Here is a 225,979-nt window from a genome sequence, read left to right on the forward strand (position 1 = left end):
GCCGGCACGAGGATGGCCACGAAGGCGGGCGCCACCGTATGGGCGAAGAAATACTCGACCAGCTCGATGTCGTGCGTGGCGAGCGCCATCAGGTCACCGGTGCGGCGGCGCACGAGATAGGCCGGCGCCAGCGCCTCGAGCTTGCGGAAGGCATCGATGCGCATCTCAGCCAGCAGCCGGAAGGCCATGTCGTGCGCCAGCCACGATTCGAGCCAGTGCAGCACGCCCGACAGCGGCGCCACGATCGCAAGCGCGATCGCGAGGTTGTTGAAGGGCTCACGATGCTTCAGCGCCAGCACGATCAGCGCCGACAGCACGCCCACGCCGATGAAGGCCAGCACCCGCAGCACGCCGAAGGTGAAGGTGGCGGCGAGCTTGCCCTTCCACGGCAGGATGACCTTCATCAGGTTCGCGACCACCTGGTACCAGGTGAGCCCCTCGGCCTTGATGATGCCTTCGGTGGGAGCGGAGGCGGGGAGGCGGGACTCGGTGTCTTTCGGACCGCGCGCATCCTGCGCGCGCATGAGTGGGCTGGAAGCCCGCAGTCCCGAAGAGCCCTGAGCCTGTTCCGCCATCAGCGTCGCATAGACCCCGCCGCGCGCCATCAGGAAATCGTGCCGGCCTTCCTCGGCGACACGGCCGCCATCGAGCACCAGGATACGGTCGCAGTCGATCACGCTGGACAGGCGATGCGCGAGGATCAGCGTCGTCCGGCCCTGCATCAGGCGGTCGAGCGCTTCCTGGATCACCGCCTCGTTCTCGGCATCGACCGCGGAGAGCGCCTCGTCGAGCACCAGGATCGGCGTGTCGCGCAGCAGCGCCCGGGCGATGGCGAGGCGCTGGCGCTGGCCGCCGGAGAGCTTGATGCCCTTCTCGCCGATCACCGTCCGGTAGCCCTGCGGCAGGCTCTCGATGAAGTCATGGATGTTGGCGGCGCGTGCGGCTTGCTCGAGTTCTTGCTGCGTCGCGCTGGGCCGGCCGAGGCGAATATTCTCCTCGACCGTGCCGTGGAACAGGAAAGTGTCCTGGTTGACCACCGAGATCAGCGAACGGATTTGCTCGAAGGAGAGCGTACGCAGATCATGGCCGCCCAGCGTGATGCGGCCCTCGTCGGGGTCGTAGAAGCGCAGCAGCAGCCGCACGACCGAGGACTTGCCGCCGCCCGACGGGCCGACGATGCCCAGCCGCTCGCCCGCCGCGGCGCGGAAGGAAAGGCCGTCGTGGATCGTGCGCCGCGTGCCGGGATAGGCGAAGCGCACGTCCTCGAAGGCGATGACCGGGGCGATGGCTTTGTCCAGCGGCCGCGGCGAGACGTCGGCGACGGCCGGCCGGTCGTCGAGGATGTGGTAGATGCCCTGCGCCGCCGAGAGTCCCACCATGCCCTGATGCAGGACGGTGCGCAGCTCGCGCATCGGCCGGAAGATTTCCACACCCAGCATCAGGATGACCAGCAGCGAGGCGAGCGCCATCGCGCCCGACTCGACGCGCACCGCGCCATAGATGAGGGCGGCGGCGGCCCCGCAGGCGATCGCGGTGTCGGTGATGCCGCGCGCCAGCGTGTTGGTGGCCAGCACCCACATGGTGCTGCGGAAGAGATCGCGCGCCTCGATCTCGAGCTTGTCGGCGCGCGCCTTGCCCTGGCCGAACGCCTTCAGCGTTGCGAGGCCCTGGATCGAGTCCAGGAACTCGGCGGCGAAGCTCGCATAGCTTTTCTGACGCCGTCCCGAGTTGGCCACGTCCCACTTGTGCCAGAGCGCGGGCGCGAACAGCGCGACGATGGCTGCCGCCAGCATGACCAGCGCCACCGGCAGGTCGATGAAGGCGACCACCGCGAAGATCAGCAGCGGCGAGAGCAGCGCGACCAGGAACTGCGGCAGGAACTGGCCGAAATAGGTCTCGAGCTGCTCGACGCCGTCGATCAGCGAGAGCGTGAGCCCGCCCGAGCGCTGGCGGCCGACCGTGCCGGGTCCCAGGCTCGCGATCTTGTCGTAGATCACGCGGCGCAGGCGCTTCTGCACCCGCGCCGCGGTCTCGTGCGCGACCACGGCGCGCCAGTGCTCGGCCGCGCCGCGCAGCACCATCACCAGCGCGATCAGCAGGATGGGCAACATCAGCGCGGAAGCCGGCACACCGGCGAACACCTGGCCGATCAGCCAGCCCAGCAGACCCAGCCGGGCGACGCCCAGCCCGACCGACAAGAGGCCGACCGCGACCGCCGCCGCGATGCGGCCGCGGACGCCCCTGGTGAAGACAAGAAGGCGCGGTTCGATATGCATGGCGCGATGCTAGGGCGAACATCCACATTCGTCAGTCCACAAAAGGGAAAAACGGCTGTACAAATCTGTACATGACGCCCAGTTGGGACGACCTCCGGATCTTCCTCACGCTGGCCCGCGAGGGCACGCTGACGACCGCCGCCAAGGCGCTGGGCGTCAGCCATCCCACCGTGGCGCGGCGCGTCGCGGCGCTCGAGAGGCAGATCGGCGCGCGTCTGTTCGAGCGGCTGCCGGACCGCTTCGTGCCGACCTCGGCCGGCGAGGAGCTGCTGGGCGACACCGAAGCGATGGAGCGTGCTGCGCTTTCGATCGACCGGCGCAGCGCAGGATTGAGCGACACAGTGCGCGGCGTCGTGCGGCTCTCCGCCGGCGAGGCGATGTCGGCCCTGCTGGCACGCCACCTGCCCGAGCTGCGAAGGCAGCTGGCCGAGATCGAGTTCGAGCTGGTGGCAAGCCACACGCTTGCCAATCTCTCCCGGCGCGAGGCCGACCTCTTGATTCGCGAGCAGGTGCCCGACCTCGGCGACATCGTCGCGCGCAAGCTCGGGCGGGTCGCCTACGCGATCTATGCTCATCCCGCGCTCGCGGTGGCGCGGCTCGGGCCGGCGACGATGAAGGCCGTGCCGTGGGTCGCCTTCGACGACGACCATGCCTACATGCCCGGCCAGCGCTGGCTCGCCGATCGGCTGGACGGGACGCGTCCTGCCGTGCGCGGCAACAACTGGCTGGTGCTGCACGAGGCAGTGCGGGCGGGCGCGGGCTTCGCGATCCTGCCCTGTTATCTCGGCGATCCCGATCCGGGCCTGCAGCGCATGGGCGGCGTGATCGCCGAGGTCTTTGCCGACCAGTGGCTGCTCGTCCATCGCGACCTGCGCGCGCTGCCGCGCATGCGCGCTGCCATGGACGCCGTGGTCGACCTCTTCCAGCGCGAGCGCGCGGTGCTGGAGGGAAGGTCGCCGCGCAACAGCTTCACTGGCGACGTATCGAGACCAGGGGCAAGGTGAAGGTGGCGCTGTCGCCGTGGATGTCCGGCGGCAGCGGTGCGTAGGGCGCGCCGGCGCGCACGCCGGCCACGACGCCTCTGTCGAGCGCCGCAAAGCCGCTCGATCGGGCGACCGCGACATCGAGCAGCCGTCCGTCGCGGGCGATGACGATGCGCAGGACGGTCGTGCCTTCCTGGACGCTCGCCTGGGCCTCGTAGTGATATCCCGCGAGCTTGCGCACGACTTGCCAGAGGTAGTTGTCCGCGACGCGCGCGCGATTGTAGGTGTCCGCGGGATTGACGAAGGGCGACGGGGTCGGCGCTTCGCGGCTGGCAATGGCAGGGGGCTGCCGCCGTGGCGCCTGGGTCAGCGGCGAGGGTCGGAATTGCGGTTCCTGGGCCGGCCGGGCGGGTTGGGCAGGCGCCGGCACCGACGATATGTGCGCCTGGCGAGAGGGCGCCGGTCGTGCCGCCTGCAGCGGTTCGAAGGTCGGCGGCGCCGTTACCTCCGCTTGCGGTGGCGGCACGGCCTGCTCGAGCAGTGGCCGCTCCGGTGCGAGCGCCTGCCGCGCTTCCCTGGCTCGCGACGGGACCTGGCTCGGCTTGTCGGCCGTGATTTCCGCCGGCGGAGCCAGGCCCGGCATGTCGGGCGGTGCGGGGCGCGCCTTCGGCGTCACAGTCGGTGGCGGAGGCGGCGGCTTGGCCTTCGGCTGCTCGAAGGTAACGTCGATGGGCGCTCGCGGCAGGGTGAGGCGAGGCTCGCGCAGCGAGAGGCCCCACAGCCCCAGCGCCACCAGACCATGCAACAGGACCGCCAGCATCAGCGCCGCCGGCGGCATGCGGCCAGTGCGAAAGGTGGGAAGCGAAGCGCTGACGTCGGCCACGATGGTTCCGATCCCTTGTCCAAGGACTTGGGCCATCACGTTCCCGCTGGCAAGAGCACATGATTGTGCCACTCCAGCGGCGCTCATGGTGTGTAGAAAGAGGACAACGGTGCCATCTGCTGACACCGTTTCCCAAACAACTACATCACGACCTGCTGGATGCCGCCGCGGAGCTGACCCGCCTCGATGTTGCGCCACAGGATCTCGTGGCCCTGCGGCAGTGCGCGGTTGTTGGGCATGGAGAGCCAGAGGCGCAGCAGCAGGCGGTCGTGGCCGGAGGTGGCGTCGTCCTCGAACGGCGTGCGGCCGTGGTAGGTGACGTGGCTGTTGATGAGCTGCAGGTCGCCGGGTTCGAGCGTCATCTCGAAACAGAGCTCCTGCGCGGTCTGCATCAGCACGTCGATCGCTTCCTTCTGCGCGGTCGTGAGCTTCGGCACCCCGGGCGCCATCTGCGCGGCCTCGATGAAGGTGAGCGAATAGTGCGAGGTGAACTTGCCATCGCGCAAGCCGAAGATCGGCAGCGGATAGGCAGTCTCCTTGGTCGTGCCTTCCTCGCCGAAGCGGCTGCGCCAGAAATCCTGGAACAGCACTTCCAGAAGATCGGGCCGGCGCGCCAGGATCGCGTTGTGGATGGCGGGCGTGGAGGCGAGGGTGCTGACGCCGCCCTGGCGCGCCTGACGCACGCAGAGGAGGCCGACGACGTCGGTGCGGTCGGTGTGGAAGCGCAGGCCGCCGTTGGTGAGCGTGCGGGCGTAGGACGACAGGAAGGTCGTGCCTTTCCGCTCGTCCTGGACCTGGCCATAGGTGCGGCCGACATGCGCGCCCTCGTCGCGGATGGCGCGCATCAGCTCGCCGCTGCGGTTCTGGAACACCGGCATGCCGAGATGGCTGCCGAAGCCGAAATAAAGGCGGCGCAGGTCGTCCTCGTCGTAGCGATCGACCGGAAAGCCGCGCAGCTTCACGATGCCGCAACCGTTCTCCAGCTCGTCGGCGATGTCGTCGAGGAGCGGCCGCAGCGTCGACACCGGAAAGTCGGCGCGCGTGATCTCCCGCCACGGATGGTCCTTGACCGCCTTCAGCGCAGCGTCGAACTCGGCAACCGCGCCGGCCGGCAGGTTCCGGATCCAGCGTTTGGAATCCTTGATGTCCTTGCCCTGCCAGACGGAGGGGCCGGTGAGAGGTGAGCGGGTCATGGACCAAACCTATCACATTCCGACGAGCGGCTTCCTCATATTGATCGAGGTCGGATAGTCGAAGCCGGGATGCGCCTCGCGCCCGACCTCGACATAGCCCAGCGATCCGAAGAGCCGCTGGTTGTCCGCGAGCACCACGCGTACGCCGAGCCTGACGCCGGCCAACCCACGCGCCCGGGCATCGGCCTCTACAGCAGCGACCAGGCGCCGGGCGAGGCCCAGACCGCGCGCTTGGGGCACGACCGCCAGCCGGCCGAAATAGAGGTCGCCATCCACGACCCTGGTCATGACGCAGCCCAGGGTCTCGCCGTTCCGCTCAGCGACGATCGCGCTCGCGCCCCTGGCGAACTCTACGGCAATGCTTTCCGCCGTTTCGCGGAAAGCGCCGGACTCCGGCACGAGCTTGCCCCGGTATTGGGCGAATGCAGCGGCGATGGTCGCGGCCAGCGCCGACGCGTCGGCCGCCGTCGCGGGCCGCAGGACAAGAGGGTCGCTCATCGTCCGCTTCTCGCGTAGGCTCGCCGCGAGAGCGAAAGGAAAGACGAGAGGAAGGATATGGCGCTCATCACCTATCTCACCCGCATCCAGTTCGAGTTCGGCGCGCTGAAGCTTCTGGAGCAGGAGCTGCAGCTCCTCGGCATCCGCCGACCGCTGATCGTCACAGACAAGGGTATCATCGCCGCCGGCCTGTGGGCCAAGGTGAAGGAGAAGCTGCCCGGCAACATGCCGATCGCGCTCTACGACGGCACGCCCGAGAATCCGACCGAGGCCGCCATGCGCGACGCCCTCAAGATCTACAAGGACGAGGGCTGCGATGGCATCATCGCCATCGGCGGCGGCTCGCCGATGGATCTCGCCAAGGGCGTGGCGCTGATGGCGACGCATCCCGGCAATTCGCTGCAGCCCTATGCGATGGTCGAAGGCGGCGCGACGAAGATCACCTCGAAGGTGGCGCCGATCGTCGCCATCCCGACCACCTCGGGCACCGGCAGCGAGGTGAGCCGCGGCGGCGTCATCATCATGGATTCCGGCCGCAAGCTCGCGATCGGCAGCCCGCACCTCATTCCAAAGCTGGCGCTAATCGATCCCGAGCTGACGCTGGGCCTGCCACCGCATCTCACGGCGGGCACCGGCATGGACGCCTTCACGCACAACATCGAATGCTTCCTGTCCAACGCCTACAACCCGCCGGCCGACGGCATCGCGCTCGACGGGCTCGACAAGGCGTGGCGCTATGTCGAGCGGGCGACCCGGGACGGGCAGGACCGCGAGGCGCGCTTCAACATGGCGATGGCGGCGATGGAAGGCGCCATGGTGTTCCAGAAGGGGCTGGGCGCCGTGCATGCGCTGAGTCACCCGACGGGCGGGCTGAAGGGGCATCGGCTGCATCACGGCACGCTGAACGCGGCCTACCTGCCGGCGGTGCTGCGCTTCAACGCGCCGGCGGTCGGCGAGAAGTACAGGAAAGTGGCCCAGGTGCTCGGCCTGCCCGAACGCGAGGGCACCGCCGAGGGCGTGGCCAATGCCGTTGCGGCGCTGAACGAGCGGCTCGGCATCCCCAGGGGGCTGGGCGCGATGGGGCTCCGGCAGGACGAGGTCGAGCAGATCGCCGACGGCGCGCTCGGCGACCACTGCCATCTCTCGACGCCGCGCCAGCCGACCAAGGCGCAGTATGTCGAGCTGATCGAGCAGAGCTGGGGCTAGTCTTCTGGACCGCGCGCGTCTTGCGCGCTCATGATCGTGGGCGAGCTGGAAGCTCGCGGTCCGTGAGAAGAGGCTGATTGGGAGAAGACATGAAAGTCAAGGACAAGGTCTGCGTCGTCACGGGCGCGGCGGGGGGAATCGGCGAGGCGATCGCCCGACGCTACGCCAGGGAAGGCGCCAAGGGCGTCGTCGTCGCCGATCGCGATGCGGCGCGGCTCGACAAGGTGGCCAGGGACATCGAGGGAGTCGCGGTCGCCTGCGACGTCGCGAAGGAGGCCGACATTCGCCATCTCGTGGCCGAGGCCGAGCGGCACTTCGGCCCGGTCGACATCTTCTTCTCCAACGCCGGCATCGGCCGCGGCGGGCACGAGGATGCGATCGACAAGGACTGGGCCGACAGCTGGGCGATCCATGTCATGGCGCATGTCTATGCCGCGCGGGCGCTGGTGCCCGGCATGCTGGCACGCAAGTCGGGCTATCTGCTCAACACGGCGAGCGCGGCGGGCCTGCTCGCCTCGATGGGCTCGGCGCCCTACGGCGTCACCAAGCATGCCGCGGTGGCGCTGGCCGAGCATCTGGCGATCCAGTACGGCGACAAGGGCATCCGCGTGTCGGTGCTCTGCCCGCAGGCGGTCGACACCGACATGCTGCGCATGGCCGGCGCCACGGCCGCGTCGGTCGACGGCGTGCTCAACACCGACGCCGTGGCCCAGACCGTGATCGACGCGATGGACGCCGAGACGTTCCTGATTCTCACCCATCCCCAGGTGAAAGAGTACATGGCCCGCAAGCTCGACCGCGACCGCTGGCTGCGCGGCATGCAGCGCCTGCGCGACAGGACGGGCGAGGGGCAGAGGAAGTAGCTCCCGCCAATAGAGATGTGTCATCCCGAGCGCAGCGAGGGATCTTTGCTCGCGGCGCATTAAGGATCCCTCGGCTTCGCCTCGGGATGACACCGGTTTCGGGGCGACGGCGTTTCTCATGCTCCCCTACATCCACCACCTCTTCGCCGATACAGGTCTGTGGATCGCGATCGGCGTGACGCTGGTCGCCGGACTGATGCGCGGCTTTGCGGGATTCGGCTCGGCGATGCTGATGGCGCCGATCTTCGCCATCCTGTTCGGTTCGGCCGAGATGGTCGTCACCATCGTCGCCATCGAGCTGGTCGTCTCGCTGCAGCTCTTCCCGCAGGTACGCGCCAGCGCCGACTGGAAGACGCTCGGCCCCATGAGCATTGCCGCCTGCGTGGCGATGCCGCTCGGCGTCTGGGCGCTGGCGAGCGTCGACAAGGGTACCATCGTCACCGCGGTGTCGGCGGTGATCGTGGCCTTCGTCGTGCTGATGTGGAGCGGCTGGAAGTATCGCGGCGGCCGGTCGACGGCGGCGACCGTCACGGTGGGCGCCGTCTCGGGGGCGATGATGGCGACCACCAGCGTCGGCGGGCCGCCGGTGCTGCTCTACCTCCTCTCGGGCAGCGATCCGCCGCATGTGAACCGTGCCAACATCGTCACCTACTATTTCCTCACGCAGTTCCTGCTGATCGTGATCGTGCTGGCAAGCGGGGTCGCGGGCTGGGATGCGCTCGGCCGCGCTGTCGTGCTGTTTCCGCTGATGATCCTGGGAGCGTGGCTCGGCGGGCGCCTGTTCCATGGCCTCGCGAGCGAGCGGCTCTACCGCAACGTGGCGCTCGGCATCCTGTTCGCGACGGGAACGTTCGGCCTGCTGCGTACCTTCATCGCCTGATCAGAGCGGCATCGCCTGATCAGAGCGGCTTCTCGACACAAAGGCCCCAGGCCGTGGGCTTGGTGCTATTGCGCTGCTTGTCGAAGCTGCCGTCCCAGGCGTGCACCACCTGGTCGCGGAAGGATTCGCAGTCCTGCCGGCTCTTGAAGTCGATCTTCTGCGTCGTGGCGACACCGTTGGAGCCGGGCACGGAAAACACCAGCAGCAGGACCACGATCGAAGTGGCGGAACCCATCCAGAAGCCTCCGCCCGAGTGAACGCGGCGTCGCCCATGCGGTTCCCGATCGCCACCGCCGGGCTAGAAGAACGAGAAGGCCCGGCTCAGCTCGCGCAGGGGGCGCAGGGCGCTGTCGCCGAAGCGCCGTCGCGGCGGCGCATGCTGCAGGTCGAGCACCCAGTTGTGGTCGGCCTCGTAGCCCAGCGCCTGCAAGGCGCCGGGGAAGCACCCGATGAAGGCATAGGCGAGCGGGACCGTGAACTCGCGTTTCCACTGGCCGATGTCGCCCGAGCGCACGTGCCTGTTGCCGAGCCGCGACAGCCCGCCGAACAGGCTGTTGCGCCAGAAGTGCGCGTCGCAGATCTTCCGCTCGGCGGCGTCGAAGCCCAGGAAGGCGGTGATCCGCCGCCAGTAGCGGAGCTCGATGTCCTGTCTCAGCTCCTCGTAACGCGCCTCGAAGCAGTCGGGCCGGCCGTAGCGCCAGCGCAGCATGTCCTGCACCGTGCCGCCGGAGGAATGCTCCATTTCGTAGATGTACCGCTGATGCGTGTTCGGCAGGCCCTTCAACCGGCGCTGGTAGGTGACGTCGTCGTAGCCGGGCACCGGTTCGTGCAGCCAGCTTTCCTTCGACTTCCTGTGGTAGTGCATCGCCGAGATCACCACGTCGCGCGGATCGCGGATGAGATGGAGCACGCGCACGTCCTCCCGCTCGAGCAGGGATCCATGGCTTCGGAAGTCCGAATCGGTGCTGAGAAGGATGAAGGGAGCCTTCAGCGCTTCCGACAATTGCTCGCGCCGATGCTCGTACCAGACCTTGAAATCGATATAGGCCACGCCGAGGTCGGCGGCGATCCCCTTGAACACGCCATCCATCCAGACGGTTCCCGTCTTGTGGTGGGTGGCGACGACAACGTTGTATCTCATCCGTAATCTTTTCTTGTCTTTCTTGACGTTTATGGCCGCGCCGGGGGCTTTCGACCCCACCGACACGGATACGAGAGGCGGGGACGGTTCATCCCCGGCGCTGGTCGAGATTCCTTTCCTTGCAAAATGCCGGCCATTCCATCTGGCGGCGCGCAAAGCCAGTTTGCACCTTCACCGAAGCCGGATGCACCTGTTAAAGTTGCATACCGTCGATTACACCAACTGAAGCATGCCGTCCTCGACCTTGGCCCTGGCCTCGCGCCTGTCGCCGCATTTGCAACGGCTGGAGGACGAGTCGATCCACATCCTGCGCGAGGTGGTGGCGGAGTTCCGCAAGCCCGTGCTGCTCTATTCGGTCGGCAAGGATTCGAGCGTCCTGCTCCATCTCGCGCGCAAGGCCTTCCATCCCGCGCCGCCGCCCTTTCCCTTTCTGCACATCGCCACCGGCTGGGACTTCCGGGCGTTGCTGGAGCACCGCGACCGGATGGCGAAGGCCTACGGGTTCGAGCTGCTGGTGCACAGCAACGAGGAAGCGGTACGCGCCGGCGTCAATCCGTTCGACACCGCGACGGGCGAGTATTCCCGGCTGATGCTGACCGAGGCGCTGCACAGCGCACTCGACCGGCACGGCTTCGACGCGGCGATCGGTGGCGCGCGACGCGACGAGGAGAAGGCGCGCGCCAAGGAGCGCATCTTCTCCCACCGCGGCGCGGCTCACACCTGGGATCCGCGGCGCCAGCGGCCCGAGTTGTGGCGGCTCTTCAACACGCGGCTTGCGCCGGGCGAGACGATGCGCGTCTTCCCGCTCTCCAACTGGACCGAGCTCGACGTCTGGACCTACATCCAGGCCGAGGCGATCCCGATCGTGCCGCTCTATCTCGCGGCCGAGCGGCCGGTCGTGGCGCGCGTCGGCGCGCTGATCGCGGTCGACGACCAGCGCATGCGGTTTCGGCCGGACGAAAAGACGATGCTGCGGCGCGTGCGCTTCCGGACGCTCGGCTGCTGGCCGCTCACCGGCGCGGTCGAATCGCAGGCGGACGACGTCGCGGCGGTGATCGCCGAGCTTGTCGCCTCGCGCTCGTCTGAACGTCAGGGCCGCCTCGTCGACGCCGCGGCGCAGGCCTCGATGGAGCGCAAGAAGCGGGAGGGCTATTTTTGAACGCCGGCGGGGAGATGCCGCTGGCCGTCGTGCCGCGTCGCGGCGCACTGCGCTTCCTCGCCTGCGGCTCGGTCGACGACGGCAAGTCGACCCTCATCGGTCGGCTGATCGCCGATGCGGCCGGCCTGCTCGACGACCAGGCGAAGGCGCTGCGGGAGGATTCGCGGCGCTTCGGCACCACCGGCGACGGCATCGACTATGCCCTGCTGCTCGACGGGCTCGAGGCCGAGCGCGAGCAGGGCATCACCATCGACGTCGCCTATCGCTTCTTCTCGACCACGCGGCGGGCGTTCGTCGTCGCCGACACGCCGGGTCACCGGCAATACACGCGCAACATGGTGACGGGCGCCTCGAACGCCGAGCTCGCCGTCCTGCTGGTCGATGCGCGCAAGGGGCTCGTGGAGCAGACGCGCCGCCACGCCGTCATCGTGTCGCTGCTCGGCATCCGCCATGTCGTGCTGGCGGTGAACAAGATCGACCTGGTCGATTTTTCCGAGGCGTGCTTTCGCGAGATCGAGCGCGCCTTCACAGCTTTTGCCGCGCCGCTCGGCTTCGAATCGCCGGTCGCGATCCCGCTCTCCGCGCGCCACGGCGACAATGTCGCTGCGCGCAGCGACCGCACGCCCTGGTATCGCGGGCCGGCGCTGCTGCGGCATCTCGAGACCGTGCAGACCGGCGACGAGGCGGAGGGGCCATTCCGTTTTCCCGTGCAATGGGTCAACCGCCCGAACGGCGACTTCCGCGGCTTCGCCGGCACGGTGGCCAGCGGGACGGTGAAGGTCGGCGACCGCGTCGTGGCCGAAGGATCGGGCCGGACGGCCGAGGTGGCGCGCATCGTCACCTTCGACGGCGATCTGCCGGCGGCGGCGGCCGGCCGCTCGGTGACGCTCGTCTTCGGAGAGGCGATCGATCTCGGCCGCGGCGACCTGCTGGCCGATCCGAAGAACCGGCCGACCGTCGCGCGCCGGCTCGCCACCGACCTTGTCTGGATGGACGAGGTGCCGGCGCTGCCGGGCCGGCGCCTTCTCCTCAAGATCGGCGCCGCCACCGTCGCCGCCACGATCGCGCGCATCGCCGGCACGCTCGACATCGAGTCGCTCGAGCGCGTGCCGGGCCAGGCGCTCGGCCCCGACGGCATCGCGCGCGTGGAGATCGAGACCGCGGCGCCGATCGCCTTCGATCCCTACGGCGACAATCGCGCCACCGGCGCCTTCATCCTGATCGATCCCGCGACCGGCGGCACGGTGGCGGCCGGCATGGCGGTCGAAAGCCTCGACCGCGCGACCAACGTCCATCACCAGCCCGAGGACGTGACGCCCGTCATCCGCGAGCGCGCCAAGGGGCAGCGGGCGACGGTGGTGTGGCTCACCGGCCTGCCGGGCTCGGGCAAGTCGACCATCGCCAACGCCGTCGAGCGCAGGCTGGTGGCGCTCGGTCGCCAGACCATGCTGCTCGACGGCGACAACCTGCGGCAGGGCCTCAACGCCGATCTCGGCTTCGACGCGGCCTCGCGCGCCGAGAACGTGCGGCGGGTCGGCGAGGTGGCGAAGCTGATGGCCGATGCCGGGCTGATCGTGCTGGTGGCGCTGGTCTCGCCGTTCCGCGTCGACCGCGCGCGCGCCCGCGCGCTCTTGCCCGAAGGCCGCTTCCTCGAGGTGTTCGTCGACACCCCGCCCGAGATCTGCCGCCAGCGCGACCCCAAGGGCCTCTACGCCAAGGCCGCGCGCGGCAAGGTCGCCAACCTCACCGGCCGCGACCAGCCCTACGAGCCGCCCGAGTCGCCCGACCTCGCGCTGCGCACGCTGGACCTCGACCCCGAGCAGGCCGCCGAGCGGGTGATCGAGCGGGTGCTGGCGACGCCGCCCGCCTGATCGCGGTCTTTTCGCAAATTTTTTCACGCTTGTGGTAAGCCTCCGCGGCCCACCGGGCGGTGGAGTAAGATGATACCGCGCGCCGGACCCGCTCCTGGTCTTTACGGGCGCTGAAGAAAGGTCGCCCTGATCTTCGCCTCGACCGCTTCGGGATAGCGGAAACCGGCCGTGTGCGCGACTTCGCGGGCCAGGCGGCCGTAAAGACGCGTCGTCTCCTCGAAGGCGCGGCGGGCGTCTTCGGCGTCGAAGCGGCCGAAGGTCCGCTGCAGCTCTTGCCAGGTGTCGGGATCGGTCCATCGCTGCATCCGAGTTCCGAGGTGCCAGACGTCGGCCGGCGTGGCGCCATGCGTGATGGCATGCCATTCCATCATTTCGAGCAGAAGCTCCTTCATCGTCCAATCGCGCTGCTTGACGAGAAAGAGGTCGCCGCGCGCGAGATAGCGCGGGACGTGAAAGGCCTCGAACCAGAATTCCTCGACGCGACGGCGGAAGTCGCCCCCGGAAGGTAGGGACCGGACGGGAAAGCTGTGGGAAGGCGCCGGCAGATCCTTCGCGATGCCGTTCTTGTCGAGCAGGACACGATAGCCACGTTCGTACAGCGGGATGAGGTGTCGCCGGTCGATCATGCGTTGAAGGCGCGGCCGGCCAGCGAGGGTAAAATCGACCTTAACGCCGCCCTCGAAGATCGCGAGCCGGGTCGGCCAGCCGTCCTGCTCGAGGCGGAGCACGATGACAAGATCGGCGATCGTGCCGATCCATCCATCGTCGTCGGCCAACGACACAGGATCGCGGACGATGATCTCGAGATCGATATCCGACCAGGCGTCGGCGTCCCCATCGTTGCGCGCGAGCGATCCTGTCTGGACCACGGCCACGACATCGCCGTGGGCCTCGGCCCAATCCAGGATCGATGCGAGGATGCGGTCCCTGACTGCCAAGTCCATCGGCTCCCTTCCAAGAACAAGGCGGCGACCGTAAGAAGTCAGCTGCAGCGCATGTCTTGTTGCGACACTGCATGAGCGCCGCTGGAGTGGCGCGCTCCAAAGAGAACGACGCATCTCTCGATGCGTCGTCTCGGATCGTTTCGATTTGGTCGGAGTGAGAGGATTCGAACCTCCGGCCCCTAGCTCCCGAAGCTAGTGCTCTACCAGGCTGAGCTACACTCCGTCAGCGCCGCGGAGTCCGCCTCCGCTCGGGAGGCGGGGTTATAGCCGCGCCCTCCCGGGGTCGCAAGGGCGCCGCCCGGCGGCTATAGTCGCGCGACTTCGCGGGGAGGCGAAATGGCCAAAGGCAAGGGCAGGAAGAAGCGGCTCAGGATCGCGCTGATCGGTTACGGCGCGATTGGCCAGATGCTGTTCGACGTGTTCGCCGAGAAGAAGCCTGCGATCGACATCGTGGGCGTGCTGGTGCGGCCGGGCCGGGCCAGGGAGACGCAGAAGAAGGTCGGGCGCAAGGTCGCCGTGGTCGAGACGCTGCGGGCGCTCCTGAAGCTCGAGCCCGACGTCGTGGTGGAGGCGGCGAGCCAGCAGGCGGTGCGCGACTGGGGCGAGACGATCCTGAAGAAGGGGATCGATCTCATGGTGATCGCGACCGGCGCCTATGGCGATCCCAAACTCTGGAACAAGCACCTCGCGGCCGCCGCCAAAAGCGGCGCGCGGCTTCGCCTGCCGTCGGGCGCGATCGCGGGGCTCGACGGGTTGCTGGCGATGCGGCTCGGCAAGCTCGAGCGCGTGAAGTACACCTCGATCAAGCCGCCGCACGCCTGGAGCGGCACCCCGGCCGAGACCGACTTCGACCTGCCCGCGATCCGCGAGCCCACGGTGATCTTCCGCGGCACGCCGGCCGATGCGGGCCGGCTCTATCCCAAGAACGCCAACCTCGCGGTGACGGTGGCGCTGTGCGGCGCCGGGCTCGATCGCACCGACATCGAGCTGGTCGCCGACCCGACCCTGCCGCCCGGCACCAATGCGAGCCGGCTCGAGGTGGTGAGCGATTCGGGCGAGCTCAGGCTCGAGCGGCTGGGCCGCGCCATGCCGGACAATCCCAAGACCGGCGTGCTGACGGCGCTCACCATGGCCGACGAGCTGATGAAGATGGTGCGCGCCAGCGACTGGTAGCCGTCTTGCTGTGTCATCCCGAGGCGAAGCCGAGGGATCTTTCGCGGCCGTGGACCAAAGATCCCTCGCTGCGCGGGATGACACGATTCGTCGTCTGCGGCGCGTCACCCGCGATGATGATGCATGCCCATCGACGCCGAGCGGTCGAGGATCTCCTTCTGCTCCGGCGTCAGTGCGCCGTAGAGCGTGAGGAGCGAAGGCTTCACCGCCTCGATCGTATCCAGCCGGGCTTTCATATAGCTCTCGCGCATCTCGAGGCGCTGGGCGAAGTCGGGGCGCTTGTCGAGCGTGGCCGGCAGGCCGGCGCAGCGCGTCTTCTCCTTGGCGCTGGCCGCGTCGGCTGCCTTCTCGAAGGCGTTCCACGCCTCCGTCTGCTCGGGCTTGAGATCGAGCCGCGCCTTCAGGTAGGCGCGGTTGCCGATGCGGCGCGCCACCTCCTCCAGGCAGGTCTTCTGCGGCGAGAAGGCCTGGTGCTGCATCATGTGCTTCATGTGCTCGGGGCCGCCGGCCGCCGGCGGTGGAGCCGGAGCGGCCGGCGGGGTTGCCTGGGCGATCTGCGGCGCGCGCTCGAACCCACCGTCTGAGGCGGAGGCCGAGGTCAGCCAGGCAAGGCCGGCCGCCGCCACGAGGGCGGTCGGCACGGCCACGAACAGGGGGCGACGGGTCATCGTGGACTCCAAAGGCTGCGGAACTCTCCCACACCCTCTGTACGGCGCGATCGCGCCAAACGTTCCCCGGAATTTCAGCCGCGTGCGTTCGGACGTTGCGCGCGCATCCAGTGCGCGAAGGCCATGCGCTGGTCGGCGGTGAGGGCGAGGCCCTCCTTGGTGCGCCGCCACAGCACGTCGTCGGGCTCGACCGCCCATTCCTCCCGCACGAGGTAGCGCACCTCGACCTCGTAGAGGTGACCGCCGAAGTGACGGCCGAGATCGGCCGGCGTCTTCACGTTTTCGAGAAGATCGTCGAGGCCGGTGCCGTGGCGGCGCGCCAGCACGCGCACCAGCTCCCCGGGCAGGCCGGGCTTGGCGGCGCAGGCGCCGGCCACGAAGCGGTCGAACGCCTCGTCGAAGGAGGGGGCGTTGGCCAGCTCGCCGTCGGCCAGCGGCTTGTGCGCGGTCCAGGCCGCGCCCATCGCGGGATAGAACTTCCGCAGGTCCTCCAGCGCATGCTCGGCGAGCCGCCGGTAGGTCGTGATCTTGCCACCGAACACCGACAGGATCGGCGCGCCGCCTTCCGGTGCGTCGACCTCGAGATGATAGTCGCGCGTGACGGCGGAGGGATCGTCGTCGCCGTCGTCGAACAGCGGGCGCACGCCCGAGTAGGTCCAGACGACGTCGGCCGGCGTCACCGGCTTCTTCATGTAGTGGCCGGCGATGTCGCAGAGATAGGCGATCTCCTCGGGTGAGCAGACCGGCTTCTCGCTGCTCTCGACGGGAATATCGGTGGTGCCGATCAGCGAATAGTCCCGCTCGTAGGGGATCACGAACACGATCCGGTTGTCGCTGTTCTGCAGGATGAAGGCGTGCTCGCCCTCGTGCAGGCGCGGCACCACGATGTGGCTGCCCTTCACCAACCGCACGCGCTTGGGCGTGCGCACCTCCGTCTGCTCGTCGAGGAAATGCTTGACCCAGGGACCGGCCGCATTGACCAGGCCGCGCGCCCGCAGCGTCACCGTTTCGCCGCCGGGCGCGGCGAGCTCGACCTCCCACAGCCTGCCGTCGGCCGTCCGGCGCGCCGAAACACAGCGATGTCGGGCGTAAATGCGCGCGCCCATGTTGCGCGCCGACTTCAGGTTCGCAATCACCAGCCGGGCATCGTCGACCCAGGCGTCGGAGTAGACGAAGCCGTTCTTGAACTTGCCGTTCAGGCCGACGCCGAACTTCGAGTGCAGGAGGTCGACCGCCTTCGACCTGGGCAGGGTCATGTGCCAGTCGAGATGGTCATAGAGGAAAAGGCCGATCCGGAGCATCCAGCGCGGCCTGAGATGGGGCTCGTGCGGCAGCACGAAGCGCATCGGCCTGGAAAGATGCGGCGCCTTGGCCAGCAGCACCTCGCGCTCCATCAGCGCCTCGCGCACCAGCCGGAACTCGTAGTGCTCCAGGTAGCGCAGGCCGCCATGGATCAGCTTGGTCGAGGCCGAGGAGGTGGCGCTCGCGAAGTCGTTCATCTCGCAGAGGCCGACCGTAAGGGCCCGGCCCGCCGCGTCGCAGGCGATGCCTGCGCCATTGATGCCGCCGCCCACGACGAACAGATCGAGCGGCCGGCCTTCCATTCCATTCATGGGACGGACATATAGCGCGCTTGACCGGTTTGTGCGCGGCCCGCAAACAGGCGGGATGGGAGTGCTGCTGAAGCTGGCGATCCTCGCCGTCGCGGGCTACCTCGCCTGGAGCACCGTGCGGGGCTGGCTGTCGGCGCTGTTGGGCATGAACCGGCGGCCGGCCGCACCGCCCCCGCAGCCCGCGAGCCTGCCGCCCGCGGGCAAGCCTATCGTCGAGGACACCCGCCGCTGCGCCGTCTGCGGCGCCTATGTCTCGGTCGCCGCCGGCAAATGCGGCCGGCCGGACTGCCCGTGAACTCCTTCATCGGCCATGCGGGTCGATCAGCGTGAGCTTCGGAAAATAGCCGCGGTAGCGGCCGGCATCGCGGGTCAGCAGAGGCCAACCCTCGACGGCGGCATGAGCGCCGATGAAGAAATCGGGCGACACTCCGCTACGGATGCCGCCGGCACGACGGTATTGCTGGAACGCTTTGCCTGCCAGGAACAAGGCGGGACGCGGTATCGGCGCCAGCTCGATCTTCGCTTCGGCCAGCATGGCATCGAGATCCTCGATCCGGCTGTAACGAATAGAGGTTTCGCCATAGATCACGTCGTTGATGAGCACCGGGCCCGCGAGCGCGACCTCTTCGAGCCGGGCCAATGACCATGCCGCCCAATCGGGATCGTCGGTCACGAGATCGAGGAGGACGTTGCTGTCGACCAGGGTCACGTCAGCGTTCGCCGCGCGTCATGGCCATGATCTCGTCCGTGCTCAAACCCCGGCCGGCATGGCCGCGCAGCCGCGCGAAACGGTTCGGCCGGCTCTTCTTCTCCTCGACCTTGACCAGGACGATGCGGCCATCCGGCGCCCGCTCGAAATCGATCTGGCTGCCAGGGCCGATACCCAGCAGATCGCGTACCTGCTTGGGAATAGTGATCTGGCCCTTGCTTGTGACGGTGGTGCTCATGACGGCCTCGGTAAGGAAGTATTCCATTTTGGTATTACCTTAGGCCTCTCGGCATCGATCTGCCAGTGATCCCCGCTTGACCCACCCGGGGGCGGCACCTATTTTGCCGCACCGCAAAAACGGCCTAAGTCATGGAAAGACAAGGCCTTCTCACGCTCGAGGATGTTCCGTGTCCAAGCTCTCGGCGGCGCGCGCCAAGCCACGATGCTTCCAGGAACTGATCCTGACGCTGCAGGATTACTGGGCGCGCCAGGGCTGCGTCGTCCTGCAGCCCTACGACATGGAAATGGGCGCCGGGACCTTCCACACCGCGACCACCCTGCGCGCGCTGGGGCCCAAACCCTGGTATGCAGCCTACGTGCAGCCCTCGCGCCGGCCCAAAGACGGGCGCTATGGCGAGAACCCCAACCGGTTGCAGCATTACTATCAGTTCCAGGCGATCCTGAAGCCGTCGCCAACCGACATCCTCGAACGCTACCTGGGCTCGCTCGAGGCGATCGGCATCGACACCACGCTGCACGACATCCGCTTCGTCGAGGACGACTGGGAGAGCCCGACGCTGGGCGCCTGGGGGCTGGGCTGGGAAGTCTGGTGCGACGGCATGGAGATCACCCAGTTCACCTACTTCCAGCAGGTGGGCGGCATCGAGGTCGACCTGGTGGCGGGCGAGATCACCTACGGGCTCGAACGGCTCGCGATGTATCTCTTCGACAAGAAGACGGTCTACGAGCTGCCGTTCAATGCGCCCGAGTCGGAGGTGCCGCTCAGCTATGGCGACGTGTTCCTGCAGAACGAGAAGGAGCAGTCGGCCTACAACTTCGAGCATGCCGACACCGGGATGCTGTTCCGCCACTTCGCCGACGCCGAGAAGGAATGCGGTCGCCTGGTCGAGAACGGACTGCCACTGCCGGCCTACGAGCAGTGCATAAAGGCCTCGCACTGCTTCAATCTCTTGGATGCGCGCGGCGTCATCAGCGTGACCGAGCGGCAGAGCTACATCCTGCGCGTGCGCACGCTGGCCAAGGCCTGCTGCGAGGCCTGGCTTGCGACGCAAGTCGAGAAGGTGGCGGCGTGATGGCCGACCTCCATCTCATGGGAGCGAAGGACGCTTGCAGCAAGATCGGTGTCATCCCGAGCACAGCGAGGGATCTTTCGCAGCGCCGACCAAGGATCCCTCGCTGCGCTCGGGATGACACGGGAGAGGTTGGAACGTCCGAAGAGAAGAGGCTGCGCCATGGCTGAGCTTCTCCTCGAGCTCTTGAGCGAGGAGATTCCGGCGCGCATGCAGACGCGGGCGGCGGAGGATCTCAGGCGGCTCGTGTGCGAGGGGCTGAAGGCGGCCAGACTCGACTTCAGCGAGGCGCGCGCCTTCGCGACGCCACGGCGGCTCGCGCTGATGGTCGACGGTCTGCCGGCGATGAGGGCCGACGTCAGCGAGGAGAAGCGGGGGCCGCGTGGCGGAGCGCCGGAGCAGGCGATCCAGGGCTTCCTGAAAGGGGCGGGGCTGTCGTCGCTCGACCAGGCCGAGAAGCGCGATACCGGCAAGGGCGAGTTCTGGTTCGCGGTGATCCGCAAGAAGGGCGGCCCGACGGCCGACGCACTGCCCGGCATCATCGATGCGGCGTTGAGAGCCTTGCCTTGGCCCAAGTCGATGAAATGGGGCAGCGGCACGATGCAGTGGGTGCGTCCGCTGCATTCCATCGTCGCGCTGTTCGACGGCAAGGTGCTGGCGGGCGAGGTGGCGCCGGGCGGAAAGATGGCGCCCATCAGGTTCGGCGACAGCACGCGCGGCCATCGTTTCCTGAGCAAGGGCGAGATCAAGGTGACGGGCTTCGCCGACTATGTCGAAAAGCTCCGCGCGGCGCATGTCGTGCTCGATGCCGGCGAGCGCAAGAAGATCATCCTTGAGGGAGCGGAGCGGCTCAGCCGCGAGGCGCAGGTGGCGCTCAAGGAGGACGAGGCGCTGCTCGACGAGGTGGCCGGCCTGGTCGAATGGCCGGTCCCGCTGCTCGGCACCATCGACGCCGAGTTCATGGACGTGCCGGCCGAGGTGCTGATCGTCTCCATGAAGACGCATCAGCGCTATTTCGCGACGACCAGGCCGGACGGTACGCTCGCCAACCGTTTCGTCGTCGTCGCGAACAACGAAGCGCGCGATGGCGGCAGAACCATCGTCGCTGGCAACGAGCGGGTGCTGCGCTCGCGGCTCGCCGACGCCAAGTTCTTCTGGGATCAGGACCGCAAGCGACGGCTGGAAGAGCGGCTGCCGGTGCTGAAGGACATCGTCTTCCACGCAAGACTCGGGACGCAGGCCGATCGCGTGCAACGCATTGCGGCGCTCGCCACCGCGCTCGCCGAATACATCCCCGGCAGCGACAAGGTGCAGGTCATGATGGCGGCCGAGCTCTGCAAGGCCGATCTCGTGACCGGCATGGTCGGCGAGTTCCCCGAGCTGCAGGGCGTGATGGGGCGCTACTACGCGCTGGGCGAGAAGCTGCCGATGGCGGTCGCCGAGGCGATCGGCGATCACTATGCGCCGGCCGGGCCGAACGATCGCTGTCCTTCCGCGCCCGTGTCGGTCGCGGTGGCGCTCGCCGACAAGCTCGATGCGCTCGTCTCCTTCTGGTCGATCGGCGAGAAGCCGACCGGCTCGCGCGATCCCTTCGCGCTGCGCCGCGCGGCGCTCGGCGTCATCCGCTTGATCGTCGAGAACCGGCTGCGGCTGCCGCTCGCGCGCTTCCTGAAGGAGGCCGACCTGCTCGCCTTCTTCGCCGACCGCCTGAAGGTGCAGATGCGGGAGCAGGGCGTGCGGCACGACATCGTCGATGCCGTCTTCGCGATCGGTCACGAGGACGATCTGGTGCGTCTGCTGGCGCGCGTCGAGGCGCTGCAGTCCTTCCTCGGCACGGAGGCGGGAAAGAATCTGCTCACCGCCTACGGCCGCGCCGCCAATATCGTGCGCGCCGAGGAGAAGAAGGAAAAGGGCCTGAAAGAGAAGATTGCCGGCATGCCCGATCCCGCCCTGCTGGAACAAGCGGAGGAGAAAAACGTTGCCACGGCGCTGGCCGAGATGGAGCGGACCGTGAGGCCGGCGCTGGAGCGCGAGGATTTTTCCGGCGCAATGAATGCTTTCGCCGGTCTGCGTGCGCCGATCGACGCGTTTTTCGAAATGGTCACAGTGAATGTCGCTGACAAACCGCAATTGCGGCTGAACAGATTGAAATTGCTCAACCAGATACGGGCCGCCATGGATTCGGTGGCGGACTTTTCGAGGATCGAGGGCTGAACAAGATGGCTCAGGACAGCGCCCAGAAGACGAAGTGGGTTTACAGTTTCGGCAACGGCAAGGCCGAAGGCCGCGCCGACATGCGCAATCTTCTGGGCGGCAAGGGCGCCAATCTCGCCGAGATGTCGAGCCTCGGCCTGCCGGTGCCGCCGGGCTTCACCGTGACGACCGAGGTCTGCACCTACTACTACGCCAACAACGAGAGCTATCCGCCCCGGCTCGGCGACGAGGTCGAGAAGGCACTGGGCGCCGTCGAGAAGATCGTCGGCGCGAAGTTCGGCGATGCCGACAATCCGCTGCTGGTCTCGGTGCGCTCGGGCGCGCGCGCCTCGATGCCCGGCATGATGGACACGGTCCTGAACCTCGGGCTGAACGACAGGACGGTGCTGGGGCTCGCCAAATCCTCGGGCGACGACCGCTTCGCCTGGGACAGCTACCGCCGCTTCATCCAGATGTACTCCAACGTCGTGCTCGACGTCGCGCATCACTACTTCGAGGAGGCGCTGGAGCTCAAGAAGGAGGATCTCGGCATCCACATGGATACCGACCTCAAGGCCGACGACTGGCGCTCGGTGGTGGGCGAGTACAAGAAAATCGTCGAGAAGCGCACCGGCAAGCCGTTCCCGCAGGAGCCGCGCGAGCAGCTCTGGGGCGCGATCGGCGCGGTGTTCGGCTCGTGGATGAACCAGCGCGCCATCACCTACCGCCGCCTGCATTCGATCCCCGAGAGCTGGGGCACGGCGGTGAACGTGCAGGCGATGGTGTTCGGCAACATGGGCGACGACTGCGCGACCGGCGTCGCCTTCACGCGCGATCCCTCGACCGGCACCAACCTGTTCTACGGCGAGTATCTGGTGAACGCGCAGGGCGAGGATGTCGTTGCCGGCATCCGCACGCCGCAGCATCTCACGGTCGAAGGCAAGAAGGCGCAGAAGTCCGACGCGCCGGCGATGGAAGAGGTGATGCCCGAGGTGTTCGCCGATCTCTCGCGGGTGCGCGAGACGCTGGAGAAGCACTATCGCGACATGCAGGACATCGAGTTCACCGTGCAGCGCGGCAAGCTCTACATGCTGCAGACGCGCAACGGCAAGCGCACCGCAAAGGCCGCGCTCAAGATCGCGGTCGACATGGTGCGCGAGGGCCTGATCGACCGGAAGCAGGCGGTCGAGCGCATCGTGCCGGCGAGCCTCGACCAGCTCCTGCATCCGACGCTCGACCCCAAGGCCCAGCGCAAGGTGATCGCCAAGGGCCTGCCGGCCTCGCCCGGCGCGGCTTCGGGCAAGGTCGTGTTCTCGGCCGACGAGGCGGAGAAGCAGGCGCGCGGCGGCGAAAAGGTGATCCTGGTCCGCCGCGAGACCTCGCCGGAGGACATCCACGGCATGCACGCGGCCCAGGGCATCCTGACCTCGACCGGCGGCATGACCAGCCATGCGGCGGTCGTGGCGCGCGGCATGGGCAAGCCCTGTGTCGCCGGCGCCGGCGACCTGCGCATCGACGCCAACGCGGGCACGCTCTCGGTGCGCGGCACGACGGTGAAGGCGGGCGAGGAGATCACGCTCGACGGCGGCACCGGCGAGATCATGCTGGGCGTGGTGCCGACGGTGCAGCCCGAGCTCTCGGGCGACTTCGCCGAGCTGATGGCGTGGGCCGACGAGGTGCGCCGCCTGGGAATCCGCGCCAACGCCGAGACGCCGGCCGACGCCGCGCAGGCGCGCAAGTTCGGCGCCGAGGGCATCGGCCTCTGCCGCACCGAGCACATGTTCTTCGAGGGCGACCGCATCGTGGCGGTGCGCCAGATGATCCTGGCCGACGACGAGAAGAGCCGCCGGGCGGCGCTCGCCAAGATCCAGCCCATGCAGCGCCAGGACTTCGTCGAGCTGTTCGAGATCATGGCCGGGCTGCCCGTCACCATCCGCCTGCTCGATCCGCCGCTGCACGAGTTCCTGCCCAAGACCGACGCCGACATGGCGCAGGTCGCCCGGGATCTCGGCGTCGACATGAAGGAGATCGAGGCGCGCGCCCACAAGCTGCACGAGTTCAACCCCATGCTCGGCCATCGCGGCGTGCGGCTCGGCATCTCCTATCCCGAGATCTACGAGATGCAGGCGCGCGCCATCTTCGAGGCCGTGGCCGAGGTGCAGAAGAAGGACGGCAAGACGGTCACGCCCGAGATCATGATCCCGCTGGTCGCGACCAAGAAGGAACTCGACCTGATGAAGGCCGTGGTCGACCAGGTCGCCGCCGAGGTGAGCCAGATGTCGGGCCAGAAGCTCGAATACATGGTGGGCACCATGATCGAGCTGCCGCGCGCCGCGCTGCGCGCCGGCGACATCGCCGAGACGGCCGAGTTCTTCAGCTTCGGCACCAACGATCTCACCCAGACGACGTTCGGCCTGAGCCGCGACGATTCGGCCTCCTTCCTGGAGAAGTACCGGCAGAAGGGCATCCTCGAGCACGATCCGTTCGCCTCGCTCGACAGCGAGGGCGTGGGCGAGCTGATCGAGATCGCACGCGAGCGCGGCCGGCGCGTCCGCAACGGTCTGAAGCTCGGCATCTGCGGCGAGCACGGCGGTGATCCCGCCTCGGTGTTCTTCTGCCACAAGGCCGGCCTCGACTATGTCTCGTGCTCGCCCTTCCGCGTGCCGATCGCGCGGCTCGCGGCGGCGCAGGCGGCGCTGGGCGGCGCGCTCAAGACCGAATGAGCCTCGCCGCGCTGCGGCCGGGCGGCGAGGACAGCAAGCGCGCGCTCGCCCGGGCGCTTGCGAAGCTGGAACGCGATCCCGATTCAGCCGCGTCCCAGGCGCTGCTCGACGAGGCCTGGCGTCATCCACGTGCGGCGGTCGTGGGCGTCACCGGCCCGCCGGGCGTCGGCAAGTCGACGCTGTGCGCGACGCTGGTCGCGGCCTGGCGCAAGGCCGGCCTCACGGTCGGGGTGATCGCCGTCGATCCGTCCTCGAAGACGAGCGGCGGTGCGCTGCTCGGCGATCGCGTGCGCATCACGACCGATGCAGCCGACGAAGGCAGCTTCGTGCGCTCGATGGCGGCGCGCGACCGGCTGGGTGGTCTCGCCGACCAGACGCTCGCGGCGATGGTGGTGATGCGCGCGTTGTTCGACCGCGTCCTGATCGAGACGGTGGGTGTCGGCCAGTCCGAGACCGATGTCGCGGGCGTCGCCGACACGGTACTGTTCTGCGTCCAGCCCGGTTCCGGCGATTCGCTGCAGTTCATGAAGGCGGGCATCGTCGAGATCCCCCACCTGGTCGTGGTCACCAAGGCGGATACCGGCATCTCGGCGGAGAAGGCGCGCCGCGACGTCGCGGGCGCCCTGTCGCTCGCCGGCGCCGGGCCGGACGGCTGGCCGCCGAGGACGCTCGCGATCTCGGCGCGCAGCGGTGCGGGCGTCGACGCGCTCATGGCGGCGCTCGAGGCGCATCGCGCGCATCTTGCGCAGGAAGGCCGGCTCGCCATCGCGCGCCATCGCCAGAGCGAAGGCTGGGTGCGCGAAGCGCTGCGCGAGCGCTACGGCACGCGCGGCCTTGCAAGACTGGCCGCCCTTGGCTTGGATGCGGCCCTGCCGGCGGGCGGGCAGCCGTTCGAGCGCCTGCGCGAGTTGAGCAGCCTTCTGGAGAGACCGCGATGACCCATCCCACCGACGCCGACTGCGTGTTCTGCAAGATCGTCGCAGGCAAGCTGCCCTGCTTCAAGCTCGTGGAAGACGACATGACCATCGCCTTCATGGACATCAACCCGGTGAATCCGGGTCACGCACTCGCGGTCGCCAAGGGCCATTGGCCGACGGTCGACGCCATTCCCGCCGACGTGCTCGCCGATGTCGCACGCACGGCGCAGCGCGTGGCGAAGGCCGTGGTCAAGGCGCTGGCGCCGGCCGGCGTCAATCTCGTGCAGGCGAACGGGCCAGCGGCCGGCCAGTCGGTGCCGCATCTGCATATCCACATCATGCCGCGCCGGGCGGGCGACAATGTCTCGCTCAACTGGACGCCGGTGCCGGGCGACATGAAGGAGATCGAGGCCGTCGCCGCCAGGCTCAAGGCGGCGCTGTGAGGATGCCGCCGAGGAAGTCATCGGAGCGCGCCACGCCAGTGGCGCAATCATGAGCATCCCTGGCGTCGCGCGCTCCACCGAAAAGCATCACCTGCGCCCCCGTCTCCTCGCGCTCTATGCCGTCCTGATCGCGGTCAACCTCGTGGCCTGGGCGTGGGCGCTGCTCGCTTTCCGCGACCATCCGGCCCTGCTGGGCGTGGCGCTGCTGGCCTGCGGCTTCGGCCTGCGCCACGCGGTCGACGCCGACCATATCGCGGCGATCGACAATGTGACGCGCAAGCTGATGCAGACGGGCCAGCGGCCGCTGCTGGTCGGCTTCTTCTTCGCGCTCGGCCATTCGACGGTGGTGGCGCTGGCGGCGGCGGCGGTGGCCGCGACCGCCACGCTGATCGCGCGGCACTTCGAGGCCTTCCACGAGATCGGCTCGCTGATCGGCACGGCGGTTTCGACGCTGTTCCTGTTCGCGATCGCGGCGATCAATCTCGCCATCCTGCTGGCCGTCTGGCGCACCTTTCGCCATGTCCGCCGCGGCGGACGCTACGTCGAGGAGGATTTCGATCTCCTGCTGAACAGCCGCGGCCTGCTGGCGCGCCTGTTCCGGCCGCTGTTCCGGCTGATCACGCGGAGCTGGCACATGTTCCCGCTCGGCTTCCTGTTCGGGCTGGGCTTCGACACCGCGACCGAGGTCTCGCTGCTCGGCATCGCCGCCAGCGAGTCGGCGAAGGGCCTGTCGCTCTGGTCCATGCTGGTGTTTCCGGCGCTGTTCGCCGCCGGCATGACCCCGGTCGACACGACCGACGGCGTGCTGATGCTGGGCGCCTACCAGTGGGCGTTCGTCAACCCGCTGCGCAAGCTCTACTACAATCTCGTGATCACCCTGGTCTCGGTGGTGGTGGCGGTGCTGATCGGCACCATCGAGCTGCTCGGCCTGCTGGCCGACCGGTTCGGTCTGGACGGCGCCTTCTGGAGCGCCGCGCAGGCGGCCGGCGCGCATCTCAACGAGCTCGGCCTCGCGCTCGTCGCCCTCCTGGTCGCGACCTGGACGGGCTCGGTGGCGATCTGGCGCTACAAGCGTCTCGACGAGGCCGCGCCGGAGCGGCGTTCCTGACCTACGCCGCCACCATCGGCCGGTTGGAATGAAGGCTGAACCACTCGCGCTCGTCCTGGCGGAAGCGGTCGCGGATGTAGTCGATCACGACGCGGATGCGCGCGCCCTTGTTCGTCTCCTCGTGGCTCACCAGCCAGATGTCGCGGGTGATGTTGAGGTCGATCGGCGCGGCCACCACGTTCGACGATTTGGTGACGTAGTTGGGGAAGACCGAAATCCCGTAGCCGACGCGCACCGCCTCGATGGCCGCGTAGGACGAGTTGGTACGCAGGACGACGTTGTGGCTGCGTTCGACGATCTCGGTCCACGGCTTCATCGTCGGCAGGTTGTGCAGCGTCGTGTGGTCGACGATGTGATGTTCGCGCAGATCCTCGAGCCTTTGCGGGAGGCCGAACTCCTCGACGTAGTTGCGGGCCGCGAAAATCGACATGCCGAACTGGCCGACCCGCGCGGCGACGAGCTGGTTCGAGGTCGGCCGGAAGAAGCGGATGGCGAGATCGGCCTGGCGCGTGGCGAGATCGAGCACGGCGTCGCCTGCGATCACCTGGACGACGATGTCGGGATGCGCCTTGCGCAGGTCGCTGAGACGCGGCACCAGGTAGTTGGCGGCGATACCTTCGGTCGCCGCCACGCGCACCACGCCCGCCATCTCGCGGTCGAGGCCGGCCAGATGCCGCTCGATCGACGTGGCGTTGGCGAGCATCGACTCGGCCTGCACGAGCACGCCACGCGCCGCCGGTGTCACCTCCATGCCGTGGCGGTGGCGGTCGAACAGCTTGGCGCCGAGACGCCGCTCGAGCGCCTGGATGCGACGCCCGACCGTCGTCTGCTTGGTGTTGAGCTGCGTCGCAGCGGCGCTGAAGCTGCCGGTCTTGGCGACGGCCAGGAAGAACCTGACATCGTCCCAATCGCCGAGGATGTTCGGCACCTTGTTCATGCGCGGGGAACTAATCGCCATAGTAACAATCGATACAATAGGTCTTGAGTCAGAACATTTACTTTGAGAAGGCCATATGCTTTATCCTACACCATTGCTTGTGGAATGTCGTTTTCTGTCTCTTTTGTAGTGTGCTAGCCGGGCTTCTTGAGTCCCCCGGTAATTTGAGTCGCCACTCTGTATCTAGTCCTCGTATTCGTTAGTCAATCAATCCTTAGTGGTTTTTTCGATTGACGTTCGAACGGGGTACTGTGGTGGCCGTGGTTAGCACGGACAGCAAATCTACGGCCAGGTCGGGCCTGCCGGACAAGATCGGTCGCTACCTGCGCAGTCCATCGACGCGCATGGCGGCGTTCGTCGGCCTTTTGACGTATCTCAGCTATGCATACGCGCACGGCAGTTGGGCTAACCCTGCCCTGATCGGCGTGTCACTGTTCGTCGGGATATTCCTGCCGAGCTACGCCAAGCTCAGCAACAAGGCCGAGCTCTGGGCCAACAATCGTTTCGGCTTCGTGACAGGCGGCCGGCTCGGGCGGTTCATCCCACAATACATTTTCAATCTGGTGGTTTTCGCGGTGATGCTGTGGGGCGGAGCGCTCAACAAGGCAGGCATGGCGTCGGTCGGCGGCGCCGCGGGGGCGGCGCTCGTGACCACGCTCGCCTCGCAGGGCGTCCAGTATCTGGCGCTGTTCCTGTACCAGCGCGGCATCGGCGACGCGAACCGCAACGTGCTGGTCGGTCTTTCCGTGAACCTGGTGCTGACGGCGCTCGGGACGGCCGGCATTCCGCTCGCGCGCGAGGCCTTCCTGGTCGTGGGATTCGTCTTCGGCACGCTGTTGTTCGGGATCGGCCTGCTGTCCGACCTGCGCTCGAAGCTGGCTCCGAAGGGCGGGATCGGCCTGTTCTTCGGCACCTTCAACCCCTTCCACAACACGCATCTCGCGATCGTGCGCCGGGCGATCGAGCAGCGCCGCCTCGACAAGGTCATCATCCATCCGACGCTGGTGCCTCGCCTGCACGCGGAAGCCTTCCGCAAGGGCCAGATTCGCGTCGCGCGGTTGGAGAACGGCTTCCAGATCTACGACAAGACCGAGAAAGCCGACGTGAACGTCGACTATTTTCCCACTGGCCGCATGTTCCTGCCGCCCGAGACGCGCAAGGCTCTGATCGAGCTCGCGGTGGCGGAGGCGGGAATGGCCGACAAGGTCGAGGTCGCCTTCATGCGCGAGACCTACGACAGCCGGGGCTTCCAGGGAGTCATCGCGGCGGTCAAGAAGGCCCATCCTGGCGCGCGCCTGCACGGCCTGCACGGCACCGATCTCGGCGGGATGCTGGTGCGGCAAATCTATGACGAGTGTGGATGGATCTACCCTTGGCGCATCCTGCGGCGTGACAACGTCTCCGCCACCGCCATCCGTAGGGGCGCCAAGGGAATGACGTCGGGCGTCGTGACGGACGTTCTCACACAATTGTCCGCCAACGTTCCTGTAGTAGTGGCCGGCGGCCGGCGCTTCCGGAACGACAATGGCGTGCTTAGCGAGGGGGTTTAGATGACCGGGCTTATTTCGACAGCGATACCAAATCGTCCCGACGTGACGATCAAGCTCGCGTCGACGTCCGATGAGCTCATGCAATGCTATGCGTTGCGCGCCGCCGTCTACATGGGCGAGCAGCACTGTCCGTACTGGGAAGAGTTCGATGGCAACGACTATTCCGCCAGTCACCTGATCCTGTACGTCAAGGGCGAGCCGGCGGCGTGCATGCGGCTGCGCTGGTTCTCGGGCTTCGTCAAGTTCGAGCGCGCCGTCTTCCTCAAGCGTTACCGCAGCATGGGCCTCTTCCTGCCGTTCCTGTCATGGGCGAAGGAATTCGCGCGCAAGAAGGGCTATCCCAGGGTGGTCCTGCATTCGCAGCATCGGCTGTGGAAGATCATGCAGCGCGGCGGCTATCGGAAGCTCGACGACAAGGTGTTCCATTTCTCCGACCACGAGTACGGCACTTTCGTCTGCGATCTCGAAGTCGACGAGGCGACCCGGCCGACCGTGCACACCGATCCGATGGTGCTCAATCGACCGGAGGACAAGCTCGACCGGCCCGGCATCCTGGAGAAATCGATGGAGCGGACGCCGACCAATCCGCATGCGGGACGCGCGAGGCACCGGACCGCGACCACAGATCATGCCGGCCAGCGGACACATTGAAAGGGGGATGAATCATGCGAGCAGATGCGCTGAATGTCGGAGGCGAACCGGTCGTGACCAAGCTCGCCATGAAGATGGAGGACTCGCTCCAGGCCTTCGCCGTGCGGGCGGCCTGCTTCATCGGCGAGCTCGATGTGCCTTTCTCCGAAGAGTTCGACGGCCATGATTTCGGCGCCACCCACATCATCGCCTATGTGGGCGACGAGCCGGTCGGGACGGTGCGTCTGCGCTGGTTCCAGTCGTTCGCCATGCCGGAGCGGCTGGCCGTGATCCAGCGCTTCCGCGGCCACAATATCGGCAGCGTGCTGCTCGAGCGGTGCCGGGCGCAGGCCGAGGCCCGCGGCTGCAACATGCTCTACGCGCAGGCCCTGCCGCGAGACGTCGGCTACTGGGAGAAGCAGGGCTGGCGTCGGCTGGTCGCGGAGGACCCGGATGCCGGCGAGAAGCGCATCGTCGCCATGGTCAAGGCGGTGGATCCCTCCAAGCCGCTGCCCGAAATCGAGGCGCCCGAGGCGCTCGTCCTGCGCCGCGACGGCCGGCTCGATTCCACCGGCATGCCGCCCGGCACCGTCTCGAATTGAAGAAGGCGGACGCAACGCACAGCTCGCGCTACAGTGGGCCCCGGGGTAACAGGGAAATCCGTCTGAGCGGGAGCGTGGATGGGGGTGTTTGAAATCGTCGTCGAACCCAATGTCCGCCGACGGCGCGGGCGCCAGGCCCTGTCGGAGAAGAAGCGGGCTGCGGCTCTGTTCCGGGTGTGGCACGGCGTACGCGAGCTGATCGACGAGGCCGAGCGGCTGGGCGAGAACGAGCTGGTCCATTTTCTCGCCGTGGCACAGATGCTGGTCGAGGAGAAGGCGACCACGGTCACCGCCGGCGCCGCCTTCGAGGGTACGGAGGCGGGCCTGCCGAACTGAGGGCGCGCAACGGCTACCTGTGGCGCGGATCGAGCGCGTCGCGCAGACCGTCGCCCAGCAGGTTGAAGGAGAGCACGGCGGCGAAGATCGCGAGCCCGGGCCAGATCGCCATCCACGGCGCCTGGCCGATGAAGCGCTGCGCCGTGTTCAGCATGCTGCCCCAGGACGGGGCGGGCGGCTGCTGGCCGAGGCCGAGGAAGGAAAGGGCCGCCTCGGCGATGATGGCGCCGGCGACGGCCAGCGACACCTGGATCAGGAGCGGCGGCACGATGTTGGGCAGCACATGGCGCAAGGCGATGCGCCAGTGCGGGTTGCCGACGGCGCGGGCCGCCTCGACATAGTCCTCGACCTTGGCGGCGAGTGTCTGGCCGCGCGTCAGCCGCACGAACACCGGTGTCGCAGTGACGCCGATCGCGATCATGGCATTGCCGAGGCTCGGGCCGAGGAAGGCCGCCAGCGCGATGGCGAGGATCAGGAAGGGAATGGCCAGCATGGCATCGACCAGCCGCGACAGGATCGCGTCGACCCAGCCGCCGGCATAGCCCGCCAGAAGGCCGAGCGGTACGCCGAAGCCCGCGGCGATGCCGACCGAGACGACGCCGGCGCCGAGCGAGGCGCGCGCGCCCCAGACGATGCGCGACAGCACGTCGCGGCCGACCTCGTCGGTGCCGAACCAGTGTGCCCACGACGGCGGCTTGCGCACGAGGCTCCAGCTCGTGGCCGTGGGATCGTAGGGCGCGATCCACGGCGCCAGCAGAGCAACGGCGATGAACAGCAGCACCACGCCGAGCCCGATCAGCGCTCCCTTGCGCCGCCGCAGCCGCCGCCAGGCGCGGGCCCAGGGGTTTTCCTCGCGGGCTGCGAGCCCGATGTCGGCCGAAGCGGCAGTCATGGTCATGCGGACTGCGCGCATCTTGCGCGCTCATGAGCGGGCTGGAAGCCCGCCGTCCGGAAGAGTCTCTCCCAACAAAAAGTCATCCGCGCAGCCTCGGGTTCACCAGCATGTAGGCGATGTCGGCCAGCAGGTTCAGCGTGATGTAGATCGTGGACGTTACCAGCACGACGCCCTGCACCACGGCATAGTCGCGGTTGAACACCGAATCGACGATCAGCTTGCCGAAGCCCGGGATGGTGAAGACCTGCTCGGTCAGCACGGCGCCCGAGAGGAGGGTGCCGAACTCGAGCGCGCCCAGCGTGATCACCGGCGTCATGGCGTTGCGCAGAGCGTGCTTCAGCACTACGCGGCCTTCCTGCAGGCCCTTGGCGCGCGCAGTCCGCACATAGTCGGCGCCCAGCGCCTGCAGCATGGCGCCGCGTGTATGGCGCATCAGCACGGCGGCGAGCGCGTTGCCCAGCACGAATGCCGGCATGATGGTGGTGCCGAGACTTTGCCGCCAGTCCTCGCCGAGCGGCACGTAGCCCGAGGCCGGCAGCCAGCCGAGCGTCACCGAGAACAGGAAGATCAGCAGGATCCCCAGCCAGAAATTGGGCGTGCTGAGGCCCCACAGCGCGAAGACGTTGGCGGCATAGTCCCACGCCGTCTCCTTCTTCACCGCCGAGACGATACCGGCGGGGATGCCGATGCCGAGCGCGAACAGGAGAGCCATGGCGCCGAGCTGCAGGGTCACCGGCAGCTTCTCCTCGACGAGGCTCGCGACCGAGCTCTTGAGCCGCATCGACTCGCCGAGGTCGCCCGCCAGCACGCCCTTGGCCCAGAAGAGGTAGCGCACCGGCACCGGATCGTTCAGCCGGTACTGCGCGCGAATCTGCGCCAGCACCGCCGGATCGCGCTCCTCGCCCGCCATGATCAGCGCGGGGTCGCCGGGCAGGAGCTGCTGCAGCCCGAAGATCAGCATCGAGACGAGCACGATCGTCGGCACGATCTGCAGCAGCCGGCGGGTGAGGAAGGCCAGCATGGGCGGCAGCGGCGCCGCGCGGCTACTGTTTCAGCGTCAGCCCCACGACCCGCACCAGCCCGTCGGGCATCTGCACATAGCCATCGAGCTTGTCGGTATGGGCCACCAGCACCTGTGGGTGATAGAGGTAGATGATCGGCCCGCCGCCGTTCAGCACCTTGGCGGCGACCTTCTCGTAAGCCGCCTTGCGCGCGGCCTGGCTGGCGCCGGCGCGCGCCTCCTGGTGCGCGGCGTCGACCTCCTTGTCGCAATATTTGCCGTTGTTCAGCGGCTGATTGCAGACCTGGAAGGAATAGGAGTTGCCGTCCGGGTCGGTGCGGCCGCTCCAGCCGATCAGGTAGAGCTGGAAGTTGCCCTCCTCGGCCTGCTTCAGCGAGGTCGCGAACTCGGTCAGGCGGATCTTGAGATCGAAGCCTGCCTCGGCCGTCATCGACTGGAGCACCTCGGCGACCTGCCTGAGCTCGACGCCGTTCGGCACCATGAAATCGAGGGAAAGCGGCGTGGTGACGCCGGCCTCCTTCAGCAGCGCCTTCGCCTTGGCGACGTCGCGCTTGGGAATCGGGAATTTCTCCTGGTAGTACGGGTTCTGCGGGCTGACCCACTGGTTGCCCGGCACGAACTCGCCGTTGAACACCACCTGGTTCAGCGCCTCGCGGTCGATCGAGAGCTCGAGCGCGCGGCGCACGCGCGGGTCCTTGGCCAGCGGATTGTCGGCCTTCGGGCCGTTGGCGATGTTGGTGGTGAGCCCGAGATAGCCCAGCGACACCGCCTTGCTGAGCGCGAGCCTCTTGTCCTGGCGCACGGTCTTGATGTCGGTCGCGAGCACGCGCTCGATCAGGTCGAGGCCGCCCGAGCGCAGGTTGGCCAGACGCACCGTCGAATCGACGATCGGCAGGTACGTGATCCGGTCGATATGGATCTTGTCCTTGTTCCAGTAGTCGGCGAACTTCTCGACCACGATGCGGTCCTGCTGCACGCGCTCGACGAACTTGTAGGGTCCGGCGCAGACCGGATGCAGGCCGAACTTGTCGCCCGCGGCCTCCGCCGCCTTGGGGGCCACCATCATGCCGGAGCGGTCGGTGAGCTGGGCGAGCAGCGGCGCGTAGGGCTGCTTGAGATGCAGCCTGAGCGTCAGCGGATCGACCACCTCGATCGACTCGATGGCTGCGATCTCGGGCTTGCGGAACGAGCCCTTCATGGTGAGATGCCGCTCGAGGCTGTACTTGGCGGCGTCGGCGTTGAAGTCCTCGCCGTCGTGGAACTTCACGCCGGGCCTGAGCTTGATGGTGACGGTCTTGCCGTCCTGCGACGTCTCGTGGCTGAGCGCGAGCTGCGGCACGATGTTCATCTTCTGGTCGATGTCGAACAGCTTGTCGCACATCGAGGCGAAGACGATGCGCCCGACATAGGTGCGCGCCAGCGTGGGATCGAGCACGTCGGGATCCTCGGCGAGGCCGATACGCAGGCTGCTCTGCGCCGAGGCGCCGCCGATGGCTGCTGCCCAGAGCAGCAGCGTCAGCAGGGCGCGAAGAACGATGGTCATGATGCCTCCTGTGAAACGAACGCCGCCTGCAGGCGGTCGAGCCTGATGCGATCTTGATCTTGGCCGCCACCCGTTTCGAGTGGCTGCGCCTGGGGAAAGTCGGGCCACCAGGGACAGGCGGTGGCGTGGCCGTCATCGTCTTGCAGCACCGGCGCGTCGCGGCGGCAGGACTCGCGTGCATGCGGGCAACGCGTATGGAAGCGGCAGCCGGGCGGCGGCGCCATCGCGCTCGGGATGTCGCCCTCGATCAGCGTCCGCTCGCGCACCAGCGCCGGATCGGGCAGCGGCACCGCCGAGAGCAGTGCGCGGGTGTAGGGATGGCGCGGGTTGCGGAACAGCTCGTCGGCTGACGCGGTCTCGACGATCTTGCCGAGATACATGACGGCGATGCGATCGGCGATGTGCTTCACCACCGCGAGATCGTGGCTGATGAAGATGTAGGCCAACCCGAAGCGTGCCTGCAGGGCGCGCATCAGGTTGATCACCTGCGCCTGGATCGAGACATCGAGCGCGGACACGGGCTCGTCGGCCACGATCAGGCGCGGCTCGACCGCGAGCGCGCGGGCGATCGCGATTCTCTGGCGCTGGCCGCCGGAGAATTCGTGCGGGTAGCGCCGCGCGTGCTCGGGCCTGAGGCCCACCAGCTCCAGGAGCTCGGCGACGCGGGCGCGGCGGCGGGCCTCGTCGGCCGCGAGCCGGTGCAGCATCAGCGGCTCGGCGAGCATCGCGCCCACCGTCATGCGCGGATTGAGGCTGGCGTAGGGATCCTGGAAGATCACCTGGAGGCGCCGCCGCCGCGCGCGCATGGCGGCTGCGTCGAGCGACAGCAGGTCCTCGCCCTCGAACCGGACCGCACCGGCGGTCGGCTCGATCAACCGCAGCACCAGCCGGCCCACCGTCGACTTGCCGCAGCCCGACTCGCCCACCAGCGCCAGCGTCTCGCCTTCATCGACCTCGAAGTCGACGCCGTCGACGGCGCGCACATGGCCCGACGTGCGGCCGAACGCGCCGCCCGCGACCGGGAAGTGCTTCACGAGGCCGTGGACCTGGAGCAGAGAGCTCATGGGAGCGCGCAACTAGCAAGGAACAAGTCATGCGCTGCAGCCACCTCGGTGTCATCCCGAGCGTAGCGAGGGATCTTCGGCTGGCACTGTGAAAGGTCTCTCGCTGCGCTCGGGATGACACGGCTTGCTGCGACTCTTCCGGATCTCACGCATCTTGCCTGCTCATGGTCATGAGCGGGCTGGAAGCCCGAGGTCGCATGAGTCACGACAGCACCTGCCAGAGCGGGGCGCGGCGGCATCGGGTGAGATGGCCCGCGGCCACCTCCGCGAGTGGCGGGACGCGATCGCGGCAGGCCGGCTCGACGAACGGGCAGCGCGGGGCGAAGCGGCACCCGTCCGGCGGCCGCGTCATGTCCGGCACGCGCCCCTCGATCGAGGGCAGGCGCTCGCGTTTGCGGTCGAGCTTGGGGATCGAGCCCAGGAGTCCGACCGTGTAGGGGTGCTCGGGACGCGCGAACAACGCCTTCACCGGCGCGCGCTCGACGATCTGGCCGGCATACATGACCGCGACATCGTCGGCCATCTCGGCCACCACGCCGAGATCGTGGGTGATCAGGATGATGGCGGTCCCGGTGTCGCGGCGCAGGCCGCGCATCAGGTCGAGGATCTGGGCCTGGATGGTGACGTCGAGCGCGGTCGTGGGCTCGTCGGCGATCAGGAGGTCGGGCCCGCAGGCAAGGGCCATGGCGATCATCGCGCGCTGGCGCTGGCCGCCGGAGAGCTTGTGCGGATAGTCGTCGATCCGCTTCTCGGGCGACGGGATCCGCACCCGCCGCAGCATCTCGATCGCCTTCGCGCGCGCCTCGGTCGCCGAGGCATCGCTGTGGCGCCGGATCGCCTCGACGATCTGGTTGCCGATGGTGAAGGCCGGATTGAGGCTCGTCATCGGCTCCTGGAAGATCATCGCCAGCCGGGCCCCGCGCAAGTCGCGCAGCGTGCGCTTGTCGACGGCGAGCAGGTCATGGCCCTCGAACCGCACCTCGCCACTCACCGTGGAATTCTCCGGCGGCAGCAGGCCCATCACCGCAAGCGAGGTGACGCTCTTGCCGCAACCCGATTCGCCCACCAGGCCGAGCGTGCGGCCGCGTCGCAGGGCGAGGTCGATGCCATCGACGGCGCGCACGGTGCCGTCGTCGGTGGCGAAGCTCACGGCAAGCTGCTTGAGCTCGAGCAAGGGCGTGCTCATCGACGCTCCGTCGCCGGGCTCCCCTGAACGGCCGCCATGATCCTGCTGCGGTCGAAGACGCCCGCTGGATCGGCGCGCGTGGGCAGGAAGGCGCGGAACTTCGTCCAATGCTCGCGGCTCACCGCCTCCAGCCGCTCCAGCTCCTGCAGCGGCTCGGCATGATCGTCGACGCGCAGGTCGAGCTCGGAATATTCCTCCTGGCCGTAGACCACGAGCGCCGCCGACTGCTTGCCGCGCATGTCGCCGCCCGCCGCCTCGCCCGCCTTCATCGCCGCGATCAGCCGTTGCGGCAGGGGCAGACCGGCCTGCTCGCGCAGGACCCGCACCGTCTCACTCACGACCTCGGGGCCGGCCAGCATGTTGCCGGCGACGGAGAAGTCATCGCCGATCCAGTGGCCGCACCAGGGCACGCACTCGGCGCCCGTGCGCGCGGCGAACTTGCCGTCCGCACCCAGGACATGGAGCTGGCGATGCTCGCGGCCCGCGTCGGGGGCGGTGAGGAGGCGCACGATGTCGGCCGCGCCCACGCCGTCGCGCACGAGCCGACGGCCGCGCGGGCCGTAGAGCGGGTTGGTGAGGGCCTGGGTGCAGACCGCGCCCTTGCCCGGCTCGACATGCGGCACCCGCGCGCCGACGGCGAAGAATTTCGTCGCCACGGCGATGGCGATGCGGCCGGTATCACGCTCGCGCAGGATGATCGACCAGGTCATTGGGGCTCAGGCTCGCCCGGACCGCGCGCATCTTGCGCGCTCATGATCATGAGCGAGCCGGAGGCTCGCGGTCCAGAAGACGCACATCACCGTCCTGCCGCGTAGCCCTGCATGCCGCGCGGGTTGGCGGCGGCCTTGCGCCACGGATCCTCGCGCGAGGCGGCGGTGAGGCGACCTTCAGACCATTGGTCGTTGATCTCGACCTCGTGGCCGCGACGCTTCAGCTCGTCGACCGTCGCCTGCGGCACGCGGCCCTCCAGCACCAGCACGCCGGGCCGGGCGGTGCGCGGCCAGAAGGAGGAGGGGAAGTGCTCGCTGTGCCAGGCCGGCGCGTCGATCGCCTCCTGCAGGTTCATGCCGCAATGGACATGGCGCAGGAAATGCTGCGTCACCCACTGGTCCTGCTGGTCGCCGCCGGGCGAGCCCCAGACCATGTAGGGCTCACCGTCGCGATGGCAGAGCGTGGGGGTGAGCGTGGTGCGCGGCCGCTTGCCGGGCGCCAGCGAACCCGGCAGGCCTTCCTCCAGCCAGAACATCTGGCCGCGTGTGCCGAGCGGGAAGCCAAGCTCGGGGATCACCGGCGAGCCCTGCAGCCAGCCGCCCGACGGTGTCGAGGAGATCATGTTGCCGTCGCGGTCGACGATATCGAAGTGGACGGTATCGCCGCTGGTCTGGCCCATGCGGCCCACGGTCGGCTCGCCCGCACCGCTTGCCGCCACGGCGGTGCGCGAGCCCTCCGCGCGACGCAGCTTCACCACGCCGCCGTAACCCTCGACCTTGCCGGGCCGCAGCTCCAGGCTCGCCTTCGCGCGGTCGACGAGCCTGCGGCGGTCGGCGTTGTAGGCGTCGGAGAGCAGCGTCGGCATCGGCACCTCGACGAACGCGGGATCGCCGTAGAAGGCCTCGCGGTCGGCATAGGCGAGCTTGAGGCATTCGACCTGCAGATGGATGAAGTCGGCGCTGGTCGGATCCATGCCGTCGAGGTCGAAGCCCTCGAGCAAGGCGAGCTGCTGCAGCACCACGGGCCCCTGCGTCCAGGGACCGGCCTTGCACACCGTGTAGCGGCCGTAATCGTAGGTGAGCGGCGCCTCGACCGTGGCCTGCCATCGGGCGAGATCGTCGCCGGTCATCACGCCCCTGTTGCGCCGGCCCGAGACATCCATCACGTCCTGCGTGCGACAGAACCTGTCGATCGCCTCGGCGACGAAGCCCTGGCTCCAGGTCCGGCGCGCGCGCTCGATCTCCGCCTCGCGCCCGCCGCCGCCGGCCTCGGCCTCCTTCAGGATGCGCGCATAGGCGTTGCCGGCCGCCGTGTTGCAGAACAGCGAGGCCGGTTTCGGCACCTCGTCGTGGGGCAGGAACACCGCGGCGGACGTCGGCCAATGCTCGCGGAAATTGTCGGCGACGGTGGCGATGGTGGCCGAGGCGCGCTCGACCAGCGGATGGCCGTTGAGGAAGTAGCCGATGGCGGGCGAGAGCACGTCGGCGAGCCGCATCGTGCCGTAGTCGCGCAGGAGCAGCATGTAGGCGTCGAAGGTGCCGGGGACGCAAGCCGGCAGCATGCCGGTGCCGGGAATGAGGTCGAGGCCGAGGCTCTTGTAGTGGGCGATGGTGGCGCCGGCCGGCATCGTGCCTTGGCCGCAGATCACCTCGGTCTTGCCGCGCTTGACCGAATTCAGGATCAACGGCACGTCGCCGCCCGGCCCGCAGAGATGCGGCTCGACCACCTGCAGGGTGAAGGCCGTCGCGACGGCGGCGTCGAAGGCGTTGCCGCCCTTCTCGAGGATGCCCATGCCGACCGCGGTCGCGATCCAGTGGGTCGAGGCCACGACGCCGAACGTGCCCACGATCTCGGGCCGCGTGGTGAACGGGTTGGGGTTGATGAGCTTCACGGGCGCGGCCTCCCTCGACGTGCAAAAAACAGGGAGGGACCATAAGCCCGCACGCGGCGCTTCGCCAAGCGGCGCCGGCGGACCGGTCAGTCGGCCGGTTCCGGCAGGCGCATCCAGTCGGGGACCTCGGCCCGGAGCCGGGCCTCGCCCGAGATCAGCTCGCCGCCGGCCCGCACCGCATCGAGCCGCAGCAGCGCCAGCGCGCGATCGCCCGCGCCGGAGCGGACCTCGCCCACCTCCTGACCGTCGCGCTCGACCGGCGAGCCCGGCGCGGGCAGGGGGCCATCGACCTTCACCGGGAAGAGCCGCTTTCTCACGAGTCCGCGATATTTGGTGCGGGCGGTCAGCTCCTGTCCCATGTAGCAGCCCTTCTGCCAATCGACGCCGTTCAGCTCGTCGAAACCGCTTTCCAGCAGGAGCGCCTTCTCCGGCCTGAGATCGCGGCTGCCGTCCGGCACGCCGAGCGACAGGCGGAGCTTCTCGTAATCCTCCGGCGGCGCCTCCTGTGCGCCGCGCGCGGCGAGCAGCGCCGCCGCCCGGCCCGCAGGCGCCAGCACGCGCACGCCGAGCGCTGGCAGGCGCGGGTCGACGAAGGCGGCCGCCCCGTCCAGCGGAACGAGTGTCCCGACGCCGGGGCCGAACGCGACCGCGACCTCGATCGCGGCGCTGCGATCCTCGACCGTCACCCTGGAGCGCAGCTTGTAGAGCGTGAGCTTCCTGGCGAGCGCGGGCGCGCGCTCGCGCTCGGTCTCGATCAGCAGCGTACCATCACCGCCGTCGGCCACGAACATGTCGTTCAGGAACCGTCCCTGCGGCGTCAGCAGCGCCGCCCAGATCGCCCGTCCCGGCGCGACCTTCGTGGTGTCGTTGGAGATCAGCCCTTGCAGGAACGCGGCGCGATCCTCGCCGCCCACGGCAATGACCCCGCGATGAGAAAGGAGGGTGAAGGCAATCGGCATGGCCGTTCCAAGTTGGGCATCGCAGCCCCGCTTGGCAAGCCGCTCACCGCCTGCCGATCATCGCCTGGTGAACGCCGCCGCGGCGAGCGCGAGCCAACCCAGGATGAAGGCGAGGCCGCCGACCGGCGCCACGGCGCCGAGCCAGCGCGGGCCGCCCAGGGCCAGTGCGTAGAGCGCGCCGGGGAACAGGATGCTGCCGGCGAGGAACAGGATCTGCGCCGCCCGCGCCAGCCCCGCGTTCAGTTGCGCACCGTGGGCGAGCATGGCGACGGCCAGGATCGCGAGCGCATGCACGATCTCGTAGTGGCTGCCGGTCTGCAGCCATTCGCGCGCCCTGGCGCCGGCTTGCGTGCGCGTGTCAATGCCGTGCGCGGCGAAGGCGCCGACGATCACCGAGACCGCGCCGCTCAGCGCGGCGGCGACGATCCAGCCGCGATCCTGTGCATGTTTCATTGGCCGACTGCGTTGTAGGTCAATCGCCGGGCATGCGCCACTCCACTAGCGCTACTCCAGCCGGCAGTAGGGGCGGCGGCCGTCGTGCTCGACCGTGCAGGTCCAGGCGGCGGGCCGGGGCCAGCGCGCGGCGCAGGCGTCGGTGGCGGCCTGGTCGTCGGTTGCGTCGCCGCCGAGCCGCGCCAGCCGCACGCAGAGGCGGAAAAACTCGGCCTGGTTGCCGCAGGAATCGGGAATGGCGCCCGAGGCATCCTTGTCGAGGCCGAGCATCTTGCGCATCGCGCTCCAGGCCTCGGCCGAATCGTGCCAGCTCATGGTCGGGCTCTTCATGCCGTCGAGCCGGCACTGACGAAAGTGAAAGAAGTCGGTGTGGTCGTCGAGGCCCAGCCGCGCCTGCAGCGCATCGATGTCGGGCACGCCGTGCGCCAGCAGCCGGTCGCGCACCAGCAGGCGGAAGTCGGTGATGCGATCGAACAACGCCGTCGCCGCCGCCACGCCGCGCGCCACGCGGCCGTCGTAGAGCGCGAGGACCGGATCGACCAGGAGCCGCGCGCTCTTGCTGGGGTCGACCGGACATTCGGGCCAGCCGTTGCCGGGATGCGGCGTGGGAAGGGGCCGCGCGCTCTCCGCGGTGGGCGGGCAGTCGGGCGTCGCGGGATTCTTCGTGCCGTCGCGGCGCAGCAGCAGCTCGTCGATCGCGGGATCGTTGCTGATCAGGATCGCGATCGGCACCACGGGATACTGGCCGTTCTGCACCTCCGAAACGCGCGAGACCAGGTAGCGCAGCACCTCGTCGGCGGTCATGGCGCCGAAATTCTCGAACAGCCCGCCGTCGGTGACTCGGGCCCGGAGTTTGCCGGTCTCGTCCTCGAGCGCGCCACTCGGCGAGATCACCGGGAAGCGCGCGCTCATGGTGACGGCGGTGCTGACCGGGATGTCGGAATGCGTGATGTCGAAGGTGTCGTAGCGATTGACGCCGCCCGACAGGTTCTGCGGGTTGGTGGCGCCGTCCGTCCAGAAGCGGGCGTTCGACGTGATGATGCGCTTGCCCTTCTCGATCGATGTGCCGTTCAGCACCAGCAGCGGCCACGGCGAGGCGCCGCCGAACACCGAGGTGAAGCCGTCTTCCCAGGTGAAGCGCCGGTCGCCGTGACTGATTCCGCTTTGCGCCCAGGCCTGCTCCCACGCCTTCTCCAGCGCCGCGGCGCGATCGTCGGGCCGCCAGCCGGGCGGCAGCAGGAAGGGGAGCCCGAGCGCCGAGGGCAGGTCGACATAGAAGGCCATCGTAAGGGCGGGTCCCAGGAAATCGTTCTCGATCACCTTGGCGCCGTCGCGCGCGGCGTCGGCGAGGCGGGGCGAGCCTTTGCCGTCGGCGGAGGCGCGGCGGTCCGCCTCGACGATCGAGCGGAAGGTCACCGCACCCAGCGAGCCGCCCGAGACGCCGCTCAGCATGAAGAGACGGTCGGCGAAATGGTCCTCGCGGCTTGCGATCTCGCCCAGCACCTGGGTCGTCCAGAAGGCGGCGCGGCTCGCCCCGCCGGCAGTCGCGACCACGACGATCGGCGGCGCGACAACGTCGGTCGCTCCGATCGGCGGGGTGAAGGCGCGATTGGCCTGCCACCAGTCGAAGAACGCCTGCCGCAGCAGCGGCCGCTCGACCGCGACCGCGCAGCGGCGGGCGGCATCGCTCGACTGCGCGAGGCCGCGACAGGTGCGGACGTCGTGCAGGTCGCCCAGCACGAGTGGGCCGACCACGAACCAGACCAGCACCGCGCCGAAGACGGGAAAGCACAGGCGCGCGGACAGGATCACGAGCACGCTGGTCACCGGCACGATCAGGGCGAGGCCGAACAGCACCGCCGGCACGGCGCCGCGGAAGAAGGCGCTGAGGCCGACAGGATCCAATGCGACCAGCGTGTAGAAGACGGGCGAGGCGATCAGCGATGCGACGAGGACGGCGAGCGTCAGCGGATTGCACAAGCCGACGATGCGCGGGATGGGCGCGACGCTCGGGGCCAGCCAGTTGGCGATGTCCGGTGAGGAGATCAGGTTCGTGCGCTGGACCAGCGCCCGCAGCGCCGGCCGCCGCACCCAGACCAGGAGATAGAAGGCGACGGCATAGGTGGCGTAGTGCCAGGCGTCGCGGCGGAAGGCGTCGGCATGGAGGTCGTCGAGGGCGGCCGCATAGACCGTGTGCGCCTTCCAGAAGGCGTAGGCGACCGAGAAGATGCCCAGGAAGCCGATCAGGCGCGGCACGTGATCGGCCCAGAAGCCCTGCCAGCTCCGTCGCCAGGGCGGCGCGTCCGGGCCGGGCAGGGGGCAGACGAACGCATAGTCGAGCGTCGTGCGCGCCCAGTACCAGCCGAAGACGGTCCAGAACAGGACGGCGACGAAGATGCCGGAGCTGCCGTAGAGCGAGGGCGCGCCGCTTGCGATCACGATGTCGCGCGCCTGGTCGGTGAAGGCGATCAGCCCGAAGCCCGCCGCCACCGAGAGGATCGGGGCGCGGCACGCCCAGGCGACGCGCACCACCGCCATCACCGCCCACCAGCCGGACGCGAGCGTCGTCACGATCCAGTCCACCACGACACGCCAGCGCGCCATCGGTCTGCCTCCCGTACGACCGATGGTAGAGGCGATCGAGGCAGTGCGCCACTCCGGTGGCGCTCAGATGGGCCCTCTGCTCCGTCGACAAACATCGGCTCTGGCCGGCCGGCCATTCCCGGCGAAAGAGATTGACTCGGCCGGCCAAAGCCACGGCGTTGTCAGGCGACCCGACGGAGCGGGCTGGCATTCCCTCGCTGGACCGGGATGCCACGCTCACCGGGCTGCCGGTTGGGCGCATAGCCCAGCCTGGCCAGCGTTTCGTCGGCAGTCTTGTACTGGGTGCCGATCTGATAGATGCGGCGCGCATCCTCGCCGGTCGCAATCTCACGATAAAGCTCGCGCGAGATGCGCTCGACCTGCTCGACCTGGCGCACCGAGCTGATGCGCTCGCCCTTGCGTCCCCACAGGTTGTCTTCGATGCCGACGCGGACATGCAGTCCCATGGCGATCGCCATGGTGTTGACCGGCAGCACGTGACGCATGAGCGTCTCGAGGGTGAGGACCGCTCCGTCGGGCACGCGGCGGATGAACTCCATCATGTTGTAGGGACTGGGACCGTCGAGGCCGCCGCCGATGGCGACCCAGTTCAGCACCAGGGGTCCTTTGTAGATGCCGCGCCGGATCAGACGCTCGACGGTCTCCAGTTGCCCGACGTCGCCCAGCATGAAGTGCGGCTGGATGCCGGCCGCCTGCAGCCGCTTCAGGTGCTCGGCGACGAAGGCGGGGCCGGATGGAATCCACATCTCGCGATAGGCTTCGCGGTAGGCTGGCAGCGCAATGGACGTTCCGGCGACGTCGTCGTCGGTCATCAGCTCGCAGATATTCATTTGATTGGTGTTGATGGCGATCGTCACCTGGTCGGGCTTCGGCTGGAGGTCGGCCAGCATGTGACGCGTGTCGTCGTTCAGCCACTTTGCGTCCGACCCTTCGCCTTCCGGTGCAAAGGAGATCGAACCGCCGACCTGCAGCAGCATGTTCGGCACGGCCGTGCGCAACCGGTCCAACATCTCGTTGAACATCGAAAGGCGCTTGGAACCCTTGCCGTCGGCCTCGCGCACATGGACGTGCAACACAGCCGCGCCGGCGTTGTAGCAATCGACGGCCTTCTGAACCTGCTCCTCCATGGTGAGAGGGATATCGTCGGAGTCGCCGGGCAGCCATTCCGGCCCGTAGGGCGCGACCTGGATGACGAGCTTCTCCTGGTTCTCGGGCAGCAGCGAATCGTCGAGGAAATGCATGATGGTCTCCTGGGATTGAGGTGGAACTAACGCTTGGTGGAACGCTTCTGCGCCTCTCTTGCGGCCAGCTCCTCGACGAGGATCGGCACACCCAGGGCGCAGGAATGGATGCCGAGGACGCTGACGCATTGCAGAACGGCCAGGATCTCCTCCCTGGTGGCGCCGAGCTCGAGCGCCTTGCGGATATGGCGGCGCACGCCGGGCGCATAGAGATGCGTGCACGAGGCATCGACTGCGATAGCGAGGAACTCGTAGATCTTGGGGTCGATCAGGCCTGCGGCGATAGGGGTCATGGCCATGTCGAGGAACTTCTCGAGCCAGACCGGATCGAGCTCGGCCATCTCGTTCCACGCCGAATTGAAATTTCCGGTGGCGCGAAGGCGGTCGCTGACGGGCGTGGCGCTGGCGGGATTGACGGTATCGGGCATGACGTCCTCCTTCAGGCGGCGGCGACTTTGGCTGGAATGGCGTCGGCGCGGTCGAGATCGGCGGGATAGGCGCGGGCGCCCGCGATCACGACGGCTGCCGAGGCGAAGCAGAAGAGAGGCATCAGGGCGAGGGCCGTACCGAGACCGAAGGCATCGGAAAGCGCGCCGGCGATGAACGGGCCGGCGGCGAGGCCGAACAGGTTCTGCACGACCGTCACCATCGCCGCGGCCGTCGCCCGCAAGCCCGGATGGATGACGTCGATGGCGACCGAAGGCAGCGAACCCGCCGCCGATGTCATCATGAATCCCCCGGCCAGGATCATGGCGAACTGCATCGCGCCGGGCTGCAGCAGGGCGAAGGCCGGCGAGAGCAGCAGTGCCGTCATCACGATGCAGGCGGCGGGGACCAGCATCTTGGCGCGGCGATGGCCATGCGCCATGCGGTCGGCGACATATCCCCACACCACGATGCCGATGCTGGCCAGCAGAATGACCAGCGCCGACTTCATGCCGGCCTGCTCCACGTTCAAGCCGTAGAAGCGGTTGAAGTAGCTCGGCAGCCAGGCGAGCAGCGTCGACACCGGCAGGAGCTGAAGGGCGCCGCCCAGGTAAGCAGCCAGCGCCGAGCGTGGTCTGACAAGCGCGCGCAGCACGGCAGCGGCCCCCATCCTGACCGCGCCGGCATCGATCAGCGGCACCGTCCGATAGTCGCGAACCCACAGGAACACCACCGCAAGGACGAGGCCGGGAATGCCGACCACACCGAAGGCGGCTTCCCAACCCCAACGCGCGGTGACGACACCCCCGAGGACGACGCCGAGCACCGAACCGACGGATGCTGCGGCGAGAAAGCCGCCCAGGACGGTGGCGCGGCGCGAGGCGGGGAACATGCTCGTGAGCAGGGCGGCGCCCGACGAACCATAGCCGGCCTCGCCGACCCCGATCATGCCACGCGCGGCGAGGAGCTGACCGTAGTTGCGCGTGAGGCCGCAGGCGATCGTGGCGATGCTCCAGATGCCCGCCATGGCGGCAATGCTCTTCACGCGACTCCATCGGTCGGCGAACAGCGAGATGGGGAAGGAGAAGACTGCGACGGCGATCGAGACCGAGGAGACAAGCGCACCGAGCTGCTTGTCCGAGAGTCCCCAAGCGGCCTTCAACGCGGGGAACATCGCGACCACGGCCTGACGGTCGACATAGTCGAAGGTCATCAGCAGGAAGGCGATGCCGAAGGCGAACCAGGCCTGCCCGGGCGACACCAGCCAGCGTTCGCGCGGTTTCGAGACTATTTCGATGCCTGCATCGGCGGAGGCTGCGTACATGGGCGCTTCCCTTGGATTTGGTTCCCAGCGAGCGCTCATCGCCGCCGGTTGTTGGCGCCGCTTTACACGCCTGATGGCATCGGCGTTTGACAATCGGGGCCTGGTCATTTGACATTTCGGGACAGGGGCTTCCGATGACCGACCTGATCCGCAGCGCCTGCCTCTCTTCGTATCCGGAGGTAGCCCGATCGGTGGGGCTGCTGCCGATGAAGATGCTCGCGGCGGTGGGAATAGACAGTCGCTGCCTCGACGATCCCGACATCAAGATGCCGACGGGTGCACTCGGGCGACTGCTCGAAGCGTCGGCGCGCGCGGCGAAGGTCGAGGATTTCGGCCTGCGCCTCGCCGAAACCCGCTCCCTCGCGGTGCTCGGCCCGGTCGGACTACTGGTCTGCCAGGAGCCGACGGTGCGTGAAGCGATGGTGGCGCTTGCGCGCTACATACGCGTGCACAACGAGGCGATGCTCATACGCGTGGAGGAACTCGGTGACGACGCGATCATCAGCGTCGAACTGCGGCTCGCGCGACCGGCCCCTATGCGCCAAGGCATCGAACTGGCGGTGGGCGTGCTCTACCGCGTGCTGCGCTCGCTGCTGGGGCCCGGCTGGCGGCCGCTCGTGCACTTCACGCACGACGCTCCCGCCGACCGCTCGACGCACCGGCGGATCTTCGGCACGCGCGTCGAGTTCGGCCGTGACTTCAACGGCATCGTCTGCCTGCGGCGCGATCTCGATCATGCGATTCCGTCCGCGAACCCGACGCTCGCACGCTATGCGCGCCTGCAGCTCGAAGGGATGCTTGCGCGTCCGAATGCGACCCTGGAAGACAAGGTGCGGGAACTGGTACAATTGCAGCTTCCCTCGGGCCGGTGCACCATCGAGCACGTCGCCCGCCAGCTCGATCTCGACCGGCGGACCCTTCATCGCAAGCTGGCCGCTGAAGGCCGCACCTTTTCACAGATCCTCGAGTCGGTGCGGACCGAGATCGTCACGCGCATGCTGCAAAGCGGCGAGCGACCCCTGACCGGAGTTGCCGATCTGCTGGGCTTCTCCGATCTCAGTGCCTTTTCCCGGTGGTTCCGTACGCGCTTCGGTCTCAGCCCTTCGGCGTGGCGAATGAAGGTCGGTCCGCAGCGTTAATGCCGACGAGGGAAAGGAACCGCGCGTCCGAAGGAATGAACGCCAGTCTTCGGATGCAGCCACGGCCGCGCCATGATCAGCATTGTCACCGCTCTGTATCGCTCCTCTGTACCAGCGCGAAAGAGATGTCGATGGCGTCCAGAAAACCTTGATTTTACTGCATCGTAGGAATGGTGCTGCCGGACAGGATTGAACTGTCGACCTCTCCCTTACCAAGGGAGTGCTCTACCACTGAGCTACGGCAGCGAACGCGGGCCTCGAAAAGTTGGCCGGGGGCCGGGCGCGGCGCGGATATGCCATAGGGGCGGGCGGGGTTCAACCGCTGCCGCTCGCCGAAACGGGCGTTTCGCGGGCGCTTGCGGGGCCTTGCGCCGCAGCCCTACCATTTGCCGCCCCACCATTTGCGGCAGGAGCAGGAGGAACCGTATGGACTGGCGTCCGATCTCGGCCGATTCGCACATCACCGAGCCGCCCAACTGCTATGTCGACCATATCGACCCGGCGTGGCGCGAGCGCGCGCCGCGCGTCGTGAACAAGGAGGGGATCGGCGACACCTTCATCGTCGAGGGCATGAAGACGCCGGTGCCGCTCGGCCTGATCGCCGCGGCCGGCGTGGCGCCCAAGGACATCCGCATCGGCGGCGCGCGGTTCGAGGACCTGCACCGGAGCGGCTGGGACCCGAGCGGCCGGCTGGCCGACCAGGATCGCGACGGCGTCGCCGCCGAGGTGATCTATCCCACGGTCGGCATGCTGATCTGCAACCATCCCGACTTCGACTACAAGAAAGCCTGCTTCGACGCCTATAACCGCTGGCTCCAGGCCTATTGCAGCCACGCCCCCGACCGGTTGATCGGCTGCGGCCAGACGGCGCTGCGCACGGTCAAGGAGGGGATCGAGGATCTCGAGCGCATCAAGGCGATGGGCTTCAAGGGCGTGATGATGCCGGGTAATCCCGGCGAGAAGGACTACGACGATCCGATCTACGATCCGTTCTGGGAGGCCGCGGTCGCGCTCGGGCTGCCGCTCTCCTGGCACATCCTGACCTCGAGCGGCGACAATACGCTGGCCAAGCCGCGCGGGCCCAAGATCAACGGCTTCCTAGCGATCATCCGCGGCTGCCAGGACATCATGGGCATGCTGGTCTTCTCCGGCGTGTTCGAGCGCCATCCCGCGCTGCGCGTCGTCTGCGTCGAGGCCGACGCCGGCTGGGCGCCGCATTTCATGTACCGCATGGATCACGCCTACAAGCGGCACCGCTACTGGATGAAGGGCAAGGAGCTGGCCCGCCTGCCGTCGGAATATTTCCGCGAGCATATCTCGCTCACCTTCCAGGACGACTGGACGGCGTTCCAGTTCGCCGACCGGCTGGGCGAGAAGCAGCTCATGTGGGCCAACGACTTCCCGCACAGCGACTCGACCTGGCCGTGGAGCCAGGACGTGCTGGCCGAGCAGACCGGCCATCTCGACCCGGCCCTGCGCAAGCGCATCCTGCGCGACAACGTCAAGGAGCTCTACAAGCTCGCGGCATAAAGATCCCTCGCTGACGCTCGGGACGACACGGCTTCGGGATCGCCAAGGATGTGTCATCCCGAGGCGAAGCCGAGGGATCCTTGCTTGTCGATTCCACGGGCGGTGTCGTCCCGGGCGTGAGCAGGGGATCCCGGTCGTCTTTGCCGCATGCAACCCGATTGCGTCGGCAGGCGTCATTTCTGTTCGATGTCTTCGATGTCCATGCAGAACGTTCTCGACATGGTCGGCCGTGTGGCCGACTGGCTCCCCAACTGGCTGATCGCGGTGCTGGTCCTCGCCGCGGCGGCGGGGCTCGCCCTGCTGCTGCACGGCGCCGCGGTGCGGCTGATGCGGCGGCTGGTGGCGCCGCGCCATGTCTTCGTGCAGTCGCTGCTCTCGGCCACGCGGTCGCTGTCGCGCGCGGCGCTGGTGCTGTTCGCGCTGGCCATCGTGTTGCCGGCGGTGCCGCTCGACCGGGAGGCCACGCGCATCGTCGCGCACTGGCTGCTCGTGCTCTTCATCGTGCTGGTGGGTTGGGCCGGCATCACGGCGCTGATGCTGGCCACCGACTTCTACCTCGCGCGCTCGCGGGCCGGCGACCCGTCCGATCCGCTGGCGCGCAAGCACGTGACCCAGGTGCGCGTGCTGCGCCGAGTCACGGTGACGGTCGCCATCATCATCACCGTCGCCGCCGCGCTCATGACCTTCGATTCGGTGCGCCAGTACGGCGTCAGCCTGATCGCCTCGGCGGGCGCCGCCGGCATCGTGGTCGGCCTCGCGCTCCGGCCGCTGCTCACCAACCTGTTCGCCGGCATCCAGCTCGCCATCACCCAGCCGATCCGCCTCGGCGACGCGGTGATCGTCGAGAACGAATGGGGCTGGGTCGAGGAGATCACCGGCACCTATGTCGTGATCAAGATCTGGGACTGGCGCCGGCTGGTGGTGCCGCTCTCCTATTTCCTCGAGAAGCCGTTCCAGAACTGGACGCGGCAGAGCACCGACCTGATCGGCACGGTGCTGCTGTGGGTCGACTACACCGTGCCGGTGGCGCGCATCCGCGCCGAGCTCGAGAAGGTCGCCAAGGCGAGCAAGCTCTGGGACGGGCAGGTGGTGAACCTGCAGGTGGTCGACAGCAACGACCGCGCCCTGCAGCTTCGCGCGCTGGTGAGCGCCCGCACCTCGCCCGAGGCCTGGGACCTGCGCTGCGAGGTGCGCGAGAAGCTGATCCTGTTCCTGCAGCAGGAATATCCGGGGGCCCTGCCCAAGCAGCGCGCCGAGCTGATCGATCTCGCCGAACGCCGCTCATCCGCCGCCCAACAGGCCGTCGCCGGCCTGTAGCATTCAAGGGCGCGCGCCAGGCACTTCCGTGTCATCCCGAGCGTAGCGAGGGACTTCGGTCGGCGCCGCGAAAGATCCCCCTCGCTGCGCTCGGGATGACACCGGAATGTTTGCGCCGCCCCGATGACGAGTCCGTCGAAACTCAGCCCTGGTCGAGGAAGCTGCGCAGCATGCGCGAGCGGCTGGGGTGCTTCAGCTTGCGCAGCGCCTTGGCCTCGATCTGGCGGATGCGCTCGCGCGTCACCGAGAACTGCTGGCCGACCTCCTCCAGCGTGTGGTCGGTGTTCATGCCGATGCCGAAGCGCATGCGCAGCACGCGCTCCTCGCGCGGCGTGAGCGTGGCCAGCACCCGCGTGGTGCTTTCGCGCAGGTTGCCCTGGATCGCGGCCTCGAGCGGGATCACCGCGTTCTTGTCCTCGATGAAGTCGCCCAGGTGCGAATCCTCCTCGTCGCCGATCGGCGTCTCGAGGCTGATCGGCTCCTTGGCGATCTTCAGCACCTTGCGCACCTTCTCGAGCGGCATGCCGAGCTTCTCGGCCAGCTCCTCCGGCTGCGGCTCGCGGCCGATCTCGTGCAGCATCTGGCGGCTGGTGCGCACCAGCTTGTTGATGGTCTCGATCATGTGCACCGGGATGCGGATGGTGCGCGCCTGGTCGGCGATCGAGCGGGTGATGGCCTGCCGGATCCACCACGTGGCATAGGTCGAGAACTTGTAGCCGCGGCGGTACTCGAACTTGTCGACCGCCTTCATCAGCCCGATGTTGCCCTCCTGGATGAGATCCAGGAACTGCAGGCCGCGGTTGGTGTACTTCTTGGCGATCGAGATCACGAGGCGCAGGTTGGCCTCGATCATCTCCTTCTTGGCGCGCATCATCTCGCGCTCGCCGTCCTGCACGGTCTTGACCATGCGGCGATACTCGAAGATCGGCGCCCCGCAATGGTCGGAGATGGCCTTGATCTCCTCGCGGATCTTCTCGATCTCGGGACCGCGCTTCTTCGCGAAGTCCTTCCAGCCCTTGCCCGGCAGCTTGCCGACCTTGTCCAGCCAGTTGGGGTCGATCTCGTGCGTCAGGTAGTTCTCGAGGAAGTCCTGGCGCGGGATGCGGAAGCTCTCGGCGTGCCGCAGCAGCTTGCCCTCGAGCATCATCAGCTTGCGGTTGAGGTCGTAGAGCGCGAGCTTGAGCTGCTCGATGCGGTTGGCGTTGATGTGCACCGTGCGCACCAGCTCGACGATCTTCTTGCGGTGCTTCTCGTAGCTCTTCTCGAACTCGGCGCTGGGCTTCTGGCCGCGCGCCAGCGTCGACAGGCGCCGGTTCTGCACCTTCGACATCTCGGCATAGACCTTGGCGATCTTGGTCAGCGTGCGCAGCACCTCGGGCTTCAGCTTCTCCTCGAGCGCCGAGAGCGAGAGCGCGTTCTCGTCGTCGTCCTCGCCGCCTTCCACGGTGGCCTCGACCGTCGTCTCGCCGTTGGCGCCCGTCACGACCGTCCCGGGCCGCGCCACCACCGGCTTCAGCACCGGCGCCTTGACCACCGGCGGGCGCGGCGCGGCCGCCGCCGCGCCTTCGCTCTTGCCTTCGCCGGGCACGCCGCCCTGCGTCGCCTCGAGGTCGATCACGTCGCGCAGCAGCATGCGGCCTTCGTTGATCGCGTCGCGCCAGGCGAGCAGCGCCGTGATGGTCATCGGGCTTTCGCAGATGCCGCCGATCATCCGGTCCTGGCCGGCCTCGATGCGCTTGGCGATCTCGATCTCGCCCTCGCGGCTCAGGAGCTCGACGCTGCCCATCTCGCGCAGGTACATGCGCACCGGATCGTCGGTGCGGCCGAGCTCCTCGTCCTCGCCGGTCGCCTCGGCCGCCACCACGGCGGTCTTGGCGGGCTCGGTCGCGCCGGAGGTGGTGGTGTCTTCCTGCTCCTCGGACTCCACGACGTTGACGCCCGCCTCCGAGAGCATCGCCATCGTGTCCTCGATCTGCTCGGACGAGACCTCGTCCGGCGGCAGGGCGGCGTTCAGCTCGTCGTAGGTGACGTAGCCGCGCTCCTTGCCCTTCTGGATCAGTTTCTTGAGTTCGGCTCCCAGAGTATCGAGGAGGGGAGCATCCGGCCCGTCGTCGCGGGCCTCGGGAGCTTCGGGTTGACTGACGGTAGCGGTCTTAGTCGCCATTTCTTTTCCTTGATAATGCGACAAACAGGGTTAGCGGCCGATGAAGGCCGGGAATCGGGTCAAGGGAGGAAGGCGGGCGGGCGACCCGCAAATTCTACCCTCTACTATATGGGATATAACGCCAAGCCGCGATAGGGGTGAATCCTCGAAATTGCGCCCGACGGCACCTATCGGCTGGCTTCCAGGGTTTCCCGGCTGATCCGGTTGAGCAGGGCCTTCATCCTTTCGTCGTTCTCCTCGGTCGGATTGCGGGCCAGCGCGTCCCGGGCCTGCTCCAGTTCCGTCATGTTGGCCAGATGCCGGGTCATGTGGTCGGCAATCCGCCGCCACTGACCGACCCAGCCGTCGTTGTCCTGAGGGTTGCTTCGGAAAACCTGCCGTGCCTTCGACCGGGCCGTCTCGGCCAGCCGCTCCAAACCGTTGCGCCGCAGATGGTCGGTGATGAGCTGCGCTTCAAGGGGCGCGTCGCCGGCTGCGGCATCGTCGGCCGCGGGATCGACCCCGAGCGGCACCAGGGCGAGCGCGTCCAGCAGCCCGCGCTGCAGCCGGGCCAGCTCGGGATGGCGCTCGGTCGGCAGGCGGCCCGCCTCTTCGGCCAGGACATGCAGCATGGCCGGCCGCTCGACCAAGGCGCCCAGCAGGATCTGGACCTGGCGCGAGGCGCCGTCGAGATCGATGGCCGCGCGCCGCGCGTCGGCGCCGGCCGAGGCCGGTACGCCCCAGGGGCCGGCGGGCCCGCGCGGCAGGCGGGTGGCGCCGGTTTTCGCGCCCGCCCGGCCGGGTGGCCGCCCGGCCGACCGCCAGGCCGCGCGCTCGGCCTCGCGCAGGCGCTGCAGGCGGTTCCACATCTCCTGGCTGTAGTAGCGGCGCACCATCGGATCGGCGATCTGCTCGACCCGCTGCTGCAGCGCGCTCTGCAGGCTCGCCTGCCGCTCGGGCGTGTCGATGGGCCTGCCGTCGGTCTCCATCTCCCAGACGAGGTCGGCGAGCGGGCGGGCGAGTTCCAGGACCCGGCGGATCGCCTGCGCCCCGTGGGAGCGGATCAGGCTGTCGGGATCCTCGCCGGCCGGCAGCGCCAGGAAGCGCAGGCTCTTGCCCGGCCGCAACAGCGGCAGCGCGCGGTCGGCGGCGCGCTGGGCCGCGCGGCGGCCGGCATTGTCGCCGTCGAAGCAGAGACAGGGCTCGTCGGCGAGCTTCCAAAGCTCGCCGAGCTGGCCTTCGGTGAGGGCCGTGCCCAAGGGCGCCACGGCGCCTGTAAAGCCCGCGCCGTGCAGGGCGATCACGTCCATGTAGCCTTCGGCCACGATCACCGGCTGCTCGCCGGCAGCCGCGACGCGGGCGCGGTCCAGGCAATAGAGGTTGGCGCCCTTGTGGAAGAGGGGCGTCTCGGGCGAGTTGAGGTACTTGGGCTCGCCTGCGCCCATGACGCGGCCGCCGAAGGCGATGGCGCGGCCGCGCCGGTCGTTGATGGTGAACATCACCCGGCCGCGGAAGCGGTCGTAGGGCTCGCGGCCCTGGTCCTCCGGCTGGATGGCAAGCCCCGCCTCGACGATCTTGTCGACCGGCACGCCCTCGCGCTTCAGCGCCGCGAGCAGGCCGTCGCGCGAGTCCGGCGCGAAGCCCAGGCGGAAGTCGTCGATCGTCTCGTCGCCGAGGCCGCGGCCGCGCAGATAGTCGAGGCCCGGCCGGCCGACGGGCAGGCGAAGCTGCTTCTGGAACCAGCGCGCGGCCGCCTCGACCACCTCCTGCAAGGTCGCCGCGCGCTCGGCACGCGCCCGCTCAACCGGCGTGGCGCGCGGTACCGGCAGGCCCGCCTCGCGCGCGAGCTTCTCCACCGCTTCGGGGAAGGAGAGGCCCTCGGTTTTCATGACGAAGCCCACCGCATCGCCATGCTCGCCGCAGCCGAAGCAGTGGAAGAAGCCCTTGCGGTCGTTCACCGTGAAGGAGGGCGTCTTCTCGTTGTGGAACGGGCAGAGCCCGGCGAATTCCGCGCCCGAGCGGCGCTTCAGCGCGACCTTGCGGCCGACGATGTCGCTGAGGCTGAGGCGCGCGCGCAATTCATCCAGAAAGCCCGAGGGGAAGGCCATGACCCAAGTGTAGTGCGCACCCTGCGCCGTTGCACTCGGCACCTTGAAGGGGATAACGGGGATCGTGCTGGATCGTGCCCCGAGACGTGGTGTAGCTGGCGCTGAGTCAGCACAGCGATCTTCGGCGTGAGCCGGATCGATCAGGCAGCCACAGCAGGCAGCCCGACGAGAGGATCATCGCTTACGGGGGCGATGCTTTCCAGCGTGATGTAGCGGGAGCGCTGGACGGCCCACTCGTCGTTCTGCTCGAGCAGGATGGCCCCGACGAGTCGAACGATGGCCGCTTCATTGGGGAAGATGCCGACGACCTCGGTGCGGCGCTTGATCTCGCCGTTGAGGCGCTCCAGGGGAGCGTGCAGGTTGGAGCTCGCAACCCAACCCTAACCGGAAATCGCCGGTGACCCCCGCAAGGCCGCTCCCTCGCTACGGCGCCATCAAACAGCGCGCTCGCTCGCGGCCTTGCTCTCCCCAGCTACACCACCATCCGGGACACGACCATCGTGCTGCTGGACCGCGGGCTTCCAGCCCGCTCATGAGCGCGCAGGATGCGCGCGGTCCGCATGACGATGAGCGCTATTTCGCTCGTTTGCGGCTGGGCTTGGCCGGCGGGGACAGGACGAAATCAACGCCGCGTTGTACCCACTTTCGCAACGCCGCCTCCGTTCGATAGCCCTCCGGCATCACCCGCACGAAGCCCGTCATAGTCCTCCCGCGCATTTCCATTGGCGCGACGTGCGGCTCGGCCAGCATGCGCTCGAAGGCCTCTGGGCCAACCCGGACCAGGAGGCCGCCGCGGCCGCTCACGGAACAGCACATACCGTCCTTCACCATGAAGCAGAGACCGCCCATCAGCTTCTTCTCGACCACGTCTCGACGGCCGGAGAGCACCTTGCGAACCCGTTCCGCCGTCTTCTCGTCGTAGGCCACGGACAACTCTCCATCATGGTTCGCCTCCCCCAAGCGCACGCGCTTTCAACCTGGGAGCGGCCTCAAGGTCCAGCCGAGCAACGGCCGCTGGGAGTGACGGTGACCATGGCGTTTCCTCCGTCATTGGAGCGCGCCAGTGGCGCAATGAGTTTAGCTTCCCGCCAGCACCTTCTTCACGATGGCGGAGGCCTTGGCGAAGTCCATCTGGCCGGCGTATTTGGCCTTCAGGGCCGCCATCACGCCGCCCATGTCCTTGATCGACCTGGCGCCCGCTGCCGCGACGGCGTCCTTCACGGCGGCCTCGACCGCTGCCTCGTCCATTTGCTTGGGCAGGAAGCGCTGGATGACGGCGATCTCGGCCTTCTCCTTGTCGGCGAGATCGGCGCGGTTGCCCTTCTCGTAGAGCGTGATCGATTCGTTCCTCTGCTTGATCATGCCCTGCAGCATGGAGAGGATCCGGTCGTCGCCGACGCCCTCGCGGTTGGCCTCGGTGCGCTGGGCGATGTCGACCTCCTTGAGCTTGGCCAGGATCAGCCGGATGGTGCCGACGGCGCCCATGTCGCGGGCCCGCATGGCGTCCTTCAGCGCCTCGTTCAGTTGATCGCGCAGCATATGATGTGTCCCAATGGTTCGACGGGCGGAAACTAATCGTCCGGCGAGCTGTTGGCAAAGCAAATAACTTATTGAAAAACCTTGTAAATCGAGGCCGGACGGCGGCTTGACCCTGTGCCGCCTCTCCGTTACAAACCGCGCGGTTCGCCGGCCGCCTCCCCGACCTCGGGGCGAGGGCCATCGGGCTGCACGAACGGAAACCATTCATCATGACTTCACCCAAGACCGCCGGCGCGAACGACGCCGCGCCGCGTTGGGCCACGGCCGCGCTGGTCCTGGCCGATGGTGCGGTCTTCTGGGGCAAGGGCGTCGGCGCGGCCCGCCATGCCGTGGGCGAGGTCTGCTTCAACACCTCGATGACCGGCTACCAGGAGATCATCACCGATCCCTCCTATGCCGGCCAGATCATCACCTTCACCTTCCCGCATGTCGGCAATGTCGGCACCAACCTCGAGGACATCGAGAGCATCAACCCGGCCGCGCGCGGCGTGGTGCTGCGCGGCGACATCACCGAGCCGGCCAACTGGCGTGCCGCCAGGCCGCTCGACGATTGGCTGACGAGTCACGGCCTGCCGGGCGTCTGCGGCGTCGACACGCGCGAGATCACGCGCCGCGTACGTGACGGCGGCGCCCCCAACGGCGTGGTCGTCCATGCGCCCGACGGCAAGTTCGACATCCCGAAGTACGTCAGGATCGCGCGGGACTGGCCCGGCCTCGAAGGCATGGATCTCGCGATCGAGGTCACGGCCAAGCAGAGCTACCAGTGGGACGAGACCGCCTGGACGCTGGGCAAGGGCTACGGCAAGCTCGAGAAGCCGCGCTACCACGTCGTCGCCGTCGATTACGGCGCCAAGCGCAACATCCTGCGCTGCCTCGCCAACATCGGCTGCAAGGTGACGGTGGTGCCGGCGACCGCGAGCGCCGAGGACATCCTGCGCCACAAGCCGGACGGCGTGTTCCTGTCCAACGGCCCGGGCGACCCGGCGGCGACCGCCGCCTATGCCGTGCCGGCGATCCAGGGCGTGATCGAGAGCAGGGTGCCGATCTTCGGCATCTGTCTCGGCCATCAGCTCCTCGCGCTGACGCTGGGCGGCAAGACGCGCAAGATGGAGCGCGGCCATCGCGGCGCCAACCAGCCGGTCAAGGACCTGACCACGGGCAAGGTCGAGATCACCTCGCAGAACCATGGCTTCTGCGTGCTCCCCGAGTCGCTGCCCGAGACGGTCGAGGTGACGCACGTGTCGCTGTTCGACGGCACCAACGAGGGCCTGCGCTGCACCGACAAGCCGATCTTCTCGGTCCAGTACCATCCCGAGGCCTCGCCCGGCCCGACCGACAGCCACTACCTCTTCGACCGCTTCGTCGAAATGATCGACAAGAGCAAGAACGCCAAATGAGGGTCTGTCGGGGGAGCGCGCCACTCCAGTGGCGCTCAGGGTGTTGCAACAGCGAGGAGAGGCGCAACTGGAGTTGCGCGCTCCTATGATAGATCGCCATGCCCAAGCGCACTGACATCAAGAGCATCCTCGTGATCGGGGCCGGGCCGATCGTAATCGGCCAGGCCTGCGAGTTCGACTATTCGGGCGTGCAGGCCTGCAAGGCGCTGAAGGACGAGGGCTACCGCGTCATCCTGGTGAACTCCAACCCGGCCACGATCATGACCGATCCGGGCCTCGCCGACGCGACCTATGTCGAGCCGATCACGCCCGACATGGTGGCGCGGATCATCGAGAAGGAGAAGCCGGACGCCATCCTGCCGACCATGGGCGGCCAGACCGCGCTCAACACGGCGATGGCGCTGCATCGCGACGGCCGGCTCCGAAAGCTGGGGGTCGAGCTGATCGGCGCCAATGCCGAGGCGATCGACAAGGCCGAGGACAGGCTCCTGTTCCGCGACGCCATGACGAAGATCGGCCTCGAATCGCCCCGGAGCGAGGTCGTGCACAATCGCGAGGAGGCGGCAAGGGCGCTCGACGTCGTTGGCCTGCCTGCGATCATCCGGCCGTCCTTCACGCTGGGCGGCACCGGCGGCGGCATCGCCTACAACCGCGACGAATATTTCGAGATCGTGCAGGGCGGCCTCGATGCCTCGCCGGTCACCGAGGTGCTGGTCGAGGAATCGGTGCTGGGCTGGAAAGAGTACGAGATGGAGGTGGTGCGCGACCGGCGCGACAACTGCATCATCATCTGCTCGATCGAGAACGTCGATCCGATGGGCATCCACACCGGCGACTCGGTTACGGTGGCGCCGGCGCTGACGCTCACCGACAAGGAATACCAGATCATGCGCAACGCCTCGATCGCGTGCCTGCGCGAGATCGGGGTCGATACCGGCGGCTCGAACGTGCAGTTCGCGGTCGATCCGGCGACCGGCCGCATGGTCGTGATCGAGATGAACCCGCGCGTGTCGCGCTCCTCGGCGCTCGCTTCCAAGGCGACCGGCTTCCCGATCGCCAAGGTCGCCGCGCGGCTGGCCGTGGGCTACACGCTCGACGAGCTGCTGAACGACATCACCGGCACGACGCCCGCCTCGTTCGAGCCCACGATCGACTATGTCGTCACCAAGATGCCGCGCTTCGCCTTCGAGAAGTTCCCCGGCGCGGAGGCGCTGCTCACCACCTCGATGAAGAGCGTGGGCGAGGCGATGTCGATCGGCCGCACCTTCCAGGAGTCGCTGCAGAAGGCGCTGCGCTCGATGGAGACTGGCCTCACCGGCCTGAACGAGATCGAGATCAAGGGCGCGCCCGACAAGGCGGCGCTGATCGCCGCGCTGGCGCGGCCCACGCCGGACCGCATCCTGGTGATCGCGCAGGCCTTCCGTCACGGCCTCTCGGTCGAGGAGGTGGCGCATGCCTCGAAGTACGAACCGTGGTTCCTGCGCCAGATCGCCGAGCTGGTCGAGATCGAGGCCGGGCTGCGCCGGACCGGCCTGCCCAGGGACCCCAAGGCACTGATCGACCTCAAGAAGAAAGGCTTCTCCGACGAGCGGCTGGGCGAGCTCACCAGGCTCGGCGCGGCCGAGGTGGCGAAGCGCCGGCGCGCGCTCGGCGTGCGGCCGGTGTTCAAGCGCATCGACACCTGCGCCGCCGAGTTCGAGTCGCGCACGCCCTACCTCTATTCCTGTTACGAGGGCGACGGCCATCGGCCGGCCGAGTGCGAGGCGAGGCCCACGGACAGGCGCAAGGTGATCATCCTGGGCGGCGGGCCGAACCGCATCGGCCAGGGCATCGAGTTCGACTATTGCTGCGTGCACGCGGTCTATGCCCTGCGCGAGGCGGGCTACGAGACCATCATGGTGAACTGCAACCCGGAGACCGTGTCGACCGATTACGACACCGCCGACCGTCTCTATTTCGAGCCGCTGACGGCCGAGGACGTGATCGAGCTGGTCGAGGTCGAGCGCAGCCGGGGCGAGCTCCTGGGGCTGATCGTGCAGTTCGGCGGCCAGACCCCGCTCAAGCTCGCCAAGCCGCTCGAGGCGGCGGGCATCCCCATCCTCGGCACCTCGCCCGACGCGATCGACCTCGCCGAGGATCGCGAGCGCTTCCAGAAGCTGATCCACAAGCTCAAGCTGCGCCAGCCCGACAACGGCACCGCGACGTCACAGGCCGAGGCGATCAAGGTGGCCGAGAAGATCGGCTATCCGGTGGTGATCCGGCCGTCCTACGTGCTGGGCGGGCGCGCCATGCAGATCGTCTACGATCGCGAAGGGCTGCAGCGCTACATGCGCGACGCCGTCAAGGTCTCGGGCGCCAACCCGGTGCTGATCGATTCCTACCTCCGCGACGCCATCGAGGTCGATGTCGATGCGCTCGCCGACAGGGAGCACAACGTCTTCGTCGCCGGCATCATGGAGCATATCGAGGAGGCGGGGATCCATTCCGGCGACTCGGCCTGCTCGCTGCCGCCTTACTCGCTGCCGCACAAGATCCTGGCCGAGATCGAGCGCCAGACCGAGGCGATGGCCCGGGCGCTGCAGGTCGTGGGGCTGATGAACGTGCAGTACGCGGTGAAGGACGGCGAGGTCTACGTGCTCGAGGTCAATCCGCGCGCCAGCCGCACCGTGCCCTTCGTCGCCAAGGCGACCGGCCAGCCGATCGCCAAGTTCGCCGCGCGCCTGATGGCGGGCGAGGCGCTGAAGTCGGTCGGCATCAAGAAGAGCTCGAAGGCCAGGCACGTCGCGGTGAAGGAGGCGGTGTTCCCGTTCGCGCGCTTCCCCGGCGTCGACACGATCCTGGGGCCCGAGATGCGCTCGACCGGCGAGGTGATGGGCCTTGATGCGGATTTCGGCCGCGCCTTCGCCAAGAGCCAGCTCGGCAGCGGCGCCAAGGTGCCGATCGAGGGCGTAGTGTTCGTGTCGGTCAAGGACCAGGACAAGCCGGCGATGGTGAAGCCGGTGAGGCGCCTCGTCGATCTCGGCTTCAAGGTCGTGGCGACGGGCGGCACCGCCGACTTCCTGCATCGTCACGGCATTGCCGCGCAGCGCGTGAACAAAGTGCTCGAAGGCCGGCCGCACATCGTCGACCTGATGAAGGACGGCAAGGTGCAGCTCGTGTTCAACACGGTCGACGGCGCCTCGGCGCTGACCGACAGCTTCACGCTCCGGCGCACGGCGTTGATGCACAAGATCGCCTATTACACGACGGTCGCGGGCGCCAAGGCCTCGGTCGAAGGCATCGCCGCACTGAGCGACGGCGCGCTGGATGTCGCGCCGTTGCAATCCTACTTCAAAAGCACGTTCTAGGCCCATGCACCGGGCCATGGCCCGGATGCGCAACCGAACTGCGCCGTTGGGCGTTGACGACGTTCGATTCATTAAGGACGATCCGCGATATGGAAAAGGTGCCAATGACATCCGAGGGGCTCAGGAGCCTCGAGGAAGAGCTGAAGCAGCTGAAGAGCGTCGAGCGCCCGGCGATCATCAAGTCGATCGCGGCGGCGCGCGAGCATGGCGATCTGTCGGAGAACGCCGAGTATACGGCTGCGCGCGAACGGCAGGGCTTCATCGAGGGCCGCATCGCCGAGGTCGAGGACATCATCTCGCGCGCCGAGGTGATCGATCTTTCCAAGCTGTCGGGCAAGACGGTGAAGTTCGGGGCCACGGTGCGGCTCGCGGACGAGGATACGGACGAGAAGGTGAAGTACCAGATCGTCGGCCCCTACGAGGCCGACCTCGCCAGGGGCCGCATCTCGGTGACCTCGCCGATCGGCCGCGCCCTGATCGGCAAGAGCGTGGGCGACACCGTCGAGGTGCAGACGCCGCGCGGCGCCAAGTCCTACGAAGTGGTCGGCGTCCAGTTCAAGTAGTTATGGGACCGCGCGCATCCTGCGTGCTCATGGGCGGGCTGGACCCTTCGACAAGCTCAGGGCAGGCGCCCGCGGTCAGGAAGACGATGCGGCCGGTATCGCGCCGGCCGCCGCGGCCCGGCGGCGGCCGATCGTCGTCATGGTCGCGTACTGGATCAGGAACAGGCCGAGCTTGCTCGCGATGCCCCAGGCCGACATCGCTGCGGCCCAGCTCCTGGCGTCGAGCGAAAGGGCGAGCGCAACGTTGAGCAGGGCCGAGGCGAACATCAGCCCGGCCCAGACAAAGCCGAAGGCCGTCGCCACATCGATCACCGGCATCGCGCGCGGCGGCAGGTAGCGGTTCATCCAGCCGCGCTTCAGCATGACGAGCCCCACCATCGAATAGATGACCGAGGGCTTCAGCATCACGAAGACCGGATCGCGGGTGAGGAAGGTGGCCGCGCCCGACGACAGCACGGCGATCACGCTGACCCATTGCAGCGCCGCGACCGGCTTCCTTCGCAGGAGTTCGCCGCCGATCTGCACCACGCCCAGCACCATGCCGAGCGCGACCGCCAGCAGGAGATCGTCGGTCGCGACATAGACCGCGAGGAACAGGAGCGTCGAGGCCAGATCGAGCAGCAGCACGCGCGCCGCCTGGAACAGGTTCTTCATGCCGCCTCACAACGGTAACGCTGTGTATCGAACGCGAGGCTATATGTACACGCCGTTTCCGGCAAGGGCTCTATCGTCTCCTTCATCGAAGCGGGCAACTGCCGAGGCGCTCATGAATGCGCCACTGGAGCTGGTCACCGGCAGCATCGACCCTCGGGAATGGAACGGTTGCCTTTAATCGCCACAAGCTGTGTCATCCCGAGCGGAGAGAGGGATCCCTGGCCGGCGCCGATCAAAGATCCCTCGCGTCCGCTCGGGATGACACGACCGTGGCTGGACCGCTCCCTTGATCACTCCACCGGGATCGGCACGCCGGGGAGCTGCTTGGCGGTGCGGAACACCATCATCGACTTTACGTGGCTGACATTGGGCGCCGAGGTGAGACGGGTGGTGAGGAACTTCTGGTACTCGTCCCAGGTCTCGGCCACGATCTTCAGCAGGAAGTCGGCCTCGCCGGCCAGCATGTGGCACTCGCGCACCTGATCCCAGCCGGCGATCATCTCCTCGAAAGCCTTGAGGTCGGTCTCGGCCTGGCTGTTGAGCCCCACCAAGGCGAACACCGAGACGCTGTAACCCAGCGCCTCGGCGCTGAGATCGGCATGGTAGCCCTTGATGATGCCGGCGCGTTCGAGCGCGCGCACGCGGCGCAGGCAGGGCGGCGCGGAGATGCCGGCCCGCTCGGCCAGCTCCACGTTGGTCATGCGGCCCTCGGCCTGCAGGTCGTTGAGAATGCGCCGGTCGATCCGATCGAGCTTTGCGCGAGCCATCCTGTTTTCCTCCATTGGCGCCGGTCTATGCCAGAACCATGCCGGTCGCGCAATAAAGTTGCGAGAATTCCGCGTCTCGCCGTGAAGAATTGCGCCTTGGCGCTACAACAATCCGTGCAACCCTCCCGAGGTTTGCATATATGTCGAAGATATGCAGTTTGTGGGATGCGGAGCGGACATGGCAGCACATCGCAACAAGGTGCTCATTCTCGGGTCGGGCCCAGCCGGCTACACGGCCGCCATCTATGCCGCCCGAGCGAACCTCAAGCCGATGCTGGTGCAGGGCATCCAGCCGGGCGGCCAACTCACCATCACCACCGACGTCGAGAACTACCCGGGCTTCGCCGACGTGATCCAAGGCCCGTGGCTCATGGAGCAGATGCAGAAGCAGGCCGAGCACGTGGGCACGCAGCTCTTCTTCGACACCGTCGTCGAGGTCGACCTCCGCCGTCGGCCGTTCCTCTGCATCGGCGATTCGGGCGACCGCTACGAGGCCGACGCGCTCGTCATCGCGACCGGCGCCTCGGCGCGCTGGCTGGGCCTGCCGAGCGAGGAGAGCTTCCGCGGCGGTGGCGTGTCGGCTTGTGCCACCTGCGACGGCTTCTTCTTCCGCAACAAGGAGGTGGTCGTGGTGGGCGGCGGCAACACCGCGGTCGAGGAGGCGCTTTACCTCACGCACCACGCTTCCAAGGTGACGGTGATCCATCGCCGCGACGCCTTTCGCGCCGAGAAGATCCTGCAGGACCGGCTGGCTCGCAATCCCAAGGTCTCGGTGCTGTGGGACCATGTGGTCGAGGAGATCCTGGGCGAGACCGCGCCCGCGCCGCTGGTGAAGGCGGTGCGCGTCAGGAACGTGAAGACCGGCGCCACGCGCGAGCTCGCGACCGACGGCGTGTTCGTCGCCATCGGCCACTCGCCCAACACCGATCTGTTCAAGGGCCAGCTCGCGATGGATTCGGAGGGCTACATCATCACCAAGCCCGACTCGACGACGACCGACATCGACGGCGTGTTCGCCGCCGGCGACGTGCAGGACAAGATCTTCCGGCAGGCGGTCACGGCCGCCGGCACCGGCTGCATGGCCGCGCTCGAGGCGGAGCGCTGGCTCGCCGAGCAGGATGCGCGGATGGCGCAGGCGGCGGAATGAGCGGTGAGCTCGACCGCGCCGGGGGAGACTTCATGGACTGGGACAAGCTGCGCATTTTCCAGGCGGTGGCCGATGCGGGCAGCTTCACACATGCCGGCGAGAGCCTGAAGCTCAGCCAGTCGGCGATCTCGCGCCAGATCGGGGCGCTGGAAGAGCAGCTCGGCGTGATGCTGTTCCATCGCCATGCGCGTGGCCTGATCCTGACCGAGCAGGGCGAGCTGCTCTATCGCACCGCCCGCGACATGGCGGCCAAGGTCAACACCGCCGAGGCGCTCCTGCGCGCCAACCAGGACAAGCCGGCCGGACGGCTCAAGGTCACGACCACGGTGGGCTTCGGCTCGACCTGGCTGACGGCGCAGATGCACGAGTTCACCGCCATGTATCCCGAGATCGACGTGAGCCTGGTCCTGTCGGACAACGAGCTCGATCTCGGTATGCGCGAGGCGGATGTCGCGATCCGGATGGTCATGCCGAGGCAGCCGGGCCTGGTGCAGCGCCATCTGCTCACCGTGCGCAGCCACGTCTATGCCTCGCACACCTACATCCAGAAGTACGGCCGGCCCAACTCCGTGGAAGAGCTCGACCGGCATCGCATGATCATCTTTGGCGAGGATGCGCGCGCGCCGGCGCCGGACGTGAACTGGCTCCTGCGCGAGGGCAATCCGGACCAGAATCCGCGGCTGGTGGTGCTGCGGGTGAACAATGTCTACGGCATCTTCCGCGCCGTCGAATCGGGCATGGGAATCGCCTCGCTGCCCGACTATCTGGCGCGCGAATCGACCAAGCTCGAGATCCTGCTGCCCGACCTCAACGTCCGCACCACCGACGTATACTTCACGTACCCTGAGGAATTGCGCCATTCCAAGCGCATCGCGGTCTTCCGCGACTTCCTCCTGCGGAAAGTGGCCGAGACCCGCTTTTGATCGCTATTAGTTGTCGTATTGCATTTCCGGTGTAGGCATGCGGCTCCTGCATGTCTGTGATCGAAACTTCGAGCCTAACATTCCAAGCCCCAGCGAGTAGGTTGGTTTCAGGTTGTCGACGTGAACGGTTGTGACTGATCGCGCTCGAAACTCGGGATCCTCATGATCCCACGTCTCCCAGACGTGAAGCCTCCCTGTTTGACTCGCCGGGCTCTAGGGCCCGGCGTCTTTTTTCAAGGCGGCGGCCAAGTGCCGCTCGGGGGCGAAGATCACAGGCTCTCTCCCTATATGATGTTATAAGACGTCCCGGCGCTCCCCACGACGAAGGTCCCAACGACCCGATGTTCTCCGAAGTTCGCCAAGCGATTCTGCCCCTTGCGTTGCGCAACCTGAAGCGCCGCGGCGACCTCGAACGGGCGGGATTGCTGATCGAGTCGCTGGCCAAGCACTGGCGTGACAGCAAGCCGCTGCAGCTCCTCATCGTCTCGCCGGCGCGCGACGCGCGGCTCCTGGGAAGCGAGCTGCCGCGCTTTCCCAACATCGACGTCGATGTGCGGGCCGAGTCGGAATTCTTCCCGGCCTTCAGTCGCTTCTACATGATGACCGGCTGGTACCGGCAGCAGATGGTGAAGCTGCAGGTGCCGGTGATGCTGGGCTTCAAGGGCTACCTGACGCTCGACTCCGATGTCTGCTGCGTGGGCGACTTCGACGCCACGACCTTCGTCGAGGACGGCCGTGCGCTGTCGCGCTGGGAGCCCAAGCGCTATCACGACTGGTGGAGGAGCGCGGCCGAGATCGTCGGTACGTCGTTCGACATCAAGCAGCACGGCCTGTCGGTCACCCCCAACATCCTGCATGCCGACCTCGCGGCGCAGGCGCTGCGTTATTTCTCCAGGGACGGCGGCGACGCCTTGACGGCGCTCAGCCTCTGGGTGCTGCGCAAGATCGGGCAGATCCCCTGGACCGAGTATTCGCTCTATACCTGCGTCGCCGAGCACGAAGGCAATCTGCTCGACTATCACGTCCACTGGGATCCCTGCTATTTCTCCGACACGCAGCTTTTCTCCGAGCATACCTGCGTCTGGGGCGCCGCCGATTTCGAGCGCCTCGTGAAGCTGCCGGCCGGCACCGATCCCGGCGGCAAGTTCATCATTGTGCAAAGCCACGCCCGCATCCCGCTCGACCAGGTCCGCGATTACTGCCTGAGCTTCGCGGGGTAGTCGTATGGACCGCGGGCGCCTGCCCTGAGCTTGTCGAAGGGTCCAGCCCGCTCATGAGCGCGCAGGATGCGCGCGGTCCGGAAGAGTCAAACCTCGCCGTCGTGCTCGCCGATCCGGGGCGCTTTCTCGGTGCCGCCGGCGCGCTCGCCGTCGAGGCTGAGGGGCAGGCCGTGGAAGAGGGCGGGGCTGCCGGGATAGGGCTTGGCGAACATCCCGAGCGCGGCGGTCTGGGCCAGCTCCAGCACCTGCGGCACCGAGTTCAGCGGCCCGTTGGGCACGCCCAGTGCGTCCAGCCTGGCCGACCAGTGGGCGCGGCTCTGTTTCTTCATAATGTCGGCGATCATGCCGAGCAAGAGCTCGCGCCGCTCCAGCCGATCGACGTTGGTGCGGAAACGCGGCTCGTCCGGCCATTCGGGATGGCCCAGCGCCTCGGCAAACTTGCGCCACAGCCGGTCGTTGCCGGGGCAGACCATCAATGGCCCGTCGCTGCACTCGAAGGCCTGATAGGGCGTGAGCGTGGGATGGCCGGTGCCTTGGCGCGGCGGCATGCGGCCGGTGACGGAATACTGCGCCACGTGGTTGGAGGCCCACATCAGGCCCGATTCGAACAGCGACGTGCCGACGAGGCAGCCTTCGCCGGTCGTGTTGCGCCTGGCCAGGGCGGCGAGGATGCCGATCGCCGTCCACATGCCAGTCGAGAGATCGATGATGGAGACGCCGACCCGCGCCGCCGGTCCCGAGGGATCGCCGTTCAGCGAGATCAGCCCCGCCACCGCCTGGATGATCGGCTCGTAACCCGGCCGCTCCTTCCACGGACCCGCGTTCCCGAAGGCGCTGAGATCGGCATAGATCAGCTTCGGGAAGCGCTTGCGCAGCGTCGGGCCATCGATGCCGAACTTCGCCGGCACATCGGCGCGCAGGTTGTGGACGAACACGTCGGCTGCACCGATGCGTTCGATCAGCGCCTCGCGTTGCCCCACCTCGGCGAGATCGCAGGTGATCGACTTCTTGCCGCGGTTCAGCGCGATGAAGCCGGTCGCGGCGCCGTCGACGAAGGGCGGTCCCCATTTGCGCGCGTCGTCGCCCTCGGGCCGCTCGACCTTCACCACTTCGGCGCCGAGGAAGGCCAGGATCTGGCCGCAATAGGGGCCGGCGAGGTTCTGGCCGAACTCGACGACCCGGAGCCCTTCCAGCGGCTTGCTCATCGCAGGTTGCTTCCCAGGATCTCGCGCGCGATCACCATGCGCTGCACCTCGCTCGGGCCCTCGCCGACGCGGCGGATGCGCATCTCGCGATACCAGCGTTCGAGCGGCAGATCCTTGGTCATGCCCATGCCGCCATGGATCTGCATGGCGCGATCGACCACGCGGCCGCCGCCCTCGGAGGCGGTGAGCTTGGCGATCGCGGCCTCGGTGCGGAAGGGCAGGCCGCGCCGCGCTTTCTCCGCCGCCTCGAGCGTGAAGTGGCGGGCGGTGCGGATGTCGATCTCGTTGTCGACCAGCATCCACTGCACAGCCTGGCGGTTGGCGAGCTTCTCGCCGAAGGTGGTGCGCATCTTGGCCCATTCGATCGCCATCTCGTGGGCCGCGATCGCGACGCCGATGCAGCCCGCGGCGTAAGGGATGCGCTGGCGGGTGAGCCGGTCGTTGGCGACGGCGAAGCCCTTGTTCACCTCGCCCAGTACCTGGTGGTCCGACACCCAGCAGTCCTTGAACTCGAGCTCGGTGGCGTAGTGCGAGGAGCGCAGCGTGTGCACGACGCGGCGGACATGGAAGCCCGGCGTGTCGGAATCGACGATGAAGCAGGTGATGCCGGCGCGGCCCTTGCTGGCATCGGTGCGGGCGAAGACGATGCCGTACTGCGCGCGGTCGGCGTTGGAGATGAAGATCTTGGACCCGTTCAGCACCCAGCCGTTGTCCTTGCGCTCGGCCCTGGTCTGGATGGCGCGCGCCGGGTCGCTGCCGCCCGACGGCTCGGTGAGGCCGAAGAAGGCCTTCTTCTCGCCGCGCAGCGTTGGATAGAGGTAGCGCTCCTTCTGGTCCTCGTTGGCCTCGAAGATCTGCGCCAGCCCCGCGCCGCCGAAGGTGCCGTAGCAGGGCACGTAGAGACCGGCCCGATGCTGCGCCATCTCGATCGCCAGCAGCACGCGCGTCACGATGTCGATGTCCGGCCCGCCGAATTCCCTCGGGATGTCGATGCCGAACAGGCCCATCGCCTTGGTCTTGTCGGTGAGGCGCTTGAAGTCGTCCGGCGGCAACTCCGACGAGTCGGGATCGAGCTTGGCCTCGAGCGGGATGATCTCCTCGCGCACGAAGCGGCGTACCTGGTCGATCAGCATCTGCTGCTCGGACGACGGTTCGAAATCCATGGGCGTTTCCTTCAGTGGCGCGTCACGCCGGGCTCAGCCGGCCCAGCACCGGCGGCGGATTCTTCGCATTGTCGGGCGGCAGCGCGCCATGGTCGGCCTGATGCACCATCAGGAGCTCGAACCAGCGCGAGCGGTACTGCATGTTCACCTCGACGCGGAACTGGCAGCCCGCGCCGCGTTCCTTTGCCTCGCGCAAGAGCTCGCTGCGCAGGCCGAAGGGCGAGCGCGCACCGGCTTGGCCGATATAAAGAATGGCGCCCTTGGCGTCGGCGATCTGATAGACGCCGAGCTGGCCCGGCAGGCGCGCCGCCGCCTCGGCCGTCAGGAGCTGCCACGGCTTGTCGAGGCGCAGCCGGATCGACATGGCCTTACTTGCCCTGGAACCGGGCCGTGCGCTTCTCGAGCCTGGCCTTCATGCCCTCCTGCGCGTCCTGGCTCTGCATCGCCGCGCGCACCAGCGCGTCGACGTCGTCGTGCGCGATGCCGTCGCGAAACTCGAGCTGGCGCACCGTGAGTGCCTTCATGGCCTTGAGCGAGAGTGGTGCGTTGGCAGCGAGCCGGTCGATCACCTTCCGCGCCTCGGCCTCGAGCTCAGCCGCCGGCACGCAGCGTGCGATCAGGCCCAGGGCGTGGAGCTTGGTCGCGGGCAGCGGGTCGCCGAGCAGCAGCATCTCGCGCGTCGTGACCGGCCCCAGCACCTCCATCAGCTTCTTGGCCAGGAACCAGTTGGGCGCGAGACCGACCTGGGCGAGCGACATGCCGAAGCGCGCCTTGTCGCTGGCGATCACGAGGTCGCAGTGCAGCGCCAGCTCGTTGCCGCCGGCAATGGCGTCGCCCTGCACCACGGCGACCACGGGCAGCGGGCAGAGCTCGATCGCGCGCAGCATGACCTCGATGCCGCTCGCCTCGCCGGCGCCGGCGCTCCTGCTGCGCTCCTTCATGTCGAGCCCGGCGCAGAAGACGTTGCCCTTGCCGCGCACCACGATCACACGGTCCTCGGCCGCGACCGGCGCCTTCATCGCCGTGATCATCTCGTTCAGCAGCTCGCTGTCCAGCGCGTTGCGCTTCTCGGGCCGGTTCATCCAGACGGTTCTGACCGGACCGTTCTTCTCGACGATGACCTTCCCCATCGCGCCCTCCTCCAGTGCTCGGCATCTGTTTTAGCCGGCTGGCAGAATGAGGCAAAGGCGGAAGGCCCAGTTTGCCGCCATGCGGCTCATAGGAGCGCCATCTTCGGGACCGCGGGCGCCTGCCCTGAGCTTGTCGAAGGGTCCAGCCCGCTCATGAGCGCGCAGGATGCGCGCGGTCCGCAGAGCAGGAGCGCCACCGGAGTGGTGCGCTCCACGGATCACATGAACAGCTTCTCGGACTTGCGGTTGGTGTAGAGGCTGGCGACGAACTCGCCGTAGCCGTTGTAGATCTGCGTGGGGATGCGTTCGTCGCTGCCGAGCGGCTTCTCGGTCGCCTGGCTCCAGCGCGGGTGGGGCACGGCGGGGTTCACGTTGGCCCAGAAGCCGTACTCGTTGTCCTGCAGTGCCTCCCAGAACGAGACCGGCCGCTTGTCGGTGAACTCGATGCTGACGATCGCCTTCACGCTCTTGAAGCCGTACTTCCACGGCACCACCAGCCTGAGCGGCGCGCCGTTCTGCTTCACGATCGGTTTGCCGTAGAGACCGGTGGCGATGAAGGTGAGGTCGTGCATGGCCTCGTCCATCGCCAGCCCCTCGGTGTAGGGCCACGGCCACAGCGGGTCCTTCTGCTCGAACATGACCGAGGGCTTGTGCAGCGTCTTCATGGCGACGTACTTGGGATTGCCGGCGGGCTTGCAGAACTCGACCAGCGACTTCATCGAAAAGCCGCTCCACGGCACGATCATCGACCAGGTCTCGACACAGCGGTGCCGGTAGACGCGCTCCTCGATCGGCAGCTTGGCGATGAGTTCGTCGAAGCCGATCTCGAACGGCTTCTCGACCTTGCCCGAGACCTTGATGGTCCACGGCCGGATATCGAGCTTCTGCGCCGCCCGCCAGATGCTCTTGTCGGTGCCGAACTCGTAGTAGTTGTTGTAGGTGATCGGCAACCGCTCCGGCGTCACGGGCGAAGGCGCGCCGAACCTGTCGTCGCGCCTGGCCGGATAGAGATGTGCGGTGGGATCGGCGGCCTTGTCGTCGGCCAGGACGGCGCGGGGCAGCGCCAGCCCGGCGGCCGAGGCGGCGAGCCCCAGCCCCATCGCCTGCACGAGCCGGCGGCGGTCGAGATAAAGTCCTTCGGGCGCCGCCTGCCGCTCGGGCAGCTCCCAGCCCTGCTTGCGCTTGATCAACATCTTCTGCTCCTCGCGCGCTATGCGCTCGTGCCTGTCACCTCGAGGATTTTGGGCCACATCTTCTGCTTCCAGCCCTCGTTGCCGGTCGCCGTGAAGACGATCCTGCGGTCCTGCGCCAGGATGAAGCGGGGCGTCCAGTCGCCGTGCTGCTTGCCTTCGTCGCTCGCCAGGAAATCGGCGAGAATCCAGCGCGCATCAGGCGGCCAGTATTTCTCCTCGAGGATCAGGCTCAGGTTGGCGGGATGGACGACGCGGTAGTCCAGCTTCTGGAAGGCCGCGGACTTCAGGAAAGCGGGTTCGGACTGGGCACGCCAGATCTTGCAGCCGCCTCAAAGCTCGTGGCCGACGAACACCAGCATCGGACGACCCGCCTGGGCACGACCGACGCCCATCCAGGACGACGCGGCCGCGAGAGCGAGCCCGCCCATCGTCAAAGACCGTCTCTTCAGCATTGTTGCCTCTCCTCGCGGAAGCTCTCCCACGAGGCCAATATGCGCGTCGCGCGGCAGCGGTGAAACCCCGCTCACCGGCTTGTGAAACGGTGTCATCCCGACACGAAGACGCACCCTATGCCGCTGCGCGCTTCTTCGTCTCCTCGACGATGCGGTCGGCGGTACGGCCGACCAGCTCCTGCAGATGGTCGAAGGTGGCGTGCCAGGTGCCGACACCCTGCGTCACCGAGCGGATCTCGACGATCATGTCGGCGACCTCGGCCTCGGGCATCAGCGCCGACACCTCGTCCCAGCCGTTCCAGCCCGTGCGGGCGTCGTAGCCCAGGAGCTGGCCGCGGCGGCCGGAGATCAGCCGCTGGATGCGCGACGTCGCGTCGCTGGGGGCGGCGACCGTGACCTTCAGGATCGGCTCCAGCAGCACCGGCTTGCACTTGGGCATCGCCTCGGTCATGGCGATGCGCGCCGCCATCTTGAACGACATCTCCGAGCTGTCGACGCTGTGGTACTGGCCGTCCACCAGCGTCACCTCGAGATCGACCACCGGCTGGCCGAGCGGGCCTTCCTTGAGATAGTCGCGCAGGCCCTCCTCGACGGCGGGGATGAAGTTGCGCGGCACGACGCCGCCCACGATCTTGTCGACGAAGCGGAAGCCCGAGCCGCGCGGCAGCGGCCGGATCTCGATCTTGATGTCGCCGAACTGGCCGTGCCCGCCGGTCTGGCGCTTGTAGCGCGCATGCTGGGTCGCGCCGGCCTGGATGGTCTCGCGGTAGGCGACGCGCGGTGGATGGGTGTCGACGGCGATGTTGTAGCGGCCGGCGAGCTTGTCGATCGCGACCTTGAGATGCGTCTCGCCCTGGCCCTTCAGCAGCAGCTCGTGCGTCTCGGCCCGCTGCTCGTAGGCGAGTGACGGATCCTCCTCGACGATCTTCTGCAGCGCGCCCGAGAGCTTCACCTCGTCGTTGCGGTTCCGGGCGGCGAGCGCGAGCGCGAACACCGGCGGCTCGGGAATGGGGAAGTCGGCCACCGGACTTATGCCGGCGCCCGAGAGCGACTGGCCCGACGACAGCGCCTCCATCTTGGCGATCGCCACGATCTCGCCGGCCCTGGCCTCGGCCACCTTGTCGAGACGCTGGCCGAACGGCCGGAACAGGCTGCCCACGCGCTGGCCGCCGAGGCTCTGGCCTTCGCCGATCGTGCCCGACCAGACGCGGCAGATGGAGAGCTTGCCGGCATGCGCCTGATGCAGGACCTTGAAGCATTCCGCCATCGCCGCGCCGTTCGAGGGCAGGTCGCGGCGTTTGGCCGTCTCGGCGACGAAGGGCGTGTCGTGGCGCAGCGCCTTCAGGAGGCGGCGCACGCCGTTCTCGCGATCGCCGGCGCCCAGCAGGACGGGCGCGATCTTCTGCGCGCCGAACTCGTCGTGCAGGTCGCGGTAGATCAGCGACTTCTCGGGCGCCACATCCTCGATGAGCTGCTCGAGCAGCGTGTCGTCGAACTCCGACAGCGTCTCCAGCATCTCGCGCCGGGCCTCGCTCTCGCGCGGCAGGATCTCGGCCGGCATCTCGATCAGGTCGGAGGCGCCGCTCGACTTGTAGCGGTAGGCGCGCTCGCTCACGAGATCGACATAGCCCACCGTCTCCTCGCCGCCGTTGGCGGTGGTGCGGCGGATCGGCACCTGGCGCAGCACGAGCTTGCGCGACGAGACGGTCTGCAGCGCCGCCAGCATGTCGCGCACGCGGCCTTCCGCCGAGTCGATCTTGTTGACGAAGAACAGGTGGGGGATGAGGTTGTCCTCGATGTATCTCAGCAGCGGCGTCAGCGCCACGACCCGCTCGGGCGAGGGCTCGCAGACCAGGACGGCGGCATCGGCGACGGCGAGCGCCGCCAGCGCGTCGTGCTGCAGCTCGATCGAGCCCGGCGTGTCGACGAAGGTCCACTGATCGCCGAGATAGTCGATCGAGGCGATGTTGATCTCGGTGCCCATGCCGCGCTTGCGCGCCTCGGCCGAGGCGTCGCCGATGGAGGTGCCGGCGCGCGTCGAGCCGCGCCGGCCGATGGCCCCCGTCGCGTAGAGGATGCTCTCGAGCAGGCTGGTCTTGCCAGAGAGATACGGCCCGCACAGCGCCACCACGCGGTGCGCGCCGCTGCCTGGTCTGCCTCCGAGCACTGTTCCGGTGGTGAGGTCGGTCATGACGTCGTCCTCCTTCCGCGCGAGCGCGCGCCTGGAAGCTCCGGAAGACGTCTCCCGAACGGACGGCCCTGGCGTGACCGCGCGCAGGACCGGCAGGCTGCTCCAGCGTCCGTGGACGGTCGCTACTCTTGGTCTCTCGGCCGTGACGCGAACGCAGGATGATCGACCCGCGGCGCCTCGATCGGAGCGAAGCCCCTTTTCGACGAAATGCTTTCACTCCGGCGAGAGCGAGTCAATCAGCGGTCACAGGAAGAATCTTGCGAAGGCGCTCATCGGAGCGCGGTCCAGCCACGGTCGTGTCATCCCGAGCGAATGCGAGGGATCCTTGATCGACGCCAGCCAAAGAACCCTCGCTGCGCCCGGGATGACACGGCCTGTTGAGATCCAAGGCATCCGTTTCAATCCCGAGGTCTGCCCTCGGTCGGTGACGAACTCCAGCGGCGCGGCATGAGCGGCTTACGTCTGTGAGCGCAACCGTACAGCGAGGCCCTTGGCCGCGCGCTCCAGGCAGTCGATGAAGCGCACCGCGGCCGGCGCGGGGGCGTGAACCTTGGAGTAGTAGAGGCAGGTCCTGAGCACGATGCGCGGGCGGAACGGCCGCACGACGACGCCCGGGAAGATCTCCTGCGCCAGCATCAGCGGGTTCATGAGGCCGATGCCCACGCTCTGCTGCACCAGGCTGCAGACACCGATCGCGTTGGCGGCGACGATGGGCGTGGTGTAGGGGATGCCGGCCTGCTGGAAGGCGGCGGCGATGAGCTGGGTCGTCGCCGAGGTCTCGGCGAGGCCGATCAACGACTGGTCAGCGAGGTCCCTGGCGCGGATGGCACTCCGGCGCCCGAGCGGATGGCGTCGCGGCAGGACGGCGACGAGCGCGGTCTCGCAGAGATCGCGCGTGACGCAGAGCTGCATCACGCGCGCGTCGATGTTCTTCACGATCGGCGTGCCGACGCCGAGGTCGACCTCGTTGGCCGCGACCTTGTCGAGAAGGTGCCGTGTCGTGTCGATCGCGATCTCGATCCGCACGTCCGGCCAGCGCCGATGGAAATCCTCGATGGCGACGGGCAGGACCGATACCAGCGCCGGTCCCGCCGTGCCGACCACGATCTGGCCGATGTCGCCGCCGCGCAGTGCGTGGGCGGCATGGCGCGCGCGGTCGAGGTGGTCCACGGCGCGCTGGGCGAAGGGCAGCAGGCGCTCGGCCTCGGCGGTCGCCGCAAGCCGGCCGTTGGCGTTGCGGAACAGCTTCAGCCCGGTTTCCCGTTCGAGGCCCTTCAGGCTCTTGCTCACCGCCGCCATCGAGATGCCGAGCTTGTCCGCCGCCTCCGACATGTTGCGGCTCAGGATCATGGTCAGGAAGATCTCGAAATGGCGGGTCGTGATCGCCGTGGAGAGCATGGGTGTCCCGAACCGTGTCAGTTCCGAGCGCCGCCGTGAAAGATCCCTCGCGTTCGCTCGGGATGACACGTCAGTTCGGACGCGAAAAACTGTGTCATCCCGAGGCCGAAGGCCGAGGGACCTTTGTCGATCGTGGCGCGAGTTAACTAAAAGTTAAGTCCATTGTGCTTGCGGTTGCAAGCGGGCCTGCGTTATGGCCCGCGCCCAAGGAAGGAAACAGCCCATGCCCGACGCCAGCAAGAACCCGTCGGCCGCGGACCTCGCACGCAAGATGCGGGGCCTGATCGGCCGCTACACCGAAAAAACGTTCGACTGGGACGCCTTTCCCGGCAGCCGCGGCTTTGCCGACCTGCAGCGCGCCCAGCTCCGCTATGTCGGCGCCGGCGGCTCGCCCAAGAGCGACGATCCCTCGACCCTCAGGGCCGAGCATTTCACCTTCAGCCTGGTCAACCAGCCGGTCGGCAAGTTCGCGGCCTCGCACTCCCACGAGATCGTCGAGCATTTCATGGTCCTGCAGGGCGTGCTGACGGTGGGCTGGGTGTGGGGCGAGGAGGTGATCGAGGCCAGGCTCGGGCCGAAGGACCTGGTGCTGAACAGCCTCGGCCGGCCGCACGGCTTCCGCAACGACGGCATCGAGCCGGTGCTGATGCAGATCACGGTCGGCAGCGGCACGCCGCTGGCGCCCGTCTATGTCTGCCATCCCAAGAGCAAGGACCTCGAGCTGTCGCGCCGCTTCGGCGCGCCGACGCCGGACAAGATCCAGCCGTTTCGACCCGATAGTGACGACTTCCGGCACAAGGAGATGGCCTCCCACGTCATTCGCTACCGCGACCGCACGCCGGTCTGGAACGAGGCGGGCTTCGCGGTGATGAACTATGTCGGCGGCACCGGCGCGCCGCCGCAGCACTACCGCATGGATCTGGTCCGTCTGCCGCGCGGCAAGGCGGTCGCGCCCTATGCGCGCGACGTCGAGGACGTCTATTTCGTCATCGAGGGTGCGATCACCGTCGGCTGGGAGGAGGACGGCAAGGTCGTCGAGCAGCGCCTGGGCGCGCGCGACCTCATCTTCAATCCGGCCGGCCGGCCGCATTATTTCCGCAACGACGGCGCGACGGACGCCGAGTTCACAATGGTCGTGGGCACGCCCAAGCCCGAGACCGTCACTTTCAAAGCGGCGTGAGCCTCGCCCGCGAGGCCACGGGTGAGGCCGGCCGGCGCGCGTCCGGTGGCGCGGCCATCACCTATCTGGAAGCGGGCCGCGGCGAGCCGCTGGTGCTCCTGCACGGTATCGGCTCGGCCGCGCGCTCGTTCTGCGACCAGCTCGACGGGCTCTCGGCCTGCTGGCGGGTGATCGCCTGGGATGCGCCGGGCTATGGTGCCTCGACGGCGCTGTCGTCCGAAGCCCCGAGTGCCGACGACTATGCCGCGCGGCTGGCCGCCTTCCTCGACGATCTCGGGATCGAGGCCTGTCATCTGCTGGGCCATTCGCTGGGCTGCCTGATGGCGGCGCGCTTCGCCGTGCGCCATCCGGAGCGGGTGCGCTCGCTCAGCCTGTGCAGCGTCGCGGCCGGCCACGGCCTGCTGCCGGCCGGGGAATGCCGACGGCTGCTCGACCAGCGCGTCAACGATGTCGCGACTCTCGGCCCCGCCGAGATGGCGCGCCGGCGCGGACCGCGCCTGGTCGCTCCCGGAGCGGCGCCGGCTATCCTGCAGCGTGTGGTCGATATCATGGCCTCGGTGCGGCCCGACGGTTACGCCCAGGCGGCGCGCATGCTATCGAGGGCTGACATCAAGGCCGATATCGTCCGGCTGCCGGCCGATCTGCCGGTGCAGATCGTCTATGGCGACGCGGATGTCGTCACGCCGCCGGCGAAGAACCGGGAGGTGGCGGCGCTCCGGCCCGGCGCGCGGGTGACGGTCATACCCAACGCCGGTCATGCGCTCTATCTCGAGCAGCCGCAGGCCTTCAATTCGATCGTCGCGGAGTTCCTCGCGACGGCGCGCTCCTAGGCGGAACCGACCATGTCGAGGCAACCATCCGCCGTCCTGTCGGGATTCCTGACGCTGCTCGCCGTGCTGGTGCTGTGGCAGGCGGCGTCGATCGTGTTCGCGATCCCGGACTACGTGGTGCCCGCACCCTATGCGGTGCTGAAGGAGATCGCGCGGCACCCCGGCTTCTACCTTGTGCAGAGTGCGGTCACGCTGCGCTCGACGCTGATCGGCTTCGTCGCCGCCACGGTGGTCGGCATCCTGGTCGGCACCGTCACCGCCTATTCGAGGATCTGCCGCCAGACCATCTATCCGCTGATCCTGCTGCTGCAGGGCGTGCCCAAGGTGGCGCTGGCGCCGGTGCTGATCGTGTTCTTCGGCTTCGGACTGGAGTTCCAGGTCGTCGTGGTGGCGTCGATCGCCTTCTTTCCGGTGGTCATCAACACGGTGCTGGGCCTCACCTCGGTCGACCGCGACCTGATCCTGCTGTCGCGCGTGCTGCGCACGCCGAGACTCAAGGAGTTCCTGATGATCGGCCTGCCGCATGCCGCGCCGTCGATCTTCTCCGGCATGAAGGTCGCCATGACGCTGTCGGTGATCGGCGCCGTGGTGTCGGAGTTCGTGTCGAGCGAGGCGGGGCTCGGTCACACGCTGATCGTGGCCAATTCGGAGTTCAACACCGCCATGTCCTTTGCCGCCATTCTCCTGCTTTCCCTGATGACGTTCGCCCTGTTCGGCGTCCTGCGGCTCCTGGAGCGCTTCGTCGTTCCGTGGTCCGAAGAGGCCGCCATCCAGATCGAGCTCTGATTTCGCCCCGGAGGTTGCCATGTCGAAATCCAGCCTGCTGTCGCGTCGCGCGTTCTCGGCCATGGTCGCGGCCGGCGGCCTCGCGGCGCCGTTCGCCGCACGGCATGCGCGCGCGCAATCGCCCAGGAACGTCACCTTCCTGCTCGACGTGCCGGCCTATTCCAAGCACGCGCTGTTCTATCCGGCGATCGACAACGGCTACTTCGCCAAGCGCGGGCTGGAGGTGACGTTCGGATCGGCCAAGGGCTCGGCCGACGCCGCGCAGCGGCTGGTCTCCAAGGCGGCCGACTTCGCCTTCATCGACGCCGGTGTGGCGGTGCTCGCGCGCGGCAAGGGCCTGCCGCTCAAGCTCACCAGCATGGTCGCCTACAAGAACATGATGTCCTTGGTGGGCTTCGGCGATCCGCCGGTCACCAGACCCAAGGATCTGGAGGGCCGCAAGATCGCTGCCGCGCCGGGCGACTCGGTACGCACGGGGTTCATTGCAATCTCCAAACCCAACGGCGTCGACCTGGGCAAGGTCGAGTGGGTCACCACCGATTCGACCAACAAGCGCACGCTGCTGTTCTCCGGCAAGGTCGGCGCGACCTGCGACTACGCCGTCAACTTCCCGGTCTACGAGAAGGGCGCGGCCAAGCTCGGCAAGAAGGTGTCGCAGATCCTGCTCGCCGACTTCGGCCTCGACATCTACAGCAACGGCGTCACGACGCGCGACGATGTCATCAAGAGCGATCCGGAGCTGGTGAAGAACTTCAACGACGCGCTGGTCGAGTCGATGGTCTTCTCGATCGACAATCGCGACGAGGCGGTGCGCATCTTCCTGAAGCACAATCCGCAGTTCGATCCCGAGCTCACGCGGCAGGGCCTCGATGTGGCGATCGCCCATCTGATGGTGCCGGAAGTGGCAAAGCACGGCATCGGACCGATGGAGCCGGCCAAGATGGCGAAGACCATCGAGGCGATGAAGGCGCACTTCGGCCTCGCCGCCGAGGTCAAGCCGGCCGACATCTTCACCAACGACTATGTGACGTCCGGCCACAAGCCGACCAAGGCTGCCTGACAATGATCGACGCCGCCGCCGCACCGGCGATCGAGATCGCCGGCCTCAGCAAGCGCTACGGGCGCGACGGCAAGGGCACGCTCGCCCTCACCGACGTCGACGTGACGGTCGGCCGGCACGAGTTCGTGACGCTGGTCGGCCCGAGCGGCTGCGGCAAGTCGACCCTGCTCAAGGTCATCTCCGGCATCGAGCCCGCGACCTCGGGCAGCGTCAGGCGCTTCGGCGAGCCCGTGACCGGGCCGACGCCCGACATCGGCATGGTGTTCCAGTCGCCGGTGCTGATGAAGTGGCGCACCATCCTCGACAACGTGCTGTTCCCGATCGACGCGCTCGGGCTCAGGCGCCGCGATTATACCGACAAGGCGATGGCGCTGCTGAAGCTCGCCGGGCTGGAGTCGTTCGCCAGGGCCCGGCCGCGCGAGCTGTCGGGCGGCATGCAGCAGCGCGCCGCGCTCTGTCGGGCGCTGATCTACGATCCGCCCTTCCTGCTGATGGACGAGCCGTTCGGCGCCCTCGATGCGCTGACGCGCGACCAGATGAATGTCGAGCTGATGCGCATCTGGAGCGAGACCAAGAAGGCGACGCTGCTCATCACCCACAGCGTCGCCGAGGCGGTGTTCCTGGCCGACCGCGTCCTGGTGATGAGCGAGCGGCCGGGCACGATCCTGGCCGACGTGGCGATCGACCTGCCGCGCCCGCGCCAGACCAGCATCCGCACCACGCCCGCCTTCGGCGAATATGTGCGCAAGCTGAGCGCCATGCTGGGCGTCCACGACTGACGCTGCCATTCAGAGGAACGCACCATCAGGAAAGAAGTGGTGCGCTTTAGCCACCTCGATGACATCCCGAGCGCAGCGAGGATCCTCGATCGGCGCTGCGAAAGATCCCTCGCTTTGCTCGGGATGACACCCATTTGTGGCAGGCGGCGCAGTTCTATCCCCGAGGGCCGGCGCGGCCGGTGACGAACTCCAGTGATGCTTACGTCTTACCAAGGCTGTGTCATCCCGAGCGCAGCGAGCGAGGGATCCTTGATCGGCGCCAGCCAAAGATCCCTCGCTTTGCTCGGGACACGAATGGTTGGAAGCGTGGTCTTCTTCTCGTTGGGCGGCGCGCTCCAATGAGCAAGCCTACAGCCACAAGCGCAGGCCGACGACGAAGCGCACCGCGTCGGTCGGATCGCCGGCGGCGCGGGCGAAGTCGGCGGTGCGGCCGTACTTGCCCTCGTAGGAGACGCCGATATAGGGCGCCACCTTGCGCGTGATCTCGTAGCGCAGCCTGAGGCCGGCTTCGAGGTCGGAGAGGCCGGCGCCGACCTCGCGGATGGGGTCGTCCTGCGAGTAGAAGTTCATCTCGAGCCTAGGCTGCAGGATCAGACGCTGGGTGAGCAGCAGGTCGTAGCTGCCCTCGAGCCGTGCCGCGAGCCGCCCGTCGCCGCCGACATAGCCGGTCGCCGCGACATGGAAGAAGAGCGGGGCCAGTCCCTCGACGCCGAACGCGACCCATCCGCGGCCCGGCCTGGAATCGAGGTCGTAGCGCGCGCCGATCTGGGCGTCGAAGTAGGTGCTGACGGCGCGGCTGAAGAAGAGCTCCTGCCGGCCGTCGTCGAGCAGGCCGTTGGTGAGAGTGCCCTCGCTCTTCAGCCAGAAGCGGTTCTCGTCGGTGCCGCCCCACGCCTCGCCCTCCCAGCGGAAGCTCTGGTCGCTGCCGAACCGGCCTTCCAGCTCGTCGAGCAGGGCGTGATAGAAGACGTGCCGGTCCATCACCGGCATGCCGAACGGCGCCGCCTCGTGCGTCTGTGCCCGCGCCGGAACGGAGAGGGCGGCCAGGGCCAGCGCCGCCAGCGCGGCCGTGCAGCGCCGCGTCATGCCACCAGCACCGTGCGGAACATGCCCGCTTCCATGTGATAGAGCAGGTGGCAGTGGAAGGCCCAGTGGCCGGGCACATCGGCGGTGAAGACGAAGCTCATGCGTTCGGCCGGCTTCACGTTCACCGTGTGCTTGAGCGGCAGGCGATCGCCCCGACCGTTCTCGATCTCGAACAGATAGCCGTGCAGATGGATCGGATGCTCCATCATCGTGTCGTTGATCAGCACGAAGCGGATGCGCTCGCCCAGCGCCACGCGGATCGGTCCGGCCTGCGAGAACTTCTTGCCGTCGAAGCCCCACAGGAAGCGCTCCATGTTGCCGGTGAGATGGAATTCCAGCGCGCGCGTGGGCGGCAGGCTCCGGCGATGCGGCCGCCGGGCTTCGAGGTCGCGATAGGTGAGGTTGCGCCGGCCATTGCCGTCGAGGCCGATGCCGGCCTCGCCCAGCCTGTCCCTGGTCTGCATCGCGACATTGTCGACCCCGGCCTGCCCGGCGAGCGTGCCGGGATCGATGCCGTCGGCGTTGCTGGTCGGGATATTGTCGCCGGGTTTCGCGCCGTGCGACATGGCATCGTGCGATGGAGGGGCCATCATCGTCATGTGGTGCTTGTGCTCCTCCGGCGTCATCTTGCTCATATCCATGCCGCCCATATCCATGCCGCCCTTGTCCACGGCAGGCGTGCTCTTCATGTCATGGTTCATGCCCATGTCGGCCATGGTGCGCAGCGGCCGGGGATCCATCGGCGGGATCGGCGCGGCAAGGCCCTCGCGGACGGCCAGCGTGCCACGGGCATAGCCGCTGCGGTCCTGCGCCTGGGCGAAGATGGTGCAGGCGTCCTGCCGCGGCGTCACGATCACGTCGTAGGTCTCGGCGACGCCGATGCGGAACTCCTCGATCTCGACCGGCTCGACATCGGAGCCGTCGGCCTGCACGACGGTCATCGTGAGGCCGGGGATGCGCACGTCGAAGGTGGTCATCGACGCGCCGTTGATGAAGCGCAGGCGCACCTTCTCCCCGGGCGTGAACAGGCCGGTCCAGTTCCGGGCCGGCGGCTGGCCGTTCATCAGGAAGGTGTAGGTGGCGCCCGACACGTCCATGAGGTCGGTCGGGCTCATGCGCATCTTGCCCCACATCAGCCGGTCGTCGATCGTGGCGCCGAGCCCGTCGCGCCGGGCATCCTTCGCGAAGGTGCCGAGCGTGCGCTGGTTGTAGTTGTAGTAGTCGCTCTGCTGCTTGAGGTTGGACAGGACCGTCATCGGGTCCTCGTCGGTCCAGTCCGACAGCATCACGACATGGTCGCGCTGGTAGCTGTAGGGTTCCCTGCCGCGCGGCTCGAGGATCAGGGGGCCGTAGAGGCCGGTCTGCTCCTGCATGCCGCTGTGGCTGTGGTACCAGTAGGTGCCGGCCTGCCGCACCGGGAAGCGGTAGGTGAAGGTCTCGCCCGGCATGATGCCGCGGAAGGTGAGGCCCGGCACGCCGTCCATCGGATTGGGCAGCAGGATGCCGTGCCAGTGGATCGAGGTCGGCTCGTCGAGCCGGTTGGTGACGTTCAGCGTGACCGTGTCGCCCTCGCGCAGGCGCAGGATCGGTCCCGGAACCAGGCCGTTCACCGCCGTCGCGATGCGGGCGCGGCCGGTGAAGTCGACAGGGGTCGGCCCGATCGCGAGATCGATGCGGTCGCCGCGCAACATCGCGAGCGGCGCAGCGGCGCGCGTGCGGGATGCACCCAGCGCCGCAAGTCCCGTCGTCAAAGCAAGCCCTTCGACGAAGCGTCGCCGTCCGAGCAGTTCAACCTTGTCCATCACGACCTCCTCGCCCTATACGCGCGCCTCCCGCCGATCCCTCTTCATGTCTTTCGCCCCTGGCGGGGACGAGGAGAAAGAGCTGCAGCCAGGCGCGCACGCGCCCGGGCGAGGCGCATCTCGACGGCCTTCGGGGTGGTCGCGAGCATCGCCGCGGTCTCCTTGTGGCTGAGGCCGCTCACGGTCGTGAGCAGCAGCGGTTCCTTGTAGAGCGCCGGCAAGTCGGCGATGGCGCGGTCGAGCCGGGCGAGGCGCCGGTCGAGCACGGCCGCCGCGTCGCGCTCGGCATCGACCTGCACCGTCGTGCGCTCGTCGGCGGTCTCACGGGCGAAGGCGCGCAGGAAGAGCCGGCGCACCGTCCGCCGCCGGCCCGCATCGCGGCACTTGTTGAGCGTGATGGTGCGCAGCCAGGGCGCGAAGGGCCGCGACGGATCGTAGCGCCCGAGGGCGAGCCAGGCCGACAGAAAGGCCTCCTGCAGGACGTCGTAGCCCTCGTCGGCCGAGCCGAGGTAGCGCCGCACGAAGCCGTAAAGGGCGTCCTTGTGGCGACGCACGAGCGTGTCGAAGGCGGCGCGGTCGCCCGTCCCGGCGCGCGCGGCAAGGGCCTCGTCGCTCTCGGGATCGTCCGCCGTCACGAAGGCGCGGCGCCCAGCGCCTTCGACACCTTGTCGTCGAAGTCGCGCGCCTGCTCGGGCGTCAGCAGCGCCCGGATCGCCAGCACGTGCCGGATGGTCTTCTCCTGCAGCGCGCTCATCGCCGCGTGCAGCCGCTCCACCGCCTCCCTTGCCTGCGCATCGTAGCTGTGGCGCTCGGTGATCGCCGCCGCGAGCTCGCGGTTGGCCGCGCGCATCTTCGCCTGCAGGTCGGCGCGGTCCGTGGCCAGATCGGCCTCGAGCTTGCGGATCGCGCGGTCCTGCTCGGCGGTCAAGTGAAGATCGTGATGGATGACGGCGTCGAGGTCGGCTGTGCCATCGCCACGGTCGAGCCCGTACTGGACGCCGGCCCAGCCTGCGGCCGCCGCGGCGATCACCGTCACGACGAGCATGACGAGGAAGGTGCGCCAGGGGTTCTTCATCGGTGGCCGCCGAGCAGGAGCGAGGAGGGCGCCAGCCGCTCGCCCGGCATCATCAGCGCGGCATGCCGCGCCTCGGCTGGATGGGCCGAGTAGGCGAAGCCCGCGCCCGCGCTTCCGACCACGGCCGCGAGCATCACTGCAGCCTGCCACGCCGCCACGCGCCGCGTCGTCCGCCGGCGCGCCTGCAGCGCCGCTTCCCGGCGCCAGATATCGGCCTCCAGGCGGCCGAGATCGGGGCTGCGCTCCCGTTCGACCAGCCTGGCGATGTCGTCGTCGATCATGCGGGCTCCTTGTTCCCTGCCTATATACGCGATGGCACGGCACTTCCCTCCAGAGGGATCGGGCCTCCAGAGGGATCGGGCGCATCCCTGCGTATCGAACTCGGAACAGGAGATCGGAGGATCAGGCCATGGCGGCAAGGCGCATCTTTCCAAGATGGGGGCTGGGCCTGATCGTGCTGGCGATCGTATGCGTCGGCGGCATCACGCTGTTCGTCCAGTCGGGCCTGTACGATGTCGCGGCCGACGCGCCGCATTCCGAGCCGGTCCTGCACCTGCTCGATGCCGTGCGGGCGCGGTCGGTCGCGGTTCGGGCCGAAGATGTGGTTCGCCCCGCCGATCTCGACGATCCGAAGCGGGTCGCGGCGGGCGCCGGGCTGTATGCCGAGATGTGCAGCGGCTGCCATCTCGCGCCCGGTATGCAGCCCACCGAGATCAGCCAGGGCCTCTATCCCCGCCCGCCGCTGCTCACCCGACCGGCCGGCTTCACGCCCGAGCAGGAATTCTGGGTGATCAAGCACGGCATCAAGATGTCGGGCATGGCGGCCTGGGGCCCGACGCACAGCGACGAGCTGATCTGGGACATGGTGGCCTTCATCGACAAGCTGCCCTCGCTCTCCGCCGCCGACTACCAGGCAGCGATCAAGGAGGCCGGCCAGGCGCACGAACACATGATGCAGGACGACGACAGCGATCACGGCCATGAGCAGCCGCACTGAAAGGGCTTCTGCCGGCGTCCGCATCTCACGAGCGCAACCGGAGTTGCGTGCGCTCCTGAGTGCTCATCCGAGCGCGCCCCTCCAATGGCGCTCAAGGTCGGGCAAGGGAACCTGAAACCGGACCGACCGTTGGCGCGCTGACAGGAGTGGCCATGGCGCCAGCGCGCATCTCATCGGCAACGGCGTCGCCTGCCTTCGTCTTCGTGCTGACGATGGGGATGGTGAATCTCTTCGCCGACATGACCTACGAGGGCGGCGGGGCGATGAACGGGCAGTTCATGGGCTCGCTTGGCGCCGGCGCCGCGGCCGTCGCCATCACCGCCGGGCTCGGCGAGTTCCTGGGCTACGCCCTGCGCTCGGTCGCGGGCGGAATCGCCGACCGGACGGGTCGATACTGGCTGGTCACCTTCGTGGGCTATGCGCTCAACCTGTTCGCCGTGCCGGCAATGGCGCTGGCCGGCAACTGGTACGTGGCGGCCGGCCTGATCTTCGCCGAACGCATCGGCCGTGCGCTGCGCAAGCCGACCGTCGAGGCCATGCTCTCCTACACGACGGCCCGGTACGGGCGCGGCTGGGTCTATGCCGTCAACACTGCGCTCGACGAAACAGGGGCGACTCTGGGCCCGCTCCTGGTCGGGGCCGTGCTGATGCTGAAGGGCGACTATCGCACCGGATACGCGCTGCTCCTCGTATCGAGCGTGCTCGCGATTGGCTTCCTGGCGGCGGCGCGCCTGAAATTCCCGCTGCCGTCGCGCCTCGAGGAAGGGCCGACCGCGACGGCGCGCGGCTTCGGCTGCGCCTACTATCTCTACATGGCGGCCGGCGCCTGCTTCGCGGCGGGTCTCCTGAGCTACGAGCTGGTCGCCTATCACCTGTCCACGACCGGCGCCGTTGCCGCGCCCTGGATCCCGCTGCTGCTGGCGCTGTCGACCGCCTGCGGCGTGGTCGCCAATGTGGCGCTGGGCCGACTCTACGATCGCGCGCCGCTTGCGACCCTGCTCGCGGCCGTGGGGCTGTCGTCGCTGTTCACGCCCTTTGCCTTCGCGGGCGGGCTGGCGCCGCTCCTGATCGCGATGGCGCTGTGGGGCGTGGGCTATGCGACGCAGGACACGCTGCTCAAGGCCGTGGTGGCCGGCCTGCTGCCGGAAGGCCGGCGCAATCTCGCCTTCGGCCTCTTCTATACGGGCTATGGCGTCGGCTGGCTCGTCGGCAGCATCGCGACCGGCCTGCTCTACGACCGATCGTGGCTGGCGCTCGTGATCTTCGCCGTCGCCGCGCAGCTCGCGTCGCTGCCGCTGTTCGTGATCGCGCGGAGGCACGAGGCTGCTCACGCGACATAGCGACGCCGCCGAAGGTCGGGTTCACGTCGGGCCCGGCCGCTCCTTGCCGGGCCGTGTCCCGTTGCGCTGCGATTCGACCGATGCGAGCGGGCTCAGATGAAGCCAGGCCTTGAGCGCGCGCACCCTGCCTGTGTCGCCGTGGGCTTCCAGCCGGCCCGACGACAATGCATGCGACAACGTCAGGTCGCCGCGCACCAGACGGATCATGTCGGGCAAGGTGCAAGCCAGGTAGAGATCGGTGTCGAATCCGGGGTCTTCCACGCATAGCTCGACCGCGTCGTTCTCGTTGAGGAACCACCAGACGCGCTTGCCGGCCGGCTGATCCGTGAGCTCGAGCCGCACGATCGTGCGCCCTGCGCCGAACGCGCCGGCGTAGACACTGCGCTCGAGGGCCCAGATGAGCAGGCCGAGATCGATCTCCGCAGCCGCGAGCTGGCGTCGTGTCCAGCGCTGCCCCCACACGCCCAGAGCGTCGATCACGGGAACGAATTCCCGGCCGGCGGGGGTCAGGTGATAGGTCGACGTCCTGGCGTTGCATGCCGGCCTGCGCTCGACGATACCCTCCGCCTCGAGCTGCTTGAGGCGACGCGACAGCAATGTGGGCGACATGAGCGGGACGCCGCGCTGCAGCTCCGAAAATCGCGTCGCGCCCCACGCGAGATCGCGAATGACGAGCGGCGTCCATCTCTCGCAGAACAGCTCGGCGGCTTTGGCGACGGGGCAAAACTGGCCGTATCCTTTCATGATTCGCCTCCTCTGCCTTGGGCACCCGGCCTCGAGGAAATGCCGGACTCCATTCTATGGAGTTGTCGGACTGCCGAAAGGTCATCAGCTTTTGCCGGCCAGGGCGGATTTCGTCGGAGCGGACGGCGTCGGCCAAGTACGCCAGCCGCAAATGCAGGAGAGGGGCGTCATGGATCGGGCGCAGCAGGGCCAGGTCAGCCGGAGCGCAGCGGACATCTATGAGGAATTCTTCGTGCCGGCGCTCTTTCGTCGACCGGCCGAACACGTGGTGAGACGCGCGGCCGTGCGCCGCGGGCAGCAGGTGATCGATGTCGCCTGCGGGACCGGCGTGCTGGCGCGGCAGGTCGCGCCGCTCGTGGGCGCTGCCGGGAAGGTGGTCGGCCTCGACCGGAACGAGGGGATGCTGGCGGTGGCGAGGCGCCTCGCGCCCGGCGTCGATTGGCGGCTCGGCCTGGCGGAGGCGCTGCCGTTCGCCGATCGGAGCTTCGATCATGTCTTCTGTCAGTTTGGCCTCATGTTCTTCGACGACCGTGCGGCTGCCCTGCGGGAGATGCATCGGGTGGCGAGGCCGGGCGGGCAGGTGCGCGTGGCAGTGTGGGACGTGCTGGGCCGCTCGCCGGGCTATGCCGCGATGGTTGCCCTGCTGGATCGACTGTTCGGCTCTCGGGTGGCCGACGCGCTGCGGGCGCCATTCGCACTCGGCGACCCCGATGCGCTGCACGACACGGTCTCGAACGCCGGCCTGGAGGAGGCAGATCTCGAGACGTTCGATGTCATGGCGCGGTTCCCGTCCCTCGAAGCCTGGGTGCGCACCGACATAAAGGGATGGACGCTGGCCGATATGATCGACGACGACCAGTATCGACTCCTTCTCGCCGAGGCGCGCAAGGCGCTTGCCGGCTTCGAGCTCGGCGACGGGTCGGTGGCGTTCAGCGCGCCGGCGCGCCTTCTGACGATCGCCGCCTAGCGGGACCGACGGAAACGGATCCGGCGGAAGCCGGTCTCGCTCACGCGATCGCGCCGAGCGTCGCCGCCGCCAGCGCGCCCAGGATCACGACCAGCCAGGGTGGCATCTTCCATGGCCCGAGCAGCAGCAGCGCCACGACCGCGATGGCGAAGTCGCCGGCGCCGTGGATCGCGCTGGTCCAGACGGGGTTGTAGAGCGCCGCCAGCAGCAGCCCCACCACCGCGGCGTTGACGCCCTTCAGCACCGACCGCATCATCGGATGCGTGCGGATCCAGTTCCAGAAGGGCAGCGGGCCGATGGCGAGGAAGAAGGCCGGCAGGAAGATCGCGGCGAGGCAGAAGAGTCCGCCGGTCCAGCCGTTGGGCGGCGGCCCCATCACCGTGCCGAGATAGGCGGAGAAGGTGAAGAGCGGCCCCGGCACCGCCTGGGCGGCGCCATAGCCCGCGAGAAAGGCGTCGTTGCCGACCCAGCCCGGCTGCACGGTGGCGGCCTGCAGCAACGGCAGCACGACGTGGCCGCCGCCGAATACCAGCGCGCCCGAGCGGTAGAAGGCGTCGAACAGCGCGACCAGGTGACTGCCGGTCGAGGCGGCGGCCAGCGGCAAAGCGACCAGCAGGCCAAAGAAGAGCACGATCGCCGCGATCGACCAGCCCCTGGCGAGGCGCAAGGGCAGCGGATTGAGCGCGATCGTCTCGCCCGGCAGCAGCCGCCAGCCGATCAGCCCGCCCAGCACGATCGCGCCCACCTGGCCCGGCGTCGAGGGAAGGGCGAGCACGAGCACGGTGGCGGCGGCCGCGATCGCCAGCCGCTCGCGGTCGGGGCAGAGGGTGCGCGCCATGTTCCACACCGCCTGGGCCACCACCGCCACAGCGACGATCTTGAGGCCGTGCAGCCAGGCGGCGCCCGCGAGATCGCCCAGCGCGTCCACGCCGTAGCCGAAGGCGATCAGCGCCAGCGCCGAGGGCATGGTGAAGCCGAGCCACGCCGCCAGCGCGCCCGGAATGCCGCCGCGCAGCACACCGATCATGATGCCGACCTTGCTGCTGGCCGGTCCCGGCAGCATCTGGCTCAGCGCCACGATGTCGGCGTAGTGGTCCTCGCCCAGCCAGCGCCGCCGCTCGACGAACTCGGCGCGGAAGAAGCCGAGATGCGCCACCGGCCCGCCGAAGCTGGTGAGCCCGAGCCGCAGGAAGGCGAGGAAGACGGTCCAGAGGGAATCCCTCATGTCACGAGGTTGGCGTCGCGGCTGAGTCGCCACCGGCCATCCGCCTCCTTGCGCAGCAGGGTGAGAGTGTAGCCGGACCGCCGGACCGCGTTGCCGTCCGGCCGCGTCATGGTGATCTCGACATGGTTGCGGATATAGGCCCAGCCCCCGAGCACCTGAAGCTCGACGATCTCGCTCGTGCCGTCCAGCTTCACGCCGTTCATGCTCTTGGCGGCGGCGGCGAACGCGTCCTTACCGAACGGCTGCCGGCCCGGAACCATGAAGACGACGTCGTCGGTCATCAGGCCGAGCACGGCGGCGATGTCGCCGCTCCTGCTCGCGCTCATCCAGGTCTCGACGACCTCACGGATTGCCTTTTCGTCTTCGGTCATCGTGGAAACTCCCTTCTCATAGGAGCGTGCCTTCAACAAGAACTTCCGTGTCATCCCGAGCGACAGCGAGGGATCCTTGATCGGCGCCGCAAAAGATCCCTCGCTACGCTCGGGATGACACGGAACTTTTTTCGCTAAGGGCGCGCTCCTATGACTCCTGGTTCAGGTGATCGCGTTGGGTCGTGCCGGCATAGGCACGGCGGAAGCGGCCGCGGCGCTGCAGCTCGGGCACGACCAAATCCACGAACTCCTCGATGGCGCCCGGCGTATAGATCGGCGAGAGCATGAAGCCGTCGCCGCCCACCGCATCGAAATAGGCCTCGAGCTGGTCGGCGACCTCGGCCGGCGTGCCCACCATCTGCGGCAGGCCGACACTCTGGCCGTGGTTGCGCGCCACCTGTTCGAGCGTCAGCAACTCGCCGGTCATGGTGCGATAGCGCGTCTGCATGCGCTGCAGCCGGGGCTCGGTGCGATGCGCCATGATCGTGTCGAGCGGCAGGGTCGAGAGATCGAAGTCGAGATGGCCCGACAGGATCGCCAGCCCGCCCTCCAGCGGCACCAGCGCATTGTGCTCGGCCTGCTTGTCCTCGGCCTCGGCGCGCGAGCGGCCGACGATCGGCTGCACGCCGAACAGAAGCTTCACGGCGTCGGGCCGTCGGCCGGCCTCGACCGCGGCGCGCTTGATGTCGTCGCGCAGTTCCTTCGCGCCCGCGAGGTTGGGCTGGATGGCGAACACGGCGTCGGCGTAGCGGGCGGCGAAGTCGCGACCCTTGCCGGAGGTGCCGGCCTGCAGGATCGCCGGTCCGTTCTGCGGCGAGCGCACGACATTGAGCGGCCCGCGCGATCTGAAATAGCGGCCCTCGTGCTCGATGCGATGGACCTTGGCGGGATCGGCGAAGATGCCGGCGGCGCGGTCCATGACGACCGCATCCTCGTCCCAGCTCTCCCACAGCTTGCGGCAGACCTGGATGAATTCGTGCGCGCGGTCGTAGCGGTCGTCGGTGGGCTTGTAGTCCTCGCCGTAGTTGGCGGCCTGGTTGTGGTTGAGCGCGGTCACGACGTTCCAGGCCGCGCGCCCGCGCGTCAGGTGATCGAGCGTGGCCCACAGCCGCGCGGCATGGAACGGATGCTGGTGGCTCACCGAGTAGGTGGCGCCGAGCCCGATGCGCTCGGTGACGGCGGCCATGAAGGAGAGGAGCGGGATGGGATCGTGCTCGGGCGCCTGCGTGGCGTTGCGCAGCGCTGGCGCCAGCGAGCCCGTGTAGGTGTCGGAGATGTAGTTGAGGTCGGCGAAGAATACCATGTCGAACAGGCCGCGCTCGCAGACACGCGCGATGTGCTGGTAAAGCTCGGGCCGCTTCCAGTCGTAGCCGGCGGCGGCGGTGCGCGGATGTCGCCACATGGCGAGGCTGTGATAGGTCGGGCTGTGACACAGGAACTGCGCCAGGTGCATGGTCGCCTTGCGCATGCCGCTTTCTCCTCGCGTTCGAGGCGGCGATCATGGCGCTTTGACCGCAGGCGGCAACTCCGATAGCGTGGCTGCAACGATGGGGATGGGGTCCCCCGACAACCGCCTTGAAGGGCTGATGACTCCTGCCGGACGCTGGAACGCGGTAGGAGAGCCCATGACCGGATGTCGCCGAACGCTTGTCGAAATGGCCGCGCCGTAGGATGCCGTCGCCGTCGGAATGGCTGACGGACGCTCTCCTGGTGGCGCTGGGCGCGGCCGTCGGGACGCCCGCACGCTTCTTCGTCTCGGGGCTGGTCGCGCGAAGGCTGGGCGAGACCTTTCCCTGGGGCACGCTGGTCGTGAACGTCACGGGTTGCGGCGTCATGGGCGTGGTCGGCTGCCTGGCGACGCTGCGTGGCCTGCCGGGCGATTCGGCCTTCTGGCTGATCGTGGCCACCGGCTTTCTCGGCTCCTATACCACCGTCTCCTCCTTCGCCTTGCAGACGCGGGCGCTGGTGCGCGACGGCGAGAGGCGGCTGGCGCTGGGCTACGTCGTCCTGTCGCTGCTGCTGTGCCTCGGCGCCGTCGCCGGCGGCTTCGCGGTCGGGCAGGTGCTCCTCGCGGGCGGGGCGCCATGAGGCGCTGGACCGCCTTCACCAGCGGGCTCGCGCTCTACGCGGCCGTGATCGCAGGCGGCATCTTCGGCAGCCTGATGCGCTGGGTGGTGGCGCTCGTCCTGCCGCAGACGCTCGCCGACCTGCCGTGGCCGACGCTGTTTGCGAATATCGGCGGATGCTTCATCATCGGATTCTTCGCCGCGCTGACCGCACCCGACGGACGGCTGTTCGCCGGGCCGCGCACGCGGCAGTTCGTGATGACCGGGCTGTGCGGCGGCTACACCACCTTCTCGACATTCAGCCTCGAGGCGCTTCACCTTTTCGCCGATGGCCATCTTCGCCGCGCCGTGGCCTACATCGTCGTTTCGCTCGTGTCCTGGTTCATCGCCGTCTGGTTCGGCGACGCGCTGGCCGAGCGCCTCAATCGGTAACGGGGTCCCTCCATGCAACTTCCCAAGCAAGCGCAGCTCCTGCGGATCTTCATCGGCGAGGACGATCGTCACGACGGCAAGCCGCTCTACGAGGCGATCGTGCTGAAGGCGCGCGAGCTGCACGTCGCCGGCGCGACCGTGCTGCGCGGCGGGCTGGGCTTCGGCCATTCGAGTCGCCTGCACAGCGCCAAGATCCTGCGCCTCTCCGGCGACCTGCCGCTTGTCGTCGAGATCGTCGACAGCCCGCAGAGGATCGCCGATTTCCTCCCCGTGCTCGACACCATGATGAGCGCGAGCAGTGGCCTCGTGACTCTCGAGAACGTGCAGGTCCTGCAATACGGCACCGAGACGGCCGAGTAGGGCGTTTGGCGAGGTCCGTACAGTGCTGCACGGTCTATCCTGGAAACCGATCGGTGGCCCATGGTACGCAAAGGTGCGGAGGAAGCCCGTAACCAGCTTCCGGACCTTCTCGCGGCAGCAGAGAAGGGACGGTCGACCATTATCACCGGACATGGCCGGCCGATCGCGGCGCTGGTGCCGATCGAATCGTATGGCTTGGCAGCCCGTCAGCAGCCGCTGCTTCCGGTCGCCGGCTCCGGCCGCGGCTTGTGGCGCAAGGGCAGGGCGCATTCGCTCCGCGAGCTCCGTGACGAGTGGAGCCGTTAGACTTCTCCGATCTCGCGGACGGTGCGCTTGTCCTCATGGATTCGGCGCCGATCATCTACGTTCTCGAGGCGCATCCCCGATTCGGGCCGCGCTTCAGGCCCCTTTTCGAGGCACATGCCCGCGGGCGGCTGCGCTTTGCGGTGACGACGGTTTCAATCGCTGAAGTGCCGGCTGGCCCCCTGGAGGCGGGGGACGAGGCGCTGGCACGACGCTATCGTTCGATTCTCGAGTCGTCGCAGCCAGTCACGCTCGATATCGACATCGCGGAAAGCGCCGCCAGATTGCGGGCCTCCCTCGGGCTCAAGCTGGCGGATGCCGTACCGGCAGCGAGCGCTCTTGCGATCAATGCGGCAGCGCTGGCGACGCACGACCGCGATTTCTCTCGCGTGCACTCTCTGCGCATCCTGTCCTGACTCGCACCAATCGCACGCCACAAGTCTTGACCTCGGGCGGCGGCGCAACCATCTCCCCACTGCCGGCCGTGGCGAACGAGACTTCGGGAGAGCAAGGACAGCGACGTGGCGCGCAGCGTTTTTCTCAGATCCCTGGCCGTCGTCCTCACCCTTGCACTGCCGGCTTCGGCGCTGCCGGCGTCGTCCTCGTTGGCGGCCGGTCCCGATGACGAAGCCGACGACATGCTCGCCGCCCTGGCGTCGCAAGGCGGGCCGCTTGCCGCGGGGAAGATCGTGGCGATCAACCGCGATGCCCGTCAGATCGAGATCGAGCACGCGCCGATCGCGGAATTCTACCTGCAGCGCATGACGATGATCTTCAAGGTCGCCGATCCCGGCCTTCTTTACGGCCTGGCGCCCGGCGACAAGATCCGCTTCCGTCTCGAGCGCGACGGCAAGAGCTACGTCGTCACTCGCATCGAGCACAGCAATTGAGGGTGTTGCCGCGGACTTCGTTTCATCCCGAGCGGAGCGAGGGATCTTTGGCTGGCGCTGATAAAGGATCCCTCGCATTCGCTCGGGATGACACGACACTGGTCGTCTGCTCTTGCGTCTTGTTGGTGGCGCGCTCCCTTGCTCGCTCATGGGAGCGCGCAACGCCAGTGGCGCTCATGCCTATAACCGGAAACGGCCGGTCCTGCGAAGGGGCTGGCCGTTCTGGGTTTGCGTTCGATTTTCTTACCTACCCCAGCGCGGCGCAGGCGCGCTGGATGCGGCGGCCGGCTTCTTCGAGGAGCTCGGTCGCGGTGGCGTAGGAGATGCGGAAGGCCGGGCCCTGGCCGAAGGCCGAGCCTTGCACCACCGAAAGGCCCTCGGCCTCCAGCAGGTAGTTCACGAAGTCGGTGTCGTTGGCGATCGTCCTGCCGTCGGGCGTCTTCTTGCCGATCGTGCCGGCACACGACGGGTACACGTAGAACGCGCCCTCCGGCCTGGGACACTTGAGGCCCTTGGACTGGTTCAGCATCGACACGATGAGATCGCGCCGCTGCTTGAAGACGGCGACGTTCCTCGGGATGAAGTCGGTCGGGCCGTTCAGCGCCGCGACCGACGCCGCCTGGCTGATCGAGCTCGCATTCGACGTGCTCTGACTCTGCACCGTGATCATGGCGTCTATCAGCTTCTGCGGCCCCGCCGCATAGCCGATGCGCCAGCCGGTCATGTTGTAGGCCTTGGAGACGCCGTTCATGGTGAGCGTGCGGTCGTAGAGCCGTGGCTCGACTTGCGCCGGCGTCGCGAACTCGAAGTCGTCGTAGACCAGCTTCTCGTACATGTCGTCGGTCAGCACATGGACCTGCGGATGCTTCAGCAGCACGTCGCAGAGCGCGCGCAGGTCGGTATGGGTGTAGGCCGCGCCCGTGGGGTTGCTGGGCGAGTTCAGGATCAGCCACTTGGTGCGGGGCGTGATGGCGCGCTCCAGCGCCTCGGGCCTGAGCTTGAAGCCTTGCGATTCGGGGCAATCCACGATCACTGGCGTGCCGTCGGCCACCAGCACCATCTCGGGATAGGAAACCCAGTAAGGCGCGGGGATGATCACCTCGTCGCCCGGATTGAGCGTGGCGAGCATGGCGTTGAAGATGATCTGCTTGCCGCCCGAGGTGACGACGGTCTGCGACGGCTTGTAGTCGAGCCCGTGGTCGCGCTTCATCTTGCCGACGATCGCCTGGCGCAGCGCCGGCGTGCCGGCGACGGCGGTGTACTTGGTGTCGTTGTTGCGGATCGCAGCGATCGCCGCCTCCTTGATGTGGTCGGGCGTCGGGAAATCGGGCTCGCCCGCGGCGAGGCCGATCACGTCCTTGCCCGCCGCTTTCATCTCCAGGAACTTGCCTTGCGCGGCATTGGTCGGAGAGGGCTTGATACGGCCAAGACGGTCGGCAATGAACGCCATAACGACAGACGCCTCCTTTCAGGCGGGTTTTGCGCGGGCGCGAAGCTACTGGCGCTGCCCGGTGACCGCAAGGCGGGAAGGGGGATAAGGGACGATTTCTCGTAGGCTCGCGCCGTACCGGCCCTAGGGTCGGCTCACCCTTTCTGCGGATAGATTGTCTCGCCGCGAGCCAGCATGGCGACAAACTTTTCGATTCTTGCCGCGCGCGTCTTCTCCGTCTTCGCGGTGCGGATGCGGTAGAGGATGGCGTACCGGTTAGCGCCCTTCAGCGTCGCGAAGAACGCCTTGGCCGTGGGTTTGGCATCGAGTGCTTTCTCGAGGTCATCCGGCACGTCGGCCCTGCTCTGGGGCGCGTAGGCGGCGTCCCATCGACCGTCCGCCTTCGCGCGATCGATCTCGGCCTGTCCCGCAGGCTTCATCTTTCCCGCCGCGACCAAGCGAAGTGCCGTGTCTCGGTTGATCTGCGACCATCGGCTCTTCCGCCCGCGCGGCGTGAAGCGGACCAGCCAGAAGACGTCGTCGAACCGGTCGAGTTGGCCGTCGATCCAGCCGACGCACAGCGCGGCCTCGATCGCGTCTGTTTTGGCGATCGTGGGTTTGCGGTTGGTCTTCTTCGCGAGCTTCATCCATATGCCCGATGAGCGCGCGCCGTTGCTGGTGAGCCATTTCTCCCAGGCGGCCCGATCGGCGAACGTTTGGATCGGCAGTCCCTTGTGCTCGGCCATCTTCATCCTCGTGAACGCGCCTGATATCTGATGTACTCAATCATTCAACACCACTGTCATCCTGAGCGCAGCGAAGGATCTAACGTTTATTCCCAGGGCGTTCTTTGGGGCGAGCGCGAGGTCCTTCGCTACGCTCAGGACGACAGGGGAGTCCAGTTCCATATTGGGTTGTTCCTCGAGCGGAGGGCAGGATGGCCGAAACGGCTGCGGCTTACATGGTGGGAACCCTGCAGCGGGCGGGGGTGAAGCGGGTCTACGGCGTCGTCGGCGATTCGCTGAACGGCTTCACCGACGCGCTGCGCAAGACCGGGACCCTCGAATGGGTCCATGTGCGGCACGAGGAAGGCGCCGCCTTCGCCGCCGGCGCCGAGGCGCATCTCACCGGCGAGCTGGCGGTCTGCGCCGGAAGCTGCGGGCCCGGCAACCTGCACCTCATCAACGGGCTGTTCGACTGCCACCGAAGCCGCGTGCCGGTGCTCGCCATCGCCGCCCATATCCCCTCGAGCGAGATCGGCATCGACTACTTCCAGGCGACGCATCCCGAGAGCCTGTTCAAGGAATGCAGCCACTATGTCGAGCTGGTCTCCAATCCCGACCAGCTTCCGCAGATCCTGCTGCGCGCGATCAAGGTCGCGATCGCGCGGCGCGGCGTGGCCGTGGTGGTGATCCCGGGCGACGTCGCTCTTCGGCAGATCGAGGCCGAGGTGCCGCGGTGGCTCGCGCCGGCGCGGCCGCTGCTGCGGCCGACCGACGAGGAGCTGGGAAAGCTCGCGGCGCTGCTGAACGAAGGCCGCCGGATTACGATGCTCTGCGGCGCGGGCTGCGCCGGCGCGCATGCCGAGGTCGTGGCGCTGGCCGGCCGGCTCAAGGCGCCGATCGTCCACGCTTTCCGTGGCAAGGAGCATCTCGAATACGACAATCCCTACGACGTCGGCATGACCGGCCTCGTGGGCTTCGCCTCGGGCTATGCGGCGATGAAGGAGTGCGACACGCTCCTGCTGCTGGGCACCGACTTTCCCTATCGCAACTTCTATCCCGAGGGCGCGGCCGTGGCGCAAGTCGACGTGCGGCCGGAGGCGCTCGGCAACCGCTGCCCGATCGCGCTCGGTCTGCTGGGCGATGTCGGCGAGACGCTGAAGTCGCTGCTGCCCATGGTCGACGAGAAGACGGATACCGGCTTTATCGACGCCGCGCTGCGCCACTACCGGAAGGCGCGACAGGATCTCGACGCCCTGGCCGAGAGCGGGCCGGGGAGCGGCATCATCCATCCGCAGTACGTCACGCGGCTGGTGAGCGAGCTGGCGGCCGACGACGCTGTCTTCACCTGCGATGTCGGCACGCCCGTCGTCTGGGCCGCGCGCTATCTCCGGATGAACGGCCGGCGCCGCCTGGTCGGCTCGTTCAACCATGGCTCGATGGCCAATGCAATGCTGCAGGCGATCGGCGCGCAGGCGGCCGACCGCCGCCGCCAGGTCGTATCGCTGTCCGGCGACGGCGGCTTCACCATGATGATGGGCGACTTCATCACGTTGAAGCAGATGGGCCTCGACGTGAAGGTCGTGGTCCTGAACAACGGCACGCTGGGCTTCGTCGAGATGGAGATGAAGGCGAGCGGCTTCCTAGACACCGGCTGCGACCTCGACAATCCGAATTTCGCTGCCATGGCCGAGGCGATGGGCATCAAGGGCGTGCGGGTCGAGAAGCCGCAGGACCTGAAGGCGGGCCTCGCCGCGGCGTTCGCGCATGAGGGGCCGGCGCTGGTCGATGTCGTGAGCGCGCGGCAGGAGCTCGCGATGCCGCCCCGGGCGACCGCCGAGCAGGCCTACAATTTCGGCATGTTCACGCTCAAGGCCGTGCTCGACGGCCGCGCCCGCCAGCTGATCGACCTCGCGAAGGTGAATCTGGTGCGGTGATATCAGGGGAGCGTCACTCCAGCGGCGCTGCCTCGATCCAGCACCTCGTCATCCTGAGGCGGCCGCCCCTCATGCTTCGGGGTAGACTCAACGGCCGTCTCGAAGGGTGGGCAGCAGACGAGGTGCTCGTTGCCACCCTTCGAGACGCATCGCTGCGTGATGCTCCTCAGAGTGAAGTGATCTGACTCCACCATTGCGGACACCGCTTTAGTTAGCGCGTCGCGTAGTCGATCGTGGCGAGGCCGAACAGGATCAGGAGCCAGACGCCGGCCCCCAGGGCGAACACCCGGATCAGGCCCTGCTCGCTGCGAAGCTGCATGAAGAACCAGAAGATCAGGGCCGCCTTGGCGAAGGCGATGCTGAGACTGACCACGATGCTGGCCGTTCCCGTCAGCACGAAGCTGGCGCCGACCGTGAGCGCCAGAAAGGCCAGCAGGGCGCCCCAGACTCCGGCCAGACGCCATTGCACCGTGCTCATGGCCGTCACCTCGCGAGATAGAGAACGGGATAGAGGAACACCCAGATGGCGTCGACCAGATGCCAGTAGAGCCCGGCGTTCTCGACCACGATCGAGCGGCGTGGCAGGCGGAGCCTGTCGATGCCGGCCAGCGCCGCCACACCCGACAGCAGCACGACGCCGACCGTCACATGGAGGGCGTGCAGGGCCGTCGCGATCAGGTAGAGGTTCATGAAGAGATGGTCGATCCGGCCGGCGAAGCGGCCCGGGTCGTCGAAGCCGGGCAGCACTCCGTCGGCATATTCGAGGCTGTACTCGAAGGCCTTGATGGCGAGGAAGGCAACCCCCAGGGCGGCCGCGATCGCGAGCAGGATCACGACCAGCCGCCGCTCCGCCGCGCGCGCGGCATGGACGGCCACCGCCACGGCGAGGCTCGAGGTCAGCAGCACCGCCGTATTGAGGGCGCCGATCCAGACGTGCAGGCTCTTCGAGGCTTCGACGACTTCGTGCGGATGGACGACGCGGATCACGAGGGCGGCGGCGAACAGGCCGCCGAACAGCATGATCTCGCTGCCGAGAAAGATGTACATGCCCATGAGGCCGGCGGCGCGCTGCTGCTCGGCATCGACATAGGGGCCGCTCACGTAGGAGGGGTCAGCCATGCTGGCCCTGCCTTTCGACCGGATAGTCGTAGGGCGGACCGTCGACGGTCGGCGTGGTCTCGAAATTGTGCTTGGGCGGCGGCGAGGGAACGGTCCATTCGAGGCCGGTCGCGCCCCAGGGATTGGGCCCGGCCGCGTCGCCGTAGCGGAACGACCAGAAGAGATAGAGGAAGGGCAGCAGGTAGGTGACGGCGAGGATGCTGGCGCCGGTCGAGGAGAAAACGTTCAGCACATGGAACTCGGGCGGATAGTGGTGATAGCGCCGCGGCATGCCGAGATAGCCCAGGACGAACTGCGGGAAGAAGGTCAGGTTGAAACCGAGGAAGATCATCAGCGCGGTGAGCCGACCCCAGACCAGCGGATAGAGCCGGCCGGTGATCTTGGGCCACCAGTAGTGCAGCGCGCCGAAATAGGCGGCCACGGTGCCGCCCACCATGATGTAGTGGAAATGGGCGATCACGAAGTAGGTGTCGTGCACATGCACGTCGACCGCCAGCATGGCGAGGATCAGCCCGGTGAGCCCGCCCACCACGAACAGGCCGATGAACGACGCGGCGAAAAGGAACGGCGGGTCGATCGCGATGTGGCCTTTGTAGAGCGTCGCGGTCCAGTTGTAGACCTTGATCCCCGACGGCACCGCGACTGCGAGGCTCAGGAACGAGAAGACGGCGCTGGCATAAATCGACTGGCCGGAGACGAACATGTGGTGTCCCCACACCAGGAAGCCGATGGCGGCAATGGCGATCGAGCAGCCGGCCACGAATCTGTAGCCGAAGACGGGCTTGCGCGCGGCGGCGGCGACCAGCTCGCTCACGACGCCGAGCGCCGGCAGCACCATGATGTAGACGGCGGGATGGCTGTAGAACCAGAAAAGGTGCTGGTAGAGGAGCGGATCGCCGCCCAGCGCTGGATTGAAGATGCCGACGCCGAACAGCCGCTCGGCCGCGATCAGAGCGAGCGTGATCGCCAGCACCGGGGTCGCCAGCACGAGGATCAGGGCGGTCGCGTAGTGCGACCAGACGAACAGCGGCAGCCGGCCCCAGGTCATGCCGGGGCAGCGCAGCTTGTGCACGGTCACGATGAAGTTGAGGCCGGTCAGGATCGAGGAGAAGCCGACGATGAAGACGGCGGTCGCTGCCAGCACGACCTTGCCGTTGGCGAACATCGAGGAGAGCGGCGTGTAGAAGGTCCAGCCGGTGTCGACGCCGCCCGAGATCAGTACGTAGACCGTGAACAGCCCGCCCAGGATGTAGATGTACCAGCTGGCGAGGTTCAGCCGCGGGAAGGCCATGTCGCGCGCCCCGATCATGATCGGGATCAGGAAGTTGCCGAAGGTGTTGGGGATCGAGGGAATGAGGAAGAACCACACCATGATTACGCCGTGCAGCGTGAAGGCGCGATTGTAGCCCTCGTTGGTCAGGATCAGGCCGTTCGGCTCCAGCAGATCGATGCGGATGAGGGCCGCCGCGGCACCGCCGATGAAGAAGAAGATCGTCACCGAGGCGAGGTAGAGGAGCGCGATGCGCTTGTGGTCGGTGGTGAAGAACCACGACCGCAGGCTGTTGCCGGCGCGCAGGTAGCTGGTGCGCTGGGCCGGCGTCTCCGACAGGCCGCGATCGTCGAGATTGTCGCGATCGGGGCCGGCTTTGAGGGTCCGAATGCTCATCGAGGGGCCTCCCGCGGTTCGCCGCCAAGGGACTTGATGTAGGCCACCAGCTTCAGGACATCGGCTTCGCTCAGCACATTGCGGAAGGTCGGCATGATGTGCGGATAGCCGGCCGCGATCTGCGACTGCGGCAGCAGGATGCTGTCGCGGATGTACTGCTCGTCGGCGATCACCGTCTGGCCGTTCTCCAGCGGCACCGGCTTGCCGAACAGGCCGTCGAGCGACGGCGCCTTCACCGTGGCGGAAGGGCCGTGGCAACCGCTGCAGCCGCGACTGCGGAACAGCGTCGCGCCCTGCGCCGCCAGCGACTGGTCGACCCCGGCCTGCTCGAGCCAGCGCGCATAGGCGGCATCGCTCAGCACGTAGACATGGCCGCCCATCAGCGAGTGGTCGGCGCCGCAGAACTGCGAGCAGCGCAGGGGATAGGTGCCCTGCTTGTCGGCCGTGAACCAGAGGCTGGTGTAACGGCCGGGCACGACATCCTGCTTGAGGCGCAGGGCGGGAATGAACAGGCTGTGAATGACGTCCTGCGACGCCATCGTCAGCCGGACCGGCTTGTCGACCGGGATGTGCAGGTCGTTGATCTCGCGCTGGCCGCCCGGATGCTGGAACTTCCACATCCATTGCTTGGCGACGACCTGCACCTCGAGCGCTCCCGGTGGCGCGCGATGGATGTCGAAATAAAGCCGCGTCGCCCAGACATAGAAGATCAGCAGGAGCAGGAAGGGAACGATCGCCCAGGAAAGCTCCAGTGCCATGTTGTGGTCGACACGGTGGGCGCGATTGGCGGCGCGGCCGCGCCGATATTTAACCGCAAACACCAGCATCAGGACGAAGACCGGCGCCGACAGCAGCACTACGAGCACAACGACCGCGATGGTGAGGTGATCGACCTCGGCGGCGTAGCCCGAGGCCTGTGCCGGCCAGAGCGGGAAGTGGCTCATGGCGCATCGCGCTGCAGGCGGCGACGCTCGCGCAGGATGGCAAGGCCGATCAGGCCGCCGGCCGCCACGACCGTGATCGCGCCGCCGATGCGCAGCGCCGTCCAGATCAGCGAGCCGTAGCGGCCGGTCTGCGGGTCGTAGTGGTAGCAGAGCAGCAGGAGCTGATCGCCCCAGGTGCCGATCTTGCCGTTGCCGGCCTCGGTCAGCGCGAGCCTGAGATCGACCGGGTCGGGGGCGATGCCGTAGAGCCAGCGCGACAGGCGTCCGTCCGGCGTCAGCACGGCGACCGCGGCGATATGGGCGTATTGCTGCAGATCGTCGTCCCAGCCGTAGCGATAGCCCAGCCGGTCGGTAATGGATTTGATATCGCGTTCGGTGCCCGTGAACCCCAGGATGCCATGCCGCAAGGACGGGAACGACTGGCGCAGCTTATCGAGCGACTGCCGCGCGTCGGCCGGGCCCTCGCGCGGATCGATGCCGAAGGCGACGATGGTGAAATCCCGACCGGCCACGAATTTCTGGCCGGCGGCCGTCTGCGCCAGTCCGGCAAGCGTCAGACCGCAGATATTCGGGCAGCGATGGACGACGGGCGCCAGAACGATCGGCTTGCCGTGGCCCGCCTGGCGCAACGTTGTCGGCCTGCCGCTTTCGTCCTGGAAGGCGAGGTCGAGCGGCAGCGTGGCGCCTGCCCGGCGATCGATGCCCGTGGCCTGGAAGGCGTCGAACGCGAGCGCGCTCCCGCAGGTCGACAGGACGACGATGAAGGCCATCAGCGCTCTCATGGCGACGACCGCTTGTTCTCGTCGTCCGCGTCGGGCCATCCGCGCTCGACCAGGAGCTGCATGGCGCGCTCGATCGGAATCCGGGTGCGACCGTGCCGGCCGTCGAGCCAGGCATAGCCCTCGAGCCGCTTGCGGGCCGCCGCTTCGATCGCGGGGCGGCTGCTGCCCTCGACGACCTCCAGGTGCGGTCCGGGCGGCAGCGACTGCTGGCGGGCGATCAACCACCAGGGACCCGCTGTCGGCAGATGCGGAAACAAGGCGAACAGGACAGCGATCAGGACGCATGCGCAGGCGATGCCGGCAAAGAGCGCGAGCGCCAGGGCGCCGATCAGCCGTGCCGAGAGATCGCGCGGCTCGTACCCGGCCGGTGTCGTCGGCGGCGTCATGAGGGCGCCCTTGCTTCCCGCCGTCCCAGCCGCTCGAGGATCAGGGGCGCGGCGGCGAACATGGCCGCTGTCAGCACGCCCAGCCCCAGCAGCGACGCGATCGCCGCGAGGGCGGCGACGGTCTCGTGATCCGGCACGGTCGGCAGCACGAGCCAGGCCATCTCCAGCGCCTTGCCCAGCAGCACGACGAACGCGAGGGCGAGAAGCCAGCGGACGCCGTTGCGGACAGGCGGGAAGAAGAGAAGGAAGGTCGGGCCGAGATGCAGGGTCGCGATTGCGTACTCGGCCGCCGCCCAGAAGCCTTCGCCGCGGCGCCGATACCACGCCACGCTGGCCGGCAGGTTGTTCGACCAGATGATGAAGTACTGCATGAAGGCGAAGTAGGCCCAGAACAGCAAGGCGCAGAGAAACAGGCCGCCCAGCAGGCCGGCCTGGCCGGACGGACGGGCGCTGGTGAGGCGCACGACGAGCAGCACCGCCAAGGCGATGGTCATCTGATCCGCGAGCACATAAAGCCCGAAACCGGAAGAATGGAATTCGGGATCGAGGGACATCAGCCAATCGACCGCGATCGTGGTGGCGAGTATCACGTAGGCGATCAGGCCGGCTGATGACACCGGCACGGACCGGGCCGGCCGCATGACCAGCAGCAGGGCGAGGGCGGCGAGGCAGACGAAGAAGAGGACCGTGCGCAGGACGAAGAAGGCAGGCGAAAGATAGACGGCGCGGTAGCCCGAACGCGCCTCGTGCACCCAAGGGTAGAGCGCGGCGAGACCGATCAGGATCGGCAGCGCGGCGATGGCGGCGAGGGGAAGCAGGACCAGCGTGCTTTCGGCCGGACAGGCGAACTCATCGCGCCAGCGTCCCGGGATGAGCCGCATCATCATCAGGAGACCGAGGGCTCCGATCGGCAGGCCGCTCCAGAAGGCAAAGCCCGTGAGCCAGCCGGCCAGCGCGGCCCGGGCGTTCACAAAGGCAAGCAGGAGGGCGACCGCGCAGGCGATGACGCCGACCGCGAGGCGGAGGCGCGCGTCGTTCATCGTCCGCCTCCGTCGAGCTTCGCGCGGTCCGCGTCGGTCAGGACGGAGGCCGGTGCATCCTGGCTGAGCTGGAGCGCGCGGATGTAGGCCGCGATCGCCCACCGATCGGCCGGCGAGACGCGGTCGGCGTAGGAGTACATCACGCCGTGGCCGTTGGTGATCACGTCGACGAAGTAGGATGAGGGAGCGTCGCGCAGCCGGTCGATATGGAAGCTGGGCGGATGCGGGAAGCCGCGGCTGGGCACGATGCCCTGGCCATGGCCGGAGAGATCGTGACAGGGCGTGCAGTAGATGCCGAACCTCTCGCGGCCGCGCGCCAGCAGCGCCTCGGTCATCGCCGGCCGCTCACGCAGCGCCTGACGCTGCGCCGGCGCGTCGCGGGCAATCGTGCCGTCGGGCGCGGCCTGCAACGACTTGCCGTCGCTGAAAAGAACGCTGCGCTCCTCGGAGTCGTACCGCGGCTGGTGACGCATCTGGTCGCACGACGACACCGCCGCCAGCAGGATCGCCACGATCGCGAATCCCGGATTCATTCCGGGATCTCCGTGTGCTCGACCGGCGACACCCGGACCGGCGTCAGAGTCTCCAGGAAGGCGCGCGTGCGGCCTTCGTCGAACAGCGGATCGTTGCCGAAGACCAGCAGGAAGAACTTGTTCGAGCTCGCCAAATGAAACTCGTCGAGGTCGAACAGCGGATGGTGCAGCCGCGGCAGACGATTGAGCGCCAGCATGCTGCCGATGGCGAACAGGACGGCGAACAGCACCGTGAGCTCGAAGGTGATCAGCATGAAGGCTGGGTTCGCGACCAGCGGCCGGTTGCCGATATCGATCGGGAAGGCGTAGTTGGTGTAGACCTGCATGCCGTAACCCACGGCCGCACCCAGGACACCGCCCAGCAGGGTAAGAAGCGGCACGCGTTGATCCTTGAAGCGGAGCCGCTCCGCGAGGCCGTCGATCGGGAAGGGCGAATAGGCCTCGAGCTGGCGCAACCCTGCATCCCGCGCCTTGTCGACGGCGTCGAGCAGGCGCTCCGGCTTGTCGAACTCGGCCAGCATGCCGAACAGTCCGGTGCCGGGAGCGGACTCAGCCATGCGCCGTCTCCGTCGCTTCTTCCGCTTCTTCCTTCTCCTCGAACAGGGCCTCCTTGACCTCGAACGAGGAGATGATCGGCAGGAAGCGCACGAACAGCAGGAACAGCGTCAGGAAGACGCCCAGCATGCCGGCGAACAGGGACCAGTCCCAGAAGCTCGGGTGGTACTCGCGCCAGGACGAAACCAGATAGTCGCGATAAAGCGTCGTCACCAGGAGCATGTAACGCTCGAACCACATGCCGACCGTCACCGAGAGGCTGATCAGGAAGAGCAGGAGCGGCTGCCGGCGGACGCGGCGGAACCAGAGAAGTTGCAGCGGGACGAAGTTGGCGAGCACCGCCCCCCAGTAGCTCCAGGCATAGACGCCGCCCAGGCGGTCGAGCAGGGTGCCCATCTCCTGATGCTCGCCGGCATAGAGCGTGTCGAACACTTCCGACCAGTAGCCGTAGGCGGTCATGAGCCCGGTCGCGAGCAGGAACTTGGCCAGGAGATCGAGATGCCGCGGCGTCACGAGGTTCTGCAAGCCGAGGGCATGGCGAAGGATGACGGCGATCATCGACACCACGGCAAAGCCCGAGAAGGCGGCGCCGAGCACGAAGTAGGGCGGGAACACGGTGGAGGTCCAGCCCGGGATCGGTCCGGCGGCGAACAGCAGCGAGACTTCCGAATGGACAGAAACCACGAGAGGCACGGCGATGGCCGCCGTAAGCCGGTAGGCCTGCCGCCAGCGCGCCCAGTGATGGGCCGCGCCCCGCCATCCCAATGCGAACAAGCCGAAGAACACCTGGGCGCGCCGCCTGGTCGCGCGGTCGCGGGCCGAGGCGAGATCCGGAACAATGCCGATGTACCAGAACAGGATCGAGACGATGAGGTAGGTGAGGACCGCGAAGAAGTCCCAGGTGAGCGGGCTCTTGAACTGCGGCCACACCGTCATCGTGTTGGGATAGGGCGCGATCCAGTAGAACAGCCAGGGCCGGCCGAGATGGACGAGCGGGTAGAGGCCGGCGCAGATCACCGCGAACAGCGTCATCGCCTCGGCGAAGCGGTTGAGCGAGTTGCGCCAGTGCTGCTCAAGCAGCAGCAGCATCGCCGAGATCAGCGTGCCGGCATGGCCGATGCCGAGGAACCAGATGTAGTTCGAGATGGCGAGGCCCCAGGCGACGGGGATGTTGTTGCCCCAGACTCCCACGCCGTACCAGAACAGCACCGTGACGGAGACGAAGAAGGAGAGCAGAAGCAGCAGCGCGACGCCGAAGCAGATCCACCAGGCGCGCCGCTTCGGATAGTCGAGGGCTATGCCGACGATCTCGCCGGTGATCGCAGCGTAGCCGCGCGCGGTCGGTGCGAGATCCGTCATGACGGACGCCGGCCGGGGCCAATGCGCGCGAGGTAGGTGGTGCGCGGCCGGGTGTTGGCCTCCTCGAGCAAACTGTAGTCGCGCGGGCTCGCCTTCCGTTTGCTGACGGCGCTTTCGCGATCGATGATGTCGCCGAAGACGATCGCCTGCGTCGGGCAGGCCTGCTGGCAAGCGGTCACGACGTCGCCGTCGCGGATCGGACGGCCGGCGATCTGCGCGGCGATGCGGGCGGCGCTGATGCGCTGGACGCAATAGGTGCACTTTTCCATGACGCCACGACTGCGCACGGTAACATCGGGATTGCGCATGGCGCGGATCTGCTCGGGGTCGTTGCCGGTGTACTCGAACCAGTTGAAGCGACGAACCTTGTAGGGGCAATAGGAGGCGCAGGTCCGGGTGCCGACACAGCGGTTGTAGACCTGGAGATTGAGGCCGTCGTGGCTGTGCACCGCGGCATTGACCGGGCAACCCATCTCGCAGGGCGCCTGTTCGCAATGCATGCAGGGAACGGGCTGGAAGCTCGAGACCGGCTGGTCCTTATCACCCTCGAAGTAATGATCGACACGTAGCCAGTGCATCTCGCGACCCTGCTCGATCAACTCCTTGCCCACCACCGGGACGTTGTTCTCGGCCATGCAGGCGACCATGCAGGCATTGCAGCCGATGCAGAGATCGAGATCGATCGATATGCCCCACGACGGGCTGTCCCAATGGCGGGGAGGGTAGAAGCTGGCGGTTTCGGGGTGCTTTTTCACCGCCGCATCGGGAGTATCGACGCGGCGCACGAAGTCGAAGCCGTCCATCTCCTGGTTGAGCTGGGTGCTCGCCACCACGAGACGGCTGCCGGTCGGGGCAAGCGTGGCGCCGGCGACCGTCCACGAATTCACATCGTTGCAAAGAGCGAAGGCATCGTAGCCTAGACCGTGCGGCAGCGGCCCGGGCCGGTCCGCGCCATAGCCCACAGTCAGCGTGACGGTGCCGTCGTCCTGGCCGGGCGCGATCCAGGCGGCGCCAATGATGCGGCGTCCATTGGCCTCAAGCCGCAGCTCGTCTCCCCTCGCGATGTTGCGCTGGGCCGCGAGCCCGGGGCTCACGAGGAGGACGTTGCCCCAGGTCACCTTGCTGATCGGCTTGGGCGTCTCCTGCAGCCACGCGTTGGTGGCGAAGCGACCGTCCCAGATCGACGGATCGGGCCGGATGTCGACCGAGAGTCCGCTCGCCGGGGCCGTCTTGATAGAGACGTCGCGGTTCGCGACGGCGGGGACAACTGGCGCGGGCGCGCTGTCGGCCACGAAGCCCCGGACCAGTGCGTCGCGCCACCGGTCGTCGAAGTCCTGGCGCCAGGCATCGCGCCAGGTCGCGCGGACAAGATCGTGGTCCGATCGCGTGTCGCCAGCCCAACTGTCGAGGACGGCGTGAAGCGAGCGCACATTGTAGAATGGCCGGATCAGCGGCTGCGTGAGGCAAACCGTTCCGTCGACCGAGCGGCCATCTGTCCAGCTCTCGAGATCGTGCTGCAACGGGACATGCCAGTGGCTCAGCCCCGCCGTCTCGTCGGCATGGAGGCCGGCATGGAGCGTGAACTCGACCTTCCCGAGCGCCTCTCCAAAGCCCAGCCCCGCGGGGGTCGCGTAGCCCGGATTGACGTCGAGCATCACGAGCGTCGTGACATGTCCTCCCCGCATGTCCTCGACGAGGCTGCTTATCGAACCGCCGTCGCCGGGCGCCGGAACGGCGGCAATCGGGTCAGTGAAGATCAGCGTATTGCCGAAAGCACCCAGCCGCTCGTTGACGAGGAGCGCCGTGGCATGCACTTCCGGCGTCTGCAGTGACCCCGCGGTGACAACGGCGGAGCCGCGCTTGGTATTGATTGCCGTGACAATCTGATCAACCCATGCGGTCTCGGTCGGAGACAGGGGGTTGGCCGGCGACGGGCCGACGCCGAGCGCCCGGGCGATCGCTGTGGCAACAAGGCCGAGCCGCGGTGATGCAACGGTAAGGCGGTGGTCGGCCGTCGAGCCGGTTGCGGTCAGGCTGGGCTCGGCGACGAACAGGGTCGAATCGCCTTGCCCGCGTTGCCGCGCCAGTCGGCGCTGCGACCATCGGCGGGCGCTCACGGCCTGCCGCGGCCCCGGCCCGAGGAAGTCGTCGTCGAGGCTGACCACCACGTTCGCCTTGTCGAAACGAAAGTGCTGCTCGAGCGGCCGGCCGAACACGCGTCGTGTCGCCTGTTGACGGTTGACATCGGCCAATGGCTCGCTGACATGCCACCGCGCGTTCGGCCAGCGCCGAAGAAGATCCGAGATCTGACGCAGAAGGGTGGGCGAGGTGACGGCGCCGGTGAGCAGTCGGAATCCCCCGCCTTGCCCTTCGTCGAGCATCAACTTGCGCTTGGAAACGGCGGCATCGCAGGCCGCCCAGGTCGCGGTCCGGCCGAGCAACTGCGGCGCCTGCGATCGCGCCGGGTCGTACAGGCCGAGCAACGCGGCTTGCATGAAGACGTCGGTGGCCCCGCCGGTCGCGGGATGCTCCGCATTGCCCTCGAGCTTAACCGGCCGTCCGACATAGGTCTTGCCCAGGACCGGCTGGGCATAGCCCGCGAAGTTCACGGCCGTCGCGTACCATCTGGGCTTGCCGGGCACGACGAATTCCGGCGCGTTGACATAGGGAAGGGCGCGCTCGTCCGCGCGGGCGCGTTTGCCCGCCGCCGACGCCAGCGCGAGCGACGCCGCCATGGCGCGCAGCAGGGAGCGGCGGTCGACATCGGGTGGTGTGCGACGATCACGATCCATGTCCGTCACCTGTGGCACGTGCTGCAGTCGACGAGCTTGGTAGGCTCGATGTGATAGTGCGCCATCATGCGGCGGCCGAAGTCCTTGTGACGCTCGGGGTGACGGTCCCACGCGCTCCAGTCCATGCGCGTGACCTGGTCGCGCGGCCGCAAGCGAGGCGCGGGGTCGCGGTGGCAGGCGAGGCACCATCGCATCTGAAAGGGCTCGGCACGCGCCAGCAGCGGCATGTGGTCGACGCGGCCATGACAGGCGACGCAGGGGACGCCGCGCGAAACGTGGATCGAGTGATTGAAGTAGACGTAGTCGGGCAGCCGCGCGATGCGGCGCCAGGCGATCGGCGTGCCGGTGGCGAGACTTTCCCGGACGGGCGCGAGCATCGGAGCGCCGGTCCAGATTTGTGAATGGCAGGTCATGCAGACATGGGTCGGCGGCAAGCCAGCCTGGGCGCTGACCTCGACCGAGGTGTGGCAGTAGCGGCAGTCGATGCCGAGCGCGCCCGCGTGATGGGCATGGCTGAACGGCACCGGCTGATCGCGAACCCAGCCCACCGCGGTGGTGTATGTCGAGCCCATGAAACCGCCGAGGAAGACAATGCAAACCGCAAAGACCAGCACGACGAGCAGTGCACCGGTACGCAAGCGGGTGTCGGCCGATGCGGTGAAAATCTGCGGCATGTGGGGCGACGCTCCGCGCGCAAGGTCGCCCGTTGAACGATCTGGACTATCGGACGGTTGCGCCCAAGCGCGCGAATGCGGCGGATGGTGGCGCCGCCGGCGGCAGCGGCACCTTGGCCTTGTCGAGCTTGGTCTCCAGGATCGGAATCCCTTCCATTGGACGATGCTGCTTGCAGGCGGCCTTGGCGTAGCCGCCCGCGGCGTTGGCGCGCGGAGTGGTGGTGGTGCTGACGACGTAGCGCTGGTAGCTCCTGGAGAGCGTGACACAGTATCTCTGGTCGGCTGGCACTGGCCGAATCCCTTGGGCGTGAACCGTCGGCGGCACGCCGAGCAGGACGAAGCAAAGCGGGAGCAATCTCTTGAGCCTGGGCATGTGAACCTCCTGCAGGATGAACCTCCTGCGGGAGAAACGGGCATCCAAAGGATCGTGTTGCGATGTTCTGAGGAAGACATGTCGCCCGCCGCTCGCGATCGCCCTGCAACGCGCGACGCGCTTCGGACGTTCAATTGAAAATGCAACTGGCCATGACGCCCTCGTTCTCGCGAGAAGCGTCGGGAGGAATGAATGTCCGGGAGTCTCAGCCGCCGCGACCTCGTTCTCGCGGGCGCCGCCTTCATCTCGATCTCCGGCCGATCGCAAGCGCGAACCTACGGCGGTGCGGTTCCCTGGACGCCCGGCATAGCCGATGCACCCCGGGGCGTTGCCGAAGGCGAGCTCAAGTTCTTCACCGCCGCCGAGGCGGCGTTCGTCGATGCTGCCGTTGCCCGACTGATTCCCGCCGACCATCTCGGGCCGGGCGCCAAGGAAGCGGGCGTCACGACATTCCTCGACCGCCAGCTCGCCGGCCCCTACGGCCGTGCCGAACGCTGGTACATGCAGGGGCCCTGGCAGGACGGGACCAAGAGCCAAGGCTACCAGAGTCGTCTTTCGCCGGCCGAATTATATCGTGTGGCGATAAAGTCGATCGACCAGCATTGCCGGCAACGCTTTTCCGGCAAGACCTTTGCCCAGTTGTCGGCCGACCAGCAGGACCGGATCCTGACCGAGATCGAGAAGGGAAAGCTCAAGATCGAGGACATCGGCCCGCATGCGGTCGCGATCGAGGGCGCCAAGGGTCCTCACAGCGATACCTTCTTCGCCGTTCTCATGCAGAACACGATCGAGGGCTTCTTCTCGGACCCGATCTATGGCGGCAACCGGGACATGGTCGGCTGGAAGCTGATCGGCTTTCCCGGCGCGCGCTATGACTATCGCCCCTATGTCGGCCGGCACGGCGAGAAGCTCGACCTGGCGCCCGTCGGCATTCGTGGCCGGCCGGCCTGGAACGACCAGCAAAGTTGACCTGGGAGGTGGAGATGGCGAAGAAGCTGCCGGCGGTGGATGTGGCGCTTGTCGGCTTCGGCTGGACGGCGGCGATCGTGGCCGAGGAGCTCACGGCGGCCGGGCTCGACGTGCTGGCGCTGGAACGCGGCGCCTGGCGCGACACGCCGACCGATTTCGCCGTCACCTTCGCGCAGGACGAGTTGCGCTACATGTGGCGGCGCAGCCTGTTCCAGGAACCGGCGCGGCAGACCCTGACCTTCCGCAACAGCATGGACCAGACGGCGCTGCCGATGCGCCATCTCGGCTCTTTCCTTCCCGCAACCGGCGTGGGCGGTGCGGGCATCCACTGGAACGGCCAGAACTGGCGTTTTCTGCCGACCGACTTCGTCGCCCGCAGCCACAACGAGGCGCGCTACGGTACCCTGCCGGAGAGCATGACCGTCCAGGACTGGGGCGTGACCTACGACGAACTCGAGCCCTACTACGACAAGTTCGAATATCTCTGCGGCATCAGCGGCAAGGCCGGCAATATCAAGGGCCGGATCCAGGATGGCGGCAACCCGTTCGAAGGGCCCCGCGCCCGGGACTATCCCAACCCACCGCTCGACATGGTCTACGGGCCGACCCTGTTCGCGGCCGCGGCGAGGGAAACCGGACACAAACCCTTTCCCTGTCCCGCCGCCAACATGTCGAGGGCCTACACCAATCCGCTCGGCGTGACGCTGGCGCCCTGCAGCTACTGCGGCTTCTGCGAGAAGTTCGGCTGCGGCAACTATTCCAAGTCGAGCCCGCAAACGACCATTCTTCCCGTGCTCATGCGGCGCAACAACTTCGAGCTCAGGACGCAGTGCGAGGTGCTGCGCGTGAATTGCGACAGCAGCGGCAAGCGCGCCACGAGCGTCACCTACATCGACACCGAAGGCCGCGAGTTCGAGCAGCCGGCGGAAATGATCTTCCTCTGCGCCTTCGCGCAACACAACGTGCATCTGCTTCTACTGTCGGGCATCGGCAAACCGTACGACCCGAAGAGCGGCGAGGGCGTGGTCGGCCGCAACTATGCCTACCAGATCGTATCGTCGGTCGACGTCTTCTTCGACGACAAGATCATCAACCCTTTCGTCGGCGCGGGCGGGCTGGGCGTCGGGATCGACGAGTACAACGGCGACAACTTCGACCATGGCGGGCTCGGCTTCATCGGCGGCGGCTATCTGGCCTGCTGGAACACGCACGGCCGGCCGATCGAATTGCATCCGACGCCGAAAGGGACGCCCAAATGGGGAAGCAAGTGGAAGGAGGCCGTCGCCAGGAACTATCTCACGACCGCGACGATCTCGACCCATGGCGCGGTCATGAGCTACCGGACCAACTATCTCGATCTCGACCCGACCTATCGGGATGCCCATGGCCGGCCGCTGCTGCGGCTTACCTTCGATTTCGGCGACAACGAGCATCGCATGTCGGACTACCTGACCGACCGCGCCGCCGAGATCGCCAAGGCGATGAAGCCGCGCGAGATCCACGCCAAGAAGCGGAACGGGCACTATTCGGTCGTGCCGTACCAGACGACCCACAATACGGGCGGCGCCGCGATGGGGACCGATCCGAGGACCAGCTTCGTCAATCGCTATCTCCAGAGCTGGGACGTCCCCAATCTCTTCGTCATGGGCTCGAGCGTGTTCCCGCAGAACGCCGGGTACAACCCGACCGGAACGATCGGCGCGCTGACCTACGCGGCCGTCGACGCGGTCAAGAACATCTATCTGAAGAATCCCGGTCCGATGGTGCAAGCCTAGCTGGAGGCAAAGGTGAATATCGCCGCGGCATGTCTCTTCCTCGCCTGCATCCTCGGCCTGGCCGCCGAAGCTGCTGCGGCCGACACGTCCTTCGCCCGCGTCGAGCGGGGCCGTTACCTGGTGACTGCGGGCGACTGCGTTGCCTGCCATACGGCGAGCGGTGGCAAGCCCTTCGCCGGTGGCCGTCCGATCCAGACACCCTTCGGCACGATCTTCTCGGCGAACATCACGCCCGACCGCGAGACGGGCATCGGCGCGTGGACCGACGAGGAATTCTACAACGCCCTCCATTCGGGCGTCGCGCCGTCCGGCGCGCATCTCTATCCCGCCTTTCCCTATCCGTACTTCGCCAAGGTGACGCGCGAGGATGTGCAGGCGATACGCGCCTATCTCGGGACGCTCGATCCTGTGAAATCGACGCCGCCGCCGCCCGATCTGGCCTGGCCGCTCGGTCATCGCTTCCTGATGAGCGGATGGAACGGCCTGTTCTTCGATCAGGGCACGTTCCAGCCGACCGCCGGCAAGAGCGACGAGTGGAACAGGGGCGCCTATCTCGTGCAGGGGCTCGGCCATTGCGGCGCCTGCCATACGCCCAAGAATTTTGCCGGCGGCGACGAAACGGACCAGGCGCTGCAAGGCGGCCTCGTCCAGGGCTGGTTCGCGCCGGATATCACCAATGCCCAGCGCACCGGCATCGGATCGTGGAGCGCCGACGATCTGGTCGAATATCTCGAGACCGGCCGCAACAAGCATAGCGGGGCGACCGGCCTGATGGCGGAGGTCGTCGCCGATTCGACCTCCGGGCTCAGCAAGCAGGATCTGCATGCCATCGCCGTGTATCTCAAGGGTCAGGAGGGACGGCAGGCCGAAAACACCGACCCGCCCCCGCAGAAGGTCATGGCCGCCGGCAAGGCCATCTACTCCGACAGTTGCTCGGGCTGCCACCAGATGAACGGCAAGGGGGTGCCCGGCATGTTCTCGCCGCTTGCCGGCAGCGCCAGCGCCCAGTCGAACGACCCCACGACGCTGGTCCGGATCGTGCTGCAGGGAACGCGAACAGTGCCAACGGACACGCGGCCGACGCCCGCCACCATGCCGGCCTATGGCTGGAAGCTGACCGACGGACAGATCGCGGCGGTCCTCACCTTCGTTCGCAACGAATGGGGCAATGCCGCCGAGCCGGTCGAGGCGGGCGACGTCGAGAGCGTCCGCCGGGCGCTGCGGAGTTCCAGCCGCACCGCCAAATGAACGGCCGGCGAGGGAACGCTTCGGTGGCCGCGACGTTGCGTGTCGGTGGATTCGACCGTCAGCACGGCGGACATCCTTCTCCGCCTGGCCGCCGCCGTAGCCGCAGGCGCCATCATCGGCTTCGACCGTGGAACGCGCGGCCGGATCGCCGGCCTTCGCACCATGATCCTGGTATGCGTTGCGGCTGCCGGCGCGATGATCGAGGCCAATCTGCTCCTGTCCGTCCACGGCCGCAGCGAATCGGCCTTTTCGGTGATGGACACGCTGCGTTTTCCGTTGGGTGTGCTCTCGGGCATCGGCTTCATCGGTGCAGGCGCCATCCTGAAGCGCGGCGATATGGTAATGGGCGTCACGACCGCAGCCACGCTGTGGATGGTCACGGTGATCGGGCTCATCCTCGGCGCCGGCTACTTCCTGCTGGGCGGCGCGACGGTCGCGATCACCTTCGTCGTGCTGGCGCTGGTGGTGAAGCTCGAGCCGCTGATGCATCGCCAGCATCAGGCCGAGCTCACCGTCGAGCTGCGTGCGGAGGGGCCCACGATGGAGCGGCTGCGCTCGATCGTGACCGATGCCGGCTACAGGGTGACGACGCTTGCGCTCACCGAGTCGGACAAGCGCCGGCTTCGCTGCCGCGTGACGTGGCGCAGCCGCCGGACGCCCAACGACATTCCGCCCGTCGTCGTCCGGCTGCGACAGGAGCAGGGCGTGCTCAGCATCGATTGGCAGCCGATCGATGCCGGCCAGCACTCGGACTAGACCAGTCCCGCCGGAGCGCTCCCTCCCGCTTACGGCGATATCGCCGGCAGTACGAGTCGACGAACGACGCGAGATCGTCGTGGATCGCGACAGGCTTGGCGTATTGCGGGATGCGGCCTTGCTCGGTGGCCCGGCCGAGGCCGGTCCGCACCAGGACGGGGCGGCAATGGGCATGCACAGCGGCCTCGAGGTCGCTGACCTGGTCGCCGACGAACGGCGTCTCGGCAGGCTTTGCACCCAGCCGCCTCATCGCCTCGCACAGCATGCCGGGCGACGGCTTGCGGCGTTGCGAGCGGAAGTTGTCGGTGCAGCACAGGATGAGATCGAGCCGCGCATGGCGGTGCGCCAGGACCATGCGCAGGCTGCGATGGATCGCGTCGAGCTCGTGCTTGCCGATGATCCTGTCGTCGACCTCCGGCTGGTTGGTGCAGATCGCAACCGCAACGCCCTCGCGATTGAGCCGGGCAATGGCGCTTGCCGCGCCGGGGATCAGCCGGAGCTCGGCCGGCGACTTCACGTTGTACTTGCGGTTGATCGTGACGACGCCGTCGCGATCGAGCAATACCGTCCGCATCGCTAACCTGCGACTGCCTTCATCATCTTCGACGGCCGGGCCGGGCGCTGGAGCTGATCGAAAGTGCATTGGCGCGGGCTCTTGTCCGGACGCCAGCGCAGGAAGCGGGTGCCGTGGCGGAAGCGGTCTGCCGTGACGTGATCGTACTGGACCTCGGCCACCAAACGGGGCTTCACGCCTTCCCATTCACCGGACCGTTCGGTCGACCAGCGGCTCGGCCCGCCCGGCGCCTTGCCGGTGAAGCCCGCGCCGCGCAGCCGCTCGAGCTTGCGCGTCAGCGCCGCGCGTTCGCTATCGGCGATGCCCGACGTGAATCCGACGTGGTCGAGCCTGCCCTCCTCGTCGAACAGGCCGAGCAGCAGGGAGCCGACGAGCCGGTCTCGTTCTCCCTCCCGGCCGGTGGCATAGCGGAAGCCGCCGACAACGCAGTCGGCGGTGCGCAGGCACTTCACCTTCAGCATCGTGCGTTCCCCGGGCCGATAGGGTTCGTCGAGGCGCTTCGCCACCACGCCGTCGAGAGCACCGCCGCCCACCCGTTCGAGCCATTTCACCGCCTCCGCGCGGCTGCGGCTTGCCGGCGAGAGGCGCAGGACATCCGGCACGTGGCGGCCGCGGAAGAAGGCCTCGAGCCTGCGACGGCGCTCGCTCAGCGGTTCCGACAGGATGTCGTCGCCCTCGGCCGTTTGCAGCATGTCGAAGACGATGAGAATGGCGGGTGTCTCGCGCGCGAGGCGGTCGATGCGACTTCGTGCCGGATGAAGGCGCATCTGCAGGGCGTCGAAGACCAGCCCGTTGCCGATCGGGACGGCAAGCTCCCCGTCGAGCACGAACTGCGATGCTGCAGAGCCGGAGAGGCTCGCCACCACCTCGGGAAAGTACCGTGTCAGGCTCTTGCCCGACTTCCCGATCAGCTCGACCTTCCCGCCGTCGCGGACGGCCAGGCAGCGGAAGCCGTCCCACTTCGGCTCGTACTGCCAGCCTTTCCCTGTTGGCAGGGCCTCGACCAGGCGGGCCTCCATCGTGGCTGGCGGCCTTGCGCCACTACGATGTGGCCTGCTCATCGGGGGCGCGGTTGGTGAAGCGGGCGTTGCCGAGGCCCGTGCCGATCGTGAAGATTCCCCACCGGCTGACATCCTGCATGGCCGCCACCTCGCTCAATCCCTGAACGACGGCGTCGTTGTGGATCACGAACAGGGGCTCGTGGCCGTGGATGTGCGGCAACCGCTGCGCGAGCTCCCGCGCCAGATTGAATCCGTCGCCCTCCCAGTTGCCCGGCAGATTCTGCCCGCCCTGGCGTATGACGCCGTGCTCGTCGATCAGGCCCGGACAGCCGATGCCGAAGAAGGGCGCGAGCTTGAGCTTGTGTCCGGCGGCGCCTTCGACCAGCTCCTGCGCCATCTCGGCCATACGGTCGATCGCGCCGTCGCGCGAAGGCTGGTCGTCTCGGTGCCGCCAGTGCAGATGCTTCCAGACGCCCGCCCTGGAGAGCTCGCCCTTCTTGATCTTGAGCTCGATCACGCCGACCCGCAGGTTGCTGCCACCGATATCGGCGGCGAGAATGGCGTCATGGCCGTCGAGCACCCAGGCGGGCGCGAGCTGGACGGCGCCGACGAGGCCGGCCTTGTCGGGATGATTGCCGATCGTGGTCAGGTCGATGGCGATTCCTTCGCCGGTGAGGATGACCACGGCGCGGCCCATCGCGAGCTGGCCGATATGGCTCGCGCTCAGGCCGCCGCCGATGACGATGCGCTCCGTATCCTTCCAGGCGGGCAGGCGCAGGAAGCGACGGACCACCGTGGCGAGCTCGTTGGCGAACTCCTCGACCGCCGTGTGGACGAGGCCGGCGGCGATCGGATCGGCACCCTCGAGATAGCAATCGAGCCTGGCCTTCGAGACCTCGCCGGTCGGCGTGTCGCCGAACGGATCGTCGCCGCGGCGGCGCAGCTGGTCGCGCCAGTCCTCGATAATGGCGCGAAAAGCGCGGCCGCTGGCACGGTCGCCGACGAAGCCGTCCTCGTCGCGCAAATCCTCGTTGTAGGCGTCGACCGTGACGGCCGGAAGGATCCGCCCACCGTGCCCGAGCGCCGCAGGCTCGCCTGCGGCCTTTGCCGGAGTGTTCGCCATCCCGCCGATCATCGCCCCGAAGCAACGCAATGCCTTCCGGCAAGTTGCGGGAGGGTCGGCGGGAATGTTCGTTACTGTACCGCCTTCTCGCGCTTGAATTGAAAGTCCGGTCGGCGCAGTCTCGCTCGACTCCAGGAACGTTACGGTCAGGCGGCGGCCTCTCTCGCGAAGAGGGGCGCGGCTCGACAACTTTCGGGGGCAGCGCCATGCCGATCGTGCAGAACACGACCAAGCCGAAGATCCTGATCGTCGAGGACAGCTATCTCACGGCGGAAGCCGTCGGCGACCTCGTCAAGAAATGCGGTTACGAGGTGGCGGCCGCCGTCGGGCGGGTGGAGACCGGCGTCGAGTTCCTGCGCCAGAACGAAGTCGATGCGGCGGTGGTCGACATCGATCTGCACGGGACGGCCAGCTTCCCGATCTGCAATCAGCTCAGGCAGCGCGAAATCCCGTTCGTATTCCTCACGGGCTACGACAAGAGCTATGTCATCCCGCCCGAGTTTCGGGGGACGGTTCGGTTGTCGAAGCCCGTCGACGATCGCGAGTTCGAGACTGCTCTGGCGAACTTGACTCCAGCTCAGCCCATTGCGCTGCACGCCGAGCGCGGCAATCTCGTTCTCGACGGACTGCCGCCGCGGGCCTCGGGACTGCTCGAGCCGCAGCTCGAGCGGGTGACGCCGGCGGCGGAGGAGGTGCTGGAAACGCCGGGGGAGGACATTGCTTATGTCCACTTTCCGGTGACTGGCCTGATTTCCGTCCGGGCCTGCTCGGTACGCGGCCGGCGTATCGAGATGGGGCTGGTCGGCCGGGAAGGGCTGACGGGCGCCGGGATCCTGCTGGGAGAGCGGTGCAATCTCGGCGTCGAGATGACCGTCCAGCATCCCGGGGTGATGTGGCGGATCCCGGGTCGGACGCTGATCGAGCTTCTGCCGCTCGATCGCGATCTTCAGGCCCATCTCCTGCGGGCCGTCCATTCCTTCATGAGCCAGGTGGCCCGAAACGTGCTCGCTGTTGGATGCGGCACCATCGAGCAGCGGCTGGCGCGCCGGCTGCTCATGATGTCCATGCGGCTGGGCACGCGAAGCCTTGCGCTGACGCACGAAGGTCTGTCCAGGGTGCTCGGCGTTCGGCGATCCGGCGTGACGGTGGCGCTGCACATGCTCGAATCGCGGCGTGTGATTCGGGCGAGGCGCAACGTGATCGAGGTGCTGGATTATGCGGCGCTGATCGGCGAAGCAGGCGAAAGCTGCTGGACGGCGGCCGACTCCCGATTCGACGGGCTCGATTGATCGGCCGTGGTGCAACCGCGGCCCGGCGGCGGTTGTTCTCTTGGTGAGGAAGGGAGCCACGCCATGTCTCAGGCCAGATCCATCACCGACCATCAGCAGATCATGCGCTGGGCCGAGGCGCGCGGCGGCCGACCCGCCCGGGTCAGGGACACGGCTGGCCGGAGCGGCGAGGGCGGCGTTCTGCGTTTCGACTTCGACGGAGAGGATGCGTCCCTGGAAAGGATATCGTGGGACGAATTTTTCCGCATCTTCGACCAGAGCGGGCTGGCGTTGCTCGAACAGGAGGAAACCCGCGACGGTCGGACGAGCCGCTTCTCGAAGTTCGTCAACCGGTAGGTCGACGCTCTTCGGGATCGCGCGCATCTGAGCACCCATGAGCGGGCTGGAAGCCCGCGTCCCATGAGATGTCACGACTTGTCGAGTTGATGGCGGCTCTCGTGAGCGGAGTCTGCAGAGGTTCCGGTGACCGGCGAGCGGCCGCGGCCATCGAGGCTGTCGCTCGGCACGGTTGGCGCCACCTTGACGTCGCAGACGACCGTCCTGGCATCGCCATGTCCTTTCAGCACGTCGAGAAGGCGCTGCAGCGAATCGTCCGATCCCACGGTGCCGGCCACGTACAGGCGGCCCGCCCGGACCTCGATGGCGAGATTGCGTGCGTCGACGCTCGCCCGCGTGAGCTCGTCAGTGACGGCGTTTCGGATATCCTCGTCCTTCTGGATCATGTCGTCCCTCGTGGTCTGCCTCGACAGAGAACGCCGCGACGGTGACGGCCGTTGCCGTTCAAAGGGTCATCTGGTGGTAGATCTGCCGCAGGATGGCGCGGCGATCGACGTCGCCCTTGGCCAGCGCCTCGAAGAAGTTCTTCGATTGCTCGAGCGTGGTATGCGGCGGCAGCGCGATGACGTTGGGATCGGCTTGCACGTCGATGACCACCGGCTGGCGCGCCGCCAGCGCCTCCCGCCAGATCGGCACGACATCGTCGGCCCGCTCGACGGCGAGGCCGACGAAGCCCAGGAGGCGCGCATAGGCGGCGTAGTCGAAATCCGGCACGTCCTGGGTCTGCGGTACCTTCGGCGAGCCGCCGAGCGCGCGCAGTTCCCACGACACCATATTGAGGTCGCGGTTGTTCAGCACGGCCACGATGAAGCGCGGATCGGCCCAGTGCTTCCAGTACTTCGAGGCGGTGACGAGGGCGTTCAGGCCCAGCATCTGCATTGCGCCGTCGCCGACGAAGGCGAAGACGGGCCGGTCGGGGAAGGCGAACTTGGCGGCCGTCGCGTAGGGGATCGCGGGCCCCATCGTCGCCAGCGTGCCCGATACCGCCATCTTCATGCCTTGCCGCAGCTTCAGCGCGCGGGCGACGAAGGTGGTGGACATCCCGGTATCCACCGTCACCATCGCCGCCTCCGGCAGGCGCGCCGACAGCTCCCAGAACATCAGTTCCGGGTTGAGCGGATCGGCGGGCAGGCGGGCCTTCTCCTCTTCCTCGCGCCAGGTCTCGCGCGCGCTGGTCTCGATCGCCTCGCGCCATTTTCCGTCGGAGCGACTGCGCAACCGCGGCAGCAGGGCGCGCAGCGTGGCGGCCGAATCGCCCACCAGTGCCGCCTCCATGGGATAGCGCAGCGACAGCATCGCCGGATCGATGTCGATCTGCACACCGCGCGCCTGGCCTTCCCGGGGCAGGAACTCGCTGTAGGGGAAGGTCGAGCCCACCATCAGCAGCGTGTCGCACTCCTGCATCAGCCTGTAGGAGGCCTTTGTGCCCAAAAGGCCGATCTGGCCGGTGACATAGGGCAGGTCGTCCGGCAGCACGTCCTTGCCCAGCAGCGCCTTGGCGACGCCGGCGCGCAGCCGCTCGGCCACGTCCATGACCTCGGTGGCGGCTCCCGCCGCGCCCGCGCCGATCAGGATCGCGACCTTCTCGCCGCGATTCAGGATATCGGCCGCACGCTCGAGGTCGTGCTCGCCCGGCACGACCTGCGGCCAGGTGAAGTCGACGCCGGTATGGATGGTGCCGTGGGCATGCTCGGGCACCTCGACCGCGTCCGCTTCCTGCACGTCGTTGGGAAAGATGACGGCGGTGACGGTGCGGCGCGCCCGTGCGATGCGAACGGCGCGGTCGATCAGGTGACGGACCTGCGAGGGTGCGCTGCAGACCTGCACGAACTCGCTGGCCACATCCTTGAAGAGGGAAAGGAGATCCACCTCCTGCTGGAAATGGCCGCCGAGTGCGGACCGTGCCTGCTGGCCCACGATCGCCACCACCGGCTGGTGGTCGAGCCGGGCATCGTAGAGGCCGTTCAAGAGATCGATTGCGCCGGGTCCCGACGTGGCGATGCAGACACCGACCTCGCCGGTGAACTTGGCATGGCCGCAGGCCATGAAGGCCGCCTCTTCCTCGTGCCGTACCTGCACGAACTCGATGGTGTCCCGCGCGCGCCCCAGGGCAGAGACGATGCCGTTGATGCCGTCGCCAGGGTAGCCGAAGACGCGCTTGACGCCCCACTGCTGAAGGCGCGCGAACAGAAAGTCGCCGACGGTCGTGGCCATGCTGCGCTCCCGGGATGCCGGTGGAGGACTACCTCGAGAGAACGGCCGGCGACGCCGCGCGTTCCGGCAGAGCGGCCCTGTACACTGTCGTACCGGCTGTCGGAGATCCGGTTGCGGAAAGGGCTTGAAAAGCGCGTCTGCCGGGGCAGGATAGGGACGCCCTGACGTATTTTCGTCGAGGCGTCGTTCGATGGTCGAGGCGTACGTCGATGGAGTGCGACGGCGTATGTATTGATTCATTCATTGAGAGCAGCGCATTTCAGATCGGCCTGGCGGTTTTGGCGATCATTGCAACGGCTACCGTTGTCATCCGCACCGTCCGCACCGCCCTCTCGAAACGCCGCGCCATCCAGCGCGCGCGAGAGACGGTTCTCTTGCAGCGGCTGATCGAAGGCCTGTGCCAGGAGATCGCCGCGCTGCCCTCGCCGCCGCTGGCGACTGAAGGCATTCCCAAGCGCTTTCCATCCAGGGAGGCCGCGCAAACGTTCGGCGAGCGCTGGTCGCGCGGCGGCCCGGGCTCCTTTCGGGCGCGCGACATCGACGCCGAGGGGCGGGACGAGAACCATCCGAAGTTCAATGGCGAGGAAGCGGGTGGCGGCATTCTCTATGCCACGCCCGCGCTCTTCTTCGGCATGGAGGATCCGTACCGGGAGGACGACGGATGGTACGTCGAGTTCCTGCGCGCCAAGAAGTCGTGGCTCGAGAACTACCGCGCCCAGCTCAAGGAGGGCGTGCGGCCGTTTTGAGGCGTCGGGTGGATCGCTACAAGCAATCGCGCCCGATGCGGCGGTCCCAGGTCCGGGAGCATACCTCCTCGGCGTCCTCCCAAGCGCGCAGGCTCGCGCGCAGGAAGAAGGCGCGGCGCGTGCAGGAGAGGCGCAGGGACGTATCGATCCGGATCTTCCAGGCCTCGCGCGCGAGCGTGTCGGTGTGGCTGAGCTCGGCGATGGCGCTCGCGGGATCGTCGTCGTCGATCCGCCAGTTCCATTGGCCATGCGTGCCGAGTTCGAGGCCGAGTCGCTCGATGCGTTTCACGCCGGGCGCGACGGCGGTGATCTTGTCGGGCGGCGCGGTCTCTGGCCCCGGGAGTGGGCGCACCGCCTCCGGGGCGCGCGGCAGCCTGAGCGGCAGGTCGAGATTTCCACTGTGGATCGTCAACGTCGCGGTTTCCGGGCCTGGCCAAAGAAGCGGCCAGTAGCTCGTCGAGAGGGCGATGCGGATCCGATGGCCGGCAGGAAAAACCGAGCCTGCGTCGTTGAGCTGGAGGCGCACGCGGTAGCGACGGCCGGCGACGAGCGGCGAGGGCGCCGCGTGACTGTGGCGGTGCGCGAGGTTGAGGATGCCGTAGGAGACGCGCAGCGACTCGCCCGAGGGATGGACGTCGCACAGCCGCGCGACGAGGTGGGCGACCGGCTTGTCGGACTCGAGCTCGACCGCGAGCACGGGCGCGCCGAGGAGCTCCAAGGTCCGGTCGAGCGGCAGCGTCTCGAAGACGAGCGAGCGCGCGTCGTCCTCGCGCTGGTCGCCGGCCTGGTCGTTGCCGCCGAACGGGCACCATTGACCTGCATGCCTGCCCACGGTCTGCGGCGTGCAGACGGGTCGGGGCGCCAGCGGCGCCTCCTTCGTTGCCAAACCGTCGTCGGCAAGGAACAGGCGCCGTATCGTCCTGTCCGGCGGCGGCCAGCGCTGCTCCTCGATCCAGCGGCCGGGCAGGGTGTCGTGATGGCTGGCGGGCTTCACGCTTTCGGTCATCCACGCACGCAGCATCGGCTCGTTCATCACGCCCGTGTCGATGCCCTTCAGCCAGTGATCCCACCAGCGCAGCATCTCTTGCAGGAACCCGATTTGCGGGCCGGGCTGCGCGAAGTGCGGGTAGGCATGCGCCCATGGCCCGATCAGCCCCTTGCGCGGACACGACAGGCGCTCGAGCATGCGCGGGATGGCGTTGGTGTAGCCGTCGGTCCAGCCGCCGACCAGCCAGGTCGGGCACCGGATGGCGCCATAGTCCTCGCAGATCGAGCCGTGCTTCCAGTAGGCGTCGCGCCGCTGGTGCGCGAGCCAGGTCTCCAGGAACAGCGGCACGTTCTCGAGGCGCTCGCGCCACATCGTCCGCCAGCGCTCGCCCACCAGCAGGGGATCGGGCGGATGGCACATCGTGCGTAAGAAGAAAGACGCCCAGCCGAGTCCGTCGCCGAGCAATCCGCCGCCCATGTAATGCACGTCGTCGCGATAACGATCGTCGGTGGAGCAGATGGAGACGATCGCCTTCAGCGCCGGCGGCCGGCGCGCCGCTACCTGCAACGCATTGAAGCCGCCCCACGAGATGCCCATCATGCCGATCGCGCCGCTGCACCAGGGCTGACGCGCCAGCCAGGAAATCACCTCGAGCGCGTCGTCCTGCTCCTGACTTGTATACTCGTCGAAGATCAGCCCGCCGGAGTCGCCGCTGCCCCGGATATCGACGCGCACGCCGGCATAGCCGTGGCCGGCGAGCCACGGATGGGTCAGCGCATCGCGCTCGTTCGTGCCGTCGCGCTTGCGATAGGGCAGGTACTCCAGGATCGCCGGAACGGGGTCGCGCTCGGCATCGGCCGGCAGCCAGATGCGGGCGGCCAGCTCGGTGCCGTCCTTCAGCCGGATCGGCACGTGCTCGATCACGCGCACCTCGCGCGGGAACGCGGTCGCGATCACGGCCCGCTCCGGCGATTCATTCGCCGCGCTTCTTGGCGTCGTACTTGTCGAGGGAAAGTTCCTCGAGGCAATTGGAGAACTCCATCGAGGCCTGCATCTCGGCGGTGGGACCGGCGGCTTCCCTGGTGACGCAGCGGGCGGTACGCAGGCAATACTCCTCCTCCAGCCGGCGCTCCGACACGATCCCCTGGATGGTCCGCGGCGGCGGCTGCTTCAGGAGGGCAAGTCTGGAATTCTGGAAGTCCTCGCGCGCCGCGCTCAGGCACTCGTATTCGGTGCGCGCGGTCTTCGATCGGTCCGCTTGCGCCGCCGCCTGCGCCGCCCACAGGCAGGCGGCGACGATCAATCCCGTGCGAAGTGCCGACATGTCTCCGGGGTGCTCCGTCCTTGGTCCGCTGCTATCCTGCCAGCGCATCGAGCGGGGATCGATCATGATCGTGCGACGGCTTGCCATTCTCGGGGTGGCCCTCGTGGCCCTGCCGGTCTTGCCGACGGCGGTCCGGGCACAGGACTTGCGCGTGGTCGAGACGTGGCCTGCGGACAAGGCGAAGATCGCGAGCCAAAGCGAAGGCTTCTTCGTGCGCTTCGACCGTCCGGTCGATCACATACGCTCGACCCTCGAGATCAGGCGCGACGGCAAGATCATGCAGACGCTGCATCCGCGTTTGAAAGCCGCCCCCGAGATGCTGTTCGCACGGGTGCCCGCACTGGAGCCGGGCGACTATACGCTCGGCTGGACGGTCACAGCGCTCGACGGCGCCAATGTCATCCAGGGCGAGATCGCGTTCTCCGTCGCCGCCAACAAGAGCACGCCCCATTAGTAGTGGAACGGCGGACCGTGATCTTCAAGCCGTGACCAGTTTCTGTCCGGCCCGTATTCACCTTTCAGAACGCGCACGATCCCGATAGCGTGCGGGCTCGGGGATATTGTGTGTGGGGATTTCGATGACAGTTATTTCCAATGGCGTACGGCTGCCTGCCCAATTTAGGCTGGCCCGACGCGAACCGCAGCGTCTTCCGGCGACCGTTCTATGGCAATGGGTGCTTCGGCTTGCTTTGCCGCTGCTGACCGCGCTCGGCGGCTTGGTCCTCTATTGGATCTGGTTCGACAACGTGTACGGCCGACATTGGAGCGATACGGTGGGCGGCAGCGCGCTCGCCGTCACGCTGGTGTTGGTTGGAGTGTGGTCGATCGGCGCCTGGTTTTCGGACGCTGCCTGATTGCGGGAACGCTGCAATAGCGCGGACGAATTGTATCAGCGGCGGATTGTGCATACTTTCCGCTTGCTGCCGCGGGAAGGCCGCACTAAGAGTGCGGGCGGGTGAGGCGTCGTTCCGTAGGGGTACGGGCGGCGCCATAGTGTGTGGGATGAAAACAATGTCGAATGTGGCAGGCAACTGGGTGCCGGCGAGCACCCGTGAACCCTTGGTGCTGTCGGCGGCCAGGCGGCGGTGTCGTCAGTGCATCCGCTTCGCGCGGTCGCACTTTCTCCAGGCATGGCGCTGGACACTTCGGCTCTCGCTGCTCGCGCTGATGGTGCTCTCGGGTACCGCGCTCTACTGGCTCTGGTTCGACAATGTCTATGGCAGCGACTGGACCGCGATCGTGGGCGGCGCCTTCCTGTCGGTCGTGGCCGGGCTCGTTGCTCTGTGGAGTCTCGCCGCCTGGTGCTTCGACGACCTTCTCTGACGTCTGTCTGACGGCCAAGTACTGACTTTCCGCGCCGGCTAGTGCAGGAGCGGGACGGTCTTTGCTCCCGGGCGGGCGCGCAATTCCAGCACATAGGTCTCGGCCTTTACGGCCGCGTCCTTGCGGACGGCATCGGCGATCTGCCCCTCGCCGCTGGGATCGGCGGTCGACATGGCCTGGATCAGCCGATCGTTCTCCGGCGTGCAGGTGGCCGCGATCGCCTGCGCGACGGCGTTCGGCGAGGAGATCCGGTCGTCCTGCAGGCTGACATGGTTTCTGAGGCAGGCATCGCGCGCCTCGCGCTGGCGATTGATGAAGCGCGACAGGTGGCCGTTCTCGTAGGCCGGCGCGCACGCCTGGAGGAGGAGCGTCGAAAGAAGCAGGGTCGCGGCGGAAAGGCGCATGCAGATTTCCTTGTCGGTGGCGGCGGCAGATAGACCCCTGCCGCCGGCTTGTCGAGGGGGTTCGCCCTATGACGATCGTTCTGGGAGTTTTTGTGGCGCGCCCCGGCAGCGCTACTGACCCTGCGGCGTGCTGTCCGGACCGGGCAGGCAGTGATGGGCGTGTATCTGGAGATTTTCCGCTTTGGCGGCCGCCTCCTGCTCGACATAGTCGCGCGTGTATCTGATGGCGGCCCAGGCATAGCCTTTGCGGACCATGGTCGCGCCGACATCGACGCCGGCCGACCGGCACATGCCGAAGAGCTTGCCGTTGGCATCGACCCCGCGCGCCGTGCAGGCGATCGACCGGTTGTTGATCAGATCGCGAAGATAGGCGGCGGCGATGTCGCCGGCAGGCCATCCACCGCAGGTCGAATGTAGCGGCGGCGCCTCGATGCCCCAGAGGCGGACGTGGCGCCCCTCGAGCACGATGGTGTTGCCGTCCAGCACGGTCTGCGCGCGCGCCGGCGCGGCGATGGCGAAGAGCGCGAGCGCGCATCGCAGTCGTTTAATGAACATCGTCGCCTTCATTCTCCCCGCTCGGCCAGCCCCTGCTTTCGGGCAAGTGTAGCATTTGCCGACTGCCCGTCGCGCCCGCCATCGGCCGCAGCGGCGATGTGATGTCTGTCATCACATCGTGAGTGCAAGGACAACGAGCGCCACATGCACGCACGGGTATGCCGCCTTGGCCGCGCCGCCTTTCAGCGGTCTGTTCGGAGGGCCTTTGTCGTTCGCAGGAGACCAGGCCATGAGCTCGGAGGTGGATGCTCGCGCCAGCAAGGTTCCCGAAATCACGCTCCTGTTCTGGATCATCAAGATCGCCGCGACGACGCTCGGCGAGACGGCGGGCGACGCGGTCACGATGTCGCTCGGCCTCGGCTACCTCGTCGGCACCGCGATCTATGCCGCCTTCTTCGTGATATGCCTCGCCGGCCAGATCCGCGCGCGGCGCTTCCACCCGTCCCTCTACTGGCTGACCATCGTCGCCACCACGACGGTCGGCACGACGCTGGCCGACTTTGCCGACCGCTCGCTCGGCATTGGCTATGTCGGCGGCACGGCGCTCCTCTTCGCGCTGCTGATGGCCTCGCTCTCGTCGTGGTACTGGGTCGAGCGATCGGTCTCGGTCGATACGGTCAACTCGCCACGTGTCGAGACCTTCTACTGGGTTACCATTCTCTTCTCGCAGACGCTGGGCACCGCGCTGGGCGACTTCCTCGCCGATACGTCGGGGCTGGGCTATGGCGGCGGCGCGCTGGTGTTTCTCGCGGCGCTCGCGGTGGTGGCGGGCCTCTACCATTTCACCGAGATTTCGCACACGGCGCTGTTCTGGGCCGCCTTCATCCTGACGCGGCCGCTCGGCGCCACGGTCGGCGACTTCCTCGACAAGCCGCGCGCCAGCGGCGGGCTCGCGCTCGACCGTTTCACCGCCTCGGCGGTGCTCGCCGCCTTCATGATCGCCTGCATCCTGCTCTTTGCCCAACGCCCCGCGGGCTATCCCCACGGCGGCAAGGCGTAAGCCCCCGGCTTGCGTCGAGGACAAGGAGAGCCGACCATCCCGGCGACGCTCGCTTCGAGCGATCTTTGGCAAGGAGGACTGGATGGCGCGTGCGGCACGCAAGCCGGATGTGCGTCTCAAACGGGCGTACGAACAGCCGTCGGCCGACGATGGCATGCGCATCCTGGTGGATCGCCTGTGGCCGCGCGGCGTGCGCAAGGCCGATATTGCGATCGATCGCTGGCTGAAGGACGTGGCGCCCAGCACGGAGCTCCGCCGCTGGTTCGCGCACGATCCCGACCGGTGGGACGACTTCCGCCGCCGCTACAAGGCCGAGCTGTCGTACAAGAAGGAGGCCTTGACGGAGCTCGAGGGCTGCGCGCGCAAGGGCCCTCTTACCCTGGTCTATGCGGCGCGCGACGAGGATCACAACGAGGCGGTCGTGCTTCGCGACGTCATCGCTGCGCGGTTGCGGCGGAAGAGCGCAAGATGAAGATCGGCCTGATCTCCGACATCCATCTGTCCGTCGGCTTCCTGCCGTTTCCCGAGATTCCCGCCGACGTCCTGGTCATCGCGGGCGATGTCTCGCGCCCAGCGCGCGCCATCGAATGGGCCAGGGAGACCACGCTTCCGACGCTCTACATCGCGGGAAACCACGAATTCTACGGCGGCGACCTGTCGACGACCTACGCGCATCTGGCCGAATTGAGCCACGGCACGAACATACGCCTGCTGGAGCGGGCGGAGTGGGTCCACCAGGGCGTCCGCTTCCTTGGCTGCACACTATGGTCGGACTATCGACTGTTCGACAGCGAAGAGGCCCGCACCAGGGGGCTGAGCGATGCCACCAGGTACATGTACGACTTCTCCGCGATCAGGGTGGCACCCGACTTCGAGGAGACGTTCAGCCCGGCGCTGTCGCAACTCCTCTTCGCGCAGTCCGTGGCCTGGCTGGACGACTGCTTCGCCCGTCCCCATCCAGGGCCGACCGTGGTCGTGACCCACTTCGCACCGACGCCGCAGAGCATCGCCGACCGTTTCAGGGATTCCTCGATCAATGCCTCGTTCGTCTCCGACCTCACGGAGAAGATCCTGCGCTGGCAGCCCGATCTCTGGCTGCATGGTCACACCCACGACAGCTTCGACTACCGGGTCGGCCGCACGCGTGTCGTCTGCAACGCCCGCGGCTATGCCAAGGACGGCCGCGTCGAGAACGCCCGCTTCGACCCCCGCTTCACGGTCGAGATTTGACTGATCGGGAGCTTCACCCCGGCGACCGCTCTTCGGCCTTGTCGACGATGGATGTCGGTATCGGCTACTTAGGTCCTTGGCCGAGATGTCAACGCGTGCGAGGTCGCCATGTCCAGCGCAAGACCGTTGTCCTTCCATGTACCCGAGCCGGCCGTGCGGCCGGGCGGCACGCCGGATTTCAGCGACGTGCCGATCTCGCGGGCGGGGGAAGTGCGGCGGCCTGACGTGGATGTCGCGCCCGAGGAGATCCGCGACCTCGCCTTCGCCATCATCCGCGTGCTCAACCGCGACAGCGAGGCGGTCGGGCCATGGGCTGGCCTGTTGAGCGATAGCGAGCTGCTCGAAGGGCTGCGCCACATGATGACGCTGCGCGCCTTCGATGCGCGCATGCAGATGGCGCAGCGCCAGGGCAAGACGTCGTTCTACATGCAGCACATGGGCGAGGAGGCGGTGAGCTGCGCCTTCCGTAAGGCGCTCGAGCCCGGGGACATGAATTTCCCGACCTACCGCCAGGCCGGGCTGCTGATCGCGGGTGGCTATCCCATGCTGGACATGATGTGCCAAATCTATTCCAACGCGCTCGATCCCCTGAAGGGCCGTCAGTTGCCGGTGCTGTATTCGGCGCGCGAGCATGGCTTCTTCTCGGTTTCGGGCAATCTCGCCACCCAGTATATCCAGGCAGTCGGCTGGGCGATGGCCTCGGCGATGAAGCGCGATACGCGGATCGCCGCCGGCTGGATCGGCGACGGCTCGACTGCCGAGTCGGACTTTCACGCGGCCCTGGTCTTCGCCTCGACCTACAAGGCGCCGGTGGTCCTCAACATCGTCAACAATCAGTGGGCGATCTCGACCTTCCAGGGCATCGCGCGCGGCGGCTCGGGCACCTTCGCGGCGCGCGGGCTGGGCTTCGGCATTCCGTCGCTGCGCGTCGACGGCAACGACTACCTGGCTGTCCACGCGGTGGCCAGATGGGCGATCGAGCGCGCCCGCCGAAACCTCGGTCCGACGCTGATCGAGTACGTGACCTATCGCGTCGGCGCGCATTCCACCTCGGACGATCCCTCGGTCTATCGACCGAAGACCGAATCGGATGCCTGGCCGCTGGGCGATCCGGTGCTGCGCCTGAAGAACCACCTGATCCGTCGCGGCGCGTGGTCGGAGGAGCGCCACAAGCAGGCCGAAGCGGAGATCATGGCCTCCGTCATCGCTGCCCAGAAGGAGGCGGAAAGCCACGGTACCCTGCACACGGGGCCGCATCCCTCGGCGCGCGACATGTTCGAGGGCGTATTCGAGGAGATGCCGCCGCATCTGCGCCGCCAGCGCCAGCAGGGAGGGGTCTAGCCGATGCCGCGCAGGACAATGGTCGAGGCGATCCGAGACGCGCTCGACGTCTGCATGCAGCGCGACGAGAACGTTGTCGTGTTCGGCGAGGATGTCGGCTATTTCGGCGGCGTTTTCCGATGCACCCAGGGGCTGCAGCAGAAGTTCGGCACCAGCCGCTGCTTCGATGCACCGATCAGCGAATCCGGCATCGTCGGCGCCGCCGTCGGCATGGCGGCCTACGGGCTGCGGCCCTGCGTCGAGATCCAGTTCGCCGACTACATGTATCCTGCCTACGATCAGATCGTGTCGGAGGCGGCGCGGCTGCGCTACCGGTCCAACGGACAGTTCACGGCGCCGCTGGTGCTGCGCATGCCGACCGGCGGCGGCATCTTCGGCGGCCAGACGCACAGCCAGAGCCCGGAGGCGCTGTTCACGCACGTCTCGGGGCTGACGACTGTCGTGCCGTCCAATCCATACGATGCCAAGGGCCTGCTGATTGCTTCGATCGAGGACAACGATCCCGTGATCTTTCTCGAGCCCAAGCGGCTTTACAACGGCCCGTTCGATGGCCATCACGAGCGACCGGTGATGCCATGGGCACGGCATCCGCAGGGCGAGGTGCCGGACGGGCACTACACGGTGCCGCTGGGCAAGGCGGCGGTTCGGCGAGAGGGCAATGCCGTGACGGTGCTGGCCTACGGCACCATGGTCTTTGTCGCCGAGACGGCCGCCGCCGAGACCGGCATCGATGCCGAGATCATCGATCTGCGCACGCTCGTGCCCTACGACCTGGAAACGATCGTCGCTTCGGTGAAAAAGACGGGGCGCTGCGTGATCGTCCACGAAGCGACGCTGACCTCGGGCTTCGGCGCCGAGCTCAGCGCCCTGGTCCAGGAGAATTGTTTCTACCATCTCGAGGCGCCCGTCGTGCGCGTCGCCGGCTGGGATACGCCCTATCCGCACGCACAGGAGTGGGATTATTTCCCGGGGCCGGCCCGGGTCGGCCGCGCGCTCAAGTCCGTGATGGAGGCCTGAGATGGGGATTCGCATCGTCAAGCTTCCCGATGTCGGCGAAGGGGTGGCCGAGGCCGAGCTTGTCGAATGGCATGTCGAGGTCGGCCAGTCGGTGCTCGAGGACCAGCTCCTCGCCGCCGTGATGACCGACAAGGCGACGGTGGAGATCCCCTCGCCGGTCGCCGGCACGGTCATCGCGCTGGGCGGCGAGGTGGGCGGGGTTCTCGCCGTCGGTGCCGAGCTGGTCCGTCTGGAAGTGGCCGGCGAGGGCGATCAGGAAGTAGCGGCTGCGCCGCGCGAGGCGGCGGCGCCGTCGACACCACCTGCCGCGGCGCCCGCGCCATCACCGACACCGGTAAAGCCGCCGGCCGCCAAAGCCACCGAAGCGCCGCCGGCAGAGCCGCGTCCAGTCGCACGCGGCTTTCTGGGCCCGCCGCGACCGGCGGGTGAAAAGCCGATCGCTTCGCCCGCCGTACGGCGACGGGCGCGGGATTCCGGCGTGGATCTGCGCCAGGTACGCGGCTCGGGTCCGGCCGGGCGCATCACGCACGACGACCTCGATGCCTTCCTGCGCGGCGGTCCGCAGCCGTCTGGTCTTCGCGCCCGCGTCGCCAACACCGGAGTGGAGACGGTCAAGGTCATCGGCCTGCGGCGGCGCATCGCGCAGGCCATGGCCGACTCCAAGCGCCGGGTCGCCCACTTCTCCTATGTCGAGGAGATCGACGTCACGGCACTGGAGGATCTGCGCGCGACCCTGAACGCGGCGGGACGCCCGGATCGTCCGCGGCTCACTCTGATGCCCTTCCTGATGCACGCGCTGGTCAGGGCGGTGGCCGATTTTCCCGAGATGAATGCTCTCTACGACGACGAGGCCGAAACGATCGAGCGGCATGGCGGGGTCCATATCGGGATCGCCACGCAGACCGATTCCGGCCTGATGGTTCCGGTGGTCCGTCACTGCGAGACGCGCAGCCTGTGGGACTGCGCGGCGGAGATCCGGCGGCTGGCCGAGGCGGCGCGCGACGGCCGGGCGACGCGCGCGGAGCTCACCGGTTCGACGATCACCATCACGAGTCTCGGCGCGCTCGGCGGCATCGTCACCACGCCGGTGATCAACCGGCCGGAAGTGGCGATCATCGGCGTCAACAAGGAGGTCGTACGGCCGGTGTGGCAGGATGGCCGGTTCGTGCCGCGTACCATGATGAACCTGTCGTCCTCGTTCGATCACCGCGTCATCGACGGTTATGTCGCGGCGCGCTTCGTCCAGCGCATCAAGGCCCTGCTCGAAACGCCGGCAACGCTTTTCATCGAGGAATGAGATGGCCGATATTGCTGCCAAGGTGCTGGTCGTGGGCGGTGGGCCCGGGGGCTATGTCTGCGCCATTCGGGCCGGCCAGCTCGGTCTCGATGTCGTGCTCGTGGAGCAGGGCGGGCCGAACGGCGGACTGGGCGGCACCTGCCTGAATGTCGGCTGCATCCCGTCGAAGGCTCTGATCCACGTCGCCGACGCCTACCACAACGCTGTCAAGCAGTCGGCCTCGACGCCATTCGGCCTCAAGGTCGAGCATCCGGCCATCGATCTCCTGCGCGCCGTGGAATGGAAGGATGCCATCGTCGGACGCCTCACGGGCGGCGTCGGCGCGCTCCTGAAGCGGCACCGCGTCAAGATCGTGCATGGTCGCGCCGAGATGGTCGACGGCAAGACCTGCCGGGTCGAGACCGACACCGGCCCGCAAGTCGTCCGTGCCGAGCATGTCGTGCTGGCCACAGGCTCGGAAGCGGCGCCGCTGGCTGCCTTGCCGTTCGGCGGCAAGGTCATCTCCTCGACCGAAGCCCTGTCGCTGCAGACGGTGCCCGAGCGCCTTGTCGTGGTGGGCGCCGGCTACATCGGCCTCGAGCTGGGGACGGCATACGCCAAGCTCGGCGCCAAGGTCACGGTGATCGAGGCCGAGGACCGCATCCTGCCCGCCTACGATGCCGAGCTCGCGCGCCCGGTCGCGAAGCACCTGCGGGCCCTCGGTGTCGAGGTGTTGACGCGGGCACGGGCGGCCGGCCTGTCCGATGACAAGGGCGCGTTGCTGATCGACCAGGAAGGGACGACGAGGCGCAGCATCGCGGCCGACCGCGTCCTCGTGGCCACCGGTCGGCGGGCACGGCTCACGGGCTTCGGTCTGGAACGACTCGATCTCACGACGAACGGCGCCTTCGTGCAGGTCGACGAGCGCTGCGCCACGTCGATGCGCAATGTCTGGGCGGTCGGCGATCTCGCCGGCGAGCCGATGCTCGCCCATCGCGCGATGGCCCAGGGCGTTGTCGTAGCCGAAGTGATTGCCGGCCATCGTCGCGTCTTCGACGGCGCGGCGATCCCGGCTGTCTGCTTCACCGACCCGGAAATCGTGACCGTTGGCTTGTCGCCCGAGGACGCGCGGCGGGCCGGGCGGGCGGTGCATGTCGCCAGCTTCCCTTTTCAGGCCAACGGCCGCGCGCTGACCTTGGGCGCGGAGGATGGCTTCGTGAGGGTGACGGCGCGGGCCGACAACCACCTTGTGCTCGGCATCGCCGCCGTCGGCGCCGGCGTGTCGGAACTCGCAGCCGCCTTCTCGCTGGCGCTCGAGATGGGCGCGAGGCTGGAAGATATCGGCGGCACGATCCACGCCCATCCGACGCTGGGCGAGGCCTTTCACGAAGCAAGCTTGCGCGCCTTGGGCGAGGCGCTGCATGTCTAGTTCTGCTCGTACACGCTGGAATTTGAAAAAGGTGAAGTGACATGGATTTCTCGAACCGCACGGTCGTCATCACCGGCGCCGCCGGCAATCTGGGCCAGGCCTTGGCCAATGGCTTCGCCGCGGCGGACGCGAACCTGGTCCTGGTCGACCTGGACGCAACGCGCCTCAAGTCGGCGTTCGGCGCGGACAGCGAGAAGCGCGCCCTGGTTCCGGCGAACCTCCTGAAGCGCGAGGAGGCGCAGCGCGTGGTGGACGCTGCGCGCCAGCGCTTTCGCAAGGTCGATGTTCTTTGCAACATTGCCGGCGGCTTTCGCATGGGCGAAGCCGTGCACGAGACGAGCGACGAGACCTGGACGTTCCTGTTCGACCTGAACGTGAGGACCCTGCTGAACACAGTACGGGCGGCGGTCCCGGCGATGATCGAGGCGGGCGGGGGCAAGGTCGTCAATGTCGGCGCCGCCGGCGCATTGAGAGGCGGCGCGACAATGGGGGCCTATGCCGCCGCCAAGAGCGTGGTCATTCGCCTGACCGAGTCGATGTCCGCCGAGCTGAGGGATCGCAATATCAACGTCAACTGCGTGTTGCCGACGATCATCGACACGCCCGAAAACCGGGCGGCCATGCCGGATGCGGATCCTGCCCGATGGGTCGCGCCCGCGGATCTTGCCAGCACGATCATGTTCCTGGCCTCGGACGCCGCGCGCGCCATCCACGGGGCGGCCGTGCCGGTCGCGGGCCGAAGCTAGGATCTTCCCGCCGAGCGGCGGGCGAGATAGGCGAGACCCACGAACGCGGGATCGGGGCGGACGATGATCGCCGTCGGAATTTGCGCCAGGTAGGACGACATCCGGCCTTTGGACTCGAACCGCTCGCGAAAGGCCGATCGGCGAAGGAACTCCGCGAAGCGCGGTGCGATGCCGCCGCCGACGAGCACACCGCCGCGCGCGCCGAGGGTCAGGGCGACATTGCCGGCGACGCTGCCCAGGAAGGCGCAGAAGAGCTCCAGCGTCTCGCGGCTGACCTCGCAGTCCCCGCCCAGCGCGGCCGCGACGATCTCGCTGCTGATCCGTTCCGGCACGGTGAGCCGGTCGACGCGGGCGATCGCGTGGTAAAGCTGCACCAAGCCGGGGCCCGACAGCACGCGCTCGATCGAGACGTGGTGAAGCTGCTCGCGCAAGGCGAGGATGATCGCATCCTCGCGCCGGCTCTCGCTCGACAGCGTCGCGTGGCCGCCCTCGGTGACCAGCACGGCCTCGTCGCCGCCTTCGGCGAAGGCCATGGCGGCCAGCCCGAAGCCGGTGCCCGGTCCCATCACTGCCATGGTGCCGTGACGGCCCGGCGTACCGCCGCCGAGGCTGAAAAGATCGTCCGCGCGCAACGCCGGCAGGGCCCATCCCAGCGCCTCGAAGTCGTTCAGGACCTTGGCGTTCTGCAGGTTCAATCCCTGGCGGATGCGCCCCGCATCGAGCGTCCAGGCCGCATTGGTCATCGTGATGCGGCCGTCCACGACAGGCCCGGCCGCCGCGAGCAGGGCCAGCGCGGGTGCGTGACCGCGAGCGGGACCGGCGAGGAACGCACGCACTGCCTCGACCGGCGAGGCATAGTCGGCGACGGGATACGTGACGACAGGACCGACGTCGGTTCCGTCCAGCAGCGCGAACCGCGCATTGGTCGCGCCGATGTCGGCGAGGATTGCGGATGGCGAAGGTGTCATCATGTCCTCTCCCAAAGTGCGCAGGCCGCAGTATCGCGAATCGCAGTATAGAGACCAGACTGGATCCGTCGGCGGAATGTAACCGCCATCGAGAGTTGGCTCAGCCGCGTGGAGCGCTTGCACCGAGTGGAGCAGGAGAGGGTTTGTGCAAGGAACGTCGCCGGGCGGCGTTGCGCACGTCCTCCGTCACCACGCGCACCCGGCTGTTGTAGGCGTGGCGGATATGCTGGCGCGCGGCGTGCTCGGCCCGCTGCGGGTCGCGGGCGAGGACCGCCTCGACGATCTCTGCATGTTCGGCCTGGGCTTCCTCGATCCGATTGTCGTCATGATAGGTGGTGCGGCCCAGCAGCGGCACGAAGTTCAGCAGCGCCCGCAGGCTCTTCAACAAAAAGCGATTGTGCGCGGCGCGATAGATCTGCTCATGGAAGGCTTGGTTTTCGCGTGCATGCGCCCGCGGGTTGGCGGGCAGAGCGCGCATGGCGTCGAGCATGGCCGACAGGATGCGCTGTTCCGTCGGATCGGCATGCTCCGCCGCCAGCGCCGCCGCGGCGCCTTCCAGCCTCTCGCGCGTGGCATAGAACTCGCTGATGGCACGCAGGTCGTAGAGCGCCACTGCGAGGCCGCCATTGGCGGCATGCTCCAGCAACCCCTCCGCCAGCAGGCGGCGCATCGCTTCGCGAACCGGCGTCCGGCTGATGCGCAGCCAGGCGGCGACATCGGTCTCCATCACCCGTTGGCCGGGCTCGAGCGCGCCCTCGCGGATCGCCTCATGCAGCCGCTCGTAGGCCCAGTGGCTGCGGCCCGGCGCACCCGGCCTGCCGTCGTCTTCGGCTTCGCTGAAAACATCGTCCAGTTTCATGGACCAAAATTAGGCTGGCGCCTCAAGCCTTTCAAGGAAAATCATAATACTTGTGTATACATTTGTACCTTGACGCATGCACAAGTGCCGGCCACGATAGATTGCAGATGACACAGAGGCGAGGAAACGAGCGATGGCAGGCGACGGCGAATACGATGTCATTGTCGTCGGCGCGGGAAATGCCGCGCTGTGCGCGGCGCTGTCGGCACGGGAGCAGGGCGGCCGCGTGCTGGTCCTGGAGAAGGCGAGCGAGGAGGAGCGCGGCGGCAACTCCACCTTCACGGCCGGCGGCTTCCGCTTCGTGCATGACGGGCTCGACGACCTGCGCCGGGACGTGCTGGCCGACCTGTCCGATGCCGAGGCGAGCCAGATCTATATCCCGCCGTTGCCGGCGAACCTCTACATGGATGACCTGACCCGGGTCACCGAGGGGCTCACCCAGGAGGAACTGGCCGACATCCTGATCGGTCGTTCGCGCGAGACGGTCGTATGGATGAAGAGCAAGGGCGTGCGCTTCATCCCCATGTTCGGCCGCCAGTCCTACAAGGTGAACGGCATCCACCACTTCTACGGCGGCGTGAACATCGAGGCGGTCGGCGGCGGCTGGGGCCTGGTGGATTTCCTGGTCAAGGCGGCGGACCGCGCGGGCATCGAGATTCGCTATCGCACCGGCTTGCGTAAGCTCTTGCAGGCGAAGAGTGGCGCGATCACCGGCGTGCTGGCCTTCGGTCCGGACGGCTACGAGGAGATCCACGCCGGCGCCGTCGTGCTGGCCTGCGGCGGCTTCGAAGCCAATCCGGAGATGCGCACGCGCTATCTCGGGCCGGGCTGGGAACTCTGCCGCGTGCGGGGCACGAAGCACAACACCGGCGACGGCATCCGCGCGGCGCTGGAGATCGGCGCCCAGGCGTTCGGCGGCTGGTCGACGTGCCACGCGGTGCAGTGGGACATCAGCGCACCGCCGTTCGGCGATCGCGTGGTGCTGGACAACTTCCAGAAGCACTCCTACCCGCTCGGCATCGTCGTCAACATGGACGGGCAGCGTTTCGTCGACGAGGGCGCGGATTTCCGCAACCACACTTACGCCAAGTACGGCCGCGAGGTGATGAAGCAGCCACAGCGTGCGGCCGTGCAGATCTTCGACAGCAAGACCATCGCCATGGTGCGCGACGAATACCGCATCAAGCAGGTGACCAAGGCGGAGGCGCAGACTATCGGGGAGCTGGCCAAGGCGCTCGAGATCGATGTCGAAGGGCTCGTGGGCACCGTCGCCGCCTACAATGCCGCCTGCCAGCCGGGCGACTACAACCCGGCGATCCTGGACGGCAAGCACACCGAAGGGATCACGCCGCCCAAATCCAACTGGGCGCTGCCGATCGACGAACCGCCCTACTACGGCTTCGTCGTGACCTGCGGCATCACTTTCACCTTCGGCGGGCTGCGCATCAATACCCAGGGCGAGGTGCAGGATACCACCGATGCCACCATCCCGGGTCTTTATGCCGCCGGGGAGCTGGTCGGCGGCGTCTTCTACCAGAACTACCTGGGCGGGGCCGGACTGATGTCGGGCTCGGTCTTCGGGCGGCTGGCGGGCGCCTCCGCCGGCCGGCATGCGATGCGGCCCGCCCGCGCGGCGGCGGAGTAGCGTCATGGCCGAGGTCGCAGGCAAAGCCTATCTCATCACCGGCGGCGCGAGCCTGATCGGTTCGCACCTCGCCGATGCGCTCCTCGCCGCGGATGCTTCCGAAGTGCGACTGCTGGACAACTTCGCCCTCGGCACGCCGGATACCATCGCCCATCTGCTGGCCGAACCGCGCGTCAAGCTTGTTCGCGGCGACGTGCTGCGCCTGAACGAGGTGCTGGACGCCAGCAAGGGGGCGGACGGAATCTTCGCGCTGGCAGGCTTTCTGACCATCCCCATGCTGCAGAACCCGGCGCTGGGCGTGCAGGTGAACACCGTGGGGCTGCTGAACACGCTGGAGGCGGCACGCTTCGCCGGCGTTCGCCGCCTGGTGTTCTCCTCGTCCGTGGCCGCCTATGGCAATGCCGAGGCGGACGTCCTGGAAGAGGACGCGGCCACGGTGACCGCGACGCTCTCGCCGGTGAGCGCGGTCTACGGCGTCAGCAAGCTGTTCGGCGAAAGCCTCTGCCGGCTCTATGCCCAGAAATACGGCCTGCAGTTCAACGCACTGCGCTTCACCTCGGTGTACGGCGAGCGCCAGCACGCCCGGGCGGTGAACGCCAATTTCATCGCGGAAACCTACGAACGCGTGCGCAAGGGCGAGGCGCCGATCGTCATCGGCGACGGCAAGGAAGTGCACGACTACATCTACGTCACCGACATCGCCGCCGGCTGCATGGCGGCGATGACGAGCGACAGGCATGGCCTGCTGATGAACCTCGCGACCGGCGTCGATTCCAGCCTGACCGAGGTGGTGCATGCCGTGCTGAAGGTCTGCGGCTCGACGCTGAAGCCGGAGTATCGCGCGGACACCCGCGCGGTCCGTTCCGCCGGCGGCACGCACCTCGGCTTCAGCCGTAAACGGGCGGAATCGGAGATCGGCTGGGTCCCGCGCGTGTCGCTGGAGGAGGGCATTCGGCGCTACGTCCGGTGGCTCGAGCAGCAGCGGCCGCATTCGGACCGCGAGCTTCCGGCTCGGTCATGAGGCGCGCAAGAGGCGCGCGGTCCAGAAGACCATGAACGGAACGCCGGCCCTCGATATCGCCCGCTTCGCGGCGGCGTTGCGGTACGAGGATATCCCGGCCGCCGCCCGCGAACGGGCGCGCATCCAGATGCTGGACGGTCTCGGCGTCGGCCTCGCTGCCAACGCCTATCCGTTCGCGGAAAAGGCCACCGCCGGCTTGCATGCTCTTGGAGGGAAGGGGAACTGCACGGTGCTGGGCCGCCGGGAACGCCTGCCGGTGCGCGATGCGGCGCTGGCCAACGGCATCCTGATCCACGGTCTCGACTTCGACGACACGCATCTCGCGAGCATCGTGCATGCCACGGCGGCCTCCTTGCCGTGCGCGTTCTCGCTGGCCGAAGCACTGGACCGGCACGGCCGCGATCTGCTGACCGCCTATGTCGCCGGCATGGAGACGGCGATCCGTCTCGGCGCGGCGGTGAAGGGCGGCTTTCATCATGCCGGCTTCCATGCGACCGGCATCGTCTCGCATTTCAGCTCGGCCATCGTTGCCGGCAAGCTCCTGCGGCTGACAGAAGACCAGCTCGTGGCGGCCCAAGGCATTGCCGCCAGCTCCGCGTCGGGCGTGCAGGTCTTCCTGGAGGAGGGTGCCTGGACGAAACGCTTCCATCCGGGTTGGGGCGCTGTTGCCGGCATCACCGCGGCGCATCTCGCGCGGCATGGCTTCGTCGGCCCGAGCCGGCCCTACGAAGGCAAGTTCGGCCTGTTTGAAACACACCTGCACGACGGGGCCGCAGCGGTCGACGTTGCATGCCTCGGTGCCGGCCTCGGCACGCGATGGGAGCTTTGCGACACGGCGATCAAGCCCTACCCCGTCTGCCATTTCGTCCATGGCGCCGCCGACGCGGCGATCGCCTTGCATGGCGAGCTGCCATCGCCGCAGGCCATCTCCCGCATCCGGGTGCTGCTGCCCGAGCCCACGCTGCCGATCGTCGCCGAGCCGGTTGCCGACAAGCGGCGGCCGCTGACGGACTATGCCGCCAAGTTCAGCGCGGCTTTCGTGGTGGCGACCTGTCTCGTCCATGGCCGTTTCGGCCTCGCCGAGCTCCAGCCGGAAGCGCTGAAGGATGCCGCCGTGCTCTCGCTGTGCGAACGTACCGACTGCGTCGGCGATCCGGAGACCGCGTTTCCGGCCTATTTCTCGGGCGGTGTCGAAGTGGAGCTCGGCGACGGACGTCGCCTGCGCCGCCATGTACGCGTCAACAGCGGCGCGGGCGAGCGGACGCTCACTGTCGACGAGGCCGCCGGCAAGTTCGCCGCGGCCGCAGGCATGGTCCTGAGCGCCGACCACGCGAGCCGGGCTCGCGACGCGATCCTTGCGATCGACGCGGGGCGCGTACGCCAATTGGCGGAGTGCCTCAGGATCGGCTGAGGATATGCGTTGACAAGGGCCGACGGCCGGCGGTGCACTCGGGTTGAAAATTTACGTGGAGTCCGCACCGGGAGGGACGGCGTGGCGCGCTGGCAATACACCAAAGGTCTGCACGACATCGGCAACGGCTGTTACGCCTATCTCCAGCCCGACGGCGGCTGGGGCTGGAGCAATGCCGGCCTGATCGTCGACGGCGAGCAAAACCTTCTCGTCGACACGCTGTTCGACCTCCGACTCACACGCGAGATGCTTGGCGCGATGCGTGATGCGGTTCCGGCCGCGCAGTCGATCCGCACGCTGGTGAACACGCATTCGAACGGAGATCACACCTTCGGCAACCAACTCGTCGGGGACGCCGAGATCATCACCACCAGGGCCACCGCCGAGGAGATGCTGGAGCGGCCGCCCGAGCACCTGGCGGCCCTCGTCCGCGATCGTGATCGGCTCGGCGACGGCGCCCGGTTCCTGTACGAGATGATGGGCCAGTATTTCCGTTGGGACGATGTCGTCTATACCGCGCCGACCCGTACCTTCGAGGAGCGGCTGGAGCTCGAGGTCGGCGGCAAGCGGGCACAGCTCGTGAAAGCGGGTCCTGCGCATACGCGCGGCGATCTGCTCGTCTACTTGCCGGAGGAGCGGATCGTCTTCACCGGCGACCTGCTCTTCATGGGCGGCCATCCGGTGATCTGGGCCGGCCCGATCGCCAACTGGATCAAGGCCTGCGACACCATTCTCGGTTGGGACGTCGATGTCGTCGTGCCGGGGCACGGCCCGATCACCGACAAGAAGGGCGTCGCCGACTTCAAGGGCTACCTGGACTACATCAATGTCGAGGCCCGCAAACGCTACGATGCGGGGCTGGGCTACTACGAGGCCGCGACGCAGATTTCCCTCGATCCCTACGCCGACTGGATCGATTCCGAGCGGATCATCCTGAACGTCGCCGCCTTGTATCGGGAGTACGGCGCGGTCGAACGCCCCGACATCATGACGCTGTGGGCAGACATGTATCGTTTCCATCGGGCGGGGCTCTGCAACTGCCATCGCCGCGCGCAGCCCGGTCATCTCAAGGCAGGCTGAGGATCGCAGACGCGCATTGTCCTTCGCCGTAGTCAGAGGAGTGCGGTATGTCCATTCTCCAGTCCGAAGGCCCCGACGACATCCGGCATCGCCGCGCTTCGACCTATCAGGTCCTCGTCGAGGACATCAAGGCGCTGGGCGTCGAGCAGGTGTTCGGCCTGATGAGCGACGATACCGCCGTCTTCGCCACCGCGCTCGACAGCGCCGGCATCCGCTTCTACGGCGCGCGGCACGAGAACAATGCCATCGCCATGGCGGAGGGCTTCGCCTACGCGACCGGCGGCCTCGGCGTCGCAGTGATCGGCAGAGGACCGGCAACGGCCAACGGCCTGCACGCCGCCACCTATGCCAGCCGCACCGGCTCGCGCGTCCTGATCATCTCGGGCGACGCCGCCGTGCCGACAGGAGCCGTCAATTCGATCGGTCCGGACTACAAGGGCTTCAATGCGACCGGCGTGTTGAATGCCGCCGGCATCCGGACTTTCGTCGCGACCAGCCCGACCGCGGCCCGCGGCGCTCTGGCGGACGCCGCGGCGGCGGCGCTGCAGGGCGGCGCGGCGGCATTGCTGCTGCCCGTGAACGTGCAATTGGCCGAGATGGATCTCGGCTTCGGTGCGGCCGTACCCGCGCCGAAGCCAGCGCAGCGTGCACCAGCGGCGCCGTCTCCACAGGCGATCGAAGCGGCAGTAGCCTTGCTGCGGCAGAGCCGCAAGCCGCTGATCCTCGCCGGCCTCGGCGCCCACCGGGCCGGTGCCAAGGCCGCCCTGGAGCAGCTCGCCGACCGGACCGGCGCCTTGCTGGCGACGTCGGCCCGCGGCAAGGACATGTTCCGCGGGCATCCCTGCAATCTCGGGATCGTCGGCTCCTTCTCGCATTCGGCGGCCAGGCGGATGGTCGCCGAGGCGGACTGCGTCCTGGTGTTCGGCGCCAGCCTCAACCTTCTCACCATGAGCTTCGGCCACTCGCTGCCCAAGGTGCCGCTGATCCAGGTCGATGCCAGTCGAGGCAGCATCGGCCGCTGGTATCCGGCCGATGTGGCGGTGGTGGGCGATGCCCGGCTGGCGGCGGAGGCGCTCCTCGCGGCGCTGCCTGCCGGCACCAACGCGGCGTCGCCCTTCCGCTCCGAGGGGACGCTGCGTTTCCTCGCCAGCTTCGACATCGCCCGTGACTTCCAGCCGGCCAGCACGCCGCGCACGGTCGATCCGCGTTCCCTCGGCGTTGCGCTCGACAAGCTCCTGCCGGCGAGGCGCAACCTGGTCTACGACGCCGGCAACTTCCTAGGCATCGTGCCCTATCTTTCCGTGCCGGGGCCAGGCCACTTCAAGATGACCAGCGATTTCGCCTCGATCGGCCTCGGTTTCGGCACGGCGCTGGGCGTTGCCAGGGCGCGGCCGGACGAGACAACGGTCCTCGTGATCGGCGACGGCGGCTTTCTCATGACCATGGGCGAGCTCGAGACCGTGGTGCGCGAGGATCTGCCGCTGGTGATCGTGCTGATGAACGACTGCGCCTATGGCGCCGAGCTGCATTTCCTGAAGATGCGCGATCTGCCGGTCGCCAAGTCGGTGTTCCCCGACGTCGACTATGCGCCGGTCGCCGAGGCCTTCGGCTTCCAGGCCGCGACCGTCCGCACGCTCGACGACCTGCAGAAGGCGGCGCCGATGCTGGCCCGGCCGGAAGGGCCGGTCTTTCTCGACTGCAAGCTGAACGCGGCCGTAGCGGCGCCTTTCATGAGCGAGTTCCACGAGTTCGAGACCCGGCAGCACTGAAGCGAAGACACAACCAGTTGGAGGAATCCCCATGGCGCTCGATCTGCTGATACGCGGCGGCACCGTCGTCGACGGCTCCGGTGGCAAGCGCTTCGTCGCCGATATCGGCGTCTCGCAGGGGCGCATCGTCGAGGTCGGGCGTCTGCGCGAACCGGCACAGCGAACGATCGATGCCGACGGTCTGATCGTCTCGCCGGGCTTCATCGACGGCCACACCCACATGGATGCGCAGGTCGCCTGGGATCCATTGGGAAGCTGCTCGTGCTGGCATGGCGTCACGTCGGTCGTGATGAGCAATTGCGGCTTCGCCCTAGCGCCCTGCAAGCCGGCCGACCGCGACTGGTACGCGCGTTGCCTGTCGGCCGTCGAGGACATTCCGACCGAGGCGATGGCTGCCGGCATCGACTGGAGCTGGGAGACCTTTCCCGAGTACATGGCGACGGTCGAGCGCCTGCCCAAGGCGATCAACTACGGCATGTATATCGGCCATTCGGCCCTGCGCATGTACGTCATGGGAAGGCGCGCGCTCGAGGAGACGGCGAGCGACGACGACATGCGCCGCATGGCGCTGCTGGTGCAGGAGGCGCTGAGAGGGGGCGCGCTCGGCTTCTCGAGCTCGCGCGCCACGACGCACGTCACCCCCGACGACACGCCGGTCGCCAGCCGCATCGCCGACTGGACGGAGATCGATCGCATCGTCGCCGCCATGGCCGAGCTCGATGCCGGTATCTTCCAGGTCGGTCCCGACATCGGCAGCGGCCCCGCCCATCGCGCCTTCCTCGACCGCCTGCGGCAGGTGGCGCTCGCGACGCGGCGGCCGATCATGTTCGGCGTGCTGGCGACCCGTCAGGGCGAGGATCCCAATCCCTGGCAGTACCAGACCCGGTACATCGACGATACCGTCGCCGCGGGCGGCCGCATGTTCGGTCAGGGTACGACGCGCTCGATCAACGCGATCTTCTCGCTGAAGTCGTACCTGCCGTTCGACGTGCTGCCGGCCTGGCAGCCGATTCGCGCGCTGCCGCTGGAGGAACAGAAGAAGCGGTTGCGCGATCCGGCGGTGCGCCGGGCGCTGGTGGCGGCCGAAGCCGGGATGAAGCCGCGCGACAAGACCTTCCAGGGCGGCGGCGCGGCCACCACGGACCCGCGCAAGCCGGACTATGGTAACCTCTTTGCGTTGAAGGGCGTGGACTGGGACGACCCGACGGTCGACCAGCTCGCGAAGGCGCGCGGCCAGCATCCCGTCGAGGTGATGATCGACCTGTCGCTCGCCGACGACGACCAGATCTACGTCCAGCCGCTGGTGAACGAGTCGCCGGAAGACGTTCTCGGCATCCTGAGGCACGAGCGAACGCTCGCCACCTTCTCCGACTCGGGTGCGCATGTCTGCCAGGAGATGGGCTCGTCTCTGCAGACGCATTTCCTGAGCTACTGGGTGCGCAAGCGCGGCGCCTTCACGCTCGAGCAGGCGGTCAGGAAGCTGACGCACGACAATGCGGCGGCGTGGGAGCTGCACGACAGGGGGCTCGTCAGGAAAGGCTACAAGGCGGATCTGGCGCTGTTCGAGGAAGCGCGCATCCGGCCCTGCCTGCCGACCGTGGAGAAGGACTTGCCGGGCGGCGCGCGCCGGCTGGTGCAGAAGGCCGAAGGCATCCGTGCCACGATCGTCAACGGCACGGTGACGTTCGAGGAGGGCAAGGCCACGGGCGCCTTCGCCGGCGAGGTGCTGAAAGGCAAATTGGCGTCTTGAGGCTCCAGCTTTCGGGCCGCAGGGAGTATGCTGCGAAACCGACGAAACACATCGCATGCAGAATCCGAAGGCCAAGGCGGCTAGAACTCGTCGGTCTCGGATTGGCGCTCGGTCGGCGTGATTGACCGATCGCCGGTGTAGCCGGGCCAGGAGAAGGTGGGTTCCTGGGCGTGGGTTGAAGCGTTCAAGTAGCCTTTGCGTCGTGGAGCACGTTCACGATGACATGCGCTCGTCTGTTGGGCATCGTCCTGGGTGCCGTCTCGATCTGCTGCGGCGGACAGACGGTCGGATCCGAGCCGTTGCGCCTCGCGCTGGTCATTTCCAACGCGCAGTACAAGTCGTTGCCGCCGCTCGCGACGTGCGAGGCCTCGGCTACGATCGTGCGTGACGCGCTGCGCGGCAAGGGGATCGAGGTCGTCGAACGGCACGACCTGGGACGCGGCGAATTCGACACCGCCATCGGCAGTCTGGCCCGCCGCGCCGGCTCGGCGCCCTCCACTTTCGTGACGCTCTACTATTGCGGCTACGCCGTGGAGTTCAACGGGCGGTCGTTTCTGCTGCCCACCTCGGCCAGTCTCGCGCGCGAGTACGACGTGCTCACGCAAGGCATCATCTCGAAGAGCCTGCTGGACAGCCTGATGCGGGCAAAAGACAGCGGCGGCCTTCTGCTGCTGGACGTCTTTCGGACATCGAGCGCTGCATCGTCGGGCCTTGCCCGCCTGGTCGATCAGGCAACGCCATCGAGCTATGCGGTAATCGGCGCGAGCAACGACGCCGTGCCGGGAGGGCCCACGCCGGCATCCCTGGCGTTGCGCGAGGAGGCGTCCGAGCTGGGGCCGGACGTCGAGCCGTTCACGACCGGCATGCGCCATCGACTGGCCAAGAATGCGTCGGTAACGACACACTTCAGCCTGGCGACTGCCCGTCCCGCGGCGCCTTCCTCGTCCACCGTGCCGGCGACACCTTCGTCCTCATCGACCGCGATAGCGCCGCCGCCGCCGACGCCGCCGGCGGCCCCCACTTTCGCTGCTCCGCAGGCCGCGCCAATGCCGGCTCGTCAGATCATGGCGGACGAGGAAGGGATGTCTGAGCAGGACCGTCGGCTGGTTCAGGTGAAGCTCGCGACGCTGGGCTACTATATTGGCCGGATAGACGCGAACTTCGGTCCCGAAACGCGCGCTGCCATCCGCCGCTATCAGTTCGAGATCAAAGCCGAGATGACCGGACACCTGACGGCCGAGCAGGCGACACGGCTGGTGAACAGCGTGCGGTAGGAGAGCGACATGGGCCTGCGGACCAAGTTCAACCTGGTGATGATCACTGCCTTCCTGATCGGACTCGCGGTGGCGACGCTCCTGGCATGGGAGATTACGACCGAGGAAGCCAAGCGGCAGATGCTGAGCGAGGCGACGCTCCTCATGCGCAGCGGAACGGCGGTCCGCAGCTACACCTCGAAGGAGATCGGGCCCCTGATTTCCGAGCAGATGTCGGTGCGCTTCCTGCCGCATTCCGTGCCGTCCTGGTCGGCTCAGACCGTGCTCAAGGACGTTCACAAGGACTTTCCCGACTATTCCTACAAGGAGGCGGCGCTCAATCCGACCAATCCATCCGACCGGGCCACGGCCTGGGAAGCCGACATCATCAATGAATTCAAGCGCAACAGCGAACTGGCCGAGTTCGTGGCCACCCGCGACACGCCGGCCGGACAGTTCCTGACCTTTGCCCGGCCGTTCCGCCTGACCGACCGCGCCTGCCTTGCCTGCCACTCGACCCCGGCCTCGGCGCCCACGACGATGGTCGACCTCTATGGCAACAGCAACGGCTTTGGCTGGGTGATGAACGACGTCATCGGGGCGCAGATCGTGTCGGTCCCGATGAGCGTCGCGCTCACCCGGGCGAAGCATTCGCTGCTGGCCTTCGTGGCGGCGCTGAGTGCCGTGTTTGCGGGGATGCTGATCATCCTGAACGTGCTGATGCACTTCTTCATCCTGAAGCCGATGCAGGAAATCACCGCGCTGGCGCGCGACGTCAGTGCGGGCAAGACGGACGTGCCGGAATACAAGGTGAAAGGCCGCGACGAGATCGCCTCGCTGGGGCGCTCCTTCAACCTGATGCACCGCAGCCTGCAGAACGCCATCCGGATGCTCGAGGGCGCATGATCAGCTTGTCTTCGGGAGGATAGTTCGTGGCGGATCCGCTCCCGACCACCATTGGCCGCTACGTCGTCGAAAGTCTGGTCGGCATCGGAGGCATGGGCCAGATCTTCAAGGCGCATGATCCCGATATCCGGCGACCGGTCGCCATCAAGCTGATCTCGACCAGGTTGATGAGCGGCGCCGACTCGGACGAGTATATCCGGCGCTTCCGGCGCGAGGCCCAGGCGGCCGCCCGCTGCGCCCATCCCAATATCGTCGCTGTCTACGACTTCGCCTTGCACGAGGGTCAGCCCTTCATGGCGATGGAGTTCGTCTATGGCGTGAGCCTGCGTCAGGCGCTCGACGCTGCGCCCGTGATGGCCGTCCCGGATGCCATCCGCATCATGCTGCAGGTGCTGGACGCGCTGTCGAGCGCCCATGAGCTCGGCGTGATCCATCAGGACATCAAGCCGGCCAACATCATGCTGACGCCGGACATGCGGGTGAAGGTCGCGGACTTCGGCATCTCGCGCTTCGTGAACACGGAGGTCACGAGCATCTCCTCCTCGATGGGGACACCCAACTACATGTCGCCCGAGCAGTGCCACGGCGGCGCGGTCGACGGCCGCTCCGATATCTTCTCGGCAGGCGCCACGCTCTTCGAGATGGTGGCCGGCGCACGCGCGTTTCCGGGCCACAATCTCGCCGATGTCAGCCACCGCATCCGGTTCGAGCGGCTGCCGCTCCTGCCGGCCGCCGTTCGCGCGGCGGCGCCCAGGCTGCAACTCGTGCTGGAGCGCGCCATGGAGAAGCAGCCCGAGGATCGCTTCAGCACGGGACCGGAGATGGCCGCGGCCCTGCAGCAGGTGCTCGCGAGCTTCGGCCGTGGTGACGCGACGGGCGATCAGGGCGAGAGGACCCACGTCTCGCCGATCGGCACACCGACCGGAAGTGCCGCGCCGCCCCCTCCCGATTCGCAGAACGTGGCGCGGTCGGACGCCGGATCCGGCCGACGGCTGTCCGAGTCCCAGATAGATCCCGACACCCTGCGCGCGCTCGAGGACAAGCTGACAGGCTATATCGGGCCGATTGCCCGTGTCCTGGTGCGGACGACGGCAGGCCGCAGCCGATCGGTCAGCGACCTTTGCGCGCAACTCGCGCTCACTGTCGCGGACCCGGCCGAGCGCGAGCGCTTCCGCCGCGACGTGAATTCCCTGATCCGGCCGTCCGCACTATCGCCCGGCGAGCCCGGAGGCTCACGGGATCGTCTGTCCGAGCGCGAGCTGGAGCGGGTGCAGGAGGCCTTGGCCCACTACGTCGGGCCGATCGCGCGGGTTCTCGTGCGGCGCGCAACGGCCGATGCGACGTCGGTCGAGGCTCTTTGGCTCAGTCTGGCCAATCACATCGAGTCGCCGGTGGAGCGATCGGCCTTTCTGGGGCAACGTCATCGGTAGGCCGACGGCACGCCGTCCGTGACAGTAGAGCCATTCAGCCGGGAGCCCTAACCCATGGCGTTCGCCATCCCAGTCAAGCCCGCCAGCTTCCTGACCTACTATCCGCTGGTGACCAGCACGAGCGTGACCATTGGGAGGCCGCCCAAGACCAGGTTCGCCGTTTCCCTGAAAGATCCCGGAGGGTCTCTCCGTGGCGAACTGGACAATTGGGTCACCGAACTCAAGAACGAGGATCCGAACTACACGACATGCTGCATCCAGATGTCCCACGCCATCAACATGGCGTTTCACATGGTCGATCCGACGAAGATGGTGGGTGCGCGCAGCAGCCGCCGCAAGACCCGCTCCTTCAGGATCGCCGCGGCCGCCAACAAGGAGTTCCACTACCTTGCGTCGGTCGATGAGATGAAGGCGTTTCTCGACAGCACCTTCGATGATGGCGAGGAGATCTCGCGCCGTGCCGACGGCAAGCCGGCGTCGCAGCAGGAGGCGAGGTCGTTTGTCCAGGATCGGCCCGGCATCGTGGTGTTCATGAAGAACCAGTCATGGGGCTTCCATACCGAGGTCTGGACGGGCAGCGATTGGCATCAGAACTGGATGAAGGGACGGATGGAGCCCTTCGGCTGGGCTCCGGTATGGTTCTGGGACATGGGCGTCCCGAGCGTGCCGATCGTGTGAGGAGGCAACGACGATGCCTACGCCCTGGGAAGACAGCATCAGGAACCGGAAGGTCAAGCAGCTCACGATCTTCGTGGTGCCGACCCTGAGCAAGCCGTGGCGCAGGGCGTTCGACGACGCGCTGAAGACCTTCAACCAGTTGTCGAAGGTTCACAAGCTCGGCGTCACGATGGCGGCGCCCGCGGATGCGAAGAAGCCCGATCCGGACGGCGAGGACGGCGCCGATGTCCAGTTCGACATGGGGAAGGGCGACATCACCTTCACCGCCCTCGGTCAGGACTTTCTGATCAAGAGTTTTTCCGGTACGGCCATGCACGGCAAGACCGAGGCCGTGCAAAGGCACTTCGGCAGCCAACCCGACCGGATCCGGCGAGCCTTCGTGTTCGTGCCCGAAACGCCGATGATAACCGCCCTCATGAGAGTCGGCCGGGACAAGTTCAACAACGTGCAGCGCGAGGCCGGCCATGGCATCAAGCATTTCATTGCCGCCCACGAGCTCATCCATGTCTGCGGACTGGACAATTCCGACCATACCAAATACGGGCCTGACGCCGATCTGTTCATCGAGCAGCCGCAGCCGCTTGCCGGCCCCTTCGACAAGCCGGACGAGGACAAGCTCGTGCTCCACAATCCGCCGCGGCCCAAGCCGAATGTGATGTCGCCGCCGATTTTTCTGAAGAAGGCGACTGCGGACAAGATCAGGGACATCTGGAAGTGATGCGGCGAGCCGTCGAGAGGCAAGGCGACGATCATTGAGCTGTCGCCTGCGGCAGGCTGGGCTACACTGCAGGTTTCGCGGCGGACGGAGCTCATGAAACTCGGCCTCTTGTTCCTTTCGGCATCTCTGCTCGCATTGTCGACCGGCGCCGAGGCGCAAAGTGACGACAAGGGCTATTGCAGTGAGCTCATCGGCCTCTATCGCCGCTACATCCAGAACTCGCCGGGCCATCAATTCGACATCGATGCCATCAATGCGATCGAGCAATGCCAGAAGGGCAACGTCGAGGCAGGTATCCCGGTGCTTGAGAAGAAGCTGCGCCAGGGGCGGATTTCGCTGCCTGGCAATTTCAAGCCGTAGCGCGCACGGCAGCGTGCCGTCAGCCGCCGCGCGCGGACTCGAGGTCGTATTGCTTCAGGTGATAGTTATCCATTACCCACTTCAGCGTCAGGCCGTATTGGGGATCGGTCGCGTAGACGCCGGTGAGCGCATCGGCGAAGCGGTCGGGATCCTGGGCGAACGCCATGGCCGGCCGATAGGGCGCCGCCGTGGACAGCAACCGGCCGTGCGCCTCGAAAGCCTCCGACAGGCTGGTGAAACGCCGGAACCGGGCCGTCGTCGTGATCACCTTGCCGTCGATCACCTCGCGGGTCTCGCTTTCCACCGCCGGCTCCGTCTGCACCGCCTTTATCCCGAACGGATTGTTGCTGTCGGGCGGCATTGCCGATCCCCAGGCGCTCTCCACGATCCACTGCGCCACGGTGATCGCGGCGGGCACGCCCCAGCGGCGCTGGGAGGCCTTGGCGGCCTCGATCACGTCCGCCGGAACGATGCCGACATGGCCGAACGGCGTTGCCCGGGTCGGCTCCTGGTTCACCAGCGGGCGCGCGGCCAGGGCGTAGTAGGTCGGGCTTCCGGGCGCGACCTGGCCGGTCGGCGGGTTCATGCCCATGATCACGGCCTGGAATGCCTTGATGGCCAGGATCGTGCCCGGGTCGGCCGTGCCCGTCACGGGAACGTCGGTATGGGGCTTGGGCAGCCTCTTGTTCAGGAGCGACTGGATAATGAACACGTCGACCGGGCCGTTGACGGCATCCTGTCCGACGGACGTGAAGATCGGCGGCGCGACGCTGCCCACCTCGTCGGTGCTCAGGATGGTGGGTGACGGCGCAAGGCACATGGCGACATCTTCTTTCGAAGGTCGGGTGAGCGGAGGCAGGATGGCGGGCGTCATACGGCCCGTCAACATGGCCGCCCGCGGCGCACCCGGCGGCGCAGACGATGCCGAGACTTGCAACCGGCTGCCGGGGCGCTCGAAGAAGGCTGCCCAACCGACAGAAAATCCAAATCCGATTGCCCTGCCGAGGGTTCCCCGACTACAATTTTCCTATTGGGACCTATCGGCTGCACGATGATGTTCAGGGAGTCCTTCGCTGCCGTCCGTCTCCCTCCGCTGCAGTGAGCGTTCACGTGACCCTGAAGCTCGTCATGATCCGCTGTCCCGACAACGTGGCGCCGCAAAGGCGCGAGGTCCGCGGCGGCGAGTTTTCGATCGGGAGGGGGCAGGACAACGAGTGGGTCATCGCCGATCCCGAGCGCCACCTGTCGAAGAGGCATTGCCGTCTGGTCTACAGCGCCGGCGACTGGGAACTGCACGATCTCAGCACCAACGGCACGTTCCTCAACCAGGCCAGTGACCCCATAGGCCGTGGCGCCGTGCAGAAGTTGCGACACGGCGATCGGATCAAGTTCGGCCTGTACGAGATCGAGGTCACGATCGACGAAGAGGAGAGGGGTGCGTCCGATCGGGGCATCGCCATGCGCGACTCCGATCTTCGTGCCTATGACGATGGCGGATCGCCGGTGGCCGGCGCCGCGCCGGACGTGCCCGGCTCGCCGATCCTGCCTCCCGATTTCGATCCCCTGGCGCCCGAGCGGGAGCCGTTCGCGGGGCCCACGCAACCGGATCATGCGCCGGCGCTCCAGAGCGCATTCCATCAGGCGCCGGTTCGAGCCGCCATCATTCCGGACGACTGGGATGTCGACCTGCCAGGGGCATCGCGCCCTCGTACCGCGTCGCCGCGCCTCGACGTAGCGCCTCCGCCGGCGTCTGGGCATTCGCCTGCCGTTGCCACGGGTACCGACGCCGAATTGGTGTCGGCCTTTCTGCGGGGCGCCGGACTGAGCCAAACGACCCTGCCGCATCCGGAGAAGACGCTGGAGCGGATCGGCGCCGCCCTGCGGGCGACCGTCAGCGGGCTTCGACAGACCTTGATGGCGCGGGCGAGCATCAAGGACGAATTCCGGATCGTGCAGACGATGATCCGGCCCACCGGCAACAATCCGCTGAAGTTCTCGCTCGATGACGACGATGCGCTGGCAACCCTTCTCGGAACGGGCCGGCGCGGCGGAATGCCGGTCGACGACGCCATCGCGGAAGCCTTCGACGACCTTCGGATGCACGAGTTGGCCACGGTCCAGGCCATGCAGGAGGCGGTGCGCATCCTGCTTGCCCAGTTCGAGCCCGCTTCCATCGAGCGCAAATCGGCGGGCAACGGGCTGCAGATCCATCCCGCCCAGGGCAAGGCGAAGGCGTGGGATGCCTTCGTGCAGCTTCACAAGGGCGTCACCCAGGCGCTCTCGGACGATTTCGACAGCGTGTTCGGCAAGGCTTTCGCCCGTGCCTACGAGCAAGCGGTCGACAAGCTTGGCGCGGGCGGGAAGGAATCATGACGGCCGGCCACTACGGACTGAAAGCAGCATGACCTGGTCCAATCGTGTCGTCTGGCTCGAAGGAATGTTCCTGCGCGCCCAGCACTTCCAGCAGCAGGATCGCTGGCTCGAGGCGCTGGTGCGCGATCGCACCGCATCCCTGCGACCGCATGGCTGGGGCGTCACGGAGGCCGCGATCAACCGCAATCTGCTGGGTGTCGGCCAGTTCGCTCTGGCAAGCGGCAGCGGCGTGTTCGAGGACGGTACCCCGTTCGCCCTGCCGGGCGATGCCGACCAGCCGGCGCCGCTCGACCTGCCCGAGACGACACGCAACGCCATCGTCTATCTGGCGCTGCCGATGCGTCAGGCGGGATCGGTGGAGGTCGCGGCCGACGGCTCGGCCGAGGGCCGCTACGAGCAGCGCAGCTTCGAGGCCTACGACACCCATTCCGGCTCGCCGCAGCCCGCCGAGGTGCAGGTCGGCAGGCTGCGGCTGCGCTACATGCTCGAAACGGAGAACCGTGCCGGCTATCACTGCATCGGCCTTGCCCGCGTCATCGAGGTCGGCGCGGACCGCCGGGTGATCCTGGACGATCAGTGGATCGCGCCGGCGCTCACCTGCGCCGCTGCCGCGCCGCTTGCCGGCCTGATCGCCGAGCTCACCGGCATGCTCAACCAGCGCGGCGAGGTTCTGGCGGCGCGTCTCACGGCGCCGGGCTCGCGCGGCGTGGCGGATGTCTCGGACTTTCTGTTGCTGCAGTCGGTCAACCGCGCACAGAAACTGCTGGCCCACTGGGCGAGCGACGGCGCCGTCCATCCGGTCGACCTCTACGCTGCCCTGGTGCAGATGGCTGGGGATTTCGCGACATTCACCGAGGCGAGCCGGCGACCTTCGGACTATCCGCCGTACCGGCATGCCGACCTGCAACGCAGCTTCGCGCCGGTCGTCGCCGACTTGCGCCGTTCGCTTTCCGCCGTGATCGAGCAGACCGCCATCCAGATCCCGCTGCAGAAGCGCGCCTATGGCGTGCAGGTCGGTCCTATCGTCGATCGCGCGATCCTGCGTTCGTCGAGCTTCGTTCTGACGGTCCAGGCCGACGTACCGACCGAGACGTTGCGCCGGCTGTTCCCTTCGCAGGTCAAGATCGGCGCCGTCGAGCATATCCGCGAGCTGGTGAACGTCGCCTTGCCGGGGATTGCCGTGCGGCCGCTGCCGGTCGCCCCGCGCCAGTTGCCGTTCTACGCCGGCGCGACCTATTTCGAGCTCGACCGCAATTCGGCACATTGGAAGGAGCTGCAATCCTCCGGCGGCTTCGCCATTCATGTTTCGGGGGATTTCCCGAACCTCAACATCGAGCTCTGGGCGATCCGCGGCTGACGGCGGCGACGTGAGGCGAATATGAGCGACAATCCTTTCGCCGAACCTGAAGACGACAATCGAACGGTCATTCGGCCAAATCCCGGCAGACGACGCCCGGCCGCAGCCGAGGCGCCGGCCGACGCACCGCACGGGTCACCGTCGCGACAGGAGGCGGTTGGCGCGCGATCAGCCGTGGTGGCGGAAGGCACGGAAAACATCGCCATTGGCGGCGATGCGCTGGCCGCCGCGGCGGCGCCGTTGCTGCAGCTCATGGCGCGCCTGCGCAACACCTTGACTCCGCCGGATTCCGGCGACCTGCGCGAGCGGACCGTGCAACAGATCAAGGTCTTCGAGCGCGAGGCGCGCGACAAGGGCGTGCCGCTGGAGCAGCTTCGCCCGGCGCACTATGCCCTGTGCGCCAGCTTGGACGACGTGGTCCTGAACACGCCGTGGGGCAGCAGCGGAACCTGGAGCGAGCGGTCGCTGGTCTCGACCTTCCATCAGGAGGTGCGCAGCGGCGAGCGCTTCTTCGACGTGCTGAAGCAGATGCGTGACAACCCGGGCAGGTTCCTGCCGGTCGTGCAGCTGATGTATCTCTGCATGTCACTCGGCTTCATCGGCCAGTACAGGCTTTCCCGTCGCGGCGTCGGGGACATCAACCGGATTCGCGAGGAGACCTACGCCGTCATCGTCCGCCAGCAGCAGAAGGCGACCGAGCCGGACCTCGCCCCCCATACCAGGGGGGTCGACGCGCCCTATCGGCCCGTCCGTTTCCGCGTGCCGCTCTGGGTTGCGGCGAGCGCCGGTCTCGGGATCGTCGCGGCGCTCTTTCTCTGGTTCTCGATCGGCCTCAATGCCGCGTCGGACGATCTCTTCGCGCGCCTGCAGGCGGCGCCGCCCGCGCACATGCCGACGATCACGCGAGTCGCGGCGGTCGCGCCGCCGCCGCCCGCGCCGACGCCGCCGCCGTCGCCACCGGCGCCGACCGTGCTCGACCGGCTGCGCACCTTCCTGCAACCCGAGATCGAGCAGGGCCTCGTCGAGGTGACGGGCACGATCGGGCAGCCGCTGGTGCGGATCACGGCCCGCGGCATGTTCGCTTCGGGCAGCGCCGCGGTGGATCCGAAGTTCAAGCCGCTGCTTGATCGCATCGGGCTCGCGCTGAAGGAGGAGCAGGGGGCGGTGCATGTGATCGGCTATACCGACAATCAGCCCATCCGCACGATCGCCTTCCCGTCCAATTTCCAGCTTTCGGCTGCGCGCGCCCTGGCAGCCGGCAAGATCATGGCGGCGAGCATTGGCGACGCGAGCCGGCTGAGCGCCGAGGGCAGGGCCGGCGCCGATCCGATCGCGCCGAACACTACGCCGGAGGGCCGCGAGCGCAACCGGCGCATCGAGGTCCTGCTCGACCGGAAAGGCGACTAGCCGTGCAGCGGGCATTGCATATTCTCGCTTCCCGTTGGGTGCTGAGCTTCGTCGGAGCGGCCATCCTGGCGCTCCTGGTCTGGATTTTCGGACCCTTGCTCGACGTCCTCGAGGCATGGCTGCCGCGGCTGGCGATCGTGCTGGCGCTGGTGCTGGTCTGGCTGGTGGCCAACCTGCTGATCGATCTGCGTCGCCAGCGCCGCGAGCGCGCGCTCGAGCAGGGCGTCGCCGAGAAGGCGCCGGGGAGCGCTGACAGCGGTGTGGGCGAGGAAGCGGCGGCGCTCAGGGAACGAATGTCGACGGCGCTCGCGTTGCTGAAGAAGGCGCGAGGAACGCGCGGCTATCTCTACGAGCAGCCCTGGTACGTGATCATCGGGCCGCCGGGAGCCGGCAAGACGACGGCGCTGCTGAACAGTGGGCTGAAGTTCCCGCTCGCCGCGGAGATGGGCCAGGGCGCGGTGGCCGGCGTCGGCGGCACGAGGCTGTGCGACTGGTGGTTCACCGATAACGCGGTGCTGATCGATACGGCCGGTCGCTACACCACGCAGGATTCCAACGCGGCGGTCGATCGCGCGGGCTGGGAGGCCTTCCTCGACCTGCTGCGCAAGACGCGGCCGCGCCAACCCTTGAACGGGGTGATCGTCGCGATCGCGCTCAGCGATGTCGCCGCCGCGCCGGCCGACGAACGGGTCGCCCACGCCCGGGCGATCCGCCGTCGTATCAAGGAGCTCGAGAACCGCCTGGGCATTCGCATGCCCGTCTATGCGCTCTTCACCAAGGCCGACCTGATCGCCGGGTTCACCGAATTCTTCGACGATCTCGGCCGGGAGCGGCGCGATCAGGTCTGGGGTGCCACCTTCCCGCTTGCCAAGTCGCAGGCGGGGCCCGTGTCGGAATTTCCTGGCGAGCTGCAGCTCCTCGTCGATCGTCTCAACGATCGCCTGTTCGACCGCCTGCAGGCCGAGCAGAGCCCCGACCGTCGCGCCGTGATCGCCGGTTTCCCGACCCAGATCGCCACTCTCGCCCAGCCGCTGCAGACTTTTCTGTCCGAGGCCTTCGGCGGCTCCCGGCTCGATCCGGCTCCCCTGTTGCGCGGGGTCTATTTCACCTCGGGCACCCAGGAGGGCACGCCGATCGATCGGCTGACCGGCGTCATGGCGCGCGCATTCGGCCTCGACCAGCGACGCGCGGCGAGCCTGCGACCCCAGCAGGGCCGCAGCTATTTTCTCGGCCAGCTCGTCTCGCGGGTGATCCTGGGCGAGGCCATGCTGGTGAGCGAGCCGCCCGCGGCGCGGACACGACGGCTCGTCCTGCGCGCGGCCTCGTTTGCCGCCGTGGTGCTGGCGACGCTCGGCGTTGCGGGCTGGCTCGTCGCCGGCCGGTCGGCGGCAGACCGCGAGGTCGCGGCCATGTCGTCGGCCCTGGCCAACTACGAGACCGTCGCCAAGGGCACGGCCCTCGACCCGGTCAATGATTCCGACCTTCCCCGCCTGCTGCCCTTGCTGGATGCCGCGCGCAATCTCGACAAGGCCGCCGGGACGGGTGGCGGCATCCTGTCCAGCTTCGACCTTTCGCAGGCCGCCAAGCTGCGCTCGGGCGCGGACGCGGTCTATCGGCACGCGCTCGGCTATGCCTTGCTGCCGCGCCTGATCTGGCGGCTGGAAGCGCAGATGCGGGGCAACTTCACCCGACCGGACTTTCTCTACGAGGCCACGCGGATCTACCTGATGCTGGGCGGGCAGGGGCCGCTCGACCGCTCCCTGGTGAAGGAGTGGATGACGTACGACTGGAAGGCCGCCTATTCGGGCGCCTTCAATGCCGCCGTGCTGGCCGGGCTCGGCACCCATCTGGAGGCGTTGCTCGCGCAGCCTCTGCCACCGGTGAAGCTGGACGACGCGCTCGTGGCGCAGGCGCGCACGACGTTCAGCCGCGTTCCACTGGCGGCCCGCGTTTATTCGCGCATCAAGCCTTCCGCGGCCGCACAGGCCTTGCCGTCCTGGAAGCCGAGCGACGTGCTGGGGCCCGCGGGGCTGCACGTGTTCGTGCGGGCATCCGGCCGGAAGATGACCGATGGCATACCGGGCTTCCTGACCGTCGACGGCTTCCACAAGGTGTTGCTGCCGGCCCTGCCGGCAGCGACGCGCGAGGTGCTGGCCGAAAGCTGGGTGATCGGCCGCGGATCGTCGGTCAGCCTCGACGATGCCCAGCAGCGGGAGCTGGCGAACGCCGTGGTCGCGCTGTACGTGGCGGACTACGCCAAGGCGTGGGACGACCTGTTGCAGGACCTCGAGATCGTGCCCTTGCGCAGCCTGCCGCAGGCCGCGCAAGATCTCTACATACTGGCGTCGCCTCAATCGCCGATGAAGGAGCTGCTCCTCGCCGTTGCCCGCCAGCTCACCCTGTCGGAGCCGCCCAAGCCCGCCACCGCCGCCGCGGCGGCGACCGAGGCTGCGGCCAAGGGAAAGGCGGCCGTCGCCGCCACGACGACGAGCACGCCGGCTCTGATCTCCTCGCTGTTCGGTGGGCAGCATGGCGCCGCGCCGGCGTTGCCGCCCGGCCACGAGATCGACCAGCGTTACAAGCAACTGCGCGAGCTGGTCGTCCCGAGTGGAGGCGCACCGATCGATCAGGTGCTGAAACTTCTCAACGACCTGCAGCAGCAACTGGCCAAGATGGCGGCAACGCCGCTCGGAAGCGCGCCGCCGGTCGGCGCGCCCGCCGGGAACGATCCGTCGCTGGCGTTGCGGGCCGAGGCCCAGCGTCAGCCCCAGCCGCTCGCGCGGTGGCTGCTGGCGATGGCCGAATCGAGCACGGCGCTGCGCGGCGGCGGAGCGCGCCAGCAGGTGGCGGCGGCCTACAATGGCGCCGGCGGGCCGGCGGCGCTCTGTCCGCTCGCCGTGAACGGCCGCTTCCCGTTCGTTCCCGGCAGTTCGCTCGAGACGCCGCTCGACGACTTCGCCAAGCTGTTCGCGCCGGGCGGCCTGATCGACGGCTTCTTCAACACCCAGCTACGGCCGTATGTCGACACGACCGGAACGACCTGGAAGCCGCGTCCCGTCGATGGCGTGCAGGCGCCGGTGTCGGCGGCGGACCTCGCCCAGTTCCAGCGCGCCGCAGTGATCCGTGACCTGTTCTTCGCGCCCAATTCCACGACGATCGCCGTGCGCTTCGACATAACGCCGGTGGCGCTCGACGCCGGCGCGTCCCAGGTGAGCCTCGACTTCGACGGCACGTCGGTGACCTACGCGCACGGCCCGTCCCGGTCGACGCAGATCACCTGGCCGGGGCCGAACCGCATCCAGAATGTGCGGCTGATCTTCGACCCGCCGCCCGCCGGCGGAACGGGCGTGCTGTCGGAGACCGGCCCATGGGCGATGTTCCGTCTCTTTGCCCGCGGCACGCTCCGCCAGGCCGACTCGCCCGAGCGCTATACGCTGACCTTTGCGCTCGGCGATCGGTCGGCAACCTTCGAGCTTCGGGCGGCGTCGGTCCTCAATCCGTTCTCGCCCGGCGTCTTGCAAAGTTTCCGTTGCCCTTCGGTGCACGACTAGGCGGGCCATGTCGGCGCTCCCCTTCGATGCAAGCGCAGGTTTGTTCGGCAAGCTGCCGGCACGAGGCGACTTCGTGCGGGAAAACCTGCCGCGCGATTTCACCGATCCCTGGGATGCCTGGTGGCAGCGCGGCTTTGTCGAAATGCAGCGACGGCCCCGGGATGTGTGGCAAGCCGCCTGGCTCGAGGCGCCGGTCTGGCGCTTCCTGCTGCCGCCGGGACTGTGTGGCCGAAACGGCGTCCTGGGACTCTGGATGCCCAGTGTGGACAAGGCAGGCCGCTACTCGCCATTGACGATCGCCGCCATCGCGGCCGGCGACTGGGCACCGCACGCGGGGGCGATGACATCGTTCCTGGACCTGGCGGAAGAGGCAGGTCGGGAGGCACTCGAACACGATCTGCCGCCAGCGGAGCTGCTGCAGCGCATTCAGGCCGCCTTTGTCGCAGTCGACATCCCGACAGGCGAGGCGGATTTCCCGCCGAGCCGCGCCGTCTGGTGGACGGACGGCGGTCCGCGCGTCGCTGCGCGTCGGGAAGTCGGAACCGTCCTGCCCGAAGGAGACCGCTTTGCCCGACTGATCGACGACGGGTGGGCGGCAGCCGACGCTGCGCCGACGTTGGCGAGCACCAGTCCATCGGAACCGTCGTGATGGCCAGCGGCGGGATCGACAGCGACGTCGCCCGCTTCGGGAGCTTCCGCTCCAGTGCGGCGACTCACGCCGGCACCGCCAACAGGCTCAACGAGGACGCCTACATCAACCGGCCCGATCTCGGTCTTTGGGCGGTGGCCGACGGCGCGGGCGGCCATGAAGCGGGCGAGCTGGCCTCGGCCGAGGTGGCCCGCCTCCTGCAGACCATCGATGTCGGCCTTACCGGCAGCGAGATGCTCACGGCGGTGCGGTCGCGACTCGAGGCGGCGCACGCCCGCCTGCATGCGAAAGCCGTGGAACTCGGCGCCGGCGCGATGGTGGCCACGACGGTCGTCGTCGTGCTGGCGCGCGACGATCATTTCGCCTGCCTCTGGGCTGGCGACTCCCGTGCCTACCTGCTGCGCGGCCAGGCGCTCACGAGGATCACCCGCGACCATACCCTGGTGCAGGCCCTGCTCGACAGCGGCGCCATCACCGAAGCCGAAGCCATCGACCATCCGCAAGGCAATGTCATCACCCGGGCGGTGGGCGACGGCAGCGATGCGCTCGAGCTCGACAAGCGCACCGGTCGGCTGATGGCCGGCGACCGGCTTATGCTTTGCAGCGACGGCCTGAGCAAGAGCTTGCCCGAGGAGCGGCTGGCGGAGTTGCTTGCCGGCGATCATGAGACGGGTGCCGAACGGCTGGTCATGGCCGCTTTGGCGGCTCGGGCGATCGACAACGTCACGGTAGTGACGATCGAGTTCGGCGCGGGCAATGGCTCGACCCTCCTCGAGATCGAAAGCGCCGAGGCTGCGGCTTCCGCCGAGCCGGAGATGAAATCGACGCCGGAGCCCGCCTGACAGGGTTGATGGTCAGCCGATCAGCGTGGTGGGGCAGCCGACGACGACGGTGCCGCCATGTACGCAAAGGCTGCCCAGTTGGGCGGCCGGCATGCCACCGACCAGCACCGTGAACGATCCCATCGCGATCGCATCGGGCGGGCCCACGCAGACCAACATGTCGCCGACCCGAGCGGCGGGCAGGCCGCCGATCAGCACGGTCGGGCATCCGGGTCCGGCGATCGGGCCGCCGACATGCGGGACGAGGCCGGTGACCATCGGACAGATGTGCATGTCAGTGAGGCGCGCTGCCGGCAGACCCATCAATCGATCTCCGCTTCGAGGCGCCCCGCGCCGCCGGCGGCGATGTCCCTGGCCGAGACCAGGAAACGGCGCAGTCTCGCCTCGCGCCGCGCGGCCAAGCCGCGGACCGCAGCCAGCGCGACCGCACCGGCGACCGCCAGTCCCTTGAAATGGGGTTGCGGCGGCACTTTCGGCGCCTCCGGTGGCGCCATCGAATCGCCGCTCCAGAAGGCGGCGACGGCGGCCCAGGCCTCGGCGCTGTGGAACCCGGCTTTCTCTGCTTCCTTCATGGCGGCGCGGCGCAACTCGTCGGTCGGGTGGCGCACCCAGGCCTCCGCCGCTTCCCGGACCGTTGTCTCGACTGTCGGTCGGTCGCCGGACGCGGCGGTGTGGCGCGAGCATGCGCACGCCCACCACACTGCCTCGCGCGCCGGCAAGGCGTGGGCGACGAGCCGCGTCGCCTCGACCAGGAGCCCGGCCTGCTCGAGGCGATCCAGCGCCTCGGCGGGATCGTCGCAGCCGCCAAGCGTGGCGGTGCCTTCGGCATCGAGATCCAGGTGCATCAGCAAGGACGAAAGCTCGCGGCTGAGCTTGCTGGAACTCGTGCCGGGCGTGTGCGCGGACATGGCTGGATCGCCTCAGTTGATCATGGTGATGCCGCCCTTCAGCGTCAGCATCGCGGCACCCTCGACCGTCACCATCGTTCCCTTCACCTCCGTCAGGACCTGCCCGTTGATAGTGATCATCATGCCCTTCACCTCGACCCCCGCCTGCGACAAGGTCACGGAGCTCTGTCCGACTTTCAGGGTGATCGTCTGCAGGGCCTCGATCGTGATGGAGCCTGCGTCCGCCTTGATCGAGATGTTCCCGAGCTTCACCTCGGTGGCCTGATTGCCTTGCTCTATCGTTACCGTCTCGTTGCCCTTGACGGTGACGGTGCGATCGTTGTCGACGTCGAGCTTCTGGTCGTTCTCGACTTCCGTCGTCATGTCCTTCTGCGCGTGCAGAAAGACCATCTCCTTGCCCTTGTTGTCGTCGAAAGAAAACTCATTGAAGGCGTCGGTGCCGCCCCTGGTCACGGAGCGCGAGCGGAAGCCGAGCTTCGTCTTCTCGGCCGCCGGGAAGATCGGCTTGTCGTTGCCGTTGTAGAAGCCGCCGATCACGATCGGCCGGTCGGGATCGGCGTCCATGAAGGCGACGGCGACCTCCGTGCCGACGCGCGGGATGAACTGGCCGCCCCACTGATTGCCGGCCCAGGGCTGGACCACGCGCACCCAGTCGCTGCTGTCGGCGGTGGCGTCCTCGCGCCAATCCCACCAGAAGCGGATCTTGATGCGTCCCTGATCGTCGGTGTGGATCTCCTCGCCGGAAGGCCCCAGCACTATGGCCGTGTGCAGGCCCTCCATGCGCGGCCGCGCCGTGGTCATCGGCTGCCGCCAGGGCACCGTATTGGCGAAGGCGGTGAAGCTGTTCGAGTAGCTGCTGGGTTTCTCGCCGCGCCGCGAACCGCTGTCGTCCTCGGCGCGATGGGTAATCTCCCTGACGACGTGCGGCGTCTCCGTACCAGCCTTGTCCCGCAGCTTGAACTTGCCGCCGGCGACGAGGTTCGCCATCTCGCTCTCCGCGTCGGTCAGGGATACGGCCGCCTCGGCTGCTTCCATCCGCCACTTCGCGCGATCCTTCGCCTGCGATGTGTCGCGGGTGAGCGCCGGCCAGTGAAACACCGCGCGATTGGCCGTGCCGCCGTGCTTGAGGATCGTGCCCTGATCGACCTTGAGATTCTTGCCCGGCACCTCGAAGTCGTAGTCCCTCAAGCTCACCTTGCCGGGGGCAAACGCCTCGAGCCGGCGGAACTCGGTCAACTGGTCCGCCGTATCGCCGACGCCAAGATGAACGGTGGCGCCGGGAATCGTGGCGAAGCCGTTGTTGTCGTTGGTCACCACGAGCGTATGGCCGTCCGACGCATGCTCGAAGAAGTAGAACCAGCCTTCCTCCTCCATCAGCCGGGTGATGAAATGCAGCGCGGTCTCGTTGTACTGCGCCGTGGCCTTGCGCTGGGCAGGCTGGGCATAGAGACGAAACGAGGTTCGGGTCACGCCCGCGTCGTCGAGGATCGTCTTGACGATGTCCTCGGCCGTCTTGTTGAAGAACAGCCGGCAATCGCTTCGAATGGCGGCCTGCGCCAGTTGCGGAACGAGGACCATGCGATAGAGCACGTCCACCACACCGCTTTGCTCGACGGGCCCGAACTCGGCGACGATGCCATGGAAGTATCGCGTCGGCCGCTCGCCGTGATTGACGGCGACGCAAGCAGGCTTGTTCAGCATGCCGCGCGCGTCGATCGAGCCGGCCGCAACGGCCTCGACCTCGAAGCGAAACAGGCTGCTGATCGTCTCGTGCGCCTTCAGACGGACCGGCGTCAGCTCGTGCTCGGCGCTGCTGGTGAGCGACAGCAGCGATTTCTTGTCACTGGTCATCGGGGTGCGGCGCGATATTCGGGATGGTGCCCCAGAAGCCAAGCCACGATGGTTCTCCTGTGAGCGTTCAAGGTAGCCCAGCCCGGATCGAAAGGAAACACGAGCGGGGCGCCTCCTAGTCGGGCACGATGTGCAGTCGACGCAGGATCGGCACGCGCTGTTCGACGGCGGTGTGCACGATCGACCGCACGGTATCGCGTTTTTCCGGCGCGATATCCGCGCTCAGGGTTTCAATCCAGGCCTCGGCCTTGTCCTCGCGCTCGCCGTCGAGAAGGCGCGCGGCGATGAATTGCACGAGCGGCGGCGCGGCAAGCCCGGTGCCCAGCCGCGACGAGGCAAGGCCGCTCACGGTCCTGGCCTCGGCAAGCGACTGCACGCGCCGGCCCAGCACGCGATTGAGGCGGTTGGCGGACTCGGGCTGCGCACTGTCGGCGCGCATCGCGATCTGGCACTGTTGGGATGCTACCAGCACGCTCACGAGCTCCACCGGATTGCTCCGCCCGGGCGCCAGGGCGAGCAGGTCGCCGATCTTCGCCGGGCCGCGCAAGGCCGCTGCCATCATGGTCTTCAAGGGCTCCCCCATCTCGGCCAGGCCAGCCGGCACCTGGATTCTGGTCTGCAGCTCCCCAGGCGTGACAACCGGGACCACGGTGAGCTGTGCAATCGCGGCGTCGCGCTCGGCATTGCGCAGGCGCCTCGCACCACGGACGAAGACGTCGTGGCGCAACTGCCGCGGCAGGCACATATCCTTGATCAGCTCGCGCAGGATCGGATCCTTGTGGCGGTCCATCACCGCGCGCTGCTCGGGTGTGAGCATCAGCTCGGGGAAGTTCTCCAGCGGATTGGCGGACGCCGTCCAGTCGAGCTTCGCCTGCGCCATCATGGCGGCGACGTCGGCGTGGAACGACGGCGCCCAGTTCGCGGTCATGTATTCGTGCGACAGGTACTCATGCGACATTGTGGCGGTCGAGTCGACGAGCTCGGCAGCCAGAGCGCTCTCGGTGAGGTACTTGCCACCGGCCTCCTTGATCTCCCGCGCCAGCGCGAGGCCGACTTGCGCCTGCAGGTCGCTGCGACCGGAGGATCGGCGCCCGGCCTCGTAGACAAGCCGCTGCAGTCCGATCGCGCCCTGCCAGGCGGGAAGGGCGTTGTAGCTGACATGGACGAGGGCGCCGGGCCGTGTCTTGGCGCCCAGCAGCCGCACGATGCCCGCCCGCACGTCGCCACCGACCCATGACCAAAGGCCGTGCAGGCTGACGAAATCGGCCGCCGGAACGAGGTCGGCCTCCCGGCTTGCGGCCAACTGTGCAAGGTCGGCCTCCAGGAAGCGGATATTCTCGATGCAGGCTGCGCGCGCGAGGCCGGCGCCGATGGCGATGTGCGCGGGGTTGTAGTCGATGGCAGTGACCTGCCATCGCGGATTTGAGGCGGCGGTCAGAAGGGCGCCGATGCCGCAGCCGCAGCCCAGCTCGAGATAGCAAGCGGAGTCGTCCGGACCCGGGAAATCGACCGCAACATTCCCGCTGAGGCACGCCAACGCCATGCGGGCCGGAGACTGCTGGACATAGAAGCCCTCGATATAAGCGATATCGGCCACGTAGCCGCTGCTCCATGGCTGGGTCATGCGCGTCCTTCGACAATCTCGCCGTCGAAGAGCGCGTCGCCTGCGTCCGTGCGACGAGGCATGGCGGCAGAAGTCGGCAGCCAGGTGTTCCAGCCCAGCAGCGGGCCTGCGCCGCGCGAGGTCGGGGCGTCGGGATGGGACAGAGCCAGCGGCGGGACCGCGTCGCGCGCCAGCACCGGATTGACGGCAAACCCGACTTCGAAGCCGACGAAGGCGCGGACCAGCGAGACCAGCTCGCGCAGCAACGGCCGATCGGGCAGCAGCCGCTCGAAGTAGGCGAGATCGAGCGGCCCGATCCGAAGCACGATCCGAGCCTGCTGATCCCAGGCGCGCACGCCGATGACAGCATCGAGACCCAACTGGCCGAACGCACCCGGAGACACGCCCGTCGGCAGGCGCGTGCGCTGGTCGATCGGCAGGGCCATCCACTCGCCGGCAAACTGCTCGACCTTGACCCGTCGCCCCAGCCAGTCGGAGGCGAGCGCTTCAAGCCGGTCGGCCGAGCGCGGATGGGCGGAAAAGAAGCCGGCGTAGTGACGCAGCACAGTGGCGCCGGCCAGCAGGCGTCCGGCGAGGCCGGGTAGCGCGTACCCTGTCAGCGCCAGCAGCACGTCGGCGATCGGATCGCCGCGTTCGCCTTCCGCTGCGAGCGATCCGGCATCGGCGGCGCGATGCGGACGATATTTGGCCCCGGCCGCCGCGAAGGCGGCAATCATGCGATGCGAGATCAGATCCAGGAAGTCGGTAAGCGAGAACGAGCGTGACCGCTGATCTGCCACGACGGCATCGGAATAGTAGCGTGGCAGCACGCCCACTGGCCCCGTGAGGCCGGTCAGGCCGACGGTCACCCGTGGCGGCGTGGAGGGCGAAGCGTTCACCTGCACTTCGGTGACCTCCGCCGCAGCGTAGGCCGAGCCGGCCGCGCTCGTGAAGTGCGCCGACTCGGCCGGGTCGGCATGGCGGCGATGAAAGGTCAGCAGCCTCACGGCCGCATCGAAGCTGAACCGTTGCGGCTCCGCCTTCAATCGCGCCAGCGGCGCGGCGCGGCGTCGACCGAAAGCAGGCGGCTCGTTCACAACAGCACCTGCCGGCCGGCCCGCGCGGGCCAACTGGCAACGGTTTCGGGTCGGCCGCGCAGGACCACGCGGGTCCGCACGAACGAGTTCACCGTCGCGTGCAAGGCGAGGAAACGATCGAGCACCGAAGCAAGGACATACAATCCGCCTGTCGCCCATGCCTGGTCGTCGAAGGTCAAGGTGACGTCGAGCCCGCGACAGAAGCCGCCGGTGCGCGCTCCCGGCCCGTGCAGTCCGGGAATGCGCGCTGCTCCGGGCTTCGACACGACGCTCAGCAAGGCCCGGATCGCCGCCCGCGACTCGGCGGAATCCCGGCAGTCATAAAGGCGCAGCACCTCGCGCATCGCATCGGCGCCGGTTTCGCCCCCAACCACGCTGAGGTGTCCGAGCGAGAGGTGCGAGACGAGGCGCCAGAACCGATTCTCCTGCTGCGGCAGGCGCAGCGTCGGGCTCGGCGCGGTCAGGCAGGTGAGGCCGGTGACCGCCGCGGCACCTTCCACCAGCCGCAGCGTCGGCCGGCCGCCGCCGAACGGCAACAACGACGGAAGATCTCGGTTGCAGCACAGCGCGTCGATCGAGAGCACCCCGCCGCCTTCGCGTTCGGGGTCGAAGGCCGCGTCGTGCGGCAGCAGGAACACATCGGTACCGCGAATGCCGCCGGTGGTCTCGCGGCGCGAGGTGCCGTAGAAGCCGGCGACCGGCCCGTCCGTTGCGGCGCCGGCATGACGGCGCGTCAACCGATGGAAAGGCTCCCAGGCCCGGAACTCGCCGCCCGGCAGGCTTTCGCGCACACGCTCGACCGACCAGATCTCCACGCTGGCGGGTCGCCGCACATCCGGCTCGATTCGATATTCGATACTCGTGTGATCCAGGGGTACCGGCTCGCAACGCTGCTCGAAGAGATTGACGATGGGTGTGCAGCCCAGCGCCAGGCTGGTCGCCTGAACCGACCGTTCGAGGTCCGGCATCGCGCGGTCGAGGTAGACGAAGATGTCCATGCGATTGCCTGCCGAGACGAGAGTCTTGGCATCGAGACGGCAAATATCGACGAACAGGAACTTCTCGCGGGCGGCGAAGTATTCGCTGAGCAGGCGAAAGCCCGAGAACGAGCGGGCCGGCCAGGGGAAGAGCGCCTCTTCCGGCGCGAAGCCCACGGCCTGCAGGACGTCCGGCGGCAGGATCACCGGCCGCGCGTCCGTGTGGTCGTCGGCGAGCGCGACCGAGAGGGTGTGCGCCAGCAGCAGTTCGAGCAGGGCCGAGCCCTGCTCGCCGGGAAGAAAGAAGCGCAAGCGATCGAGGCCGAGCTCGGTGAACGTCGTGGCCGGATTGGCGCAGCGCAAGCCGATGCGCAGGCAGGACGCGGCCCGCGCAGCCGCCGGGTTGGGCGGCGCCGGCAGCGGCATGCCCGAAAGCCGGACCGTCTCGATCTCCACCGGCCAGAGAGTCAGGGGGTAGGTGGTGCGAAACAGACATGGCTCGCCGGCCACCGGCTCGGTTTCGACCGCGAGGCCGGCGGGCAGATGGGCCGGACCGGGCAGTGCCGGATCGGCCTCGAACCGCGTGATCGCCACCGAGGGCATGGGCGCCAGATAGTGTGGATAGAGCACCGAGAGCAGGCCGTCGGTGAGCTCCGGGAACTCGTCGTCCAGCCGGTGCTGCACGCGTGCGCCCAGAAAGGCGACGCCTTCCAGCAGGCGGGCGACATGAGGGTCGTCGACCGCATCCTTCGTCAGGCGCAGGCGGCCGGCGATCTTGGGATGACGCTCGGCGAACTCGCCGGCAAGGCCACGCAGCGCTTCCAGCTCACGATTGAAATAGGCAAGCAGAGCGTCGGACACCGGTCACGCCTCCTGTTCCAGGACCGTCACATTCTTGCTGACGAGATCGACAACCGTATCAAAAGCAATCGGCTCGGGCGCCGGTTCGGCTCGCAGCAGGGCGTCGATCCGCAGCCGCAATGTGCCGCTGACCTTGTCGGCCGCCTCGATCAGCGTGACCCTGAGATCGACGATGCGCGGCTCGAAGCGGCGGATGGAGGCGTCGACGAGCTGCCGCAGCTCCTCGCGGCGACGCTGATCGTTGAAGGCGCCCGAGGCGAAGTCGGGGAGGCCGAAACCGACCAGTGAACGATCGAGCTGGGCCAGGGCAGGATCCCAGGAGCGCCACTTTCGGCGGGTGTTCAGCAGCTCCTCGAGGTCGCGGCAGATGCTGGCCCGCAGCGTCTCCATCGCCGCCGCCGCGGAAGGAGGCCGGTCCGACGGTGCGGTGGGCTCGGCGTCGAGCAGCCGGTCGAGCAACGGAAGCTGCGGCCTGCCCGCTCGCACGAGGCCGGCGCTTTCCGCTGTGGCAGGCCTTCGGTTGTCGCTCATCCCGCTGCTCCGAAGCTCAGCTTGTCCAATTCGCGCCAGGTGAATGCCTCGTCACCGACAAGGAGCGTCACCGCGCCGAGCCCCCGCGTCGGCCCGTCGCCGCCAACCTGCTGCCAGTCGGTGGCGCGACCCAGGCGCAAGGCGTCCGTCAGTGCCGCCGCTTCGATCGCGACCGGCGGATAGATCGTCGGCAGATAGACATCGCCCTCCGGGCCGTCGGTGATCCGCATCGTCGCCCGGCGCCAGAAGAGGTCGCGCGGCCGTTTCATCCGGTGAAGCTCGAGCTCTGTCACCCGCTCCGGAGCAATCCAGAAATACTTGCCCGTCGTGGTGATGACCTCGAGGCAAGTCGCCAGCAGATCGTCGGCGTCGCGCAGGTCGTCGAACGTCCGGTCGCCGACGCGGCCGCTGGGATGGACCCGCGCCTCCTCGGCCTGGGCGGCGAGTTTCCCGGCCTCGCCCGTGGCGCCGTTGCGCAGCGCCACCACCGCGGCCAGAGCCAGGCGATGGGCGGCGGTGGGCTCGCCCACGAACTCCGGCACCCGACCGTCGCTGAACAATTGTCGCCGTGCGGTCTCACCGCGCAACAACTGACGGAACTCGGCGGCGGCCAGAGCGGCCGTCGGATCGAGCTCGGCGCAGGCATCGAGGACGACGTCGGCGCGTTCGAGATTGCCGGCAAAAAGCAGCAGCTCGGCCAGGAGGATTCGCGCGCCGAGATCCGCCGGCGCCTGGCGCACGGCTGCAGTCGCGGCCGCCAGCGCGTTGGCCAGATTGCCTTCCCGGAACAGACGACCTGCTTCGGCGGCGTGTTGCGCCTGGGGGGGCGAATGCGACATCGATCCTCCTCGCGGCGGCATTGCCGGCCACCTGCGCGTTTGGTCAACCGGCGGGCGCCGCGAACTCGGTGACAAGGTGGAAAGTGGCGGCGACATCGTCGAGCTGGTAATGCGGCCGCAGGTGCATGGTGCAACCGAAAACGCCGGGCTTGCCCGGTCGCTCGGACACCTGCACGGCGCCCTCGACCAAGGGGAAGCGCGCCCGCAGATCGCCCGTGCTGTTGACGTTGGCATCGACATAGTCCTGCAGCCACCGATTGAGCTGCCGTTCGATCTCGTCGGCGGTGCGGAAGGCTCCCACCATGTCCCGGCCCATCACCTTGAGAAGATGCGCGAAACGGGCAGCGCAGAGCATGGCGTTGATCTGCGCCGAGAGGCGAGCATTCGCCTCGGCCGTGGCGGCGGAGGGGCCGGCATAGCTCGCCGGCGTCTGCATGCTGCGCGCGGCGCCGAACACCAGCTCAGACCCGAACGGCAGGACGCCGACCGGCATCAGGCCGGCCTCGACGAGCGCGTGCTCGTGTTGGTGGCTGAATTGGTACTCGACGGGCCGACGTGGCCAGGCAAGGGGAGGTCCGCTGGCGAAAGGCTCGACGGCAAGGCGGGTGACGAGTCCGCCGCCGACCCGGTCGATCTCCACGCCGCGCACATCGGCCGGCCAGCCGTTGTCGGCAAAGGCGCGAACCGCGCAGGCGGCAAAGGCATAGGCGGCACTCATCCAGACGCGCGTATCCGGGGCGGCGCCGTGCTCGCGGTAGCGGAAGCCGTCCAGGCGTCCGGGATCGTCGCTCCATGGGGCGCGTGCCAAGAGGCGCGGCAGGGTGACGGCGATGAAGCGCATGTCGGCGCGTCCTGCGAGGTTGCGCCAGCGCATGTGATCGGGGCCGCTCAGCGGCGCGACGATGTCCCGCACGCCGTCGAGATCGGCGAATGCGTCGACCTCCAGCACGGCCGGGTCAAGCGAGAGCACGACCGGCATGAAGGCCGCGGCAGCGATCGCCGAGAGCTGCCCGAGGGCACCGACGTCGTCGGTCGTCCCTCCCGGCGACACGCGATGGCGAACCGCGTGGTCGATCACCATCAGGCCATACGGTTCGCCCCCGGGCATCCCGAACTCGTCTTCGTAGATCCGGCGGAAGGTGACGCTTTGGTCGAATTCCAGCGCCCGTTCGAGGTCGCGGCACAGCTCGGTCCAGGAGACGGGCAGCAGCCGCACCTTTATGCGACGTCCCGGCTCGACGCCAGAGATCAGCCAGGCAAGCCCACGCCAACGTCCTTCCAAGGCGAGGAAGCGGGGAGCATGCAGCACGGCGTCGAGTTGCTCGCCCAGGGCTGCATCGATGTTGGCGATGTCGCGGTCGAGGGCTGCCCGCAACGCGCCCGTCGTGAGCAGTCCTGCGAGGTCCTCGCCGAACCACGCCCGCAATCCGTCGGCCGCGTCGAGACCGCCATGCAGGAATGCCGCCAGCTCACCAGCCGCGGCGGCGTGCCGGTCGCCGAAAAATTGGCCTGACAAGACCGCTTCGCGCAACGGTCGGCCCGGCCGGAGCGACGGCGCGTGCGGCAAGGCGCCCGGCGTCGCGAGGGGAGCTGCCGGTGCCGCCGGCTCCGCTGTCGTCGCTCGATCGCCCATGGTGTCGCCAGTCGCGCTCGGTGAGGGCGGAGTGCCGGCCAGCAGCCCGGGCCCTCAGGACAGTTGAGGGATGCTCGCCACCATCCGCAGGCTCGTGGTCAGCTCTTCCATCTGCAGCCAGGGCCGCAGATAAGCGACGGCGTTGTACGATCCGGGCTTGCCGGGGATTGCCTTGACCTCGACCTTCGCCTCGCGCAACGGGAAGCGGGCTTTCATGTCCTCGCCGGCATCCTCGTTGGGATTGACGTAGTTCTGGATCCAGCGGTTGAGCCAGGTCTCGACGTTGCCGGCCTCCATGAAGCTGCCGATCTTGTCGCGCGCCATCACCTTCAGGTAATGCGCGAAGCGGCTGCTCGCCATGATGTAGGGAAGCCGCGCGGAAATGGCGGCGTTGGCCGTAGCCTCGGGGCGGTCGTACTTCTTCGGCTTCTGCACGGTCTGGCCGCCGAAGAACACCGCATAGTCCGTATTCTTGTAGTGGCAGAGCGGCAGGAAGCCTTGGTTGGACAGCTCGAACTCGCGCCGGTCGGTGATGCCGATCTCGGTCGGGCATTTCGTGTCGATGTCGCCGTCGTCCGAGGTGAAGGTATGGGTCGGCAGGTTCTCGACCTTGCCGCCGGCCTCGGCGCCGCGGATGGAGGTGCAGAAGCCGTAGCGCGCGAAGGCGTCGGTCAGCCGTGCGCCCATGACATAAGCGGCGTTGGACCAGCAGTAGGAATCGTGCTCCATCGGCCGTCCCTTGCCGTCCGGCCCGACCGGGGCTTCCTCGTAGCCGAACTCCTCGACCGGCTTGGTGGCCTTGCCGTAGGGAAGACGCGCGATGACGCGCGGCATGACCAGGCTGACGAAGCGGGCGTCTTCGCTGTCGCGGAAGCTGCGCCACTTGGCGAACTCGGCCGTATCGAAGATCTTGGCAAGATCACGCGGCTTGGAGAGCTCGGTCCACGAATCGAAGCCAAACAGGCCGGCGGCCGCCGCCGTCACGAACGGGGCGAACGCACCGGCAGCGATGTTGGACATCAGCCGCAAGGTCTCGAGGTCGTCGGGATGGTTCGTCCATTCGTAGTCACCGATCAGCGCGCCGTAGGGCTCGCCGCCGGGCGTTCCGAACTCGTTCTCGTAGATCTTCTTGAAGAGCTGGCTCTGGTCGAACTCGATGGCCCGGCTGAGGTCGCGCCCCAGCTCGCGTTTGCTGATATTCAGGACGCGCAGCTTGAGCGACGTGCCGGTCTCGGAGTTCTGCACCAGGTAGTGCAGGCCGCGCCAACTGCCCTCCAGCTTGAGGAACTTGGGGTCGTGCATGATCGCGTTGAGCTGCGCCGACATCCTGGCGTCGATCACGGTGATTGCCTTGTCGATCGTGCGCGTCAGATTCCGATCGAAGGTGACGGTACCGGCCAGCGCCTGCTCGACAAGGGTCTTGACGAGCTCCTGGGCGCGGTCGGGCTGCGTCTGCTTGGTGTTGGAGATGATCTGGTCGAGCAGACCCGGCGCCGCCTCGGTCGTCGTCGCGGCGGTATCTGACTGTCGGACGCTCTCAGCCATGGGTTAGCCCTCCGTCTTCTTGATGCCGAGTTCGCCCGACAACGACTTGAGGTCATCCTGCGAGCGCAGCACCTGCTCCAGCAGGTTCTCGAGTTCCTGGGATCGATCAGCCTTGCTCATGAGGTCGCGCAGCTTCTCGCGGGTTTGCAGCAGGGCGGCAAGGGCCGGAACCTGCGCGACGACGCGCGCCGGGTCGAAGTCGTCCATCGAGGTGAACTTGAGGTCGACGGCCATTTGGGTGCCATCGTCGGCGAGCTTGTTGTCGACCTTGAGTTTCAGGCCGGGCGCCATGCTCGCCATCACCTCGTTGAAGTTGTCGCGGTCGATTTGCGTGAATTTGCGATCCGCGAGCGGCTTCAGCGGTGTCGTGGGATCGCCCGAGAAGTCCCCCATGACGCCGACAACGAACGGCAGCTCGCGCTGGATCTGGGCGCCCTCGGTCTCGACGTCGTAAGTGATGTGAACTCGGGGCTTGCGCACACGATTCAACTTATCGTGGATGCTGGAACTCATGGCACAGACCCTCCCTTATGCAGGCTACTATGGCCGACCGACCTCGTCCACGGGCCGAGCGTGCAACCTGCGGGTGAGATCGAAGCAAAAATCCTTGTCGTACGCTACGCAAATAGTCCGCCGCGTTGCCTAACCCCCCAAAGGTGTTCTGACGCCTTTGACACTGCAACGCGGCGGCATGAACTATATCATAGCGCATCAGCTTGCGGGTGGCTTCAGAATGATTCCGGAACTCGAGAAGGCCGATTTCGAGACGATCCTGGCGCCGCTGCCCGGCGACCAGCCGACCGGCGTCGATCTCCGGCAGGACTACGCGCCCACGTCGATCTACTTCCGCCTGCGCGACGCTCGCGCCGCGGCACGCGAGGCCGAACGCCAGGCCGAGACGCAGGGCGACGAAGGTGTGACGGCGCTCTGGCGTCCGGTAGCGACGCTCGCGACCGAGGCCCTGAAGTCGACCTCCAAGGATCTCGAGGTGGCGACCTGGCTCACGGAAGCATTGGTGCGGATCGCCGGCCTGCGCGGGTTGATGGCGGGAGCGGCGGTGATTGGCGGGCTTGCCGAACGCCACTGGGACGGGCTGTTCCCGATGCCGGACGAGCAGGGCCTGGAGACCCGGCTCGCCGCCGTCGCGGGCCTTTCGGGCCAGGGGGCCGACGGCACCCTGATGCAGCCCTTGCGCAAGTCTGTCCTGTTCCACCGGCCCGACGGCTCGCCGTTCAGTCTCTGGCAGTATCAGGCGACGCTCGACCTCTCGGCCATCAGCGATCCGGCGCGGCGCGCCCAGCGGCTCGAGGCGGGCGTCGTGCCGTTCGAGGAAGTGGAGAAGGAGGCGCGCCTGGCCGGTGACGCTCATTGGTCGGCGCAACGCGACATGGCGGTCGAGGCCATGGCCGCCTGGAGGGAGATGGAACGTGTGCTCGACGACAAGGCAGGTCCGGACAGCCCCTCGGGCAATCGGGTGCGCGAGCTTCTGGAGCGCGTGCTCGAAATCAGCAGCCGGTTCGCACCGCAAGGTCCAGCGCCCGCCGTCGAGACGACGAGCGACAGCGCGCCGGCGGCCGGCAACGGGGCTGCTGCGATGACGGCGCCGGCGGCCATAGCCGGACGGGAGCAGGCGTTGCGACAGCTCGCCGAGGTCGCGGCGTGGTTCAAGGTCAACGAGCCGAACTCGCCGATCGGATTCACCCTGGACGAGGCAGCGCGCCGGGCGAGGCTCGCCTGGCCGGATTTGGTCGCGGAGCTGGTCTCCGACGAGACCGCCCGTCAGGCGTTGCTGACGAGCGCGGGCATGAAGCGCCCCGACGAGCAGCAGCAATAGCCGGCAGCGGTGCACCGCCGCCGGCAGCTCAGCTCGTCTTCATCGCCAGCAGGTCGTAGCTGACGACATCGCCCTTCTTGATCTGGCCCGAGATGTCGAGCGGCGTCGGCGTCACCATGATGTTGGTGAAGTTCAACGAGAGGCTTTCCGTCGGATTATCGCCGCCCGAACTCAGGGAATAGCCGCTGATCCCGCAATCCTTGAGCTCGAAGGTCAGGAATGTCTCGACCTTGTTCTTGGTGGTCGTGGTCATCTTGATCTCGACCTTGGTGTCGAAGTTCCCGGCTACCGAGTCCTGGTAGAGCTTGGCGGACGAGGTGTCGAACGTCTTGGTGACGACGATCTCGCTGATGCTCGGGGCCGAACTCTCGCGCGTGGCACCGCCGGCGCCGCTGCTGACCCCTCGTCCCACTCCGAATTGAAACGAGTGCAGCTCGATCCAGTTCTTGAACCCTTCCGTCGTTACGCTGCCATTGATGGAACCGAATTTCATGTAGATCGCCACGGCCAGCCTCCAGCTTCAGAAGCGTTTAGACACTATCAACAACTTTGCGGTCTGTTAATGGTGAAGAAGAACAACCCATCCGGCTTGACTGCGGCATGGACGCTGCGGATCGCTTCGCCGTCGGCCAGGCGGGCGAGCACTTCCGCCGACAGCTCGGGCAGCAGGGTGCGCGTCAGGATGTTCTCGACATTGCGCGCCCCCGAGCTGCCTTCGGTGCAGCGCGCCGCGATCCGGTCGACCAGCTCCGGTGCCCAATCGAACGTCGCGCGGTAGGTGTCGAGGACACGCGTGCGAATCCGCTCGAGCTGCATGGCCACGATCTGGCGAATTATTGCATCGGGAAGGGGAAAATAGGGCACCAGCGTCACCCGCCCGAGGAAGGCGGGCTTGAAGAACTTCGTCAGCTCGGGCCGCAGCGCCTCGGCCAGGCCAGCGGCGTCCGGGGCGGTCTCGGGATCGGCGAACAGCTTGGTGATGAGATCCGTGCCCGCGTTGCTCGTCATGATGAGGACGGTGTTCTTGAAATCGATGTCGCGGCCCTCGCCGTCCTTCATGTTGCCCTTGTCGAACACCGAGTAGAACACGTCCTGGACGCCGGGATGGGCTTTTTCCATCTCGTCCAGCAACACCACGCTGTAGGGCCGTCGCCGGACCGCCTCGGTCAGGACGCCGCCTTCGCCGTAGCCGACATAGCCCGGAGGGCTGCCCATCAGCAGGCTGACTTTGTGCTCCTCCTTGAACTCCGCCATGTTGATCGTGGTGACGTTCTGCTCGCCGCCGTAGAGGAGCTGGGCGAGGGTGAGCGCGGTTTCCGTCTTGCCCACGCCGGACGTGCCGACCAGCAGGAAGACGCCGATTGGCCGGCGGGCATCGGTCAGGCCCGCCCGGCTGGTGCGGATCGCCTGCGCGATGGCCTCCATGGCATGGCTCTGGCCGATGACGCGGCGTTCCATGGCCTCGCGCAGATTGAGCACGGTGCGGATCTCATCGGCCTGCATGCGGCGGGCCGGGATTCCCGTCCAGCCTTCGACGATCTCGGCGATCGCCTGGCCGTCGACCACCGGAAAGATGAGCGGCTGCTCGCCCTGCAGCGCGCGCAGGCGCGTCGAGAGCGCGGCGAGCTTTGCGCGTTCGGCCTTGCCGTCGATGGGCGCGGCGCCGTCGCCGCCTCCGGATGCGGCGGCGTCGATGGCGCGCCGTACCGCGTCGAGCTCGGCGACGACGGCGCGTTCGGTCTCCCAGCGCTTTTGCAGGCCGGTCAGTTCCTCGGCCGTGCGTGCCCGCTCGGCGGTCAGTGCCTCGCGCCGCGCGGCGAGGTCGGCGCCCTCCGAGATCTCGCGCTCGACGATCTTCAGTTCGGCGTCGAGCAGGCCGATGCGGCGCTGGCGGTCCTCGATCGGCGCCGGAACCGCATTCTGGCTCATCGCCACGCGGGCGCAGGCGGTGTCGATCAGGCTGACCGCCTTGTCCGGCAACTGGCGCGCGGGAATGTAGCGGGCCGACAGCCGCACCGCCTCGCTGACCGCCTCGTCGAGGATGCGCACTTTGTGGTGAAGCTCGAGCGTCGGCACGAGGCCCCGGATCATGGCGGTCGCCATCTTCTCGGTGGGTTCCTCGATCTTGACCGGCTGGAAGCGGCGGGTGAGTGCGGCGTCCTTCTCGAAGTACTTCTTGTACTCGGCCCAGGTCGTCGCGGCGATGGTGCGCAGCTCGCCGCGGGCGAGGGCTGGCTTCAGGAGATTGGCGGCGTCGTTCTGGCCGGCCGCGCCGCCGGCGCCGATCAGCGTGTGCGCCTCGTCGATGAACAGGACGATCGGCTTGGCGCTCGCCCTGGTCTCCTCGATCACCGACTTCAGCCGATTCTCGAATTCTCCCTTCACGCCGGCACCGGCCTGCAGCAGGCCGAGATCGAGCGTGCGCAAGGTCACGTCGCGCAGCGCCGGCGGCACATCGCCTTCGGCGATGCGCAAGGCGAGCCCTTCGACGACGGCGGTCTTGCCGACGCCCGCCTCGCCGGTGAGGATCGGATTGTTCTGCCGGCGACGGGTGAGGATGTCGACCATCTGCCGGATCTCGAAGTCGCGACCGACGATCGGGTCGATCTTGCCGCCTCTGGCCTGGGCAGTGAGGTCGATCGTGAACTGGTCCAGGGCGGCAGAGCCGCCCGGCCGGGCTTCTCCTCCGCCGGTGGCCGCCGCTTCCGAACCGACCGCCTGGCTCGTGGCCTGCGCCGCCTCGGCCGTATTGGCGCAAAGCGCGAGGTAGTCGGCCTTCAGAGCGTCGGGCGGAATGCGCGCAAGATGGGCCGACGACTCCCGTGCGCGGCGGGCCAGCATCTCGTCGGCCAGCAAGGCCCAGAGCAGATGGCCCGACCGCACGCGGCTCGCGCCTTGCTCGACCGAGGCCAGCAGCCAGGCTTCCTTGACGATGTCCACGATGTCGGGCGAGAGCGCGGGCGCCCGCGCGTTGCCGGTCTTGAGGCGATCGAGCGACCGGTTGAGGTCGGCCAGCAGGCGGGCCGGCTCGATCTCCCACTTGCGCAGGATGGCGGCGATGTCGGTGTCGGGGCGATCGAGCAGGCCGATCAGAAGATGCTCGATCTCGACATTGTAGTGGGTCCGCAGCGAGGTGATCCCGGCCGCTGCTTCCAGGGCGCGACGGCAGACGTCGTTCAAACGTCCGATCAGCGGCTTCAGCTCTATCGCGCGCACGTAGTTCTTGATGCCTCCGAGGGCGGCGCACCGGCTCCCCGCTGAACTATCCTGCAACGTCCGTGCGGTCGACAAGAGGAATCGGCTGTTCCATCGAGCTCCAGCGTCGATCTTGACCCTTTTTCAAGGCGCAACATGAGGTAGAATCGGCGGCAGCGTCCCTTCGATACACGAGACCGGTGCATGGCGGCCGAGACCAACGTAGACGCCAAGCAGAACGAGCACCGCGGCACCCTCGCCGCGGGCACGCGCTTGCGCAACTACGAGCTGGTTTCCATCCTCGGCCACGGCGGCTTCGGCATCACCTACTACGCACGGGACACGACGCTCGGCCGGGAAGTGGCGGTGAAGGAGTATCTGCCGACGTCGCTGGCGCTGCGCGAGGACGGCTCGATGGTCGTGCCGCGCTCGACGCAGCTTGCCGAGGATTTCACGTGGGGGCGCGACCGTTTCCTCGAGGAGGCCCGCATCCTGGCGACCCTGGAGGGCGTGCCGTCCATTGTGCGCGTCTACGATTTCCTCGAAGCCAACGGGACCGCGTACATGGTGATGGGGCTGGCGCGCGGCGACACGCTCGATCAGCGCCTGAAGAGCGTGGGCAAGCTGCCGGCGGCCACCGTCGAGCGCCTGCTCGAGCGTTTGCTCGACGGGCTCGAGCAAGTTCACAAGGCCGGCTTCCTGCATCGCGACGTCAAGCCGGCCAATATCATCCTCGACGCCGAGGACAGGCCGACGCTGATCGACTTCGGCGCCTCGCGGGCGGCGATGGCGGACCGCACCGCGGCGATGACGGCGATCTTCACGCCGCGCTATGCCGCCGCCGAGCAGCTCACGTCGGACAAGCAGGGACCGTGGACGGATATCTATGGCGTCTCTGCGACCGCCTATCACGCGATCACGGGCCACGCGCCGCCCAGCTCCCTGGAGCGCGCGCTGAACGATACTTATGAGCCTTTGACGAAGCTTTCGCCGCCCGGCTTCCCGCCCGGCCTGCTGCAAGGGATCGATGCCGGCCTGGCGGTGCGGCCAAAGGATCGTCCGCAGTCGATTGCCGCCTGGCGCGCTCTTCTCTTCCCGACGAACGCGTTGGCCGGCGATTCGACGGTAGTCGCGGCGCGGCCGAAGGCTCCTGTCGCGACCGAGACGACGGCGCCGGCGACTTCGTCGCCAACTCCTGAAGAGCCGTCGCAAACCGACGGGTCCGGGCGACGGCGGCTGTCTGGTGCGAATCGTATTGCGCTCTATTCGGCGGCGATGGTGGCGGCGCTTGTCGTGGCGGCGGGCGGATATCTTGCCTTCGCGCCCAACGCGCCGCCGGCGACGCCCGCTCCGCAGGCGAAGGCGGATCGGGTCGACGAGGCCGCCAAGGCGCGGTCGGAGGTCGAGGCTCGGCAGAAGGCGGAAGCCCAGCAGAAGGCCGAGGCCGACGCCCGACAGAAGGCACAGGCGGAGGCCGAACGGGCCGCAGCCGCCGAGGCGCAGCAAAAGGCCGCCGAGGCGGCCCGACAGAAGGCCGAAGCGGACGCCCGGCAGCAGGCGCAGGCGGAGGCGGAGCGACAGGCGGCGGCCGCTGCCCAACGGAAAGCGGCTGCTGACGCCCAACAGAAAGCAGCCGCGGAGGCTCAACAGAAAGCAGCCGCGGAGGCTCAACAGAAAGCGGCTGCGGACGCTCAACAGAAAGCGGCCGCTGAAGCCCAGCAGAAGATGGCTGCCGAGGCCGGGCAAAAGGCGGAGGACGAGGCGAGGCGCAAGGCGGAAGCCGATGCCTGGCAGAAGAAGGAGGCCGAGGCCATGAAGAAGGCGGAGGCCGAGGCCAGGCAGAAGGCCGAAGCGGATGCCGCGGCGCAAAAGACGGCGGAAGCGGCGGAGACGGCGCTGGGGCTCACGGCCGGCGATCGGCAGCGGATCCAGGTCGCGTTGACCTCGCTCGGCTTCGACACCCACGGTGCCGATGGTGTCTTCGGCCCGCGTTCACGCGAGATGATCCTCGCCTGGCAGCGTGCGCGCGGCCAGCCTGCAACCAGCTTCCTGACCGCCGCCCAGAAGCAGGCCCTGCTCACGGAAGCGGCGCCGGCGCTGGCCAAGTACGACCAGGATCAACGCAAGGCCGACGAAGCGCGGCGGCGGGACGAGGCGGCGGCAAGAGCGCGAAGCGTCGCCCCGCCGGCGCCTTCCGGCGGCGTTGCCTGCCAGGATGCGTCGGGCAGGCGCATCGACTTTCCGAACGTCACCTCCTGTCCCTATGGGCTGAGGCCTTTGCGCTAGGGGAGATTGCAGACTTGAGTCGGAAAAAGCCCGGTCACCGGCGCGGGAGCCTCGCGACGATCCTTTTCGTGCTGATTGCATTGTGTGCCGGTCGGGCGGGGCTCGCCGAGGAAGCGTGGGTCTTTGCGAGCGAGATCCCTTGCAGCAGCGCGCCGGTCTACGGATTGCCGTTCAACCAGTGCTGGATCTCGAACGTGCGGTCGTTTCGCATGGGCAACGTCCAGAGCTGGCGGCTGCTCTATGCCGATTCGAAAAGCGAATCGGAGGTGGGCCTGTACAGCATCGTGGCGGCGCGCGGATCGGGCGGGCTGCCGCCGGTCGCGCCGGGCGCAGGCATGATCGACTGGATCCGCACGGCCGACGCGCTGAAGAACGTCACGGCGGGCGGCACAGGCTGGGCGATGAGCGGTGGCGCCGCGCGGCAGCCCTATCTCACCTTCCAGAAACCCGGACGGCAGTGCCTGGCCTTCGTGCGCAACGGACCCGGGCAGCGATGGCTTCTCGGCGCCGCCTTCTGCCGCGAGGCCGCAACGGCCATTTCCGCGGACGAAGCCGCCTTCATCGCCGACGCCATCCAGGTGCGGCAGTAGGAGACGAGTCACTTCCGCCCGACGATGTTCCTCTTGAACTGCGGGATCGTCACGGTCGCGTAGTTGCGGAACACGTCTTCCGACAGCGTCGAGATCTTGCCCCAGGGCCGTCGCACGAAGCCGCCGTAGGTGATGATGAACGTGCGCAGGTCGCCGATGCGGACGGTCTGGACCGTTCGGCGCTGGGCAACGCCCGCGGCGATCCAATCCTCGTTGGTGGGTGGGACGCTGCCCAGCACGATCATCTGCTCGCGACCGCTCTGGATCATGCGCCGCCAATCCAGGGGATTGGCGCTGCCCTGCAGGTAACCCACGACGTCCGGCGGGCTTCCCGGCGGATAGTAGGCAAGGAGAGCCACGCGCAGTTGCTGAAACCAATCCATCGATGCCCCCTCCGGTGCTTCGGGGACCGCCAGCGCAGTCCGCGAGGCGACTCGCTTTGGTTCGAGGCCGCCAGATCGCCGGACAGGTCGCGTCGGGTTCCCAGCGGACGCTACCAGCCCCAGAGCAGCCGTCGTGCCACCCAGCCGCGCAATCCGCCTTCACGCCGTACCTTGACCCAGCCGCTCTTGCGCTCGAGCGTCCGCAGCACCTCGCCATAGTCCAGCTTGGCGAGAATACGGCTGCGCGTCGTCGGCCGACTGCGCAAGTTCGCGATCTTGACCTTCACGATATGATAGGGCGTCCCGCCGGTCAGGGGCCGATAGATCCATCCGCGATCGTTCTCGAAATCCCGGACTTCGAGCCAGTCACCGCGTCGGCCGATCACCTCGAGCGGATAGCCTCGGCCCAACAGCCAGTCCGCGGAATACTGCTTGCCCGGTCCTTTGCGCAGATTCACCTCCTCGCCGGAGACGCTCACCATCTGCTGCGCGAAGGCCCGCGGCGCGGCCAGCAGAAGGAGAGAGGACAGAAGGCCTGCCGCGAACCAGAGAAGATAGGACATTCAATGATTTCCTTTCGCCGAAAAACGAGAAGTGGCCGGATAGCGGCGCGCGTTGTCGACCCGACCACCCATTGGCGCAGGAAACTCCATTCTTCAAGCCGGACGCCGACGACTACAGAACCATCGCGCCCGTCACGAAGGCAATGACAAGGAAAATGACGAAGAGCGCGATGGCGATGAAGAACAGCACCTTCGCGATGCCCGCGGCGGCCGCGGAAATCCCGCCGAAGCCCAGAAATCCCGTGACTATGGAGATGACGAAAAAGATAAGGGCCCACTTCAGCATGGCTCGGTCCTCGTCATTGACTGGGGTCGTTCGGGGCGCGAAGGCCGGCGACTCGACGCGTCGAAGTAACCCGCCATCGCCCGCGCAGGTTCCCGCCGGCCGGCTCGATCACAGGTCGCTCTGGCGGCTCAGGGGCTTGCCTTGAGCTTGCGATACCGTCGGATCAGCGCGTTGGTCGAGCTGTCGTGCTCGAGTTTGGGGTCTTTCGTGCTCTCGAGCTCGGGGATGATCCGCTGGGCGAGCACCTTGCCGAGCTCGACGCCCCACTGGTCGAAGGAATCGATCTGCCAGATCGTGCCCTGGGTGAAGACGCTGTGCTCGTAGAGGGCGACCAGCTTGCCCAGCGCGGCCGGCGACAGGGCATCCAGCAGAAGGGTGTTCGAGGGCCGATTGCCTTCGCAGATCCGGTGCGGCACGAGCCAGTCGGGCGTGCCTTCCGCCCGGACCTGCTCGGCCGTCTTGCCGAACGCCAGAGCCTCGGCCTGGGCAAAGACGTTGGCCAGAAGCATGTCATGGTGGCGGCCCAGCGGGTTGAGCGGCCGGGCGAAGGCGATGAAATCGCAGGGGATGAGCCGGGTGCCCTGATGGATCAGCTGATAGAAGGAGTGCTGGCCATTGGTGCCCGGCTCGCCCCAGTAGATCGGTGCGGTGTCGTAGTCGACGCGGACGCCGTCCGCGGTCACGTGCTTGCCGTTGCTCTCCATCGTGAGCTGCTGCAGATAGGCCGGAAAGCGCTTGAGGTACTGCTCGTAGGGCAGGACGGCGACCGTCTGGGCGCCGAAGAAATTGTCGTACCAGATGGCGAGCAGGCCCATCAGGACGGGCAGGTTGCGCTCGAACGGCGCGGTGCGGAAATGCTCGTCCATCTCGTGGAAGCCGGCCAGCATGGCGCGAAAATTTTCCGGACCGATGGCGAGCATGGTCGAAAGGCCGATGGCCGAGTCCATCGAATAGCGCCCGCCGACCCAATCCCAGAAGCCGAACATGTTTGCGGTATCGATGCCGAACTTGGCCACCTCGTCGGCGTTGGTCGACACGGCGACGAAATGCCGGGCGATGGCGGCTTGTGTGCCGCCGAGGCGGCCCAGCAGCCAGCCGCGCGCCGTATGGGCGTTGGTCATGGTCTCGAGCGTGGTGAAGGTCTTGGACGAGACGATGAACAGGGTCTCGTCGGCATCGAGGTCGCGCACCGCCTCGGCGAAGTCCGTGCCGTCGATGTTGGAGACGAAACGGAAGGTCAGGCTCCGGTCGCTGTAGTGCTTCAGCGCCTCGTAGGCCATGACCGGGCCGAGATCCGAGCCGCCGATGCCGATGTTGACGACGTTGCGGATGCGCTTGCCGGTATGGCCTTTCCACTCGCCGCTGCGGACTCGCCCGGCGAAGTCCGACATCTTGTCCAGCACGGCATGGACCTCGCGCACCACGTCCTGGCCGTCGACAAGTATGCGGGCGCCGCGCGGCGCTCGCAGCGCAATGTGCAGCGCCGCCCGCTTCTCCGACACGTTGATCTTGTCGCCGCGGAACATCGCGTCGATGCGGCCGCGGAGCCCGGACTGTTCGGCAAGCTGGAGCAGCAGCTCCAGCGTTTGGTTCGTGATGCGATTCTTGGAATAGTCCAGATAGATCCCCGCGGCCTCGGCCGTCATTCGCTCGCCGCGCGCGGCATCTTCGGCGAAGAGCTGCCGGAGATGCTGGCCTTCCAGCTGCTTGTGATGTGCTTGCAGGGCGGTCCAGGCGGGCAGCTTGGTCAGGGCGGACTTGGTGGTCATGGTCGTTCCTTCATGGACTCGGGCGCGGGGGTCGCCGCCTATCGTAGACGCCAGGGAAGATGCCGCCCAGAGGCTGCCGGTCGTCCCTCCCGCGGCGAATGGAGCCTCCTCCCGGGGAATTCGTCACGAAGAGAGGCGGGGCGCGGCTTTGGCGATGCCAGGTCGGGTTCGAAGGGCAAACGGCCGATGCGCGTTGCGCGCCGCGGCGTCCCACATCAGACGGGGATCGAAGGCTTCGGCGGCGATGATCGTCAAGATGACCACGGCGCAGAAGGCGACCGCCCCGACACCAGGCTCGATGGTGGCGATCACACCGAACTGCACGAGCGCGCCCAGCAGGGATTCCATGAAAATGTCGACCATCGACCATCGGCCGATCCAGGCAACGACGTAGTAAAGGTGTGTGCGCTGACGCAGCAGGAGGTTGGCGCCGGCCTCGGTGCTCACCAGCATGGTGGCCGCCAGCATGAGAGCGAGCCCGATCAGCTTGAATATCGGCACGAGGATGCTGGCGAAGAACACCAGCAACGCCAACGGATATAGCTGCGAGGCGAGCAGCTCCTCGACGCCGCCCAGGATTGTGCTGGGCGCGCCGGCGCCAGCCTGGACGACGCTCAGCACCGGGTAGTAGTTGGCCGGGATGTACAGAATGGCGCCGGCGATCACGAAGGCCCAGGTCCGGTTCAGGCTGTCAGGCTTGCGTGCATGCAATGCCGAGCCGCATCGCGGGCAGCGTGCGCCGTGACCGGCCGGGACGCTTACCAGCCCGCAGGCCTCGCAGCCTACGGCGCCGGGCCGGAAGGCGAGGGGCCGCGGCTCCGTCATCGGCGCGTGGGTCTGGCCGGTACGCTCGATCGCCTCCCACACCGCATTGGGCTCGAGCACGGTATCCGCCCACACGACGACGACCGTCAGGAGACCCAGCGCATAGACGGCGGGTCCGATGTCCATGTGCACCATATCGCCGAGCTTGGTGTAGGCGACGAAGACGCCGAGCAGCAGCACTTCCAGCATCGACCAGGTGCCGATCCTGCGAACGAACAGAAAGACTCCGCGCAGGTTCGGCGGCGGACTGCGCAGCTTGAGGCCCGTCAGTACGTAGATGGCGCCGGCGAATTTGACGAGCGGAGCGAGGCCAGTGGTGAAGACCACCGCGAGGGCCAGCGGCCACAGGCCCTGACGCACCAGTTCGAGCGGACCGGAGACCAGCGACGTCTCATGCACGATGCCCGCAGTCGAGACCTTCATCAGCATCGCCGTCCACACGATCACATAGAGGACGAGGGCGGCAAAGTTGAGAGCGAGGCCGCGGTCGAGCGGGTCGCGACGCGTGCGTCGCAGCAAGCTGCCGCATCGCAGGCACTGCGAGCGCATATCGGGACCGAGTTCGGGCACGACCTGGAACAGGCCGCAGCCCATGCATTCGCGCAATTCGGGACGGGTCACGACGTAAGCAGGGAAGCAAGGCCATCCGTCAACTCGGCCACGGCATCGCTGATGGCGGCGACCTGCCCGGCGACATTGGACGTCGGCGGATGCTTGACGATATGGAAGCTGCGCGCCGCTGAGCGCGTCGGGCGGTTGAACTCGACCGCCGCCTGGGCCAGCAGCTCGAGCTCGCCGGACGAGTCGAGATCGAGCCGCTGGATATTGACCGCCAGCACGGCATTCGGGTCGGCCGAGATGGCGCCGCCCTCGGCATAGATGCGGCTGGCCGGCAGGCGCTGCGACAGGCCGAGCACGAGCACGCGACTGAGCATCGTCGCGAGACTCTCGCCCCACCAGTCGTTCGACATCACGCCGAGCCTGTAAGCCTCGGACGACCGCACGATCTCCTTGCGGTCGAGATAGCCCGCCAGCCCGATGTCGTGGAGCAGCACGACCCCGGGGCCGCCGGTCAGCACCGGCCCCGGCTTCATCGGTATGGAATAGAGCACAGGCTCCGGCGACGAGCAGGCGGCGACCAGGGCGGGCAGGGCGAGCCGGACGAGCGGCCGGCGACCGAAAGTCATCCAGCTATTCCTTTCCAGAACCGGGGCGGCCCTTGATCAGAGCTTCGGGATGGCGCGCCAGAAGGTCGGTCAAGGCGCGCAGCGAACGCGCCGTGTCGTTGAGCTGCGGCAGCAAGCGATCGATCTCCCGGCTGAACCGTGACTCGCTGCCGTAGGCGGTGTTCATCGAAGCGACCAGACGGTTGGCCTGGGCAAGCGTGCTGTCGAGCTTGTTGGCGATGTCCGGCAGGCGGGCAAGGGCTGGAGAGGCGTCGGCATCGAGCTTGCGTGCGACGGCCTGCGCATCCGCCATGGTGGCCTCGAGCGAGGCCAGCGTCCTCTTCAGCTGCGGTCCGTTGACCAGCTCGTCCACGCCCTTCGTCGCGTCCGCGAGGCGCGCGCCGATGGCCTGGAAATCGATGCGATTGATCTTGGACAAAAGCTCGGCCGCCGAGCGTGTGACGGTGTCGAAACCGCCGGCCTGCGCCGACGGTACGACAAAGACGTCGCCTTCGCGCCCGAGTTCGGCCGGCGGCGCGCCGGCGACATATTCGATGGCAACGACCTTCTGGCCGCTGATCAGGCTTTCCGACTGGAGCGTGGCACGGAAGCCGCGCTTGACCATATCGGCGGCGACAGCGCCAAGCGGCACGTTCGACGCCTTTTCCGCCGACGCCACGCCGGCGATGCGCTCGGCTTCGATCTGGTAGTGAACCGGCACGACGATCCGGTCGATCTTCGGGTCGTAGACGAGGCCCACATCGGTGACCTCGCCGATCTTCAGCCCGTGCAGCGTGACATCGGCGCCGACCTCCAGGCCGGCGACCGATCCCTGGAAGATCGACATCATGCTGAGGCGCCGTCCGAAGCCCGCGGCCTTCGCCGCGTCATGGTTCGGATAAAGTGGAAAGCCGTGGTCGGCGGCACTGACCGGAGCCGTGGTGTCGGGCTTGGTATCGAAGGCAATACCTCCCAGCAGCACGGCCTTGACCGACTCCATCTGCAGCTGAAGGCCGTTCGGCCCCATCTTCAACGACAGGCCGGAAGCGTTCCAGAACAGCGAATCGTCGTGCACATACTTGTCGAATGGCTCGCGCACGAACACGTGCACTGTGACCTTGCGCGCCATGTGTCCCAGGTCCCAGCCGAGAACGGTGCCGACCTCGATGTCGCGATAGAACACCGGGGAGCCCAGGCTGATCGAGCCAACCCGGTTGGTCTCGAGCCTGAAGACGGTGCCCGGCGCCGAGACCGGCAGCACCGGCGGATTGGCGCTGCCGTGGAAATGCCGCTGCACCTTGCCCTTCTCGGTCGAAGGAAGCATCCCGATATAGGAGCCGGACAGCAGCGTATCGAGGCCGGAGATGCGGCCGGCGAACAGCTGAGGCTTCACCACCCAGAAGATCGTCTTGTCACTGAGCAGCGGCTCCGCCTCGCGCGTCGTCTCGACCGTGACGACGACCTGCGAGAAATCCGGGGTCACGGCGATCGACTTCACCGTACCCATTGTGACGTCCTTGAACTTGAGCTGCGACTGCCCCGGCTGCAGGCCGTCGGCCGAGTCGAAGGTGATCGTGATGGTGGGTCCACGCTTGGAGAATGTGTCCCAGGCGAGCCAGGCGGCGATCAGGGCGGTGATGACCGGGACGATCCAAATCAGCGGTATGCGCCGCGCCTGACGACTGACCGCCGCCGGAACGGCTTCCGCTTCCCGACGTGTATCCATGTTTGTCCAGCTGGGACTTTCGCGAAGGACGCTGGCCAAGGACCAGATACTGTAAGCCTAGCACAAAAGCCCTGAAATAATTAGCTTTTTAGTCCCCGAAGGTTGCCTTGCGTGCGCATTGTGGGAGCGGCCGAGTTGACGGTGCAAAGATCGACCTAGGCTTGCATGCCCTGGGATTGGAGGTCCGTCTGGTGAGGATATCCGGCTGCGAGTCTGTCTTCAGCCCGGGCGCGTGACCGGCGCCTCACCTTGATCTCGGCATTGCTGCCATCCAGACTCCTCCGATCTTGAACGGCGGGTATCCGCACGTTCTCCGCTTCCTCTTCAGCAGATAGAAGCCGAAAGGCACCATGAAGCATGCGCCCGTGATGGCGTATCCCCAGAGCAGCCCCACCGGTCCGAACCACCGCCCCAAGGTGAGGTTTGCGGCGAACAGCAACGCCGCACCGCTCAGGCTTGCCGGAAGATAGGGATCGCCGCCATGAGCCCGGAGATACGAGACGATCGTGAGATTGGAGTGCCAAATCAGTACCCCGAGCAGGAGAATGACCACCTGATCGAATGGCAGCACTCGCGTGCCGATTTGAAGGCCAAGTTTCTGGAGCAGAAGCACACTGAGACCGACGCCGAGGGCGCCCAGTACGCAGATCGCCATCGAGATCAAGGACGTGGACAGAAGAAGGCCGTCGAGTTCTCGGATGGATCGCATCGCCGCAAGGCGGCTGAACTCGGGAAAGCGGGTGACGACGATCGCGCCGGCGATCGACGACACGGCGGCGGCGAGTTGCCAGGTAATGCCGAGCTGGCCTGCTATCACGGCTCCGTGCATGACATACATCAGGGGTATCACTGTGTAGAAGCTGACGTATTCGGCGATGCTCGAGAGCGCCAGCCGCCATTGGGCCGGGAAGACTTCAGAAAGCCAATCGATCTTGGCGATGACGGCGCCGGGATGTAGCGCTCGCACGACCAGCTTGCCCTGTGAGAAGATAAAGAAGGTGGTCCAAACCAGGCTGCAGGCCAGGGCAATGCTGATGGACCACAGCTCAAGGCCGAGCAGAATGAACAGCCAAAGCACGACACTGTTCACGAAGCTCCGCACCATGCGGCAAAAGTAAACGGATCTCACCTGACCAGCGCCCTCGAGCGGGAACAGCAAGCCGGACAGTGCGACATCCAGGCCTACGAGCCAGCTGAGCGCGACCCACGGCGGCAGCCACTCGATCATAGGAAGGCCATTGTTGGCTCCGAGCAGAAAGGTGCCGCCCAGGCAGAGCAGCCCGCCGACGACCAAGCCGGCGCCCGCGAACCACTTGGCGGCGAACCGGATGAAGCCTGCGACCCGTGGCGAGACGGGGTCCGCCGGATTGGTGGCGAGCGGCGACAACTGCGCGACTTTGACGATGATCACCTGACCAAGGCCCAACTCCGCGACGGTGCGGGCAGCCGCCAAGCTCATGAAGGTGAAGAAGTAACCTTGGGCATACGGAGAGAAGTGGGTTGCAAGGACGACAATCGTCACCGGTCCGGTCAGAACGAGCCATAACCTGCCGATGATGCCGTAGATCGCCGCCAAGTGGGGGCACAGCAATCCCCGGATGCGGTCAACGATCGTTTGGGCTTCCGCGTTCATGGTCTCTCGGCCGCCTGCGTACGCCGAGGGGCCTTTTGCGGGGCAATCCGGGGACCCGTGAGGCGGCGGAACAGGGCTTCCCACTGGTTCAGGATCTCGTCCGGAGCGAAACGGCCCACCGATTCCCGCCCGGCCCGTGCCAATCGGGCCCGCAGGACGTCATCCTTGACGAGGCTTCGGATCGCCCTCGACAGGGCCGGAACGTCGCCCGGGGGCACCAGTATCCCGGATACGCCGGGAGTTACGATCTCGCGCGGGCCGAAATCGCAGTCGAAGCTGACTACAGGCAGCTCGGCGGACATCGCCTCGACCAGAACCAGCCCAAACCCCTCGCTATCCGACGACAGGGCGAACAGGTCGCACTGCCGAAACAGGGCGCGCGGGTTGCTTACGCGTCCAGGCAGGGCGATCCGATGCTCCAGCCCGAGTGACGCAACCAGGCGGGTCAGCTCCTTGCGCAGGGAGCCTTCGCCCACGATGAGCAGCTTCCAGCCGGCGCAGTCCTTTTCGACAAGGTGAAACGCCTTGATCAGCCGATCGAAACCTTTCTCGGGCTCCAATCGCCCCATCCCGACGATGTGCCGAGCATCCTCCGCCAGGAAACCGAAGGCTTCCCGGCGAGGGGCGCAGGTTGGCGGCAGGAAGTTGTAGATCACGCTGAGCTTGTTCGCTCCGAGCCAGGCGTATTGTCGGGCAAGACCTTTGCTTACGACCACGACCTGCGCCATGCGCGGGTAGAGGAGCCGACGCAACGTGCGCCACAAGGCTTGCACCGGTGCATCGTTGAGCGCGGCGACGTTGTGTTCAGTGGCCACCACGGGCACGCCCAGGCCGAGCAATGCCAGCAGGCAGATGATGTTGGTTCGGGTCAGGTAGGAAACGACCACGTCGGGCCGGAGTCGACGGACTTCTGCTCGCAGGCGCACGATGCGTCGGAGATTGTTCAGGATGCCCCGCAGGCGGTTCCCCGACTGGCCCGCTACGCCGAGAGCGATTCTGGAAAGGCGGGCCGACACAGGATACGCGTCGGACGTCTCGCTCTCGAAGGTGAGCACGGTCACTTCGTGACCACGCGCGGCCAGAAGGGCTGCCGTGTCGAGTAGCGCCCGCTCTGCACCGCCGCCGGCGAGCGAAGCGGCGACCATGCAGAGTTTCATCCGATCAGGTCCCTTGTGGCCGGCCTCACGGCCAGTTGGTGACGCGGCCGGGTTCGCACGGGAGGCCTGGCCCGAGGCGCGGTCTGCCGTCCAAAAGATCGTAACGGCGATACCACGAGCCAGAACGTCATGAGCAGGATATTGACCTGGAGGAAGTACGACTCGAAAAGGAAGATGCCGAGGAGATAGGCGGCCAGCCAGGCTTCAACCGGACGGCAGGCCGTGAACACCCGAGCAGCCGTTCTGGCGAGCCGAACGGCGACGAGAAGCATCAGTGGAATGCCGCCCATCAAGGCAAGCTCGAGGTACGCATTGTGTGTGGCGCTCGTACCAGTGGCGATCTCGAGCGGATCGACGTAGGCAGAGCCCATTCCAAGCGGATTCTGCAGCATGAAGTTGAAACTTGTCGCGATGGTCCACCAGCGATCGCTGGCGTTGACAGAGATGCTGCCGGCGTCGAGGAACCGCTCGAGCAGGACGCCATTGCCCCAGTCCGACCCGAGCCCGCCGATCGTAAGGATCCCGAGAACGGTCACGGCCCCGGCAAGCACGAGTGGGAGGCGAATGCCGCGTGCGTGAGACCAGAGCCAATATCCGACGAGTGCCGACGATATCAACAGAGGGCCTCGCGACTTCGTAAGGTAGAAGGTGGCGCCCATCAGCGCCAAGGCCATCACGATGGACCAGCGCGGTGCCCTTCCTTCCTCGATCGCGCCGATGAGAACTGGAACGCCGACCAGCACGCATCCGGCCGCGCTGTTTGGATGCCCGAAGATCCCGTACGCCCTGTAGATGAAGTCGTGAATGTCCTTGCCGTTGTAGATGGCGAGATCAACGAGTTGATCGATCGGCAAATCTTCCGGTGAGAACGTCAAAAAGTCGTGGAGCACCGTCAGCAAGGAGAGCACGACGCCTATCAGAAGACCGTACAGCAAGCGCAGCCGCAGCCTCGGCGTTTCGGCGAGGACCGTGACCAGATAGGCCGAACAACCGCAAAGGATCCAGCGGATGAGCACTCTCTGAACCGGCGGATCAGGGATGCCGGCGAGGGCGTAGATCTCCATGAAGACCCACGGCACGGTCGTCGCCCAAACGAGCAGGATGCCGCGGATGGCCGGATGCAGCCGGGCGGATCTCAGCACGGCCAAGACGAGCAGACCGGCGCCAAACAGGTTTAGCAAGTCCGTTGTCCGCGGTCCGCTTCCATCGGCGACGCCGGGCATAAGGAAGCTGGGAAAAGTGACGAAAACGCCCGCCAACAACGCGCCGAAGGCGGCCGCCCTCGACGAGCCTCTATCCATCGCGGATGGCCTGCTCGGCCGTGCCGATCATAGCGGGCGCACGGGCCGGCACGATGTAAGCTGGGTGGTATTTCGAATGCTTCCGCATATCGACCTGGTTGAGGACGACGCCGGCAAGATTGCAGTTCTGGTACGAGAGGTCCTCCATCTGCTCGCGCGCGAGCCTCCAGGGCGTCTTGTTCCAGCCCACGATGAACAGGCACTCGTCCGCCATCTGCGCCAGGAAGCTTGCATCGGCCACGGTGGCGCTCGGCGGCGAGTCCAGAATGAGGAGGTCGTATCCGGTGCGAAGCTTCGCCAGCAGCGTCGCCATTTCCGGAAGGCAGAGCAGGTTCGCTGCGTAAGGCGCGAGCTGGCCGCCCGTGATGTAGTCGAGCGAAGTAAGGGTATCTTTGCGGATCACCTTGCTCAGTTCGAGACGGTTCTGGAGTAAGTCCGTCAAGCCAGGCCCTATCTTCGCGCCGAACGCGCCATGCAGCGCCGGGCGACGCAGGTCGCAGTCGATGATGATGACGCGCCGGCCGGCAAGCGCTGCGAGACGGGCCAGCGCGATCGCAAGGGACGTCCGTCCTTCCCGGGGCTGCGCTGACGCAACCAGGATCGCGCGCCCCAAATTGCGCGGGCCCAGGAAGCGGGACAAGATGCTCCGGATCGACTCCGTGAATTGCGATTGCGGGCTGTCGATCACCTGCGTAAGCACGGCGGTCTTGGCGCCGAGCTTCGGGATGACCCCCAGCGCCCGAGCGGTAAGGAGGGGTTGCACTTCCTGGGAGCTGCGTATGGTCTCGCCGGTTCGCTCGAGCAGCAGCGCGCAGATGCTGGACAGCGCGACGGAGACCACGAAGGCAAACCCGAGGAACGGGAGCAGCGGCGGGAACGACGGCCGGGTCGGAACGTCCGCCTGCGCAAGGACGTAGGAGTCCGCGATCTGCAGGGCGCGCTGGGATGCAAGCTGGTTGTACTGCGTCAGGAATGTATTGAGGATGCTTCGATTGACCTCGGCTTCCTGTTCGAGCGAAGCGAGTGTAACTTTGGCGCTGCCCGCTTTCTGGATCTGGTCTTTCAGGTTGGCGATGGACTGGACGAGCTGGGCTTCGCGCTCCGTCTGGACCGCCAGGTCGCTTGCGACGGAGCGAACGACGTTGGCGATCTCCGCCTTCAGTTGCCGCTCCCCATCGGCAATGCTCGCCTCGATCTGCCGCAGCTTGGGATAGGACGGCCCATAGGTGGCGATCAGTTGCGACCGCTCCTCTTTCAGGAGGGAAAGCTGCTTGCGCAACTGCTGGATGACAGGGCTTGCCAAGACGTCGGAAAAGGAATTCGGGTTGGCGCGAATCTCGCTCAGACGCGCCTCGGCCTCCTGACGCTTTAGCCGTACCGAGACCAGCTCGCGGTTGGCCTCGCTCAGTTCCTGCGTGTAAAGAAGGGTCTCGCGGCCTTGGACGATGCCTTGCTGGAGTTGTGCCTGGTTTCTGTAGCGCTCGACGGCGTCGTTGGCTTCGCGGACCTTCATCTGCAGCCTGTACAGTTCCCCCTTCAGAAAGTCGCTAACCTTGGTCGGCACGGCAACGCGGTTCTCCATCTGGGTTTCCAAATAGAGACCGACGAGCACGTTCAGGATTTCACTTGCAAGCTCGGGGTTCTCGGACGTGTAGGTGGCCTTCAACACTTGCGAGCGGCCGACTGGCATAACGCGAAGATGCTTCAAAAAGATGTCTGTCGCTTCGGTGAGGACCGAATCGCCGTCGCTCGGACCCTTGCGCGTCGGCAGAAGGAGCTCGACGAAGGCCATGACCGCTGCCTTCGTCTGCCGCCACCGCGACCGCAACGAGCCATCGTTTGGGATGATGCGCGGGTTGAATTCCGGGTTCGTCAGCAGATTGAGCCGGTTGATTGTCCGCTGGACGAGCGTACGCGAGCGCAGCGCTTCCGCTTGCGTGAGCACTGCCTGGGAATCGGTCGGCAAGCGGGACAGGACTGCGGCAATGTCCGCGCCCTCGCGTCTTTGCTCGACCACGATCTCGGATTCCGCCGTGTACCAAACCGGCAAGAGGACAAGCACGGTCGAGAACAGCCCGAACAGGATGACGCTCGATACCGCGATCAGCCACTTCCGCCGCCAGATGCTGGCCCAGATTCGCGCAGTGGACACCCCAAGGCGGCCGTCGGCTTCATTGTACAACCGGTAGTCGATGCGCGAAGAACCGTCCATATCGAAAGCCATCAAGTTAGGGCTGAGACGACTCCAGCCATCGAAGCAGCTTTGGAAGTACAGAGTCGTAGGGCATTTCCACTGGGCGTGATTGTGTCAACGGCGTGACACAGCGGGCTGAAGCGTCCGACGATCGGCGCAATAGCAGGCGCGGATTTCGATGCTGACGGCGCGGTCGGCGTCGGGTCTCCGGCCACTACCCAGGCGCGAGCGCCAGATTGAAATATTGCAATTACTGATCCCTCCACTCGGTTGGGCCAAGTCCATCGTCGCCGCAGAGGCCGATAGGCAACCACCCCGCATCTCTATCGAGGCAGGCTCGGCAGAAGAACATCCGGCTCGGTATCGGAGTATATGGCTGACGCACCGAAGCCGATTCCATGGCGGCTGACCACGCTGTGAAGCTGCTCTCTAAAACGCTCGGATCGGAACTTGTTCGCGTTCGCCCGGCAGTCCTTGGGGTCGATCGGCACTGCAAGGTTTTCAAAGCGCTCGATCGCCTCCAGGAGTGAAGCCGGTGTCTGCTCGTAGAAGAAGCAGCCGGTAGGCCGCCCGACCTCGAGGCCTCGCACGGTTTCGAGCGCCCCTCCTTGCCCGAACGCGATCACGGGCGTGCCGCAGGCCTGGGCCTCGATGGGCGCGATCCCGAGGTCTTCGTTCGCAGCGAAGATGAAGGCCCGCGCCTTCCGCAGGAGCTCTCGAACCTCGCCGTCCGTCCTGCGGCCGAGAAAACGGATGTTGGGTGCATGGCGGGCCCGTTCCCTCAACGAAGGCAGCTCCGGCCCATCGCCGGCAATCACCAGCTCGCTCCCGGATCTGCTCAGGAACGCATCGACCAGCAGGTCGACCCGCTTGTATTGCACGAGTCGTGAGCACGTGAAGTAGTATCCTGCCTTTTCTTCGGTAAAGGTGAAGTCCTCGATGCGGACAGGTGGGTAGAGCACCTCCGCCTGCTTCCCGTAGGTCTTGCGTATGCGTCGCGCCACGTTGCTCGAATTCGCGAGCCAGACGTCCACGTTGTTCACAGTTCGCAGGTCCCACAAGCGGAGCCAATGTAGGACCAAACGAGCGGCGGCGCCCTTCAGCCCGCGATCGAGCTGCTCGAGCCGGAGATAATCGTGCTGCTGGTGCCAAGCATAGCGCAGAGGTGTATGGACGTAGGCGATGTGCAGTTGATCGGGTCCGGTGATGACGCCTTTGGCGACTGCCCAACTGCTCGAGATCACCAAATCATAGTCCGACAGGTCCATCTGCTCGATGGCCAACGGCATCAAGGGAAGATAGCGACGGAAGTGCTTGCGAGCGCCAGGCAGCTTCTGGATGAAGGTCGTAGTTACAGCCTTATTGAGAACTATGCCCCGATCGTCGTCAGACAGCATATCGACAACGGCAAACAGGTCGGCGTCGGGAAAGCACGCGATCAATTCGTGTAGAACGCGCTCCGCGCCGCCGGGCTTGTCAAACCAGTCGTGCACAATCGCGACCCGGCGCGGAAAGACTTGCCCCATCCCCTCTCTACTCCCCGCCGAATCGTACGCGTTTTCACCGAATGTAACTGTGTCAACCACGTGACCCGGCGACTTGGAACAAGGCGATCGAAAGCGACAGCAGGCGAGCATTCGCAACCGACGACCATCGACGACAGAGTTACCCCATTGGGACTACCTTGGTGGGCAGCCATGCAGCGCTTTCGGCCCCGATGTAGAGCTGCGTCGGCGAAAGGCGGCGGCAATGCCTGCGAGGGCGGGACACGCTCCGAACGAAAGTTCTGGTTACGGATTTGTCACGATTGCGCTCCGGTCATCGCCGGGAGCGCAGATATAATGACGCATCTATGCTGCGCTCGGAGCAGGCGATGTCTATCGAGTTCACCAAAGTTGAAACATCGACTCGACAGGGGTTCTACGACACGCTGCTGACGTTCTGGGATCAGCGTTGGGAAAAGCAGTTCCAGCAGGAGTTTCTTGCTTGGCGATATGTACACCGGACGGATGGCGAAACGCTGGTCGCCATGTCCGGCTCCAAGTGCATCGGCCTGATAGACACTTTCATCCGTCCCTACTGCATTGGGGGACAGGAAATACCCGTGCGCGAGCCATGCGATTGGTATTGCCTCCCCGGCAACCGCGGCGTTGGCATGCGCCTCATGAAGTTCCTCATCGCCCAAGGGGAGCCGCTGCTGGGGGTGGGGCTGCCAAAGGCGGCGGTCGCAATCGCGCCGCGGCTGAACTGGACGCATCTGCTCGATGCGCATGACTTCATCCTGCCGATCACCGCGCGCCGCATGGCCGGGGCCGTGCTGCGCAAAGCAAGGCTGGGCGACGGGTCGATCGCAAAGTATCTGCCGCGCAGTATCCGCCTTCGGCCGACCGCGGCATGGACGAGGCATCGGGAGGTCGACGGGGAGGTCGAGGATCTCAGCCCCGATGAGTGGCCCGGCGAAGATTGGCCCGGCGCCGGCAGCCGCAGCGGATATGCCGTGGCACCCGTCCTCACCAAGAGCTACGTCCGGTGGCTGACATCGGGCCCGCCTTCGCTGGGCAAGGTGTTCTGCCTCGCGTTCCGCATCAAAGGTGCGCTGGTCGGGCTCACGATCTGCCGCATCGAAGCAAGCAAGATCGGCCGCAAGGCCAGACTCATCCATCTGCACTCATCCGAGCTGAACGAGAGGACGTTGCGTTGGATGATCGCAGAGAATGTTCATCGCGCGGTCGAGCTCGATGCCGAGAGCGTCCATTGCCGGTCGTCATGTTCGACGACGAAGGCCGCGCTTGCGTCGCTTCACTTCCTTCCCACAGCGAGCGAGGCCGTGATGGTGGGGTTCAATGGCCGGTCGATACCATCCGGTCCTGTGAACATCACTTACCTTCGTGGTGACGACGCCATGATTCCTTCACTGATCGCTGAATGAGCCTGGAGGAGATTAGTTCGGTCCGCTTCGGCGTCTACTTGCAGGGCCGAGGCCTGCGGGACTGGGAATGGAAGTCTGTCGAGCTGCTCCGGGGGGACGGCGCAAGCTGCCTGTTCATCATCGCGCCACCGGATGCAGCGCCCCGTCGCTCGAAGGTTGCGCGTGCCTTGGACGACTTGATCCTTCGGATCGCAGACCTGCCGGCCGGGTCCCGCGCAGAACTCGGGGAACCGGACCCTGAGCGGTATCGGCCATCGACGGTATGCACAGTCGAGCGCACCATCGCGGCTCAGGCGACTCTGTCCCCGGCGCAGCGGCGGGAGCTTTCGGCCCACCGCTTGAAGTTCATCCTGTTCTTCGGTGGCGGCGAGATTCCCGACGGTTTGGCCGGTTGCGCCGAGCTGGGGGTTTGGCGGTTCACGCGATCGTCGGGAGCCGCCGGGGAATACCCTTTCATCCACGGCCTGCACCGGAGAGATGACGTCGTCAGCTTCGGACTGGAGCAGATCGGGGATCAGGCGGACCACCGACGTGTCTTGCTCAACGGGCACTTCCGTGCGCGCGGGGAGCGCAATCGGACGGTTGTCGCCCAGGTTCTGTCAGAGGCTGGCCGATGGCCCCTCCGTGCACTGAAGCATGGCCTGCTCAACGGGGAGCTACCCTGCTCCATGGAGAGCGACCGTGCCGACGGCGGGCCCCGAAGCTCGCCGGTGCTGCTTGTGTCCTTGTTGGCGCGCGACATTCTCCAGCGGCTGTCATCGAAGCTGGCGTCCTACCTCGTCCTCGAGACCTGGAACGTCGGCTTCGTGCGGATGAACTTCCAGGCCTTGCTGGCCGGCGCGCCCTTATCGGATGTCTCGCTGCTCCCGCGGCGTGAGTTGGGTCGCTACATCGCAGATCCGTTCATCTTGTCGACGACGCCGGAGCTCACTCTTCTGGCCGAGGACTACACCGATTTCGGGGTCGGGCGGATTTCGGAAGTGACGGTCCGCGAGCCGTTCGGGACGCCTGAGGTTGGCCTGAAGGTTCGCCTGGAATCCAGGCATCACATGTCCTACCCATTCCTGTTCCGAGAAGAGGGGATCACCTACTGCCTCCCGGAATGCCATCAGAGCAATGCGTCGCTGCTCTACCGCTACGATGCGGGTAAGCTCACGCCCGTCACCGATCTCGTGACGGGCGTGCGAGTGACCGACGGTACAATTCTGTTTCACGACGGACTCTACTGGCTGTTTTGTGGCCTCGAGAACGACAACGACCAGGTCAACCTTCACCTGTTCTTCTCGAAGACCCTGCGCGGGAACTGGTCGCCCCATCCCCTGAACCCGGTCAAGACCGATGTGCGCTCTTCCCGCTCGGCGGGTCCGGTGATCGTGCACGACGGGGCGCTGTTCCGGCCGGCCCAGGACTGCTCGAGGTCCTACGGGTATGGACTGGCGATAAACCGCATCGACCGCCTGACCGTCACCCGCTTCGAAGAAACGCTCATCACCACCATTCGGCCGGAGGCGATATCACGGTCCTGCAAGGGACTGCATACGCTCTCGTTTGCGGGCGATCTGATGGTGATCGACGCGAAGTTCCATCTGATCGGCTTCGAGCCGATCCTGGTCCGGGCCCTGCGTCGAATGAAGCGCATGACTGGACGCCTGTCCCGCACCATCCGGTTATGGTCACAATCGGCTTGACTGTGTGATCCAGAATGTGACGGTGCAGCTCGCCGGGCATTGGGCGAGGCGACTGGCTGCCTCAGGCCTGCTGTTCGGCAATTTCGAGGACCTTGCTGGCGCTGCGCTCCCATGAGAACTGCCGAACCCGCTCGCTTCCGCGCGCGATCAGCTTGGCCCGCAAAACGTCATCCGCCATCAGCAGACGGATGTTGGCTGCGACCGTATCGGGACGGTCGGGATCACAGTACAGAGCCGCATCTCCGCATACCTCCGGCATGGGGGCGGCATGCGAGACGATCACCGGGCAACCGCAAATCATTGCCTCCAGAGGCGGCAGCCCGAATCCTTCGTATCGGGATGGGAACACCAGGCAGAGCGCGCTTTGATAGAGAGCCTTGATTGCCGCGTCCGAAAGATGATCCAGGAAAACGGCGTTGGTTACGGGAACCGTATTCGAGGCCGAGAATGCCCGCGACTTGCCGCCTCCCGCAATGACGAGGATTGGACAGCCGTCGAGCAGGGCGATCGCCCGCTCGACGACCGCCAGGTTCTTGCGCCCCGACCGGCCGCCTACGGCAAGGATATAGCCCTGTTGAGACAGCCCCAGATGGTCGAGCACACTGCGGTCCGGCTCGAGAGGGAGGAAGTGCTGCGAGGCGAGCGGAACCACCGTGATGCGATCGGCTGAAATCCTGAAATGCCGTGCGACCTCGTCCGCGGCGAAGGACGAATCACTGATGAAACGTGCCGACGTTCGGCGCAAGCCAGCATACAGGCCGCGGTACCAAGCCCGGTAGGTCCACTTGAAGTCGCCGGGGTATTCCATGATGGCGGCGTCGTGGATGGCCACCAACTGGCGAGGATGCAGCAGTGGTGCCGAGTTCGTCAGGCTGATCAGAACGGCATCGCGCGCGATGCGCGGGAGCTCGATCTGCTCCCACAAATGACCGGCAAGACGGCCGGCCCGCTCGATCTTCAATATTTTGAGTCCAGACGGCAGCGCCTCTTCGGGGACATCTGGCGGCGCCCACAAGGTCACGGGCGAGAACGCAGCGCGTCCGGTGTGCAAGAGCACGCGATCCATCGCCAGAATCAGCTCGCGGGCGAATCGCTGCACTCCCGAGATCGGCTGGGCAAGGAAACGTCCGTTGATGGCGAGCGCTATCGGGTTCTTGGCCAATCCCACCTTCGGTCGACTGACCGCTCCAAGGTCCGCAATGCCTGGCACACGACACGCAGCAGCAAATGCGGCGCGTTCGGCCACACAAGTCACTACCCCGAGTTGCCTGTCGTGGGCGGTGAGATGATGGTGACATTGTCGAAATTGTTTGGCGCAGGCTGCAGTCGAATTGTAAGAGCATGCTCATGCTTGATCATGTGAACTAGCCGGTCGTGGGCCGATGGGGAGGAGGCCGATGAGCGGGTTCGTCCGGCGATCCTCGCCTGCGGTGAAACCGGCAAAGAACAGGATGAACAGGCGAGCGTTCTCGGTCTTGGCGCTCGGCGCCGGAGCTTCGACGTTGATGCCTGGCGGTCACCCGTCCGCTGCGCCCGGTCGTGTCTCTGCCTTCGTCGATTTTTCGTCTCCGGTCGCGTGCCGGTCGATGAACGGCTTCCTGAACAGCATCCGCTACCCCAATCCGCCGTCCGAACGCATCAGGCCTCTGCAGCCGAAGCTCTGGCGATCGAACGACCTGAGGCAGTACGAAGCCATCCAGTCATGGGGCGCCAAGTTCGAGGGGCCTCTGTCCGACGGGTGGGGCTATCCGCTCAATGGGAACTGGAAGCCACCGTACGAAAATGTCGCTGCTTGGGAAGCTTTCGTACGGCGGATCGCCGAGCTGTCGCGGGGCAAGGAGATCTGCTGGGACATCTGGAACGAACCGGACACTGGCGGAAGCTGGCGCGGAAGCCGAGAATTGTTCTTTGCGACTTGGATACGGGCGGCCAAGGTCCTGAAGGAGACACTGGGTCCGGATACCAAGGTCGGCGGGCCCAGCGTGTCGTCGTTTCAGCCGGCGTTCTTCGAAGCGTTTCTGTCCAGTTGCTTGCGCGCCCGATGCGAGGTCAATTTTCTCTGCTGGCACGAGCTCGAGCCGTGGTCGGACATCGCGCTGGTTGAGAAGAACGTTCGGTACGCGCGGGCAGCGTATGTCGAGAATGGTCGGTTCCACGCATTGAAGCTGAACGAAATCCACGTGAACGAGTACGTCGGCGAGGTCGATCAGTACCGGCCGGCAGAACTGCTCGCCTTTCTGTTCTATCTCGAGCGTGGCGGCGCAGACTATGCCGCCCGATCGTGCTGGGGCATTCACTGCGAGGACAACTCGATCGACGGCCTCATCGATCCTCGTACGCAGGAGCCGCGCGCTCCCTGGTGGGTGCACGCCTACTACGCCGCCGGCTGGGAGCGGCGCGTGCGTGCGGGCTCGGACTTCGGGCATGTCGTCTTGATCGGCCAGGCGCTGCCTGCCGGAGCCAATCGCGTGCAGGTTCTGGTCGGGTATTATGGTCATGAAGGTGCCACGGCGCAGGGCTTGCCTGTCGTCGTTCGCCTGTCCGGCCTTTCCAGCGTCGCCAAGAGCCGCAGAGTTGGCATCGAGGCGCTGCGGATACCCGATGCCGGTGCGCGGACGATCGGCACCCTTCCGGTCGCATATCACAAGACATTGGATGTCCTCGACGACCAGGTTTCGCTCGAGCTCGAAAACATTGGACTCCATGAGGTTTATGCCATCCGCATCGAGGAGGCTTGAGTGAGCCCGACCGTCAGATCGGAGGATCAGTGAGCGAACAGGCTCCTTGTGCGAGATCGCTCTCGGTGCTGATCGTGAACAGCTTGTACGCTCCGTTCGTCGTCGGTGGCGCGGAGGTCGTGACCGAGATGCTTGCAAATACGCTGGCGGAACAAGACCACCGCATTTCGGTCGTGACCAGTTGCTCCCGAGACCAGGATTTCGACGTCGAACGGCGGAATGGCGTCGACGTATATCGGTTCTTTCCGGAGAATCGCTGGTGGCTCTACGAGCGCTTCGCGCCCGGTGATCGAAGATCTGCGATCGACAAGGTCCGCTGGCGGGTCACGGACGCCTGGAACCGGGATGCCGGCGAGAAGTTCGGCCAGATCCTGGATCAGGTCCGGCCCGACGTCGTGCACACGCACAACATCAAAGGCCTGTCGCCGGTCATCTGGCATGTTGCGCAGCGGAAGGGCATCCCCGTCGTCCATACGGCCCACAGCTACGAGCTGATCTGTGCCGACGGCTCGCTCCTCGGTCGGAATGGCGAGAGCTGCGCTCCGCAGTCGCGCTGCATGGTTTGCAGGTTCCACGGTGCGTGGTATCGCAAGCAGGCGGCCGCCATCGACGTCTTCTGCAGCCCCTCGCAATACCTCTTGCAGGCGCATGCCAAGGCCAGTGTTGCATTCAAGCGCTCGGCTCACGTTCGGAACGGCGTCGCCCGGGGAGGGCCGCCGCGAATGAACGGACAGCCGGGGGATGATCGTCCGGTCCGCTATCTCTACATGGGGCAGTTGGCGGCCCACAAAGGGATCGATACGCTCGTCCAGGCGGTCCGCTCGGCACGCGGCTCCGTCTTCACGCTCGACGTCGCCGGCCGCGGTGAAGAAGAGGCCAAGCTGAAGGCGCTCGCCGGGATGGATGATCGTGTTCGCTTTCATGGTTTTGTCGACGGCGAACGAAAGGATAGATTGATCTCGAGCGCCGACGTCCTGGTCTTTCCGTCGATCTGGGTCGAGAACGCGCCGATGTCGATCGCGGAGGCGTTCCGCTACGGATTGCCAGTCATCGGCAGCCGTATCGGCGCTATCCCCGAGTTCGTCGAGCACGGCAGCAATGGCCTGCTCTTCGATACCGGGAATGCTGCCTCCCTGGCCGCCTGCATGATGCAGCTCTCTGAGCGGCCGGACGAATTGCGCCGGATGAAGCGGGGTGCTCGCCGGTCGGGAGACTCTTGGCCGACGCCGGAGACCATGTCTTCAGAGTATGTCGACATCTACCGGTCGTTGATCGGATAACTGAGGTTGCACAGGCGCCAAAGACGTTCAGGAAGATGAGTTCTCTCGACCGACGCGATTGACAATGCGATGGGGCGGAACCGCACTCGGGAGGGCGGGGGCCGTAGCTTGGCTCCTGGCCTATTTGTTCGTCCTGACCGGCTGCTTGGACGATCCGCCTGATCCGAAGCAGATCTTCGGCTTTCGCGATGCAACGGACAGCGATCTGTCGGCAGAGGTGGAAGAAGCGATCGACGTAGCGAACGCGGCCCTCGAGCTCGATGGCCGTTTTGTGCTCAGGCCGATGTGGCGCCCTGGCCGGCCACAGCAGGCCCTGCAACAAGTGCCGGTCTATCTGCTACGCCGTCCGAATGCTGCGATCGACGCTGGTACGGCGACACCTGACATGCTCCGCGCATTCCGCGCCGAGCTGGCAAGGACCGTATCCCTTTCGGGATTCGGAAACTGCGCCGAAACAGATCCCTGCGCCGCCGCAATGTATGCCGGCACCCAGATGGGTCGGGCCGCAACGGAAGTATACAATGGTTCAACGGCCATGGATGCGGCCGCCGCCGAAATCAACTGCCGTTGCGTCATGCTGATCGAGGACAATCTGCGGCAGTTCAAGCTCATCTTTGGTCCATCGGATCAGTATGGACAGGCTTTCGCGCCGCTCAGCGGGTATGTTGCCTGGCTTGCGCTGCACGAAGCGGGGCATCTGAACAGAACCTTTCGGCTTGTTCCTGGCGCGCCTTGGGCAGAGCTCTACCGAAGGACGCAGTCCGGGCTTGCCGAGCGACAGCAAGAGGAGATGAGGGCCGATGCCTACGCAGCGTCGCTGCTCGGCCGGGCATGCTTCGCGCAAGTGCCGCAAAGGTTGCACGCGATTGCCGCCCAGGCATGTTACGGATTGACGATGCAGGCCGCGCAGCTCTGGCTTTACGAAGCCTTCGACAAGACCGACGGAGGCTTGCGCCGCCATTACCTGAACGACGGAAGAACGCACCCGAACGTGCTGATGCGTTTGCTTGCCGCCAACGTCGTCATGATGGATGGCCGAGGCAAGTCGGCCGAGTTGCTGACGAAGTTCCTGGAGAAGCGGGAAGTCGTTGCCCAGCGTCTCCCGAAGTCTCCGAATTTGTAGCGCCAGCAATCCCGACACTTCAGGCCGCATCTGGAGGCGCGGCATGAACGATCATGAATGATTTGATCACGGAGGCGTGTTCTTCGCTCCTGTCAGGTTGCGGCGGATTGTTCGCGTAGAAAATCAAGGAGGGCGGCGCTTGGAATTCGCGTCCGAATCAAGGCGCTACCCGATGCAATGCGCGCGCGCCGGAACGTGCTCTTGTGAACTCTTCCTTGGCCCTAACTTTGTCTCAGGATTCGGCCGATGCATATTGCATACTGAAGGCGACAACAACTAAAAGACTGAAGGGGCCGGGGCTACGGCGCTGGGGGCAGCGCCGTACTGATTTGGGTGGGGTTATGGACGGTTCCACATCGACAGGCGAGGCCGTGCGGACGGCCGGCGCCTCCGACGTCGGCGCGGTTGATTTTCGCAGCAGCAGCATCGCATTGGACGAAGGCTCAGCGATTCGCGAGCGGCTTGCCGGCGCCATAGCTGCCGGCCAGCTTGCCTGCTGCGCACTGCTGATTCTCACCGATCTTCTTGATGGCAGGAACATCGGGCCCGTTTCGACGGGCATCTTCACCAACGGCATGCTGCTGCTGTGCGGATTCGCCTTCCAAGTCGGCATGCGGGCGAGGAAGCGAAACATCTACGACGCGAAGGACATGCTTCTCGAAATGGGGCAGCACGGCTTGCAGGTTGCCGCACTCGTCTTCGTTTCGGTCGTCCTTTCGAACTACCTCAACGATGCTTCATGGGAAGAGCTGAAGCCTGCAAGGATGTTCGTTCTCTTGCTGGCGATCGCCTGGAGCGGACCTGTTCTCCTCGCGCTGAGCGATCTCGTCGGCAATCGTGTTGGCAAGCGCTGTGTCGTGGTGTTCGGCGATGGCCAACCAGCCTTTCTGCTCGCTCAGCAGATCCGCCGCGAGATGGCCCGCGCCCGTGTATGTCTCTTTCCCATGGCGCAGCTCTCGCGCTATGCGGGCGGCACGAGGCGCGTCAGCACCCCGATTTATGCAGATCCGAGGCTCGTCGAGCTGGCGCCCGAGGTGGCTGTGATCACGCCTGTCGCCAGCGATGAGACCATGGACCGCCTCGCTGCAAGACTGGCGCCCCTCTCGCTCGACGTCCTGATGCATATCCCGCATGGCGGCCGCTGGGGTCTTGGACAGATGGTCACCTTCGCCGGCATGCCTTTCGTGCGCATTTTTCCGAAGCCGCTGAGGCCCCACCAGGCAGCATTCAAGCGGGCTTTCGACATCGTGGCCAGCTTCTCCCTCATCGTGCTTCTGTCGCCACTGCTGTGCTGCGTTGCCGCCGCGATCAAGCTGGACAGCCGGGGACCAGTTCTGTTCCGGCAGCCGCGAGTGGGGCGCGGAGGTACGCATTTCACGGTGTGCAAGTTTCGCACGATGCGCACCGAAGCGGCGGACGTGCTCGCTGACCAGCCGACCGTCTCCAACGACCCGCGGGTAACCCGCATTGGCGGCTTCCTGCGAAAGTCGAGCATCGACGAGCTGCCTCAGTTGTTCAACGTCCTTATGGGCAGCATGTCCATGGTCGGTCCGCGGCCTCATGCCATGAACGGCAATGCTTTCAGCGTGGTCGTCGCCAACTACCATGCACGCCACCGGGTAAAGCCGGGCATTACAGGGCTCGCACAGGTCTTGGGTTGGCGAGGTCCGGCCGATACCCGGGCCAAGATCGAACAACGCGTCGCATACGATCTTCGCTACATATCGGAATGGTCGTTCGTCCGCGATCTGCTGATCCTCGGCCGAACGATCTTTGCCCTCTACGGAAAAAACGCATTTTGATCGTTCCACGGCATATTCGTCGCAAGGGTTTGCCTGTCGATGGCTGGCTGCCGGCTGCGGCGGCCAACTGACGCTCCAGACCGCGACGAGCTTCCAGTCACGCGACCACCTGTCGGCGAGGTCGATCGCACATCTGCATCCTATTGCGGAAGCCGAAACCAGGCGCGCGAGCGGCGGCGCTCAAAGACGACTACCCGCAAAGGTCGGGGAAATTACTTACCCGCCGGCGGAGAACGTTCGGTGCGGGTGGTTGGCTGTGGAGGCAGTCCGAGTCGAACCCTTCTCCGGGGAAATTCCCTGCTAACAGGGAATTTTACAGGGAATTTGGCAAACCGATTAGACTCTGACAGTCAGAAAGGCCCGTAACGGCTGCCTTTTAGCCGTGGCAGAGCTCACTTCGAGCTGAGACAGAACAGGGAATATTTGTCGACATAACAGGGAATTTCTGGGCCGGAACTGGGAATCCGAAGGCGGCCAACCGGGAGAGAACAATGGCGATCCGGTAAGCGTCCATTCCTCGCACACTTAGCGGCGGCGGGCTGATTGCGATCTGACTTCCACGGCAACGTATGGCCGAGGAAGAGAGGTCGAGTGGGCAACTGGACGATCGTGGGGACGGCGGAAGAACGCGAGGCGTTCTGGCGGTCGCATCATGAGGCGTGGCGACGCAGCAACCTGAACCAACGCGAGTATTGCAAGGCGCATGGGCTTGTTCTGAAGCGCTTCGAGAACTGGCGGTCGAAGTTCAGGGATGAACCGGAGATGCCGCAGAAGCTGCTGTACCGGCGGGGCGGTCGGCCAAGTCATATGACGATTCCTATGACTAAGGAGGCATCGGGCAGCATGGCGGTGCTTGTTGCTGGAGCGGCGGGTCGCCGCAGGTTCAGCGATGAGGACAAGCGGCGGATCGTTGATGAGGCCTCCCAGCCTGGACTCTCGGTCTCGCAAACGGCCCGGCGCTACGGCATTGCCGTGCGGGTGCTGTTCCGTTGGAAAGAGGCTCTGAAGCCACAGCCGGCCTTCGCCTCGGTGCAGGTGACGGACACGATTCCTATTGTTGAGAGTCCAACCTCGCCGTCGACGCCGGGCATCGAGGTTGAGCTGGCGAGCGGCCGACGGGTGCGCTTCGAGCGCGATGCTGATCCGGAGACGGTGCGCCGGCTGGTGGCGATGCTCGAGGGAGAGGGCCAATGAGCCTGCTGCCGTCGGGTGTGAAGATCCACGTGGCGCTGGGCGTCACCGACATGAGAAAGGGCCTCGACGGTCTGGCGATGCTGGTGCAGGGGGTGCTGAAGCAGGATCCCTTCTCGGGCCATCTGTTCCTGTTCCGCGGGCGCAAGGCCGAGCTGCTGAAGATCTTATGGTGGGATGGCACCGGACTGTGCCTGTTCACCAAGAGGCTGGAGCAGAGCCGGTTCTTCTCCTATGGCCTTTGTCAAGGGTTGCGCGCGCCCTTCAGCAATCGCCCTGTCCTGGACGTCTATGATTCGAACGAAGCGATCCGCAAAGGTGAGAACGCCGGGTTACTGCGACGGTCGCTCAGACTCCTATGCGGGGATTGGATACCCCATGATGACGGTGCGTCGGAGGGCTGCCTCGCTCTGGCCACGGACGTCGGCATCGTTGCCTGTCCAACAAGAATTCGAGGATTCCCTCTACCGTGCCGGCGTCCTCGCTGCTGCGGATCGCTGATGGTTGGCCTCAGGGAGCAAGCGGTACTCGCTGCCCGATCGCCCAGATGAAGCCGAGCAGCTCACGAGCGACTGCGGCCGTCGCGACGACCGAGCGCTTGCCTCGGACGGTTAGCCGTCGGTAAGTCTTGTGCAGGCGAAGCTGCGCCTTCCATGCAATGCCGATGATGTCCTGTGACACAGCAGGGCGATGCGTCTTCATCCATATGCCGACGTGCGGCGTCGTCTTGTACTGCCAGGCTGCTTCGCACAGGACTGAGCGCGCGATAGAGCTGCCCGCTTTGGTGATACCGCGAGGCCTAACGGTGCTGCCGCTGCTGTGCTCCCCAGGAGCTAGGCCGAAATAGGCGACCAGCTGGCGTGGATGCTTGAACCGAGCGAAGTCTCCGACCTCGGCGATGACTGTGGCGGCGACAATCGGTCCGACGCCCCTGAGTGCCTGTAACGCTCGCATCTGTCCCGACCAGGGCGAAGCTGCCAGCAGCTCCCGGATCTGGGTCTCCACCTCGGCTTTGCGCGATTCGTCATGCTCAAGTGCGTTGAGATAGGTTTGGAACGCGATCTGTTGCGCTGGATGATCGAAAGTACGGGTACATAGCCAACGTCGATGCCGCGTGCTCCACGGCTTGCCTTCGAAGCGCAAGTCGCGCCGAAGTAGGAATGCTTGGATGCGGATGCGGTCGCGTCTTACATCCTGGCAGGCAGCGTGCCTCGCTCGCACCAGATCGCGCAGTGCCTCGTGTAGCGGGGTGGGTACCCAGACATGGGTAAGCTCGCCGGCACGAAGCAGCCGTGCGAGAGTGATGGCGTCCCGACGGTCGTTCTTGATGCGGTCTCCGGGCTTGCGAGGCGTCAGTGACGGCGCGCAAACGCGACAGGCGAATCCCAATGCGGTGAGCTGTCGCTGCACGTTGTAACCGCACGATCCCGCCTCGTAGACGAACTCGAGGACGCCATGACGGCGCGCAAGAGTGCGAGCGAGCTTGCCGACAGCAGTCGGTGTGTTTTCGATTGTAGTTACATGCCGAACCTCGCCGATCCTTCCGGCATCGGCAACCGCAACGGAGATGGTCTCCTTGTGCACGTCGAGACCAATGAATGCACGAACCTCTTCCATGCTTCTCCTCCTCCTGGCTTGCCCAGCATTCCTGTCGGGCAGCTCACAGCGTGCGCCGTTGGCACGTGCAAAGGCCATGTCATCTGGCCGATGGCAGATGAGGCGACGGGTTCGGTGATGCTGACGCAGGCGCAGCTGTCGATGCTGATTGAGGGTGTCGTCTGGCGCTCACCGGAGAAGCGGTGGCGACCTGCTGTTGCCGGATAGAGATCATGCGGCCGATTGACTCGCGAACACCGATTGCCGTGCGTTGGTAAGTAGGCGGACGTAGCGTGACGGCGTGGAGGTCGATCTTGCTGCTACCGGCCCGTCCAGCGATTCGACCAGCTCGCCGCTCAGCCGATCCTTGGCGGGCTACATCATCGATACTGCCGGACGTAATTCTCGGTAGGGACAGGCGCATGTCGGTCTTCCTTCTCTGGGTTTCGCGACGATCTCTCGCGGCACGAGCAGGAAAGCCGATCGCGCCTCGATAGATAGTCTGCGTGAACCGACCGTCCCGCTGGCGCGAGGCTATTTGCGCTTGCCGGACTCCGCCGTCTTGACGGGTTTGGCGTAGGCGATCGGGAAGGCCGAGGACGAAACGACGGTCTTGGTCTTGGCTTGCTTGGGCTTCTTGAATTCTCGGTTGCCGCGTCGATGTTGAGCCACGGGATTCCTTTCGGGTGGGGGCGCGAGCATGAGGCATTCGCAACAGGCGGACTGCTTTTCCTCGCCGAGTCCGATTCTCATCGTGTTCCTATTGTGCTGCTGGCGGACTCATCGGACGTCGTGCTCCTGCAACAGCGAAGGGACCACACGGCTGAGATGATCCTTTTCTGCTCTGCTCTGTGCGACGGTGCGGTCCGCGACACACTGGTAGTTGGAGGTTTTACGAAGCGCAGCCTTCTGCTCGGCTGAAGTTTTTCGATCTGCATCGATCCGATTGCATCGTTGCTCATGCGCGATGTTGGCCCGGCCATGACCGGCAGCGATTTCGTCGGCCATACGACGGTATGAGGCGGCACGAGCGTCGCTATCGACGGAGATCATTGGCTCTTCTCCACGTGAGTAAGTCTGTACTGCTTCGGGCAATCGAGATAATGCCAGCTTCAAGACGTATACTGTGCGCTGTTTGCCTAACAACGCCGTCACTTGCATGCGTCGATCGAATGGCTGATGGGCCAGCTCGTTCGGCGCTCGCTCGGTCAGGCCCTCTTTGTGATGGCGGTGATCGCTCCCGCCTGCGCGTCCACGATCATTGGCTTACTGGTTGCCTGGCTGGCCGCTCAGATGGTCCTCGGCCACGAAGTGGCTATGCTCCCGCGCATGATTGCTCGCCAGAAGATCGCTGTGGCTACAGTGAATGCCCTTCAGCATATGCCTCGACCAGACGCATCTTTGCTGATTGGTAGGCAAACCATTCGGCCCTGTTCGAGACCGGGCGACCCGAGATATCGATCTGGGGGACTTCTATACTGTCGAATTCACCCCCTCGGGTCGAGCCCAACCAGCCACTGTAGGCTTCTTGCAATTCACCGCGCAGACGAGAACGCTTTTGGTCCAAGGATTCCATTAAAACACACCATATGTTCGAGTTCGCCACCCGCGGTAACCGCGAAAGACATCGTGGTATCGAGAGAACAGGGTCGACTGGTTAAGCCTCGTCAAGCCGGGGCTTTGAGCAACCAGTAGGCGAGAAAAAGAACGATCAATAGAGCCGGAAATAAAACCGGCGGGACGAGCCAGCTCTTGAAGTTCTTCACAGAGCACCTTGTTGGCGTGGACGCACGATCGTTGTCGATCCAGACCTAAATTCTATGACCCGCGATAGTTGGCTTCGGGCCACATCCTTGGCCGGATCGGAGACACCTGATTGTGGTCGCGTGTCGTTCCACAGGAGATCGGCCGCACCACCGTTTGCAACAATGGCCAGTGCTGCCGCTTCCGCGGCGTCGAATGCGGGCTGAGCCTCTTGATAGTGGCCATAGAAATGACCGTCCCTGGTGACCTCCCAGATCCCGATGCGGCGTTTGACTTCAAATCGAGTGATAGCGCGCCCTTTGAAGGCATCGGCGGCGGCATCGTCGTTGTGCTGCTCGACGGCGCGCAGATGCGACGGCATCGCTTCGCGAGCTTCACCACGCTCGCCGCGCCGGTTCACGATCTGCAGTACCTTCCGGACGAACTGGTCGGTATAAGCATGGGTGTCGGTAAAATCATGTTCATGACGACGCCCATGCTGCGGTTCGCTGAAAACTGCGCCCAGATGAGCGATGAACTTGGGTTCGGCTTGCGTCATGTGCGCGATGAGGGTCTGTAAGATGCGCTCGTTCGCTAGGACCCGTCGTTCCAAGTCGGTGTCTTCAACGTCGCCGCTCGGCCAAGCCGACTGCAGCCTCGCGCGCTCCCTTTCGTGGGCGCCATTGGTTTCGTCCCGACGGCCGATGTTCGCCGGGCCAAAGGCCGGCCGCTTGGGTTCGATTGTCATGAGGTTTCCTTCCTGGGATGCCGCGCGCTGCCTGATCGGGACGGGTCGAAGCGCCTCGTGAGGCTTTGGCTCACATCGAACAAGGATATGGGGCGCGCAAAGAGGGATAGTAAGGGACGAAAGGCGCTTGGCAGGAAATTAATTGTCAATGCTTCGCCCGTCGGGCGCTGAGCGGTTTGCCGCGCCGGTCTTGTGAATGTGACGTCCGGATTAGAGCCCACTCTCTTGCGCGGCGTTGATGGCCTCCAGCGCCTTTGGCCACTGTACGTACTTGCGTCGCATTCTCTGCATATCGACGGCGAGCGCGTCGCATCGCAGATGGAGGACGGCATCCTCGACCCTGCGGTCCGTCGCCTCGTCGACAACTGCGAAGTTCAGCCATTTCCGGCACTCGATGTTGCGTCTAGTCCAAGCCACGATATCGGGCGGCATGTTATCCAGCCGGTCATCGAGCAGGGCACGGCGGTCGACGCAGACGGCGAGCACCGATCCACCGAGCAGACTCAATAAGCCCGCAAGAATCACCAGATAGACAGCCTTTTTCCCCGAACCAGGCGCTCCTCCCTCTTTTTCGACAGCTCGACGGTCGACGTTCGCCGGGCCAAAGGCCGGCTGCTTCGGATCGATTGTCATTGGAGGTCCCCTTCCTGGGGCGGCGTCTGGGGCAGCGTGCGCCTTGTCCAGACGGGACATTCCGAGACGCTGCGTGGCGAGACGATCTATTGCGGCCGACCGATGGATGTTCGCTCGACTTCTGTCGGCCGCTGGCGTCGTGCCTCGGCAATGGCATCCTCCGGATTGGAGTAACGGAACTCTCCGACATGAAAGTAGTCGACCGGGACCCGAGTGATCCCGTACGCGGCCACTTGATCGGCGATGTCCGCGGCGATGGTCGGGCGCTCTTCGCTATGTTGGGAATATGTCATGGCGTCGTTCCTCTCGACTGGCGCGGCAACGAACAGCACGCGTCAGATCAGAATTGTCTCCCCTGCATCCAGGCGCCGACATCCTGCTTCGCCTGCTCGTCCGACATGCTGGCGCGTGTCTTGACCATCGAGCAGAGCTGCCCTTCGGTCTTGATGGTCGAGCAATCGAAGTTGGTCAGGAAGGGCCACTTCTGCTGCGCGTCCTTCATATGGCCGTGTTTGCGCGCCACAACTTCGGCGCTTTCGCCGCCCTGGAATCCAAACATGATGATCTCCGGAGAGCCGGCAGCCCAAAGTTGAATCCGTGTTGGGATGATCGAAGGCTCTCGCTTGTCCGTTAGATGGACATTTTCGACGCGAACTTCAAGGCACACCGCAACTTTGTTTTTAGTTTCCCGGGCCGCGGCACATCAGTCTGCAACCAAGTGTGGAAACAGCCCGGAGATACAGATTCCTCGTCCGGCCGGATTGGTAAGCGGCCCGCCAGTTGCTTCATCAGGGCAGCCACCACTTTCATGCCAATGCCATTGCCTCCGGGTTAGGCCGCCCGTGACTCCCCTGGACAACTTTGCACCGAGCACGCAAAGTCCATGTTGGCCGGCTGGGCCGAATCGAAAGGTGACCGTGACCGGCTCGCCGCTATGCTTTTTCGCGAGTTCGTTGACGATGAGCCCGATGGCCGGGATCTGCGTCGTCGGGATGCTCGCATCGGAGCCATCGAGGAATCGGCGCCAAGAATCATCGAGATGTCACGCAAAGGCGGCGCAGATAAGCCGGTGCGCTCCCGCGGCTTCATCGGCGGTAAAGCCTTGATGCATGCCGCGGCAAGGACGCGAAGTTCAGCGATCGCGAGTCGTCCTATCAACTTGGGGCCGACCAAGCAGCGCAGCTGACCATGTAGCAGATGAAACCAGGCTTCCTGAACATGTTCATGAAATGGCTGACCGGCGGTCGCATCGTGCCGATGAATCTCGGCCAGGCCCGCCTTGGCCTGGGTGATGGACGCCGTGATCTGTTGCGGCCCTCGTTACTTGCCGAAGTTCGCCAGAAGCAGCAGCGTCCACGCCAGCCGCTTCTCGCCCGAGTTGAAGAGCTGATTGATCAGATCCTCCTCGATGCGGCTGTTGCGGGTCAGCAGATAGGCGGTGAAGAGTTCGCCGAACGCCGCTTCTTCGTGAAGGACACGGGCCAACTCGGCTTTGCTCACGCGCGTCAGGCCACTTTCGATCATAGTTGTGGCCGTCGGCAGGCGCAGGGGCTGACCAACCAGGCATCCTTCTCCGCAGAACCCGTCCCAGGATCGCGATGACCGCCTCCTTGTCCTGCCGGGGCGCGACCGCGATCTTGATCCGGCCTTTCTGGACATCGAACACGGCATCCGCCGGGCCGGCCTGCTGATAGACGATGGTATCCTTGGGATGGACGATGTGATGTGGCTCGCGGTGGCGAGAAACGCCTTAGCGTCGAAAGTGGATTTGGCTTGTTTTTGCCATGGCGAACCCCCAATACCGATTTTCAGAACGAGTTTACGACCATGACTGGTCCTCGTCCGGAACGCATCAGCGTTGGACTCATTAAAAAAGGCCGCTGCGGTCAATATTGGACAGACTCCGAGAGACTCCGGAAATTAGTTTAGCCGGACTGGGTGTGGAAGCGTGGACGATCAAGCATCGCCGGTGCGGGCTCGCCATTTGGGTGAAGCGAAACGCACTGGCGTCGGTTTTGCTGAAGCCTGATCGTCCCGCTTGCCTGTTTGGGCTCCCTTGCCGGCAGCACGATTCTTCGCTGTCGGCCGTGGCGCAGGGGGAAGGTGTGGCAAATCTTTCAGGTCAAAACTCGGCACGCTCTTTTTGGAAGAGCGGGGCGAAGGTCGGCGGCGCCCCGATTCACCAGCTGCGGCGGAGCTCGTCATTGGAGCGCGTCGTGCTCTGGGTTTCGAGGCTCGCGTTGCCGGCGATCACCTATTTGTTAGGGCAAGTCCTCTACTGGCTGTGGTTCGACAATCTCGACGTCGACAACCACGTGGGGGTCCTGATCGGAGGCCTGTCGCTCAGCGTCGTCCTCCTACTGGTGCTGGTTCTGACGCTGACCAGCTGGTGCTTCGGTGAGAGGTAGATGGGTGGGTGGCGATGCTTGGTTCGGTAGGAATACCAGTGGCTGGCGTAGTCGACGCCCTGGCCCTGAAATTCAGGAACTTGGGAATGGATCGCGAAGAGGAGCTGCAAACCCTACTGCTGCTCGTCAAGGTCAAAGGACACGTCAGGCGTGGCGAAGACATTATCAAGCTGGGCAATTCGCCGAGCTATTCGACGGTTCTGCTGAAAGGCCTAGCCTGCCGCTACAAGTTGACCGAGAGCGGCCGTCGCCAGATCTTCACTTTCCAGTACCCCGGCGATTTTTGTGACTTCGATCGCTATATCCTGCCGGGACAGGACTACGCGGTGGCGGCGCTGACCGACTGCTCGATCGGCGTGCTTCTTCACGAGGATATTGAGCGGGTTACCGCTCTCTATCCAGGGCTCGGGCTCGCTCTGTGGCGCAGCACGATGGTAGAGGCAAGCATCTTCCAAGAAAGACTGTTGAATGTGAGGTCGCGACCTGCGCTTCCGCGTATCGCCCACCTCCTGTGTGAACTGATGGTTCGGCTCGATGCGATCGGCATCGACGGCACCATCATCCCGATGACCCAGGTCGATCTGGCCGACGCCGCCAGCCTTTCGCCGGTCCATATGAACCGCATGATCCAGGATCTGCGCAAGCGCGGCACTCTCTCGAATAGTACGCGCGCGATCGAGGTTGCTCACAGAAACCAGCTGATGGATATCGGCGAGTTCGACGGACGCTACCTCAATATTCCGCAACTACGGTCACCGAGTATGCATCCGCTGAGGGTCGTGGTTTAGTGGCGACGGGCATTGTTGCGGGACGGGTAACGGAGCATGGTGAGTCATCATGGGTGTTCCTACCGCCATCTGGCTGACGTACCGCGAGGCAGCAGAACGATTGAAGGTCACGCCGGCTACAGTGGCTGACACGGCACGTCGCATGAAGTGGCCGAGCCGCCCTCGGAACGATGACACATCCGAAGTCGAGGTGCCCGGTGAAGTCCTGGCGGAGGCCCCCGAGACGGCGGTTCCAGCCGTGGCAATTGACGCCGTCGCGCTCGAGGCGGCGATCAAAGCGGCCGTGCAGCCTCTGCAGGCCATCATCGACGCCCTGCTCGAGAATGCGCGCGCGAGCCGCGCGGCAGTTGAAGCCCTGATCCTCGAACGGAACGCCGCCCGGGCCGACGCGGCCGAGCTGCAGGAGAACACGACCGTCAACGAGCAGAAGATCGCCGATTTGAAGCCGGCCCTCGAGCGGGAAGTGCGAGACCGCCGAAGCCTTCAGACGCAAGCCGACCTGTCGCGCCAGGCGCACCATGCAGCCAGCGAAAGAGCGGCCAGAGCGAGTGCGTCGAGCTTCAAGGAAGAGCTCCGTCGCGAGGATGTCGAAGCCGAAATCGCCCAGCTGAGGCGTGAGATCGAAACGTTGAAGGCCCGCAAGCGCCGTTGGTGGAGGCCGGGCTGAGCCTGACGGAGAGCGCTTTCGGCGATCTCGGCCTTGATGACGCCGTGTTTCCGACGGCATGCGCGAACCTGCTATTATTTACACCGGGGACGATCGGGTGGCCGTGCAAGCGACCCCGGGAAGGTGGACGCGGATTGCGCCGCCCTTTCGTACATCACCACGGAGACGTCGCCATGGCGGTTCGAAGCCTCGGCAAGAAGCGTGGAGCTTTCTGGTCCATTGAGGATATTCCGTACCACGCGCTGGCGTCCCGCTCGGGCAGCCTCGACCAGCGGCTCTTCTATCTCGTTGCTTCCGCATCCTTCATCGAAATCACGTCGACGCTCTATACGCGCAACCTGGTTGACTACTTCCGACACGACAGCGAGGTCGTCGACTGGCTGGAGCGGGAGTGGGAGAGCGAGGAGCTGCGGCATGGCGCGGCGTTGAAGCGCTACGTCCAGACGGCATGGCCCGATTTCGGGTGGGATGAGGCTTATCGGACCTTTCTCGCCCTGTACAAGCCGCTTTGCACCATCGAGCAACTCGCAGGCACACGGGCCCTCGAGATGGCGGCCCGCTGTGTCGTGGAGACCGGCACTGCCGCGTTCTACCGCATGTTGTCGGAGTCGTGCGAGGAGCCGGTGCTGAGCCGGCTGGCTGCCCAGATCAGCGCCGATGAGGTTCGTCACTACAAGCACTTCTACCGCTACTTCCTGCGCTACCGGGCGCTCGAACGCCCGGGCCGCGCCGCCGTGCTGCGCACTCTCTGGGGCCGACTGGCCGCCGTTGAAGCGGAGGACGCTTTCTGTGCCTACAAGGCCGTGTTCATTGCCTGCCATCCCGACTGCGTCTTCCAGCACAGCGATTACGATGCCTGGCGCGATGACGTCCTGCAGCTCTTGAGACATCACCTGCCTCACGAAATGGCAGTCAAGATGCTGCTGAAGCCGCTCGACCTGCAGGCATGGATAGGACGCGCGATGGTGCCGGTTGTTGCCAGGGCATCACGCCGCTTCCGGGTGCGATAAGCTTTACGCCGGTCGCTGCTATTGCAATGGCCAGGTGAAGAGAATGAGCGGGGTCCCGATTGCGACGACGATGCACGACAGTGGCAGTCCGAGGCGCCAATAGTCACCGAAGCGATATCCGCCGGGACCCATGACCAGCATGTTGTTCTGGTGGCCGATGGGCGTCAGGAAGTCGCACGAAGCTCCAAGCGCAACCGCCATCAGAAATGCGTCCGGCATGAAGCCCAGATTGCGCGCCAGAATCGCGGCGATAGGTCCCATGACGACCACGGCAGGCGCATGGTGCAGGAACGGCGTTACGAGCATTGAGGTAAGCAGAACCAAGGCGACGGCGAGTCCTCCGGGCAAGTGTGCCGCGACGATCGTTAACCCATTCCCAACAAGGCCAGCCGCCCCGGTCGCCTGCAGAGATTCACCGACTGGGATGAGCGCGCCAAGCATCACGACGATTGGCCAATCGATTGCGTCGTAGGCTTCCTTCGGGGTCAGCAGCCGAAGGAGGACAACGAGCACGGCGGCGATGAAAAAGGCCACCTCAACCGGCAAAAGCTTTAGTGCCACCAGTGCCATGGCGGCGAGAAGGATCGCCAACGGCAAGAGTCGTGGCCGCTTCCGCCCTATGGTCAGATAGCGTTCTGCCAGCGGCAAGCATCCGAGCTGGACTATCGCTTCGGGCAAGGTCTTGGCGTATCCTTGCATGAGCACTACATCTCCGATCTGAAACCTGGTTCGGGCCAGCCGGGTCGTGAGCCGTCGCGCCCCTCGACTGATAGACAGCAAGTTGGTTTGGAAGCGCCGTCTCAAGTGGAGGTCGAATGACGTTTGACCGACCATTGGTGATTCGGCCATGACGACGGCCTCCACGGTCTCCAGCTCCTCCTCCTTGGCCAGAAGCAACGACCTGCCGGCTGCGCCGACGAGCTCGAGTTGACCTTGATCAAGAAAAGGCTTGAGTACAGCCGGGTCGGCTTGAAGAACCAGCACGTCATGCTCGAACAGCGTCCAGTCGCCGCTTGGGATGTAGCGCCGGTTGCCTTCGCGGATGATCGCCGTAATCGCAACGCCGCCGTCCCCAAACTCTTCAACATCTTGAACAGTTTTGCCGGCGAATGATGAGGTATTTGGAATCCTAGCTTCGCTCAAATAATCCTCTATCTCGAACCGCTTTACGACTGCGCATTCGGCCGTGCGGCCCTTCGGGATCAATCGCCAGCCGAGGGCGAGAAACACGACCGCAAGAACTGTGAGCGGTAGGCCAACTGGCGCAAAATCGAAGAAAGCAAAGGGATGGCCTTCGAAGTCTTGACGAACAACGGAGATCAGCAGATTCGGCGACGTCCCTATTTGAGTGATGGTACCACCGATGAGCGAACCGAACGCGAGCGGCATGAGGTAAGCCGACGGAGATCGTTCAGCGCGCTCTGCAGTCTGAACCGCGATAGGCATGAAGATACCGAGGGTGCCCACGTTCTTCATGAAGGCGGAGAGGATTGCAACGCACGCGGTCAGTGCTCCAATCTGGGCTGACGTAGAATGAAGTCGGCGCAGTGACCCCCTTATCGCGAGTTCAATGACGCCGGAAATCGCGATGGCGCGGCTCAGGACGAGCACCGATGCAATGATGATGATGACTGGATTGGCAAAGCCGATAAAGGCCTTATCAGCAGGCACAACGCCGGTCAGCAAAGCCGATGCGAGCGCGACGAGTGCCACGATGTCATGCCGCAGGCCACCCCAGACGAAAAGGCCGAGCATCGAGACGACAATCAAGAAAGCTTCGCTCTGATGGAGCGTCATTGGCATAACTTCTCAGTCAAAACGGGTCGGGGGTGTCCTCGCCGGGGTCGTCGTTTTATTTTATTGCACTCCAAGCTTGCCATCCCGTCTGCGATATCTGCCCGTATCGCCCTGGCGGCTGCGATGTCGGCATCTCCGCCTGACGAATCGCCTTTTATGCGCTTGGCCATTCCCCGGCCAAAGAGCGAATAGGGGTCGCCTGGGTTTGCCCGCAGTTCCGCGTCGTAGTCGGCGATCGCTGCCTCGTAACGCTTCATCTTGAAGTATATAAAGCCGCGGGAAGCCAATGTGTTGGCATCGCCCGGCCTGAGGCGAAGGGACTCATTGCCGTCCGCCAGTCCCTGCTCGAGCTGGCCCATCAGCGCCTTCGCAAAACACCGGTTGTTGAGAGCCATGGCACTCTTGGGCGTGAGTCTCAGGGTCTGGTCGTAGTCCTGGATCGCCCGCTCATATTGCCCCATGGCCCGGTAGGAGGTGCCCCGATTATTGAAAGCATCGGCATCCTTGGGGTTGATCGCGATCACATGATCGTAGTCCTCTATCGCGCGATCATACTGACCCTTGTCGTCAAACGCGTTCCCTCGGTTCTTGAACGCCGCAGCCAGGTCCTTTCCGCCGACGTGTCCGCCGGCAATGAGGGCGGAACAAGCCTCGATCGTCTGGTCTGGACTGCTGTTCCCGAAACATTTTTTGCTGAATTCCTCGTAACCTTGCGCAAGCGCTGGCACCCCAATCGCGGCAGACAGCACCCCGGCCAGGATCGAGCGCGTCATGTAAGCCTCCGACGCTTCCTCTGCGTTCGCGAGAGAGCCGCCCACTTGCGAGATCTTGAACCACAACCATATGAGCCGCGGGTCGTTCTCGCGCCTGAATCATATTAACATGCTCTTGGCCGCGCGCGCATTGACCTCTCACCCGACGCTGCAGGGGACGGCGGAGCCAGGGCCGTCCGACCCGAGCGTCCGGCCTTGGCGATGGTGTATGCTGTTGCCGCCGCCGATGGACCGGCGCTGCCCAGCAGTCGATCAGGTCTTGGGAACCGGCGGAGGCGCCAGAAGCTCGGCGCAGGCCCGCGCGACATCGGTGTCGGTCGTCTTGCTGCCGGGCATGAGAGCGAAGCCGCTCTTCTTGACGGCGCTGCCGCGCTCCCATGTGCTTGCCTTGGCGAGATCGGCAATCTTGGCCGAGGCGTCGTCCTGGGCCCGGAACCGCTCGGCGCAGACCGGCGCCAACGCCGTCACGACGGCGTCATGCGCAGCCATTGCCGTATCCTTGCGGGCGGTACTGCCCGTCACCCAGCCACCCCAACCGAAGCCGACGATCGCGCAAGCTATGGCGCCGCCGATGAAGCCCCACACCAGGGGTTTGGTATACGTTGGAAATTGCATGGCGAATCCTTTCATGGCCGGGATGCGGCCGTCCGGTCGGTGCACGCGCGATCGCGTGGCCGACGATCAGCAGAAAGCATAAAGATGGAAGGCGAACGCGTAGTATGCGCCAATCGCGAATGGGAGGGCCGGGATCGCGCATGGGCGGCGTCGGTCAGCGAGCGGGCAGCGGACCCACAACGATAGTCCATGGCAGCCGACTCGATCGTGTTGTCCTTTCGACCAATGACAGGCGTCCGTAAAGCAACTGGGACTTCCGGTCGAGAATACCAATCACGTCTGTGTGCTCAGTTCGCGGTTCCGCGACTTCGCCGGATGCGTACGAACGCGCTGACGATCTTTCGGATCAGGCGGCGTTGAGATGCAAGCCGCCAAAAAGCCAGAGTACAACGAGGACAATCAGAATGAGGCCGAACACGCCACCCAGCCCGCGTCCTCCGTAACGATTGTAGCCATAGTAGCCGCCACCGCCGCCAAGCAGCAGGATCAAGATGATGATGATCAGGATTGCGCTCATTGCCACCTCGGCTTGTGCGAGGCGTCAGACTAGGCGTTGGGACGACGGAAGTCCGTCCGCTTTTGAACACGGCAAGACCGCCGGCAGGTTCTTTTCAGGTCTCGTCGCGCAACACGACGCTCAGCAGGGAGCTGTGGATCTGCAGGTGGCCGTTGTAGGAGATGAACCCCAACTTCCGGAACTTGTTCATGAAATGACTGACCCGCGGGCGGGTCGTGCCGATGATCTCGGCCAGCATCTCCTGGTTGATCGGTGTGGTGATCGGCTGCGGCCCGCCTTCCTTGCCGAAATTTGCGAGAAGGAGAAGCGTTCGCGCCAGCCGCTTCTCGCTCGAATTGAAGAGCTGGTCGATCAGGTCTTCCTCGACGCGGCTATTGCGGATCAAGAGATGGGCCGTGAAGAGTTCTCCGAACGTCGCCTCTTCGTGGAGAACGCGGATCATCTCGGCCTTGTCCACCCGCATCACCTTGCTTTCGGCCATTGCCGTGGCGGTCGCGAGGCGCAGAGGCTGACCGATCAAGCAACCCTCGCCGAAGAACTCTCCCGGCCCCAGGATCGCGATCACCGCCTCCTTGCCCTGCTTGGACGCAACCGTGATCTTGATCTTGCCTGTCTGGATGTAGAAGACGGCGTCCGCCGGCCTTTCCTGGAGGTAGACGACATCGTCCTTGCGATAGTCGGACACCGAGCGACCGTGATTGACGGTGGCGAGAAATGCCTTCGCGTCGAAGGTGGAGGATGTTGCTTTCTTTGCCATGATCGCGCGCCCTCCTGACCGCAGAAGCACTCAGGCACATTATAGGCTTTTGCTCTCGAGCTTGCTCATGAAATGCCCTTTATCGCGAAACCTCGGCAGGATTTCGACTATGCGTCGAAGGAAGGTGTCTCCCGACACCATCAGGAAATAGAGCACCAGGCAGTTGTAAGCAGACCATCGAGGATGGCGCGCGTTCCCGAGAACAGTGCGCCCGTCAGGGCGGGATCCTGGCGAACCGCGATGGCAGGGCCCTCTGCCCCGGAGCGTCCATGGCTTCCTCGGCCTGTTGGATGACTCATTGCAACGCGTGGATTGGCTCGCTTAGGACCACCAGATGGGCTTCAAGGCGCGGAATGCCCTCTGGCAATCTTTTGGCCCAAGTTGCAGCGAACCCCGATAAGGCCGCCACCAGACCCACAAGCCATCCGATAACCAGCAGGATCGGCAAGAGCGCCCCAATGGCGCGAGTGATGTGCATACGCTCAAGGACACGCACAGCAGGCTGTAGAACGAGCTTCAATACGAAGGCCAACACAACGGGAGGATGATCGAACTTGCAACATAAGTCGCCGCCAACACGCCCAGGGCGAAAAGACCGCCGAGGAAGAATGTCTGCGGATTGGACGGCAGCGGCATCTCGACCGGGTCGTCGATCTCTGCTGACGCTGCATCCGGTTCTGGAGCGGGCGGTGAGGCGGCCGATAGCTCGGCGAACGATCACCGTCCGTGACTGCGTCACCCGCCTCCGACTAAAAAACGCGAACGCGCAGAGGTTGGTCAATTCTATACAGACTCACACTCGCAAGCGGGTTCATCCTCTCGGATCAAGTCCGGCTGTGACGCAGCCTGGCATATCCACAACACGGCTATGTCCAGAAACCAAACAATCAGCGCGCGAGGCAATCGACTGCTCGGCGCAATGCAGGTTGCCAGCCTCGGGCGGATCGATCTTCACCTCGAGCCTGTCAAGCTCAAGCTCGGTGCCGTCGTCTGCGAGGCTGGCGGCCTTCTACGCCATGCCTATTTCCCACAGGGCACCGTCCTTTCGCTGTTGACGGTTTTGGAAGATGGCTCGGCAATCGAGACGGCTAATATTGGACGCGAGGGAGCATTCGGTCTCTTCGCGGCGATGTATAGCCGCGTCTCGTTCAATCGATGTCTTGTGCAGCTCGAAGGCGGCATGGTTCGTTGCCCGATCGAATTGCTGCAGTCGGAATTCAAGCGTAGTGAGCACGTGCGCGATCTCTTCGTCAGCTATTCCGAAACGCTGCTGTCGCAGGTTCAGCAGACCGTCGCCTGCAATGCCCTGCATACAACGGAAGAGAGAATGTGCCGGTGGCTCCTCATGATGCATGACCGGGCAGACGGCGAGGCCCTGCCATACACGCACGAGTTCCTGTCGCACATGCTGGGCGCCAATCGCAAATCCGTGACGCTTGCGGCGCAATCGCTACAGGTGGCCGGCCTCATCAGCTATCGTCGGGGGAGGATTCGGGTGCACGATCGGGGTGGCCTCGAAAAGGCGTCGTGTGAGTGCTACGCCATCGTCAAGGAGCGATTTGATGCCTTCTTGACACCGCCCCCAACGGCCGTCCAGGGCAATACAAAGGGACGAAGCGAGAGGTGAGAACCCGCGGGATGCTTTGATCCCATATAACCGAGGTAGCCTGGCTCAGTTCAATGCCCGGTCTGGGTATCCGATCCCGACTCTCGGTGCGCCAAGCTGGTCCATACTTCGGCCATCCGGAGGAAGTGCGACTGCAAAGCGGGATTGCGAACATCGTTCGCCAGCTGCTTGCACTCTGCCGCCAAGCGTAGGCACTCCAAGTCGCGTTTTCGCGAAGATTCCGACTTTGGCATAGCGCACCGCGTTGAAACAGCGACGCTGATTCAAAGCACGGCCTCGCGTGTCCTGTCGGTGGCCTACACCACAAAGGAATGCGGAAAAATATCCGGCGGTAGGTCAAATGCCTCGAATGCCAATTGTGACCGTTTCGAGCGACCCGGAGTGTCGTCGCGACTAAGGCGTCGTGGTGTGTGGATTGACGATGCCGCCGTTGCTGTCGATCCGATTGCCCTGAGCGTCGTAACCGAAGCCATTTTCGTAGTGGAAGGCCTCGTCGCTAGACACTGGCTCGTCCGGCGTCAGTTTCTCCTCCCGATAGCGCCGCGCGTCGATCTCGCGCGACACGCATTGCTCGTAAAGCGACGTGCCCAGAAGTAAGCCATGGTCGGAACAGACGTTGCGTGCGTCTTCGTCCAGACGCTTCACGCAGCGGGCGAGGGCTGCGCTGCCGGCGGCAAAGCCGTAGTCGAGGCAATTACGTTCCGAGGTCGCCGGCGCGTTTGCCATGCTTGCGGGAATCGAGGTCCTGTTTGGCCCGGCGCAAGCGGCAACAATCAGCCCGGCAGACAACGCCACAAACAGGTTGGGACGGAACATGATATTCACCATAGATTTCTTGCGCATAAGACAGCTCTGGAAACGGCCATCCAACTTGACGATGTCGAGGAGAGCTCCCTTGTGACATCGAATTCTTGCGAGTGGGCTCGTCGTAGGAGGAGCATCGGCAAGACGGGCGGACGCAGACATTAGTGACCGACGGCGGCGACCGAGTCTGTTCGCTATTGACCATGGACGCTTGCGTGGAGCGTCAGCCATCGACCCGGCGCAAGATTTCCAAGGCCGTCTGTCCGCCGCATCTACATTGATGTAGCGTTGCCGCATGAGTGAAGCTGCTACATTGTTCGGCACCCTGCGCCAGTCCCAAAATGCCGAGGCGGTGTTGATGCCTGAGCTTGACCTTGACCGGGTCGGCGACCTCGTGGCCTTCGATCTCGTCAATGAGCATTTCTGGTTGCTGCAGGAAGTCATCGTCTCCGAAAGAGGCGCCATCGTCGATGCGGTGATGGCGACCTTCGAGACGCCTGACCGTGCCATCGCCGCCGCCATTCGCATGCGTGAGGCGATGAGCAATCTCGGCGCCGAGCGCCAGCATCAGAATCTGGTCCTGAAGATAGGCATCCACGAGGGGCCCTGTCTCGCCGTCAACGTCAACGATCAGGAGGACTATTTCGGCCAGACCGTTAACGTCGCGTCGCGCGTGCAAGGGCTCACGGACTCGCGCTCGATCGTGGCGACGGGGAAGGTGGTGGAGAATGCCCAGACCCTGGCGCTGCTCTCGATCGCCCACCTGAAGCCGGCTCTCCGGCGCACGGCACTGCGCGGCATTGCGGACGAGGTGTCGGTCTACGATATCCCGTGAGTGACGTGGGCGGGGCGAGCTGAGCGACGCCGCGAATGGCGTCTATCGAGGTGTAGCGTTGTTCGCCCCCCTCGTTATGGCCTGACCCGTCTTGGAGATGTCCTGGCCCGCTCCCGCCGTGGTATGGCAGGCGCCCAGAAGCGGCACGATGCCCAGGAATACAAGCAGCATCAGGGTCGAACGCCGCATCTGTCCCCATAGACAAGGATTCGCCGCGCCACCGCCCGATCGAACACTTCTAGCATCGCTCGGCCGCTACTCGGCAGCCTACATCACCAATACTACCAGACGTAGGTTTCTATAGGGACAGGCACCTGCTACTTCATGGCATCCGGGGTGGTCCCTGGCGTTTGCTACGGGTTTCAGGACCTCTGCTCGAAGAGGTCACTAGTCCCATAATGATTTTGGCGGTCGCCTTGTCGATCGCGCAATGATGTTCGCTGGCCCAGCCGAAAGAGAGATTGTTTTCCTGCGCATTCACAGCGTCGATCATGCTCTCCGCATCGACCGCAGATGCGAAGGCGCAGAACAATCTCGTTCCTTTGGCCGTTCCTTGCGAACTGAGAGCAAAGCCGCCTTCGGGCAGTAAACCCTTGATCAAGAAGGCAACGAGCTCCACGGGTTCTTTCGACACATCTGCGGGAACCTCGATAACAACCAGATGGCGGTCCTTGCGCTCAAGCGTAAACGCAGGCCAGGCAAATTGGGGCATTACAGAAAAACGATTGCGCGCACTGAACGTTCCACCATTTTGGGCGAAGCCCGCGACGACGAAGGCTGTCAGCCCTAGTCGACTACCTCAGTTACGGCATCGCGCTGCCATGCGATCACTGCCATCCCGCAGGCCATGGCCTCGACCATCACCAAATCATACGGCCCGACCCAACCGACGGACGACAGGCGCTCGATGGCCTGGCCGAGTAAAGAGGCCTTTCTCCGTCTCGCCGGAGCGGGGGACATTGCGGTGGTGGCGCGATGGACTTGAGGACGTTGGTCCAATAGTCGCGATCGACTTGATAGATCTTCGCCACGATGCGCAGCTCGCTGCCCGCATTGGCGCGATCGCGGTCGGGCCGTTTCTCCGTGAGACGCGGCCTAGAACAGCAAGATCGTCGCCTCTGCGCAACTGCGGCCGCAGGGAAAGCGGGTGGACGCAAAGCGACTAGGGCCCTTGTATCTGTGATCGCCGGAACGGCGACATCTGTGATCACTAAGCGACGGCCGGCGGCGTCATGCCGACCCAAGGCCTCGAGCGATCTGTCCTTGGCGGAAACCGGCATGCTCGGGCCGTCGTCCAGCACTATCTGCCGCCCGCGGCAGTCGATCACGATTGGCGTTAGCGGCCGGACGCCACGCAGCCGCGCCCACCCATTCCCCGGACACCTTCGCTGCTGATGAAACTTCCGGAGGGCCGGCGGCGTTTATTGCGCAGGATTAGCTCTCACAGGCCGGAGGACACCAATGCGCGTCAGCGATCGCGGCGCGTCCGCAAACAGGGAACTGGTGAAGGAAGTCAATGCCTTGAAGGCGCAGCTCAAGAAGGTTTCCGCGACGATGGAAGCCGAGGCCGGCGACGGTGCTAGCCGAACGCTTGATACGATTGAAAGTAAGGGCAAGCAGGCGATCGATAACGTGATCGAGGCGGCGCAGGACTTCGTCGATGAATATGGCGACGCTGCCCGAGACCGAGTGGATGCGCTAACGAGAAGATCGGCCGAGCTGCGTGACAAGGCAACGGAATCCCTGGTCGAGACGGTGCGGCAGCGGCCGCTGGGGACGCTGGCGGTCATCGCCGGTATCGGCTTCCTGGCGGGGTACATTCGTCGGCGGCGTTAGTTCGAGCTTTTCGAGCTTCCGGCTCGACCATGCTGGGACAGAGGCTTCCGTCCGACAGGCAACTCTCATCGGGGGGGAGTGCTTTCCGCAACGGTCGGTACCCTTCCACGCTTCGCCGTCATGACCGCGAGGCGCGCGAGGCCGCGACGCAGCGACACCCGCCATGTCTGCGAGAAGACTGCGCCATCAAACCCCGGGATCAAACACCTAGTGGACCAAATCTAACATTTCGATTCGCGAGGGGATTCCCGATCGGGCTCGCGTATGCGAGTCAGAGGAATGCACGAGCGAACGAACTTTCAGTTGAATGCCACGGACCGTGGCGAGCTGGAGGCGGTGGTGGCCAACCGCAACAGCCCGCAAAAGCACGTCTGGCGGGCAAGGATCGTTCTTTTGACCGCCGACGGGCATGGCACTGCCGAGATCATGCGTGCCACCGGCAAGGCCAAGACGGTGATCTGGCGCTGGCAGGAACGGTTCGGGGCGGAAGGTGCAGCGGGGCTGTGGCGCGACAAGACACGCCCGTCGCGCATCCCGCCGCTCCATCCCGAGGTGGCCGAGCACGTTGTCGCCATGACGCTGGCAGGGCCGCCGTCGGGGGCGAGCCATTGGACCGGCCCGGCGATGGCCGAGGCGGCCGGGATCAGCGTCAGCTCGGTGCAACGGATCTGGCGCGCCCATGGCCTGAGGCCGCATCTGGTCCGCCAATTCAAGCTGTCCAATGATCCGCAGTTTGCCGCCAAGCTCAGGGACATCGTCGGGCTGTACGTCAATCCGCCCGACCACGCCATCGTGCTCTCGGTCGATGAAAAGAGCCAAATCCAGGCGCTGGACCGCACCCAGCCGGGACTGCCGATGAAGAAGGGGCGCGCCGGCACCATGACCCACGACTACAAGCGCCATGGCGTCACCACTCTGTTCGCCGCCCTCGACGTCCTGGAGGGCAAGGTTATCGGCCAGTGCATGAAGCGCCATCGTCATCAAGAGTTCATCCGCTTCCTCAACGCCATCGATGCAAGGACACCCAGGAGAAAGACGATCCACGTCATCATCGATAACTATGCCACCCACAGCCATCCCAAAGTGATGCAATGGCTCGACAAGCATCCGCGGTTCGCCTTCCACTTCACCCCAACGTCGGCGTCCTGGCTCAATGCCGTCGAGGGCTTCTTTGCAAAGCTCGCGAACAAACGCCTCAAGCGCGGCGTCTTCCGATCTCTTCGCGAACTCAAAGACGCCATCCACTGCTTCCTTCGCCTCCACAATGCAGACCCAAGGCCCTTCATCTGGACAAAGGACCCCAACAAAATCATCGCCGCCGTCAAACGAGGGCACCAAGTGTTAGATTCCATCCACTAGGGGTTCCCGTGCAA

At 66.6% G+C, this 225,979-nt stretch carries 216 protein-coding genes, 2 tRNA genes, 1 pseudogene and 1 riboswitch (1 of these 220 running past the window's edge); of the genes and pseudogenes, 100 read left to right on the plus strand and 119 right to left on the minus strand.

Annotation, left to right across the window (positions count from 1 at the left end):
* Positions 1-2,276, minus strand: the 5' portion of a protein-coding gene (locus OJF58_RS18125; RefSeq protein ID WP_300779112.1) for an ABC transporter ATP-binding protein. Its footprint begins 1,309 nt before the window's first position; the window shows 2,276 of its 3,585 coding nt (coding positions 1-2,276); it begins with the start codon at positions 2,274-2,276; its stop codon lies off the left edge, out of view.
* Between the two features lie 71 nt (positions 2,277-2,347).
* On the opposite strand from OJF58_RS18125, the gene OJF58_RS18130 reads away from it, so the two are divergent.
* On the plus strand, positions 2,348-3,280 hold the full coding sequence (locus tag OJF58_RS18130; RefSeq protein ID WP_300779113.1) for a LysR family transcriptional regulator: 933 nt from the start codon (positions 2,348-2,350) through the stop codon (positions 3,278-3,280).
* Here OJF58_RS18130 and OJF58_RS18135 read toward each other — a convergent pair.
* The 3 genes from OJF58_RS18135 to OJF58_RS18145 form a co-directional block, all read right to left on the minus strand.
* Positions 3,246-4,142, minus strand: a complete 897-nt coding sequence (locus tag OJF58_RS18135; RefSeq protein WP_300779114.1) for an energy transducer TonB — start codon at positions 4,140-4,142, stop codon at positions 3,246-3,248. The genes OJF58_RS18130 and OJF58_RS18135 overlap by 35 nt on opposite strands.
* Positions 4,143-4,282: 140 nt before the next feature.
* Complete coding sequence (locus tag OJF58_RS18140; protein ID WP_300779115.1) at positions 4,283-5,335, minus strand: TauD/TfdA family dioxygenase; 1,053 nt, start codon at positions 5,333-5,335, stop codon at positions 4,283-4,285.
* 12 nt (positions 5,336-5,347) lie between these two features.
* A complete protein-coding gene (locus OJF58_RS18145; RefSeq protein ID WP_300779116.1) occupies positions 5,348-5,833 on the minus strand; it encodes a GNAT family N-acetyltransferase in 486 nt (161 codons plus the stop codon).
* A 57-nt stretch (positions 5,834-5,890) separates the two neighbouring features.
* Here OJF58_RS18145 and OJF58_RS18150 point away from each other — a divergent pair, with 57 nt between their 5' ends.
* The 3 genes from OJF58_RS18150 (at position 5,891) to OJF58_RS18160 (ending at position 8,782) form a co-directional block, all read left to right on the plus strand.
* On the plus strand, positions 5,891-7,039 hold the full coding sequence (locus OJF58_RS18150; RefSeq protein WP_300779117.1) for an iron-containing alcohol dehydrogenase: 1,149 nt from the start codon (positions 5,891-5,893) through the stop codon (positions 7,037-7,039).
* Positions 7,040-7,128: 89 nt separating this feature from the next.
* Positions 7,129-7,902, plus strand: a complete 774-nt coding sequence (locus tag OJF58_RS18155; protein ID WP_300779118.1) for an SDR family oxidoreductase — start codon at positions 7,129-7,131, stop codon at positions 7,900-7,902.
* 118 nt (positions 7,903-8,020) lie between these two features.
* Positions 8,021-8,782, plus strand: coding sequence for a sulfite exporter TauE/SafE family protein (locus OJF58_RS18160; RefSeq protein ID WP_300779119.1), 762 nt, complete (start codon positions 8,021-8,023; stop codon positions 8,780-8,782).
* Positions 8,783-8,801: 19 nt separating this feature from the next.
* Here the strand turns inward: OJF58_RS18160 and OJF58_RS18165 are convergent, their stop codons facing one another.
* Both OJF58_RS18165 and OJF58_RS18170 read right to left on the minus strand, forming a co-directional pair.
* Positions 8,802-9,017, minus strand: a complete 216-nt coding sequence (locus tag OJF58_RS18165) for a hypothetical protein (RefSeq protein WP_300779120.1) — start codon at positions 9,015-9,017, stop codon at positions 8,802-8,804.
* Between the two features lie 63 nt (positions 9,018-9,080).
* Positions 9,081-9,923: a sulfotransferase domain-containing protein gene (locus OJF58_RS18170; RefSeq protein ID WP_300779121.1), complete on the minus strand. Its 843-nt coding sequence runs from the start codon at positions 9,921-9,923 to the stop codon at positions 9,081-9,083.
* 229 nt (positions 9,924-10,152) lie between these two features.
* On the opposite strand from OJF58_RS18170, the gene cysD reads away from it, so the two are divergent.
* Complete coding sequence (gene cysD / locus OJF58_RS18175) at positions 10,153-11,082, plus strand: sulfate adenylyltransferase subunit CysD (protein WP_300779122.1); 930 nt, start codon at positions 10,153-10,155, stop codon at positions 11,080-11,082.
* Positions 11,079-12,953, plus strand: a complete 1,875-nt coding sequence (cysC, locus tag OJF58_RS18180) for an adenylyl-sulfate kinase (RefSeq protein ID WP_300779123.1) — start codon at positions 11,079-11,081, stop codon at positions 12,951-12,953. Before cysD ends, cysC begins: the two co-directional genes overlap by 4 nt.
* 101 nt (positions 12,954-13,054) lie before the next feature.
* On the opposite strand, the gene OJF58_RS18185 is transcribed toward cysC, so the two are convergent.
* Together OJF58_RS18185 and OJF58_RS18190 are read right to left on the minus strand one after the other, a co-directional pair.
* Entirely contained in the window at positions 13,055-13,897 is an 843-nt protein-coding gene (locus OJF58_RS18185) for an aminoglycoside 6-adenylyltransferase (protein ID WP_300779124.1), read from the minus strand.
* Positions 13,898-14,043: 146 nt separating this feature from the next.
* A tRNA-Pro gene (locus OJF58_RS18190) sits at positions 14,044-14,120 on the minus strand.
* Between the two features lie 113 nt (positions 14,121-14,233).
* Between OJF58_RS18190 and OJF58_RS18195 the strand changes: the two genes are divergently transcribed.
* A complete protein-coding gene (locus OJF58_RS18195; RefSeq protein WP_300779125.1) occupies positions 14,234-15,070 on the plus strand; it encodes an aspartate dehydrogenase in 837 nt (278 codons plus the stop codon).
* Between the two features lie 104 nt (positions 15,071-15,174).
* On the opposite strand, the gene OJF58_RS18200 is transcribed toward OJF58_RS18195, so the two are convergent.
* Positions 15,175-15,738 (minus strand): Spy/CpxP family protein refolding chaperone, encoded by a 564-nt coding sequence (locus OJF58_RS18200; RefSeq protein ID WP_300779126.1) that lies wholly within the window; start codon positions 15,736-15,738, stop codon positions 15,175-15,177.
* A 74-nt stretch (positions 15,739-15,812) separates the two neighbouring features.
* On the minus strand, positions 15,813-17,342 hold the full coding sequence (glpD, locus tag OJF58_RS18205; protein WP_300779127.1) for a glycerol-3-phosphate dehydrogenase: 1,530 nt from the start codon (positions 17,340-17,342) through the stop codon (positions 15,813-15,815).
* A gap of 70 nt (positions 17,343-17,412) precedes the next feature.
* Here glpD and OJF58_RS18210 point away from each other — a divergent pair, with 70 nt between their 5' ends.
* Complete coding sequence (locus tag OJF58_RS18210) at positions 17,413-17,646, plus strand: hypothetical protein (protein WP_300779128.1); 234 nt, start codon at positions 17,413-17,415, stop codon at positions 17,644-17,646.
* A 6-nt stretch (positions 17,647-17,652) separates the two neighbouring features.
* On the opposite strand, the gene OJF58_RS18215 is transcribed toward OJF58_RS18210, so the two are convergent.
* On the minus strand, positions 17,653-18,060 hold the full coding sequence (locus tag OJF58_RS18215; RefSeq protein ID WP_300779129.1) for a type II toxin-antitoxin system VapC family toxin: 408 nt from the start codon (positions 18,058-18,060) through the stop codon (positions 17,653-17,655).
* A gap of 1 nt (position 18,061) precedes the next feature.
* Complete coding sequence (locus tag OJF58_RS18220; protein ID WP_300779130.1) at positions 18,062-18,298, minus strand: AbrB/MazE/SpoVT family DNA-binding domain-containing protein; 237 nt, start codon at positions 18,296-18,298, stop codon at positions 18,062-18,064.
* Positions 18,299-18,467: 169 nt separating this feature from the next.
* Between OJF58_RS18220 and OJF58_RS18225 the strand changes: the two genes are divergently transcribed.
* From OJF58_RS18225 to OJF58_RS18250, 6 genes are all read left to right on the plus strand, one after another.
* The gene (locus OJF58_RS18225; RefSeq protein ID WP_300779131.1) at positions 18,468-19,373 is read left to right on the plus strand and encodes a glycine--tRNA ligase subunit alpha; all 906 of its coding nucleotides are present in this window, start codon (positions 18,468-18,470) and stop codon (positions 19,371-19,373) included.
* Between the two features lie 159 nt (positions 19,374-19,532).
* Positions 19,533-21,584, plus strand: coding sequence for a glycine--tRNA ligase subunit beta (gene glyS / locus OJF58_RS18230; RefSeq protein ID WP_300779132.1), 2,052 nt, complete (start codon positions 19,533-19,535; stop codon positions 21,582-21,584).
* A 5-nt stretch (positions 21,585-21,589) separates the two neighbouring features.
* Positions 21,590-24,286: a pyruvate, phosphate dikinase gene (gene ppdK, locus OJF58_RS18235; RefSeq protein WP_300779133.1), complete on the plus strand. Its 2,697-nt coding sequence runs from the start codon at positions 21,590-21,592 to the stop codon at positions 24,284-24,286.
* Complete coding sequence (locus tag OJF58_RS18240) at positions 24,283-25,224, plus strand: ATP/GTP-binding protein (RefSeq protein ID WP_300779134.1); 942 nt, start codon at positions 24,283-24,285, stop codon at positions 25,222-25,224. Before ppdK ends, OJF58_RS18240 begins: the two co-directional genes overlap by 4 nt.
* On the plus strand, positions 25,221-25,646 hold the full coding sequence (locus tag OJF58_RS18245; protein WP_300779135.1) for an HIT family protein: 426 nt from the start codon (positions 25,221-25,223) through the stop codon (positions 25,644-25,646). Before OJF58_RS18240 ends, OJF58_RS18245 begins: the two co-directional genes overlap by 4 nt.
* A 49-nt stretch (positions 25,647-25,695) precedes the next feature.
* Entirely contained in the window at positions 25,696-26,754 is a 1,059-nt protein-coding gene (locus tag OJF58_RS18250; RefSeq protein ID WP_300779137.1) for a HoxN/HupN/NixA family nickel/cobalt transporter, read from the plus strand.
* Between the two features lies 1 nt (position 26,755).
* Here the strand turns inward: OJF58_RS18250 and OJF58_RS18255 are convergent, their stop codons facing one another.
* The gene (locus tag OJF58_RS18255; RefSeq protein WP_300779139.1) at positions 26,756-27,712 is read right to left on the minus strand and encodes a LysR family transcriptional regulator; all 957 of its coding nucleotides are present in this window, start codon (positions 27,710-27,712) and stop codon (positions 26,756-26,758) included.
* A 239-nt stretch (positions 27,713-27,951) separates the two neighbouring features.
* On the opposite strand from OJF58_RS18255, the gene OJF58_RS18260 reads away from it, so the two are divergent.
* From OJF58_RS18260 to OJF58_RS18275, 4 genes are all read left to right on the plus strand, one after another.
* Positions 27,952-29,241 (plus strand): hypothetical protein, encoded by a 1,290-nt coding sequence (locus OJF58_RS18260; protein ID WP_300779141.1) that lies wholly within the window; start codon positions 27,952-27,954, stop codon positions 29,239-29,241.
* Complete coding sequence (locus OJF58_RS18265) at positions 29,242-29,892, plus strand: hypothetical protein (RefSeq protein ID WP_300779142.1); 651 nt, start codon at positions 29,242-29,244, stop codon at positions 29,890-29,892.
* A gap of 14 nt (positions 29,893-29,906) precedes the next feature.
* A complete protein-coding gene (locus tag OJF58_RS18270) occupies positions 29,907-30,473 on the plus strand; it encodes a GNAT family N-acetyltransferase (RefSeq protein ID WP_300779143.1) in 567 nt (188 codons plus the stop codon).
* A 78-nt stretch (positions 30,474-30,551) separates the two neighbouring features.
* Positions 30,552-30,809, plus strand: a complete 258-nt coding sequence (locus OJF58_RS18275) for a hypothetical protein (protein WP_300779144.1) — start codon at positions 30,552-30,554, stop codon at positions 30,807-30,809.
* Positions 30,810-30,822: 13 nt separating this feature from the next.
* On the opposite strand, the gene OJF58_RS18280 is transcribed toward OJF58_RS18275, so the two are convergent.
* From OJF58_RS18280 to OJF58_RS18340, 13 genes are all read right to left on the minus strand, one after another.
* A complete protein-coding gene (locus tag OJF58_RS18280) occupies positions 30,823-31,701 on the minus strand; it encodes an ABC transporter permease (protein WP_300785318.1) in 879 nt (292 codons plus the stop codon).
* Positions 31,702-31,783: 82 nt separating this feature from the next.
* The gene (locus OJF58_RS18285) at positions 31,784-32,725 is read right to left on the minus strand and encodes an ABC transporter permease (RefSeq protein ID WP_300779146.1); all 942 of its coding nucleotides are present in this window, start codon (positions 32,723-32,725) and stop codon (positions 31,784-31,786) included.
* A 22-nt stretch (positions 32,726-32,747) separates the two neighbouring features.
* Positions 32,748-34,268: an ABC transporter substrate-binding protein gene (locus tag OJF58_RS18290; RefSeq protein WP_300779147.1), complete on the minus strand. Its 1,521-nt coding sequence runs from the start codon at positions 34,266-34,268 to the stop codon at positions 32,748-32,750.
* Positions 34,265-35,332, minus strand: a complete 1,068-nt coding sequence (locus OJF58_RS18295) for a dipeptide ABC transporter ATP-binding protein (protein WP_300779148.1) — start codon at positions 35,330-35,332, stop codon at positions 34,265-34,267. The genes OJF58_RS18290 and OJF58_RS18295 overlap by 4 nt, the downstream gene beginning before the upstream one ends.
* Before the next feature lie 202 nt (positions 35,333-35,534).
* The gene (locus tag OJF58_RS18300) at positions 35,535-36,518 is read right to left on the minus strand and encodes an ABC transporter ATP-binding protein (protein WP_300779149.1); all 984 of its coding nucleotides are present in this window, start codon (positions 36,516-36,518) and stop codon (positions 35,535-35,537) included.
* Complete coding sequence (locus OJF58_RS18305; protein WP_300779150.1) at positions 36,515-37,228, minus strand: DUF1028 domain-containing protein; 714 nt, start codon at positions 37,226-37,228, stop codon at positions 36,515-36,517. Before OJF58_RS18305 ends, OJF58_RS18300 begins: the two co-directional genes overlap by 4 nt.
* Positions 37,229-37,314: 86 nt before the next feature.
* The gene (locus tag OJF58_RS18310; RefSeq protein ID WP_300779151.1) at positions 37,315-39,120 is read right to left on the minus strand and encodes a gamma-glutamyltransferase family protein; all 1,806 of its coding nucleotides are present in this window, start codon (positions 39,118-39,120) and stop codon (positions 37,315-37,317) included.
* A gap of 86 nt (positions 39,121-39,206) precedes the next feature.
* Positions 39,207-40,079 (minus strand): folate-binding protein, encoded by an 873-nt coding sequence (locus OJF58_RS18315; protein ID WP_300779152.1) that lies wholly within the window; start codon positions 40,077-40,079, stop codon positions 39,207-39,209.
* 57 nt (positions 40,080-40,136) lie between these two features.
* A complete protein-coding gene (locus OJF58_RS18320) occupies positions 40,137-40,532 on the minus strand; it encodes a DUF423 domain-containing protein (protein WP_300779153.1) in 396 nt (131 codons plus the stop codon).
* A 51-nt stretch (positions 40,533-40,583) separates the two neighbouring features.
* Complete coding sequence (locus OJF58_RS18325; protein ID WP_300779154.1) at positions 40,584-43,136, minus strand: hypothetical protein; 2,553 nt, start codon at positions 43,134-43,136, stop codon at positions 40,584-40,586.
* A 161-nt stretch (positions 43,137-43,297) separates the two neighbouring features.
* On the minus strand, positions 43,298-44,377 hold the full coding sequence (locus tag OJF58_RS18330) for a 3-keto-5-aminohexanoate cleavage protein (protein WP_300779155.1): 1,080 nt from the start codon (positions 44,375-44,377) through the stop codon (positions 43,298-43,300).
* Positions 44,378-44,403: 26 nt separating this feature from the next.
* Positions 44,404-44,805, minus strand: a complete 402-nt coding sequence (locus OJF58_RS18335; RefSeq protein ID WP_300779156.1) for a carboxymuconolactone decarboxylase family protein — start codon at positions 44,803-44,805, stop codon at positions 44,404-44,406.
* An 11-nt stretch (positions 44,806-44,816) separates the two neighbouring features.
* On the minus strand, positions 44,817-46,127 hold the full coding sequence (locus OJF58_RS18340) for an MFS transporter (protein ID WP_300779158.1): 1,311 nt from the start codon (positions 46,125-46,127) through the stop codon (positions 44,817-44,819).
* Between the two features lie 134 nt (positions 46,128-46,261).
* Here OJF58_RS18340 and OJF58_RS18345 point away from each other — a divergent pair, with 134 nt between their 5' ends.
* Positions 46,262-47,266 carry an AraC family transcriptional regulator gene (locus OJF58_RS18345; RefSeq protein WP_300779159.1) on the plus strand — a complete coding sequence of 335 codons (1,005 nt, stop codon included), beginning with the start codon at positions 46,262-46,264 and terminating at the stop codon, positions 47,264-47,266.
* Between the two features lie 171 nt (positions 47,267-47,437).
* On the opposite strand, the gene OJF58_RS18350 is transcribed toward OJF58_RS18345, so the two are convergent.
* Positions 47,438-47,512: transfer RNA gene (locus OJF58_RS18350), tRNA-Thr, on the minus strand.
* A gap of 180 nt (positions 47,513-47,692) precedes the next feature.
* On the opposite strand from OJF58_RS18350, the gene OJF58_RS18355 reads away from it, so the two are divergent.
* Both OJF58_RS18355 and OJF58_RS18360 read left to right on the plus strand, forming a co-directional pair.
* Complete coding sequence (locus OJF58_RS18355) at positions 47,693-48,796, plus strand: amidohydrolase family protein (RefSeq protein WP_300779160.1); 1,104 nt, start codon at positions 47,693-47,695, stop codon at positions 48,794-48,796.
* A 195-nt stretch (positions 48,797-48,991) separates the two neighbouring features.
* Positions 48,992-50,113, plus strand: coding sequence for a mechanosensitive ion channel family protein (locus OJF58_RS18360; protein ID WP_300779161.1), 1,122 nt, complete (start codon positions 48,992-48,994; stop codon positions 50,111-50,113).
* Positions 50,114-50,255: 142 nt separating this feature from the next.
* Here the strand turns inward: OJF58_RS18360 and rpoD are convergent, their stop codons facing one another.
* The 5 genes and pseudogenes from rpoD to OJF58_RS18385 all read right to left on the minus strand — a co-directional run bounded on the left by rpoD (position 50,256) and on the right by OJF58_RS18385 (position 55,903).
* Positions 50,256-52,277 carry an RNA polymerase sigma factor RpoD gene (gene rpoD / locus OJF58_RS18365; protein WP_300779162.1) on the minus strand — a complete coding sequence of 674 codons (2,022 nt, stop codon included), beginning with the start codon at positions 52,275-52,277 and terminating at the stop codon, positions 50,256-50,258.
* Positions 52,278-52,444: 167 nt separating this feature from the next.
* On the minus strand, positions 52,445-54,406 hold the full coding sequence (gene dnaG, locus OJF58_RS18370) for a DNA primase (protein WP_300779163.1): 1,962 nt from the start codon (positions 54,404-54,406) through the stop codon (positions 52,445-52,447).
* Between the two features lie 98 nt (positions 54,407-54,504).
* Positions 54,505-54,723, minus strand: a pseudogene (locus tag OJF58_RS18375) (transposase); the annotation flags it as partial.
* A 214-nt stretch (positions 54,724-54,937) separates the two neighbouring features.
* On the minus strand, positions 54,938-55,291 hold the full coding sequence (locus OJF58_RS18380; protein WP_300779164.1) for a TfoX/Sxy family protein: 354 nt from the start codon (positions 55,289-55,291) through the stop codon (positions 54,938-54,940).
* Between the two features lie 150 nt (positions 55,292-55,441).
* A complete protein-coding gene (locus OJF58_RS18385) occupies positions 55,442-55,903 on the minus strand; it encodes a GatB/YqeY domain-containing protein (RefSeq protein ID WP_300779165.1) in 462 nt (153 codons plus the stop codon).
* A 209-nt stretch (positions 55,904-56,112) separates the two neighbouring features.
* Here OJF58_RS18385 and carA point away from each other — a divergent pair, with 209 nt between their 5' ends.
* The 3 genes from carA (at position 56,113) to greA (ending at position 61,210) form a co-directional block, all read left to right on the plus strand.
* The gene (carA, locus tag OJF58_RS18390; protein WP_300779166.1) at positions 56,113-57,300 is read left to right on the plus strand and encodes a glutamine-hydrolyzing carbamoyl-phosphate synthase small subunit; all 1,188 of its coding nucleotides are present in this window, start codon (positions 56,113-56,115) and stop codon (positions 57,298-57,300) included.
* A 98-nt stretch (positions 57,301-57,398) separates the two neighbouring features.
* Positions 57,399-60,647 (plus strand): carbamoyl-phosphate synthase large subunit, encoded by a 3,249-nt coding sequence (gene carB, locus OJF58_RS18395; RefSeq protein ID WP_300779168.1) that lies wholly within the window; start codon positions 57,399-57,401, stop codon positions 60,645-60,647.
* An 89-nt stretch (positions 60,648-60,736) separates the two neighbouring features.
* Positions 60,737-61,210: a transcription elongation factor GreA gene (gene greA, locus OJF58_RS18400; RefSeq protein WP_300779169.1), complete on the plus strand. Its 474-nt coding sequence runs from the start codon at positions 60,737-60,739 to the stop codon at positions 61,208-61,210.
* A gap of 75 nt (positions 61,211-61,285) precedes the next feature.
* Here greA and OJF58_RS18405 read toward each other — a convergent pair whose 3' ends face one another.
* Positions 61,286-61,864, minus strand: coding sequence for a septation protein IspZ (locus tag OJF58_RS18405; protein WP_300779170.1), 579 nt, complete (start codon positions 61,862-61,864; stop codon positions 61,286-61,288).
* A gap of 290 nt (positions 61,865-62,154) precedes the next feature.
* Positions 62,155-62,631: an Lrp/AsnC family transcriptional regulator gene (locus OJF58_RS18410; protein ID WP_300779171.1), complete on the minus strand. Its 477-nt coding sequence runs from the start codon at positions 62,629-62,631 to the stop codon at positions 62,155-62,157.
* Between the two features lie 178 nt (positions 62,632-62,809).
* Here OJF58_RS18410 and trxB point away from each other — a divergent pair, with 178 nt between their 5' ends.
* The 3 genes from trxB to OJF58_RS18425 all read left to right on the plus strand — a co-directional run bounded on the left by trxB (position 62,810) and on the right by OJF58_RS18425 (position 65,921).
* A complete protein-coding gene (gene trxB / locus OJF58_RS18415; protein ID WP_300779172.1) occupies positions 62,810-63,778 on the plus strand; it encodes a thioredoxin-disulfide reductase in 969 nt (322 codons plus the stop codon).
* Entirely contained in the window at positions 63,775-64,701 is a 927-nt protein-coding gene (locus tag OJF58_RS18420) for a LysR family transcriptional regulator (protein ID WP_300779173.1), read from the plus strand. The genes trxB and OJF58_RS18420 overlap by 4 nt, the downstream gene beginning before the upstream one ends.
* Positions 64,702-65,042: 341 nt before the next feature.
* Positions 65,043-65,921, plus strand: a complete 879-nt coding sequence (locus OJF58_RS18425; protein WP_300779174.1) for a DUF6492 family protein — start codon at positions 65,043-65,045, stop codon at positions 65,919-65,921.
* 86 nt (positions 65,922-66,007) lie between these two features.
* Here OJF58_RS18425 and OJF58_RS18430 read toward each other — a convergent pair whose 3' ends face one another.
* The 8 genes from OJF58_RS18430 to OJF58_RS18465 all read right to left on the minus strand — a co-directional run bounded on the left by OJF58_RS18430 (position 66,008) and on the right by OJF58_RS18465 (position 74,653).
* Positions 66,008-67,126 carry a CoA transferase gene (locus OJF58_RS18430; RefSeq protein ID WP_300779175.1) on the minus strand — a complete coding sequence of 373 codons (1,119 nt, stop codon included), beginning with the start codon at positions 67,124-67,126 and terminating at the stop codon, positions 66,008-66,010.
* A complete protein-coding gene (locus OJF58_RS18435; protein WP_300779176.1) occupies positions 67,123-68,289 on the minus strand; it encodes an acyl-CoA dehydrogenase family protein in 1,167 nt (388 codons plus the stop codon). The genes OJF58_RS18430 and OJF58_RS18435 overlap by 4 nt, the downstream gene beginning before the upstream one ends.
* Before the next feature lie 22 nt (positions 68,290-68,311).
* Positions 68,312-68,653: a hypothetical protein gene (locus OJF58_RS18440; protein WP_300779177.1), complete on the minus strand. Its 342-nt coding sequence runs from the start codon at positions 68,651-68,653 to the stop codon at positions 68,312-68,314.
* A 4-nt stretch (positions 68,654-68,657) separates the two neighbouring features.
* Positions 68,658-69,419, minus strand: a complete 762-nt coding sequence (locus OJF58_RS18445; protein WP_300779178.1) for an enoyl-CoA hydratase-related protein — start codon at positions 69,417-69,419, stop codon at positions 68,658-68,660.
* Between the two features lie 218 nt (positions 69,420-69,637).
* Entirely contained in the window at positions 69,638-70,612 is a 975-nt protein-coding gene (gene msrP, locus OJF58_RS18450; RefSeq protein WP_300779179.1) for a protein-methionine-sulfoxide reductase catalytic subunit MsrP, read from the minus strand.
* Between the two features lie 329 nt (positions 70,613-70,941).
* Positions 70,942-71,064, minus strand: coding sequence for a hypothetical protein (locus OJF58_RS18455; protein ID WP_300779180.1), 123 nt, complete (start codon positions 71,062-71,064; stop codon positions 70,942-70,944).
* A gap of 115 nt (positions 71,065-71,179) precedes the next feature.
* The gene (locus OJF58_RS18460; RefSeq protein ID WP_300779181.1) at positions 71,180-73,255 is read right to left on the minus strand and encodes an elongation factor G; all 2,076 of its coding nucleotides are present in this window, start codon (positions 73,253-73,255) and stop codon (positions 71,180-71,182) included.
* A 456-nt stretch (positions 73,256-73,711) separates the two neighbouring features.
* The gene (locus OJF58_RS18465; RefSeq protein WP_300779182.1) at positions 73,712-74,653 is read right to left on the minus strand and encodes a LysR substrate-binding domain-containing protein; all 942 of its coding nucleotides are present in this window, start codon (positions 74,651-74,653) and stop codon (positions 73,712-73,714) included.
* Positions 74,654-74,876: 223 nt separating this feature from the next.
* On the opposite strand from OJF58_RS18465, the gene OJF58_RS18470 reads away from it, so the two are divergent.
* Genes OJF58_RS18470 through OJF58_RS18490 form a run of 5 tightly spaced genes read left to right on the plus strand, consistent with a single transcriptional unit; the run spans position 74,877 to position 79,288 of the window.
* Positions 74,877-75,833, plus strand: coding sequence for a cupin domain-containing protein (locus OJF58_RS18470; protein ID WP_300779183.1), 957 nt, complete (start codon positions 74,877-74,879; stop codon positions 75,831-75,833).
* The gene (locus tag OJF58_RS18475) at positions 75,830-76,663 is read left to right on the plus strand and encodes an alpha/beta fold hydrolase (protein WP_300779184.1); all 834 of its coding nucleotides are present in this window, start codon (positions 75,830-75,832) and stop codon (positions 76,661-76,663) included. The genes OJF58_RS18470 and OJF58_RS18475 overlap by 4 nt, the downstream gene beginning before the upstream one ends.
* 12 nt (positions 76,664-76,675) lie before the next feature.
* Positions 76,676-77,449, plus strand: a complete 774-nt coding sequence (locus OJF58_RS18480) for an ABC transporter permease (RefSeq protein ID WP_300779186.1) — start codon at positions 76,676-76,678, stop codon at positions 77,447-77,449.
* Between the two features lie 19 nt (positions 77,450-77,468).
* Positions 77,469-78,509 (plus strand): ABC transporter substrate-binding protein, encoded by a 1,041-nt coding sequence (locus OJF58_RS18485; RefSeq protein ID WP_300779188.1) that lies wholly within the window; start codon positions 77,469-77,471, stop codon positions 78,507-78,509.
* Between the two features lie 2 nt (positions 78,510-78,511).
* Positions 78,512-79,288: an ABC transporter ATP-binding protein gene (locus OJF58_RS18490; protein ID WP_300779189.1), complete on the plus strand. Its 777-nt coding sequence runs from the start codon at positions 78,512-78,514 to the stop codon at positions 79,286-79,288.
* Between the two features lie 348 nt (positions 79,289-79,636).
* On the opposite strand, the gene OJF58_RS18495 is transcribed toward OJF58_RS18490, so the two are convergent.
* Genes OJF58_RS18495 through OJF58_RS18515 form a run of 5 tightly spaced genes read right to left on the minus strand, consistent with a single transcriptional unit; the run spans position 79,637 to position 83,532 of the window.
* Positions 79,637-80,374 carry a copper resistance protein B gene (locus OJF58_RS18495; RefSeq protein ID WP_300779190.1) on the minus strand — a complete coding sequence of 246 codons (738 nt, stop codon included), beginning with the start codon at positions 80,372-80,374 and terminating at the stop codon, positions 79,637-79,639.
* Positions 80,371-82,176 (minus strand): copper resistance system multicopper oxidase, encoded by a 1,806-nt coding sequence (locus OJF58_RS18500; RefSeq protein WP_300779191.1) that lies wholly within the window; start codon positions 82,174-82,176, stop codon positions 80,371-80,373. Before OJF58_RS18500 ends, OJF58_RS18495 begins: the two co-directional genes overlap by 4 nt.
* A 44-nt stretch (positions 82,177-82,220) precedes the next feature.
* A complete protein-coding gene (locus OJF58_RS18505; protein ID WP_300779192.1) occupies positions 82,221-82,811 on the minus strand; it encodes an RNA polymerase sigma factor in 591 nt (196 codons plus the stop codon).
* Positions 82,808-83,251 (minus strand): periplasmic heavy metal sensor, encoded by a 444-nt coding sequence (locus OJF58_RS18510; RefSeq protein ID WP_300779193.1) that lies wholly within the window; start codon positions 83,249-83,251, stop codon positions 82,808-82,810. The genes OJF58_RS18505 and OJF58_RS18510 overlap by 4 nt, the downstream gene beginning before the upstream one ends.
* Positions 83,248-83,532 carry a hypothetical protein gene (locus tag OJF58_RS18515; RefSeq protein ID WP_300779195.1) on the minus strand — a complete coding sequence of 95 codons (285 nt, stop codon included), beginning with the start codon at positions 83,530-83,532 and terminating at the stop codon, positions 83,248-83,250. The genes OJF58_RS18510 and OJF58_RS18515 overlap by 4 nt, the downstream gene beginning before the upstream one ends.
* Before the next feature lie 128 nt (positions 83,533-83,660).
* On the opposite strand from OJF58_RS18515, the gene OJF58_RS18520 reads away from it, so the two are divergent.
* Together OJF58_RS18520 and OJF58_RS18525 are read left to right on the plus strand one after the other, a co-directional pair.
* Positions 83,661-84,248: a c-type cytochrome gene (locus OJF58_RS18520; protein WP_300779196.1), complete on the plus strand. Its 588-nt coding sequence runs from the start codon at positions 83,661-83,663 to the stop codon at positions 84,246-84,248.
* 152 nt (positions 84,249-84,400) lie between these two features.
* Positions 84,401-85,588, plus strand: a complete 1,188-nt coding sequence (locus tag OJF58_RS18525) for an MFS transporter (RefSeq protein WP_300779198.1) — start codon at positions 84,401-84,403, stop codon at positions 85,586-85,588.
* 21 nt (positions 85,589-85,609) lie between these two features.
* Here OJF58_RS18525 and OJF58_RS18530 read toward each other — a convergent pair whose 3' ends face one another.
* Positions 85,610-86,332: a winged helix-turn-helix transcriptional regulator gene (locus OJF58_RS18530; protein ID WP_300779199.1), complete on the minus strand. Its 723-nt coding sequence runs from the start codon at positions 86,330-86,332 to the stop codon at positions 85,610-85,612.
* 169 nt (positions 86,333-86,501) lie between these two features.
* Here OJF58_RS18530 and OJF58_RS18535 point away from each other — a divergent pair, with 169 nt between their 5' ends.
* On the plus strand, positions 86,502-87,299 hold the full coding sequence (locus OJF58_RS18535; protein WP_300779201.1) for a class I SAM-dependent methyltransferase: 798 nt from the start codon (positions 86,502-86,504) through the stop codon (positions 87,297-87,299).
* 40 nt (positions 87,300-87,339) lie between these two features.
* On the opposite strand, the gene chrA is transcribed toward OJF58_RS18535, so the two are convergent.
* From chrA to OJF58_RS18550, 3 genes are all read right to left on the minus strand, one after another.
* Positions 87,340-88,524 (minus strand): chromate efflux transporter, encoded by a 1,185-nt coding sequence (chrA, locus tag OJF58_RS18540; protein ID WP_300779202.1) that lies wholly within the window; start codon positions 88,522-88,524, stop codon positions 87,340-87,342.
* Positions 88,521-88,895, minus strand: coding sequence for an SgcJ/EcaC family oxidoreductase (locus tag OJF58_RS18545; RefSeq protein ID WP_300779204.1), 375 nt, complete (start codon positions 88,893-88,895; stop codon positions 88,521-88,523). The genes chrA and OJF58_RS18545 overlap by 4 nt, the downstream gene beginning before the upstream one ends.
* Before the next feature lie 148 nt (positions 88,896-89,043).
* A complete protein-coding gene (locus OJF58_RS18550) occupies positions 89,044-90,363 on the minus strand; it encodes an LLM class flavin-dependent oxidoreductase (protein ID WP_300779205.1) in 1,320 nt (439 codons plus the stop codon).
* Positions 90,364-90,435: 72 nt separating this feature from the next.
* Positions 90,436-90,498, plus strand: a riboswitch (Fluoride riboswitch).
* A 68-nt stretch (positions 90,499-90,566) separates the two neighbouring features.
* Here OJF58_RS18550 and crcB (OJF58_RS18555) point away from each other — a divergent pair.
* The 6 genes from crcB (OJF58_RS18555) to OJF58_RS18575 all read left to right on the plus strand — a co-directional run bounded on the left by crcB (OJF58_RS18555) (position 90,567) and on the right by OJF58_RS18575 (position 92,946).
* Positions 90,567-90,983 (plus strand): fluoride efflux transporter CrcB, encoded by a 417-nt coding sequence (gene crcB / locus OJF58_RS18555; RefSeq protein WP_300779206.1) that lies wholly within the window; start codon positions 90,567-90,569, stop codon positions 90,981-90,983.
* Positions 90,980-91,393, plus strand: coding sequence for a fluoride efflux transporter CrcB (crcB, locus tag OJF58_RS18560; RefSeq protein WP_300779208.1), 414 nt, complete (start codon positions 90,980-90,982; stop codon positions 91,391-91,393). Before crcB (OJF58_RS18555) ends, crcB (OJF58_RS18560) begins: the two co-directional genes overlap by 4 nt.
* 12 nt (positions 91,394-91,405) lie before the next feature.
* Positions 91,406-91,753, plus strand: coding sequence for a DUF190 domain-containing protein (locus OJF58_RS18565; RefSeq protein ID WP_300779209.1), 348 nt, complete (start codon positions 91,406-91,408; stop codon positions 91,751-91,753).
* A 60-nt stretch (positions 91,754-91,813) separates the two neighbouring features.
* Positions 91,814-92,059: a type II toxin-antitoxin system prevent-host-death family antitoxin gene (locus tag OJF58_RS27170; RefSeq protein ID WP_366526781.1), complete on the plus strand. Its 246-nt coding sequence runs from the start codon at positions 91,814-91,816 to the stop codon at positions 92,057-92,059.
* Between the two features lie 35 nt (positions 92,060-92,094).
* Positions 92,095-92,472 carry a PIN domain-containing protein gene (locus OJF58_RS18570; RefSeq protein ID WP_300779211.1) on the plus strand — a complete coding sequence of 126 codons (378 nt, stop codon included), beginning with the start codon at positions 92,095-92,097 and terminating at the stop codon, positions 92,470-92,472.
* Positions 92,473-92,577: 105 nt separating this feature from the next.
* Positions 92,578-92,946, plus strand: coding sequence for a copper-binding protein (locus OJF58_RS18575; RefSeq protein WP_300779212.1), 369 nt, complete (start codon positions 92,578-92,580; stop codon positions 92,944-92,946).
* A gap of 247 nt (positions 92,947-93,193) precedes the next feature.
* On the opposite strand, the gene OJF58_RS18580 is transcribed toward OJF58_RS18575, so the two are convergent.
* Both OJF58_RS18580 and OJF58_RS18585 read right to left on the minus strand, forming a co-directional pair.
* Positions 93,194-94,396 carry a pyridoxal phosphate-dependent aminotransferase gene (locus OJF58_RS18580; protein ID WP_300779213.1) on the minus strand — a complete coding sequence of 401 codons (1,203 nt, stop codon included), beginning with the start codon at positions 94,394-94,396 and terminating at the stop codon, positions 93,194-93,196.
* A gap of 134 nt (positions 94,397-94,530) precedes the next feature.
* A complete protein-coding gene (locus tag OJF58_RS18585) occupies positions 94,531-95,121 on the minus strand; it encodes a YdeI/OmpD-associated family protein (RefSeq protein WP_300779215.1) in 591 nt (196 codons plus the stop codon).
* Positions 95,122-95,312: 191 nt separating this feature from the next.
* Here OJF58_RS18585 and poxB point away from each other — a divergent pair, with 191 nt between their 5' ends.
* Positions 95,313-97,034 carry a ubiquinone-dependent pyruvate dehydrogenase gene (gene poxB / locus OJF58_RS18590; RefSeq protein WP_300779216.1) on the plus strand — a complete coding sequence of 574 codons (1,722 nt, stop codon included), beginning with the start codon at positions 95,313-95,315 and terminating at the stop codon, positions 97,032-97,034.
* Between the two features lie 211 nt (positions 97,035-97,245).
* Here the strand turns inward: poxB and OJF58_RS18595 are convergent, their stop codons facing one another.
* Genes OJF58_RS18595 through OJF58_RS18655 form a run of 13 tightly spaced genes read right to left on the minus strand, consistent with a single transcriptional unit; the run spans position 97,246 to position 109,257 of the window.
* The gene (locus tag OJF58_RS18595; protein WP_300779217.1) at positions 97,246-97,512 is read right to left on the minus strand and encodes a cytochrome C oxidase subunit IV family protein; all 267 of its coding nucleotides are present in this window, start codon (positions 97,510-97,512) and stop codon (positions 97,246-97,248) included.
* A gap of 5 nt (positions 97,513-97,517) precedes the next feature.
* Positions 97,518-98,153: a cytochrome c oxidase subunit 3 gene (locus OJF58_RS18600; protein WP_300779218.1), complete on the minus strand. Its 636-nt coding sequence runs from the start codon at positions 98,151-98,153 to the stop codon at positions 97,518-97,520.
* Positions 98,146-99,819, minus strand: a complete 1,674-nt coding sequence (locus OJF58_RS18605; RefSeq protein ID WP_300779219.1) for a cbb3-type cytochrome c oxidase subunit I — start codon at positions 99,817-99,819, stop codon at positions 98,146-98,148. Before OJF58_RS18605 ends, OJF58_RS18600 begins: the two co-directional genes overlap by 8 nt.
* Positions 99,816-100,763, minus strand: a complete 948-nt coding sequence (gene coxB, locus OJF58_RS18610; protein ID WP_300779220.1) for a cytochrome c oxidase subunit II — start codon at positions 100,761-100,763, stop codon at positions 99,816-99,818. Before coxB ends, OJF58_RS18605 begins: the two co-directional genes overlap by 4 nt.
* The gene (locus OJF58_RS18615) at positions 100,760-101,533 is read right to left on the minus strand and encodes an SCO family protein (protein WP_300779222.1); all 774 of its coding nucleotides are present in this window, start codon (positions 101,531-101,533) and stop codon (positions 100,760-100,762) included. The genes coxB and OJF58_RS18615 overlap by 4 nt, the downstream gene beginning before the upstream one ends.
* 8 nt (positions 101,534-101,541) lie before the next feature.
* Complete coding sequence (locus tag OJF58_RS18620; RefSeq protein WP_300779223.1) at positions 101,542-101,931, minus strand: hypothetical protein; 390 nt, start codon at positions 101,929-101,931, stop codon at positions 101,542-101,544.
* On the minus strand, positions 101,928-102,971 hold the full coding sequence (locus OJF58_RS18625) for a hypothetical protein (protein ID WP_300779224.1): 1,044 nt from the start codon (positions 102,969-102,971) through the stop codon (positions 101,928-101,930). Before OJF58_RS18625 ends, OJF58_RS18620 begins: the two co-directional genes overlap by 4 nt.
* On the minus strand, positions 102,968-103,504 hold the full coding sequence (locus OJF58_RS18630) for a cytochrome c (RefSeq protein WP_300779226.1): 537 nt from the start codon (positions 103,502-103,504) through the stop codon (positions 102,968-102,970). Before OJF58_RS18630 ends, OJF58_RS18625 begins: the two co-directional genes overlap by 4 nt.
* The gene (locus OJF58_RS18635; protein WP_300779228.1) at positions 103,501-104,061 is read right to left on the minus strand and encodes a DUF3341 domain-containing protein; all 561 of its coding nucleotides are present in this window, start codon (positions 104,059-104,061) and stop codon (positions 103,501-103,503) included. The genes OJF58_RS18630 and OJF58_RS18635 overlap by 4 nt, the downstream gene beginning before the upstream one ends.
* Entirely contained in the window at positions 104,054-105,418 is a 1,365-nt protein-coding gene (gene nrfD / locus OJF58_RS18640) for an NrfD/PsrC family molybdoenzyme membrane anchor subunit (protein WP_300779229.1), read from the minus strand. The genes OJF58_RS18635 and nrfD overlap by 8 nt, the downstream gene beginning before the upstream one ends.
* Positions 105,415-108,321, minus strand: a complete 2,907-nt coding sequence (locus tag OJF58_RS18645; RefSeq protein ID WP_300779231.1) for a 4Fe-4S dicluster domain-containing protein — start codon at positions 108,319-108,321, stop codon at positions 105,415-105,417. The genes nrfD and OJF58_RS18645 overlap by 4 nt, the downstream gene beginning before the upstream one ends.
* Positions 108,216-108,884 (minus strand): cytochrome c3 family protein, encoded by a 669-nt coding sequence (locus OJF58_RS18650; protein ID WP_300779232.1) that lies wholly within the window; start codon positions 108,882-108,884, stop codon positions 108,216-108,218. Before OJF58_RS18650 ends, OJF58_RS18645 begins: the two co-directional genes overlap by 106 nt.
* Positions 108,885-108,930: 46 nt before the next feature.
* Entirely contained in the window at positions 108,931-109,257 is a 327-nt protein-coding gene (locus OJF58_RS18655; protein ID WP_300779233.1) for a hypothetical protein, read from the minus strand.
* A 192-nt stretch (positions 109,258-109,449) separates the two neighbouring features.
* Here OJF58_RS18655 and OJF58_RS18660 point away from each other — a divergent pair, with 192 nt between their 5' ends.
* Genes OJF58_RS18660 through OJF58_RS18675 form a run of 4 tightly spaced genes read left to right on the plus strand, consistent with a single transcriptional unit; the run spans position 109,450 to position 114,005 of the window.
* Entirely contained in the window at positions 109,450-110,226 is a 777-nt protein-coding gene (locus tag OJF58_RS18660; protein ID WP_300779234.1) for a gluconate 2-dehydrogenase subunit 3 family protein, read from the plus strand.
* Between the two features lie 14 nt (positions 110,227-110,240).
* Positions 110,241-112,001 (plus strand): GMC family oxidoreductase, encoded by a 1,761-nt coding sequence (locus OJF58_RS18665; RefSeq protein WP_300779236.1) that lies wholly within the window; start codon positions 110,241-110,243, stop codon positions 111,999-112,001.
* A gap of 12 nt (positions 112,002-112,013) precedes the next feature.
* On the plus strand, positions 112,014-113,249 hold the full coding sequence (locus tag OJF58_RS18670; protein ID WP_300779237.1) for a cytochrome c: 1,236 nt from the start codon (positions 112,014-112,016) through the stop codon (positions 113,247-113,249).
* A gap of 39 nt (positions 113,250-113,288) precedes the next feature.
* Positions 113,289-114,005 (plus strand): MgtC/SapB family protein, encoded by a 717-nt coding sequence (locus tag OJF58_RS18675; protein WP_300779239.1) that lies wholly within the window; start codon positions 113,289-113,291, stop codon positions 114,003-114,005.
* On the opposite strand, the gene OJF58_RS18680 is transcribed toward OJF58_RS18675, so the two are convergent.
* Genes OJF58_RS18680 through OJF58_RS18690 form a run of 3 tightly spaced genes read right to left on the minus strand, consistent with a single transcriptional unit; the run spans position 113,959 to position 116,703 of the window.
* Positions 113,959-114,579, minus strand: a complete 621-nt coding sequence (locus OJF58_RS18680; protein WP_300779240.1) for an HAD-IIIA family hydrolase — start codon at positions 114,577-114,579, stop codon at positions 113,959-113,961. The two genes, OJF58_RS18675 and OJF58_RS18680, sit on opposite strands and share 47 nt — an antisense overlap.
* A gap of 2 nt (positions 114,580-114,581) precedes the next feature.
* On the minus strand, positions 114,582-115,640 hold the full coding sequence (locus OJF58_RS18685) for an ATP-dependent DNA ligase (protein WP_300779241.1): 1,059 nt from the start codon (positions 115,638-115,640) through the stop codon (positions 114,582-114,584).
* Positions 115,621-116,703 carry an ROK family protein gene (locus tag OJF58_RS18690; protein WP_300779242.1) on the minus strand — a complete coding sequence of 361 codons (1,083 nt, stop codon included), beginning with the start codon at positions 116,701-116,703 and terminating at the stop codon, positions 115,621-115,623. Before OJF58_RS18690 ends, OJF58_RS18685 begins: the two co-directional genes overlap by 20 nt.
* Before the next feature lie 206 nt (positions 116,704-116,909).
* Here OJF58_RS18690 and OJF58_RS18695 point away from each other — a divergent pair, with 206 nt between their 5' ends.
* A complete protein-coding gene (locus OJF58_RS18695) occupies positions 116,910-117,992 on the plus strand; it encodes a response regulator (protein WP_300779243.1) in 1,083 nt (360 codons plus the stop codon).
* A gap of 63 nt (positions 117,993-118,055) precedes the next feature.
* Positions 118,056-118,328, plus strand: a complete 273-nt coding sequence (locus OJF58_RS18700; RefSeq protein WP_300779244.1) for a hypothetical protein — start codon at positions 118,056-118,058, stop codon at positions 118,326-118,328.
* A 71-nt stretch (positions 118,329-118,399) separates the two neighbouring features.
* Here the strand turns inward: OJF58_RS18700 and OJF58_RS18705 are convergent, their stop codons facing one another.
* Positions 118,400-118,714, minus strand: a complete 315-nt coding sequence (locus tag OJF58_RS18705; protein ID WP_300779245.1) for a hypothetical protein — start codon at positions 118,712-118,714, stop codon at positions 118,400-118,402.
* A 58-nt stretch (positions 118,715-118,772) separates the two neighbouring features.
* On the minus strand, positions 118,773-120,542 hold the full coding sequence (locus OJF58_RS18710) for a thiamine pyrophosphate-requiring protein (RefSeq protein ID WP_300779246.1): 1,770 nt from the start codon (positions 120,540-120,542) through the stop codon (positions 118,773-118,775).
* A 209-nt stretch (positions 120,543-120,751) separates the two neighbouring features.
* Between OJF58_RS18710 and OJF58_RS18715 the strand changes: the two genes are divergently transcribed.
* Positions 120,752-121,288, plus strand: coding sequence for a hypothetical protein (locus OJF58_RS18715; RefSeq protein ID WP_300779247.1), 537 nt, complete (start codon positions 120,752-120,754; stop codon positions 121,286-121,288).
* 16 nt (positions 121,289-121,304) lie between these two features.
* On the opposite strand, the gene OJF58_RS18720 is transcribed toward OJF58_RS18715, so the two are convergent.
* The gene (locus OJF58_RS18720) at positions 121,305-123,233 is read right to left on the minus strand and encodes a CocE/NonD family hydrolase (RefSeq protein ID WP_300779249.1); all 1,929 of its coding nucleotides are present in this window, start codon (positions 123,231-123,233) and stop codon (positions 121,305-121,307) included.
* A gap of 16 nt (positions 123,234-123,249) precedes the next feature.
* Positions 123,250-123,600 carry a hypothetical protein gene (locus tag OJF58_RS18725; protein WP_300779250.1) on the minus strand — a complete coding sequence of 117 codons (351 nt, stop codon included), beginning with the start codon at positions 123,598-123,600 and terminating at the stop codon, positions 123,250-123,252.
* Positions 123,601-123,664: 64 nt separating this feature from the next.
* On the opposite strand from OJF58_RS18725, the gene OJF58_RS18730 reads away from it, so the two are divergent.
* From OJF58_RS18730 to OJF58_RS18740, 3 genes are all read left to right on the plus strand, one after another.
* Positions 123,665-124,054 (plus strand): copper resistance protein CopC, encoded by a 390-nt coding sequence (locus OJF58_RS18730; protein WP_300779251.1) that lies wholly within the window; start codon positions 123,665-123,667, stop codon positions 124,052-124,054.
* Between the two features lie 124 nt (positions 124,055-124,178).
* Entirely contained in the window at positions 124,179-124,454 is a 276-nt protein-coding gene (locus OJF58_RS18735; RefSeq protein WP_300779252.1) for a hypothetical protein, read from the plus strand.
* A 157-nt stretch (positions 124,455-124,611) separates the two neighbouring features.
* Complete coding sequence (locus OJF58_RS18740; protein WP_300779253.1) at positions 124,612-124,923, plus strand: hypothetical protein; 312 nt, start codon at positions 124,612-124,614, stop codon at positions 124,921-124,923.
* A gap of 38 nt (positions 124,924-124,961) precedes the next feature.
* Here OJF58_RS18740 and OJF58_RS18745 read toward each other — a convergent pair whose 3' ends face one another.
* Together OJF58_RS18745 and OJF58_RS18750 are read right to left on the minus strand one after the other, a co-directional pair.
* Complete coding sequence (locus tag OJF58_RS18745; protein WP_300779255.1) at positions 124,962-125,327, minus strand: hypothetical protein; 366 nt, start codon at positions 125,325-125,327, stop codon at positions 124,962-124,964.
* Between the two features lie 111 nt (positions 125,328-125,438).
* The gene (locus OJF58_RS18750) at positions 125,439-125,882 is read right to left on the minus strand and encodes a thermonuclease family protein (RefSeq protein ID WP_300779257.1); all 444 of its coding nucleotides are present in this window, start codon (positions 125,880-125,882) and stop codon (positions 125,439-125,441) included.
* Between the two features lie 229 nt (positions 125,883-126,111).
* Here OJF58_RS18750 and OJF58_RS18755 point away from each other — a divergent pair, with 229 nt between their 5' ends.
* From OJF58_RS18755 to OJF58_RS18790, 8 genes are all read left to right on the plus strand, one after another.
* Positions 126,112-126,882 (plus strand): hypothetical protein, encoded by a 771-nt coding sequence (locus OJF58_RS18755; protein WP_300779258.1) that lies wholly within the window; start codon positions 126,112-126,114, stop codon positions 126,880-126,882.
* 82 nt (positions 126,883-126,964) lie between these two features.
* Positions 126,965-127,354: a DUF488 family protein gene (locus OJF58_RS18760; protein ID WP_300779259.1), complete on the plus strand. Its 390-nt coding sequence runs from the start codon at positions 126,965-126,967 to the stop codon at positions 127,352-127,354.
* Positions 127,351-128,112, plus strand: coding sequence for a metallophosphoesterase (locus tag OJF58_RS18765; protein WP_300779261.1), 762 nt, complete (start codon positions 127,351-127,353; stop codon positions 128,110-128,112). The genes OJF58_RS18760 and OJF58_RS18765 overlap by 4 nt, the downstream gene beginning before the upstream one ends.
* 108 nt (positions 128,113-128,220) lie before the next feature.
* Entirely contained in the window at positions 128,221-129,453 is a 1,233-nt protein-coding gene (locus OJF58_RS18770) for a 3-methyl-2-oxobutanoate dehydrogenase (2-methylpropanoyl-transferring) subunit alpha (protein ID WP_300779263.1), read from the plus strand.
* A 3-nt stretch (positions 129,454-129,456) separates the two neighbouring features.
* Entirely contained in the window at positions 129,457-130,470 is a 1,014-nt protein-coding gene (locus OJF58_RS18775) for an alpha-ketoacid dehydrogenase subunit beta (RefSeq protein ID WP_300779265.1), read from the plus strand.
* 1 nt (position 130,471) lies between these two features.
* Complete coding sequence (locus OJF58_RS18780) at positions 130,472-131,767, plus strand: dihydrolipoamide acetyltransferase family protein (protein ID WP_300779266.1); 1,296 nt, start codon at positions 130,472-130,474, stop codon at positions 131,765-131,767.
* 1 nt (position 131,768) lies between these two features.
* Positions 131,769-133,175, plus strand: a complete 1,407-nt coding sequence (gene lpdA, locus OJF58_RS18785; RefSeq protein WP_300779267.1) for a dihydrolipoyl dehydrogenase — start codon at positions 131,769-131,771, stop codon at positions 133,173-133,175.
* Positions 133,176-133,216: 41 nt separating this feature from the next.
* Positions 133,217-133,921, plus strand: a complete 705-nt coding sequence (locus OJF58_RS18790; protein ID WP_300779269.1) for an SDR family NAD(P)-dependent oxidoreductase — start codon at positions 133,217-133,219, stop codon at positions 133,919-133,921.
* On the opposite strand, the gene glk is transcribed toward OJF58_RS18790, so the two are convergent.
* Together glk and OJF58_RS18800 are read right to left on the minus strand one after the other, a co-directional pair.
* A complete protein-coding gene (glk, locus tag OJF58_RS18795; protein WP_300779270.1) occupies positions 133,918-134,892 on the minus strand; it encodes a glucokinase in 975 nt (324 codons plus the stop codon). The genes OJF58_RS18790 and glk overlap by 4 nt on opposite strands.
* Positions 134,893-134,989: 97 nt before the next feature.
* Positions 134,990-135,748: a GntR family transcriptional regulator gene (locus OJF58_RS18800; protein ID WP_300779272.1), complete on the minus strand. Its 759-nt coding sequence runs from the start codon at positions 135,746-135,748 to the stop codon at positions 134,990-134,992.
* Between the two features lie 133 nt (positions 135,749-135,881).
* Here OJF58_RS18800 and tcuA point away from each other — a divergent pair, with 133 nt between their 5' ends.
* The 12 genes from tcuA (at position 135,882) to OJF58_RS18860 (ending at position 149,769) form a co-directional block, all read left to right on the plus strand.
* On the plus strand, positions 135,882-137,393 hold the full coding sequence (tcuA, locus tag OJF58_RS18805; RefSeq protein ID WP_300779275.1) for an FAD-dependent tricarballylate dehydrogenase TcuA: 1,512 nt from the start codon (positions 135,882-135,884) through the stop codon (positions 137,391-137,393).
* Positions 137,394-137,397: 4 nt separating this feature from the next.
* A complete protein-coding gene (locus OJF58_RS18810) occupies positions 137,398-138,414 on the plus strand; it encodes an NAD-dependent epimerase/dehydratase family protein (RefSeq protein ID WP_300779277.1) in 1,017 nt (338 codons plus the stop codon).
* A gap of 31 nt (positions 138,415-138,445) precedes the next feature.
* Positions 138,446-139,825 (plus strand): MmgE/PrpD family protein, encoded by a 1,380-nt coding sequence (locus OJF58_RS18815; RefSeq protein ID WP_300779279.1) that lies wholly within the window; start codon positions 138,446-138,448, stop codon positions 139,823-139,825.
* 81 nt (positions 139,826-139,906) lie between these two features.
* Positions 139,907-140,905: an MBL fold metallo-hydrolase gene (locus OJF58_RS18820; RefSeq protein ID WP_300779280.1), complete on the plus strand. Its 999-nt coding sequence runs from the start codon at positions 139,907-139,909 to the stop codon at positions 140,903-140,905.
* 47 nt (positions 140,906-140,952) lie between these two features.
* Entirely contained in the window at positions 140,953-142,674 is a 1,722-nt protein-coding gene (locus OJF58_RS18825; protein ID WP_300779282.1) for a thiamine pyrophosphate-binding protein, read from the plus strand.
* A gap of 31 nt (positions 142,675-142,705) precedes the next feature.
* The gene (locus OJF58_RS18830) at positions 142,706-144,424 is read left to right on the plus strand and encodes an amidohydrolase family protein (protein WP_300779284.1); all 1,719 of its coding nucleotides are present in this window, start codon (positions 142,706-142,708) and stop codon (positions 144,422-144,424) included.
* Between the two features lie 218 nt (positions 144,425-144,642).
* Entirely contained in the window at positions 144,643-145,698 is a 1,056-nt protein-coding gene (locus OJF58_RS18835; protein WP_300779287.1) for a peptidoglycan-binding protein, read from the plus strand.
* A gap of 9 nt (positions 145,699-145,707) precedes the next feature.
* Entirely contained in the window at positions 145,708-146,583 is an 876-nt protein-coding gene (locus tag OJF58_RS18840; protein WP_300779288.1) for a DUF3365 domain-containing protein, read from the plus strand.
* Positions 146,584-146,609: 26 nt separating this feature from the next.
* Positions 146,610-148,013, plus strand: coding sequence for a serine/threonine-protein kinase (locus tag OJF58_RS18845; protein WP_300779289.1), 1,404 nt, complete (start codon positions 146,610-146,612; stop codon positions 148,011-148,013).
* 54 nt (positions 148,014-148,067) lie between these two features.
* On the plus strand, positions 148,068-148,691 hold the full coding sequence (locus OJF58_RS18850) for a T6SS effector amidase Tae4 family protein (protein WP_300779290.1): 624 nt from the start codon (positions 148,068-148,070) through the stop codon (positions 148,689-148,691).
* Between the two features lie 13 nt (positions 148,692-148,704).
* Entirely contained in the window at positions 148,705-149,409 is a 705-nt protein-coding gene (locus tag OJF58_RS18855) for a hypothetical protein (RefSeq protein ID WP_300779291.1), read from the plus strand.
* 93 nt (positions 149,410-149,502) lie between these two features.
* Positions 149,503-149,769, plus strand: a complete 267-nt coding sequence (locus tag OJF58_RS18860) for a hypothetical protein (RefSeq protein ID WP_300779292.1) — start codon at positions 149,503-149,505, stop codon at positions 149,767-149,769.
* Between the two features lie 19 nt (positions 149,770-149,788).
* On the opposite strand, the gene OJF58_RS18865 is transcribed toward OJF58_RS18860, so the two are convergent.
* Positions 149,789-150,589: a glucosaminidase domain-containing protein gene (locus OJF58_RS18865; RefSeq protein WP_300779293.1), complete on the minus strand. Its 801-nt coding sequence runs from the start codon at positions 150,587-150,589 to the stop codon at positions 149,789-149,791.
* 290 nt (positions 150,590-150,879) lie between these two features.
* On the opposite strand from OJF58_RS18865, the gene tagH reads away from it, so the two are divergent.
* From tagH to OJF58_RS18895, 6 genes are all read left to right on the plus strand, one after another.
* Positions 150,880-152,142 carry a type VI secretion system-associated FHA domain protein TagH gene (gene tagH / locus OJF58_RS18870; protein ID WP_300779295.1) on the plus strand — a complete coding sequence of 421 codons (1,263 nt, stop codon included), beginning with the start codon at positions 150,880-150,882 and terminating at the stop codon, positions 152,140-152,142.
* Between the two features lie 28 nt (positions 152,143-152,170).
* Positions 152,171-153,499, plus strand: coding sequence for a type VI secretion system baseplate subunit TssK (gene tssK, locus OJF58_RS18875; protein ID WP_300779296.1), 1,329 nt, complete (start codon positions 152,171-152,173; stop codon positions 153,497-153,499).
* Positions 153,500-153,676: 177 nt separating this feature from the next.
* The gene (tssL, locus tag OJF58_RS18880; RefSeq protein WP_300779297.1) at positions 153,677-154,906 is read left to right on the plus strand and encodes a type VI secretion system protein TssL, long form; all 1,230 of its coding nucleotides are present in this window, start codon (positions 153,677-153,679) and stop codon (positions 154,904-154,906) included.
* A gap of 2 nt (positions 154,907-154,908) precedes the next feature.
* Entirely contained in the window at positions 154,909-158,457 is a 3,549-nt protein-coding gene (gene tssM, locus OJF58_RS18885) for a type VI secretion system membrane subunit TssM (RefSeq protein WP_300779298.1), read from the plus strand.
* 7 nt (positions 158,458-158,464) lie between these two features.
* Positions 158,465-159,106: a type VI secretion system-associated protein TagF gene (gene tagF / locus OJF58_RS18890; protein ID WP_300779299.1), complete on the plus strand. Its 642-nt coding sequence runs from the start codon at positions 158,465-158,467 to the stop codon at positions 159,104-159,106.
* A complete protein-coding gene (locus tag OJF58_RS18895) occupies positions 159,106-159,948 on the plus strand; it encodes a protein phosphatase 2C domain-containing protein (RefSeq protein ID WP_300779300.1) in 843 nt (280 codons plus the stop codon). The genes tagF and OJF58_RS18895 overlap by 1 nt, the downstream gene beginning before the upstream one ends.
* A gap of 12 nt (positions 159,949-159,960) precedes the next feature.
* Here OJF58_RS18895 and OJF58_RS18900 read toward each other — a convergent pair whose 3' ends face one another.
* The 11 genes from OJF58_RS18900 to tssB all read right to left on the minus strand — a co-directional run bounded on the left by OJF58_RS18900 (position 159,961) and on the right by tssB (position 172,306).
* Positions 159,961-160,251 carry a PAAR domain-containing protein gene (locus OJF58_RS18900; RefSeq protein ID WP_300779301.1) on the minus strand — a complete coding sequence of 97 codons (291 nt, stop codon included), beginning with the start codon at positions 160,249-160,251 and terminating at the stop codon, positions 159,961-159,963.
* Positions 160,251-160,856, minus strand: a complete 606-nt coding sequence (locus OJF58_RS18905; RefSeq protein ID WP_300779302.1) for a hypothetical protein — start codon at positions 160,854-160,856, stop codon at positions 160,251-160,253. The genes OJF58_RS18900 and OJF58_RS18905 overlap by 1 nt, the downstream gene beginning before the upstream one ends.
* Before the next feature lie 12 nt (positions 160,857-160,868).
* Entirely contained in the window at positions 160,869-162,707 is a 1,839-nt protein-coding gene (tssI, locus tag OJF58_RS18910; protein WP_300779303.1) for a type VI secretion system tip protein TssI/VgrG, read from the minus strand.
* A gap of 115 nt (positions 162,708-162,822) precedes the next feature.
* Positions 162,823-164,331, minus strand: a complete 1,509-nt coding sequence (locus OJF58_RS18915) for a class I SAM-dependent methyltransferase (protein ID WP_300779304.1) — start codon at positions 164,329-164,331, stop codon at positions 162,823-162,825.
* On the minus strand, positions 164,328-165,407 hold the full coding sequence (gene tssG, locus OJF58_RS18920) for a type VI secretion system baseplate subunit TssG (RefSeq protein WP_300779305.1): 1,080 nt from the start codon (positions 165,405-165,407) through the stop codon (positions 164,328-164,330). Before tssG ends, OJF58_RS18915 begins: the two co-directional genes overlap by 4 nt.
* Complete coding sequence (tssF, locus tag OJF58_RS18925) at positions 165,404-167,245, minus strand: type VI secretion system baseplate subunit TssF (RefSeq protein WP_300779306.1); 1,842 nt, start codon at positions 167,243-167,245, stop codon at positions 165,404-165,406. The genes tssG and tssF overlap by 4 nt, the downstream gene beginning before the upstream one ends.
* Positions 167,246-167,248: 3 nt before the next feature.
* A complete protein-coding gene (gene tssE / locus OJF58_RS18930; protein ID WP_300779307.1) occupies positions 167,249-167,776 on the minus strand; it encodes a type VI secretion system baseplate subunit TssE in 528 nt (175 codons plus the stop codon).
* Positions 167,773-168,615 (minus strand): type VI secretion system accessory protein TagJ, encoded by an 843-nt coding sequence (locus OJF58_RS18935; RefSeq protein ID WP_300779308.1) that lies wholly within the window; start codon positions 168,613-168,615, stop codon positions 167,773-167,775. Before OJF58_RS18935 ends, tssE begins: the two co-directional genes overlap by 4 nt.
* Before the next feature lie 43 nt (positions 168,616-168,658).
* Positions 168,659-170,131: a type VI secretion system contractile sheath large subunit gene (tssC, locus tag OJF58_RS18940; RefSeq protein ID WP_300779309.1), complete on the minus strand. Its 1,473-nt coding sequence runs from the start codon at positions 170,129-170,131 to the stop codon at positions 168,659-168,661.
* A 171-nt stretch (positions 170,132-170,302) separates the two neighbouring features.
* The gene (gene tssC, locus OJF58_RS18945) at positions 170,303-171,793 is read right to left on the minus strand and encodes a type VI secretion system contractile sheath large subunit (protein WP_300779310.1); all 1,491 of its coding nucleotides are present in this window, start codon (positions 171,791-171,793) and stop codon (positions 170,303-170,305) included.
* A gap of 3 nt (positions 171,794-171,796) precedes the next feature.
* Positions 171,797-172,306: a type VI secretion system contractile sheath small subunit gene (gene tssB / locus OJF58_RS18950; RefSeq protein ID WP_300779311.1), complete on the minus strand. Its 510-nt coding sequence runs from the start codon at positions 172,304-172,306 to the stop codon at positions 171,797-171,799.
* A 178-nt stretch (positions 172,307-172,484) separates the two neighbouring features.
* Here tssB and tssA point away from each other — a divergent pair, with 178 nt between their 5' ends.
* Entirely contained in the window at positions 172,485-173,627 is a 1,143-nt protein-coding gene (gene tssA, locus OJF58_RS18955; protein ID WP_300779312.1) for a type VI secretion system protein TssA, read from the plus strand.
* A 28-nt stretch (positions 173,628-173,655) separates the two neighbouring features.
* Here the strand turns inward: tssA and OJF58_RS18960 are convergent, their stop codons facing one another.
* A complete protein-coding gene (locus OJF58_RS18960) occupies positions 173,656-174,132 on the minus strand; it encodes a type VI secretion system tube protein Hcp (RefSeq protein WP_300779313.1) in 477 nt (158 codons plus the stop codon).
* 35 nt (positions 174,133-174,167) lie between these two features.
* Positions 174,168-176,843 (minus strand): type VI secretion system ATPase TssH, encoded by a 2,676-nt coding sequence (gene tssH, locus OJF58_RS18965; protein WP_300779314.1) that lies wholly within the window; start codon positions 176,841-176,843, stop codon positions 174,168-174,170.
* 183 nt (positions 176,844-177,026) lie between these two features.
* Between tssH and OJF58_RS18970 the strand changes: the two genes are divergently transcribed.
* Both OJF58_RS18970 and OJF58_RS18975 read left to right on the plus strand, forming a co-directional pair.
* Positions 177,027-179,108: a protein kinase gene (locus tag OJF58_RS18970; RefSeq protein WP_300779315.1), complete on the plus strand. Its 2,082-nt coding sequence runs from the start codon at positions 177,027-177,029 to the stop codon at positions 179,106-179,108.
* Positions 179,109-179,176: 68 nt separating this feature from the next.
* A complete protein-coding gene (locus tag OJF58_RS18975) occupies positions 179,177-179,698 on the plus strand; it encodes a hypothetical protein (RefSeq protein WP_300779316.1) in 522 nt (173 codons plus the stop codon).
* A gap of 8 nt (positions 179,699-179,706) precedes the next feature.
* Here the strand turns inward: OJF58_RS18975 and OJF58_RS18980 are convergent, their stop codons facing one another.
* From OJF58_RS18980 to OJF58_RS19035, 12 genes are all read right to left on the minus strand, one after another.
* Positions 179,707-180,081: a hypothetical protein gene (locus tag OJF58_RS18980; protein WP_300779317.1), complete on the minus strand. Its 375-nt coding sequence runs from the start codon at positions 180,079-180,081 to the stop codon at positions 179,707-179,709.
* A gap of 110 nt (positions 180,082-180,191) precedes the next feature.
* Positions 180,192-180,644, minus strand: coding sequence for an SH3 domain-containing protein (locus OJF58_RS18985; RefSeq protein ID WP_300779318.1), 453 nt, complete (start codon positions 180,642-180,644; stop codon positions 180,192-180,194).
* Between the two features lie 112 nt (positions 180,645-180,756).
* Positions 180,757-180,930: a DUF1328 family protein gene (locus tag OJF58_RS18990; RefSeq protein WP_300779319.1), complete on the minus strand. Its 174-nt coding sequence runs from the start codon at positions 180,928-180,930 to the stop codon at positions 180,757-180,759.
* Positions 180,931-181,058: 128 nt separating this feature from the next.
* Positions 181,059-182,699: a glucose-6-phosphate isomerase gene (pgi, locus tag OJF58_RS18995; RefSeq protein ID WP_300779320.1), complete on the minus strand. Its 1,641-nt coding sequence runs from the start codon at positions 182,697-182,699 to the stop codon at positions 181,059-181,061.
* 123 nt (positions 182,700-182,822) lie between these two features.
* Positions 182,823-184,145: a paraquat-inducible protein A gene (locus OJF58_RS19000; protein ID WP_300779321.1), complete on the minus strand. Its 1,323-nt coding sequence runs from the start codon at positions 184,143-184,145 to the stop codon at positions 182,823-182,825.
* Positions 184,142-184,711, minus strand: coding sequence for a PqiC family protein (locus OJF58_RS19005; RefSeq protein ID WP_300779322.1), 570 nt, complete (start codon positions 184,709-184,711; stop codon positions 184,142-184,144). Before OJF58_RS19005 ends, OJF58_RS19000 begins: the two co-directional genes overlap by 4 nt.
* 4 nt (positions 184,712-184,715) lie before the next feature.
* Positions 184,716-186,416, minus strand: a complete 1,701-nt coding sequence (locus OJF58_RS19010; protein ID WP_300779323.1) for an MlaD family protein — start codon at positions 186,414-186,416, stop codon at positions 184,716-184,718.
* Between the two features lie 244 nt (positions 186,417-186,660).
* Positions 186,661-188,049, minus strand: a complete 1,389-nt coding sequence (locus OJF58_RS19015) for a hypothetical protein (RefSeq protein ID WP_300779324.1) — start codon at positions 188,047-188,049, stop codon at positions 186,661-186,663.
* Positions 188,046-189,194 (minus strand): glycosyltransferase family 4 protein, encoded by a 1,149-nt coding sequence (locus OJF58_RS19020; protein ID WP_300779325.1) that lies wholly within the window; start codon positions 189,192-189,194, stop codon positions 188,046-188,048. Before OJF58_RS19020 ends, OJF58_RS19015 begins: the two co-directional genes overlap by 4 nt.
* 8 nt (positions 189,195-189,202) lie before the next feature.
* Positions 189,203-190,507 (minus strand): O-antigen ligase family protein, encoded by a 1,305-nt coding sequence (locus OJF58_RS19025; protein WP_300779326.1) that lies wholly within the window; start codon positions 190,505-190,507, stop codon positions 189,203-189,205.
* Complete coding sequence (locus OJF58_RS19030) at positions 190,500-192,731, minus strand: polysaccharide biosynthesis tyrosine autokinase (protein WP_300779327.1); 2,232 nt, start codon at positions 192,729-192,731, stop codon at positions 190,500-190,502. Before OJF58_RS19030 ends, OJF58_RS19025 begins: the two co-directional genes overlap by 8 nt.
* 293 nt (positions 192,732-193,024) lie before the next feature.
* Entirely contained in the window at positions 193,025-194,227 is a 1,203-nt protein-coding gene (locus tag OJF58_RS19035; RefSeq protein ID WP_300779328.1) for a glycosyltransferase, read from the minus strand.
* A gap of 347 nt (positions 194,228-194,574) precedes the next feature.
* Between OJF58_RS19035 and OJF58_RS19040 the strand changes: the two genes are divergently transcribed.
* Positions 194,575-195,630, plus strand: a complete 1,056-nt coding sequence (locus tag OJF58_RS19040) for a hypothetical protein (RefSeq protein ID WP_300779329.1) — start codon at positions 194,575-194,577, stop codon at positions 195,628-195,630.
* Positions 195,627-197,318, plus strand: a complete 1,692-nt coding sequence (locus OJF58_RS19045; RefSeq protein ID WP_300779330.1) for a hypothetical protein — start codon at positions 195,627-195,629, stop codon at positions 197,316-197,318. The genes OJF58_RS19040 and OJF58_RS19045 overlap by 4 nt, the downstream gene beginning before the upstream one ends.
* Positions 197,319-197,379: 61 nt before the next feature.
* On the opposite strand, the gene OJF58_RS19050 is transcribed toward OJF58_RS19045, so the two are convergent.
* Entirely contained in the window at positions 197,380-198,480 is a 1,101-nt protein-coding gene (locus OJF58_RS19050) for a glycosyltransferase family 1 protein (RefSeq protein WP_300779331.1), read from the minus strand.
* A 235-nt stretch (positions 198,481-198,715) separates the two neighbouring features.
* Between OJF58_RS19050 and OJF58_RS19055 the strand changes: the two genes are divergently transcribed.
* The 6 genes from OJF58_RS19055 (at position 198,716) to tnpB (ending at position 206,003) form a co-directional block, all read left to right on the plus strand.
* A complete protein-coding gene (locus OJF58_RS19055) occupies positions 198,716-200,056 on the plus strand; it encodes a hypothetical protein (RefSeq protein WP_300779333.1) in 1,341 nt (446 codons plus the stop codon).
* Positions 200,057-200,121: 65 nt separating this feature from the next.
* Positions 200,122-201,336: a glycosyltransferase family 4 protein gene (locus tag OJF58_RS19060; RefSeq protein ID WP_300779334.1), complete on the plus strand. Its 1,215-nt coding sequence runs from the start codon at positions 200,122-200,124 to the stop codon at positions 201,334-201,336.
* 124 nt (positions 201,337-201,460) lie between these two features.
* Positions 201,461-202,459, plus strand: coding sequence for a hypothetical protein (locus OJF58_RS19065; RefSeq protein WP_300779336.1), 999 nt, complete (start codon positions 201,461-201,463; stop codon positions 202,457-202,459).
* A 341-nt stretch (positions 202,460-202,800) separates the two neighbouring features.
* Positions 202,801-204,261, plus strand: coding sequence for an exopolysaccharide biosynthesis polyprenyl glycosylphosphotransferase (locus tag OJF58_RS19070; RefSeq protein WP_300779337.1), 1,461 nt, complete (start codon positions 202,801-202,803; stop codon positions 204,259-204,261).
* Between the two features lie 591 nt (positions 204,262-204,852).
* Entirely contained in the window at positions 204,853-205,455 is a 603-nt protein-coding gene (locus OJF58_RS19075; RefSeq protein WP_300779338.1) for a transposase, read from the plus strand.
* Positions 205,452-206,003, plus strand: a complete 552-nt coding sequence (tnpB, locus tag OJF58_RS27175) for an IS66 family insertion sequence element accessory protein TnpB (protein WP_366526782.1) — start codon at positions 205,452-205,454, stop codon at positions 206,001-206,003. Before OJF58_RS19075 ends, tnpB begins: the two co-directional genes overlap by 4 nt.
* On the opposite strand, the gene OJF58_RS19085 is transcribed toward tnpB, so the two are convergent.
* Positions 205,963-207,069 carry an IS110 family transposase gene (locus OJF58_RS19085; protein WP_300779339.1) on the minus strand — a complete coding sequence of 369 codons (1,107 nt, stop codon included), beginning with the start codon at positions 207,067-207,069 and terminating at the stop codon, positions 205,963-205,965. The two genes, tnpB and OJF58_RS19085, sit on opposite strands and share 41 nt — an antisense overlap.
* A gap of 759 nt (positions 207,070-207,828) precedes the next feature.
* Complete coding sequence (locus OJF58_RS19090) at positions 207,829-208,101, minus strand: hypothetical protein (protein WP_300779341.1); 273 nt, start codon at positions 208,099-208,101, stop codon at positions 207,829-207,831.
* Between the two features lie 102 nt (positions 208,102-208,203).
* On the opposite strand from OJF58_RS19090, the gene OJF58_RS27180 reads away from it, so the two are divergent.
* The gene (locus OJF58_RS27180; RefSeq protein ID WP_366526783.1) at positions 208,204-208,743 is read left to right on the plus strand and encodes an exopolysaccharide biosynthesis protein; all 540 of its coding nucleotides are present in this window, start codon (positions 208,204-208,206) and stop codon (positions 208,741-208,743) included.
* Positions 208,744-208,810: 67 nt separating this feature from the next.
* On the opposite strand, the gene OJF58_RS19095 is transcribed toward OJF58_RS27180, so the two are convergent.
* The 4 genes from OJF58_RS19095 to OJF58_RS19110 all read right to left on the minus strand — a co-directional run bounded on the left by OJF58_RS19095 (position 208,811) and on the right by OJF58_RS19110 (position 210,731).
* Complete coding sequence (locus OJF58_RS19095) at positions 208,811-209,539, minus strand: hypothetical protein (RefSeq protein ID WP_300779342.1); 729 nt, start codon at positions 209,537-209,539, stop codon at positions 208,811-208,813.
* 210 nt (positions 209,540-209,749) lie between these two features.
* Positions 209,750-210,172, minus strand: coding sequence for a hypothetical protein (locus tag OJF58_RS19100; protein WP_300779343.1), 423 nt, complete (start codon positions 210,170-210,172; stop codon positions 209,750-209,752).
* 86 nt (positions 210,173-210,258) lie between these two features.
* Entirely contained in the window at positions 210,259-210,465 is a 207-nt protein-coding gene (locus OJF58_RS19105; RefSeq protein ID WP_300779344.1) for a hypothetical protein, read from the minus strand.
* A gap of 47 nt (positions 210,466-210,512) precedes the next feature.
* Complete coding sequence (locus tag OJF58_RS19110) at positions 210,513-210,731, minus strand: hypothetical protein (RefSeq protein ID WP_300779345.1); 219 nt, start codon at positions 210,729-210,731, stop codon at positions 210,513-210,515.
* 324 nt (positions 210,732-211,055) lie between these two features.
* Between OJF58_RS19110 and OJF58_RS19115 the strand changes: the two genes are divergently transcribed.
* The 6 genes from OJF58_RS19115 (at position 211,056) to OJF58_RS19140 (ending at position 215,045) form a co-directional block, all read left to right on the plus strand.
* Entirely contained in the window at positions 211,056-211,358 is a 303-nt protein-coding gene (locus OJF58_RS19115; protein WP_300779346.1) for a hypothetical protein, read from the plus strand.
* An 11-nt stretch (positions 211,359-211,369) separates the two neighbouring features.
* Positions 211,370-211,774 (plus strand): hypothetical protein, encoded by a 405-nt coding sequence (locus tag OJF58_RS19120; protein ID WP_300779347.1) that lies wholly within the window; start codon positions 211,370-211,372, stop codon positions 211,772-211,774.
* Positions 211,775-212,112: 338 nt separating this feature from the next.
* A complete protein-coding gene (locus tag OJF58_RS19125) occupies positions 212,113-212,580 on the plus strand; it encodes a hypothetical protein (RefSeq protein WP_300779348.1) in 468 nt (155 codons plus the stop codon).
* 86 nt (positions 212,581-212,666) lie between these two features.
* Positions 212,667-213,368 (plus strand): Crp/Fnr family transcriptional regulator, encoded by a 702-nt coding sequence (locus tag OJF58_RS19130; RefSeq protein ID WP_300779349.1) that lies wholly within the window; start codon positions 212,667-212,669, stop codon positions 213,366-213,368.
* 49 nt (positions 213,369-213,417) lie between these two features.
* A complete protein-coding gene (locus OJF58_RS19135; protein ID WP_300779350.1) occupies positions 213,418-214,035 on the plus strand; it encodes a hypothetical protein in 618 nt (205 codons plus the stop codon).
* Between the two features lie 173 nt (positions 214,036-214,208).
* A complete protein-coding gene (locus OJF58_RS19140) occupies positions 214,209-215,045 on the plus strand; it encodes a ferritin-like domain-containing protein (protein WP_300779351.1) in 837 nt (278 codons plus the stop codon).
* Between the two features lie 18 nt (positions 215,046-215,063).
* Here OJF58_RS19140 and OJF58_RS19145 read toward each other — a convergent pair whose 3' ends face one another.
* From OJF58_RS19145 to OJF58_RS27185, 6 genes are all read right to left on the minus strand, one after another.
* On the minus strand, positions 215,064-216,842 hold the full coding sequence (locus tag OJF58_RS19145; protein ID WP_300779352.1) for an SLC13 family permease: 1,779 nt from the start codon (positions 216,840-216,842) through the stop codon (positions 215,064-215,066).
* Positions 216,839-217,615 (minus strand): tetratricopeptide repeat protein, encoded by a 777-nt coding sequence (locus OJF58_RS19150; RefSeq protein ID WP_300779354.1) that lies wholly within the window; start codon positions 217,613-217,615, stop codon positions 216,839-216,841. Before OJF58_RS19150 ends, OJF58_RS19145 begins: the two co-directional genes overlap by 4 nt.
* 252 nt (positions 217,616-217,867) lie before the next feature.
* A complete protein-coding gene (locus tag OJF58_RS19155) occupies positions 217,868-218,230 on the minus strand; it encodes a hypothetical protein (protein WP_300779355.1) in 363 nt (120 codons plus the stop codon).
* Positions 218,231-218,576: 346 nt separating this feature from the next.
* On the minus strand, positions 218,577-218,747 hold the full coding sequence (locus OJF58_RS19160; RefSeq protein WP_300779356.1) for a DUF3309 family protein: 171 nt from the start codon (positions 218,745-218,747) through the stop codon (positions 218,577-218,579).
* A gap of 94 nt (positions 218,748-218,841) precedes the next feature.
* A complete protein-coding gene (locus OJF58_RS19165; protein ID WP_300779357.1) occupies positions 218,842-219,504 on the minus strand; it encodes a Crp/Fnr family transcriptional regulator in 663 nt (220 codons plus the stop codon).
* Between the two features lie 811 nt (positions 219,505-220,315).
* On the minus strand, positions 220,316-220,459 hold the full coding sequence (locus OJF58_RS27185) for a hypothetical protein (RefSeq protein WP_366526784.1): 144 nt from the start codon (positions 220,457-220,459) through the stop codon (positions 220,316-220,318).
* On the opposite strand from OJF58_RS27185, the gene OJF58_RS19175 reads away from it, so the two are divergent.
* The gene (locus OJF58_RS19175; RefSeq protein ID WP_366526785.1) at positions 220,424-221,131 is read left to right on the plus strand and encodes a Crp/Fnr family transcriptional regulator; all 708 of its coding nucleotides are present in this window, start codon (positions 220,424-220,426) and stop codon (positions 221,129-221,131) included. The genes OJF58_RS27185 and OJF58_RS19175 overlap by 36 nt on opposite strands.
* A 393-nt stretch (positions 221,132-221,524) precedes the next feature.
* On the opposite strand, the gene OJF58_RS19180 is transcribed toward OJF58_RS19175, so the two are convergent.
* The gene (locus tag OJF58_RS19180; protein ID WP_300779360.1) at positions 221,525-221,974 is read right to left on the minus strand and encodes a hypothetical protein; all 450 of its coding nucleotides are present in this window, start codon (positions 221,972-221,974) and stop codon (positions 221,525-221,527) included.
* A gap of 274 nt (positions 221,975-222,248) precedes the next feature.
* Between OJF58_RS19180 and OJF58_RS19185 the strand changes: the two genes are divergently transcribed.
* The gene (locus OJF58_RS19185) at positions 222,249-222,770 is read left to right on the plus strand and encodes an adenylate/guanylate cyclase domain-containing protein (RefSeq protein WP_366526786.1); all 522 of its coding nucleotides are present in this window, start codon (positions 222,249-222,251) and stop codon (positions 222,768-222,770) included.
* A gap of 42 nt (positions 222,771-222,812) precedes the next feature.
* Here OJF58_RS19185 and OJF58_RS27190 read toward each other — a convergent pair whose 3' ends face one another.
* Positions 222,813-222,959, minus strand: a complete 147-nt coding sequence (locus OJF58_RS27190) for an entericidin A/B family lipoprotein (protein ID WP_366526787.1) — start codon at positions 222,957-222,959, stop codon at positions 222,813-222,815.
* A 133-nt stretch (positions 222,960-223,092) separates the two neighbouring features.
* Complete coding sequence (locus tag OJF58_RS19190; protein WP_300779361.1) at positions 223,093-223,482, minus strand: hypothetical protein; 390 nt, start codon at positions 223,480-223,482, stop codon at positions 223,093-223,095.
* A gap of 749 nt (positions 223,483-224,231) precedes the next feature.
* Between OJF58_RS19190 and OJF58_RS19195 the strand changes: the two genes are divergently transcribed.
* Together OJF58_RS19195 and OJF58_RS19200 are read left to right on the plus strand one after the other, a co-directional pair.
* Positions 224,232-224,606, plus strand: a complete 375-nt coding sequence (locus OJF58_RS19195; protein ID WP_300779363.1) for a hypothetical protein — start codon at positions 224,232-224,234, stop codon at positions 224,604-224,606.
* Between the two features lie 279 nt (positions 224,607-224,885).
* Entirely contained in the window at positions 224,886-225,965 is a 1,080-nt protein-coding gene (locus OJF58_RS19200) for an IS630 family transposase (RefSeq protein WP_300779365.1), read from the plus strand.
* The last annotated feature ends 14 nt before the right edge of the window (positions 225,966-225,979 follow it).

The organism is Enhydrobacter sp., from assembly GCF_030246845.1.
In the GTDB taxonomy this organism is placed as follows: Bacteria; Pseudomonadota; Alphaproteobacteria; order Reyranellales; family Reyranellaceae; genus Reyranella.

Coding starts and splice junctions, on each gene's coding strand:
- greA (WP_300779169.1), top strand. CDS start 60,737: ATGGAAAAGGTGCCAATGACATCCGAGGGGCTCAGGAGCCTCGAGGAA.
- lpdA (WP_300779267.1), top strand. CDS start 131,769: ATGGCCGATATTGCTGCCAAGGTGCTGGTCGTGGGCGGTGGGCCCGGG.
- OJF58_RS18725 (WP_300779250.1), bottom strand. CDS start 123,600: ATGTCGGCACTTCGCACGGGATTGATCGTCGCCGCCTGCCTGTGGGCG.
- OJF58_RS18410 (WP_300779171.1), bottom strand. CDS start 62,631: ATGGCTCGCGCAAAGCTCGATCGGATCGACCGGCGCATTCTCAACGAC.
- OJF58_RS18990 (WP_300779319.1), bottom strand. CDS start 180,930: ATGCTGAAGTGGGCCCTTATCTTTTTCGTCATCTCCATAGTCACGGGA.
- OJF58_RS18510 (WP_300779193.1), bottom strand. CDS start 83,251: ATGAAGAACCCCTGGCGCACCTTCCTCGTCATGCTCGTCGTGACGGTG.
- tssK (WP_300779296.1), top strand. CDS start 152,171: ATGACCTGGTCCAATCGTGTCGTCTGGCTCGAAGGAATGTTCCTGCGC.
- OJF58_RS18285 (WP_300779146.1), bottom strand. CDS start 32,725: ATGCTGGCCTTCCTCACCCGCCGGCTGCTGCAGATCGTGCCGACGATC.
- OJF58_RS18760 (WP_300779259.1), top strand. CDS start 126,965: ATGGCGCGTGCGGCACGCAAGCCGGATGTGCGTCTCAAACGGGCGTAC.
- OJF58_RS18935 (WP_300779308.1), bottom strand. CDS start 168,615: ATGTCGCATTCGCCCCCCCAGGCGCAACACGCCGCCGAAGCAGGTCGT.
- OJF58_RS19035 (WP_300779328.1), bottom strand. CDS start 194,227: ATGGGGCAAGTCTTTCCGCGCCGGGTCGCGATTGTGCACGACTGGTTT.
- OJF58_RS19190 (WP_300779361.1), bottom strand. CDS start 223,482: ATGCCCCAATTTGCCTGGCCTGCGTTTACGCTTGAGCGCAAGGACCGC.
- OJF58_RS18620 (WP_300779223.1), bottom strand. CDS start 101,931: ATGACGCCGCCGACGACACCGGCCGGGTACGAGCCGCGCGATCTCTCG.
- OJF58_RS19180 (WP_300779360.1), bottom strand. CDS start 221,974: ATGCGCAAGAAATCTATGGTGAATATCATGTTCCGTCCCAACCTGTTT.
- OJF58_RS18160 (WP_300779119.1), top strand. CDS start 8,021: ATGCTCCCCTACATCCACCACCTCTTCGCCGATACAGGTCTGTGGATC.
- OJF58_RS18700 (WP_300779244.1), top strand. CDS start 118,056: ATGTCTCAGGCCAGATCCATCACCGACCATCAGCAGATCATGCGCTGG.
- OJF58_RS18570 (WP_300779211.1), top strand. CDS start 92,095: ATGGATTCGGCGCCGATCATCTACGTTCTCGAGGCGCATCCCCGATTC.
- tnpB (WP_366526782.1), top strand. CDS start 205,452: ATGAGCCTGCTGCCGTCGGGTGTGAAGATCCACGTGGCGCTGGGCGTC.
- tssB (WP_300779311.1), bottom strand. CDS start 172,306: ATGAGTTCCAGCATCCACGATAAGTTGAATCGTGTGCGCAAGCCCCGA.
- OJF58_RS19150 (WP_300779354.1), bottom strand. CDS start 217,615: ATGACGCGCTCGATCCTGGCCGGGGTGCTGTCTGCCGCGATTGGGGTG.
- OJF58_RS18360 (WP_300779161.1), top strand. CDS start 48,992: ATGTCCATGCAGAACGTTCTCGACATGGTCGGCCGTGTGGCCGACTGG.
- OJF58_RS18345 (WP_300779159.1), top strand. CDS start 46,262: ATGACCGACCTGATCCGCAGCGCCTGCCTCTCTTCGTATCCGGAGGTA.
- OJF58_RS19115 (WP_300779346.1), top strand. CDS start 211,056: ATGTTGGCCGGCTGGGCCGAATCGAAAGGTGACCGTGACCGGCTCGCC.
- OJF58_RS18445 (WP_300779178.1), bottom strand. CDS start 69,419: ATGGGGAAGGTCATCGTCGAGAAGAACGGTCCGGTCAGAACCGTCTGG.
- OJF58_RS18145 (WP_300779116.1), bottom strand. CDS start 5,833: ATGAGCGACCCTCTTGTCCTGCGGCCCGCGACGGCGGCCGACGCGTCG.
- OJF58_RS18730 (WP_300779251.1), top strand. CDS start 123,665: ATGATCGTGCGACGGCTTGCCATTCTCGGGGTGGCCCTCGTGGCCCTG.
- OJF58_RS18515 (WP_300779195.1), bottom strand. CDS start 83,532: ATGATCGACGACGACATCGCCAGGCTGGTCGAACGGGAGCGCAGCCCC.
- glk (WP_300779270.1), bottom strand. CDS start 134,892: ATGATGACACCTTCGCCATCCGCAATCCTCGCCGACATCGGCGCGACC.
- OJF58_RS18715 (WP_300779247.1), top strand. CDS start 120,752: ATGGAGTGCGACGGCGTATGTATTGATTCATTCATTGAGAGCAGCGCA.
- OJF58_RS18650 (WP_300779232.1), bottom strand. CDS start 108,884: ATGCCGCAGATTTTCACCGCATCGGCCGACACCCGCTTGCGTACCGGT.
- carA (WP_300779166.1), top strand. CDS start 56,113: ATGACTTCACCCAAGACCGCCGGCGCGAACGACGCCGCGCCGCGTTGG.
- tssC (WP_300779310.1), bottom strand. CDS start 171,793: ATGGCTGAGAGCGTCCGACAGTCAGATACCGCCGCGACGACGACCGAG.
- OJF58_RS18265 (WP_300779142.1), top strand. CDS start 29,242: ATGACCGGGCTTATTTCGACAGCGATACCAAATCGTCCCGACGTGACG.
- OJF58_RS18790 (WP_300779269.1), top strand. CDS start 133,217: ATGGATTTCTCGAACCGCACGGTCGTCATCACCGGCGCCGCCGGCAAT.
- OJF58_RS19110 (WP_300779345.1), bottom strand. CDS start 210,731: ATGTTTGGATTCCAGGGCGGCGAAAGCGCCGAAGTTGTGGCGCGCAAA.
- OJF58_RS19020 (WP_300779325.1), bottom strand. CDS start 189,194: ATGGTCGCCGCTTCGCTCGCCGGCGGCGGTGCAGAGCGGGCGCTACTC.
- OJF58_RS19030 (WP_300779327.1), bottom strand. CDS start 192,731: ATGGCTTTCGATATGGACGGTTCTTCGCGCATCGACTACCGGTTGTAC.
- OJF58_RS18985 (WP_300779318.1), bottom strand. CDS start 180,644: ATGTCCTATCTTCTCTGGTTCGCGGCAGGCCTTCTGTCCTCTCTCCTT.
- OJF58_RS18165 (WP_300779120.1), bottom strand. CDS start 9,017: ATGGGTTCCGCCACTTCGATCGTGGTCCTGCTGCTGGTGTTTTCCGTG.
- OJF58_RS19090 (WP_300779341.1), bottom strand. CDS start 208,101: ATGATCTCCGTCGATAGCGACGCTCGTGCCGCCTCATACCGTCGTATG.
- tagF (WP_300779299.1), top strand. CDS start 158,465: ATGTCGGCGCTCCCCTTCGATGCAAGCGCAGGTTTGTTCGGCAAGCTG.
- OJF58_RS18865 (WP_300779293.1), bottom strand. CDS start 150,589: ATGTGCCTTGCGCCGTCACCCACCATCCTGAGCACCGACGAGGTGGGC.
- OJF58_RS18585 (WP_300779215.1), bottom strand. CDS start 95,121: ATGGCCGAGCACAAGGGACTGCCGATCCAAACGTTCGCCGATCGGGCC.
- OJF58_RS18430 (WP_300779175.1), bottom strand. CDS start 67,126: ATGAGCAAGCCGCTGGAAGGGCTCCGGGTCGTCGAGTTCGGCCAGAAC.
- OJF58_RS18200 (WP_300779126.1), bottom strand. CDS start 15,738: ATGACCCGTCGCCCCCTGTTCGTGGCCGTGCCGACCGCCCTCGTGGCG.
- OJF58_RS18755 (WP_300779258.1), top strand. CDS start 126,112: ATGAGCTCGGAGGTGGATGCTCGCGCCAGCAAGGTTCCCGAAATCACG.
- OJF58_RS19155 (WP_300779355.1), bottom strand. CDS start 218,230: ATGCAATTTCCAACGTATACCAAACCCCTGGTGTGGGGCTTCATCGGC.
- OJF58_RS18775 (WP_300779265.1), top strand. CDS start 129,457: ATGCCGCGCAGGACAATGGTCGAGGCGATCCGAGACGCGCTCGACGTC.
- OJF58_RS19025 (WP_300779326.1), bottom strand. CDS start 190,507: ATGGATAGAGGCTCGTCGAGGGCGGCCGCCTTCGGCGCGTTGTTGGCG.
- glpD (WP_300779127.1), bottom strand. CDS start 17,342: ATGGAAGGCCGGCCGCTCGATCTGTTCGTCGTGGGCGGCGGCATCAAT.
- OJF58_RS19140 (WP_300779351.1), top strand. CDS start 214,209: ATGGCGGTTCGAAGCCTCGGCAAGAAGCGTGGAGCTTTCTGGTCCATT.
- OJF58_RS18480 (WP_300779186.1), top strand. CDS start 76,676: ATGTCGAGGCAACCATCCGCCGTCCTGTCGGGATTCCTGACGCTGCTC.
- OJF58_RS18305 (WP_300779150.1), bottom strand. CDS start 37,228: ATGACCTGGTCGATCATCCTGCGCGAGCGTGATACCGGCCGCATCGCC.
- msrP (WP_300779179.1), bottom strand. CDS start 70,612: ATGTTGATCAAGCGCAAGCAGGGCTGGGAGCTGCCCGAGCGGCAGGCG.
- tcuA (WP_300779275.1), top strand. CDS start 135,882: ATGGCAGGCGACGGCGAATACGATGTCATTGTCGTCGGCGCGGGAAAT.
- OJF58_RS19070 (WP_300779337.1), top strand. CDS start 202,801: ATGGACGGTTCCACATCGACAGGCGAGGCCGTGCGGACGGCCGGCGCC.
- OJF58_RS18535 (WP_300779201.1), top strand. CDS start 86,502: ATGGATCGGGCGCAGCAGGGCCAGGTCAGCCGGAGCGCAGCGGACATC.
- OJF58_RS18220 (WP_300779130.1), bottom strand. CDS start 18,298: ATGAGCACCACCGTCACAAGCAAGGGCCAGATCACTATTCCCAAGCAG.
- trxB (WP_300779172.1), top strand. CDS start 62,810: ATGGCAGCACATCGCAACAAGGTGCTCATTCTCGGGTCGGGCCCAGCC.
- OJF58_RS18385 (WP_300779165.1), bottom strand. CDS start 55,903: ATGCTGCGCGATCAACTGAACGAGGCGCTGAAGGACGCCATGCGGGCC.
- OJF58_RS18440 (WP_300779177.1), bottom strand. CDS start 68,653: ATGTCGATCCGGCTGCGCCTCGACAAGCCGTGGCAGCTCCTGACGGCC.
- OJF58_RS18855 (WP_300779291.1), top strand. CDS start 148,705: ATGCCTACGCCCTGGGAAGACAGCATCAGGAACCGGAAGGTCAAGCAG.
- OJF58_RS18580 (WP_300779213.1), bottom strand. CDS start 94,396: ATGGCGTTCATTGCCGACCGTCTTGGCCGTATCAAGCCCTCTCCGACC.
- OJF58_RS18295 (WP_300779148.1), bottom strand. CDS start 35,332: ATGAGCTCTCTGCTCCAGGTCCACGGCCTCGTGAAGCACTTCCCGGTC.
- OJF58_RS19010 (WP_300779323.1), bottom strand. CDS start 186,416: ATGGATACACGTCGGGAAGCGGAAGCCGTTCCGGCGGCGGTCAGTCGT.
- nrfD (WP_300779229.1), bottom strand. CDS start 105,418: ATGACGGATCTCGCACCGACCGCGCGCGGCTACGCTGCGATCACCGGC.
- OJF58_RS19045 (WP_300779330.1), top strand. CDS start 195,627: ATGAGCCTGGAGGAGATTAGTTCGGTCCGCTTCGGCGTCTACTTGCAG.
- tssE (WP_300779307.1), bottom strand. CDS start 167,776: ATGAGCGACAACCGAAGGCCTGCCACAGCGGAAAGCGCCGGCCTCGTG.
- OJF58_RS18680 (WP_300779240.1), bottom strand. CDS start 114,579: ATGCGGACGGTATTGCTCGATCGCGACGGCGTCGTCACGATCAACCGC.
- OJF58_RS19200 (WP_300779365.1), top strand. CDS start 224,886: ATGCACGAGCGAACGAACTTTCAGTTGAATGCCACGGACCGTGGCGAG.
- OJF58_RS18250 (WP_300779137.1), top strand. CDS start 25,696: ATGAGCATCCCTGGCGTCGCGCGCTCCACCGAAAAGCATCACCTGCGC.
- OJF58_RS18275 (WP_300779144.1), top strand. CDS start 30,552: ATGGGGGTGTTTGAAATCGTCGTCGAACCCAATGTCCGCCGACGGCGC.
- OJF58_RS18185 (WP_300779124.1), bottom strand. CDS start 13,897: ATGGACTTGGCAGTCAGGGACCGCATCCTCGCATCGATCCTGGATTGG.
- OJF58_RS18340 (WP_300779158.1), bottom strand. CDS start 46,127: ATGTACGCAGCCTCCGCCGATGCAGGCATCGAAATAGTCTCGAAACCG.
- tssI (WP_300779303.1), bottom strand. CDS start 162,707: ATGACCAGTGACAAGAAATCGCTGCTGTCGCTCACCAGCAGCGCCGAG.
- OJF58_RS18405 (WP_300779170.1), bottom strand. CDS start 61,864: ATGAAGAACCTGTTCCAGGCGGCGCGCGTGCTGCTGCTCGATCTGGCC.
- OJF58_RS19175 (WP_366526785.1), top strand. CDS start 220,424: ATGCAGGTTGCCAGCCTCGGGCGGATCGATCTTCACCTCGAGCCTGTC.
- OJF58_RS19135 (WP_300779350.1), top strand. CDS start 213,418: ATGGGTGTTCCTACCGCCATCTGGCTGACGTACCGCGAGGCAGCAGAA.
- rpoD (WP_300779162.1), bottom strand. CDS start 52,277: ATGGCGACTAAGACCGCTACCGTCAGTCAACCCGAAGCTCCCGAGGCC.
- OJF58_RS18770 (WP_300779263.1), top strand. CDS start 128,221: ATGTCCAGCGCAAGACCGTTGTCCTTCCATGTACCCGAGCCGGCCGTG.
- OJF58_RS18460 (WP_300779181.1), bottom strand. CDS start 73,255: ATGACCGACCTCACCACCGGAACAGTGCTCGGAGGCAGACCAGGCAGC.
- OJF58_RS27170 (WP_366526781.1), top strand. CDS start 91,814: ATGGTACGCAAAGGTGCGGAGGAAGCCCGTAACCAGCTTCCGGACCTT.
- chrA (WP_300779202.1), bottom strand. CDS start 88,524: ATGAGGGATTCCCTCTGGACCGTCTTCCTCGCCTTCCTGCGGCTCGGG.
- coxB (WP_300779220.1), bottom strand. CDS start 100,763: ATGAGCCACTTCCCGCTCTGGCCGGCACAGGCCTCGGGCTACGCCGCC.
- OJF58_RS18970 (WP_300779315.1), top strand. CDS start 177,027: ATGGCGGCCGAGACCAACGTAGACGCCAAGCAGAACGAGCACCGCGGC.
- crcB (WP_300779208.1), top strand. CDS start 90,980: ATGAGGCGCTGGACCGCCTTCACCAGCGGGCTCGCGCTCTACGCGGCC.
- OJF58_RS19145 (WP_300779352.1), bottom strand. CDS start 216,842: ATGACGCTCCATCAGAGCGAAGCTTTCTTGATTGTCGTCTCGATGCTC.
- OJF58_RS18520 (WP_300779196.1), top strand. CDS start 83,661: ATGGCGGCAAGGCGCATCTTTCCAAGATGGGGGCTGGGCCTGATCGTG.
- OJF58_RS18155 (WP_300779118.1), top strand. CDS start 7,129: ATGAAAGTCAAGGACAAGGTCTGCGTCGTCACGGGCGCGGCGGGGGGA.
- OJF58_RS18245 (WP_300779135.1), top strand. CDS start 25,221: ATGACCCATCCCACCGACGCCGACTGCGTGTTCTGCAAGATCGTCGCA.
- OJF58_RS18420 (WP_300779173.1), top strand. CDS start 63,775: ATGAGCGGTGAGCTCGACCGCGCCGGGGGAGACTTCATGGACTGGGAC.
- OJF58_RS18800 (WP_300779272.1), bottom strand. CDS start 135,748: ATGAAACTGGACGATGTTTTCAGCGAAGCCGAAGACGACGGCAGGCCG.
- OJF58_RS19085 (WP_300779339.1), bottom strand. CDS start 207,069: ATGGAAGAGGTTCGTGCATTCATTGGTCTCGACGTGCACAAGGAGACC.
- OJF58_RS18290 (WP_300779147.1), bottom strand. CDS start 34,268: ATGACCATCGTTCTTCGCGCCCTGCTGACGCTGCTGCTCTGGGCAGCA.
- OJF58_RS18545 (WP_300779204.1), bottom strand. CDS start 88,895: ATGACCGAAGACGAAAAGGCAATCCGTGAGGTCGTCGAGACCTGGATG.
- OJF58_RS18915 (WP_300779304.1), bottom strand. CDS start 164,331: ATGACCCAGCCATGGAGCAGCGGCTACGTGGCCGATATCGCTTATATC.
- OJF58_RS18325 (WP_300779154.1), bottom strand. CDS start 43,136: ATGGCGCGCTGGCGTGTCGTGGTGGACTGGATCGTGACGACGCTCGCG.
- OJF58_RS18810 (WP_300779277.1), top strand. CDS start 137,398: ATGGCCGAGGTCGCAGGCAAAGCCTATCTCATCACCGGCGGCGCGAGC.
- OJF58_RS18830 (WP_300779284.1), top strand. CDS start 142,706: ATGGCGCTCGATCTGCTGATACGCGGCGGCACCGTCGTCGACGGCTCC.
- OJF58_RS19165 (WP_300779357.1), bottom strand. CDS start 219,504: ATGGCAAAGAAAGCAACATCCTCCACCTTCGACGCGAAGGCATTTCTC.
- OJF58_RS19195 (WP_300779363.1), top strand. CDS start 224,232: ATGCGCGTCAGCGATCGCGGCGCGTCCGCAAACAGGGAACTGGTGAAG.
- OJF58_RS18355 (WP_300779160.1), top strand. CDS start 47,693: ATGGACTGGCGTCCGATCTCGGCCGATTCGCACATCACCGAGCCGCCC.
- OJF58_RS19120 (WP_300779347.1), top strand. CDS start 211,370: ATGAAACCAGGCTTCCTGAACATGTTCATGAAATGGCTGACCGGCGGT.
- OJF58_RS18425 (WP_300779174.1), top strand. CDS start 65,043: ATGTTCTCCGAAGTTCGCCAAGCGATTCTGCCCCTTGCGTTGCGCAAC.
- OJF58_RS19130 (WP_300779349.1), top strand. CDS start 212,667: ATGGATCGCGAAGAGGAGCTGCAAACCCTACTGCTGCTCGTCAAGGTC.
- OJF58_RS18500 (WP_300779191.1), bottom strand. CDS start 82,176: ATGGACAAGGTTGAACTGCTCGGACGGCGACGCTTCGTCGAAGGGCTT.
- OJF58_RS18630 (WP_300779226.1), bottom strand. CDS start 103,504: ATGAATCCGGGATTCGCGATCGTGGCGATCCTGCTGGCGGCGGTGTCG.
- OJF58_RS18255 (WP_300779139.1), bottom strand. CDS start 27,712: ATGGCGATTAGTTCCCCGCGCATGAACAAGGTGCCGAACATCCTCGGC.
- OJF58_RS19095 (WP_300779342.1), bottom strand. CDS start 209,539: ATGACAATCGAACCCAAGCGGCCGGCCTTTGGCCCGGCGAACATCGGC.
- OJF58_RS19015 (WP_300779324.1), bottom strand. CDS start 188,049: ATGAACGCGGAAGCCCAAACGATCGTTGACCGCATCCGGGGATTGCTG.
- OJF58_RS18695 (WP_300779243.1), top strand. CDS start 116,910: ATGCCGATCGTGCAGAACACGACCAAGCCGAAGATCCTGATCGTCGAG.
- OJF58_RS18665 (WP_300779236.1), top strand. CDS start 110,241: ATGGCGAAGAAGCTGCCGGCGGTGGATGTGGCGCTTGTCGGCTTCGGC.
- OJF58_RS18470 (WP_300779183.1), top strand. CDS start 74,877: ATGCCCGACGCCAGCAAGAACCCGTCGGCCGCGGACCTCGCACGCAAG.
- OJF58_RS19100 (WP_300779343.1), bottom strand. CDS start 210,172: ATGACAATCGATCCGAAGCAGCCGGCCTTTGGCCCGGCGAACGTCGAC.
- OJF58_RS18600 (WP_300779218.1), bottom strand. CDS start 98,153: ATGGCTGACCCCTCCTACGTGAGCGGCCCCTATGTCGATGCCGAGCAG.
- OJF58_RS18660 (WP_300779234.1), top strand. CDS start 109,450: ATGTCCGGGAGTCTCAGCCGCCGCGACCTCGTTCTCGCGGGCGCCGCC.
- glyS (WP_300779132.1), top strand. CDS start 19,533: ATGGCTGAGCTTCTCCTCGAGCTCTTGAGCGAGGAGATTCCGGCGCGC.
- OJF58_RS18825 (WP_300779282.1), top strand. CDS start 140,953: ATGTCCATTCTCCAGTCCGAAGGCCCCGACGACATCCGGCATCGCCGC.
- OJF58_RS19040 (WP_300779329.1), top strand. CDS start 194,575: ATGTCTATCGAGTTCACCAAAGTTGAAACATCGACTCGACAGGGGTTC.
- OJF58_RS18435 (WP_300779176.1), bottom strand. CDS start 68,289: ATGGATTTCGAACCGTCGTCCGAGCAGCAGATGCTGATCGACCAGGTA.
- OJF58_RS18300 (WP_300779149.1), bottom strand. CDS start 36,518: ATGAGCACGCCCTTGCTCGAGCTCAAGCAGCTTGCCGTGAGCTTCGCC.
- OJF58_RS18335 (WP_300779156.1), bottom strand. CDS start 44,805: ATGCCCGATACCGTCAATCCCGCCAGCGCCACGCCCGTCAGCGACCGC.
- OJF58_RS18765 (WP_300779261.1), top strand. CDS start 127,351: ATGAAGATCGGCCTGATCTCCGACATCCATCTGTCCGTCGGCTTCCTG.
- OJF58_RS27190 (WP_366526787.1), bottom strand. CDS start 222,959: ATGCGGCGTTCGACCCTGATGCTGCTTGTATTCCTGGGCATCGTGCCG.
- OJF58_RS18900 (WP_300779301.1), bottom strand. CDS start 160,251: ATGGGTCTGCCGGCAGCGCGCCTCACTGACATGCACATCTGTCCGATG.
- tssA (WP_300779312.1), top strand. CDS start 172,485: ATGAACTATATCATAGCGCATCAGCTTGCGGGTGGCTTCAGAATGATT.
- OJF58_RS18740 (WP_300779253.1), top strand. CDS start 124,612: ATGTCGAATGTGGCAGGCAACTGGGTGCCGGCGAGCACCCGTGAACCC.
- OJF58_RS18525 (WP_300779198.1), top strand. CDS start 84,401: ATGGCGCCAGCGCGCATCTCATCGGCAACGGCGTCGCCTGCCTTCGTC.
- OJF58_RS18170 (WP_300779121.1), bottom strand. CDS start 9,923: ATGAGATACAACGTTGTCGTCGCCACCCACCACAAGACGGGAACCGTC.
- OJF58_RS18815 (WP_300779279.1), top strand. CDS start 138,446: ATGAACGGAACGCCGGCCCTCGATATCGCCCGCTTCGCGGCGGCGTTG.
- OJF58_RS18635 (WP_300779228.1), bottom strand. CDS start 104,061: ATGGCTGAGTCCGCTCCCGGCACCGGACTGTTCGGCATGCTGGCCGAG.
- OJF58_RS18685 (WP_300779241.1), bottom strand. CDS start 115,640: ATGAGCAGGCCACATCGTAGTGGCGCAAGGCCGCCAGCCACGATGGAG.
- cysD (WP_300779122.1), top strand. CDS start 10,153: ATGCCGTCCTCGACCTTGGCCCTGGCCTCGCGCCTGTCGCCGCATTTG.
- OJF58_RS19055 (WP_300779333.1), top strand. CDS start 198,716: ATGAGCGGGTTCGTCCGGCGATCCTCGCCTGCGGTGAAACCGGCAAAG.
- OJF58_RS18705 (WP_300779245.1), bottom strand. CDS start 118,714: ATGATCCAGAAGGACGAGGATATCCGAAACGCCGTCACTGACGAGCTC.
- OJF58_RS18605 (WP_300779219.1), bottom strand. CDS start 99,819: ATGAGCATTCGGACCCTCAAAGCCGGCCCCGATCGCGACAATCTCGAC.
- poxB (WP_300779216.1), top strand. CDS start 95,313: ATGGCCGAAACGGCTGCGGCTTACATGGTGGGAACCCTGCAGCGGGCG.
- OJF58_RS18615 (WP_300779222.1), bottom strand. CDS start 101,533: ATGGCCTTCATCGTCGTCCTGTCGACCTGCGGGAGCGCGCTCGCGTTC.
- OJF58_RS18270 (WP_300779143.1), top strand. CDS start 29,907: ATGCGAGCAGATGCGCTGAATGTCGGAGGCGAACCGGTCGTGACCAAG.
- OJF58_RS19005 (WP_300779322.1), bottom strand. CDS start 184,711: ATGACTTTCGGTCGCCGGCCGCTCGTCCGGCTCGCCCTGCCCGCCCTG.
- OJF58_RS18140 (WP_300779115.1), bottom strand. CDS start 5,335: ATGACCCGCTCACCTCTCACCGGCCCCTCCGTCTGGCAGGGCAAGGAC.
- OJF58_RS18195 (WP_300779125.1), top strand. CDS start 14,234: ATGGCCAAAGGCAAGGGCAGGAAGAAGCGGCTCAGGATCGCGCTGATC.
- OJF58_RS18595 (WP_300779217.1), bottom strand. CDS start 97,512: ATGAGCACGGTGCAATGGCGTCTGGCCGGAGTCTGGGGCGCCCTGCTG.
- OJF58_RS18655 (WP_300779233.1), bottom strand. CDS start 109,257: ATGCCCAGGCTCAAGAGATTGCTCCCGCTTTGCTTCGTCCTGCTCGGC.
- OJF58_RS18495 (WP_300779190.1), bottom strand. CDS start 80,374: ATGACGCGGCGCTGCACGGCCGCGCTGGCGGCGCTGGCCCTGGCCGCC.
- OJF58_RS18690 (WP_300779242.1), bottom strand. CDS start 116,703: ATGGCGAACACTCCGGCAAAGGCCGCAGGCGAGCCTGCGGCGCTCGGG.
- OJF58_RS18530 (WP_300779199.1), bottom strand. CDS start 86,332: ATGAAAGGATACGGCCAGTTTTGCCCCGTCGCCAAAGCCGCCGAGCTG.
- OJF58_RS18835 (WP_300779287.1), top strand. CDS start 144,643: ATGACATGCGCTCGTCTGTTGGGCATCGTCCTGGGTGCCGTCTCGATC.
- OJF58_RS18860 (WP_300779292.1), top strand. CDS start 149,503: ATGAAACTCGGCCTCTTGTTCCTTTCGGCATCTCTGCTCGCATTGTCG.
- OJF58_RS18455 (WP_300779180.1), bottom strand. CDS start 71,064: ATGCTGAAGAGACGGTCTTTGACGATGGGCGGGCTCGCTCTCGCGGCC.
- OJF58_RS18465 (WP_300779182.1), bottom strand. CDS start 74,653: ATGCTCTCCACGGCGATCACGACCCGCCATTTCGAGATCTTCCTGACC.
- OJF58_RS18980 (WP_300779317.1), bottom strand. CDS start 180,081: ATGGATTGGTTTCAGCAACTGCGCGTGGCTCTCCTTGCCTACTATCCG.
- OJF58_RS18315 (WP_300779152.1), bottom strand. CDS start 40,079: ATGCCGATTGCCTTCACCCTCCTTTCTCATCGCGGGGTCATTGCCGTG.
- OJF58_RS18735 (WP_300779252.1), top strand. CDS start 124,179: ATGACAGTTATTTCCAATGGCGTACGGCTGCCTGCCCAATTTAGGCTG.
- OJF58_RS19160 (WP_300779356.1), bottom strand. CDS start 218,747: ATGAGCGCAATCCTGATCATCATCATCTTGATCCTGCTGCTTGGCGGC.
- OJF58_RS18750 (WP_300779257.1), bottom strand. CDS start 125,882: ATGTTCATTAAACGACTGCGATGCGCGCTCGCGCTCTTCGCCATCGCC.
- OJF58_RS18485 (WP_300779188.1), top strand. CDS start 77,469: ATGTCGAAATCCAGCCTGCTGTCGCGTCGCGCGTTCTCGGCCATGGTC.
- OJF58_RS18565 (WP_300779209.1), top strand. CDS start 91,406: ATGCAACTTCCCAAGCAAGCGCAGCTCCTGCGGATCTTCATCGGCGAG.
- OJF58_RS18490 (WP_300779189.1), top strand. CDS start 78,512: ATGATCGACGCCGCCGCCGCACCGGCGATCGAGATCGCCGGCCTCAGC.
- OJF58_RS18850 (WP_300779290.1), top strand. CDS start 148,068: ATGGCGTTCGCCATCCCAGTCAAGCCCGCCAGCTTCCTGACCTACTAT.
- OJF58_RS18895 (WP_300779300.1), top strand. CDS start 159,106: ATGGCCAGCGGCGGGATCGACAGCGACGTCGCCCGCTTCGGGAGCTTC.
- OJF58_RS18745 (WP_300779255.1), bottom strand. CDS start 125,327: ATGCGCCTTTCCGCCGCGACCCTGCTTCTTTCGACGCTCCTCCTCCAG.
- OJF58_RS18150 (WP_300779117.1), top strand. CDS start 5,891: ATGGCGCTCATCACCTATCTCACCCGCATCCAGTTCGAGTTCGGCGCG.
- OJF58_RS19105 (WP_300779344.1), bottom strand. CDS start 210,465: ATGACATATTCCCAACATAGCGAAGAGCGCCCGACCATCGCCGCGGAC.
- OJF58_RS18130 (WP_300779113.1), top strand. CDS start 2,348: ATGACGCCCAGTTGGGACGACCTCCGGATCTTCCTCACGCTGGCCCGC.
- OJF58_RS18780 (WP_300779266.1), top strand. CDS start 130,472: ATGGGGATTCGCATCGTCAAGCTTCCCGATGTCGGCGAAGGGGTGGCC.
- OJF58_RS18330 (WP_300779155.1), bottom strand. CDS start 44,377: ATGCATTTCCTCGACGATTCGCTGCTGCCCGAGAACCAGGAGAAGCTC.
- OJF58_RS18905 (WP_300779302.1), bottom strand. CDS start 160,856: ATGTCCGCGCACACGCCCGGCACGAGTTCCAGCAAGCTCAGCCGCGAG.
- OJF58_RS18240 (WP_300779134.1), top strand. CDS start 24,283: ATGAGCCTCGCCGCGCTGCGGCCGGGCGGCGAGGACAGCAAGCGCGCG.
- OJF58_RS18710 (WP_300779246.1), bottom strand. CDS start 120,542: ATGGCCACGACCGTCGGCGACTTTCTGTTCGCGCGCCTTCAGCAGTGG.
- pgi (WP_300779320.1), bottom strand. CDS start 182,699: ATGACCACCAAGTCCGCCCTGACCAAGCTGCCCGCCTGGACCGCCCTG.
- carB (WP_300779168.1), top strand. CDS start 57,399: ATGCCCAAGCGCACTGACATCAAGAGCATCCTCGTGATCGGGGCCGGG.
- OJF58_RS18320 (WP_300779153.1), bottom strand. CDS start 40,532: ATGAAACATGCACAGGATCGCGGCTGGATCGTCGCCGCCGCGCTGAGC.
- crcB (WP_300779206.1), top strand. CDS start 90,567: ATGCCGTCGCCGTCGGAATGGCTGACGGACGCTCTCCTGGTGGCGCTG.
- OJF58_RS18280 (WP_300785318.1), bottom strand. CDS start 31,701: ATGACTGCCGCTTCGGCCGACATCGGGCTCGCAGCCCGCGAGGAAAAC.
- OJF58_RS18550 (WP_300779205.1), bottom strand. CDS start 90,363: ATGCGCAAGGCGACCATGCACCTGGCGCAGTTCCTGTGTCACAGCCCG.
- ppdK (WP_300779133.1), top strand. CDS start 21,590: ATGGCTCAGGACAGCGCCCAGAAGACGAAGTGGGTTTACAGTTTCGGC.
- OJF58_RS18840 (WP_300779288.1), top strand. CDS start 145,708: ATGGGCCTGCGGACCAAGTTCAACCTGGTGATGATCACTGCCTTCCTG.
- OJF58_RS18625 (WP_300779224.1), bottom strand. CDS start 102,971: ATGAACGACGCGCGCCTCCGCCTCGCGGTCGGCGTCATCGCCTGCGCG.